This window comes from Fictibacillus phosphorivorans, assembly GCF_001619875.1.
In the GTDB taxonomy this organism is placed as follows: Bacteria; Bacillota; Bacilli; order Bacillales; family Fictibacillaceae; genus Fictibacillus; species Fictibacillus phosphorivorans_B.
In genome coordinates this window covers 1-230,686 of record NZ_LRFC01000001.1, presented here as the reverse complement: position 1 = coordinate 230,686, position 230,686 = coordinate 1, and the positions used below count along the sequence as shown (strand labels likewise).

Below are 230,686 nucleotides of genomic sequence, written 5' to 3'. Positions count from 1 at the left end.
AACTGTCCAAAAAGACTCCTTATACCCCAAATGTTCTGGAATATAAGTTGTCACCTCCTAAGTGTTTTAAATTTTATTAATTTAGAAAAGTATATCATAGAATTGAAAAACTTACTTATAAAACCTCTTATCCTAATTTTCAACAGAATTCATAATTCTGCGCAGCTCATCTGATGTTTCTGAATGCATAGCATTAGCCTCCTACAAAATTTCAGGATTAACCGTAAATCACATTGCTTTTAATAAATTATAGGTTTTTTTTATGGAATACTTATCCAATTATACATGTTATGATTGTCTTTAGAATAATGAAAAAGTGGGAGAAGGGAAGGTTACTGACTGTGGATTTTGTATTAGAGAATAAATGGCTATTTCTTATTCTTGCGGAAGTTATATTCTGGTTTTCCACCTTGTCATTTTTGCTGGTAAGGTATTGGTTCAATCTTAAGAAATTAAGTGTCGCTTTTTTTGTTCTTTTTCTGACTAATGATCTATGGATTGCAACAATGGGTTATTTTGATTATTTGAGAACTGGCGTTTTCTCTGCTTATCAGATTATTATTCTGATTGTTATCGCCTATGCTTTCATTTATGGAAAAAGCGATTTTCAAAAGCTCGATGCCTTTATACAGCGAAAAGTGGCAAAATGGCGAGGATTACCAGTACCTGAACTTCGCTCGACCAAACCCCTTTACGGTATGGAGCATGCTAAACAAGAAAGAAGGAACTTTTATAAACACCTGATCGCCTTTATTGTTGTCCAGTGTTTGTTTGTGGTCATGTTTGGTCTTTCAGACGCGGTTACTAACATAAAGATCGATACGCTATTCGCAGAGTGGTATGATCAAAAACAAACTGAGCTATTTTACAAAAGTGACACAGCCAATAACATTACTAGGATATGGGCGATTATTCTAGCCATAGACCTTGTCATTTCTCTGTCTTATACCGTTACTCCGAAAAAGGAAAAAAAGGCTGAACATGCCGTCTGAGGCACTAATCTATTAAATAAAAACAGAGCTTGGGATGCTATAGCCCCAAGCTCTGTTTTTAATCTGTTGTTGTCTCTGGTTTTCTTGATGTTTCTACTCGTTCATTCCCCATAAACAAGATGACGATAGCAGAAATAGCAATTGGAATCAGTGCATATGTGAAGACCGTTGTAATAGAGTCAGACATAGAAGCTGTTATACCGTCTAAGAGATCAGCAGGAATCTTCGTGCGCTCTTCTGCTTGAAACACCTTTTGTGGATCAATGGCTGCAAAAGCCTCTGAACCTTCCCCGCCAAAGCCCATTACGTTCTCTTTTAGTTTTTCATAAAACATGCGGTTTTGAAGTGCACCAAATATCGTTACCCCCAGTGTCATACCCAATGAACGCAGAAAGGCATTCGTTGAGTTTGCTGAGCCTCTGTACCGAAACTCCATCTTATTAATCGTAGCTGCTGGTAATAACGAGAATGAGAATCCCATTCCAAATCCAACAGTTACCATAAAAAATGTCAGCATGATCCTAGATGTGTCTGGTGTCATTCCACTTAGCATATACATTCCGCTGAAATAGGCAATAACCGATACGATCATCAAGTTACGAAAGCTGGTCTTTGTTTGAAAAATACCACCAATCATACTTCCCGCAACGGAACCTAGCATCATCGGTGTTAGAACCAAACCTGCACTTGTTGCAGAGCCACCGTAAACAGCCTGAACAAATATGGGAATAAATACGGCTAAGATGATAAACGTGCTGCCGTACAGAAATCCTAAAAGCTGTGATGTGGCAAAAAGGCGCTTCTTAAACATCCAAAATGAAATGATGGGTTCGGATGCTTTTTGCTCTACTGCAAAGAAAACAATGAAAAAAACGGTGAAGATGGTAAACAGTGCAACGATCTGTGTTGAATCCCACGCATACGTTTTCCCGCCTAACTCAAGTGCGAACATCAAACTAACGACAGCGATAACAAGCGTAATCGCTCCCCACCAATCAATTTTCTGCTCACGGTGCTCAAGCGTTTCCTTATAATAACGGAAGATTAAATAGAACGAAGCAACACCGATCGGTACGTTAATATAAAAAACCCAATGCCAGCTGATTGCATCTGTAATGAATGCTCCAAGCAATGGACCAAGAACACTTGACGTTCCAAATACCGCTCCAAGCAGACCTGTCATCTTCCCTCTCTTTTCAGGTGGAAAGATATCAAAAACGATCGTAAAAGCAATCGGCATAAGTGCCCCGCCGCCAATACCTTGAATAGCTCGGAACGCAATCAGCTGCTCCATATTTTGAGCAAGTCCGCATAGAGCTGATCCAATAAGGAATACAACAAGACCAAAGATGAAGAAACGCTTTCTTCCGTACATGTCGGAAAGTTTTCCATAGATCGGCATCCCAGCCATAACGGCGACCATGTAAGATCCTGTAACCCAAACGAATTTATCAAAACCTCCAAGATCAGCAACAATTGTTCCCATAGCAGTTGCAACAATGGTGTTATCCATTGCCGCCATTAGAATACCGAGCAGCAAGCCTGCTACTACCAATCTTAAATTCGTTTCTTTGTGCACCATCGCGCCATCTCCTAACCTTACACCCTTATGTATACTTAATAAAATTAAGTATACATGAGGAACAGTCCCTCAACAATTTATTTCCTTAGCTAAATCTCCTCATTTGTACAGGGTGTTTTCTGTATTTCTTGATCCCTCCATAAGGTGTTTTGTTTTTCTCCATGCTGCGTCGTACTTTATTTCCTAATCAAAATGACGGCAATAAACACATAATGTGACGAATGACTTCTCATCCTTTAAACTGTAAGTAGAGATAAAAAGAGGTGAATGGTAAATGGCAGAACATGTTTTTCACTTAACCGCACATTGGCCGGGTGGCAGAAATGATTCTGGAAAGATTGAGACGAAGAATCTGCAAACAGCGGTATCGATCCCACCTGAAATGGACGGACCCGGGATTGGCACAAATCCGGATGAAATGCTTCTTGGGGCGGCTGCAACATGCTATATCATTACGCTAGCTGCCATGATGGAAAGAAGTAAGATTGAAAAGCTCGATTTATCGATGGAATCTGAAGGAATTGTCGATGTAACGAACGGGGTCATTACTTATCAAAAGATCATTCATCGTCCTGTCGTCACTATCAAACAGAACCCGTCAAAAGATATTTCGACAATGATACAAAGACTCGCCATAAAAGCTGAGAATTCGTGTATGATTTCGCGGGCATTGAAAGGTAATGTCGAAGTAGAGGTCATTTTGACGATAAAAAAACAGTGATTTTGTAAGAACAGGACCTTCGCTGCCTGTACTTACCAAAATACTTATGTTAGCATAAATGTTAAGAAAGGAAAATATTATTTGGGTTCCTAACAAGTTCCCCCATAATAGAAAGGGGACGATGTATCATGAACCAACACGATGTGAAAGCCATTCTATTAAACTTACAGAACAAACAGTATATTGAATCGGACATTACTCACACCTTTAGTCAAAACAACGCCGCCGTTTTTTCTGTAAAGTATTTAAAAGGTGATGAATCGTTTGAAGTGATTCAGATTGAAACAAACTCCCTTCAGCGGTTTAATGACGTCGACTCAGCTGTTCATTGTATCAATACCTTGATTGCTAAATAGAGAAGATTTCTCATAATAATAAAGGAGGCTGGCTATTAAATGCCAACCTCTTTTTTGTTTATGTATTAAGATACTTCAACCAATCATTCTCTGAAATCGGTAAAAAATGCATCTCTTTTTTCTTCATTATGTATAGGAGCGCTTCAACCTCACCATTTAATGTTCTAATTTTAGCAATAATGCGATCGTAGAGATTGTTAGATCCGTTTTCCTCGTAGTCTTCAAGTCCATCTAAACGATTTAATTCATCAGGTGTGACCTCATATAACTCACCAGTTACCCATTTTCCTTTCTCAACAATTAACGCTGGGTAGCCACATCCTGTATCGTAAAGCTGTCCTTCCGTAAAACATTTTTGCTCTACACATACTGCCTCATTTAAATAGTGGTCATTACTTCCACCTTTTCTAAGAGTTCCATAAACAAACACAAGAAGTTTTTTCATACTCTCACCTGCCTCAAAAACATGATCACTTCGAAAAAAGATTCCTCATAACCATAAGCTTAACAACAATTAAAAAACTTTCAACCCGTCTAGATGGTTGAAAGTTTTTGTTATTTAGACTTTCATTTAATACCCTTTTCTTACATCGATGACATGCTCATTTTTCTTTTTGCGGCTCCCTCTCGCAGCATCAAATAATAGTACAATAGCCGTTACAATGTGCATGGCCATACCAACAAATGGCACATATCCTACCACAGAAGTAATGAGTCCTAATATACTGCCAGTAAATCTTTCTTTTTGAACGATACAAATGATAAGGGTGATTAAATGCAGAACGAACATGAATTGCAACGGCCCCCATGCAGAAGCGAGGATAATAGCTCCTCCTAAAAAAGGGATGCCTAGAAATGCTTCAATTCCACCCGTTATTATTTTAAAAAGTCTCGAAAGGTTCATGAGACAGCCTCCTCAAAGTTTCTATGTTACTTTACGTTTATGGATTGAAAAAGTTTCCTTTTGTATAAAATCCCCATTCTTCTTCATAAAAAAACCTCCCGCGAAAGAGAGGATTTGTTTTATATTACTTGTTATTTTTACTTGCTTCTTTAATAAACGTTGTAATGATTGCCATCATGTTTTTATTTTCATGTCTCAATTCTTCAGGATGCCATTGAGTACCTAACAAGAATGTTTTATTCTTATCTTCAAGCTCTAATGCCTCAATTACACCATCTGCCGCTCTAGCCGCCACTCGAAGCCCTTTTCCGACTTCCCCAATCGCTTGATGATGGAAGCTATTTACGGCAACTTCCTTTTCACCTACGATTTCATATAGTTTACTGTCTTCTTCTAAGGCTACTGTGTGAGTAGGTTCTGTCCGAGTTGCAGATTGCTGAAAATGGTTGATGCTATCAGAAAACTCACTCTCTACATCTTGCACAATTGTCCCGCCATAGCTTACGTTTAATAAATGGTAACCTCGGCACATCGCTAGAATGGCTTTTTCATTTTCACGGGCTTTTTTTACCAGTTCAATTTCAAAATCGTCTCGATGTTTGTTAACCTTTTTAACTTTTGGATGAGGTTCATGTCCGTATGTGATCGAACTGATGTCTTCACCCCCTGTAAAGATGATGCCATCACACAAGTTGGCATAGAATTCAGCTTCTTCGGGCTTTCCCATTGGGATAACAATCGGATAACCACCTGCTTCTCTTACTGTTTCTGCAAATTTATTATAGACAACGATTGTATCCACATTTTCATTTTGTGTTTCAATTGTGTTGATGGACATAACTGTACTCGTAAGTCCTATTAATGGTTTATGTGCCATATGATAAACTTCCTCTCAAATAAACTGGTTTTTCTCATATTTAACCGTCCTGCATGACTTATAAACACCCATAATTTATCATTTCAATTATTATTATCCAATTATTCGCCTCAACAATCCTTTTTATGGAATATAAAATAAAAACAACCCACAAAAAACTGTGAGCTGTTTTACTATGAATTCTGTTCCATTTATTGCATAGGCGGTCTTGTTTTTTTTACCGAATATACCAATTCTATGTCACCGTTCTCTTTCACTCGTTTAACTGTATAGGTTTTCTCAACACCTTGTCCGGTATTGTGAAAGGTGATCCTATCGCCTTCTTCAAAATCTGATGTGCCAGTGTCCCATAATTTTTCATCATCCGGTTTTCTCATACCTTTCACCCCTCGTAATCCGAATATTTGCTCCATATGCAATATGCCATTTAACTTTATTTTCCCTCTGTAAGGAAAATCAATCCTTTAACGTATGATTAAACGTGCATATTATACTCTCGTTATTGAGAATCCAGCATACAATCTCCTTTGATCACTGGGAATAGAGTCCGGCTCAATATCGGATTAGGTTTGTCGGCAAACAACTAATTACTCTCTCACCAACCGGTTATGACAAGAATTTATGGACACCTCTTTACTTCCTAGAAATTTCTATAAAGTGCGCCTTATCCATATAGTTCTATTCAACTTACTCAATACCTTTAATTTATTTAAATTCATTAAATATTTGTCATTTTAGTTAACTTATAGTCAGCAGATCCAGTTCTTTCGCGACAAACTCCATAAGTTCAGCAATTGTTTTTGACGAGAAATCCAGTTTTATTCCCGCTGCTTCATAAACTTCTGGAAGTGGTTTAGAGCTGCCGAGCGATAATGCTTGTTTATACTTGGAAATCGTTTCTTCAGGATTTTCTTTATAGTTTTTGTATAGTTGAAGTGCCCCTAACTGAGAGATCGCGTATTCAATAAAGTAAAATGGAACTTCATAAATGTGAAGCGTGTATAACCAGCCTTTTTCTTTCCAGTCTTCATGCCCCTTCCAATCTATGATCGATGCATCGTATCGATCTTTCAGTTCACCAAATTTCTTCGTGCGTTCTTTCCAAGTATGATTTGGATGCTTGTAGAGCCAGTGCTGAAATTGATCGATTACCATAATATAAGGCAGGCTCATTATGGCGCTCTTCAGCTGGTCTTTCTTCGCACGATTTAATTCTTCTTCCGTTTTGTAGAACTCATCCCAGCGGTTCATTGTGAAAAGTTCCATACTCATACTAGCTAGCTCAGCCGACTCCATGGGGATTTGTTTATACGAATATAACTCGAGATCTCTCTTTAATAAATCATGAATGGCATGACCCATCTCATGCATGAAAACAACGAGGTCTCCATCAGTCTTTGTCAGGTTCATAAAAATAAATGGAAGACCTGTCTCTGGCAGGTTCTCACAAAAACCACCTTGCGCTTTTCCTTTTCTGCTTGTTAAATCAAACAGTTTCTTTTCATTCATATCATGTACAAGAGAGCCGAACACAGGATCAAGTTCAGCCAGTACTTTTGCTGATTTATTGATTAATTCAACATCCGTATCCACTGGTTTTAACGGTTTTCTGTTATGAGGCACCGCTCTAACATCCCACGGTTTGTAATCATCAAGTCCAATCTCTTTTTTATGTTCCTTTTGAAGTTGAAGTGCGAGCGGAATAACATGTTCACGGATGGATTCAGCAAGCTGTGTGCAGTCTTCAGGCGTGTAGTCAAACCGGTAATATTTCTTAAACATATAATCTGCAAAACCATTTAATCCAGCATTTTCTGCTTTTTTTATTCGCAGCTCTATAAGCTCGTCCAGTATGCTTTGCAGCTTTTCCTCCTTCTTTAAGATCGGGTCATACAGAGCTTCCATTGCGTTTTTCCGTATATTTCGGTTAGTGTCTCTAAAGTGAGTGAACAGCTCACTAATCGTCACTTCTTTTCCTTCCCAGTTAGCCGTTAATCCCCCTGTGATCTCAAAATATTGGTTAACGAGAGCATCTTCTTGTTTTTCAATATCTAAATTCGCTTCTTGAAAAAGTGCAAACTGCGTTCTCAGTTTCTTTTTGTACTCCCCGTATTCGGTATCAGGAAGCTCTGCTAGAAACGGAGACTCTAAAACTTTTTCATCTAGTAGAGATTGATATTTTTTAAACAAAGGCTTGATATGCTGCTGGTCGTATTCAAATTGTTGTTTGATTTCATCGCTATCACTTTGGCATTGAAAAGCGATATAATGCCTGAGCATCTTTTCTTCTTCTCTTTCATACACTTTCTTTTGCTGTAATAAAAAAGATTTTAAGTCTTCAACTGATGTTATGTTAACGCTTACAAGATTTTCGAACTCTTTCTTAAAAAGCTCCAATTTCTGATCGTTCATTATCGATCCCTCCCGACTAGTTCTGCCTTAATTTTACCACAAATAGGAAAATTCTCGATAGATGGAATGTTTAAATACACGGCTTTTTCGCAAACATTGATGATCTTTAAAGTAGTTGATTTCCGCTCCAGGTGCTCGCTTTCCGCGGGGTAGGTGGTGGCTAGCCCCTCGAGATCAAAAGCTAAATGGGTTAAAAGGCAAAGTGCGCCTTGCTAGCCCCTTCACCTTTTGTTTGTCGGGGCTGAACGAGCCACTTCCACTTTTCGGACTGCCCGCCAGTTCTAAAAAGGGATGCAATAGTCTATAGCAACTATTATTCAGCATTCCTTAAAACACAAAAACTGACCACAAGTGCACTTTACGTACCCTTTTGGTCAGTTTAATTAGAATTGGACAGATTATTGGCTGAAATGGACAGATTATGTTGTAGATTGGACAGATTAGTTGATCAATCCGACAAAATAATCTTCAAATCCGACAGATTATCTTCACCAACAATAAACTGCCTGCATGCCCAGACGCCTCAAAGGTGTTTACTGACGACTTTTACAAAAATACTGTCCACTTTTCGAGTTTTACTGTCCACTTTAGCTGATTTACTGTCCACTCTGCCATTTTTACTCTCCACTTACACTTTCCTACTGACATCAGCAATTACAAACCATAACCACGTTTCCGTCTGGATCTTCTACATTGAACCAAGCCACTTCTCCGTGCCACTCGATTTCACGTACAACGTTCAAGTTCTTTTCCTTGATGTCTGCATAAGCTGCATCAATGTCGGGAGCATATAGATTAAACATTGGTCCTGTTCCTGGCGCTCGGTGAAAAGAAGGGTCAAACGTGTGGTCATCAAGAGACAACCCTGTTTGTCCGGTCACTGGAATGTTATGAACAGGAGAGCTCACTTCACTCGTATCAATCGTTATCCCTATAAGTTTGGCATACCATTCCACAGACTTCTTCAAATCTGATACGTGGACAAATACGTTGTTGATGTGACTCTGAATCGGGGCAATACTCGTTACTTTTTCACTCATTGTAAAACGCCTCCTAAGAAATAATTTCTTCAAACGTTTTCCGAAAACCATAGAATGGCCTAAAGCTTTGTGACTCATAAAAAGTATGCGATGTGCTTGATGCAAGCATTTCCATGCGTGTTCGAGGATGCTTGCTATGAACAAATGTTAGTAATTCACTACCTAATCCCATTCCTCTATAGGATTTTGAAATCAGCATCTCGCAAATGTACAGCGAAACATGTCCATCTGTTAATCCACGAACATAGCCCACTACCGTCTCATCCTTCAACATGACATATGCCACGTTCGAATTTCTCCATGCGGCTTTTGTTTCTTCATTGCGTTCAACGAGCTGTGTCCAGCCTTCAATCTTGTTCAGCTCTTGAATGGCATCAAACTGCTCTTCACTATAGGGAACAAATTTTACACCTTCCACGTTTGCAGTCTCCCTTATAAAAGCGCCTTAACGTTCTGCACTCCTTTTTCTACTTCCGCTAATACATTTCCTTCAAAGTGTTCCTGCTCGATCACACAATAATCAACTTTTTGTTCGTCAGCTAACTTCAGGAAACCCTTTAAATCCAACTTGCCTGACCCTGCAATCGTACTCTGCTTCTGACCGTTTTTCTCTGTCATATCTTTCAAATGAAAGGACACACAGCGGTTACGGTACGTATTCAGAAGTTCTTCAGGTTCATAGCCAGCAAATTTTGCCCAATACGTATCAAGTTCCATTTTGACCAATTCAGGATCAGTTTCCCGGTAAATCACATCGAACGGAAGATTTCCATCCAGCTCATAAAATTCAAAATCATGGTTATGATAAGCAACGCGAATGCCGAACTCTTTGCTTCTGTATCCAGCTTCGTTCAATACTTCCGCAACCCGCTTATAATCATCTATGGATTGTCTTTGTTCGTCCGTTAAATACGGCATGATCATCAAGTCATTTCCCAAAACCAGCTGATCTTCCATCTGCTTTTTAAAAGCTTCCCCAGAAAATTGCTGAAGCGGAATATGAGCGCCCGCAACCGTTAAGTCGTTCGCGTCGAGAACCTTTTTCACTTCTTTAGGAGATATGCCAAAAAGTCCTGCAAACTGAACACTGTCATAACCCATCGCTTTTACTTTTGATAACGTGTCTAACAAATTCTTTTCCGCTTCTGATTGTATAGAGTATAGCTGCAAACCAATTTTTCGCATGTTAGAGTGCTCTCCTTTTTTAACCGTTTACAAAACTTTGTTCATTGATATCGATGCTTGTTTGTATCCTAGCTTTCGATAAAGTTCAATCGCATTCTCATTCGTTCCAAAGACATGCAGGCCACAATATTCTGCTCCTTCATCTTTGGATTCATTTTCAAAGAATCGTAGTGATGTTTTTGCTATTCCTTGCTTTCGAAAGTTCTCCAAAATATAGATGTGATATAAAAAGGCGGTCTTCTCTTCCTTTGAGACATGAAACCACAGATAGCCTGCGATTTGCTCGCCGCTTTTTATGTGAAAGAAGTGTTGCCCTTCTGTTTTCTCTTGATCTGGAAGAAGGCTTTCCATTTGCTTTTCTGCTTTTTCAGTTGCTTGCTTCTTCGTCATCATATAGTGAGTTGATGTATCTTGAATATAATCTGGCATCATGAACTCCAGGTATTCCTTAAACTGTTTGTTGTTCATTCTTTCAAATGTAATCAACGCCTTTTCACTCCCTTTACTTCATCAAATAATGAATGATCTCAGGCATTCGTTCGCGCCAAGCTGATTCATGGTGTTTTCCGCCTTCAATGATGTCAAACCGTACATCAATTCCTTTTTTCTTAAACACTTCATATACCGTTTCTGAAGAGCGGATATAATGGTTCGCATCCACTTTTGAGGTATCCTCGTCTGTTCCAATATCCATGTAAAACGTTTGCAGCCCGTTTAAATCACTTTTTCGAATTAAACTTTCAATCTCTTTTTGGTTGAACCAAAACGCCGAAGACAGGCTTGCCACCCGGCTAAAAACGTGAGGATAGCGGCACATGGCATATGTTGAGATCAAGCCGCCCATTGAACTTCCTGCAAGCAAAGTTTCTTCCGGTTTTGTTCTGTATTTTTCATCGATTAAAGGTTTAAGCGTATGAAGAAGAAACTCGATATATGCTTCACCCTTTCCTCCATATACACCTTCAATCTTTAGAAGTTCAGGTCCAACAGTCGGATTTTCCCATGGCCCATATTCATTTAAACGCTGGAATCCTTCGTGATTGCAATCGATTCCAACGATGATGAGAGGTGTTTTACTTTTCTCTAAAAAATCAGCAAGTCCCCACGATACACCGTAGCTCGCATCTTCATCCCTAAAAAGGTTCTGACCGTCATGCATATAAAGCACAGGGTAGCTCTCTTCTTTTTCTTCATAATCGTACGGCAAACATACACGAATTTGTCTTTCTAAACCTTCAAACTGTTCAATCTTTACCTTAAATTCTTGAATCATTAAAAGTCTCCTATTCTATCAATCTAGTTGTTTAGCTCATAGCCGTTAACAAAAAATTGGATGGTTTCCATTTCATCTTCCGTTAATTCACGACCCGCTTCTCCCCTATATTCTTCTGTAATGCCTTGAATATTACCTCTATGTTTTTGAGTAAGGGTGGCAAGGTTTCTCAAAAGGGATGCTTCACTCTCAAACTCTTGCTTCGTTGCAGGTTTCCAATGTGAAAAAATATAAAATTCTGCGTCATACGACTCTACAAGATCTAATAGCCGTAAAACTTTTTCTGCCGTATAATTATTTTTTGGTGCGTACATATTGGCATACATGCAATCTGCTAGAAATAAGATTTTCTCTTCTTTTATGTAGACGATGATAGAGTCTGGAGTGTGGTCGCCTCCTACATGCTGAAGTATGCACGTTACTCCGCCAAGATCGATCTCCAGTTTTTCGTGAAACGTGATTGTTGGCAGTTCAATACTGATATTGCGGTGTTTTGGAAATTCTTTTTTGATCGCCTCTGCACAAAATTCAATTTCAATCCCTTGTTCAACCCGTTCATCAATTGCTTTATCACACCAAGAATATGGAAGCAGCTTCTCCATATTTGTTTTCGTCATGTTAGAAGCAATCGATGGTATGTTCAATGCTGACAGACCAAAGATATGGTCCCAATGCCAATGCGTAATAACGATAAGGCTAGGATCTGGTATATTGTTCTTTTTAAGTTCTTCTAAAAAATAGTGTGCATGATCCTCAGAGTTTCCAGCATCAATCATTAATGTTCTGTCATTTCCTACTACTGCTCCTAAGATCGGACGATCTGTTTCAGAAACAGGTGTTTGATACCAAAAGCGGTTTGTGAGTTTTTCAAGTCTCTGCAAAACATCCATCTCTCCCCATTTATAAACCTTGTTTTACATTATTGTACTTCAAATTATCTCTTAGGGTTAGAAAGATGTACATCTTGTTCAATATGAATTTCTTCAGGTATGTTCGTTGGTGCATTTGGCACTTTTCTTGTTTTTTCTTTAAGAATCTCAGAGGAATACAATTTTATTACTAAACTTCCTCCATAACGTTTTGCTCGGATCAAGATAGGCTGGTTGTATTTGTTTTGAAATTGAAAATCTGGTCCGTACCAGCTAACAGTTGCGTCCCGGCCTGAAGGAACATAGGGAACGCGTTTGCTGTGAGAGTAACGCTGAACAATCCGCAATCCTGCGCGATCAACCGCATTAAACAAAGTAGATGAAACCTGACAGATTCCGCCTCCTACCCCTTCTGACAATTCACCTCTTACAATAATCGGTGCACTTTTATATCCTTTTGCAGTTGTTCTTCTTCCCACCACTTTGTTAAATGAAAAAGTCTCATTTGGAAAGACAACATGACTATCCAAGGCTTTTGCAGCCAGTTCGATGTTTGTGGTTCTGCTTTTATTATTTGAATTGAAATATGTAACATAGTGGCCGATCTGCTGCGTTTTTATATGTGCCAGAACCTCTGTATCCACTTTTGGGTAGATGTTCATTTCAGGTACATCCAACTTTTGCGGCCCTTTTGAAAAAAAATAGGTATAGAACTTTTCCTTGAATACGCTGCGATTCAGCCGATAACCTACTTCTCCTGGTACTATTCCACCATAATCATTAAGTTTTGCATTAATCGGTGCTTTAAAGGATCGTTTATCAAGGAGTTCGAGGAATGAAGAAAGTTTTGTTTCATCTATCATAGGTATCCCCGGAATGGGTGCTGTAAATTGTTCACGATTGATTTCAGCGATCGTCTTTCCCTGCTGGTTCACCGTTAGTGTATCTGGTGATTGAACAGGATGTGATAGTAGTAAAAGTCCGGTAAACCAAGCTAATAACATGAGAAAAACCTCCATCGCCGTTTTATTCCTAGCGTTTTTTACTTTTTCCTAAAATGAAATTTTTATTACATTTTTAAAGGATAAAAATGGAGGCAATCCATGATACCAGCCAGAGTATTGACACCTCTAATTCATGAAATTTATGAATTAATCCTTGAAATTAGTTTTTTTTCCCGCGAGTTATTGTGATAATTCCGCGAGTTTTGCTCAATTACCCGCGAGTTTACAACAAACCAAATCCATTGCCTGCTCTAAACCCCACCCCAAACAACTTACCAAAAAAACGCCTGAGTCAACGAATGACTCAAGCGTTTCTCATTAATTATTGCTTTGTATCAAGAGGCTTTAGTTTCGCTTCGATTTCTGCACGTTGAGGCTCTAAGAATGGAGGCAGCGCCAAAGACTCACCGAGATGCTCTAAATCTTCATCCGTATCAAATCCAGGACCATCTGTTGCGAGTTCAAATAGAATTCGATTCGGCTCACGGAAGTACAATGACTTAAAGTAAAAGCGATCCACAAATCCCGAGTTCGGAAATCTAGATGTTTTTACTTTTTCGATCCAATTCCTAAGCTCATCTTCATTATCTACTCTGAACGCCACATGATGGACGCCCCCGCGACCCAAACGTTCCCCTGGTAGGTCCGTTCGTTCTTCCACATGTATTTCTGAACCACTTCCGCCTTCACCTGTTTCAAGTACGATGATATCAGGCTGACCCGCAACTTCCGGCTCATACGTACCTTTTTTACGAAAACCTAGAAGTTCTGTTAAGACTTGAACCGTTGGCTCTGCCGCAGGAACGGTAAGTCTTACAGGGCCAAGGCCGATAATCGCGCTTTCTTCTGGTGTTGTGCTCTTACTCCACGGCTTTCCGCCAGCAACACCGCTGTTGTTTTCATCTGAAACCATGATCAGCCTTTGCCCTTCAAGGTCTCGGAATGCTAGTGTCTGACGTCCTGCACGGTCTTTTATTGCGTCGGTTTCAATGCCGTTTTGCTTCAAGCGATCTTGCCAAAAGATAAGAGCATCGTCATCTTTTACACGAAGTGAGATCGCAGAAATGCTGTTATTACCGTCATGATTTCTTCCTGCCATCGGAATTTCAAAAAACGTCAGTTCTGTTCCGGGATTTCCTTTTTCATCACCATAAAACAAATGATACACACTCGTGTCGTCCTGGTTCACAGTCTTTTTTATCAGCCTTAGTCCCATTACTTCTGTATAAAATTTAAAGTTTTCAGGCGCTTTCGCCGTGAGTGCAGAAACGTGGTGAATACCTTTCAGTTCCATAAAGATCCCTTCCTTCATACCTTTTTCCTTATTATCCCCTTTTGTCTGGAAAATGCCCAATGAAACGATTTGGGTATCGCGACAAATTAACTTCTAGGTGCCCAAAGCATGATAGATACGCCGATTAAACAGATTGCAGCTCCTATCCAGTCATAGAGATCAGGCGTTTTCCGATCAACGAGCCAGCCCCATAGAACTGCCAGAATAATAAAAACACCTCCGTAAGCTGCATACACTCTACCGAACGTCGGAAAGTTTTGCAAAGTGGGAATAACACCATAAGCAACCAAAATAAGACTTCCTGCCAATCCATATGTAAAAGGCTTTGATTCTCGAAGCCAAAGCCAAACCAAGTATCCTCCGCCGATCTCTGCTATACCGGCAATGATAAATAAGAATATAGCTGCTATCATACACTCGCACCTCCTCTTTACGCATTCTACATCACAAAAAAAACTCCTGTAAAAGGAGTTTTCGCCGAAATTTATTCTACCATCAAATAATGCATGCTGAACCAATTCTTTTCATCTACCCATACCTTTTTAGGAGTAAAACCGCAATCCCTCGCAATATCTTGAAATTCCTCAATCGTAAATTTATAAGAGTTTTCTGTTTGTATGGTTTCACCTTCTGCGAACGTTACGTGTTCGCTGCCGATGGTTATGGTTTGATTTTTGAGACTCACGAGATGCATTTCAATCCTGCCTTTTTCTGCGTGATAAAAAGCATGATGATGGAAATGTTCCAGGTTAAAATCTGCGAGGAGTTCTCTGTTTAGCCGGTTCAGCAAGTTGGTATTAAACTGACTCGTTATCCCTTTGCTGTCATTGTAAGCTGCGTTTAAGACAGCATGATCTTTTTTCATATCTACACCAATTAAAAGGCCACCGTTCGGTTTTAGGAAATCAGCCGTCATTTTTAGAAAGTTGACCCTCTCATGGGGTTCAAAGTTTCCAATTGTAGACCCTGGGAAGAAAACCGCCTTACGAGAAGATGTGAGTTTTGGTAGTTCAAACTTTTCCGTGTAATCGGCAGAAACAGCATGAACATGTAAGTGCGGATACTCGATTGAGAGTGCTCTTGCTGATTGATAGAGAAAATCTTTTGAGATGTCGATCGGTACATATTCTTTTAAATCAGGCATCGCCTCCAGCAGCGTTCTCACTTTTTCACTGCTGCCGCTTCCAAACTCAACGAGCGCTGTATCGGTGCCTATTGCAGAAGCCATCTCATCCCTATATTTATTTAAAATAAACAGCTCAGTGCGAGTCGGATAATACTCAGCGAGCATGGTAATGGCTTCAAACAGCTCTGAACCTTTCTTGTCATAAAAGTACTTAGGAGAGATGGTCTTATGCTCTGATCGTAATCCGTTTAGCACTTCACTGTACATATCAGTTTCAGGTTCGTTGCCAACGTGATAATGGACATTTGATTTTATCGTTTTCATGACTGGTCCTCCGCCAGACGGATGCCGCTAAACTGCCATCTTTTATCTGCTTGGAAAAAGTTTCGGTACGTTGGACGTATATGCGATCTAGACGTTACACATGAGCCACCTCGCAAAACCATCTGATTGCACATGAATTTGGCGTTATACTCACCAAGTGCCCCTTCAAGCGGCTTGCTTTGAGGGTAAGAAGTATACGGGCTACTCGTCCATTCCCACACATCTCCGTATGCTTTTTTAATCGGCGACTTCGAATGCGTCTCACCAACGACTGGATGATACGTTTCACTCTCAACAAAATTGCCTTCTAACGGGATGGAACCAATCGCATGCTCCCACTCCGCTTCAGTCGGCAGCCGCTTCCCGCTCCATCTTGCAAATGCATCTGCTTCGTAAAAACTTACATGACAAACGGGTTCGTCCAAATTTAATTTTTTTTCACCGGTTAATGTAAACGTGTACCAGCCATCCTCCGTTTTTCGCCAATAAAGAGGGTGTTTCCACTTCTCTTTTTTGACTGCTGCCCAGCCGTCAGAAAGCCAATGTTCCGGCTGATCATACCCTCCCGCTTCTATGAATGAAAGGTACTCTCCGTTTCTTACGGGATGAGAGGCTAGCTGATAAGCATTCAGCCAAACTTTATGTCGAGGACGCTCATTATCGAACGAGAACCCTGTGCCTGTAAAGCCGATCTCCACAAGGCCGCCTTCTATGTTTACATAGGATGTCTGTGATTGAGATTCTTGCTGATGGGCAGATACCATTTCTGTATATTGTGGAAGCAATGGATTACAGCTGAAGTTATATTTCACATCAGTTAAAAGGAGCTCTTGATGCTGCTGCTCATGCTGAAGGCCAATCTCGATCAAATCTTCTATCTCTTGCGGCACGTGCTCTCCATATTCTTTTAAAAGAGATAGAATTCCTTCATTTACATGAGCCCGGTACGCATACACTTCATTCATTGATGGTCTTGAAAGCACACCACGGGAATGTCTAGGGTGATAGGAACCAATGGTTTCATAGTAAGAATTGAAAAGATAATCAAATTTCGGATTAAAAGGGACGTAAGAGGGGTTCTTTTCTTTTAATATGAACCGTTCAAAAAACCAAGTTGTGTGGGCAAGATGCCACTTTGGAGGACTTACGTCAGGCATGGCCTGAATCATTGTATCTTCGTTCTGCAGTTTGGACGCCAGTTTTTCAGATAATGACCTGATCTTAATAAATTGCTCGCTTAACCGTTCGACTGCTACATGCTCGATCGCCATAAAAATCCTCCCTTTTTTAGCTGCTGCTTTTTACCACATTGCCTTCTGCCGGAATAGGATGTTCTTTTAATAGCTTTGCAAAGTGAATCAGATTGTACGTCATTATTCGGTTGTGCTGCATCGTAAATTCATTTTGGCTTCCTTTCGCTTCTATATAAGAAGGTCCTGGACCTGCTTCACCAACCCAATATGTATCTACATTCGGCGGAATCGTAAAACCGATGTGCGACAAGCCATAAAGAATAGAAGCACTCGCATGTTTTGCTCCATCTTCGTTTCCCGTCACTACCACACCTGCCACCTTGTTATAGAATATATATTGGCCTTGCTCGTTCGTCATGCCACTTGCTCCATAAAGCCTTTCGATGGCCTGTGTTGCAAGACTGCTCTTTTCACCAAGCCACAGTGGAATATATCTGCAGCTTTCACTTTTTCAAGTATCTCCGGCCATTGGTCTCCACCGCCTTCATCAGCGGTTACACCATAGGCGATCCTGTAATCGGCTAGCCTAACCATTTCAGTCTGAATATCGTTGTCGTTAAAGATAGAGACAGCTTCGTTCAATAAGCTCTCTGTATTCGAGACTTCTTCACTGCTTTTAAGGGAAGCGTTCAGCAGAAGTGCTTTGATCATCAAAATACCTCCTAATAAGAACCATATTAAAGTATAAATAGCCGAATATTAATAAATTAAAACAATCTACATGAATTCTTAACAAGTTGCAGGGAAGATCGAATGGTGGACTCTTTGAGTTAAAAACAAAAAATAAACGCCTTTCGACAAAAGCCAAGTCAATCAAACCAAAAGAAAGAAGGCACCTTAACAAGGCGCCTTCCAATCAATCATATATTAATCTCTCAGGAACTTGCGGTCAAAGATGAACGGTCCAAACGGCAATACGGATGATACTAATGCTAAAAACGCACGCATGATCGGCCATTTCTTGACATTGTAAACGTACAGAATGGCTAGGATATAGAGCACGAACAACAGACCGTGCAGAGCACCAACGATCGATACAGCTAGCGGTTGGTCCAAGAAGTATTTTAGGGGCATTGCAATAAACAGAAGGATTAGAAAAGACGCGCCCTCCAGATATCCAACTGTTCTTAACGTTTTTAACGGGTTCATATATGAATTACCTCCATAATCACGATTCTACCTATAGTTTTATCATAAGTGGGGTGAATCTAGACTTCATAACCCTTACTATTGTGTGAACAAATGAAAAGAAAATAGTTGGGGTCAGACCCCCAACTATTTATCTTTTCTTTCGTTTTCGGCCATTCACCTAGAGAGTTTGCTCAATTTCTACTAAATCAAACAGGCCTTTTTAGTTTCCAGCCTTTTTTTTCATTTCCTTAATGATCTCTTTATATGGTGTATTCTCTACACCATCGTATCGCGAAACCACTTTTCCATCTTTGTTTACTAGGAAAAATGCGGTCGCATGGATGAACTGATCGGAATTAGGATCAGCCACTACAGGTGTTTTGAATGAATCTCTCGCTAATTGTTCAATTTGCTTTTGGTCATATCCTCCAAGAAAGTGCCAATTTGAAAAATCCGCATCGTAATTCTCACCAAACTTCGTTAATGCTGCTGCGTCATCTCTTTTGGGATCAATGGAGAACGAAACAAACTCTACTTCGACCTTCTCTTCTTTAGCCATTTGCTGAAGCTTAGCCATATGTGCTGTCATCGGCGGACAGACCGTTTCGCAGTTCGTGAAGATGAAATTGGTCATCCACACTTTTCCCTCCAGGTCCGACAAACCAAATGACTGGCCGTCTTGATCTTTAAAAGTAAACGACTGAACGTCCCAGTCTAAGGCCTGGGACGTTTCTTTGCTTTCGCTATTTTGTTCATGATTCTTATGGTTTTCATGCTCGTCGTGTGATCCACCTGAGCCGCATGCTGACAAAAGTATTACCGTTGTCAAAACGAGTCCAAACATCAACATTATTTTTTTCATAATCGGTCACCTCTAACCATTCTGTTCTTTTTCTATGATAGCCATGCTTGAAGTGGTTTTACCCTAGGTATTACAAATCGATCCAGTAAGAATACGAAGATAAAAGATATACCTGCAAGTGGCATGATGATGCCTGTAATGATCATGACTATGATGATCCAAGGCTTAAGTTTTTTATCTGATTTTCTAGGTACTCCTAATTTTCCAGAAGGCTTACGTTTCTTCCACATGATTAGTGAAAAGATGACGATTGCCACTAATCCAAGGGCAGCAACTGTACCTAAAAGCTGGTTAGCTAGTCCAAAATAATGGCCCTCATGGAGAGCAATTCCTATTGAAATTGATTTTGCCATCCAACCGTAATCGCTAAACCTGATATCTTCTACGATTTTTCCATTATACTGGTTAAAATAAACAGTCGCTTCATTTTCAGGCTTATCTCTTGAAGAGGCAACGGTAAATACTCCATCTTCCCCTTCTGGCAATGAGATTGTATATGGCTTCTGAATATTACTCTCTTGAGCAAGATACATGACTTGATCCACCGAAAGTGATCCTGTATCTTTTTCTGACGTTGGAGCAGGGTTGTTCTCTGTTGCCCAAGGAATATCTTCTGCGATCTCATCTGTTGTCTTTTCAGCTTTTGGCGCCATGAATGCATACGTTGGATATCCAGCATTTGCAGATGTCGCGAGCTTGTTGATTTGCTCACCCATTACACCTGACCATGGGAGACCTGTTATGATTAGGATTAGAATCATCAGTGAAAGCCAAAACGCTGTAACCGCATGAAGATCTCGCCAGAACATACGTCCATTCTTCTTTAATCTCGGAAAAATTGTTCCCATGAACGTCTTTTTATTTCTTGGCCACCAAATGTAAAGACCCGTTATTAAAATAATTATTGTCCAGCATGCAGCGAGTTCTACCAATCTGTTGATAAACGTTCCTCCAACAATCCATTCGCTGTGAAGCTTTGCAACAACGTTCTTAAAATGTTCTTCATCTAAAATCGTACCGGTAATTGAAGCAGTGTATGGGTTTACGTAAACCTGTGTAACCACATCATCTTCTATCACTTTTACTAAAGTAGCTCTGTTTTCTTCTTTCGGAAGTCGAATGGAACCAATTTCAGCTTTTGGATACTTCTCTTTAACGGCATTCACCTGCTGTGATAGTGGAAGTTCTTGATCCGCAGCTTGAACAATTAGTTTATCTTTATAGATCATCGACTCAATTTCCGCTTGATACAAATACAATGCGCCGCTAATGGCAAGTAAGATTAAAAATGGTGCAAAAACGATTCCGCCATAAAAATGCCATCTCCAAAATGTTTGGTAAAGACTATTTGATTTTTTTGATGGATTTCTGTTGTTTTCTGGTAGCTGTTGAGCAGTTGCTTGCATGATTAAATTCTCCTTATTCTTACTCGATATGGAAAAGTATAATCAACAAACTTGAAATGGTAATCACTCTAAAGGGTGATTAACCATGAAAAATGTATCAAATGTTTGAAGAACAATCTCAAACGATACCGTTATCGTAGGCGTAACTTGCTAGTTGAACGCGGTTTTCGAGTTGCAGCTTTCCTAAAATATTCTTCATATGTGTTTTCACGGTGTTCTCGGAAATGTTGAGTTCTTTGGATATTTCTTTATTGGAATGCCCTTTTGCCACTAGCTGCAACACCTCCTGTTCTCTAACAGAAAGAGATTGTTCAGCTTGTCCATCCTTTTTGAATTCTTTCCAAATGCGAAAAGCCATCTCCTTGGACATTGGTATTTCATCCATAGCATAAGCTTTTAGCCCGTTTAACATATCTTCTGTATTTAAATTTTTCAGAAGATACCCTTGAGCTCCGCGCTTTAGCGCCTCAAACCAGTCTGTGATGTCATAGGAAACGGTCATAATCACTATTTTTACGGTCGGAAACTGCTTCTTGATTTCTTTCGTCGCTTCAAAACCGTTCATTTTTGGCATGGAGATGTCCATTAAGACAAGATCAGGAAGTAGAGCCTTTGTCTTTTCAACTGCCTGTACGCCGTTCGAGGCTTCTCCCACAATTTCAAACTCTGTCTGATCCTCAAGAATCTCTTTAACTCCTTCACGTGCAAGATGATGGTCATCAACAAGCAGTAATCGAATTGGCTTTGTCATTCTTTCTCCTCCTTTTCAATCGTCACCGTCGTTTTCCCGGGGATGCTATCAATCGTTAACTTCCATTCCATTGAACAAGCTCTGTCTTGTATGATTTTTAGCCCAAATCCATCCGTTGTTTGACTCCTGTCAAAACCTGCTCCTTTATCCATGATGGTGCAGATCCAACCTTTTGGGGTGCTCGTAGTGTTTAACCACACTTCGTTCGTACCTGCGTGTTTGATTACATTAATGATTGCTTCTCGGACACAAGCAAATAATTCTATTTTTTCCTTAGATGATAAATCATCATCTTTTAAACTCCATTCGCGATAAATCTTAAGATTATATTGACTCTCCATCTCATTAAGAAATTTATTTAATGAACGTGTCCACGAAATATCAGCTTGTGCCGGTAAGTTGCGAAGATTTTGGATGGCACTTCGGGTATCATCGTGAATGTGCTGTAGCGTTTTTTTAAGTTTGTTATAAGATTTATCGTCCTTAGTAAACTTACTTCCCATCTTATTTACTTGAACGGAAAGAAAAAACAAGGATTGTGCAATTCCGTCATGCAATTCTTTTGCAATTTTCTCTCTTTCTTCTAATACCGCTTTCTCAGACCGCTCTCTTTGAAGCTCTTGCTGCATACGCTCTAGTCTTCCGAACAAAATGTTCAAAAAATAGAGAGTAACAAGAAATACGATTATGGCCGATAACCAATTCCCCGTGTTCATGGATATATAAGGCAACAGCACGGTATGCCTCACATATTCCCATAACCCCACTGATATTGTTGGAATAAGAAGTATCAGCCACTTTATTTGTCTGTATGTCATCCGGCGGACTTCCTTTCTAGTCTTTCTTATCATATAAATATTTTAAATAATACCATAAAAAAACCGACGTCATGTACGTCGGTCAGTCAGCTAATCCCCGCATTCTTTTTCAGTCTTTCCGCAATCTGCATAAAATCCTCATGTGAGATGCCAGGTGCAAACTCCTCAGAGATGGAACGTAATTCAGGCATTGGAGCACCTTCTGGAGCACCGATCACCGTTTCAAGTGGGCCGCCTAAAGGATGCTGGCCTGCCCAGATTAAAGCAATATCCCTATAGTCTGTATCACTGAACGTATACAGCTTTCTGTGTACACCTTGTGCCTCAAACTTGCGCGTCGTTTCGAAGGCAGAGTTCTCTAGGTCAGGTACAGGAAGCATCTTTTTAATATCAACACCCGTTACCATCTCGATCGCCTTTGCATAAGCCAAAACGTGAACGCCTCCCCGAACGAGAAGATATCCGATCATCTCACGAGCTACAGGGTTACTCGTCATCTCATAAACTCTCATCTTATGTGTACGAGCACCGCACTCTAAGAAGAAGTTGTGCAAAAGATCTAGTAATAAATTGCCGCTGCTGAACACATAATCCCCATTCCACGCTTTTCCCATGGAATCAAACGGAAATGATGTTTGTGCAGTCGCAATAAAATGCTGTGTGTTTCTTTTGTCTTTCGCCGCTTCCATCGGTGCTGAATTTACATCTCCAGGGTGTGTTGTTCCATAAATCATCATGTTGATTGTATGCGAAACGAGTTCAACATGACCAAACTCTTCTGCTGTGATACTCGAAACGAGATCGAAAAACGGCTTCAGCTTGCCTCTTTTTCTAAAATTAAACGACTGATACATATAGTTATTGAGTGTAGACATCTCACCAAATCGTCCACCTAACAATTCTTGAACAGCTGCTGCTGCATTGGCATCAGGGTTGGTCGGGGTCGGCAGTTCAATAGCTAGTCTGTTAAAGCGTTTAATCATCAAGCTACCTCCTCACGATTGCATGTCGTTTAAGGGTATGTGGCCTGTTGATTGTACTATTCCGACTTTCTCAAAAGCTATTGAGCTATTACTATATGGTGATGGATAGAAAATACCGGCTCAGAATTTGTCGAGTACTGTAGACTCGTGGATAAATAGCCGAAACTTTTTGATTGAGGGGTAAAACTCGTGGATAAAATGCCTAAATTTCTGGATAAAGACTGCTTTTTTTGGATTCAAAACCATAATGAGTTCTAAATACCCCAATTGGTATCATTTAAAATCCCTTCTGAAGCTAATCAGAAGGGACTTTTTAGGAATATTTAGCGGCTTCTCAACAAAATGCTCAACTTCGCTTCGGTTTACCTCCCACGCCCCAATGCTTGTTAGGAACTTCTTGTATCAGCACGCGGACTTGTTCTATTTTCACATCCAGACTTTCGGCAGCAGCGACAGTTAACGTTTCCATCAACTCGCTCAACTGTTCATCACTCCGCCCTTCAATCACATGTACATGAATAATAGGCATCTAGCTCTCCACCTATTTCACATATCGAGACGATAAGGTAACAGAGCCTAATCCCTCAAACTGAGCAACGATCGTGTCATCCATATCAAAAGCAACGGCTTCTGACAACGCACCGCTTAAGACGATGTCTCCCTTTTTCAACCCTTCACCGCGCTGTGCAAGCTTTTGAACCGCCCAGGCAACCGCTTCAGCTGGATGTCCAAGAACCGCAGATCCCGCACCAGTCGTGGCCATCTCTCCGTTTTTACTCATCACCATCCCAATGCTCGCCAAATCCAAGTCATCTGGTTTTACCATCTTGCTTCCTAAAATCAGTTTCGCCGATGAACAGTTGTCTGCCACTACATCTGGAAGGGTAAAGCGGAAATCTTTATAACGGCTATCGATCACTTCAATCGCAGCTGCAACAAACTTTGCAGCTCTCATAACATCAGACGCTTTTACGTGTTCACCACTTAAATCCTCACCCATAATAAAAGCAATCTCAGGTTCTGCTTTCGGATGGATGAGACGGTGCTGCTGAAGCGGCTCCCATTCTAATGCAAGCATGTCACTCAGCAAATATCCGTAGATTGCTTCATGAACGCCCATCATCTCTTGCTTCGCTTTACTTGTTAACCCAAGTTTTATTCCTAAACGCTTTGTGTTCGTCTTCTCCATTCGTCTTTCAATCAGCTGTTTTTGAAGGTCATACGCTTCTTCAATCGATAGATCAGGATATTGATCGGTGATCTTAACAACTTCTTTCACATCACTTTCAGCGCGTAAAAGATAATCAACCACTTCCACTTTTGACTGGTTTGTTACCGTCATGCTCTACACCTCCTGTTTTGCTTTCTGTTGAAGTTCAGCGGCGACTTCTAATATAAGATCTTCCTGCCCGCCGACTGCTTTTCGTTTTCCTAATTCTATTAAAATATCCCTTGGATCCAAGCCAAACCTTTTACCCGCGCGTTCAGCGTGCAGCAGAAAGCTTGAATAAACACCTGCATATCCCATCGCTAAACTGCCTTTACGAATTTCCTGCGATCCTGGCAGCATCGGTCCGATTACGTCTTCTGCCAAATCCATCATTTTATAAAGGTCGATGCCCGTTTCCATTCCCATTCGGTCAAGAACAGCAAGCAATACTTCTGTTTGCGTATTCCCTGCTCCTGCGCCTAAACAGCGAACACTTCCATCGATACGTGTCGCTCCTTCTTCAATCGCAACAAGTGTATTGGCAACGGCTACTGATAAATTGTTATGTGCGTGAAATCCGACTTCAATATCAAGTGATTCCCGCAAAGCCGCAATTCTTTCTTTTACTTCGTGCGGTAATAATGCTCCGGCTGAATCCGTCACATACACACCTTGTGCACCATAAGACTCCATCAACTTCGCTTGTTCCACGAGCTTTTCAACAGGCGCAGAATGGGCCATCATCAAGAAACCCATCACTTCCATACCAAGTTCTCGTGCCATATGAATATGTTGAGCGGATACATCAGCTTCTGTCACATGTGTCGCCACACGGACAAGACTCGCTCCTAACCTTCTCGCTTGCTTAATCTCATGAACCGTTCCGATACCAGGCAGCAAAAGAACGGCAACTTTCGCCTGTTTACACACACCAGCTGCTGTTTCAATCAGTTTCATCTCATCCACAAGCGACTTTCCATACTGAAGTGTTGAGCCTCCCAAACCATCTCCGTGGCTGACCTCAATGTAATGCATACCCGCTTCATCAAGCGCTTTTGCTGCATCGTACACTTGCTTTTCGGTAAACTGATGAGCCATCACATGACTGCCATCACGAAGACAGACTTCTGTAAACTTTAGCGGCAACGAGCTATTTCTTTTCATGTGCCGTCACCGCCTTCTCTATTTTTTCCTGTCCTAAGAGATGCTTGGCTACCATTTCTCCAGCTTGCTTTGCGGCTGCTGTCATGATATCAAGATTCCCTGCGTATTTCGGAAAATAATCTCCGGCACCCTCTACTTCTACAAAAACCGTAATACGATTTCCATCAAATAGCGGCTCCTGTTTTAACCGGTATCCAGGTACATAGCTCTGCACCTTTTTCTCCATATCTAAAATAGCCGCTCTAATTTTCTCTTCATCAACCTGTTTCACTTCACAATAGACCGTCGCTCTCATTAGAATCGGAGGATCAGCCGGGTTTAAGATAATTATAGCTTTTCCGTTATCCGCTCCTCCAACTTCTTCGATTCCACGCCGTGTTGTGATCGTAAATTCATCAATGTTTGCACGCGTACCTGGACCTGCACTTAGAGATGAGATCGTTGCTACAATTTCACCATATGAAACGTCAGCAGCTTCATTTATTGCTTGAATCATCGGAATCGTAGCTTGTCCGCCACACGTAATCATATTGATGTTTTGAGATTCTATATGTTCACCTGAATTAACAGGCGGACACACGAAAGGTCCGACTGCAGCAGGTGTCAGATCGATCACTGTTTTTCCCATATCCTTTAAAATTTCAGCATGCCGTATGTGAGCATTAGCTGACGTTGCATCAAAAATGATGTCTGCTAACTCTGGGCGTTCAATAAAGTCATCGATTCCGTTCGTAAATACTCGGTAGCCTGCAGAATTTGCTCGTCTTAAACCGTCAGATTCAGAATCAATTCCGATCATTGCCGTTAGTTCTAAATATTCACTTTTTTGAAGCTTGTACATCAGATCCGTACCGATATTTCCCGAACCAATTATTGCTGCTTTAATCTTTTTCAATGTATTAGGTCCTTTCTGCACAGTTTTTAATCCCGAAATGAGATAGTTACTGAACCTAGTTTTCCAAAAGAGGCAGTCACTTCATCTCCTGAATCTACGTCGATCGCAGCAGACAGTGCACCTGGCAGAATCAATTCTCCCGCTTTTAATGAAATGTTGTAGTCTGCTAGTTTATTAGCAAGCCATGCGACGGCATGTGCTGGATGACCAAGAGCTGCAGCTCCGGCACCTGTCGCGGTCACTTCACCATTCTTTAAAAGCGTCATGCTCAGTGTACGCAGATCAATCTGATCCATCTCGAAAAATGGTTTCCCTACAACGGCTCTAGCCGACGACCCGTTGTCAGCCACCGTATCCACAAGCTGAATTTTCCAATCTACTATTCTGCTATCTATGATTTCAAGCGCAGGAACGATCGCTTCTGTTGCCATCAGCACATCCACGTATGTCACATTCGGACCCCGTAAGTCTTCTTTTAAAATAAAGCCGATCTCCGCTTCTGCTTTCGGTTTAATAAAATCTTTTTTGCTGAGCACACTGCCAGAATCAACCTTCATATGATCAAGCAGATGACCGTAATCAGGCTCATCCACACCAAGCATATTTTGCATCGCCTTACTCGTAAGCCCTACCTTTTTCCCAATCACCACACGACCTTCATCAAGCTTTCTCTCAACCCACTCAAGCTGAATTTCATATGAATCTCTTACCGAAAGCTCAGGATAACGAGTGGATAGTGGCTCTACTGGAGTCAGTTTTTCTTCTGCTACTAAAAGTTCTTCAGTTAATTTAGAAATCACTTGTTTCTGCATCTTTACTTCCTCCTTTCTGTTTTAAACGCTGTTTTTCGCATTTCTTGATGCTCTTGAAAGTAGTTGATTTCCGCTCCAGGTTGCTCGCTTTCCGCGGGGCAGGCGGTGAGCCACATTTGTACGTTTCACTCTTAAGTGTCTCACCTGCCCGCCTGTCCCGCAGGAGTCTCGCACCTTGCGCTCCAATCAACTTATCAAAGTAGGTAATTGAACAAATTGCCTTTAAAGTAACTGTCTTTTTCATATAGCAAAACGCGATTGGAATCCAATCACGTTTTACACAAATCTATAACTTCATCGTTATCGTCTTCGCCTCTGAATAAAACTCAAAGCTGTGTCTCCCGCCTTCACGCCCGATTCCGCTTGCCTTCGAACCACCAAACGGCGTACGCAAGTCACGTATGTACCAGCAGTTCACCCACAAAAGGCCAGAATCAACAGCAGCCGAAACACGTTGAGCACGGCGTAAATCGTTTGTCCAAACAACACCCGCCAACCCATACTGTGAATCATTTGCAATAGCAATTGCCTCTTCTTCTGTTTTAAACGGTATGACCACAAGTACAGGCCCAAAAATCTCCTCTTGCGCCACACGCCATTTGTTGTTCACATCGTATAAAACAGTTGGTTCAAAGAAGTTTCCGTTTCCGAGACCCTCAACCCTTTTACCTCCGCAAGCAAGCTTAGCTCCTTCTTTAATCCCGATATCCACATACGTTTCTACGGTCTCTAAGTGACTTTTTGACACGAGTGCACCCATGTCTGTATCTTTCTGAGTAGGGTCGCCTACTTTAATCTTTTTTACTGCGTCCACAAACTTGTCCATAAACTGATCGTAGATGCTTTCTTGTAGAAGCAGACGGGAACCGGCAAGACAGATCTCCCCTTGATTTCGATAGATCGCATCAATCGACCCTTTTACCGCTTCATCAAGATCCGCATCTTCAAAAACGATGTTTGCCGACTTTCCTCCTAATTCTAGAGAAACCGGAATCAAGTTTTCAGCAGCATTTCTCATAATCGTTTTCCCCGTGTTAGATTCACCAACAAATGAGATGCGGCGGACGTTCGGGTCAGTCGTCATCGCAGCACCCATCGTGCTTCCTGGTCCAGTAATGATGTTCAGTACACCAGGCGGAAGACCTGCTTGATTGGCAATATCCCCAAACATAACAGCAGAGAGCGGTGTGTAAGATGCGGGCTTAACGACAACCGTATTCCCAGCCGCTAGCGCTGCTGAAGCTTTCCATGTCATCTGCATGAACGGCAGATTCCAAGGGATGATCAGACTTGTAACCCCTGCCGGACTGTATTTGGCGTACGACATGATATTGTGTTTGTCGTAATGTTCACTCACCATGTACTTGGACATCTCAGCAAAAAAGCGGAAATTGGAGGCCGCACGCGGAATATCAAACCCACGGCTCTCTTTGATCGGCTTTCCTACGTCAAGCGTTTCAACCATCGCAAGTTCATCAACATTTTCCATAATAAGATCTGACATTCTACATAAAATATCGGATCGTTCTTCTATTGGCATCTTGCTCCAGACGCCGCTATCATAGGCATTTTTGGCAGATTGAATCGCTCGTTTGGCATCTTGTTCACTGCCGTTTGCAACAAGCGCTAATCTCTCATTTGTCGCGGGGTTGATGGATTTAAAGGTTTCACCCGAAAGTGCATCTACATAGTCTCCGTCAATGAACAATTTTGCGTTATTCACTTTTACTTGTTGCGTGAGGGTTTCTGCTTTCATTTGTTAGTCCCCCTTCTCTTCTTCGACTTCAACAATCATTTCAATTTCGATCGCCGTTCCCCCTGGCAGCTGTGCCATTCCGACTGCTGATCTGGCATGCTTTCCTTTCTCTCCAAAAACATCAACCAAAAGATCTGACGCACCGTTGATGACTTTTGGCTGATCGATAAAATCCTCCGTGCAATTCACGAATCCAAGAAGTTTTACAATGCGTTTTACTTTATTTAAACTTCCAACCTCGTTCTGAACGACTGCCAGCAAATTCAGCATGGATTGACGTGATGCTGCATATCCGTCCTCTACTGATAAGTCTTTTCCTAGCTTTCCATGATATTGATCGACACCTTGTCCCGCAGTAAATATAAGATTCCCCACTCTTACACAGCCAACATAGTTTCCAACAGCTCTTCGCACTTCTGGCAGCACGATTCCTAATGCTTCAAGTTTATCCTCCGGTGTTTGAATGACTTGCAACGGCTGCACCACGCTTTCTTTTTCCAAGTCCTAAGAAGTCAGCAGCGTTTCCGCCAAACATCGCTTTACGCTGTTCATCCGTCAGCTCAATCGTTTCATCCAGGACTTTTCCGGGATTTACTTCACGCAATAAAAACGGATAATCTGAACCCATGAAGATCTTATCTGAACCAAATCGCTCCATCATATAGCGGATGTTCATCGGATCGTAATTTAACGAATCAAAATAAAACTGCTTAGCATAATGACTTGGCGGGTGTGTTGTCAGTCGAAGATGCGGCCACACCTGCCATCCTTGATCAAGGCGCGGAATCAAGTAAGGAAACGAACCACCGCCATGTGCAAAACAGATCTTGAGCTTAGGGAATTTCTCCATCATACCGCTCCAGATAAGTGAAGCTGCGGCTAATGCCGTTTCACTCGGCATCCCGATCGTATACATAAAGTTATGGCTTGGCATACGTTCTTTCCCAAGCGTTTCCCAAGGATGAATAAAGAGGGGCACTTCCCACTTTTCCGCCATCTCAAAAAACGGAATAAAGTCAGGATGATCAAGATTCTGTCCGTTTATATTTGTTCCGATTTCAATACCATGAAGACCAAGCTCGTTCTTACAGCGGTCCATCTCACGGATCGCCGTTTCTGAATCCTGCATCGGAACCGTTCCTAGACCAGCAAAGCGGTCGGGATATTCATTCACGGTTTGGGCTATAAAATCGTTCTGAATTCTTGCCATCATTTCCGCTTGTTCAGGTGGAGCCCAGTACGAGAATGTTACAGGAATCGGGGATAGCACTTGAATGTCTACCCCTTCCCGGTCCATGTCCTGAATCCGTTTTTTTGGATCCCACACCTGATCGGTAACATCTCTAAAATTTTTTCCGCCTACCATAATGGATGCGCCGCAAGCACAAGTCCGGTTTAATACCGGCCACCTTTCTCCACCATATTTTTCGGCAAAGTCAGGAAACGACTCTGGAATGATATGTGTGTGAAAGTCGATTCTTAGCACTTCCATTCCTCCACGTTTTCTGGCATTTGATAACCGCAGTCTTTACATAGACGAACTCGTTCATTTGAATTAAAGCTGTGGATTGCTTCTTTTACTTGTTTCTCAATATCACTCAATTGCACGGTCACGCGATGCATCTCAGAATCACATCGGTCACAGAACCAAACGAAGTCTTCAAGCTCTCCTTGTGCACGTTTACGCTCGATCACGAGACCATACGAATTCGCTACACGATGCGGCGAGTGCGGAACCATTGCCGGAAGCATGAAAACGTCTCCTTCTTTTACTTCAACCACTTCACGCTTACCGTGCTTATTAATGATCTCCACATAACAGCTTCCTTTGATTTGATAAAAGAACTCATCTGAAGGATCTACGTGAAAATCACGTCTTTTGTTCGGACCGCCTAAGATCATGGCGATAAATTCGGAATCTTGCCAGATCACTTTGTTGTTGACTGGGGGCTTGAGAAGATCTTTGTTTTCCTCGATCCATTTTAATAGGTTAAAAGATTTCAAAGTCGTTGTACTCATTATAATTACCTCCCTTTATTTAGCCAGCTTAGGCTGGTCCTTCACGAATTCATTTGTTACTGACAGTGCTTCATCAACCATTAAGAACTTCGCTTTTCTTTTATAACCGTTATAAAAGATGGCTCTCTTGCGGATTGGATCTCCTGTATAATAGCGCTCATACTGAACAAGACGCTGTCCGAAAGCTTCTCCGCAAAGATCCCATGCAAGCTTAAACAGCTTCACGCGTTCAAGTGAGTCAACCCCATCACGTCCTAAATAGTACTTATCTATCTCACTTCGGATTTCTGGAGCATTAAAGTCATTTCCTGTCGGTGACATGAGCAATCCGCCGGCACCGATAATTTGGATAACCTCAATCGCTCTAGGATACATTTTGGGAAGCATGCCACGTATGGTCTCAAGCGCTGCCGCGTTCGGCATCACTTCACCCGATGCTGTCGTTTCATACTCATATTCTGCTACTCTCAGCAACGAACGAATGACTTCTACATTTTGTACCAGCTCACCTAGATCGTTTTGCACGTTCAGGTAGCCGTCTACTCCAATAGAGTCTGCTAGTTTACAAGCGACTTCTGTTGCAAAAGCAAGTTTCACATAACCTCTTACACCTGACTGATGAGCAGGCTGTTGTGCAATGCCTGTCTTCGGATATAAAAGGTTAGCTGCTTCCACATTGTTGTAAAGAAACACGCGATCCCACGGTACAAGAACATCGTTGAATACGAGCAATGCATCCATTTCTTCAAATCTTGAAGCGAGTGGATGATCAAACTGTGAACGCTTGCCGTCCTGCATGGGTTCACGGCATATGAGCTTAAGTCCTGGCGTGTCCACTGGCACCGCAAATGCAAGTGCATAACGCTCATCACCAGGCGCAAAGCCTGGAAACGAATAGATGATAACTTCATCCGTAATTGGTGCTAGAGTTGCTAGCATCTTTGCTCCGCGAACAATCAAACCTTCTGGTGTCTCTTCTACTGCTCCAAGATGTGTAAACATGTCCTTTTGTCCATGTGAATTCTTGCTTCGATCGTTCTGCGGGTTAATGATCGCATGTGTTAAAAACAGATCGTTATCCCTAATAAAGTTGTAGTAATTTCTAATATTTACAGACCAATCGGGATTGTATTGATCGAGGAACCAGCCATTGTGGGCCATGCCTGTTACAACAACGTTCAGAAAATCAGGAGTTCGTCCCATCAGTCCAAAAGTAGATTTTGCATAGATCTCAAACAGCTGGCTGCGCGCCATCATTTCTTCATAGCTTGTCGGGTGTAAAAACGAGTTGTTAACCCTTTCACCCGTCTCTTTGCAAATATGTGTAATGGAATCTTGATATTGTGGATCGTGCTGCATGTCGTACAGTTTCGCGATCTCTTGAATCGGCTGATTAAAAACAGGTTCGCTTACAACATCAGTTACTCTCCTGCCTTCTAACCAGATTTCTGGTGAACGAGATTTTAAGGCTTGTATATATTGAGCACCAGTTCTAATTCCCATACCATATGCCTCCTTTATGAATAGATGTTTCAATTTGTTCCAACTATATAAGAAAGCGCTTACAAGTATCTATACTGTAATTTCACATTATGAAATTATCAGAAAATTTTATTTATTATTGATGAGAGGTAATAATGAGAAAGAGCGCTCTCGCCTTATAGTATTTTTTCAGATATGCAGACTCGCGGATAAATCCTCGAAACTCGTGGATTAAAGTGTAAAATTTGTGGATTGAGTAACAAAACTCGTGGATTCTTGCCTCATTTTCGTGGATTCATTACTTTGCTATTAAAAATAGAGCCCCTAAATAAGGCTCTATTTCCTTTAAAGACCAATCATTCTAGGAATCCAAAGAACGGCGTCTTCTAAGTATGTGATTAAGAACAGGATGGTGATCGCAACGACTAAAAACGGCGCTGATGTTTTTACTAATCTTTCAAAACGTACTTCGGCAATCGATGATACGATAAACAAACCTGTTCCAACTGGCGGTGTTAATAATCCAATCGTTAAGTTGATACAAATGATTACCCCAAAATGAATCGGATCGATCTCAAACGCTGTAACAAGCGGCATAAAAACGGGAACTAAGATGATTAAAGCTGCAATACCGTCCAGCAGCATCCCCACAAGCAACAGCATGACATTAACCAATAGAAGAAAAACAAATGGATTCTCAGAAATCGACAACATACTATCGGCAAAAAGTTGCGGAATTTGTTCAAAGGCAATCAGCCATCCGAAGATATTGGCCATAGCGATCAAGAACGTAACTGTCGCAGTGCTCACAACCGTATTTATTAAAATTTGAGGAACAGATGTCCAGGTTAATTCCCTGTAAAAGAACATACCTATCAAAAATGCAATGATACATGCTACTGCTGCTGATTCTGTAGCTGTAAATGCCCCGCTGAGTATTCCAAAGATAATAACGAATGGAACTAAAAGTGCTGGCAATACCTTTACCGTGCTGTTCCACATTTCTTTTCCTGTCGCTCTTTTGCTTTTAGGAAAATTGTATTTGTAACCCATGTAAGCAATAACACTTATAAAGGCAACTCCGTAGATCAGTCCTGGAACAATGCCTGCCATGAATAATCCGCCGATAGATGTACCGGAAAGGGTACCATAGATAATAAAGATCATACTTGGCGGGATAATGGGTGCAATGATAGAAGAAGCAAGCGTTAAAGAAGATGAGAACTCTTTTGAATACCCCTCTCTCTCCATTTCAGGAACCATGATTTTACTCATCATAGCTGCTTGTGCGTTTGCTGACCCTAAGATTGAAGCTAAGAACATGTTGGCAACTACCGTTACGTATGCTAATCCGCCGCGCACATGACCTACGAACACTTTTGCAAACTTTACAAGACGAGTCGTGATCCCTCCGCCGTTCATCAGTTCTCCAGCAAGCATGAACAACGGAATAGCAAGTAAACCGAAATTATCAAGACCCGAATATAGTCTCATCGGAGTTGAATCTAATAGTGCTGTGTTACCATTCAGGAAAAAGTAAACAATTGTAATCATTCCTAAAACAAGTGAAATCGGAATTCCCATCAATAAGAATAAAATAAAAATCCCAATAATAAGAGCAGTTGTCAAAGCCCTGCCCCCTTTGTTTTCAAAATGTGCACCAAATGTGCAAATACATGTATGCATGCAAAAGTTAAGCCAACCGGAACGGCACTATAAGGAATCCACATTGGCAGCAGAATGGCAGTGGATTTTTGAAACGCCACCCCATCTGATAAGATCCACGTGTACGTATACGTTAAAATTAAAACAAGAAAGGCGATAATAAAAACCTGACTAAATACGGCTATCCACATTTTCACTCTTGGCGGACAGTAATCGAGCATAAGTGTGACAGCAGCCTGAGACTTATTTTTAAGTCCCAGGCTCCCGCCAATAAAGCTGATCCATATCAACAGAAATACAGCTACTTCTCCCGACCAGGATAAAGGTGCATTCAAAAAGTATCGAAAGGCGACTGATAGTGCGACAATAATCGTTAATGCGAGCATGAGGATCGCAGCAAGAAGTTTCTCTAACTGTGAAATTCCGTTGCTTAAACTTTGAATCATGCCGTTGCCCTTAAGCGGCGGCTTCACACTTTGATTCATATTTCTGTCGAAGTTAATTTTCATTCAAACCACACCAATCTCTCAATCTACTTTCTTACTGAATCTATGAATTCTTGAATAAGAGGGTCAGTCGGTCCATACTTTTTATCAAATTCTTCTATATAAGGCTTAAATAGTTTTGGATCCATATCATAGATCTCCATACCATTGTCAGCTAGTTCTTTTCTAAACTCTTCTTCTTGCCCTGAACGTGTTTCAACAGCATAATCTGCTGCAGCTGCTAGCGATTCACGGACAATCTTCTGATCTTCTTCAGACATGCCTTCAAATGTCTTTTTGTTAACCATCGCAACTGCCGGCCATACCATATGATTTGTAACGGCTCCATATTTTGCAACCTCAAAGTACTTGTTAGTGATCGCAGCATCCAAGTCCATGTCCATCCCGTCGATTACACCTGTCTGTACAGCAGAGTAAACCTCCGGAAGAGGTAGTCCTTCTGTTGAGGCACCCGTAGATTTATAAAAGTCCTGCATTGGCGGACTTGGTGTTACGCGAAGTTTGAGGCCTTTCATATCTTCAGGTTTCTTAACGTGCTTATCTTTAAACAGCATCACACGCTGACCTGCAAAAAGATAATCCAATCCTGTAATTCCTTGCTCATCAAGTGTTGCTAATATCTTTTTTGCTGGTTCAGACTGTCTCGCCTTATGTGCTGCTTCTAAGTCTTCAAATGCATATGGAGCAAACCATGCCGCAAATGAAGGCGAACGGGAGCTAGTATATGCTGCAGTTATGAACCCAAAGTCAACAGATCCTGCTTCAATCTGCTGCATCATATCCGCTTCACTTCCGAGCTGGGAGGATGGATAGATTTCCAGTTCAATCCTTCCATCTGAACGTTTAGATAGTTCTTCTTTAAATTTTTCCGCTGCTTTATGCCACATGTGGGAAGGCGGTGTTATGTGAGTTAGTTTGAACTTGTATGTCTTTCCATCAGCAGATCCGTCCCCTGAACTTGCAGAATCCTTTGCCCCGCTGCTGCAGGATGCTAGTAGAATCATTGCCAACAATAAAGTGAATACAATTCTTAGCTTTTTCATCCCTATCAACTCCCTATCCTATTATGTAAGCGCTGTCATAAAACGCTAATATAACCGAGTTCTTTTGAGATCGACTCTGCTGTCCTTACAACATGTTGAATCATAGAAGGTGTGTCTTTCCCTAACATGTATGATACGGGTCCTACCATATTAAGGGCGGCAATTATTTGTCCGGTATAAGACTTAATGGGTGCGGCAATTCCATACAGTCCCATCTCATTTTCGTTGTTGCTGATCGCATATCCATTCGTTCTTATAACATCAAGCTCATTTTTCAATTTTTCCACACACGTAATCGTATTGGGAGCACGCCGAAGCAGGCCCTTTGATATGGTTGGCTTTATCATAGAGGGGTTAAAGGCTAGTAATACTTTACCTGTGCTAGTGCAATACGCTGGTTTTGTGTCACCTATAAAAGTAGGAACAGAGACTGAGTTTGAGGAAGCTACTCTTAGAACAAAGCGTACTTCACCACGATCCAGCATCCCAATATGTACGGTTGTGTTAAACTTTCGGACAAGACCTTCGCACAATGGCAGTGCTTCGGTGTTAATGTCTTGCTGATACATGACGTGGTTGCTCCATTCTAGCAACTTCCATCCTAATCTATATTTTTTCTGACTGTCTTGAATCAGTATGCCTTCTGAGCACAGTGTACGGACTAGGTGATGTACCGTGCTCGCATTCATGTTTAGTTTTTCAGCAATTTGTAAGTTTCCTAGTGCTGGTTCATCTTTGGTGAAGCAATTTAATATCCTTGAAATTTTTTGAACAGATGAGATCACCAATTCTCCCCCTCAAACGGATACGATTTAGTTGAAGTCAGCTAACCAATCCCCCCTTTCAATATGCGTTCATCGTATTGAAAAAGGCTTGTATGTACAATATCAAAATTTCATAATATGAAATTACGCCAAAAATATTTTGAATAATTAGAAAATTTTTAGAGGAATGCTTTCCTTCGTAAAGAAGAAGTAAGGACTAGAGGTTTATGTTAGTTTTCGTGGTCTTGTGTCGATTTACCTCCTATTTTCATAATTTCATGAAAAAATTGTAAACTGTATGTGGCAATTACTCTATATTTACATTACTATATGTAGTATAAATACTTTTATATATCAAATGATCTATCATTCTTTCCATGATTTTATTGTTGAAAGAGGTGCGAGAGTTGGACATTACTGAGAGTCTAATCACTTATATGGATGAAAACCTGCCTGCCTACTTACAAGATTGGCATCAGAGAGTTGTCATTTCAAATCATGATATACATAAAGAAAAAGTGATTGAAAATGCATTGCATATGGTTGAGTTAGTAAAGCTATCCTTACGCGGACAACTATCTCATCAAAAAATTATGCACCTCGCACATGAAGTAGCCGTTCAGCGGTTGGAAGCAAAGATCAACATAGGGGAATTCGTGTACAATGTAAACCTTGGACGCAGTGAAATCGTACGGTTTGTTACGGGTTCTGGTATATCCATAGAGCAGCTCCAGCCTGTCATTGAAACCATCAATTCACTTTTTGATGAATTTTTGTACCATGCCGTAAAAAAATATACTCAGCTAAAAGATGCAGAGATTCAAGAAAAAACGATGTTCATCGACCAAAGTCATAAAGAGCGTTTGACCATATTAGGACAGATGTCATCAAGCTTTGTGCATGAATTTAGAAATCCCCTTACAGCCGTTATGGGATTCGTAAAACTCATGCAGCAAGAAAATCCAAACATGAAATACATAGATATTATCAGCCATGAATTAACACAGCTAAACTTTCGAATCTCTCAATTTCTTCATGCCTCCAAAAAAGGGGTTCAAGAACGCGAAGCAGAGGATTTCTCATTAGAGGATCTATTTACGGATATTCTAGACTTTATGTATCCAAGCTTAGTGGATGCGGATGTTACAGTGATACCGCGCATTGATCCGACGATTTCTCTTAGGGCTCACAAGGACGAGTTGAAACAAGTTTTGCTCAATCTCATCATGAATTCTATTGATGCGCTTCGTCAGAAAAAGCAAAATCGGCGGATCATGATCTTTAGTAAGATGGAGAACGACTCAAATGTCCAGATTACGATCTCAAATAACGGACCTGCTATTCCACCAGAAACGATCAGTACTATCTTCGAACCTTTTTTCACAACAAAAGAGTTAGGTACAGGTATTGGCCTTTTTGTGTGCAAAAAGATTATTGAAAAGCATAGCGGTGCAATCAGCTGTTCTTCAGATGAAAACATTACAACGTTCACTATCGTGCTTCCGATACGCGGAGCCATTGCAAAAGAAGAAATCTCTCAATTAGAAATATAAAAGGAACTTGGGGAAAAGTCCCAAGTTCCTTTTATATGGCTAAGGTTTCAGTACAACTTTTATACATTCATCTTCATGATCGTTAAAGGTCTTATAGGCCTCACCTGCTTTTTCTAATGGTACTCTGTGCGTGATGATTTCTGTTGGATCAAATTCATTGTTCATGATCTTGTCAAAAAGCATAGGCATGTAATGAATCACAGGTGCCTGCCCCATCTTTAAGGTTACGTTTCTCTCAAAGATGCTACCAAGGGGAAACATGTTGTACATAGAACCATATACACCCGTTAGCTGTATTGTTCCAAATTTACGAACGGCATTTAGACCGATCTCAAATGCACTCAATGTCCCTCCTTGGAGCTTCAATTTTTGTTCTACCTTTTCCACAACAGATTTCTTTCCATCCATACCAACGCAATCGATTACGACATCCACACCGCCACCTGTAATTTCTTTCAAATGAGCACCCATATTATCGAAATCATCAAAGTTATAGACCTCTGATTTATTTTTCATCGCAGCATGATTTAGTCGATAAGGAATGTTATCAATCGCGATAACCCTTTTTGCACCTTTCATCCACGCAAACTTTTGGGCCATTAACCCTACAGGTCCGCACCCCAAAACAGCTACCGTATCCCCTTCTTTCATACCTGAATTTTCAATACTCCAATAAGCTGTAGGCAATACATCTGACATAAATAACAGAGCTTCGTCCTCAAGTTCACAATGATCTGGAATAACGAACGGCATGAAGTTTCCATATGGAACCCTGAGCAGCTCAGCTTGTCCGCCAGGATAGTTTCCATACCTTTCTGTAAAACCAAAGTATCCTCCCGTATCAATTGCATGATTCTCATTTGAATGGTCACATTGACTCTCCATCTCATGTTTACAATAAAAACAATGGCCGCAAGAAATGTTAAACGGAAGCACAACTCTGTCCCCTTTTTTCACTCGGGTAACATCTTGTCCGACATCTTCTACGATTCCCATGGGCTCATGTCCGATAACATAGTCCTTTGCAGCGGGCAGAGCTCCTTGATAGATATGAAGATCTGAACCACAGATAGCCGTGGAAGTAATACGGACAATAATGTCATCTTTTTTTTGAATCATAGGATCTGCGACATTTTTAACCTGGATATCTTTAGTGCCTTGAAAAGTAACTGCTCTCATAATGGCCTCCCTGGTGAGAAAGAATAGTAACACATTACCCTTATGCGTTAAAAATATGTCTAAAACAACCAGTTTAAGGCTTTTGGTCCATAAAAAAGCCCCTATCGCTAGGAGCTGGTACACACTAATATTTTGGTCTTTACGTTTTTAATGCATTTCTTCCCGATAAAGGGGCATCGTGCAGCATCTGAATGAACCGCCTGATTTAATGATTTCGGATATGTCCACCTCAAGTACTTCATATCCTCTTTTACGAAGTTTTTCGTTTACATTCTTGTTCACTGGAAGACTCAAAACCTTTTTATGACCAATCGATAAGACATTTGTTCCCATCGTGAATTGTTCATCTTTGTCTACTTCAATTACGTCAAACTTTTCAGCAAGCCGCTGATAATCTTTTTCTTCAAATGCATGTCTATAAATTAAGGCATCTTTTTCAGATAAGATGTTAAACACGCAATCTAAGTGGAGAAAAATAGGATCAAATGGAATAGAAATCACATTCATATGAGGCAGTTGAGACTGAAGTTCTTGTATCGTTTCTTCTGATGTTCTTCCACTAACACCGATATACACGGTATCTCCATGAACAATAACATCGCCTCCTTCAATTCGGTCACCTTCTATTAAAGAGAGACTGATTTGGTGTTCTAACAGCCAGTTCCTCAACACCTTTTCTTCACCATCACGAATGTTGCTTCCCATTCGAGAAACAAACACCGTCTCACCAATGGTAAAACCAATATCACGAGTAAAAACTTGTTCAGGAAACTTCTCAATAGCAGGCAGTTTATATACATCAACACCATTCGTTTTCATCGTCTCTACAAAGTGCTGATGCTGTTTCATCGCACGCTTCATATTGATATTATCTTTTGCAAAATGACGTTGTGTTTCGTTGATAATTTCATCAATTTTCATGTATCTTGGTTCACATACAATTACTTTTTTCAATGCTCCATATTCACTATCACAATTCACGTGTTTGTATTCTCCTTTAATTACGGTAGCCATCTATAATCCTCCATTACGCTCTAAGGTATTTATAAGGCTCTTCCCTAAATCAATAGTCCCGTAAACGTTTTTTGCATCTTTCCATAGTTTATTTCTATTTTTTCCAAAAATGGCTAAAAGTTATCTTCATTTTGTTACATTGGTGAAAAAATAAGACGGCGAAAAAAACATATGAAAAAACCACCCGAGAAGACGAATCCACCCGGATGGCTACTATTATTGTGTAGTTTTTTTTCGAAATTTATACGGTTACGATGTGTTTAGATTATGTTTTCGGGGCACACAAAAATCCTTTTTTCTTTATACGTATTCAAAAAAGAAAGATCTGGATAATGTGTCTTTACCAGTAAAATAACTTCTTCTATTAACCGTTCTAGATCCTGTACACTTTTTTGAAATCTCCAATCGAAATCTTACTTTCAGTTACCTGTCAGATGGTAAGAGATATAGGAATAGTATATTACTGGATTAATAAAATTGAAACAGGAAGAAAAATGAGGTGATTTTATTTTAGAAAAACTCAGGAAAATTAATATGAAAACTGCTGTATATATAGGAATTATTTTTTACTCTTTTACTATCTTAATCCACTTTCTTATTATAGGCAAAAGTATTCCATTCACATGGGTTAATGGTGGAAGGTCTGAATCATTCGCTGAACAGCTACCAATATCTGTTATAAATATCGTTATTTCTATTATTGGAGTAGTTTTTACGTTGATTGTTGGTAGAATTAAACGATATAAATACAAAAGAGGAATAACCGTTATATGTTGGTTTTTTGTTGTACTTTGGTCTTTTGGATTTATACAACAATTGTTTGGAACACCTTTTGAAAAAATGGTTTGTTCGTTAGTATTGCTTATTGGAGTTATCTCGAACTTGCGTTTGGCGATTGAAAAAAAATAGATGGAACTATTTAATTAATTTGTTTGTGAACAATTACAAGCAAAATATATTCTAGGCGCAAAATGGAGGATCATATGTTAAAAACAGATAATATTTCATTACGAGAATTGGTATGCGAAGATTGGAAAGCAATTCATCAGTATGCTTCACAAGAGATTGTTTCTCAATACCAGCCATGGGGACCTAACAGCGAAAATGATTCCATTTCATATGTATCTGAAGTAATAGAAGAATCAAAGAAAGTACCACGTGTTCGCTTTGCACAGGCAATCATCGAAACCAATTCAGGAAAACTGATTGGGGCTGGAGAGTTGATGATCAAAAGCATAATTAACCGCGAAGGTGAAATTGGCTATATTATTCATCCAGATTATTGGGGAAAAGGCTACGCTACAGAAGCCGCCCACCTTTTACTGAAACTCGGATTCACAAACTTAAACTTGCATCGTATCTTTGCAACGTGTGATCCTAGAAATCAAAACTCAGAAAAAGTACTAAGAAAATTAGGCATGACTTTTGAAGGCCGAATCCGCGAATCTATACTGCTAAAAGACGGATGGCGGGATTCTTTAATTTATAGCATGTTAGAGAATGAATGGAAAGCCGACAATGTTAATAGTCATAAATAAAAAGGACTCAATGAAGAGTCCCTTTTTTGCTTATTTATGATGAAACGGACATTTTCCGGTTATCGGTTCAACGTCGTCTCCAATAAAATATTGCTTCCACTCTCGGTGTTCAGGGTCACCGTAATGACTGATATTTGGATGCTTCGGAAGATTATCCCACTTCTCCACCCGCTCACGAACCTTTTCGCGTGACATCGCGCCACCTGGTGACGTCCCCTCAAGCCCTTCAAAAATACGGCGAGGCTGAAACCCAAGAACTAAGCTGTTCCCAAGATCTCTGGTTTTTCGCTGCTTGTAAGCAGGTGCATTCCCAAATACAAAATACGGCTCATTATCAAAAGAGAAGGCAAATAAGTGATGATCTGGATCTTTTGGAATGTGTTCTGGCCAAGGCTGATTATCGGTCTCATGCAGAGACTGCAGGATTTTCCAGAAGTAATCCCGATAATACGGGATGTCTTTTTCTTCTTTCTCAGGCTCTACAAAAACAAATAAGCCATGACGAATTAATTTAGGTGCATCAAAAAGCTTGTTAAATTCTCGGATGGCTTCAGGCAAATTGGACCAATCATCATGCGTCACATACGCATAACGAAGCTCCCCCTTGTTTTCGGCTGCCATTCCAAAATAACAAGGAAACGTTTTGTTGGTTACGGTTTCGTGAAAGGTCTTATACTCCTCAATGACCCAATCTGGAACTACTTCTGGATTTGTCATATCTTCTTTTTTTAGCAAGCACAATTGTTTCGTCTCCACTTAACCACTCCTCTAATCTGTTATTGAGGAATTTCCCTTAAGCTTCTTCTTCAAAACATAAATATTCTGCTTCTTTTTTCCAGACAAGCATTTTTTCTAACTCATTCAGATGTTGAGCTAGCCACATCATCTCGTGCTGAAATCGTTTTGGCGGCTCTCCTTCATGAGGGATAACGCTTACCCACCAAGTGCTTTCCATGTACCATACCAATTGTAACGAAGTGACTAACCTTTCAATTGATAATTTATTTGTATTATTGTATCCCTTTTTAAATGCATGGACTGCTTCGACATTTAGCGTGTCTTGATTCAAGCATGTTGAGATAATGATTCTACCGATATCCAACTCGATAAAATCATAGTTCAATCTGTCAAAGTCTAGGATAGCAGATATGTTCTCATTTGAGAAAAGCAGGTTATCTACCCAAAGATCACGGTGACACCAGCAAGGAGTGAGGTGTTCGAATGGAATTGTTTTCATATTTAATGTTGCTTGTTTTTGAAGATTAATTCTTGTCCTATATTCATCCAAGCCTCGTTCTTCACATTGAAGCAAAACCGATTCCCAATATTCTAGACGATCCTTTAGAGAAGGAATTTGAAACACGGTATCTGATTTTGGGTGTAATGTACCATCATTCAATAGTCGGTGAAGCTTTCCAACCTCTTGGCCCAGTGATTCCATTTGCTCTGGTGCAGCTTCACCCGGATCTATCAGACTTCCTTCCATAAAACGCATAACGGTAAAGCGTTCACCGTTAGAGGATTCGTGCAAAAGGTTTCCTCTGTAAGATAAAAGCTCTGGGCAAGGGATGTCTCTTTGAAATGCACGATTTTGAGTATGTAGGGCTGTTTGTATGGTTTCTAGTTCATACTTCTTAAGGCGCTCTTTGTTGTATTGTTTGACTAAAAAAACGCCTCGATCGGTTTCAATTTTCCATTTTTGGTTCAGGTATCCCCTTTTAATCGGTGTATCTTTATTTATTTGAAAACCAAAACAAGTTTGCACTTCTTCCTTTAAATGCTCCCATAAGGAATTTTCTATTTTCTTCATTCCGTTTGTTCACTGCTTTCTTTTATTTAAGCTCTTTCCAATTTGTCCAAAGTGATTCATCTCTTTTTATGTAGTTTCCGTCTTCACGATTCATATATCCATTTACGATAAACTCTCTTCTGATCGTACAAAAATCTTCATGATACTTCTTAATGAACTCGTTTATCTGTGATTCTGAATAGGTTTTGTTATCTTCTAACTGTTGAACGAGATATTCCAGAACCACTAGCTTTTTCTTCTTTTGAGAAGGAATGCTTTTAAGACGCCCTTCCTTATTTAAAAATGCATGCAATACACTTTTTTGGTAGTTTTCTAGATTTGTTGTCATAGTAAATCAGCTCCTTTTACAGTAATTCCGATTGCCTGTTTCGTTCAAATCCTAAATATCGCGTGCCTTGAAAATTCAGTATTCCTTTATCTCTTTCGACCAACATACCGTATTCTTGAGCCCCCACATGAAATTCCATACGGTCGCCGCTCTCCACTTCAAACGTTGCGTAGTACCACGTGGAGGCTGATGTGTCATTTGCGCCACCACTCACTTTTGTTCTCTTCGCCACCAACTCGGCTGGGACAGACAATTTCGGCTGTTTGTTGTTGCTGCTCCACTCACCGATTCCTTTTACGATAACAAAAATAAAAACACTAATAACAATTACAAAGAGAGCTCCTCCAAATACGGGAATAAGATCAAACATCCAATCTCCTCCACCAAAGCCCTGTTCTTCAAAATGATTAAAATCTGTTTCCTCAAAGTTCCCCACGGCTTAACCCCCTATCAAGACTCCTTACCATAATATTACATACGCAAGCCGAAAAACAGAAGTTTCATTTTCACGCACACGGCTAAAATTTTTATTACTCACTCATAGACATAAAGAAAGGACGTCTCCAAATGGACGTCCTACTTTACATGATGTTACATTGTAACTTTCCTTCTTGCTTTTATCTCCCATAGCGCATTTTGCACTTTTCCATACTCAGAGGCATGTGGCCGATCTTCTCCATCACCATAGCCGTAGTCTACCATTCGATTTCGATTTAAACATAGCTTTGTCAGCTCAGGTTTAAAGAAATCAAACAATTTAAAGCGTTCTTCTAAATGTGAGAACCTCCCCTGATAGGCCTCTATGCTATCCACTAAGTATGACCAGAATGCAGTTTCATCAATTAAACGATTACGCACCATCACATTTGACATGTACCGCAGATGGCAGATAAACAACCCGGTAAAAATAAACTGAGTCAATCCTTCTGGCGGCTCGCTGCGCAACACGGCACGCAATTCTTCCGTAACCCCCTCTAACTCAGGAAACGGCTGATCTGAAATATTCACGTCATCCACGTAATCTTTTACTGCTAATCTCTCAGGCTTATAATCTTTTAAGATTAAAATTGTGTTCTGACCGTGGGGCGAGAAGACAGTTCCATATTGATACAAAAAGTGCAGCAGAGGAGGTATCACAACACCAAAGAACTGTTTCATCCATTCGTCAGCACTCAGCCCAGACTTTTCAATCAAACTTTGTACATACGGCTTTCCGTTCCGATCAACATGATGAAGAGCTGCAAGGGTGATCGGCTGTTCGCCATCTTTTAAATACGTATAGATACTTTCACGCCAAATGGTTCCGAGCATCTCCAGATATTGATAGGGAGCACCTTTTAAATTGCTGTAATGAGCGTGGTCTACGTTGATGCTCGCTATTTCCCCAGGCAGCACAACTTCACATTCCTCTTTTAAAAAGCTGTCATGCTCAAAGATTCCTTTAATATGTTCTGTGACACGCGGTGCGATGACCGTCCGTTCAGATGGCAGTCCACGATACACGAGCGTATTTAAGATACTCATTGGAAGTTTCACATGAGACTTTAACGGATGACTTCGATTTACAAACGTTCTCACCGACTGCTGAGGCATATAGTGATCTGTTCCTTCTTCTAAAGGAACAATCATGCCACTTGCGAGATCCTCAGGGAAATTTTGAATGAGAACGTTTTTCCACTGCCATTCATGAACAGGCATGAAATAATAATCAAGCGGTAACTTTCCGTTCTCACGCAGAATTTCGTTAAAGCGCTGAACGAGAACACCATCAAGCTCTTTAATCAGCAACTTCTCATAATGCAGTTCATTAACCGATTGAAACTGGGCACGGTCACGGTGAACTGCGATCCATAACAGCTTAGTTTCGTTCTGGTTTTCAGGTGCAAACTTGATGTAGTCATCAAAGCCGAATCCGATACGCCCTTTGTTGTATGTAATCCAAGGATGGCCGGACATCTCGCCTTCTAACTCCGCATAATCAAGATCCACTAGTTCATCCGACGTCTTTTTATGATGATTTAATAAATTTGCATCCGCAATTAGCGTATGGTTCAGTTCTTTAATTAAATGACCGGCTGTTTCTTCAGACATACCGATCAAAGGCTTTATATCTAACAAGAAAGAGATCGCACTTGTTGCCGCCTTCCATTTTCCATCCTCTAAAACTTCAATAGATTCCGCATCTACATCAAAGCTGTCAAAAAAACGCTTTTCTGCTGTAAAACGATATTTTCGATCTTCGGAAACGGTAAATACAAATTCTTCTTCTTTTTGCTCAGGACGAATCATGTCTTCATACATATACTCAGCAAGCATCTTCGCCAGCAAGTTTTTATTTACCGTCTCCCACGTATCCTTCTTAAGGATTGATTCTGTTTCATTTATATAAAGCATGTTTTTCCTCCTTATGTAAGTGAAGTTTCCCTTTATATCTTTCTCTCGTGAACGTCCCCCATAAGAAAACAATTAGGTGGAGAACGACAAACAAACTTGCGTATACAAAGATAGCTGCCATGGATTGTTCATTTACGATGGATGCTGCTGCAACGGGTGCTAGCAAGAGTCCTACATTTTGGATCGCAGAGATCTTGCTATAATCGCCATGTGTGTTCTGACTCCATTTGAAAAGAAAAACATCCAATTTTGCCAGACACCATGCTGCTCCGATTCCAAACATACACCGAAACACAACGAGTCCCGCAATACTTGTTTCGATCCCTTGAAAAAACAAGCCAACAACCATCATGATCGCTGCTGCTAAATAGCCATTCTGTCCTAGTCTGTCATTGTATTTTCGAACAATCGGCAAAGAGACAAATGCCATAAGACTCGGTATCAAATACAATAAACTGCTCGTCAGTGTATCCGTATGATACACAGCCTCAGTGTACGTTGTAAAAAATGGCCGAACCATATTCACTGCCAAATGAATCGTTAAGACGACAATGCCAAAAAGAAAAAATTGTGGCATTAAGTTGCGCTGATTGCTTTCTTGCAATGCTGTATCGATGACTTCCGTTGTTCTCACTTTTTTAAACATGAAATAACTGAATAATCCTAGCAAACATTCTGTGAATCCGATGATCCAGAATATGTGAAGCGGGTTGTCCATCTGGATCACCCATCCCGATAATAAGGTAGCTGCAACGATTGCTCCTTGCAAAACAGCATGATAGCTCGCTGCAGCACTTGTTGTTCTCTTTCTGTTTTCCTCTATCAAAATCGTGTAAAGCAGAAAGTAGCTGCTCTTAAAGATTAGCAGCAGAATACTCGCTGCAATAAACATCTCAAAAGTCTGTGAAATTGCCATCCAAAAACAGGAGAGTCCTGTTCCCCATTGTCCGATGATTAAAAGTAACGTACTGTTTTGGTGTTTGTTCGCAAGCAAACCCCAAATCGGTGTAAAGATCACGACAATAAGTCGGCATGTCATAATGTAAAACCCTGTAATGTCTGGATCTGTTATCCCATAAACCTTTTTAAAAAACTGCGGATAAAAAGGCGATAATAGAACTTCTGTACAAATAAACAGAAAAACACAGCACAACAGAAAAAGATTTAACGAAGACTTGCGGGCTTCCATGAAGGCTCCGATCCAAAGTTCTGAAACACATTCTTATGAGAAACAGGATAGATTTCTTTTTCAAAGAGTTTATTGATAATCACTGCGTTTCGATGTGCACCAAGCCCAAGATCTGGTGCACCAACCCCATGTGTGTGCAGCTCCCCGTTTTGAATGAAGATATGATTATTCTCTAGACCACACGTCTTCAAGCGATAATCTTGTGTAATCTGATAACGGTTTTTGTTATCCCACTCGATACTCTCCTGCATATTCATCAAGAAATGCGGGAACGACGGTGCATAGCCCGTTCCTAATATGACGACGTCAGATTCGATCTCAAACACATCTCCCGTAACATTTTGACGAAGTGACAGCAAGTGTGTATCTGCTTTAGTCTCTAGAGAAACTAGTTCAGTCATCGCCTGCAAATGAATGTCAGGTGTCTGTTGACCGACCGATTTTTCATAGAGCAGATCATAGATATCGGCAATCGTATCTGTGCTTATTCCTTTATATAAGAGGTCTTGTTTTTTCAGAAGATCATCCTTCTTAGATGAAGGCAGCTGATAAAAGAAATGTGTATAATCTGGTGAAAAATATTCGAGTCCAAGCTTTGAATACTCCATCGGGAAAAATCCTTTTGAACGGGTGAACCAGTATAATGAGTACGCGTCACTTCCCTGATGCTGTGCAAGATCATAGAAAACCTCTGCTGCACTTTGCCCTGATCCAATAACCGTAATGGATCTCGCTTTCAGCAGTTCTTCTTTCCGCTCTAAATATGCTGAAGAGTGGATGACATTTTGGCCAAGCTTTTTCTCCAGATATGACGGGACTGAAGGGCTTGTACCAATGCCGACTGCAAGATGCTTTGTTTGATACGTTTCTGTTTCCCCTGTCTCCTCTGACCTGACAATAACTTTATATACTGTTCCGTCCCCATTCTGAACGGGGAGGATCTGTTCGACACCCATTCCAAAACGGCAGGAATCCAACTGACTTGCTGCCCACCGGCAATAATGATTGTATTCCTTGCGGGGAATATGAAAGTTCTCCAGAAAATAAAAGTGGTACAACCTATTGTGTTCTTGAAGGTAGTTTAAGAACGTGTACTTGCTTCTTACATTCACCATACTTACCAAATCAGCGAAAAAAGGAACTTGCAGGGTGGTACCCTCGATCAGCATCCCTTTATGCCAGTTGAACTCTGATCTCTTTTCAAAAAACAGTGCTTCCCTGCCGCCTGTTTCATCAAGCATGGCCGCTAGTCCAAGGTTGAATGGACCGATGCCTACACCGATGATGTCATACACTTTTTGTGGCTCCTTCAAAGACATCTTTCCATCTCCTTTCAAACGTCTCTCTATAGCAATACATGAGCATCCCTGTCTTATCAGGCAACTCGATCGGTTTTACTTTTTCAAAACCGCACTTTTCAAATACATGTATCATCTTCTCGTTTCGTATATCAGGTTCAGCGATCACCTTTTCAGTTTCTTGATGCAAGAACTGAAAATTCACGATCGCTCGTAATAAAGGGAGGGCGTATCCCTTGCCTAGAAAAGCTTCTTCCCCGATCAAGAGATGTATCCCTTGATCCTCAGGGTGCGGGTCATAGGCGTTCTCAATAACATCCCCTCTCACCCAATAGGCTTCCCAATAGCTCATTGGAACGCCATCAATCAATCCTAAATAAAGGGTTTGATGTTCGTCACTTAAAAATTTCTTTAAATGTTTTTTATAGTCTTCAAACGAAATGTTGAGCTTCCAGTACGGAACCACGTAAGGCTGCTGCTGCCATCTGTGTAAAAGTGCGGCATCTCTTTCAAACTCTACTTTTGAAAATGATAGTGACCGTTTAATGGTAGGATCAAAAAAACTAAACACCGGCTGCATTTGAAGTCAACACCTTTTGTAATGGGTTCTGTATGTTCGTATAAACAGACTGTGTTTCAAGGGAACCCACGAGCTCATCCATATCGTGAAAACGAGTCAGCAAGTTTGCTTTACAAGGAAGTTCTCTTAAGTCTAGTAAACTTCTTAACAAATCCGATTTTCCATCTGTTAAAGCATCATGATGCTTTAAACGTGTTTGCAATATGCTCATAAGCTCGGCTTCATTGATCAGGTCTGCTGCTCCAAAAGCGTTAATAAGACCAAACAAGTGATTCATGAAAAAGTAATAGCGGAACCGTTCGACTGCAACTTCATCACTGCAGATCGTAACACTCTTTCGGTTAAGTTCAGGCAGCTGCTCTACTAACAAGTCCGCTTTTGACTCGCTGTAATAATAGCCTTGGTTATCCCGATAATAGAAACGCTTTGGATAGCCGTTCTCCATCTGGACGATCGAATTCTGTTGATGCGCCTCAAGCGCAATACCATATGTTTCATACAGCCAAATCATCGGATCAAGAGCGATCGACAAGTATTCACCAAACCAGTCCTTACTCACTTCCTCTGTTGATCTTTTCTCTTTTTGAGCTAAGTCATGAATGATCGCTGAGATTCGTGAACGTCCGTCAAACCCATGATCTTGGCATAGGCCAGCTACTAAGCTCGCATTTTTATCATTTTCATAAAACGGGTTTTCTCTGATTACCACTTCAAATCCTGCCGTTTCTTTTTCAGTTGGTATGTTTAAGAATGCTGGATCCTGAATGATTTGAAACGACGGAAAGACTTCCTTCAGCTCATGTCCGATTCTTGATTGCATGAGTCTTGAAACCTCAACTCCTCTATGAAGCTCCTTTTCCAAGTTAACGCGCAGAGAATTCGTAATCTTTACAGGCACAGAGAATTTAAACATATATTTAAAATTCCGACTGTACACGGAGCGCATGGAAGATGTTGCAGAAAATTCCTCTCCATATGGACCTATGTATCTTAACTTTCCATCGGTGATCAGCGTTTGAACAGAGAGATCGTTTAAAAGAACGGGAACCTGCAAGGGGTGCACAGGAATAAATATGGATTGATCATCACGTTTTATGTGATTTACAAAATTTTCATCTCTCTGAAGCAGCTGCCATGTAATTTCTTCAGCTGTCACGTTGTCTGCCGAATCCTGATCAACAATCGACCGGTCAGCTTGAAAGAAATGAAGCTGAAACGCTCCCTTAAGTTCTGGAGAATAGAGAGATTCCTGCTCGGCGCTCATGCCTTGTTTGCTTTTCGGCGTCGGGTGAAGAAGATGGCCAAAAAGAAGAGATTGCTCTGCTTCAATAAACGTGAACTCACTGTTCTGTAGAGCATCACTGTCACATTCACGTTCTTCTAAATAGCGCTGTATGTTCTTTTTGCTAAGAATGGCACGCAGCATCAATTCGTCTTCTGCATCCTCACGATTTTGATTCAGCAATAACTCTTTTGAAAGGATCGATACAAGTGAAACGTAATCAAGTGGGATTTCCTTTCCACTCGATTGATAAAGAATAGGAAAGTGAAACAGATGCCTATCGGTCAAAGACCAATGTTTTATTGCTGCAAAAATGGCAGAACCCTGATTAGTTAATGTTACTTTCACCCATCGCTTAGGTGTTTCACCTTTCCAGCCCAGTGGCTTCATCTCATCTTCTATCTCTATAAAATTCCGTGTTTCTCTCAGATAGCAGTTTAAGAAACTCTGCATGCTCATGTTTTCTGCTCGTTGTTTATGATTTGTCATTGGGTGATCCCCCTGTTTTCATACTCTGCTGCAAATTGAGAAATGCTATAAAGAATGTCTTCAATATCTACAATGGTCGTTCGCGGATTCAACAATGTAAATTTTAGAAATACTTGATCCTTCACTTTTGTTTTAGCCACTAAAGCCGTTCCTGTATGAAGGATTTTTTTGTATATAAAAGTGTTCAGCTCATTTAACTTTTCGGGACTTCCAGCACTATAGCGGAATACAATTGCATTGATTTCAGGATTTTTGTTACAAACTTCGAGATTGTCTTTAAGGTCCATCACACCTGCGGCCTGACTTGCTAGATTGAGCGTGTAGTCGATCATGCTGGCAAAGTTCTTTTCACCGACGATTCGAAGTGACATGAATAACTTCAATGCATCAAAACGCCTTGTTGTTTGAACAGATTTGCTCACCAAATGAACCAGACCATCCTCTTCATCATTTTCAGGGTTTAAGTAGTCTGCATGATGTGCAAGATAACGAAAGCTTTCCTTATTTTTCACGAAGAATGCACCACAGCTGATCGGCTGGTAGTACTGTTTATGAAAATCGATCGTGATGGAATCTGCATGTTCAATCCCCGCTAATTTATGAGAATGCTTTTGACTCAGCATTAACGCCCCTCCATAAGCAGCATCAACATGAAGCCAAAGGCCGTGCTTTTCAGCAATTTCTGTAACTTCTGGAATGGGATCGATGCTGCCGAAATCAGTTGTTCCTGCAGTTGCAACGATACACATTGGCAGGAGACCTGCAGCAATTAAACGTTCAATCTCTTCAGTTAACTTGCACGTGTTCATTTTTTTATTGGTATCGGTTGGAACCGTAACTACTGCTTGTTCTCCAAGCCCCAACTGAAATGCTGACTTCTTCACGGTGAAATGAGCATCTTCTGAACATAAAATTCTTAACTTATGTGATTCTGGCGGCAAGCCTTGCATCTTAACGTTCCATCCCCATTGTTTATCACAAAACCGGTCACGGGCTAACAGAAGTCCCATATAGTTGGATTGCGTACCGCCGCTCGTAAACGTCCCATCAGTTGATGAAGTGAGGGCAAGCTTTTCGCTTACCCATTTGATTAAACGCTCTTCCAAATACGTAGCCGTAGAACTCTGATCCCATGAATCCATGGATTGATTAAGTGCACCGATGATCAGTTCCGCCGCAATCGCGGGGATTAATGGCGGACAATGCAAGTGTCCTATACTCGTCGGATGTGACACGTGAATGCTGTTCTTCACGATCTTTGTGAATACATCATCCAGTACAGTGTTAGGATCGTCGCCTTCACTTGATGTTAGCGATAGTGCGTTGAGTTCTTTCTCGATCTCTTTCGGAACTAATCCGGTATAGGCATCTGAGTTATTTTTATAAAATTGACTTAAACGTTGCTGAGTTTCAAAGACGATATGCTGAAAACTCTTTAACCCCTGTTCACTATCATTAAGAAAAAAGCGGTCAAAATCTGTCATGTTCATAAAGCACCTCTATTTAAGTGCGGCTCTTACCGCATCTGTGAAGATGGCAATGACTTCATCCATCTGTTTCTCTGTAATAATGAGCGGTGGCAAGAACCGCACTACACTGCCATGTCTTCCTCCAACTTCCAAAATCAAGCCTCTGTTAAAGCACTCTCTTTGAATACGGCTCGCAAGCTCTGGGTTTGCAGCATGTGTTCCTTTTAAACCTGACGGGATACGCGGGTTCACAATCTCTGCTCCCACCATTAATCCACGGCCGCGAACATCCCCGATTTCAGGAATCTCATTTTGGAGGATGGAAAGTTCAAGCATAAGTTTCTCTCCCATCTCCGCTGCATGCTGTGACAAGTTATGTTCTTTGATGTAACGAAGCGTCGCTGTTCCTGCTGCCATAGCCATCTGGTTTCCACGGAACGTTCCAATGTGTGCACCAGGCCCCCATTTATCCAGCTCACGATCATAAATGACGACGGATAAAGGCAAGCTTCCGCCGATTGCTTTTGATAAAACGAGAACATCCGGCACGATTCCGGCATGTTGAAACGCAAAGAGTTCACCAGTGCGTCCGATGCCTGTTTGCACTTCATCAATGATTAATGGAATGTTACGCTCTTTCGTGATGCGTCGGATTTCACGAAGCCACTCAATCGGCGCCGGAATCGATCCGCCTTCACCTTGAACAACCTCTAAGATCATCGCTGCTGGAGGCAAGATTCCGCTTTCTGGATCATATAAAAGGTTCTCAATATATTTAGCGCTAATTCTTCCCGTATCTTCTCCACCCATTCCGAACGGACAGCGGTATTCATACGGATATGGCATAAAATGCACATCTGGCATTAAGCCCTGCACGTTTTGCTTCGGCCCTAAATTACCAGATAGTGCCATCGTTCCATGTGTTGCTCCGTGATATCCGCCTTGGAACGAAAGGATCGTTCTTCTTCCTGTAGCTGTTTTTACAAGCTTGATCGCTGCTTCAATCGCATCTCCGCCAGTAGGTCCGCAAAACTGAATCTTCGCTCGTTTTGCAAATTCTTTTGGCAAACTATCAAACACTTCACTCACAAATTCTTCTTTCACTGGTGTCGTTAAATCCAGTGTATGTAATGGGCGCTTGTCATGAAGCACTTTCTCGATCGCTTCAATCACTGTCGGATGATTATGTCCAAGGGCAAGCGTTCCTGCTCCTGCTAGACAATCCATATACTTTTTTCCGTCAGCATCTTTTACGTAGATTCCTTCCGCTTCTTCAATCGCGATCGGAATACGTCTTGGATACGATCTTGCATTGGATTCTCGCTTCTCTTGTTGTTTTAGGTAAAGGTCGTTCATTTCTAAATGCAAAGTGCTCATATTTAATCCTCCTAAAGGTTAAATTCTGTGACTGAAAATGATTCTCATTATTGATTACATGTATAACCTTAAATGATAATGATTATCATCGTCAATGATAGTTTTTCCCTAACTTGTTTCCATAAATTTTTATTGCTGCAATTGAGTTGTAGTGCTAAAGTCCTTATGTTTTTGCTGGGAATAGAAGTCCAGTAAAATAAAAAAAGCCGCTCTTCGCGACTTTTAACATCATTTATTTAAATAATAGTAATACGATGCCTTTCTTCCTCTTTCTTTACATCCGGATTTCTCAAAAATACGCTGCATGCTAGTATTTGTTTCGTGTGTGGATCCAACATAATATCTGGCTCCCATATCTTTTAATAGCTGTAACGAACATTTATGTAATATACCTGCATAACCCTTTCCTCGTACTTCTGGCAGGACACCAAAATAAAACAATCGTCCCTCATCCTTCGTTCCAGGCTCAATGTGTGGAATACACACCGCAACAGGGAGTTGTTCCAAATAAAACACACCACAATTCCGCTCCCACCCTAAACCTAGTTCATGTTTCAAAGATTGTAACTGCTCATCGATAGAAAGGGTGGATGCTCTATTTGCTGACCCATGCATCACCCTTTTCCAAAGATCTTTAAATTCCTGTTCTGTCAGATTTGAATTTCCTAAAGTATGATATGAGAAATACGTATCTTCTTCCTGTACGTCAGATAGATTCTTGTAATATTCTACTGAACTGGTAAACATCTCAAATCCACAACATTCTAGATACGAAGCATGTTTTTCGTAAGCATCTGTTCCCTTTTGCAGATGTACACTTACTCGTCTAAGTTTGTTGGCTTTCCCAATTGAAAGCAGCTCAGCTACCAACTGAGAAAATATTTCTGGCTCTACTGTTTGTTTCTGTTCAATCCCTAAATAAGAAGGCATACCATTTAACACTGAAAACGACTTATTCGATATCGTGCTAAGATTACCCATATCTTTTAACACTACTTTCTTTTTTTACTGTATTTACAATTGTATATGGATGACCATACTACTAATATGAATGAATCTTACAATAGCGGGGTATCAGCATGCTTGATTTTTATCAAAGCCAGGAATCATTGACCATTATTGAATGGGTATTAAGGGCTGTTGTCGCCTTTTTCTTTATGGTATTTGCATTGAAGTTGATGGGCCAAAGATCATTTTCACAATTACGTTTGCTAGATTTTATAATGGCACTCATTTTCGGAAACATTATTGCCCATCCGCTATCTGACCAGCATTTGGGACTTAAAGGATCATTCATCACAATGACCGTTCTGGTAATTTTATACGTAAGTACCACTCTGACTGGCTTACATTGGCAACCGTTGAGAAAAATTATTGACCCTGCTCCAATCACTTTAGTAAAAGATGGACAGATCCTTTATAGAAATTTAAATAAAGCCAGAATATCAATCGATGTACTTTATTCAGAACTAAGAAAGCACAGAGTGATTAATATACAAGAAGTGGCACTTGCATTATTTGAATCGAATGGGACCATTACATCCTTTTTAAAACCTTCTTTTCAGACGGTTATTCAGCAAGATTTAAACTTGCCGCCTAAATCATTTGATTATTCTCACATTGTTATTAAAGAAGGGAAACTTAATCCACAAGAACTTGCTGAAACCGGAAAAGATGAAAAGTGGCTAAAAGCACAACTAGAAAAGAGACAAACGAAAATGTCGGATATTTTAATTGCTACACTCGATCACAATGAGCATCTACATCTCATGTACTATAAGTAACCAATTAAAATTTTACTTTTTTAAATTAAACAAAGCGGATGGCATATCCTCCTTCTATTGAAGGAGGATGATGGGTCTTTTTCTTAACAAAACCATTATTTCCTATTTACCCGATAAACTCTGCTAGTTCTTGGTTTACCTTTTCCCACTCTTCCCAAAACAGACCATGACCGCTATTTTTTAAAGGAACGAGTTTTGAGTTTGGAATTCCCTGATTCATGGCAAGAGCCAATGGAAACGGACAGACTTGATCATGTACGCCATGCAGGATGAGAGTGGGCACTTGTATTTTCCCAAGATCTGAAAACAATTCCTCATCACGCAAGGAACCTAAAACGGCAGCAGTGGAATAACCAGCTGCTTCAAGTCCCAACTGAAAAAACCAATCTGAAAACGGGACTGTCACATATTTAAAAAAGAAGAGATCACCAAACCCTGAGAGCATTTTCGGTCTGTCTTTGTATGTGTCCTGAATGAGTGTATTTACTTGTTCGATCGGATTGCCGTAAGGAAAATTAGGTCTTTTGGTGAAACTTGGTGCCGCAGCTCCTAATAAAGCAAGCTTTGAAACACCGTAACTGTTATGCTTTGCCATATATCGGATGGAAATCGCTCCGCCAACAGAATGACCGACTAGTGTAAAATTTTCCAGTTTTAGCGTTTGAACGACAGCATAAATATCATCTGCGAGACGGTCATAAGAATAGCCGGTGTAAGGTTTATCCGATTTACCGAATCCTCTTAAATCAATTCCGATACATCTAAATCCTTGCGATGGTAGCTGATTAAATTGATACTCAAACAATTTATGGTTTGCGGGCCAACCATGTACGAATAGGATTGTCTTCTGTCCGTTTGGATTCACATCTTCTACATAAATTCTAACATCCGGTTCAACTTTTACATAATATCCCATTGTCATTCCTCCATTAAAAGCATATGTAATAACATACTCAAGAAGGTCGAAATGAATGATTGCCTATAATGAAACTTGGTTGATGTCTTGTTGAGGCACAAAAAAAAGACCAGCCGAAGCCAGTCGTTTTATCACATGTTTATTGTTTGTCGAGAACATCAATCATTCGAAGTGCAACACTTCTGCTGGATTGAGGATTCTGCCCTGTAACAAGATTTCCATCTGTAACCGCAAAGTCTTCCCACTTTCCAGCACGCTGGAATTCTGCTCCAAGCTCACGAAGCTTTGTTTCTAATAAGAAAGGCACTTCTTTTGTAAGCTTCATTTCTTCTTCCTCTTCATCCGTAAATGCTGTAACGGTCTTGCCTTTTACGATTGAGGTACCATCTTTAAGCGTTGCTGTCGTTAATCCTGCTGGACCGTGACAAACACTGCCGATCACTTTGTTCGTTTGTGCCATCTGACTTACTACTTCTTTTAATGCGTCACTTTTCGGAAAATCAAAAACAGTGCCATGACCACCAGGCAAGTAGATCGCATCATAGCTTACAGCATCATCTGGAGTTAATTCCGCTGTGTTCTCAAGCATAGAAAGAGCTTCTTTATACGTTTCCTTTTCTACACCTTCTAAACTGTTCGGATCTAGTGGCACACTGCCGCCTTTAATACTTTTTACGGTAATGTCATACCCATTGTCTCGGAACTCATTGAAAGGAACTGCAAACTCCTCTAACCAGAGACCCGTTTTATTGTTTCCAATGTTTTGATGGTTTGTTACGACGATTAGAATTCGTTTTGACATCCTTACACTCCCTTTCATTTCTTTACGCTTATCATTTTTCCCGAATTTGCGCATTTAAAACAAATGGATTTCTTTTTACGGCAGTAATAATATCTTTCCTAATTTCCCTTTATTTTTAAAATAAACTTGAGCCTCTTTGGCATTCTCTAAAGGAAAGGTCTTATCAATAACGGGTTTGATCTTACCTTCTGAAATTGCATCAAGCATTTCTTTAAATTCATCTTTCGTTCCCAGGACAGATCCATACATTGTGATATGTTTTAGATACATCTTTCTAAAATCAAGACTTGTCTGCTGGCCGCCTGCAGATCCTGAGATACAGAACTTTCCTCCATTCTTCAGAACTTCTAGAGATGTGGAAAACAATGCATCTCCTACTACATCAAGTACAGAATCGACTGGTCCCTTATTCACTTCTAATATTTCTTTTGATAGAGAATCGGTTTTATAGGATAGAACGTGTGCTGCTCCTAATTCCTTCATTTTTTCTTTGCTATCTAGATCACCTACAATGGCAATGACCTTCGCACCAAAGACTTTTGAAGCGATTTGAACATTAAGCGATCCAACACCGCCATTAGCGCCGGTTACTACAATTGTCTCACCGGGTTGAACTTGTATTTGATTAACCATATGCCAAGCTGTTAAACCGCTAACTGAAAAAACGGCACTTTCCGTATAGCTTGGAAGAGGCATATCAAAACATAGCTCAGCTGGCCAAACTACATATTCAGCGTAACCCCCGTCATATTCTGATCCTATAAAAGACATGTCCAAAGAAAGATGTTCTGCTCCCTTTTCACCACTCGATGTAAAAGGAAATAAAACAACATCTCTACCTATATGAGACTCACTGACTGACTTCCCGACTTTTACTATTTTCCCTGTTATATCTGAGCCAGGTATACGTGGAAATTGCACGCCTTCTGGTCTCCAACCAGATTGAGAATCCGTACCATAAGCCCCTTCTCTCATCCAGATCTCAGTGTTATTAATCGCACAAGCTTTTATCTTTATAAGAACTTCATTTTCTTTTGGTTCTGGTATGGGAATGTCCACTACTATTAACTTATCAACATCTCCATATCCTGTTACTTGTACAGCTTTCATTAAGACATTCCTCTTCTCTTCATATAAAAAATAGTTTTTCATCAATATGACGACCTATTCTCTTATTATGGGCAAAGCTTTTGTTTTGCATAATATTAGTAAATCTTCCCTCTATAAATGTGATTAAACAAAATAAAAAAATTGTCCTGTACATGTACAGGACAATATATCTTGTTATTCAAATGGTTTATAAAACTCCGGATCGTCCGGATCTGCACCGTTCCGTTTATCTTGATTTAGGGCTGAAATGCGTGTCATATCCTCATTCGTCAGTTCAAAATCAAAGATATCAATGTTTTCTTGAATTCTGTGTTCGGTTACAGATTTAGGAATCGTCACAACACCGTTTTGAAGATCCCAGCGCAAAATGATTTGAGCGACTGATTTATCGTACTTATCTGCAAGCTCAACTAAAGTAGGCTCTTCAAAGATTTCTCCTTTTAATAGCGGTCTCCAAGCTTCTAGCTGGATACCTTGCTTTTTGCAATACAACAAAAGATCTTCCTGCGACAAACGTGGATGGTACTCCACTTGATTGACCATTGGCTTAATTTCAGCATCTGCCATTAAATCTTCAAGATGGTGCTGTTTGAAGTTACTGACACCAATCGCTTTTGCACGACCTTCATGGTAAATCTTTTCAAGAGCTTTCCACGTTTCTTTATACTTTCCTGGTACTGGCCAGTGAACAAGGTAAAGATCGACATAATCGAGGCCAAGTCTTTTTAAACTCGCATCAAATGCCTCAAGTGTTTTTCCATATCCTTGATCAGTGTTCCAAACTTTTGTCGTAATAAACAATTCTTCTCTCGGAACATGTGATTCAGCGATCGCTTGGCCGACACCCGCTTCATTCTCATATAGACTAGCTGTGTCAATGCTGCGGTATCCTTCATCAATCGCCCATTTAATAGACTGAATCACTTCATCCCCGTCTTCAGCTTTATAGACTCCTAATCCGACCCATGGCATTTGAACGCCATTGTGCAGGACGGCACGATCATGAATACTGCTTGTCATAAAGAATCACTCCTTGTTCACATTGTGGCATACTTTTTTTGTACATAAAAGCTGAGGATATTCTCTGTAGGTTGTTGCCTTTTAATCTCTTTGTTTATTCGCTTCTTTGACAAGTTGATTGGAGTGAAAGGTTCGAGACTCTCGGCTAGGACAGGCGGGCAGGTGAGACACTTAAGAGTGAAACGTACGAATGTGGCTCACCGCCTGCCCCGCGGAAAGCGAGAAACCTGAAACGGAAATCAACTACTTTCTAAAGCTACAATGAAGATAAAAAGATTAAACTGAACGAAGCTTGTCCGCAGTTTCAGCTAACCGTTGATCGGCATCATCTTCTATGAGAGATTCACTCCACGTAAACCCGTCATTTTCAAACCGCGGAATAACATGCATATGAAAATGAGTTAAGTCACTAAATTTTCCCCCGTTTTGATTAATTGTAATCCCATCAGGAGTTAAACACATGTTTAATTTCTCAGATATGTATTTTGCCGCTTCCATAACAGCAAATGTCTCTTCATTCGTTAACTCAGTGAGCTCTTTCACATGTCTCTTCGGGAGAATCAGTGTGTGACCTTCGTTAAAAGGGTCAATATCAAGAAAACAATGGACAAGCTCATTCTCGTAAATCGTATGTACAGGTAATTTCGCGTTTGCTAGATCACAACCTAAACAGCTCATCTAAATGAATCCTTTCAATCTAGCAAGCAATAATCCATGTGCCATTTCACTATCTTTCCAAATGCCTTGTTCAATATTGCGAAATGCCCGTTCTACAGGAATATGGAATGCTTGGATCGTCGCTTCCTTTGTTTCGAGCAATTGAGATTTGTACTCAACAATTTCCTTTGTAAAATAAACATGTGTAATGACGTTGCTTAAGCACGCACTTGGCTGAATACTTCCTAAAAAAACAGCTTCCCCGCACACGATCCCAGTTTCCTCTAGCAGCTCTCGCTTTGCTGCACTCATAGGATCTTCATTAACATGCATGCCTCCGCCAGGCAGCTGAATAATCACTTCGTCCACTGCTGGCCGATACTGGCTGATCAAGATCAAGGAGTCGTTTTCTAGCGCCACCATAACTGCAGCTTCATGTGGTATCTCTTTTAGTGTAATACTTCCAAATTCATCTTCGAATACTTCTATCTCTTTATCTCTGCTCTGATATACAAGTTCTTTTTTCAAAATTCCCCCACCTTTTACATCAGTTTCCTCTTAACATTATCCAAACTTGGAAACATTTTCAACTAATAACTTATTGGAAATTTAGTCCAATTAATTATTTACCGGTTGGATTTTAAAGGACTGAGGGAACTTTTAGTAAAACTCTTACGTAGTACATGTAATCAAGTAAAGAGGAGTTTAACATGAAAAAGAAAATCGGCATTATTTTTATTGTCCTCTCATTTGTGTTGTGGCTATTCATTCCCGTCATTCCCTTTTTATCGTTTAGTGCGGGATTAAAAACAGCAATCGTAAGTGGATTGTTCATCGGCGGAGAGGTCTCCTTTTGGCTCGGAGCGCTGCTAGCTGGAAAAGACATTGTGAAAAAGTTTATTCAAAAGTATTGGCGTAAAAAAGACAAGGATGACGATGTAAGATGAGAGACTTCATGTTTCTTACGTTTTGGTAGAATTCTAACTTTTAAAACTAAAGCCTGTTAGCTTATGGCTGAACAGGCTTTTCTTTGTGACTATGCATTTTTAATGACGCCGAATTCATAAGGATTAAAGCTGAAACCAGATAAAGAAAAGACGCGATATAGAAGAGGCTTCCAATCGTAAGAAAATCTACTAAATAACCTGTTGCCATGACTGCAACCGCTCCCCACACACTTGTCCAGAGATGGTAGTTTCCTATTTTTAGACCTGTTTGAGAATCTTTCGTTTGCTTTATGAGCGCTGTTTTTTCTGTTGTCTTTTGGACAGCTCCTAAGATGCCCATCGCGATCTGCAGCATGTATAGAGCAGCAACCGTTTTAATGATAGGCACAACAAGCATCATTCCAGCCATCCCCCATGTGTAGAAAAGAAGTAAGGCACGATCTCCCACTTTATCAGAGAGTCTCCCAATGACCGGATGGACCAGTGCTCCTGTAATTGCAAAAAGACCATATGCCAAACCAAATTGTGAGTAGCTGTCTCCTATGTTGCGAATAAGCAGCAGATAAAATGGAAATACCATAGAACTCGCTGTCATTAATAGACTTTGGGATGTTACGAATGTACGATAATTCATTTTCCGTACCTCTCATAAAATAGATTTTTGAAACGCCCTTCTGGATCGAGCTCTCGCTTTCTATTAAAAAACTCATTAATGCGAGGATACGCTTTTTTCAGTTGTGCTTTTGTCGGATAAGAATAATACGGCAAGTAATAACTGCCCTTATGCGCTAACGTCACATCAATCAACTTCCGGATAACATCCTCTGTTCTTTGGATCTCTTTCTTTGACCGCCCTTGGTTAATTAATAACACGAGAGCAAACATATCATCCTTGGCATAAGACAAAACAGCATCCTCATCATGCTCAACATACCGTATCGTGATATTCAATACATTCAATTCTTCTTTCTCCAACACCGTTCGTAAGTCCTCGATATATGCTGTGAACTGATCTACAGGAACAAAATACTCTTGCAGCACTTCTGTACGGTTTGGATTTTCGTATTTCATAAATGCACGGTCTGACCGCATCACGTTGTTCCTTGTTTCATACTTGCCGCTGCTATTCAAAAAGTATTTTTTCTGAGTATCCCAAAACACGTCTTTTCCCCAGTCACTGTACCGTGACACCCCTAACATCAATTTAGGCAATGCAACCCTCTCTTCTTCTTTCAAAGCGGAAAATTTCTTCAGATTACGTTGATCATCAGCTAACACATAATCGGTAACATACATTTCCTTTAAAAAAGTTTTTGGAGCAACAGATAATCGTGCCAGATGCATTTTCACCCTGTTATCTTTTTTTACGTTTTTTTTAAAGTAATCTTCGTAGTCCTCATACTTCATTGTTGCAACTCGGTGCTGATAAAGTTCATCCTCTGCCAATTGGAGCGTTACATCCAATATGATTCCGAAAAGACCGTAGCCTCCTATTACATAAGGAAAGTAATCACTATTTTCTGTTCGGCTCACATTGATTATTTCGCCATTTGATTTGAGCAGTCGAAATGATTCTACTGTATCGATTAAAGAACCGTAACGGATATCCCGCCCATGAACGTTTACACTTAATGACCCGCCAACCGTAAAAATGTTTTGAGACTGCATCACTTTAATGGATAACCCGTACGGATTAACAGCTTGTTGGATGTCTTCCCAAGTCGCACCGCTCTGGACAGTTATTCTTCTTTCTTTCGGGTTAAACTCCACTATTTTATTGTAGCTTTTCATATCTAGGAGCGTGCCTGCAGGATACAGCGTATGACCGCCTTGACTATGCTGCATGCCAGCGATTGAAATGGCGTCTTCTTCTTTAACCCATTTTTGAAGATCATGAGTGGAGTGCGAACTTTTGATAACCTTCATCTTTGTGGGCAACAGCTTTCCTTCATCTTCTACGACAATCGTTTCTTGCTGGTGAGAAAATACTGAAAAACTAGAATAGAGAGCCAAACTGTATATTGAAATTCCAGTTACAATCCATTTTAGTTTCATCTATCACACACCCAATCCACATTAAGTGTAATTTTACACTTTAATTATAAAATGAAACTCAATGACTGGCAAGGATTTTTTTCCAGTCGTTTGTTGTGTGCAAAAAAGGAATATGGTGAAAATATGATCTTACACCTTGCTAAAGTTGTATTTTAGATGTAAGAAATTAAAAAAATGGTGATTCGTACAAGCACTCTAACTCTTATTTCATATAGTAATAGTGGGGGTGATACAATTGGGTAAAAAAAGAAAAGAAAAACACGAAAGTTCTTCTAGTTCTAGCAGCCACGGCGGCGGTAAAGGCGGCAAAGGCAAAGGTGGCAAAGGCCGTACTGGTGCTGCTTCTGAATGGCCAAATGGTAAAGGCCTTTCTGAAAGCAATGATCCAAACGGGAAAAAACTACGCAAAAAGTTAGGTGCAAACGGTACTGCTGCAAACGGTACTGCGACTGCTGCAGCAGGAGCTGAAACGAACGGGAATGCTGTTGAAAATGGAGCTGTTGAAGCTCTTCGCTCTCTATTAGGCGGAGGTTTAAAAGAAAAAAAATCGTCCAAGAAATCTTCTAAGAAATCCAAGAAGAGACCTTGTAACGACAGCTGCTGGGAATAATTTCAATAAAAAAAGCCTCCTTATGGGGCTTTTTCTAATTTTATTTTGTTAATTCTACTTTCTTCTCTGCATTTTGTTTTAAGTAAGCAAGTGTTGTCGCACCAAGCAAGTTGGCGGCAATTAATAGAGCCTCTTCATTGATCTTAAACTTAGGATGGTGATGCGGATATGTCTCTTCCCATTCTGCGTCTTCAGCACCTGTAAAGAAGAATGTACCTGGAACTTTTTCCAGATAATACGCATAATCTTCTCCGCCCATCTGCGGCTCAATTTCTTCAAGTTGCAGTACACCCGGAACCTTTCTCGCAACATCTACAACGAATTCCGTATCTTCTTTATGGTTAACCACTGCTGGATAACCGCGTTTAAATACATATTCATAGGAAGCATCGGATGCAAGACATGTCCCTTTTGCAATACGGTCTATCTCTTTTTCGATTGCAACACGAACTTCTTCCTTAAATGTACGAACTGTTCCTGTTAACTTGGCTGTATCTGCAATAACGTTAAATGCATTTTTTGCTTCAAACGCACCTACAGATACAACCGCTGCATCCAATGGATTCACTCGGCGACTCACGATCTGCTGCAGGTTTGAAACGAGCTGTGCCCCAATGACGATACTGTCTTTTGTTTTATGCGGCTGTGCACCATGTCCGCCTTTTCCTTGAACTTTTACAGTGAAGGAATCTGCCGCTGCCATTACAGGACCTGAACGATAACCGATCGTTCCGGTTGACATCGTTGCCCAGAGATGTGTGCCGTAAATGACATCAACTCCATCTAAACATCCGTCTTCAATCATCGCAATGGCTCCGCCCGGTGCAAGTTCTTCAGCGTGCTGGTGAATAAATACGACATTTCCTTCAAGATCATCTTTCATTTCTGTTAATACTTTGGCCAATACGAGCAATGTAGCTGTATGACCGTCATGACCGCAAGCATGCATAACACCTGGCACTTTCGATTTGTATGGAGAATCATTTTCCTCTTGTATCGGAAGTGCATCAAAATCAGCTCTTATGGCAACAGTCTTTCCTGGCTTTCCACCTCTTAATGTTGCAACAACCCCTCTGCCGCCAACTCCCGTTCGAACGTCTAGCCCTAACTTTTCATGATACGCTGCAATAAAGGCGGGTGTCTCGACTTCTTCAAATGAAAGTTCAGGATTTTGATGAAGGTGTCTGCGAATCTCCACCATCTCGTTTTCATAACTAGCCAACCTGCTGAATAATTGTTCCAAACCTGCTCACTCCTTCTATAAGATCTACATTTTTATATATTCGCCAGGCCCTAACGGAAGTCCTAGCACGTACCAGATGGTAAATAAGATGCACCAAAATATTGTGTATGCAATCGAGTATGGAAGTAAAGAAGAGATTAGTGTTCCCATACCCATGTTTTTATCAAACTTTTTAGCAAAAGTGAGAAGAATAGCAAAGTACGCCAACATTGGTGTAATGGTATTTGTGATCGAATCTCCAATTCGATAAGCCATTTGGGTGAAAGCCGGGCTGTAGTTTAAAGCCATGAACATCGGAACGAAAACTGGCCCTAATATCGCCCATTTAGCAGACGAACTGGCAATCAGCAAGTTCACGAATGCTGTAAAAAGAATAAAGGCTAAAAGCAATGGCAGACCAGTAAATCCTGATTCTTTCAAAAAGTCGGCTCCAGTAATTGCAATGATCGACCCTAAGTTGCTCCAGTTAAAGTAAGCAATCATTTGAGCAGCAATAAAGGCAAGCACAATATAGTACCCCATGCCGCTCATTGCCTTTGTTAGATGTTCAGCAACATCTTTGTCATTTTTTAATACTTTTGCTCCAAATCCGTAAGCCATTGCTGGAATCAAGAAGAACAGAAGCATGATGGGAACGAGTGAATCCATAAACGGTGAATCGATCAGTTCACCTGTTTTAGCATGACGAAGCATCGCACCTTTTGGAACAGTTACAAGTAAAATAATGGTCGTGTAAATCAGAAGAGAAAGGGTTGCCCACTTAAGCCCTCTTTTTTCTTCAGAAGATAAAGCTTGCTTTTTCACTTCCAGATCGTCTGGAACTTGATACTCACCTAGCCTCGGTTCAACGATTTTAGTCGTTACCCATACCGCTACAGGTAAAAGCACGAATGTTGAGGCAAGCATGAAGTAATAGTTCATTGCGGGGTTTGCTGTATAGGTTTTGTCTTGAAGGTGTGCCGCTGACTCTGTAAATCCTGCAAGCATCACATCAAGCATGCTGATAATAATATTAGCACTGAATCCACCGGCAACTGCTGCATATGCGGCTGCAAGTCCTGCGATCGGATGACGTCCAAGAGTAAGGAATACCATTGCTGCCACTGGCGGAAGCACGATTAGTGCGGCATCGGCAGCTGCATTCCCTACGATTCCAATAAAAATAATAATAGGCAAAATAAGCTTTTTGGGTGAGGAAAGAACGACTCTGCGCATGAAGGCCGAAATCAAACCTGTTGACTCAGCTAGTCCTACTCCAAGCATGACGACGAGAACAAGTCCAAGCGGAGGAAAATTAACAAAGTTACTGACAAGTTCAATAAGCATCCTTTTAATGCCTTCTTCGTTCAATAGATTTACTGCTGAAATTTTTTCATTATTAGCAGGATTCACTGCACTCCAGCCTGTCAATCCGGCAAAAAACGAACCTAATAAGATAATAGCTGTAATGATCACGAACAAAGTTAGAACATCTGGAAGCTTATTACCGTTTTTCTCTACCCAGTCAAGTAGCCGATTGAATATGTTTTTGTTGTTGTTCTGTGGCTGTGACGGTTTTGGTGAAGGTACTGCTTTTATTGCTGAACGTGCCATGGTCATCCTCCTTTTTGTTTTTTTCTGAATATTAAATTTCTTAACATTCTACAGACTGTTGTTCACAGTTTCAAGGGGCTTTTTAGAACGCAACTTTTTTACTAGATACTAGATACAGCAACGGGTTAGCGGAATGAAAGGGCTTTCCTTCACAGAATATTCTTTCATTTTAAAATTTACCAGTTCGACATCTTCCGCTATAATGAGTACATTGTTTTGCTTTTAAAAACGATTTTCACGTAAAGATAAAGGAGAGAACTTCATGGATCTTTTGTTAAAAGAAAGTCTGAAAGCAAGCTACAACGAACAAGCTGATTTTCGCAATAAAGTAGAAATAGAGAGTTGGAAAGTTGCTGAGCTGAATTCTTTTATTGCCGCTCTTACTAACGAAAGCTTTGATACTGTTCTTGATATTGGAGCAGGCTCAGGTCAACATGGTAAATATTTATCAGATCACAGGTTAGATGTAACTTGCATCGATCTCTCACCAAAGATGGTAGAAACGTGCCGTGCAAAAGGATTAAAAGCAGAAGTAATGGATTATTACACATTAAACTTTGACGCTAAATCGTTTGACGCAGTATGGGCGATGAATACGCTTCTTCACGTCCCAAAGGTGAGTCTGCCCGCAGTACTTAAGAACATTCATACTGTCTTAGCAGACGGAGGTTTGTTCTACATGGGCGTATACGGCGGCAAGGATTCTGAGGGTGTATGGCAGGAAGATTCGTATATTCCGAAGCGGTTCTTTTCGTTTTATACAGATGAAGATCTAGTAGAAGTGGTTTCCCCTCTTTTTGAGATACTAGACTTTCACATCGTTTCAGAAGCTGGCGGAAGCATGGATTTTCAATCTTTGCTTTTGCGTAAGAAATGGATAGAGGATTAATCAAAAGGCCACTCTAAAAAATGCTTGTTGGGAAGGTGAGACACTTAAGAGTGAAACGTCCGAATGTGGCTCACCCCTGCCCCGCGGAAAGCGAAGCACCTGGAACGGAAATTAACTACTTTCAATGCAATAATAGTCAAGCAAAAAAAGCTCCTCCATTGAGGGGCTTTTTATATTTCTCGCATGTATCGGATAGATATGTATTTATCGCTGCCTTCACTCATCTTTTCTGATTGCTTAACAAATCCTTTTGCTTCATAAAAAGGGATGCCTTTTTCATTATCTTTTTGCGCAGACAGCCACTGTTCCTTTATTCCTAAATTTTTTTGATAGTTTGTGTAGTAGTTTAACAGCTGACTTCCTATTCCCATGTTTCGTTTGATTGGATCCATGTAAAACACAAAGATTTCTCCTGCTTTTTCACCTGTCGTTCCCCCGCCGATCGCTCCCACTACTTGTCCATTTTCCTTCGCCACAAAGTAACCGTGCCAATAATCGCTGAACTCCGTCACTTCTTTTAAAATGCGATCTTCGTTATAATACTCTTCTATTACTTGGTTTACATACGCTTCGTCCTCTAAATATCCATACGTTGCTCTCCATCCTTCTCGGCATACTCTAGCTATTCCTGAAACATCTTCAGTTCCTGCTTTTTTAAATATAATATTCGCTGTTTTCGCCATATTTCACACCTCTTTTTTTAGTCTAAACATCACTATTATAAGCTATTTTTTGGTAAAATTAAGGTATGCAACTTTGTCAGTCAGAGCCTATTTTCGTACCCGAAAGGCGGAAGATATTTTGACAACTTTAATTACAAAAAATGACCATGTTTACGACATGCTGGACTCTCTTTTACGTGATGAAGGCACCTTTTGGAACTCTTTTTATGAAGATCGAAATAAAAAGATTCCTTTTTTTGTGGATGCACCTGATGAAAATCTAGTGAACTATGTGGAGCGTGGATGGATAGAGCCTTGCCGCGTTTTAGAACTTGGCTGTGGGCCAGGAAGAAATAGCATCTTTCTTGCGCAGCTGGGATTTGAAGTAGATGCGGTAGATCTCTCTACTGAAGGTCTAAATTGGGCTCGTGAGCGTGCCGCTGATAAAGGAGTGGATGTGAATTTTATACAAGGAAACATCTTTAAGATGGATCTGCCTCTTCATGAATATGACTTAATCTATGATTCAGGCTGCTTCCACCACGTTCCCCCTCATAGGCGTGTAAGCTATTTGAATCTATTAAACAACTGTTTAAAGAAAGGCGGACATTTTGCCATTACTTGTTTTGACGCAGTTGGAATGGGATTGGATATCCCCGACAAGATCGTATACAAAGAACGCACGATGAAAGGCGGTCTCGGCTACACGTTTGAACGAATGAGGGAAGTTTTTTCTGAGTTTACTGAGATAGAACTGCGTAAGATGAACGAAATCACACAGCCAGCTGATACATTTGGTTTGTCTTTTTTAAATGCCGGACTGTTTAAGCGAAACTAAAACAAACTCTTGGAGCAGGTCTCCAAGAGTTTTTGTTTTATAGGCCCTAATCAAGTATTTTTAGTCCCTAACTTTCATTTTATAAGCCTTCAGAATTTTTTATAGGCCTTCGAAATTTTTTATAGGCCCTCAAATTTATTTTATAGGCTTTTCGACAATCACATGCACTCCAATTATCTACCCAACACCACAAAATCCCGCCATTCCTCTGGCAGCATCTCTACATACTTCCTCGTCAGGAATCGGTCATCAACGAGAACGAGTGTCCCTCGGTCCTCTTCTGATCGGATTACGCGGCCTCCCGCTTGGAGTACTTTGTTCATTCCCGGATACACATACGCAAAGTCATAACCGTTCTTGCCTGCGCTCTGGAAATAATTCTTCATCGTATCCCGTTCTAATCCAACTTGCGGCAGTCCAACCCCTACAATCACTGCACCGGTGAGCTTGTCTCCTTTTAAGTCGATTCCTTCTGAGAATATTCCACCCATGACAGCAAACCCCACAAGAGATTTTTCCCCTACCGAATCAAAATAAGCTAAAAACGTTTCTCGTTCTTCCTCCGTCATAGCTGGTTGCTGAACAATAAGATTAAATATGGGATCCTTTTCTAGCAGCTGTTCATAGACATCTGTCATATATCGGTAAGATGGAAAAAAAACAAGATAGTTTCCTGGCCGTTTATTTGATAGATCGATAAGCATTTCCGCGATAGGTTCTATGGATTGTTCACGATCTCTATAACGTGTGGAAAGCGGCTGAACGAAGACATCAAGCTGATCTCTTTCATAGGGAGAAGGCATCCGGATGACATAATCCTCATCCTCTCCTCCGAGCATTTCACGAAAATAGGAAAGCGGTGAGAGCGTCGCCGAGAAAAAGACGCGTGAACCGTACTTTTTTCCAGTTTGAAAAAGAAGCTTTGAGGGGTCCATGCAGAATAAACGAACACTCACTTCACTTTTAAATACAGAGATAAACGTAACAAACCGATCATCATAAAATTGAGAAATCTTTACCCATTGAAGCGCTTCAAAAAAGGTTTCCAACAGCCGTTCATCATTAATCCCACTGGCGAGTACCTGTTCAGCCTGAACGGTAAACGCTTCAAGATATTCCACCAGCACTTCGGGTAGATCAGCCACGGCAACTTCTTTTTCTTCATGTTCTTTTTTCAATTTCAAAAGTTCATCATTTACGGCTTTAGCTGTTCTCCAAACTCCGTCATGTTCTCCTTTAAAATCACGGGAAAGCTGCAAAAAGGAAGACTTTATAATATCAGCTGAATACATGCCGCGCGCCCGATCGACTAAGTTATGAGCTTCGTCCATCAAGAGTACAGTACGCTTTTTCTGTTCTTCAAACAAGCGTTTAAAAGAGACACGAGGATCGAATACATAGTTATAATCACAGATTACAGCATCTGCTGCATAGGCAAGGTCGATGGAAAACTCGAACGGACAGACTTTATGCTTTTGGGCATAGTCTGAAATAACGCTCCGGTCCATCACCGTCTCGTTTTCTAAAATATCCAGTACAGCACCGTTGATTCTGTCATAATATCCATCAGCAAACTCACAATATGCCGCTTCACATCGTGTCTCCTCTTTAAAGCACACCTTATCTTTTGCGGTGATGGTCGTACATTGCAGAAATAATCCCTTCTCTCTCATTAACACTAGCGCTTCCTCAGCATTCTTACGGTTGAGCGTTTTAGCTGTTAAATAAAAGATTTTTTCCGCTTTCTCCTCACCTATGGCTTTCACGGCAGGAAAAAGTGTTGAGATCGTCTTGCCGGTACCTGTTGGTGCATTTGCAAAAAGTGTTTTCTTATCAGCAATCGTCTTATAGACAGCACCTGCAAAGTTACGCTGTCCGTTCCGGTATGCTGAGAAAGGAAAAGCTAGCTCACGAATGCTGTCATTTCTTTTTTGCATATTTTGAAGTTTTAGCTTCGCATATGGAGCATAGCTTTTAACGAGCTGTAGCATAAAATCCTCAAGCTCCCTAAAAGTGACATCTTCCTGAAACCTCTTCTGTTCACCCGAATTCACTTGAACGTAGGTAAGCTGCACGGTTACTTTGTCTTTATCTTCCTTTTCCATGTACATATAGGCATAGACTTTCGCTTGAGCCCAGTGAACGGGATAAGAATCTCTCATAATCTCGCTTAAATTCCGAGCAGTTGATTTAATTTCATCGATTGTTATGGATTCGTCACGCAATAAAAGACCGTCACAACGCCCCTCTATCATGTATTCCAAACTCTCATATAGATAGTTGGTTTGCAGAAACACCTCTGCAGCATCTGCTTCTTCATATGTTTTTTGTATCGTTTGATGGGCTTTAGTCCCTTCGATTAAAGAGGAAGTCGATTTAAAACCAGTTTCAATACTCCCTGAACGAAAAACATATTCAACGAGCGAACGAACAGAAAGCTTCACAGAATAAGACATATCATCACCTGCCGATTTCCCACTAAATCATAGCTTTATTGTAGCATATAAGGAACAAGATCTTGCTGTTGAACGTTATATCTCCCTACGTGGACTCTTACCCAAACTCGCTGTTTGAAAGCATTCTGTCATGTACGTTGGCATTATTATAAAAAAAACAAAAAAAGCTAATCTCAATGAATTAGCTTTTTAGTGTAGGACATGCCCGCTATATAATTTTTCCCATTCTTTTTCTTGCATGGTCTGAAGCATGCCTACCTGCCAATGATTCTTTTTATTGAAAGAAATGTATACGTTCGAATAGTGTTTTTCTTTTCCTTTTTCCATCATAACAATGTCAACAGTACCAATAGGCCAGCCGTCATCCATACGTATTCTTAAATTATTGAATGCTTTCAGGTAAGTCCCTTCAATAAACAATTTATTATTACGGCTTACCCAGCTGCTTCTTGCAATGTTCTCTGGAATCGTTACGTCTTCATCATAAGCTCTATTATAAAAGTAAACATGATCAAATGCTTTTTCATAATCTTGTTTTGCAGCATGCTTTAAAAACAGCGATGCTTGCTGATTCGCCTGGAATTTTACCCAAAGGTCAGGTCCCAAAAGTAAAGAAAAGACAATTATAACGATTCCTGTCAAGATCCAGGTTATTTTCCGAAAGTTTCTCAAAGAGACACCTCTATTCTTTTTCTTAAAAATAACCATTTATTGTAATTGTGTCTATGGTAAAAACATGATAAATGTATGATTGAAAGAACAAAAACAGCCCCCTTACTCAGAGGACTGTTTTAGAACGGCATCATCGTTTAAATTAGCTGTACAGTTTTGGCATTTAACTGCTCTCAATGGAATCCTGGATAAGCAATACTTACATTCTTTTGTATCGGGTTCTTTCACTTCTTCTTTTTTCTTAAGGCGGTTGATCTGCTTTACAACAAAAAAGATAACAAGAGCAATGATAAGAAAGTTGATCAGTGTATTGATAAAGAGCCCATAATTCAGTGTGGCAGCACCAGCTTTTTGGGCATCAGCTAATGAGGAATACTCCCCTTTTCCTAAGTTTATGTAAAGATTGCTAAAATCTACTTTTCCAAGCAGCAAGCCAATTGGGGGCATAATAACATCATCCACAAGTGAAGTGACAATCTTACTGAACGCTGCACCAATAATGACTCCGATGGCAAGATCTATCACGTTGCCCCGCATAATAAATGTTTTGAATTCATTCCACATCTACATTAATTCCTTTCTGTTTCTCTACTATATGTATAACCATACAGCATTCACTTTCAAACATCATCTGATGCCTCTTTAACCAGGTTCACCGTCAATAACTCTTTTACACTCGTACAAACATCCCCTTCATATTGGAGTTGTATTAACCCAATGCTGTTAAGCGTTGCAGAAAAAGGCTGCAGGGTTCGTGCCGAGAAGTTGAAGGCCTCAACTAATTCCTGATGTGTTAGATGCATCGCAATGGTACAGTGAGGGACCCATTGAGAAGGAGAATATAAGGATGCCGGATCTGTATGTTCATTAAATCTTTCATGATAACGAAGATGAAAGCTATTCAGTACCTCATTCTTTGTCGGTGACAGGTACAAAGTTCCGCTGTTTAAAAACATGCCGAGTGATGGAAAAAACAAAGGAACAGCAGAAGCGTTTAAAAAGTAACTTTCTAATTCTCTTTTAAAGGTTTCGAGATGTAATTTTGCGTGTGTCGCTAGCGTTACATGCGGCCTCATGCCAAGACCCGCGATTCCCGCTTCATTCATATCATCCCTTAAATCATTAATCTTCGTTTCAGTTTCATGATCCAGATATCCAATAATGGCGTACATGTAAAAAGACCTCCTCTTTTAGAGTAATTATACAGAAATTCTTTGTGAGTTAAATAAAATCCTAGTTAAAGTGCCCTATCCGCACTTGTCCCGAAAAAATGGGCTAATTCCGCCCAAACCTTTAACTTGTACCTCTAATATTCTGTCATTGTAAAGAAGGAGGTGGGTTACATGGGATTTAAGTCACACGGAAACAGCTTTGCTTTGATCGTAGTGCTATTTATCTTGTTAATCATCGTTGGGTGTTGCTGGTGCGGTGGATATGGCGGTGGTTACGGCGGTGGATACGGCGGCGGCTGGTGCTAATCAGTTGATTTCCAGAATGGAAATAAACGCGCTTATTCATTCATGATCAATTGCGTTAAAACCTTTTGCTTTAACAACCCCTCGTATTAACAGAGAGAAAACTAGAGAGAGAAAAAAGACCTGTACTCTTATGAGCGCAGGTCTTTTTATGTATAGCATGACCTATCAGCAGCTTTACTTTTATCTTTGTAGATAGTATTTTTTGCTGGCAGATGTAGATTTCGTATTAAAAGTGACGGACTAAAGAAAAAAAGCGAAGAGGCTTGGCTCAAAAGGATGCAAAACTTTTGAGGTAATACCTATTTTAATTAGATGAGCGGAAAAAACGAGTAAAATTGTATTTTTGGTAGAGACATAATCCTCTTTTGTGTATATGGAGTGAACACGCAAGATTATATTCACGTTAATTGGGATATATTCACGTTATTTTAAATAATTTCACGTTAATTCGTTTTTATCCACGTTATTTCCAATAAATTCACATTAGCTAAAAAATCCACCTCGAGCCAAGGCAAAATCCGTGCTCACAGACTTTCATGCTCACTACAAACGCTATTGCCCGATACCCACAAAAACACCCCTCACTAAAAAAACATCGCAGGAGCCACTCTGCAATGTTCTTAAATCCTATAATCCACTTGATGAAGCCACTTCTATCAACTCAACCTATAAATTAATTACTTTTTTCAGCAGCAGATCCTTCTGCTCAGTTCTTTCTTTTGCCTTCTTTACTTTTCCTGCCACTTCATAAACCACAAGGTCTGGATTCTCCTCTAACAAAGCAGCTGTCCTCACCTGACACGCAATGAGTAAATAGACGGTATCACCTGTCACTTCCTGTTTTAAGATCTCTACTTCATCTGTTCCATGAAATCCTACAGAAGAGCCAATAACAACATATTCTCCAACTAAAATAGAACCCAAATCCTCATCACTATCAGCTGCAGCAACAGGAACTGACTTTTTCTTCTGAACAGCTGATGAACCAGATTGCAGCACATATGTCAGGTCTTCCACCATAGCGCTTGACGTTGGAAGTTTTCCTGCTCCTGCTCCTTGAACGGTTACTTTGCCCGCGAGACTCGTTTCAACCATAATTGCATTTTGTACATCTTCAACCCCAAACAAAGGGTGTTCCTCATCAACCAAAACAGGTTTGACAGAAGATATGAATTGGTCGCGGTCACGGCGGATCCGCGCCAAATGCTTTACTTTGTATCCCCAGTCCTTAAACACAGAGATCTGCTCTGATGTTACTTCTGTTATTCCTTTACGTTCAACGTCTTCCCACTCTGGCGTCGCACCAAACGACAACTCGCTAAGAATCATCAACTTATAAAAAGCGTCATATCCTTCAACATCACTCGCTGGGTCCGCTTCTGCATATCCAAGCTCTTGGGCACGCTGCAAGACATCATGAAAGGCTAATCCCTTCTCCCTCATATTCGTCAAAATATAGTTGGAGGTACCATTAAGAATTGCTTCAACAGAATAGATATCATTTACTTGGAGCAGTTGAGCGATGCTGCGTATAATTGGCGTTCCACCAGCCGTTGTGGCTTCAAAACCAACGAAGCGTTCTAGCTGCTCTGCTTTATTCAGCAAAGTCCTTCCATGCCTCGCAAACATCACTTTGTTCGCTGTGATAACATGGCACCCTTTCTCTAGAGCACGGCTCAAGTATGTGAATCCAGGCTCTTCTCCTACGATCGCTTCAAATACGATTTGAAGATCTTCTATAGCCAAGATCTCCTCAAAGTCTGTTGTTACTAAGACATGTTCATCCACATCACGTTTTTTTGATCCATCTTTTACAAGAATTCCTTCAATTACTACCTCTTCACCTAATACTGCTTTAAGCTGTTCACTATGTGTTTTCAGAGCTTCATAAACACCTTGGCCAACAGTCCCAAACCCAAGCAGTGCCGCTTTAATAGGTGCCATATTTCAGCCTCCTTTCTTGTCTCAATGCTTCTTTCACATAAGGTCCCCATTTTTCAAATTCAACTAAAAATCCATCATGACCAAAGTCTGTTTGAATGGAATAATACGTTCCAAATCTCGTATGTTTTACAAAATCCTCAATGGCTTCTGGAGGATACAGAAGATCGCCTTCATAACCGAATGCATGAACTTCCGCTTGAATTTGCGAAGCTGCACGCTCCCATCCTCCAAGCTTATCGCCAATATCGTGTGCGTTCATCGCGTAAAGAAGAGATACATAGCTATCAATATTAAACCGTTTGGTCAGCTTTTCTCCCTGATACGTAAGGTAGGAATCTACTTGAAAGAAAGGCTTTCCCTCATCATCCGTAACCTTCACTTCCCGATTAAAACGCTCGTTGAATAGTTTAGGCTGACGGTACGTCAACAATCCTGCCATTCTTGCAATCTCCAACCCTTTTAACTCTTCGCTAGAATCGTAATTACCGCTTTTATAAACAGGGTCACTTTCAATCGCGTGAAGAGCAAGTCTATTAAAGGCAACGCCATAGTCACTTAAATAAGGAGTTGCAGCAAAAACAAACACTTTTTCTAAAAAATACGGAAACTGTACCGCCCATTCTAAAGCCTGCATTCCGCCGAGTGATCCACCCAAAACGGCCAAAAGTCTTGGAACCCCCAAAATACCGAGGGCTTGCCGCTGTGCTCGAACCATGTCTCTTACCGTTACAAAAGGAAATGTCTTGCCGTAAGGTTCTCCCGTTTCAGGGTCAGTCTTTGTTGGACCTGTTGAACCGCTGCATCCTCCCAGAACATTAAACGTGATAACCTGAAATTGATTCGTATCGATGTATTTATCGGGACCGATCAACCCTCTCCACCAGCCAGGATCTTCTTCTGATCCAAACGCATACTGATTTCCAGTCAAAGCGTGACAAAGCAGGATGACAGGACCGTTTGCATTCCCTGTTTTTTCGAAAGCTAATTCCGCATCAGTAATCACTCTGCCTGACTCCAGGGCAAATTCTCCGATCCTCACCTTACCTATTTTTCTCGTGGTTTCAAGCAAGTTTTTGTAACTCACGGGCTTTCAGCTCTCTTCGCAAAATTTTTCCGCTGATCTTTGTTTTTGGCAGTTCTTCAACTACTTCAATCTCCCGGGGAGCAGCGTGTGCTGCAAGCTCACCTCTAACAAAGATGCGGATTTCTTCCAAAAGCTCACTGCTCGGTGTGTAGCCATCTTTTAACACAATAAAGGCTTTAACGATTTCGCCACGGATCGGGTCTGGTTTTCCTATTACTCCCGCTTCTGCTACAGCTTTGTGTTCGATCAATTTACTTTCCACTTCAAAAGGTCCGATTCTTTCTCCTGAGGAATTGATCATGTCATCTGATCGTCCTTGGAAAAAGATATATCCCTCTTCGTCCTGATAGGCAAGATCTCCTGAAACATACCACTCACCCCAGCTAAAATAAGAGTTATACTTTTCTGGATTCTGCCAAACCTCTCTCATAATGGCTGGCCATGGTGCTTTGATCGCTAAGTGACCAACTGAGTAAGGAGGCAGTTCTTTTCCCTCTTCATCCAAAACGGATACAGAAATTCCAGGGAACGGTTTCCCCATAGAACCAGGTTTGATTGGTTCAGTTGGCAGATTGACGATCAGCTGTGCACCTGTTTCAGTCATCCACCACGTATCATGAATACGTTTTCCAAGAATACTCTTACCCCAATAAATCACTTCTGGATTCAATGGTTCTCCGACACTCAAGATGTGGCGGAGTTTTGATAAATCGTAGTCTTGAGGTAGCTGATTGCCTTTTGCCATCAGCATACGAAAAGCCGTTGGTGCGCTATACCATACGGTCACACCCGTTTTCTCCAGTGTTTCATACCACGTTTCTGCTTTAAACCTCCCACCGTGAACGACGACCGTTGCTCCGTTTAAGAGAGGGGCGAACACACCATAAACGGTTCCTGTTACCCAGCCAGGGTGTGCCGTGCACCAATACACATCATCTTCTTGAAGATCCAAGACCCAGCGGCCTGTTAAGTATTGCTGTCCCATCGCACGGTGAGCATGAATGATTCCCTTTGGTTTCCCTGTTGACCCAGACGTATAGTGGATGTTCAAACCATGTTCCGGGTCTACCCATTCAATCAGACGATCTGTGCTTTCAACGGTCTTTAGCTCATCAAGTAATGAGATTTCTCCACCATCTCCTTCCCCATCTGTTAAAAACACAGTGTGAAGACTCGGCAGATCTTGACGAGGCACCCGCTTATAAAGTTCACGATCCGTTATTAAAAACGTTCCTTCACAATCTGCGATACGATCTCTAACGGCATCTGACATAAAGGCTTCAAATAATGGTCCAACTATGGCACCTAGCTTTATGGCTGCAAGCATCGCAATGTGACAATGAGGATGTTTAGGAAGGAATACGAATACAAAATCCCCCTTTTTCACACCATGCTTTTTTAAAACAGCTGCCCACTGATTCGTGGTTTCCTTGAGCTCATTGAAACTTATTCGGTATTCTTCTGAATCATCTATATAATGAAGAGCCGTCTTTTCTCCTCGGCCCTCTTCGACATGTCGGTCCACACATTCGTAAGCCATATTTGTTTTACCGTCGAGTCTTCTAGAAAATTTCTCTTTCACAAAGTCCCATGAAAAAGGACCTTCTACGCTGTCTCTTTGAATATTGTGTGTGCCATCGACAGGTTCAAGGGTAGCTAGTCTCGTCATTTCAGTTCACCTGCTGCTTTCTGTTCGACATTTAATAGATTTAAGATGTGTGCTTTTTGTTGGGATAAATACGCATCTCCTCGTGTTCTAGGTTTTGATCTCTCCACCTGAACTTCAGCGAAAACCTCACCTGGCTGACCTTTTAAGATGAGTATTCGATCACATAAATAGAGTGCTTCGTCAATATCATGCGTAACGAGAAGCATCGTTGTTTTCTTTTTTTGCCAGATCGATAATAGAAGGTCTTGAAGCTGCATTTTTGTAAAAGCATCGAGAGCACTGAATGGTTCGTCTAGGAGCAGAACTTCTGGTTCTGTAATGAGCGCTCTTGCAATCGCAGTTCGCTGCGCCATTCCGCCAGATAAGTCTTTTGGATAATGATTCTCAAAACCCGTAAGACCGACTAAATCTAAATAGGTCTGATATTTAGTAGAAGTCCTTTCCTCTTTTTTTAAGCCAAATGATATGTTTTTACGTACAGAGAGCCACGGGAGAAGGCGAGGTTCCTGAAACATCATACCGACTCCATTGTTTGCTTCATCGCTGCTTGAGATGTTGCCTTCATAATAGGGGTCAAGGCCAGATAACACACGAAGCAACGTGCTCTTCCCGCATCCGCTCGTACCTAAAATTCCAATGATTTCTCCTTTATCTACAGAAAAATTTATATTATGAAACCCAGCTTGATTGTTATTAAACATTCGTTTTAATCGTTTTACATTCAGCATATGTCTCCCCCTTTCTATGCTTGGTTGTTTATCGAGTCTTGCCATTTTAATGAGCGATACTCAATCCATTTTAATAATGCATCCGTACCTTTTCCGAGAATGGCAAACAGCAGTATGCTCGCAATAACCGTGTCCGGTGAATAAGTGTTCTGGCCAACAACAAGCAGGTAGCCTAACCCTTCACTAGCTCCCATCAGTTCTGCTGCAACGACAAACATCCATCCAAGTCCTAACCCGCTTCGCATACCTGTAATAAATGATGGCAATGCGGCTGGCAAGATGATGCGCTTCGTTAATTGAAAAGGGGTGAGCTGATAAATTCTTCCTACCTCAATAAGCTTGCGGTCAACGCCTTGTATACCCGCCACAATATTTAAGTACACAGGGAAGAAGACACCAACTGCGATCAATGAAATCTTTGAAGGTTCTCCAATCCCCATCCAAAGAATAAAGAGCGGTACCCAAGCAAGAGAAGGAATGGAACGGAATGCTTGAAACAAGGGATCTAATACCTGTTCTGCGGTTTTGGCATACCCGACGATTGCACCAATTACAACAGCTGCTGCTGTACCAATTGCAAATCCTAATAAAACACGAGTCAATGTGATAGACACATGACCAAATAGAGAACCATCTCTATACATGCTTATTATTTTCTCTAAAATAATGCTTGGTGCCGGAAGCAGGTGTGGTGCTAGAAGTCCTACTCTAGCAGCGATCTCCCAGGCGATGAGTAGGATGATTGGCAGAATAGATCCTAAAGCGAATCCTTTTCCAACCCTAAATAATCCTTTTGAAGAAGAGAGCTTTTGAGGGGAAGCTCTCTGTCCCACTTTCCATTTTTGTGTTTCCGATATCATCGACACTTCCTCCTCTCCCTCTTTATTTTTTGATTACTTTCTCTGCATATTTAGGATTGATCAGTTCACTTACAAGCTTTTTGATGTCAGTATCTTTTTTGACAATCTCTTCTGTCTGGAGAACTTCGCCTGCAGCCGATATAGCTTTTTCGTGCTGTGATCCTGGAACAGGTTCCGAGAAGTTGTTTCGTTCAAGTTGTTTCTTTGCGACATCTTCTTTAATTCCCGCCTCTTCAGATAAAAGTTTTGCTGCTTCTTCAGGATTTTCCAGTGTCCATTTTCTTGCCTTTTCATATAGCTCAATCACTTGTTCCACTTGCTCCGGGTGGTTTTTTGCAAACTCAGAGCGTACGTTTAACGTTCCATACGTATTAAAATCTGGATTACGGTAGATGTACTGTGCACCGGATTCTACTTCTGTTCTCGCCATGTGCGGATCTAAGCCTGCCCAAGCATCCACTTGCCCTTTTAGTAAGGCGTTGGCACCGTCTGCGTGCTGAAGATTAACAATCTGTACATCTTTAGCAGAAAGGCCCGCATCAGCAAGTGCTCGGAGCAAGAAAATATGAGGGTCCGTTCCAAACGTAGCGGCTACCTTTTTTCCCTTCAGATCCTTCACATCTTTAATCGGTGAACCGTCTTTTGCAACAAGTGCCGTCCATTCAGGCTGCGAGTAAATATAGACCGATTCAATCGGTGCTCCTTTGTCTTTTGCGATCAGTGCCGCAGCACCAGCAGTGGATCCGAAATCAACGCTATCTGAATTTAGGAACTCAAGTGCTTTGTTGCTTCCCTGGCTCTGAATCCACTCCACTTCGATACCTTCTTTTTTAAACGTCTCTTCTGCCCAGCCAAACTTTTTAAGTGCTAAGCTTGTTGGTGAATAAAATGCATAATCCAGTCTGATCTTCTCTGGTTTTTCTCCTTCTTTTGCTGAGCTGGAACAGCCTGCTAACACTATTGCACCAGCAAGACTAACGGCGAGCGATAGTTTCTGCCAAACTTTCATTATGTGTTTCCCTCCACTTTCAATCTCTATATTTTTATCTCTTTAAAGTTCACAAGCGTATGTCGCAATTGTTCCTCTTAAGCGCTGCGCTTCTTTATAGGTACAGCGGTTATGAACAACATCAATTCCTGCTTCCTTCGCGATCCTTGCTGCTTCTGGTGAAATGACGCCTTCTTGCAGCCAGAATACTTTCGGCTGAGTAATAGCCGCTTCCTTCGCCAGTTCAATCGCTGCCTCAGGACTTCTAAACACTTGAACAACATCAATTGGAAACGGAATAGACTTCAAATCTGGATACGCTTTTTCATCAAGCACTTCTGTTTCTCTCGGGTTAACAGGAACAATCTTGTATCCGAGACGCTGCATTTTTCTAGCAAGTCTGTGACTTGGTCTTGCTGGATTGGAACTTAAGCCCACGATAGCGAGTGTCTTTGGCCGTTGAATTTCCTGACCATTTTCTGTTGCTCTGTATAGTGAGGATTGCAATGCCCAGCGAATAACCCCCTCATCATTGATTGTAATTTCTGTTCGATCTGATCCAATTCCAGTTGCTGCATGTATAGCGCGATCAAGATCATTTGTTAGGTCTTTCACCGACTCAAGCCCGATTGATAATCGAATAAGTTCTTCAGTAACCCCTGTTGCAAGCAACTCTTCACCGCTTAACTGCTGGTGTGTTGTTGAAGCGGGATGGATGATTAATGATTTAGCATCTCCCACGTTTGCAACATGTGACCAGAGTGAAATGTTATTTATTACTTTGCGGCCGGCATCGCGTCCGCCTTTAATTCCAAAGTTTACGATTGAGCCGAAGCCGTTGCTTAAGTACTTTTTCGCCAGCTCATGACTTCGATGAGATGGCAGTCCAGGATACGACACCCAATCGACTGCGGGGTGGTTTTCAAGATACTCCGCCACTTCCTGCGCATTTTTCGCATGTTTCTCTACTCTTAAATGCAGAGTCTCTAAACCTTGTAAAAGGAGGAACGCATTATGCGGACTTAAGCAAGCTCCGAAATCTCGCAACAGTTGTACACGTAGTTTCGTTGCAAATGCCAGCGTTCCAAAATCATTTGCATATCGTAGTCCGTTATAGCTTCTATCAGGTTCCGTGAATCCCGGGAATTTTTCTGAATTCCAATTGAAGCGTCCTCCGTCAACCACCACACCACCGATCGCCGTTCCGTGTCCACCAATCCATTTTGTAGCCGAATGGATGACGATATCTGCTCCCCAGCTTAATGGTTTTGTTACATACGGTGTTGCAAACGTGTTATCGATTAATAGCGGCACTCCATTTTCATGTGCGATGTCTGCAACTGCTTCAATATCTAGAACATTCAAACTCGGATTTCCGATCGTTTCAGCGAAAAAAGCCTTTGTGTTTGGTGTAACTGCCTTTCTGAAATTCTCTGGATCCTCTGCGTCAACGAACTTTACGTTGATTCCGTATTTTGGAAGAGTAGTAGAAAATAAGTTGTATGTGCCGCCATATAAATTTGTAGCAGCAACGATCTCATCACCCGCATGTGCGATGTTGAGAATGGCAAGTGCGATAGCTGACATACCAGATGAAGTGGCTACCGCTGCAACACCGTCTTCTAGCAGTGCTACTCTTTTTTCAAACACATCCACTGTTGGGTTTCCGATTCGGCTGTAGATGTTTCCAGGTTCATCAAGTGCAAATAGGCTCTGTGCGTGGTCGGTATCTGAAAAAACATAGGAAGTAGTTTGATAAACTGGCACCGCTCGCGATCCTGTCGTTGGGTCAGGCGCTTGCCCTCCATGTAATAGCAACGTCTCAATATCATATCCGTCAAAAGATTTTGTCATGTTAATCTCTCCTCGTGTTTTGTAGTATTAAGTTAATTAAATATATAGGAAAACTAGGGATTAAGATTTGTATCTTGCCCTTGTTCCATATGCAGTTTCAAAAAAATAAAATGAATGACGAATGAAGTTTAGTGTTGAAGAAAAATAAGGGGAAAAAGAAAAACCCCCTTCCTAAGAAGAGGGTTTTGGTCCTCCTCTTATCTTTCAGATCAAAAACGATCTGTAGGAATTGGCACCTTTCCAAACCAAATATGGTTTGTTGGTTGCCGGGCTTCATCGGGCCTAGTCCCTCCGCCTCTCTGGATAAGAGATAATTAAATTATGTTTAACACATTAGCGTGCTGATGTTTATGTTGTTCTTGAATAGGATTATAGAGTAAGACGTTTTAGAAAGTCAACCGTTTTTTGAAAAATCGTAAAAGTCGTACAAAAGACTTAGTGTTCAACTGTCAGCTTTGAATTAAGATTATGCCCATGCTATGCCAGTTATGCCAATTTCGTACCGCTTTTTTCATCTGTCCATTTAAATTCTTCTATTTTTTTCACAAGTACAGGTATTCGGTTGGCGATTGCCTCTTTTTCTCCATACCGAATTTTTTGTTCGGACGTTAATTCTTCAGACTGCAGGAGAGCCCAGTGCGATGCAGCTAAACTTGTAAGCTGAATGAACTCTTCTTGTTTCACTCTCTGTTTTACAATAAGATCGCCATTAGAATATCCTTCTAAAAATCCATCTGCCATCTTGTGCAGCCTGTCCTCAAAACGATCAAACTCATGTTTGGCGTAACGTGGTGCATTAAAGAACGTCGGAAACAGTGTTCGGTAGTTATTTAGAAAGTTGCCTGCTAATGAGTCCCCGCTATAAAGAATCGGCACTGGATCAATCAGACTTACTCTACCGTCTGAGTGAAGCAATATATTTTCAGGTGACGTATCTTGGTTTGTAAATGTGATTGTTTGGTGATCACTCACTCTGTTCTTCATGCATTCTTGAAGCTGAATAAGAACTGTTGGATGTATAGAGCTATCATAAGCTCCCAAAAATTTTTTAAAATCAGAGAGATACTCTTCATTCTCTTCTTTCATATACGCAGAAACATTCGACTGAAGCTGACCCTCGATATTCTTCCCGTTCCATTGCAGATAGCCAAAGCCTTTTAATCCATGTTGAGCGGCATTCATATTCCAGAAGAACTCACCCAGTTCCGCACCTACTTGAAACGCTTCTACATAAGTAAATTGTTCAAGTTTAATTGCTTTACCTGCATACGACTCGACCGTAAAAGTTTTGTCCTGTTCTACATGGTAGTAAAAGAATTCTGGACAGATTCCCGGTTTAACTGAGTTAGCTAGTTCATAATACGCTTTTGTTCCAGCATATTCGGCAAAAGAAGCTGCTTCATCGAAAACAATTTTTCTGCCATATGCTTCCGCTTTAGGAAATCGAACGACTACCGAATCACTAGTACGGAACTGAACAAGATAAGCATAATGCCAAGCACCCTCGCCTAAGTATTGAACTTGGGTTGGATCTTTAAGCTCTCCAAGTCCACTTTTTTGCAAAGCATAGTCAATCAAGTCAAATGTCTCTTTCATAAGATGTTCCTCTTTCTTTTATGAAAATACAATGTCTGAAACATATATTCGGTATGTGTCGAAAAAAATCCTTTTTTCATTAAAATTTCATAGGTCTGAAGTCACAGTTCATTTTGCGCTCGTAAATCTCATTTTGCGCTCGTTTAGCGAGGATAAATGTCGCTGAACGAGCTTAAACCAACAAAAAACTAGCTCCCTAGGTCATTACTGCAACCAAGAAAGCCAGTTTTTCATTAATCCACGTATGTCACGATCTCTTCTACTGCTTTTCGTGCCAATTTTTTCGGCTGATCTTGCGGATGACCTAGTGATATGACCATGTTGATCTGCTTCTCAGACGAGATATCCAGATATTCACGAATTGCATCTTGAGCCAATAACACAGGGCCGGTCATAGGACAAGAACCTAGACCGCGCGCATGCGCAGCCAGCATTAGGTTTTGAATCGCAAGACAGCTGCTCTTAATCCCTTCTTCTTCCCAAACGGACTCTTCCGCTAGCTCGATTGGATCAAAGATTTTTTCTCTGAACTTTGACTCGTATGGAGTAGCTAAACAGATGATTAGCACGGGAGCGCCTGAGAATGCTGTTGCATAAGGGCCAAACGAACGAGTCAGTAATTTTGCTTCCTTCGTCTTGCCGTTCTCTTCTGCTCTTGCTGCGAGTTTATGAATGGCCTCCCACGTCATCTCTTCAATTTTTTTCACTTTATCTTTGTTGCGAATTACGATAAATTCCCATGTTTGTGAGTTCGTATCACTTGGGGCATAGCGGGCGCAATCCATGATCTCATAAATATCTTCTTCGGCAACTGACTCATCCGTAAACTTACGAACACTTCTTCTGCCGTGCACGATTTCTTTAAAATCTTCGTATTTCATGATTGTCTCCTCTGACTCAATGAATGTATTAACTTCTTGTATTATACAAAAGATTGGAACCGTCTACAAAACACCTAAAAAAACAGTGCTATTTTGCACTGTTTTCTGCATCCATATCCTTTTTCGTTTTTATCCTTAATCCGATTAAAATGAGAGATATCCCTAACAAAATACTTACAAAATTTAGCGGATCAGCATTTAGGCTCTCTCTTTGGACATTTAATTTCTCTACATATGCCCCGACTAAATATGAGGTAATCAACACGATAATTCCAGCTGTAATCAATCCGGCTTTTACATATGGTTTCATTGTAAAACCACCTTTTCCCTTTTACATCTAACTTATTCTAGGAAAAGTACTGAATACCTTTTATTAACCTTACGAATGTTGTGAGCTAATTTGCTTTTGCAAGATTCATTTGCTTCTCTACAAAAGACCTGACGTTATCCTCTTCTTTTTTCTTAATCACGAACTCCACATACTTGTCACCCGTATAAAAGCGAACCAAACCCCAGCTCGGATATCCAGGATTTTCAGCTTGAAGTCCTGTAATCCAATCTACGGAATCGATCTGTTGCCAGTTATAAAACGTTGTAGCGGATACGACACCTTTCTTACCAATTGCCCCTCTCCAAATCTGCGTAAAATAAAGAAGAGTTAGTATGACCAGCAAACAAATCATTAAGAAATTAACAGGTAAAGAGAGCTTCAAGAAACCAAATCCTTGCGTAATGACAACAACAATAATGATTTCATTTGTCCAAAAATTCTTTTGGGTATATTCGCCGCTATAGGACAAGCCGAATACAGGAACGGCTTGTTTTTTATCCTTTATATTTTTGTAAAGATAATAAAGGGTAACGCCGATTCCAGATGAAATTAAGCAAGCAAAGACAACATCTAATAAAATCCCCATGTATGACACCCCGCAATTCATATACAACTATAAACGAAAATCATTGGAAAAAGTTTCAAAAACATAAAGAAAAGACGCTAAAAAATAGTTAGCGTCTAACAAACAAATTGTATGTTTTTATAACTGCAAGATTGTAAAACACCCCGCCAACTATTCCCGCAATCACATCCAGCACATAATGAACGCCTAATTTCACTCTGCTCATACCAATTATACAAAGAAATACAATATAGCCTGCTATCATCTTCATATTTTTAGAGAAACCCGATAAGCAAAGTAACAGGCTGTAAAAAGCCGCTGCATTCATAGCATGAGCACTTGGATAACCGTACGAACTTGCTTCCGTTCTTCTTTCCCATTCCGGAGGTTTTCTTTTAAACACTTGTTTAAAAAGTACCGTTAAAAGCCTGACGCCAAATAGGTTAAAAAGGATAAAACTGCTTTTATCACGGTTTCCTGTACGTTTGTAGCTTAAGAACAAAATCATACCGAGTGGAATCATAAAAAATCCTGATCCAAGGCTTGTGAAAAACAGCATTGATGGTTTGGAAAAGAATCTCGATCTATACATGGAGCGGCTGAATCCTTCATCAAGTGAACTGTATGGATTTTGATTTCTTACCCTTGTTAAAACAATAAAGATTGTTCCGGTAATCAATAAAACAAAAATGGATGAAGAAGAAGTTTTCCTTATTTTCATAGAATCCTATCACCTTCGTCTATGTATACTGAGGTTATTTTTTCCCGAGACCTTTTTTCTATACGAAAAAAAGACACCTCATCATAGGTGCCTTCCTCCGTATTGCATTATTTTCTTTCAACCATGACGAGAATCTTCCCGTCCTGCAGATCTTGCATGTAGCGTTCTGCATCTTCTTTTGTCACGTCCATGTTTAAAAGGATTTCTTTCATATCTTTTTCACCGTCATCAAACATAGCTGCAAAAGGACCAGCTGCAAGAAGAGGACCAACACCCGGAACTCCAAGGCCTGGAACGGCGATACCGCCTCCGATCCCTGTTAAAAATCCAGCAATCGTCCCGTAAGTGGCACTGTCCACGTCATCATCCGTTACTCGTTCTTCTTTAACATGCGTTTCATCAGCAACATTGTCTACCAATTCATCGTCTTTTGCAACAATGGAAATATCGGAAGGATGGTAGCCTTTTTCAACTAGCGCTTTAATCGCGCCAACCGCTTCTTCTTCTCTTGTGTATGTACCGATAATATCTTTTTTCATTTGGTTTCCCTCCAAACGGTTCTTTACAAGTAGGTTCCCCTGTTAAACACATTTTAAACAGCAGTTAATCCTGTTCGAACCACCCTTTTTTCTTAAACCAAAGAGACATCACGATACCTAACAAAACCATAAAGCCAAGTACGTAAAAGTAGCCATTCTTTGTTTCTAGCTCTGGCATGTTTACAAAGTTCATTCCGTATAATCCCGCTATAAACGTTAATGGCATGAAGATTGTAGTGATGACCGTTAATGTTTTCATGATATTATTCATCCGATACGAGTTCAACGAAATATAATTATCTCGAATATCTGAGGTCATCTCTCGAGCTGATGTCATCATGTCTGTTAATCTTAACAGATGGTCGTAGATATCATGAAAGTAGGATCTTTCATCTGCATCCAAACCGACTCGTTTTGACTCAAGCATTCGGTATAAGAGCTCACGCATCGGAACAACCGTTTTTCTTAATGTAAGTAGATCTCCTCTAATATCAAAGATTTGGTTGATCAGCTTTGGCGCTTCATCATCTTCATTGCTCTCAATCGAGATCACACGCTCTTCTAGCTCATGCATGATCGGAAAATACATATCGACTAGTTTATCAATCAGCTTGTGCACGAGCTCATTTTTCCCTAACTCTGACGGAATGGTCTCTAACCCTTTTAAATAATCCCATACAAAATCAATCTCAGGAACACTTGTTTTATGAAAGGTTACAACACTGTTTTTTGTTGTAAAGATATCCACTTCTGTCGCTTCAAGCGTTTTTTGGTCTAAAGCATGAACAACATAAAATAAATGCTCTTCATAAAATTCTACCTTTGGCCTCTGCAGGTCATTTACACAGTCTTCTACTGCTAATGGATGAAAATCAAAAAACGAGCGAAGAAGGTTTGTCTCACCAGGAGTAGGACTGTCAAAATCCACCCAGAACCAATCCGGCTGAATCTCAGCCAATTGCCTGAATGGCGGGTTGATGATTACTTTTTGATCAATTATCGCTATCGTTCGAACCATGAGCAGACCTTCTCTCTTATCTTCTCTTAGGAGGCTGTCTTCGCATCCAATGTTTGTAGCTCTTCTTCTTTTAGCCTTCTCTTAATAGTATCATTTCCATAATCTCTTTTAACTTTTTTCACTTTATTTAAACCTTTGCTTTGTGCATGCAATATTTATCTACAATACGTGAAGAGCATTACTTTTTCAATTAAACAAAAGAATTAATAGTTAAATCGTACATTTTACAATTCCCTTTTTCTGCTAAAATTAAATGTAAGAAGATATGGGGAGGAAACCATGAAAAAGATTTTGATAATGGCTTGTGTATGTATCGCCTTCTTCGTTTCAGGTGTTTCTGTTTACAGTTATATGAACGAAAAAAATCGTTACGCAGCAGTTACTGTTGTTCCCGAACAGCGTGATGATCTTCCTCTTTATAAGGGGCTAGAATTTCAAGAACATAACTATCTCATGAAAGGAAATCATTGGTATGACGTTTACGTTTTTTATAAAAAGCAGATGCCTCTTCACGGCTGGAAACTTGTTCATAAACAAGCTTCAATAGAAGGTTCGGGTGGATTTATAACGAGTTGGGAAAAGGATCATTCAGAGCTGTTTATTGACGGTGGATGGAACCCTCATGAAAACACAACAGAAGTTAAGTTTGACCTTCGACCGATTATTCGAAGCACGAGTTGGATTGAGTCGATACCAAGCAGTATATGTGTATATGCCTCTAAAGAGGCTGAAACTTGCAGTACACTCTCTGATCAAAAAAAGATTGAGCAATTTGTAAATTGGGTTAATGATGAAGCAATGGACAAAGAAGATGCGCCTCTTCAAAAGGATTACGGGATTGTCGTGGTGAACGGTAAAAAAATTGAAATTCATTATGACCCTGAACTCCCCTCTTTTACTTTGAAATCTGCTGATGGCCGTAAACAGCTGAAACCAGAACCTTTGTTGGAACTTTTAGGATTAACTGAATTGAAGACAAAATAAAACCTTGGCCAGTTAGTGGCCAAGGTTTTTTATGCTTCTTTTTGACTGGATTCTAAGAGAGGCTCATACATCATGATCGCATGGTTTTCTGTTACATATTCATCATCGATCTGCTGCTTTTGACGATTGAATACTTTGCGATGTATGAGATTGTGCCTGAGATACCCACCCCAGTAGGCAGGAGTGATCCAATGTTCTTTTTCATACACTTTGTATGATTGCAGAGGTTCCTGCTCAGTGCGCCATTCTCCAACAAGATGCGTATCTGTCAAGTAAAGATGAAGCTGGTAGTTATTATCGGTCGTGTTTTTGATCTGCAGATCCAAATAATTATAAGCACAAGTAGCTCCACTGCCGAACGGCTGTGTTCGCTTTGAATCAGGAAACACATCATAGCTATGCCGATGACGCTCTGTTACAGTTAGCGGCGTGTGCAGCGTCATCCAGTAAATCAAGTTGGACAGCTGGCAAAGCCCCCCTCCTGTTCCCTTTTTAAACGTTCCGTAAAAAAGAACCATTCCATCCACATAGCCTTTTGAACGTGTTGTCGTTCCGATTCTCTTCCAATAGGAAAACGTCTCTCCAGGCTTGACCACGATTCCATTTAATCGCTTTATAGCAATCTGAAGATTTTTCACTTTGTTATGCTGATACCACATATCCACGTCTTTTAATTTCCGAAGAAGAATCGTCTGATGCGAAAAACTGACGAAAGGAAGTTTTTCACTGCTTATTGTTTTTGCATAGGTTTGATCATCAGTAAACCATTCTATGTATCTTTTTAACGTGTAATATTTTTTGCCTAGTGAGATTCGAAAGGCCGAACGCCGTTTCGGACGCAGGTCAAAATGGTTCATACTGTACCCCCTTTTGCTCAATTTCAGCTTGGGAAATAAATTGTTTGGGGTCAGACCCCATTTCCCACAATCTTCTAATTCTTTATTTACCATTTATTTTCCTTCATTTGTTACGTTATCATGTGGTTAATGTCGAATAGAATTTTACTTCACAAAATGTATAGTTAAGATGATAATTAGTTAAAGAATCGTTGATTGGTTTGGAGGAAAACTTGGATGCTCGACAAATCCTTTTTACAGATGAATACCGTATTTATTAGCATCCTCATTGAAGCACTTCCTTTTGTTCTTATCGGTGTGCTCATTGCTGGTGTTATTCAGATGTTTGTTACAGAAGAAATGGTGGCACGTATCATGCCTAAGAACAAATTGGCTGCAATCTTGTTTGGTGCTTTCTTAGGGGCTATTTTCCCAGCTTGTGAATGTGGAATCGTTCCGATTACGAGAAGGTTAATTGCTAAGGGGGTTCCTGTTTTTGCTGCCATTCCTTTTATGCTGACAGGGCCGATTATTAATCCTGTTGTGTTATTTTCTACATTTGTCGCATTCGGCAATCAGTGGGATGTTATGATCTATCGAGGTGGTCTTGCCATGATCGTAGCGGTACTTGTAGGTTTCTTGCTAGCTGTTCAGTTTAAGAATGCTAAAGTACTGAAGAATGAGATTGGTGCCCTTACACATTCACCAGGCGGCATAGAAACAGCTGCAGCTATTTCCACACCACAAATTTCCCTTTACAACAAGATTAAAGGGACATTTGTACATGCAGTTGAGGAATTTTTCTCGGTAGGGAAATACCTCGTTATTGGTGCGTTGATTGCCGCAAGCATGCAGACGTATGTAAAAACTTCAACATTGCTTGAAATCGGACAAGGTGAGGTTTCCTCTTCTCTCGTAATGATGGGATTGGCTTTTGTGCTCTCACTTTGCTCAGAAGCAGATGCTTTTATCGCCTCTTCTTTTCAGAGCACATTTACGATCGGATCAATCGTTGCGTTCCTTGTATACGGACCCATGCTTGATATCAAGAATGTATTGATGATGGTTGCTGCTTTTAAGAAGAAGTTAGTGTTAAGTCTGATCGGATATATTACGGTCCTTGTGCTGCTCGGATCATTATTTCTCTAGGGAGGTGTTAACGTATGATCCGTATTCTGATACTCATTGGTTTTACTTTTTTGTTCATGCACTTGCATGCGACGGGTGATATCAGCAAATATATTAACATGAAATATTCGTATATCTCATTTTCGGCCATATTTATTCTAGGTTTTTTAACGCTCGTACAGTTCTACATCTATGGCAAAAGTGAAGACGGGGATCATGAACATGATGACTCTTGTACACCTGATTGTGGGCATAATCATCACAAAAAACCTTCACGTTTTAAAAACTTAACCGTTAACAGCATACTCATTTTCCCGATTATCTCTGGTCTGTTTTTTCCTATTGCTTCTCTAGATTCGGAGACCGTTAAAACAAAGGGCTTCCACTTTAAGGGCCTTGAAAATGAAGGTGACTTTGGAGAGCATCAATTTTTAAAACCAGATACGAGTGTGTATTATGGTAAGGAAAGTTATAACACCATCATGGATCAAGAACTTAAGCCGTTTACAAAAGGCGATACCGTCGTGTTAAACGACAGCAATTATTTAAAAGGGATGGAAAGCATCTATTACAAACCTGGAATCTTTCTTGATAAAAAGGTACAGTTTACGGGGTTTACGTATAATGCTGAAGATCAGTCTAAGAGTAAGAAAAATGAATTGTTTCTCCTTCGCTTCGGCATCATTCACTGCATTGCTGACTCTGGTGTATTCGGAATGATGGTGGAGTTACCTGAAGGCACATCGTTTCCAAACGATAAATGGATCGAAGTGGATGGAACCATTGAGACTCAGTATTATCAGCCATTTAAAGCAGATATCCCTTATGTAAAAGTGAAGAGCTGGAAAGAGATCAAAAAACCAGAAGAAGAATATGTATTTAGAGGATATTAAAAACTTCTGTAAGACAACAGAAAAATCGCTTAACAGTTGAGTTAAGCGATTTTTTTATATTTACCAAATGCTTCTTATTAAGCGAAAGATAATTCTTGGTATAAACATTAAGATGTTCCATACCACTTCATATATAATTTCAATTAGGATTTCTTTAAAAAAGAATTTCTATTTTTATTTTTCATCTTATAACTCCCATTTTACTAATCGTTGTTTAACTATTCTTACTGAAAATAACAATACAATCCTTGAAATAAATTCTACTTTTAGTTTCTAACTCCTTCTTCCGCTAAGCTCTTTATTCGTTTAAAAGATTTTCCACACAAGTATAGATGCCTTCAAAAAAAGAACCAAATCGCCCTGCATAGCGATTTGGTCAACTAAACCAAGAACATCATCATATACGGCAAACATTTTTACTCTTCCGGTTTTTTTCATATATTCTGTGACCTAATCAGTTGAACAACCAACTCCCCAAGCTGCCTTCCGAGTGACAGTCCCTCATCATTATCAACCTTAAAATGAACACCTGCATATAATCTCGACATTGCACACTCTTCCATCAGCTGGTGTATACGGTATGTTTCCTGTGGAAAATAGTAGCTTAAAATCACCTCGGAACACCCAGCCATAACTGCGTGAGCAGAAGGATATCCTGGAAAACGAGGGGTGGACAATACCGTTTTTAAATTCGGATCATATTGACAAGGTCGTGCAACGTCCCAAAGATATTTAAAGTACCACGTAATCACAAATGCATCGTTAATGGCAGCTTGATAGAATGCTAAAAATCTAGCTGCTTTCGTTGAGGCAAGTCCGTATGTTTCCATCATGTTATAAACGAAAGGCATAGTCTGCCTATTTACCTCTCCCGTTGCCCAAACTTGAGCAATCCTGATCTGTTCAGGCGTTACCTGTTGAAGCACTTGTTTTACAAGATTAAGCTCACTTTCCCAATTAATCAGATTAGGGTTCTTAATTTTCCATGTGATCGGGTTTCTAAAAGGGTCAAAAAATTCGTGCCCTTTTCTCGTAATAAAAAACATCGGCCATGACCCTGCGTCAGGAGTTACTGGAGTTGGGGGATAAAACTCACCTGGATATGGAATGGCAGACCACCTTAAATAATCTCTCATTTTTAGCCCCCTTTTTGCTCTCATGAGGTCTACGGTTCTATTACTTCTGCGCGCAGTGTGCAGCGTTTTACGCGCGGTACTTCCTTACTTTCACGCGCTGCCTCCTTTTTTACACGCAAGTTTCACCAATCCACGCACGGCTGCTGCATTTTCGCGCGCAGCACACTCTATTTCCGCTATCTTTGTACATTATAAAGTTTATGAAACTGGACAGAACCTTTAGAACGGATGCCGTTTTGGTAGTTAAACAAACATTTTCAGCTTAAAACATTGATTTTCTAAGATTCGCAGACCTGTATTGTTCCTTTATATAGTAATGTATAGCAGAATAGGTTATTCAGTCATGACGAGCCGATTGAATTATTATTTACCTCCGAAAAATTTAAGGAAAAATAAAAAAAGGTATTGTATAGCTGCAAGCCTTTTTTCTTTTCTCTATTCACAACTCTTATAATTTGGTATCATTTTCCTTAAAAATAAAAATGGGGCTGATCTAGTTGTCTTCACTTAAACAATCGTTTAATTTTGTCGCGGATTCTTATGAGCGATTCCGTCCTTCTTATCCGGCTGACTTATTCAAGGATATTCTCGCTTTCTCGAACTTAGATGTGAATGAGACACTTTTGGAGATTGGAAGCGGAACAGGAAAGGCAACTGAGGTTTTTTTACAAAGGGGTTATGCGAACATTACTTGCATCGAATATGGAGAAAATCTTGCTAAGCTGACTCAGAAAAAATTTTCTGCCTTTCCTGATCTACACGTTTTTCATTCTGGTTTTGAAGAATGGACGAATCCAAGCAAAAAGAAATTTGATCTCGCTTTTTCAGGAACGGCATTTCACTTTATTCCTTATGAAGAAGGCTACCAAAAAGTTTCCTCTCTGCTAAATGACGATGGTGTACTTGCACTTTTTTGGTTCGTTCATGTATCTTCAGAAGAACCTGTCTACCAATCGATAAGAAAAGCATATGAAAACCATGCACCACATTTAAATGACCGCAACACTCCATCATTAGAAGAATTTATTGAAGAGCGGAGTCACCTCACTTTAGCTTCAGGTAAATTTCATGATTTAAAAGTCCATACGTATATTTGGGATCAAGTTTATTCAGCAGATGAATATATTGGACTTTTAAACACTCATTCTGGACATCAAGTGCTTCCTTCCTATCAAAAAGATCCTCTTTATAAGGGAATCAATAAGTCGATTCAGCAGAAAGGCGGACAGATTTCGAAAAAACATGCTGTAGCCTTGTTTTTAGCTAGAAAAAAATAGGCAACTCATTATAATCTTTTTGGGGAAGACACGTCTCAAGACAAATAAGTGATGTATCCAGAAGTTTTGTTGTCCAATCCAGAAATTTTGCGGTACAATCCACAAATATTAACTTTAAATCCACAAAAATAGCTCATTAATCCACAAATTATAATTCACAGAAAAAGGTGTCCTTTCCAGATGGAAAACTACCAAAAAAACCAGCGACAGCCTATAGGCCTCACTGGTTTTTTACTATGCCTTCATTAGTTCCGCCGTTTTCAAGAATTCGCTGTATTCCTGCAATCCTTCTCTTGTTGCGATGTCATGGTCGAACATCGGAACATATATCTTCTCTGTCTCTTTAAACATTTGTTTAATGTCTTCGAGGTACGGACGCTCAGCTTCCTTTCGATTCCTCATAAATGTTCCTTCTACATCTTCAGGAATGACTTTGTTGACGATAATTTTACTCACCGAGATGCCATGTTCTTTTAATGTTTTTACCGCACTCGCCGTTTCTAAGATTGGCAGTCTTTCAGGGTTCACTACCATCATATAGGCCGTTTTTTCCTTATCAATGATTAACTCTCTTACTTTACTAAACTTTTGCCTTCTCGCCTGGAGAACGTCATAGATCGGATCCTCTCTCGTTTCACCGTCATACAAGAGCTGGGTGTAGTTATCCTGAACTTTTTTACGCTTCTCTAACAGTCCATCCATCCAGACACCCATGAATTCTGGTAAGAGCAAAAGTCTTAATGTGTGACCCGTTGGTGCGGTATCAAAAACAACTGCGTCATATGATTTACTATCTTCAAGCAATATGGAAGTCATCTTATCAAATACAGCCGCTTCTGCAGCGCCAGGTGATTTACCGGCAAGATCGAGCTGACGGTGAACCTCTTCAAGCATTGTCACCTTTACTAGCCCTTTTATGTTCTGCTTTACTTGCTCCATATACGCCAATGCTTCTTTGTCAGAATCAATTTCAATTAAATCCAGGTTATGGGCAATGTTCGTCTTCCCTTTTACTTTTTTCACTTGAAAAAGATCTCCTGTATTATGGGCTGGGTCAGTTGAAACGAGAAGCGTCTTTTTCCCTTCTCGTGCGCAAAGAACAGCAAATGCAGAAGCCGTTGTACTCTTACCCACTCCGCCTTTTCCTCCAATAAAATAAATCTGCATATTGATTCTCTCCTAACAGCAGCGAATTCCTTCTAAAGGTGATTTATCCATACCCATTCTCATATGCCAATCGTGAAATTTTTCTAATAGCAAAGGATAAAGTTCTAACGTGTAATAATAAGCTGGATTGGGTATTCCTAGCATTTCGGATACACACAGAAGCATGAACAAATCCTCTTCATTTCTTAATTCTCTAGCAATTTCAGCGCGATGCGGTTGCTTCAAAATTTGATCGTACAGATCAACCGCTGTTTTCAATTTCTCTAAAAAAGACATATCTCTCGATGCCCCCTCCTTTAAAAGAAAGTAGAGACTAGCTTTCCTAGCCTCTACTTCACGATTACATATCCGTTGTTAACGGTTCTGTTGTCTTATTTCTAAATGTAGCTAACGCTTCTAAAATAATCCATAGCGTAAATCCTAAAATCAAGCTTCCGAAGATAAAGAGCAGCATGTTTGCATCGTTATCCCCCATACCTGACCAGGTAAACACAACCTGCTGAATCATTGCCCAAAGTGTCATAAAGAAAACAAAGAGCATCGGTATTAACGTAACCATATAATTTCGGCCAAGACGTTTTAGCCAGATGGTGATAAGGAGCAAAGAAATCCCCGCTAAAAGCTGATTACTTGTTCCAAACAATGGCCATAACAGATATCCGCCTGATCCAAAACCATTCGGACCTTGTGGAAGGATAACAAGAGCTGTAGAGGAAACTGCGGCGATGGATGTTGCCACATGTTTCTTTTCAAGAGAACGAACCTTGTATTCTACACCAAGCTCTGAAATGATATAACGCATTAATCGGAACGATGTATCAAGAGAGGTAGCAGCAAAACTTACGATTATAACAGCAACGATTGTTGCAGCGATATCAGCTGGGATCCAGATTCCTGTCGCAAGCTGAGCCGCTCCGCCGATAAAGGCACCAAGTCCGCCTGAACTTGCTGCAGCAAAGCTGTTATACGTTGCTAAGAAATCTCCTTGTGTAGCAAAAACGGTTGAAACCGCAATGATTGCGATTAATGCAAGAGTACCTTCACCAACAGCACCTGCATAGCCAACAAAACGAGCATCTGTTTCTTTATCAAGCTGTTTGGAAGTTGTCCCTGATGAAACAAGACCGTGGAATCCTGAGATCGCTCCACAAGCAATCGTGATAAATAACAGCGGGAACCATGGAACATCTCCTGCAGAAGCGTTTACGGCTGGTGCCGTAATCTTCGGCTGAAGGAAAACAAGACCTAGATAAAGCATAATTAATCCAACAACTAGCTGGTGGGAATTGATGTAATCACGAGGCTGAAGAAGCTTCCACACTGGGAGAACTGAAGATATGTAACAATAAACCATGAGTATGATGATCCAAACTAGGAAAGCAGAACCAACCGCACCTAGACCGAATAACCCTGCAGCTTCTGCACCACCAAAATATTTCACTAAGTCAATTTGGAGTGCCGGAATCTTACTGGAAAGGATAGCTGTACCATACATGATCACTAAAGCAATGATGGATGGAATAAGCATTTCTTTTTTATTTTTGTATACCGCGTACCCAATCCATACCGCTAATGGAATCTCGATAAAGATTGGCAGAACACTTGCCGGAAATTTAATAAACAGATTTGAAATAACCCATGCAAATACGGCGTTAACCATTAACATCAAGATTAAAATAATGAATAAGAACATAATTTTTGCACGTTTTCCAATGATCGTGCTTGTAATCGATCCGACAGATTGTCCCTTATGTCGTGCAGATAATACAAGTGTACCGAAATCATGAATACCTGCGGCAAACACGGTACCGAAGATCACCCATAAAAATGCAGGCAACCAGCCCCAGTATAGTGCGATCGCAGGTCCTACAATGGGCGACGCTCCTGCTACAGAAGAAAAGTGATGTCCCCATAAAACAAATTTATTAGTAGGAACAAAGTCGACTCCATCATTGTACTTGTGAGCCGGTGTAACATAATTCGGGTCAAGTTTATAAATTTTTTCTGCTACGAACTTGGAGTAGTACTTGTACCCAAACGCAAACATCAACATCCCAATAATGGCTAACCAAACGGAATTCATTTTCAATAACCCCCTCCTTATGACCTGGTCTTACATATAAATCATAAATGAAAGCGTTCACACTAGTCAATATATTCTGACTATTTAATCTGAAGGGTTATACAACTTATCCTCTCCTTCAAATGTACCGAGTCTATTAAAAACGTGCCCATTCTAGGAAAGCAGTACTATTGTTTCGACAATTTAAAGGATAATTATCGATTGAAGGAGAAATATGGGGAAACAGAGAAGGGAGGAAAAGAAAATGAGTGAAGTGATCATCCGTCATCTAGTGAAACGTCATTTCACAAAGAAAAAGATACAAGATCAGCATCTTCAACAGCTGCTTGTCCATTTTCTTCTTTCAGTCAGGAAAGATAAACATTAAAAAAGATAAATAAACCGCCATCATATATTTTTACTTAATCCAGAGTATCTGATCGATCAGGTACTCTTTTTATTTGCTCCAGGAGGCAGTCCAGGCGTTTCATTCCACTTGCCTTGCATGAATGAACAAAAAGCGCGATTCATGGACTATTTTTCGTTACATCACCTTGGTCAAGATTTTCAACGAATGAAGAATCGTATCACGTTCAAAATCAGAGAGTCGCGAAAAACTTTCCATTAAACGTTTGTTTATGATTGTGTCAATGTGGGATGCTGTTTGTTCCCCTTTTTCTGTTAAACTAAGCAAATATATTCGTTTATCGTTGGGGTATGGAGTCTTTGAAACAAGCCCTGCTTTGATTAAGGTTTGAATCTGCCTGCTAAACGTTGTGATATCAACCCCTAAATTATCTGCAGTTTGCTGCATAGAAAGCTGAGTGTGTTTATTTAATTCATACAGGATATGGCTATGTGCGAGTGTTAGATCTGACTCACCCATACGAAAGCTGCTTTTTTGTAAACGATCATACCGTCTACTTAAACTTTGCAACAAACTCCTAACATCGTCCAACAAAAACACCTCCTCTTTATCACTATAAAGGATTCGTCTGAAAATTCATATCTTTCACCCTTACTTTTATCCATATAAACATTTAGTATTTTTTTACTACAAAAACATTCCTTTGAAGGTCCTTTTCTTAATACGCCTATCTATTTTAGTACTAAAGACTCGTTATTGTTCGAGTCAAGAGGTTTTATACGCCCTTCATTAGGGTAACAAAGATTTATAGAGATAAGGAATTTGAGTTGGGGGTATCAATGAATATGTACAGAGTGGAGCAGAAACGCAGTAAGCTAGGCTTTTGGCTCGAACAGCATAAGAAAGATACTGACTGGTTATCTCGAACAACGGGCATCGAAAGAAAAATGATAGAAGAATTAGCATCTAATCCAAATAAGAATCCACGAATGATTGCAATTAGAAAAATTTTATATGCCGTTAAAAGAGTCGATCCTACGATTAAGGTTAGTGATTTATGGGATATGTAAACGAGAACAGCACTCCACTTATAGACAGGAGTGCTGTTCTTTTGTTCTATGCTAGCGTGTTTTTAGCAATTCCACTACTTTCGACTTCATACAAGAAATAACTGTATTCTTATACTTAACAGCCAGTAAGATGACTCTTAAACGCTGAAAAGGAGAAAGTTCTTTAAATCTTGTATCTTCTTTTATAAAATCACGAATGATTGAGACAGATTTGGTACTCAAATTGTCGCGCACCCATTCTTTACCTGTTTTTCTTCGTTCCGTATGAAATAAAGTCTTAAACCAGTTCTTATCACATGTCTCATTTGATTGCTCATCTATAATACATAGCGCAAATTTATTTTTTGTGTGTTTCGTTAAATACTCATAACGGTCATTTCCACAAATAATGCTGTAATCATTACTTTTTTCTCTTTTTACAACCAACATATACATACAGTCCCACATTCTATTTCTTAGCTGCTTGACATGTTCTGTTATCTTAGTGGTAAGATTCGGCTTAATCTTATTTAGTGGAATATATTGTACATTCAACTTCATGACTATCCTCCTCTTTTCATATGGAGTCGGCATGTGTTTAGTATATGAAGGTTAACAGGCAAATGGTGCCTAATAAAAAACAGGACTAATGCCAATCCTTTTAGAATCGTCAGTTATCCAGCATCAGCTAACCTTCTAATTCAAAAAAAAGCCATCCCTCACCGTTTTATTAACACGGTGCGGAGTGGCTTATAATGATTTATGCTGCTCTATTTTTTCTAATAAAATTACGAATGTCTCTATTGCCAATAAACTTCTTGGATTGTTCATCCCATAGCTTAAACGTTAAGGATTTTAAGCTTGTTAGAAGTGTAAGGGTTGGCACATCCTGAAGACGAGGGTCACTCTTATGTGCCTTCTCCAAATGATAATTTGGCACGCGAGAGTTCAAGTGATGCACATGGTGGAACCCAATATTACCTGTAAACCACTGAAGAACTTTGGGAAGCTTGTAGAACGAACTTCCTTTTAAAGCTGCTTCTACATAGTTCCACTTTTCGTTGTTTTCAAAGTAACCATCTTCAAATTGATGCTGCACATAGAACAGCCACACTCCAGAGAATGTTGCGATGTAGAAGATCGGCAGCTCTACTAATAAAAAGGCTTTCCAGCCAATTGCAAAACCAACAGTTAATACGATTGAGACTAAAGCCACATTTGTTAACCAAACGTGCACTTTCTCTTTTTTTGAAGCATTTTTTGCATTAAAACGGTAATCAATCAAAAAGATATATAAGGGTCCGATTAAAAAAAGGACAATCGGGTTTCGATATGTTCGATATTGCAACCTTTTAAACCAAGAAGCTTGTGCATATTCTTGCAATGTCATTGTCCAAACATCACCAACACCGCGCTTTTCTAAGTTTCCGTTTGTAGCATGGTGTGTTGCATGGCTATTCTTCCATTGTTCATAGGAACAAAATGTGAATAGACCAGTAAATATGCCTACAATTTGATTGGCTTTACGGCTTTTGAAAAATGAATAGTGTGTGCAATCATGAAAAATGATAAATGTACGAACTAAGAAACCTGCTGCAGGAACAGCACAAAGAAGTGTTAACCAAAATGATATATTTAAACTCAAGTAAGCAAGAACCCATAAGATAAGAAATGGTCCTACTGAATTAATTAACTGCCATACACTTGCTGATATACGCGGGCGTTCAAATGGTGCTAATTTTTTCTTCCATTCACGAATGTCGTACTTCGAATGATCGCTCATTAAATCAGTCTCCTTTATTTCACATCTTCATTATAGTAACACATATTTTGAATATAGCATCCTCTATTTTTGTCGATTTAGGAACAAATTATATGACTTGGTACTAAAAACACATAAAAAAACCGGCCCCCCTGTTTGAAGGACCGGTTTACCTTTTTATCTTTTTTTACTTTTTCTTTTTTTCATTAATATAAAGCTTTCCTGCTGCTCTTTCTGTTGTTTTATTTCCATAGTCATCAGAAGCAATGACCTCAACTACAGCACCAGGAGCTTTTACGTTGGATGTTGCAGTATAATAGCCTTCATAATGACCTGCTGACGTCTCACGCATCGGAAGCTCTGTTGCGTTTACAAGGTTCCCTGTATTTGTAAGCGGCATATGAATGATAAACACTGTATCTAACCCTGGTTCACTATCAAACTCAATTTTTACTGACTGACCTTTTTTAAGTTCTTTGTCCGTATCAGGTTTCAAGTTTTCAATGACTGGAGCTTCAAATTTCGCATACACTTTAATCGTTTTGGAATCACCGTTCCCAGCTTTATCTTGTGCTTCAACAGTAATTGAATTCTCTCCTTCGTCTAAAAGAAGACGGTGGGTGTAATTACCATTCGCATCAACTTTTGCTGACTGCCCGTTTACCTTTACCCAATCCAGGTTCGTTTCTTCGACGTTTCCTGTTACTGTAACGGCTTCACGGTTCGTTTTTGTCCCATCAACTGGTGTCGCAATACTTAATTTTGGATTTGATTGATCTAGTGTGATGGTTACTGGAGCAGATTCATCTGTAGAGCCTTGCTCTGTAACGGCCTTCGCTGTAAGCGTATTGCTGCCATCTTCAAGCGTCACTTCACTTGAGAACGTTCCAGCATTTGTCGCATCTGTACTCGCTACTTCCTCTCCGTTATTGTAGATCTTCACGGTTGTAGTTGGAGCGGCTTTCCCGGTTACAGTTACAACTTCTTCATTTGTAAATGATCCATCTGCAGGTGAAGTAATGGCAGGTGCTGTAACTTCATAATTTACCGTTGCACGAATCATATAGTTTCCTTCATCTTCTGGTGACTGTGACCATGCCCCGCTTAAGCTTTGATAGCTTCGGCCAGACCATGTTCCGCTTTCATCTGTTGCAAGCCCTGGAGTGTTAGGATTCGCAAACGTTTGAATGTACACCATGTAGAAATCACCTTCTACCATGATTCCATGCTGGCTTAAATCAACGTGAGTCCACTGACCGTTTCGAAGAGCAGTAGCATCAAAAGGTCCTGCTAGCTTGTTGCCTGGCGTTCCATCTGGACCACTTGCATCATACACAGCTACTTGAAATGCTGTTCCACCTGGTCTTGGCCATTCTGTATCCCAGAATCGGAACAACCCGCCAGTAACAGCAGCTTTTTCATTTCCTTCTGCTAATGACATCTTAACTGCCCATGCGTTGCCTGCAGCATTCCATGCACGCGCATTTTCAGCAGTACCATCGTCATAGCCAATTTCTCCTGGATAGCCGATGAATGGTTTTAACTCAATGTTTTGCTGTGTGGTTTCACCGCCTGAAATGGTTACAGAAAGTTCTTGTCCATAATAAGAAGGTGCCAAAACTTTTAGTGTATACTCTCCCTCGTATGCATCAATCTCATACGAACCATCTTCATTTGTCTGAACCGGTGCGATTGCCGCATCTTCCATAAGCATTACGGTCGCTCCAGCAACGGGTTCACCTGTTCGTTCATTTATAATCGTTCCTGAAAGTGTTCCTCTAGGAATCTCTTCTAATGTGAAATTAGCTCTTGCTGTTCCATCTGGTGCTAGATTTACCGTTTGAACAGATGAACGGAATCCGTAAGCCTCTGCTTTAACCGTGTAAGTTCCTGCAGCATGCATTAAGCTGTAAGAGCCGTCTTGAGGGTTCGTATAAACAGAGCGCCCTGTTTCAAGAACACTTACTTCCGCTCTCATCGGCAGTGTCATAGGTGAAGCTTTACTATCTGTCGATTCTTTTGCTGGTGCAGTATTTTCTGGTGCAATCTTAGTTGGATCTACCTTTGGTTTCGCCTGATCAGATGCAAGTGGTTCAACCGCAGGTGCCGCTGTTACTGCTGGTGTTAATGGCTGATTCTGCAGTTTTACATCATCAATATACCATCCTGCTTTTACAACAGAACTATCTGAAGTTACGTTGAACGCTACATAAATGCGCTGTCCCGCGTACTCACTTAAATTTACTTCTCCGTTAATCCAGCCTCCTGATGTAGAGTTGACGCGTAATTTTTGCGTCCAGTTCTGCCTATCTGTTGAAACAAATACATGTCCATAATCGTAGTTTCGCTCAAGATCATGCCACTGCTTGAACTGCAGGTATGCATTTCCTGCTGGAAGGTCAACAGGAGGCATAACAAGCGTCATATTCGCACTGTTTACATAGTTCCCTGCTAGATTAGTAGCATATACTTTTTGACCTGAAAAAGCTGCGCCTGGTCCGCTTGTTGGTACACCATGCTCCCAGCTATTGTTTGCACCAAATGAAGTCCAGCCTGTCGGTGTCCCTTCAAAATCCTCTGTGTACCCAACTGAGATTCCCGGCAGCAATGTAACGGTATAGTTTTCAGATGAAACGTTATTGCCGCCAAAATCAATGGCCGTCCATTTGTATACGATTGAATTGCCAGTTAATGCAGAGCCTGGAATAGAAGCAGCGTACGTACCAGACTTATAGTCTCCGCTTGTACGTTCTGCCACAGCATTTGTCCAGCTTCCATCTGCGTTTTGATAGCTTAATGAAACGGTTGTAACACTGATGTCATCAGATACTTGTGCTGTAAGGTTTATTGGCATTTCTTTATAAGACTCAGAAGGCGCTTCATGAGTAATAACGGGGCCTTGTGTATCTTCCCCTTCTTTCGTAACCGTTCCTTCAATTCTGCCTAAACCGCTGACAACAGAAGATACGGCTGTAAAGGCATTTACTAAACCGTGTCCATAACCATTGTTCGGTGATTGAGGGAACGTTGCATCAGTTAGCGGCGTAGCCGTTGTTAATAAAATTTCTTCTATTTCTTCAACTGTTAAACTGGCATTCGCTTGTCGAAGGAGTGCCACTACAGCTGATACGTGAGGACCTGCCATAGACGTTCCATTCCAACCTCCCTCATACGCGCTTCCTGGAACAGAAGATCGAATGTTTACTCCAGGAGCAGATATTTCAGGTTTTGTTTGATTGTATGGTGAAGGTCCTTGAAGCGAGAAGCTAGCTAGTCTGTTGTTAATATCTGTCGCCCCAGTTGCAAAAGATTCAGGGTAATTCGCTGGGTTTGCTACAGATCCTGGTCCGCCCGGGTTCGTCAATGTTGTATTACCGGCTGAGAATTCAGGGAAAATTTCAGCTGCGCGCCATGCATTTACCATTGGTCTGTACCATTCATCAAGACCTCTCCCGCCACCCCAGGAGTTGTTAACTACATCTGGCGCTTTTTCTGGATGCGGATTGCCTTGTGCATCTTTAGGAGCTAAAATCCACTCACCCGCTTCAAGAAGATCTGTGTCAGTCCCTCCGTTCGGTGAGAAAGCTTTAACTGCAATGAATTTTGCACCTGGTGCCACACCGATCTGATTAGCACCGTTTGCTTCAGATCCCACCATTGTTCCGGTAACGTGGGTGCCATGCCCATGATCATCATATGGAGCAGCTTGTCCGCTAACCGCATCGAACCAGTTAAATTGATGATCTGGCGTATTTGGATTTTGTGGATTGTATCCACGATATTTTTCTTTTAATGCAGGGTGATTCCACTGCACCCCAGTATCAATGGAAGCGACTACCGTACCTGATCCATCGATGCCCATATCCCAAACGGCAGGTGCCCCTACTCGTTCAATATTCCATTCTACCGAAGCTACCTTATTTTCCGGTTCAACTTGTAAGTCTGCTTTTGGTTTCTCAGGAATTTTTACTGCACTTACAGGTTGAATGAGTTGCCTTGTTTCGTTCGGAAGCACTTTTTCTACTTCTGGGAAAGCAGCGATCTCTTCCATTACTTCCTTAGTTGCCGTTACAGCCATTACGTTAACAACATAAAAGGATTGAATTTCTTTTGCTTTCCCTGCTTTTTCTTGTTTTTCTAAGTATTGTTTTGTGTTCTGCTGTGTTTCGAGCGCTTTTGCACGAAGTGTAGACACAACGGTAGAACGCTTCATAAGTTTCGTTTGATTGGCAGAGAGCTTTTGCGTTTTAGCCTCTTTAGCTGCTTTTTTAGCTACTTCTGCTGTGTCTACTTGCTCTTTAAACTTTATAAGGAACGTGACTTTATCTTTCTTATCAAACTGCTCGCTAACCTTTTTAGAAACCTTGCTTTTCGAGCCTCCAAGTGCGGCTTCCTTTGCTGATGTTGAAGCTTTTCCTTTTGCTGCACCATTTGCTTGAGACGGGAACATCATTGGAACAATCATTAAAAAAACTAAAAATACAGAAAGCCAGCGTACTTTTCTTCGTTTTTTACTCATGTTACTTTTCCCTCCCTATTCTTTTTTTGTTTTTAGCAAGTCACATTCTTAAAATCTTATTACACCTCCTGTATATTTTTTGAAAATATAGTAATTCTTTGTTGTTATATAAAGGTTAACGGAATACAACTGTAAGATTATGTAATAATATGTCGCGTAAAGGACTAGGAATTGGAAAATAAACCCTTTGTATGACTCACAACCTTGTATTTTGTGACTATTGTTTAATCATTTTTTGAAGTAGATTTATTTTTTATAGAAAAGCAAACTTCTGACACAGGACAAATCTACTTATTTTTGCACCATAGAAACGGAGTCTTTAAAAATGGGAACACAGTCCTTTAAAATCATGCTTATACCTCTATTGAATTTCCAAATTCTTCTTTAAAGATGTGGAATGCATCAAATGGCCTATCCATGATGTATGTTCTTTGTCGCAAAAAGGAATACATTAGCCTAAGTACGATGCATATGTCTGATCTAAATGATGGTGAATAAAGCAACTAATCCAGAGAACATTTTTATAAATGTCGTTTTTTGACAATAAAAAAAACCCTCTTACGAGTAAGAGGGAAAACCAAGTATTTTATTTGGGTCGATCTAACGAAAAAGTTTCACCTAATTTTACATAGTTCGAACCTGCTAGCCTTCCAACAGGCTGCAGTTTTTCAGCATCAATTCTTCCATCTTGATACAGTTCATCAGCAATATGGTAATGAACAACTTTACCGATTAAAAGATCTGTAGCTGGCTTATCAGATTCCCCTCCTAGAGGAATTATTCGCTCAACCACACATTCCATACGAATTTTAGATTCAGCAATCCCTGGAACTTTTACTTTTACAGATTGAACTGTTGTTAACTTAGCAAGTTCAACTTCACTTTCAGCAGGTCCGAGGTTTGCTGCGGTTTGATTCACAGCCTCAATGTAAGATTCATCCGGGATATGAACGACAAATTCACCAGTCGCCTCTGCATTTCGTGAAGTATCCTTCTGTACACCGTCTTTTCTGCCGATCGAAATGGCGATTAACGGAGGATTGGATGTTAGCGCGTTAAAATAGCTGAAGGGAGCAGCATTGAGCACACCATCTTTGGAAAGTGTACTGACAAAGGCAATCGGTCTTGGAATTATACTCCCTGTAAGGAACTTATAATTTTCCTTAATCGATAAATGTTGAGGATCAATTGATTTCATAAATTTCACCCGCTTTACATTAATTTTTAAGAACTGAAATGTTTGTGAAACCATTCAGCGGCTTCTTCTACTTCAGCTCTTGAAAGCTGATGCCCCATGTTCTCCCATTTCACATGTACTTCTGCACCTGCACTAGAGAGTAATTGCTGGAGCTCTTCTGTTTCTTCTGGCGGACAGATCGGGTCGTTTTTGCCTGCACCAATAAATACAGGAAGTCCGTTTAAATCAGGTAATTCGATTCCCCGTCTAGGAACCATCGGATGATGAAGGATAGCTCCTTTTAGAGAGTTCTTATAATGGAAAATTAAACTTCCTGCAATATTGGCACCATTCGAATACCCAATAGCAACGACTTGATCTCGGTCAAAGTCATACTTCTCGGCTGCTTCAGCGATATATTCATGAAGCTCTTTTGTTCGAAAAATCAAATCTTCCTCATCAAAAACACCTTCAGCTAATCGACGGAAAAAACGTGGCATGCCATTTTCAGATACGTTTCCACGTACACTTAAAACAGATGATTCAGGTGAAATCATATCTGCCAATGATAGAAGATCTTCTTCATTACCTCCTGTGCCATGTAATAAAAGCAGTACGGGCTTCGTTAAATCTGTTCCTTTTTTAAACAAGTGTTTCATTATTGGTCCTCCTTTAAAATCCTTGCTTCTGCTGGCTGCAGGTGACTCTCTATCTGCCCTCGATGAGGTTCAAGCCATGGCGGGAGCAGCAGCTCTTTCCCAAGATCTTCTTCTGGTTCGTCACGAGTGAATCCTGGTGGATCTGTTGCAATTTCAAAAAGGATACCGCCTTCTTCACGGAAATAGATGGCGTTAAAATATTGTCTGTCTATAATTTCTGTCACCTGAAAGTCATTCTGTTTCACATGCTGCTGCCATAATTCATGCTGTTCATAAGAGTTGGCTCTCCATGCGATATGGTGAACCGTTCCAACTCCGCTCACCCCTCTTGCTTCTGGAGCAAGCTTAATATCAATGACATTTCCAATATCGGCTTTCGCTTTAAACCTGATATACTCACCGTCTTGCCCGACTTTTTCAAGTCCCATCACGTCGATGAGTACTTTTTCCGTTTGATTTGGTGCAGCAGAAAGCAATACAGCACCGCCAAATCCTTTAATTGCATGCTCAGACTTGATTGCTCCAAATGACCATTCGCTGTTTCTACCTTCTTTTCTTGCTACAATCTCAATACGCAGGCCATGTGGATCAAGAAATTCTAAATACTCCTCTTCAAAGCGTATCGTTTTTTTATATTCTACAGAGAATTTTAAAAGTCTTTCTTCCCAAAAAGATAGCGAACCCTCCGGAACAACAAAAGAAGTCGTGCCCACTTGGCCGGAGCCTACTCTTCCTCTATATGCATCTGGCCATGGAAAGAACGTCATAATCGTTCCTGGGCTCCCTCCTTCATCTCCAAAATAAAGATGATAAGTTCCAGGGTCATCAAAATTAACCGTCTTCTTCACTAACCTTAATCCTAATACACCTGCATAAAAATCAACATTTTCCTGTGGACTGCCAACGATAGCTGTAATGTGATGAATTCCATCTGTTTGCATGATCATATCTTAAACATCCCTTCATACTTGATTACTTATTTTTTGTAAGTTTAGTATATGAGATTATACTTACTTTTGTCAAGTAACTATATTTGTTTGTGAAATTGTGTTTTACGGCTATATGTGTACATGAAATAAGTCTTTCTCATTATGTACGATCCAGGCATTACTTAGCCTTTCCCCATATGAAGAAGTCTGTAACGAAAAGAAAGTATGAAACAAATGAATGAGGAAGAAAGGAATGAAATAAAAAACCACGCGGAATATGTGTATTCCACGTGGACAAAAAGTGAATTTTTGTATTTGTTTGGGGTCAGACCCCTTTTAGAAGTCGAAGTTATCTGGATCTGGCCCGATGCGTCGGTCTTCATTAAGGGCATCGATTTTAGCCATATCTTCTAAGGATAACTCAAAATCAAAGATATCCGCATTTTCAACGATGCGATGCTGCTTAATGGATTTTGGAATCGTTACTACACCATTTTGAAGATCCCAGCGAAGGATGATTTGAGCAACAGATTTCCCGTGCTTTTCTGCTAACTCCACTAGTGTAGGCTCTTCCAGCAGTTCTCCCTGCATAAGAGGACTCCATGCTTCCATTTGAATATTATTGTCTTTACAGAATAAAAGAAGCTCTTTTTGCGCTAGTCGCGGATGGTATTCCACTTGGTTCACCATTGGTTTGATTTCACAATCAGCTAATATGTCTTCTAGATGATGAACGTGGAAATTAGATACACCAATCGCTTTTACTTTTCCATCTTTATAAAGTTTCTCAAGAGCACGCCAAGTTTCTTTATACTTGCCTTTAACCGGCCAGTGAACCAAATAAAGATCAAGATACTCAAGTCCTAGCTTTTCCATGCTGCTTTCAAAAGCTGCAAGTGTTGACTCATAGCCCTGATCGGCATTCCATACTTTTGTTGTGATGAACAATTCTTCGCGAGGTACTCCCGCTTCTTTAATCGCTTGTCCAACACCTTCTTCATTTTTATAGATTGCAGCTGTATCGATGCTTTTATATCCTGCTTCAATCGCCCATTTAACAGAATCGATTACTTCTTGTCCTTCTTCCACTTTAAATACACCAAGTCCGAACCATGGCATTTTAACTCCATTGTTCAGCACAGTTGTGTCTTGCAATGATTGAATAGCTGTCATCTGTTTAATAGCCTCCCATTTTAAAACTTATTTTGTTCCCTAAAAAGATATTGTCACATTCTGCTGTAGAAAGGAAACATTTCGACTTTTGGAAGGTATTTAATGAATGATATGGAAGTAGTATCCAACACAATATGAAAAAGGGGTGTTGGTGTGAAAGATAATCTGATTCAATTTAGAATGAAAAGCGAATCAACCAAATCTATGCCTGAACAAGAAATTTCCCTCATTCAGGAGATTCGTGAACTGTTATCAGAGTTTCACTGTAATTATCCTTTAGTAACAAAGAAGGCGATCCTGCTTCGTATTGATCAACTAACAGATGAACTCATCTTCAATAAACACTAATTAAAAAGTGGCTTGTCTTTGGTAGACATTCAGCAGAACGTCTAGCTCTTGACTGCACTTTACGGTTTCCTTGCTGGTTAAACCATTTCGGTCTGCAATCTCTACCAGCTTTTCTTTTTTTTCTTTTATACATTCCATCAGAAGAGAGTTATTCCATTCTTTTTTCTCCACGAAAATCGGCTCCTCTTATGTTAATTTTGGTATTCTCAGTTATTATGCCCGCTTTTTTTATTGTTGAAAATAGTTTCCACAAAAGAAGAAGTAATGTTACAAAACTGGACATATTTTTACATGAAAAATCGTCATAAAGACCCATCATATCACCCACTGTTATGCATTTTTCAACCGCATTCATCTAACTTTTTTTTGCAAACTTTGTTGCATTTGAAAGTGGTTGATTTCCGTTTCAGGTGCTCACTTGCAGAGGGGCAGTCGTCTCGCATCCTACACGCCAATCAACTATCATAGAAGTTTAAAAGCGACTATCTTTTAAAAAGAGCGTCCAATAAAAAATTTATTCATGGTCTAGGAGGGGTTAAGAGATTGAGAAAACTTTCAAAAGAGGCAAAAGAAGAGATGATGACTAGCATCCAGTCATTCTTTCTGGATGAACGCGGTGAAGAAATCGGCAATCTAGCGGCTGAACAAGTCCTAGATTTCATAACGGTTGAAATGGGTGCTTATTTTTACAATGAGGGCATTGAGGACTCTATTTCTACCTTACAATCGAGAATGGAAAATTTAGAAGAAGACCTTTACACATTAAAGCGGCCGATCCGCAAATAATAGACAGAAAAAAGGATGGGTATCCCCATCCTTTAACCTTTTTTATCATTGTAATAGTTTACAGAATACATTGCTCCCTCTTCTACCATCTTATTGTCTTCCACATCCATTGGATCAGGATGCCCTGCTTTATTGATTGGCAGCTGTGTGCGATCGATGTGATGAGGGCGAACTCTTCGTTTCATATCTTTGAATTTCATTTTTGTTTTAATACGGTTTGGTTTAAAAGAAAGCCAGACAAGTGCACCTGTACCAAGACCGATCAAGGCCCACGATTGAGTTTTGAATAACCTGTTCGTTGTTTTCATTTGAGTTTGGGTTGCAGTTTGCATATATAACGCCTCCTTGCTAACATTTACCCCTTTTATCCTGATTCGTAACATCACATTTTCTTTGCAGAATTATTACATCCGCCTAATTCCATAAAAACTAAACTTTTGTCCATACACCCTTTCTGTACCTCACATATACTGTATCGAGGTCGAAAGTACAATTTTCTTAAGGAGGAGTTTTTAGAATGTATGCAAATTCACCGGTAAATGCTTCACTTGCAAACGCACCAATGTATGGCGGCGGTGGCGGATATGGTTATTGTGGTGGCGGATATGGATATGGAAAGAGTTTTGCGATCATAGTAGTTCTATTTATCCTTCTCATTATCGTTGGTTGTTCTTGGGCGCACAAAGGCAAGGATTGCTAATTTTACACAGCAAAAAAGGTACGGTTATCATGACCGTACCCTTTTTCTGTTTACAATTATATTTACATTGTACGCTTTGTTTTACTTTGAAATGTTGCCGTTCGAACATAATCAATGATTCGGGTACTGACCCATTGGCAAAGCAATGCAAAGAGGATAATTTCAATTCCAATAGTAAACGACGTGATAACCAGCACAAAACTGTTGATCAGGAAAAGAATGGTTCCTGGTTTCTTTCCTGACCATTTAGACAATATTAGGGCTAAAATATCCATACCGCCTGAAGAGGCTCCAAACCGAAACAGAATTCCGACACCAGTACCAAAAATGATCGCTCCATATATCACATCAATCAGCGTTCCATTTAAAGGATTAGGTACATGTGCTGTAATCCAATCTACCGTTATGGATGTCACCGCTACACAATAGATGGTCAATATCGCTGCCTTTTTCCCGAGTTTCTTTACAGCGAGCAGCAAGAGTCCAAAATTAATGGTCCATAGCGTGAGTCCCAATGGCAAGCTGAAGAAATGATGATTTAGAATGGCGATGCCTGCCACCCCACCAGAAGGGATAGCGTGTGGAAACAAGAAGGCTGCCATAGCTAGTCCCTGTAAAAAAGCTCCAAAAGTCAACCAAATGATTCTATGCAAACAAACATCCCTCTCTAGCTTTTCCGTAATCTCTATCCTCCATTTTAGACCTCACAAAAAGAAAAGCAAGAAATTTCCGTTCGGTTGTATTACACCTAAAAAGAAGCTGCCTGAACGCAGCTTCTTTCATCCTTTTTACGCTAACAAACCTGTTCCAAGGCTCCGCAATGCATCCACAGCTGTTCGGCTCTCTTCTCCAGTGGCAGATACACAACAAATTCCATTCATACCGTTAAGCAGACTCATACTAAGATGACTTTTGGCGTTAATTTTTAAGGTGTTGCATTCGATAAAAATCTGACATTGCTCAAATTCATTGGCTTTGACTACCATTTCATGAATCCATCCAGGTCTTATTTTTTCTTGCACCATAAAGTAAGTTTTCATCCTATTACCCTCTTTCAGTCCTCTTCATCTTTCATCCTACATGCAAAATGTAAAGCCCGTTTAAACGCTTTGTAAGTGTTTTATGGCTTATCGTTTCAATTTATGAAGAAAATCAAAAATAATGGTATGAAAAAAGCACTAAATTGCAACATTATGTGTATTACTTCTAAAAGGGAGCAAATCGTTATGGCTTATTATGTTGCATGTGATTATGACGAACCAGATCGTCAGAGTTATAGAGGCATTGTGATCATTGATACATTGACAAATGAAGTAGCACACCGCTTTTTCTCAGGTCATTTTGATCAGGACTTTCAAGAATATAGAAGCTGGCTTGAGGATACAGAACCTTATTATTTCGAAGGAGACAGTCTTTTGAATTTTGTAGGAGATTTGCATGATCCTGCACTAAATGAAGATCAGGATTATTATCATTAATTCTATCCTAATATACAAACATAAAAAAGCACCTCCCGATTGGATCGATTGGAGTGTGCTTTTTGTGATGTTAGTCTTTATTCGAAAAATCAATGATCCGAATTGGATTTCCGGTTCCGTCTCTGTATATAGCGTATCTGCCGGGAGGGATTGTACACGGTGATTTTACAAAATCCAGTTTGGTTTCGTGTTCTTCATAAAAGTTATCAACACTCTCTACCAAGAACACGCCGCCTGGCCCCAAGTCATGCTCGTCCTCTTCGATCATAAGCTGTACTTCACAATCTTTCATAGACATTCCCAGTACTTGATTTCCTTCTCGCCAAGCTTCAGTCATCCCAAGACCTTCATAATATTGTTGTGATTCTTGTAAATCTTTTACTGGGTGAAACAAAAATGCGAGCTTCAATTCCAATACCCCCTCGTAAAAAATTCATGATTATGTGTCTGATTGTATGAACTTCTTCTTTGTGTATACGTTACTTTCCATCTGGCTTTAATCTTTTCCTGCTAATTCTTTAAAAATGAGTGTTATTGATTTTACCGGTGCTTTGAAAAGATTTAAATGAGAGCAAAAATAATGAAGAAACACGTGAATTCAAGCTAATAAACCTAATCCTAACATGTAACAAATTACTTATCGTAACTTCTTGACTAGATATTCCAACACACGTAATAAAGAAGACTGAACCCCAATAAGGGTTCAGTCTTTAAAACAACTTAATAATAAGGATACGGAGGATATGGCGGATAAACAGGATAGATTGGATACGGTCTTGGTGCTAATGCGAGACCCGCGATCGTTCCAAGTGTTAGCCCTACAAGTGCAGGTGCAAAGAAGAAGCGATCGCTGCTCTCATCCTGCCCTTCCGTACTATACGGCAGAATGTATGCTTTTTTATCATCTACATGCTTAAGAACACCATGATATCTCGTGCCGCAGTGACAATCAATATACACAGATTCGCCTAAATAACGGCGGCACAGGTGATAGGTGTGGTATGACAAAGCGTAAACCTCCCAGCTTGTTTTGCCTTCTCTACACCATATGTCCAACCTGTTATTTTGACAGAGACAAGTGTCTAACCCTCTTTATTTTTCTAAGGAAGGCTGTAAAACAAGCTTCTGCTGGTTACCTCTGTCTTTCACATCTAATGCTGTAACATGGTACTTACCTGTTGCCCAGTCTTTCGCTTGATCGTCATACCATGGACTTAATACATGACCAGACTGGCCAGGACCGACCACATGATACGCCTTTGAAGGATCATTCATATCGATCACCATACGCCATGCACCGCCATGTGTAATGTCGCCAGTTTCCCGGTTCCACCCAGCAACACCTACTGTAACCCGGCTTCCTCCCATTGCTTGAGTTTCAGGATTGAACAACAGATTTAATGGTTTAATAGCTGCCAGAGGATGTTCAAACGTTAAGGTATGAAAATCTCCCCACTTCCATTTAGACAGATCTTCACCATATTCCTCACTGATTACAGAGATCATGGATTTAAACGAATTCTGAGTTACTTTTGCTAAACCTCCATGTTCATTAATCCACGGGCCAGGCTGACCAGCATTTGCTTTTCGAATCAGCTCGTCCACCACTTGCTCACGGCCGTCAAACATTTTTAACATCTCATCACTGATCTCATCCTTGAAGAGTACATCACTAAATCGATCCATCCAGATGTGAAAGATTAAAGGAGCCGCGCTCTCTTTACGATCAACTTTGTTCCAATTCTTTAATATAGTCAGCACATCTTTTTCTTTTTTAGTCAACGGTTCTTTCATCACGTGTTCTATAAGAATCGGCAGCATTTCTTCAGCTTGTTTATTCTTTTGATCAAATTGCAAGTGTTGCATATCTTTTACAGACAGCTTTTCTTTACCCTCTAGTACTTCCACAATTCTTTGTTGTCGGTAAGGCTGGGCAAACGTATCCGAGATGTGATAAGGATACGAATCGGTTGTTACTTTGTTGTTTGCTGTGGCAAGATATCCGTTTTCCGGATTGACCCTTGAAGGAAGTTCATTCCATGGGATATATCCTTTCCACTCATATTGATCGGTCCATCCCGGGACTGGCATCGACGTGTAGTCTTGCTTTCTGATCGGTATTAATCCGTTTGCCTTATAAGCGATGGTTCCGTCGGTGCTCGCAAAAACAAAGTTTTGTGCAGGAGTATGGAATGATTCCAGCGCCTTCTCAAATTGCTTCCAGTTTTTTGAACGGTTCATCATAATTACGGCTTCAAGTTCCTTTGATGGCTGAAGCGCTGTCCATTTTAACGAAAGAGCGGTTCCAGGTTTGTCCTGGTGAGCAAACTCTGAGATTACAGGTCCGTGCCTCGTAATAATCACTTCATGATTCACATCTGTTTTATCTTTGACTTTAATGATTTCATCAATGACTTCAGCTTTCTCCCAATTGGCTAAATACTGAAATTCATAAGGATCTTTAGGGTTCCTTTTTTCTACGTATAATTCTTGAACATCAGGACCGACATTCGTCACACCCCATGCGATTGTGTTGTTATGACCGACGATTATACCGGGAATCCCTGCAAAAATAACACCAGATACTTCGTAATCCTTCGCTTTCAAATGACTCTGATACCAAATGGATGGAGTTCCTAGCGAGAGGTGCGGATCATTGGCAAGGAGAGGCTTACCTGACTCAGTTTTACTGCCGGCAACCACCCAATTGTTGCTGCCATTATGAAAGTTTGGAATAACAGAATCTGCAAAACTTTTTTCAAAATCGATATCAGCCGTTTCTAAATCTTCTAATATAGCAGGCGCGTCTTTCGGATATCCCGGGAACAGATCTAATGCTTTTTCTTTTGAAAACGTTTCCATTAAATAGTAACGAAAAGCTTGCCCTTCCCAATGTCCCCCAAGGTCGAATGCCATATATTTTCCGATAACAAGAGAATCAATAGGCGTCCACCCTTTTGGTTCGTAACCGACAAGCATAAATTCAATGGGTAGTGTATGGTCTTTCTTAGCCTGCTTCAAATACGCATTTACACCCTTAGCATACCATTCAAGATATTGCTTCATCTCAGGTGAATATTCGTTGTAAGAAGCTTCGGCTGCTCTTCTTAATCCGAGTGTTCTAAAGAACTTATCACGCTGTATCGTTTTTTCTCCGATTACCTCGCTAAGCATTCCAGATGCTTGTCTTCTGCTTAAGTCCATTTGAAACATTCTGTCCTGTGCTGTAACAAACCCTTGAGCCATAAATAGATCTTTCATTGATTTTGCTTCTATGTGTGGAACACCATGAGAATCTCTGAAAACTTCTACTTTAGCCGTTAGTCCGTTAACAGATATCATTCCATTTACTAAAGGTTTACTTTTTTGAAGCAGAAAATAGGCTGTTCCTCCTGCGGCTAATAAAATGATGACAAGTGCCACCCCTATGATGAGTAAACTTTTTTTCCAGGTTAATCGTTTAATCAAACGTTTCTTCTGAAGCGCTCTCTCCACATATATACCTCCTGCCTGACAATCTTCCTAATAACATTCTCTAATATGACGGATTTCCCTGTAAAAGGGTGAAGAAAAGTAAATGATTTGAAAAACCTCGATACTTTATGACTAATTCCAGTTAATTCAGACAGGATTTTCAAAAGAATGTCGAATATCTCAACAAGTAGTCTATGACACACCATTTAAGGAGAGAGAAGATGGCTAAAATTCTTGTGGATTTCCAACTCAGCCATGGCCAGGAAAAAGTTACCCAAGGAAATATTATGATCGCTAATATTCAGCCTGGAAAATCTAATCTCCATGAACAGGTCAAAAAGGTGATAGCTGATCAATTTAATTGCCCCACTGGAATTATCTCCATTAAGCAAATTAAGATGAATGCATAAAAAAGAGGTGCTTCTATTGTTAGAAGCACCTCTATATGTATAGGGGACTTTATTATCTCATCGATACAGCCTTTTCGTAAGTTCCATAAGTCATATAACGCTCGACCTATGTTCGTCCCTTTTAACGGCAATTCTCCAGTTGAATGGGGGCATTATCATTCTTTTGGCTTAACTATTTTCACAACACTTGTGTTAGCAGTTTTTCAATCTTTGAAAGCATGGCATTCAAAATGCAACATCGACAAGTTGATTGGAGTGAAAGATGCGAGACTCCTGGGGGATCAGCGGGACAGGTGAGACACCTAAGCGCGCAAAGCGCCGAGTGTGGCTCACCGCCCGCCCCCCCGGAAAGCGCGCATCTGAAACGGAAATCAACAGCTTCCAGAAGCTACAATATATGCGAAAACATTGTCTCGGGAAAAACCTAAAAATAACTGCTGATGACCTGCTCAATTTCTTCTTCGTTCATCCTCCCTGCAATTCCAGGTGTTTGGGCAAAATATTTTACAGCCTCTCCTGAAGTTAGACCAAGCTGGCTTAAGCCCTTCGCGATCGTAGTGAGATAAGTTGCAGGCGGAGGGTTCAGATCTTGTTCATGCATATCCAGGTTACATGTGAACGTAACCATTGGGTACCCTTCCTCTTCTCCTAAATAGACCATTCGGCTATACCAGCCTTGTCCAAAATGAATATACCCTTTCTGTATGACTTCTTCTAAATCAGCCTCTATCTCGTCACAGCTATTTTCTTGGGCAGTAACATCTAAAAACTGTTCAACCGTCACTAAATACTTTCGGCCATAGGTCTTGTATTGATTACTTTTTTCATGTCCGATAAAAGCAACTCCGCCCTCACCCCATTTTGTCCGCTCTCTTGCAAAATAAAGAGGGTATGGAAGTATGGCTTTTCCGTTTTTAAGCGGCATTGCTGGATTTCTGCAGCCCCTTTCTTTTTGAGAAGAACCCTCTGGCTGATCACCGAGAATGTAACACAAAAATCGGTGCTCCATTAAATTTGATCCATAACTCACATACCAAACATAAGACGTATCCAATGAAAAAATCCTCCTTTAAATTTTTCTCGTATAACTGTCATGAAGAATTCTATTTTTTTATACATTGTTATACACAAGGGGGTTGAAAAGAATGATTCGAACATGCTTAATTTTCTTACTTAGCGTCCTTATTTTCCTTTTCACGATATTCCTTGCTTCTCCTGTTATTTAAAAATATCAAATTGTATGTTTCATAGGTCTTTTCAGCCAGTTCAATGACATGAAAAAAAAAGTGGACATTTTATGAAATATAATATTAGTAAAATAAACCTATTGACCTAATTGCAAGTATTAGAAATAGTCATTACGATTCTTGTTTCAACTTATGATTCGGGATAAAATGGAAAACATACAATACTTTTCCTTCTCTAATTCTCGTACGAGTCTTACCCTTAATAAATAAGGAGGGATGGGGATGACAGTATTTGAAGCGATGTCACTCATGATTGGTTTTTCAATGCTTGTTCTTACCATAATCCGCTCCAAAGATGACTCCTAGAAGACAGAGAGATTGATTTTTTCATTCTGCCATGCAGATGCATGGCTTATTTTTTCGGATATTTTCATTGAGTCCTTAAATCATGACCCTTCCAAAACCTATGTATTAAAATAACCTTTACTTTGCATTGTAAAACAAAAACCTTGCCGGAGATACACTCTAGCAAGGTTTTTTAGTTTTATGCTTTTTTTACGACGATCTGTCCGTCTGCAACGTTTACTGTTAGTTTTTGGACATCCTCTTCATCCAATAATACATCAGCAATCTTATCTTCGATGTGCTCTTGAATGATTCGGCGGAGTGGTCTCGCACCAAATGAAGGATGGTATCCAAGTTTGGCAAGCTTTTGTTTTGCAGCCGAAGTTACCGTAATCTCAATGTTTTGTTCTTGCAGCTGATCTGAAAGCTCTTGCAGCATAAGATCAACAATCTTCACAAGATGCTCTTCTTTCAACGACTGGAACTGTACGATGCTATCAAAACGGTTTAAGAACTCTGGTTTAAAATAGCCTCCTAATGAATCTAGGATATGTGTTTCTTTTTCTACATCTCCCGTATTAAATCCTAGTTTCTTCGTTTGCTTAACAGAAGCACCTGCGTTACTTGTCATGATGATCACAGTGTCTTTAAAGCTCACTGTGCGACCTTGGCTGTCTGTTAATCGGCCATCTTCCATAATTTGAAGGAACATGTGCTGAACATCTGGATGAGCTTTTTCGATTTCATCTAACAGCAAGATGCTATATGGCTTTCTGCGAATCTGCTCTGTTAATTGTCCTGCTTCTTCATGCCCAACGTACCCTGGAGGTGAACCGATCAATTTCGCAACAGCGTGTTTTTCCATGTACTCACTCATGTCGAGTCTGATCATGCTGTCCTCATCACCAAAGATTTCTTTTGCGAGCGTTTTGGTTAACTCTGTTTTACCAACACCTGTTGGACCAACGAACAAGAATGATCCGATCGGGCGTTTCTTTGCTTTTAATCCTGCACGGCTTCTGCGAATCGCTTTAGCTACTTTCTCGACTGCTTCATCTTGGCCAATTACTTGTGCTGCAAGCTTAGCAGCCAGCTCTTTCATTTTAGATTGTTCGTCACTTTGAAGCTTGCGTACAGGAATACCTGTTTTTTGCTCAACAATGTGCTGAATGTCTTCCACTTGAACAATCGCAGCTTTTTTATCCTCTTCTTGTGTTTTTAATTTTTCATCAAGCTGCAGTTCTTCTTGGCGAAGTTTTGCAGCCAGTTCATAGTTTTCATCTGCAGCCGCTTTTTCTTTTTCTTTTACGAGTTCTTCTAAACGTTCTTCAATAGAAGATTTTTCAATCGTAATATGTTGAAGGTTGCTCTTAGATCCCGCTTCATCCATAAGATCGATCGCTTTATCCGGCAAGAATCGGTCTTGAATGTAGCGATGTGAAAGCATTACACATGCTTTTAACGCTTCTTCTGTAAACTTAACTTGGTGATAATCTTCGTATCGAGGTGCAAGACCTTTTAGAATCTCTATCGCTTCATCTAGTGTTGGTTCGTTAACGATTACCGGTTGGAAGCGGCGTTCTAACGCTGCATCCTTCTCGATTTGACGGTATTCTTTCAACGTTGTAGCTCCGACCATCTGCAGCTCACCGCGTGCAAGTGCAGGTTTTAAGATGTTCCCAGCATCCATAGATCCTTCTGCGGAGCCTGCTCCTACGATCTGATGAACCTCATCCACAAACAGAATGACATTTTTACGTTTTTGAAGCTCCGCGATCAGCTGTTTCATACGTTCCTCAAACTGACCTCTTACCCCTGTATCTGCAACAAGTGATGCTACATCAAGCAAGTACACTTCTTTTTTCAACAGTTTCGCGGGAACGTTGCCTTCTACAATTTTAGTTGCCAGTCCTTCCGCAATGGCTGTTTTACCAACACCAGGTTCCCCGATTAACACCGGGTTGTTCTTTGTGCGTCTATTTAGTATTTCAATGACTCGGCGCACTTCATCGTCTCGTCCGATAACTGGATCTATAATTCCTGCTTTGGCTGCATCTGTTAAGTTACGGCCAAATTTATCTAAAAAGCCTCCGCCTCGTTTTCCTTTTTGAGTTTGTTGTTTCCCATGGTCGTTCGCGTGATCTGTGAATGCTTGACCATTCATCATTTGTTGAAAGATATCATCGAAAGAAGAAAAATTCATATTCATTCCTCCTCCAGTGTTCATTTCTTGTTTCACTTTATGGTAACAATCAGAGCAAAGCACAAATTGTTTCTTATCTTTATTCATGGAGATACTCATTTGGATCGTAGCAGGATTAACTTCACATTGTTCACAACGCATACTTGTAACCCCCTCATGTTTTTTAAAATTTGTATAAATGATTTGCGATTATACGTGCATGCTAATCGTTTCGCAACTATTTTGTTTCTAGGTGTCATGAGTCTTTTTAGTCTTAGTTTGACTTTGACTTTCTTTGACCATTAACCTTTAAACTTATTATACTTTGACCTTTTTTGACTTTCAAGTATTTTGTTTTGCTGTCATAAAAATCAAAAAGAGATGAGCTCTTAACTCATCTCTTCCCCAATTTAGTTCCAATTAAAAGTGATTTTTTGTCTGTAATCTTCTGTCTCGCCACTTGGTGTTAACCATACTTCTAATGTATAAGCACCAGGTTCTAGATCGCTGACTAAAATATCCTGCTTAAAAACATCGGCCTGCTTTAATTTTAAAGAGGTTAACACTTGCATGAACATATGATTTCTTGAGTATTGGTACACGATTTTACCATTCTTATCTTTTATTACATAATCAAATTTCTGACTTGATGGAAATTGAAAAACCTTTTCTTTTTCAGTCTGATTTTTCAACTCATACCTAAACAATATCCCTTTAGCATTCTGCTGCTCTTGTACTTTAATAGAAGGCTCAATACTGCCCGCCACGATGCCGCCTTGTCCGTTCTGTCCTATTTGCCCGTCTTGTCCTTCTTCAGGACGCGGTTTCTTCTCGTTTCCTTTACCATCACCCATCACCGGTTGTTCTCTCCCCTCGGATTGGTTTTGGCTGTCTTTGTTTCCACAGCCTGTCACGACTATCGAAATACATATTATGATCAGTATAACATGCCATACACTTCTTCGTTTATGCATCGTTTATCACCTCACTTGTTAGTTTGGGCATATATACGCAATTTCATGTTTAAAAAGGATTTTTAGCTTTGTTCATGTAAAATAGATAATAACTCAAAAGTGTAAGGAGCGGGTTTACTTGAACATTGCACATACAGATCTATTACTTGAAATGCAGAAACGGACATCTGAAAAACGCGCTACACAAAACGAAACGATTCTTTGGCAGCATAGCCGGGATGAATCTTATCATCATCCTGTTTCACCTGATATCGTTGTATACCCCGAATCGGCTGAAGAAATTTCTTCTATTCTAACATTCGCAAACGAACACAAAATTCCTGTTGTGCCTTATGGAGCTGGATCGAGTCTTGAGGGCCACTGCATTCCTGTAAAAGGAGGCATTTCCATCAACTTTCAAGAGATGAATAAAGTACTCGAAATTCGTCCGGATGATTTTTTAGTAAGAGTTCAGCCTGGTGTAACCCGAACTCAGCTGAATCTTGCGCTTAAAAAATATGGATTGTTCTTCCCTGTTGATCCAGGTGCAGACGCCACGATCGGCGGAATGGCTGCGACAAATGCGAGCGGGACAACAAGCGTAAAATACGGCATCATGCGCGATCAGGTTAGAAACCTTCAAGTTGTTTTGGCAGATGGACAGATGATTCAAACCGGCGGACTTGCTGCAAAATCATCTGCAGGTTATCACTTAACATCCATGTTTGTAGGCTCTGAAGGTACGCTTGGCGTTTTTACAGAAATCACGCTAAAAGTGTATGGTATTCCTGAATCCGTACTCTCTGCTCGATGTACATTTCCTTCTATTCAAACTGCCGTTGAAGCTGCTATCGCTGTCCTCGGATCAGGTACAGGGATCGCAAGAATGGAACTTGTAGATGAACGTTCCATCGTACAGGTTAATCACAACAGCGAAACAGCGTATACTGAAGCTCCGACCCTTTTCTTAGAATTTCAAGGAAATCCAGCAAGCGTTACATATGAAGCATCATTAACAAAAGAATTGCTTGAAAGCTTTGGAGGTATAGAGTGGGTGGAAGAGCGTGATTCGAAAGCCCGTGCAAAGCTATGGGAAGCAAGACATAACTTAGCTTATGCGTTTAAACATGGCTACCCTGGCAAGTCCATGATGTTTACCGATGTGTGTCTTCCTCTTTCAGAATTGTCTGGTGCAATTGTTCACGCAAGAGACAAGATGGATGAATTAGGAGTCCCTGGCGCAGTATTGGGACATGTTGGGGATGGGAATTTCCATGCGATACTCATGTATGACGCATCGAATGAGAATGAGCGTAAAAAAGCAGACTCTGTAAATGAAAGTATTGTGACCTATGCATTAAGTAAAGGCGGAACGTGTACAGGGGAACATGGCGTCGGAATCGGCAAGGCAAAATATTTAGCAAAAGAACATGCCGACACCCTCCCGATCATGATGTCTATAAAAAAACAATTAGACCCAAAAGACATTTTAAATCCAGGTAAAATCATAGTATAGAAATGAAACGAAAAGCTTGTTTGATCCGTAATTATTTATATAACAAAATAGGGGGACTTAATTATGATCGTTGTTACTACTGAGAACATTACTGGATATGAAGTAAAAGAAGTAAAAGGTTCAGCATTTGGAGTTGTTGTTCGCGCACGCGGCATCGGAGGAGACATCATGGCAGGACTTCGAGGAATTATGGGTGGCGAGATTAAGGAATATACAAGCATGCTTGAAGATGCACGTAAGCAAGCCGTCGATCGCATGGTTAAGAACGCTACGGAAATGGGTGCGAACGCCATTGTTATGATGCGTTTTGATTCTGGTGAAATGGGCAATAACATGAGCGAAATCGTCGCATATGGAACAGCAGTTGTTGTTGAAAAGCAATGAATATGATAAACATCCTTATCGGCTGGCAAGTGATCTCCATCCTGGTTGTTATTGTGTTGGGCATCATCTCTTGGAAGTATTACGATAAGCGTTATAAAAAAAGTGAAACAAAGGTTCCCTCAGGCTATATTTGGACGGAGGAAATTTCCATCGATCCAACCTCTGGAAAAAGAGAACGTGTTTACTACAATCCAGACACGGGTGATCGCTTTTATAAAGAAGAATAAATGGATGCTGGCCTTAAGAAGGATGCTTGTCCTTTCTGAAGCCAGCTTTTATTTTATAGAACCGTCTAGATTTTGTGCTTGATGATGGTGGATTTATGCTCGTTCACGGGGTTTTATGCTCGCTCACGAAGATTTTTGCTCGCTCACAGGGATTTATGCTCGCTCACGGAGGTTTATGCTTGCTCACAGGGATTTATGCTCGCTCACGAAGATTTTTGCTCGCTCACAAAGCTAAGGGAGTCCGAATTCTTCACTGCACTAAAAAAACCGCCAGTTCAACCAGCGGCTTTTCCTTTTATACTTTAAATTTATTAATGGCTTCGTTCATTTCTTCTGCTAAGTGAGATAGTGCGTTGGATGAAGAAGAGATTTCCTCCATGCTTGCAAGCTGCTCTTCTGCTGATGCAGAAACTTCTTGTGTAGAAGATGCTGCTGCTTCTGCCATTGATGAAATCACATCGATCGATCCGACCACGTGCTCAGTACTCGCTGTCATCTGTTGAGTGGCAGCTGAAACTTCCCCTACTTGATTAGAGACTTCAGCTACCGTTTGATAAAGACTTTTAAACGCCTCACCTGACTGATATACGAGTTCTCTTCCACCTGTTACTTCATCTGTCCCGCTCTTCATCGCATCAACTGCTTTTTCTGTAAGCTCTTGAATACTTGAGATCAATTGACCAATCTGCTTAGCGGATTCGGATGATTGTTCTGCTAACTTTCGAACTTCATCTGCTACAACTGCAAATCCTCTGCCTTGTTCCCCAGCACGCGCCGCTTCAATGGCAGCGTTTAGAGCTAGCAAGTTCGTTTGCCCGGCGATATCTGTAATCACATCAACGATTTTAGTAATTTCTTGGGACTGATCACCAAGTTCTCTAACCACATGAGACGTGCTGTTCATGGATGTATGAATAGCATCCATCTGACCGATTGTTTGCTGGATCGTCTCGTTTCCGCCTTCTGCTACCTGTAATGAACGCGAGGACGCTTCAGACATGTTCTGCATGCTTACCGCAATCTGCTGAATACCTGCTGACAGCTGGTTCATCGCTTCAACAATATTTTCAACCGTACTAACCTGTTCTTGAGATCCACCAGCTACTTCCCCAATGGTTGTCGCTATTTGTTCAGTTGCCATACTGGTTTGTTCAGCTGAAGCTGTTAGCTCTTCAGAGGCTGCTGCAACTTGTTCGGAAGTTGCTCTCACTTGTCTAATTAAGGTAGCTAGGTTGGTCCCCATATGATTGATGCCGTCTGCAAGCATTCCGATTTCATCTTTATTTTTAACTGTGATTGGATCCATTGTAAGATCACCGTCAGCGATATCATTTAACATATCTGCCATTTTGACTACAGGTTTTGAAATCATACGTGAAATGCTATAGCCGATTGCAAGGGCTGCTATAACGATGACTGTCCCCAGAATGGTAATAAGAGTTACAATAAACGATTCAGCTTCAGCAACCACCATTTTTCTTTCATCCATTAGATTGGCTTGTCTCTTTGCCATTTCTTCCGTTACATATCGCATCTCTCTTGCTAATGGAAATAGAGTACTTTTTGCATATTCATTTGCCGCTTCCATGTTGCTCATTGAGTTTTGCAGGACTCGTTCGGATTCATTTTTATAGTCGTTGTTTAAATAATAAATCTTTTCTAGTCTTTTCTTATCAGCATCTGCTTGTACGAGTTTCATGGTGGCATTCACTAGTGTCTCGATTTGTTCGGTTGCATCTGTCAGCTTCCCTTTACTTTCAGAAGTTTGCTCTAACAAATATTCACGAACACTGTTGTTCTGTATGGTCGCTTGAAGCTCTATTTCTTTAGCGTTTTGAAAGATTACTGATCTTCTGTCTAATAAATCACTGTAAGTATTCTGCATGTCTTTTAGAAAATAGAAGAATATCCCGCAGGTCGCTGCAAATAAAACAGCAATGGTTAAAAAAGATCCAACAAGCTTCTTCCTCAGCGTTAGTTTCATACGTCACCTCTTATAAATTTCTGTTTTTAAAAATAACAGGGCAATTGAGCACAATGATAAGATGCTCATTTTGTTTAGAAACACCCTGTATCAATGAATCTTCTTTTGGGCTAAAGCTTCCTGGTGATTGTATGGAATCTGATCCGATGTCAATAACATCTGTTGCCGCTTCTGTTAACAACCCTAAATAACGATCCTCATTTTGCAAGATAACGATTCTCGTTTGATCTGTCATTTCTGTTTTACGCTTCCCGATCAGATGGCCAAAGTCAAGTATCGGTATGACATTTCCTCTTAGATGAATGACTCCCAACACCTCTGAAGGCATTTCCGGCATTGGTGTAATGTCCAGAACTCGTTCAATAGAAGCGACATGTTCAATCGGCAAGCCGTACTGTTCATCGCCCGCCATAATAATAACAATCTTTAATGTTTGAGTGCTAAGTGACATCTCACTTACTCCTTTTCTAGGTATTTCGACGTTAAACGATAGTCTTAAGTCCCATCCTTTTTATCGGTTATGCATTTCAATTGTTTTAGTTTTTAAAAATGCCTTAAAGGAGATAAAAATAGGTGGAGGGGAGTAAATGAGAGTGAAAAGGGCTCATTTTCTGCTTCTTGTCCGTTTATATTCACATTAATCTGAATAATTTCACGTTATTTTGTTTTATTTCACGTTATCTTAAATAATTTCACATTAATTGAAATAATTTCACGTTAGCCACAATTCAGCGGAAATTCGACAAAACGTGGTCATTTTCTAGCACACAAAAAACGCCTAGGCTCTCGCCCAAGCGTTTCTTATGTTATCTTTTTAATTCTATACGCTGTACGCTATTTGCAGGTATCGTAACCTGCACCTCTACAAACTGTTTTGTTCCATATAATTGTGTTTCAATTACTTTACCAGTCGAAGGTGTATAGCTGCCCTGCTTCATATAAAAAGGAACAGTAACGGTTACTGGTTTATTTAAACGGTTCGTCAGAGTTGATGTTTGCGTAACTTGGGACCCATCATTAGGAAGCTCAAACTTATTTTCAAAGGAAACAACTCCAGCCGACGTATTGCCATTTTCATAAACCGGCATCGATTTGTCTGGACCTTCGTAAACGTAAGAGCTGAACTTATTATTGTCTGGGTTCTTTTCAAACAAACGATAACCCACCCATGGTTTAGCAGACAGTTCGATTGATGCTGTTGTGGAATACAAAATTCCGTCTTGCTCTGTAATATTATCGATGTGCGTATGGCCGTGAAGGGAGATGTCTACTGAATTTTGTTTCATTATATCAATCAATTCATGTGAACCTTCTCCGTGCCATTGCTGATCGTATTTAATACCAAGTTTCTCCCCTTTAATGAGTGTGCTCAAGTCCTGAGGATCATGTTTTGCATCATATTCATTCCAGTATTCCGTAACGTCTGGATCAGTTGACGGCCATATGTCACGGTCACGCCAGATTGGATTGTGGTGAGAGAATAACCCCTTTACTTGTCCGGCTCCAGAGGTCGCTTTATTTTCAGCTAAATCCTTCTTGATCCATTCCATCTGCTGATCGCGAATCTGTCCTCCCCATGTTGGTACTGAAACCGTGCCATGCCCTTGACGGTCAAACTTGTGCCAGTCGAAGGAATTGTACCCAATCATATGAGCGTAAGGACCATAATCAAATGAGAAATACTGCGGACCGAAATATTGTTCCCAATACTTTGCTCCATCCGCTAACGTCGCATCTTGAGCATAATAATCATGGTTGCCTGGAACGATATATACAGGAACATCAAATTTCTTCAGAATGCGGTATGTTTCCTCGTATTCATAAATATATTCTTGCGGATTCATCTGGCCATACATTAAGTCTCCAGTCATAACGACAAAGTCTGGTTTTAACAAGTTGACTTGATTGATTGTTTTTTGAAGATAAAGCCAGCGCTTTGACTCGTCAGGATGCCACATTCCCGCTTCTGTTAGATTAGCAGGATCGGCAATATTTCTTGGAGAGCCTACATGAATGTCCGTTAAGTGCATGAACGTAAAATCTTTTTTAAATTCTTTTACAACTTTAACTGAGTTTGGTTCATCATCCGTTACACGCGTTCCGTTCCCTGTGTATGAAACTTGCAGATCAAACAATTCTTCTGGTACATCAGCAGGAATCTGTACGGTAACTTCATAAACGGAAGAGCTGTCTTTCCAATAGGAAGATCCTTTTTGAACATGTTTTACAGGAAGATCGAATATTCCTTCCACTTTCGCTGCTTCTGTTGGGTTTAAGGATACATCCCATCCTGCAAGCTCTTTACCTTTTGTATCTACCTTTACTGTTAATTCTGAGCCGTTCTTCTTGATAGCTGGTGTTGCCATAAGCGGATAAATGATATTATCAACCTTTGGATCCAGTGCGATGTTAGGTATTGTATCCAAATAGTTTTGCGTGTTTCCTATTCCGCCATCTTGTTTGTCAATACCAGATAAAAAGGCATGAGCTTGTCCTGCAGGTATCGTTAATGCACCTGTAATAACAAGTGCTGTTAGCTTTGTTTTCCAATTCATGTGCTGATCTCCCTTCAAAATAACTTGCATTTTGAAAGTAACAGCATAAAGTAAATTTACTGTAACAGCACTTTAAACCTTTTATGAATTAGTTATTTTACTATATCTCTCTCAACCTCTTTTTTGCTTCCTTTTCTTCAAAAGAACTATAGACACGGTAGTCGTTTCCATCAAGAATTCGGTAATGCTGGCTGATTATATTCTGTTGTAGCCTGTACCCCTTATTCGAATCTATTTCCTTCCACCAGACATGCCCGCCCCACGTCTTTTCTTTTGATCTGGCCACATATTGATGTACGACAACTTCCATAACATCAACAGGATCTCCGCCAAGTGTGCTGTTAAGGATTTCAGAGTTCCGAAACAATGCACACAAAGCAACAATAACCGTCCAGCTCGCTTTAATTCTTTCTTTTTCTATTTGAACGAGGGTCTTTTTCGAAATACCCAATATATCTGCCATCTTGTCCTGTGTATAGCCAAGCTCTGTTCGAACAAGCTTAATCTTGCCCGTTAACAGATCCACAACTTGATCTTGTGTCATGCTAGAAATATCTCCTTTTATCCTTTTAGGAACATTTTACACAAAAAAACTCCTTTCAACAAAAATGAAAGGAGTATTAACTATACGTATAAGGTTCCCAATGACCAAGATCATAAATCCCCGCGTTGATTCGTGTGCTTTCTACTTCCAGCAGCGATAACAATTCATTTGGAAGCACATGGTGATGCTGAGCGAGGTTCATCTCATCGTTTGGAGAAGAAATCAAAACAGTGAACAACTTCTTATTCTCCATGTTCATTCCATGTACATGAATGTAATTCAAATTCTTTACTCGATAAACAAAAAAGATTCGGTATTTATCCATCGTTCCCACACTCCCTTACACACAGTGTGGTCGGATTTTGTGCACTATAAACCTTATTTTGTTGAAACAGGTGCTGTCGGAAGTTCAATTTCCACACGGGTTCCTTCGTTCTCTACCGATGAAAACTGGATTGCTCCACCGTGTTCTTCAATAATTTTAAAACAAACCATTAGCCCTAATCCGGTTCCTTTTTCCTTTGTCGTATAAAATGGTTCTCCAAGTGTTTTCAGACGCTCTGCCGGGATACCGCATCCTTGGTCTTTTAGTTCAAGAACAACAGCATCGTCGCGGGTGCCGATCCTAATGTGGATCTCACCGTCCTTATCCATACTCTCGATGGCATTTTTCAAAAGGTTGATAAACAGCTGTTTAAGCTGATTTTCGACTCCATAAACAAGGGGAATATTTGGGGCAATGTTCACCCAGATCTGGATGTTTCTCATAATGGCTTGAGTTTCTAATAATCTTACTACACTATAGATCAGTTCTTGAATATTCGTATGTTCAAAGCTTACTGCTTGCGGCTTTGCAACGAGCATTAACTCACCGACGATATCATTGATTCTGTTTAACTCTGACTCCATGATTCGCAAATATTCTAAACGGATTACATCATCTGCATCTGTTAATAGTTTTGTGAAACCTTTTAAGGAAGTCAAAGGATTTCGGATCTCATGTGCCACCCCTGCTGCCAGTTCCCCAAGGACAGATAGTTTTTCAGATTTAAGCATCAGTTCTTCAGTCTGCTTCGCTTTTGTTACATCTCGTGCAAACGTTACTAGGCTCTCAACATGCCCTTCTTTCGTCATCACCGGCACACCGCGAGTCTCAAGCAAGATCCAATCTCCATTTTTGTGGAGAAGCCTGAACTCTGTCTCGAACGGCTCTTTCTTCACAAGTGATCTCATAAAATGTTCAGATAGATCCTCCATATCATCCGGATGAACAAGATCGAGGATGGCGCCTTTGATCTCACCCTCTTTGTACCCGAGCACCATAAAATGAGAAGGAGACACATATTGGATTATGCCAGATGGATCAATAACGGTAATTAAGTCTGTAGAATGTTCTGCGATCAGACGATACTTCGCTTCACTTTCCCTAAGCGCACGTTCTACTTTTTTCTGAGACGTGATATCGCGGTAGACAATGACAAATCCCATTATCTTTCCATCCATATCACAGATGTTTGAAAAGGACGCAGACACGTCAAAAACGGTTCCATCCTTATGGATACGCTGTGTTTCATGGAGGGGAACCGATTGCCCTTTCTTTAACAGATCGATAATCTCTTTTGATTCTCCTTGCAGATGTAGGGGAGTGATGACTGGATATTCTTCATTTTCTTCGTCAAAATCTTCTTCAGCCCAGCCGAACATTTGAATAAAAGCATCGTTTACCTTAATGACTTCTTGTCTCGTATTTAATATAAGAATCGCATCAGTCGTCCCTTTTAATACCGATTCTAGAAGATCAAGAGCAACGCTGAGTTCTTCCTCTTTCTGCTTATGAGAAGTAATGTCTCTTCCGGTGATCACTAATACTTGCGGCTTTCCATCCTTTGTAAAAGTTGGCTGCTTAATAAGTTCCAGCATAACGACGCGGCCGCTCTTCATATGGATCTTTTCGGCTGTTTTAATTGGTTTTCCTGATTCCCAAGCCCTTTTATCAGAGAGATTGCACCTTTCAATAGCTTCTTCTGAAAGTCTTGTCTGCATTTCTTCAAGACTTTTTCCTTTATAATCATTTTCATATATACCATAAATGTTCAAAGCAAAACGGTTTGCTTCTGCCCAAGTCCCATCTGGATATCTTAAACAAACAAATTCAGGCAGGACATCAATCATCTCTTTTAAAGTGGCAACTGCAGGAAGTTCGTCCTGGCTTATTACTTTCATTTTAATCCACCCTTTTTACTAAAACTTTCTTAACGTTTATTATTTAAATAAAAGGATCTCTTTTCCTTCAACAATTTTGAACATTCGCACGTCAAATTCATTTATTTTTCGCCTAAATATGACAAAAAGACGCTTCCTTTGAGGAAAGCGTCTTTTGTATTTGTTGGCGATTAAACAGCTTTTACTGCTTCTTTTAGCGATTTTCCTGGCTTGAACGCTGGAACGTTGCTTGCTTGGATCATGATTTCTTCACCAGTTAGAGGATTGCGTCCTTTTCTTGCGTTGCGGTTTCTCGTTTCAAATGTTCCGAAACCGATAAGCTGCACGCTCTCGCCGTTTTTCAAAGCATCTGTAATCGCATCTAGCACAGCATCAACGGCAAGCGCTGATTCTTTTTTGTTCATACTTGTTGCATTTCTAACTGCATCTACTAAATCCATCTTTTTCATTATAAGTTGCTCCCTTCAAACATTGAATGAACTGCTTGTGTAGCAACATTATTAACGGATATTAAAGGTTTCATACAGAAAGATATAAAATTCCGAAAAATATTTATATAGTTTAATAATTAATACTTAAAATCCTTGTATTGTCATGCCGCCATCAACGAATAACGTTTGACCATTTACATAATTTGAGGCTTCGCTTGCAAGAAAAACAGCTGGTCCTACAAGGTCAGGAAGTTCTCCTACTCGTTTTTGCGGAGTTACAGCTAAGATATCATTCAAGTACTCTTCATTGGCAAGCAATTTTTCTGTAAGCGGTGTCTTAAAATACCAAGGACCGATGCTATTTACGTTAATACCATACTCTCCCCATTCAAGTGCTAGGTTTTTAGTCATTTGAATGATCGCAGCTTTCGTAGATGCATAGACGACTCCTGTTCGAAGGGCCACGTGACCCGCAACAGAAGAAATCGTAATGATTTTTCCACCACCAGCTTCCTTCATTCGTTTCCCCGCTTTTTGAGAAAACCAAAATGCTGAACGCAGGTTTGTATTCATGATTGTATTCCACTCTTCATCTGAAACATCCATTGCTTTTGAACGAATGTTCATACCGGCATTGTTTACGAGAATATCCAATCTGATTTTTTTTGAATCTAGTGTTTCAAAAATTTTCTCTATATGATCCTTGTTTGTTACATCCGCTTCAAATATGTACGCTTTTGAACCTTTACTCTCGATGATTTCAGCTGTTTTTTCCAGATCTGATTGTGTTCGTGAAACGATAACTACATCCGCTCCAGCTTCAGCATAACCGATTGCAATCGCATGTCCGATTCCTCTGCCAGCACCCGTTACGAGCGCTGTCTTGCCTTTTAATGAAAATGACGGTAAATACATATTCGCTGCCTCCTTTTTAGTTATAAAGCTCTGGGGAAATGGCAAAGTATCGCTGTTGATCTCCTTTATAATCTCCAGCTCCCATTGCACTCATGCTGTTTATACGAATTTGATAGGAAAATTGAGGAACCATTGCTTCTTCTGAATCTGTGTTTTCATCCGTTGAAGCGGCTTCGGTATGTTTTTGGATACCCGATCTTTCAATAGTCCAAAATGATGCATCTTCAACATCCAAAGAAGCCTCGTCAGAATTTGTGAAGTACACATAATACAGATCACCAGTTGGCAACATTTTCTTTAAACCGTGCAGATCAAGCGCCTGAAAATAGATGGTAGGTGATGAAATATAATTCTGATGATTCATCATCATTTCTTCCTCGTCCTTCTGAATGTGTGTAACCACTTGATATTTATCGTTTAAAAGTGTAATCCACGCACTCATGTTTCGGTCGTCCCTACTGTAATAGATTTCATAGTTGAATTGCTTCATTTTCCCATCTTTTTCAAAGGATAGTTCCATATTATTGATAGCTAGCTCCCCATCTGCATCTAGTGCTGCTTTTACTTTCTCATATTCCTTTAAGAAATTCATTTCATATGCATTATCTGAAGATGGCTTTAACTGTATCATTCCTTCGTAATACGCTTCAACCGAGTGCGAAATAACGATGCTTAAAGCAAATGATAATAACCCGAGTGAAGCAGCCCACTTTTTCGATTGTTTATTCGAAATAATCTTAGGCAGAAAGAAAAGCAAAAATACCGCAATTCCAACGGGTAAGATCCAAGACTCCAATCGTAAAGTAAACGTTCCTAAAAAGTAGTAGCCAACCAGTTTCCAGCCTAAAAAACGTTCTTCCCGATCTCCTTTTTTCTTGTAAACCAGCACTAATAGCAAAATAAAAACGAGAGATATCCCCCAGCTTAGTAAGGATTCTAGTTGCATCAGATTCACATCCCCTATTTTTTGGATATTAAAATAAGTTTATCAAAAAAATGGATGAAGATGCCGAAAAATAATTTGATAGATTCCGCATCACAAAAAAAAAAATATATGATCACATAAAAATTACGACTCATCACATAAAAATTAAAGGTCATCACATAAAATGAATTTCCCTTTCTTACTGGACCACTCAAAAATACAAAAAAGACATGACTCAAAAGCCATGTCTTTACGACTCTACCCATTCTTTTCTAAGCGTGAATAAATCTTTCAATTCATCTGTTGATAGTTCAGTAATCCAGTTTTCGCTCTGAATTACTTTTTCGGATAACTCTTTCTTGCTTTCAAGCATCATATCAATCTTTTCCTCAAGCGTGCCGAGTGTGATCATCTTATGAACCGTAACAAATTTCTTTTGTCCGATCCGGTGAGCCCTGTCAGTTGCTTGATTCTCAACCGCTGGATTCCACCATCTGTCGTAATGAATAACATGGTTCGCTTCAGTAAGGTTAAGTCCCGTTCCTCCAGCTTTTAACGATAAGATAAAAATAGGATGCTCTCCCTTTTGAAAACTTTCGATCATTTCATCTCGTTTTTGCTTCGTAAGACTTCCGTGCAAAAAGAGGACGGTTCGACCAAACTTTTTCTCTGCATAGTTCTTAATTAATTCACCCATAAAAATAAACTGAGTGAAGATCAAACACTTCTCATCCTTCTCGAGGATTGCATCAATTAATTCAATGGTCTTTGCAAACTTAATTGATTGATCTTCTAATTTCGTTAATTTATCGTTCTTCGTATAAAGAGCAGGGTGATCGCAGATTTGCTTAAGTTTGCCAAGCATTGCCAGTAATAGGCCGCGTCTTTGCATTCCTGTAACTTTTTCAAGCTGTTCAAACGTATCTTGAACCAGTCTTTCATATAACGAAGCTTGCTCTTTGGATAACGGACAATATTCTTTAATTTCTTGTTTTTCAGGCAGATTGAGCTGAACGGCTGGATCCATTTTCGTGCGGCGAAGCAAGAAAGGCTGTACAAGCTGCTTAAGCTGCTGCAAGCGTAAATTGTCATTCTCTTTCTCAACAGGTACCACGAATTTCTTTTGAAAGGATGGTTCACTTCCTAAATAGCCCGGATTCAGGAAATCGAAAATAGCCCAAAGCTCCAGCAACCTGTTCTCTACAGGGGTTCCTGTTAACGCAATCTTGTGTCGTCCATTCAGCTTCCGTATGCTTCTTGACTGTTTTGTATAACTGTTCTTTATATTTTGTGCCTCATCAAGCACGATCGTTTCCCAAAACGTTCCGCCCATCTCGTCAAAATCAAGCTGGCATGTCGTATAGGAAGTAATAACGACATCATACTTTTTATACCAGTCTGCGAAATCTTCTCCCTTTTTTCGGTTCGAACCATAGTGAAGACCAACCGTCAGGGTCGGAGAAAAATGCTCCAGCTCTTTTTGCCAGTTTCCGATAACGGATGTAGGACAAACAAGTAAAAATGTCCCTTTCTGCTTCTCCTTTTCCTTCACTTTTAAAAAGTAATCAATCGTTTGTACCGTTTTTCCAAGTCCCATGTCATCTGCCAGACATCCACCGAGTCCAAACTCTCTAAGGAAGTACATCCAGGAGCTTCCTGTTAGTTGATATTCTCGTAAAGTTCCTTGTAAATTCTTGGCTTTCGGTTCAACAGGAAGTGACTTAATCTCAGAAAGCTGATCCATCCATAGATTTAAGGGTTCATCCCATTCCATGTCGAGCATTGGACCTTCTCCATCAATGCCTTCAAGGCCATCTTCAGCTGGATTGGTTTCCATGTTTAGAAGATGCTGCTCTAACACGTCTTTTAATTGAATTCCAGTACGGTCGACATTCTTGATCAAGTGGCGAACTTGCTTCATCCATTCAGGGTCCACTCTGTACCATTGACCGTTTCTGCGTACTAGCCTTCTGCTGCCGTCAACAAGCTTACGAAACTCTTCCTCTGAAAGGTCTTCATCACCAGTAGACATTCTCCAATCAAATTGCATGATGGCATTTAATCCAAGAAATGAAGGGGCTCCACCAGCGACTTGCGATTTTGTCTTGATCTTCACTTTAACCTTAGGCTGCAGTTCCTGTACGGTTTGCCACCATTCTGGCAGCACAACAGTCATTCCAATTTGCTTAAGCATATGACTTTTAAGAGTTAAGAAATCCCAGGCTTCTTTTTCAGTAATTTCGCTGCGAAACTCTTTACGACTCGTAAGCTTCATCCAAGAAATGAGTTTTGACACAAGTTCAATATCCGATTCGAGCATTTCTTTAAAAGGCTTCCATTCGTCAGGTAAGAGTGTACTTTTACCATGATAAGGCACACGAATCCCTTCCTCTACTTCCTGAAGAAAGACGTTCAAGTGCCATAAATCATTACTGACCTCTGCATCCTCATTTGGTTCTGACAGTTCAAAAACAAGCTCAAATGGCTTAGGATCTGCTCTCCAGCCAATCTTCACGAGCCATTCATCCTCATTCAAATGACTCAAGGCCGATATGACTTGGCGAGGGATTCCTCTCATTCGGTCTCTGTTAAAGCGTGAAGGCATAGGGATGGAATCGTCATCAGGCACCGTAGAGAGAGCTTCGTTTATCCACTGAGATTCAATAGGTTCACCCTTTTTTCTCCACGCCCAATTCCCTTTCTTCCATGCTTCAAAATCAGGGGTTACCTTTTCTTTCTTCAGCAGATTATAAATGTCATTTGCCTCTTTTACATAAGCTCTCGAATCATCTTCCCAGTTGTTTTCGGAAAGAAAGAAATCCGGATACTTATTAAATAGGATAAACGCTTCTCCAGCACTTAAATAAACGTTCTGATCATCGTCAATATCGAGCATCGTTCCGTAAAATGAAGGTTGATGCCAGGTGAATAAAAGAGGTTTCCAGTCGTTTACATGCACTCTTTTCAATTGGTTAGTGGCCCACAAAACCATATTTCCCTGAAGCCATTTCGCGTGAAGCAAAAGATTGCTTGTATCGATCATGAAATAAACTTTCCTTTCCTAAGCTCTTCTTGAAAGGCTCTTAGCCGGCCGTAAACAGTAGCAATTTTATCTATATACTGCGAAAAGCGTTCTTCTTCCCCAAGATCAAAATAAAGAGAACGAAGGGTTTTTAAATGTTTAATGGCTGATTGATAGGACTTTCTTGTTCGTTCGTTAATCAATCTGTCAATCGCTTGGTGGTAGATTGGCAATACGTTCTCTTTTTGAAAGGACACGACCTCTTTCAAGTCTTTTCTTTGGATTAATTCTGGAGAGTAACCCATGATTACCTGTAATTCTACCCACCGTTCATGCTCACCGATTACCATCAAATACTCACCATATTCATAAAAAGTGATCGGCAAGAATTCAATCAGCATCTCTTCATACTGATCCTCATCTCCTGTATGCTGAGCATACTTCCAAAAATAGCTTAAATATTCATGGAAAAATTCACGTGAGTCAGAATGGTAATAATACGTGCCCACCCGTTCTAAAAAATGCGGCTTTAAGTCAAGAAGCCATAATAAAAGACGATCCCACTCTTGCTTGTCTAATAAAAGCTTCATCCAAACGAGATAATGAACCATCTCGACTTTCTTTTCACTTTGGCTCAGCCGCTCAAAAGCGAGGGTGTCATCTCCGCTTGCAAAAGCAAAATGAACAAGTGCCAGCTCCAGCATCTGTGACGTTTTCCCGCCTTCTTTTTCCTCCATTAACTGCTTTTCATACTTTGTCACCCAAGCTTGATCCCTATAAAGCAGCGACCAGCTGATCTGAAAAAGATAAAATAGCAAATGTCCCCACTTAGGCGGTATCTCATATAGGCTTTGGAAATTTCGCAGACTCTCCTCTACAAGCTTTTTATTTTCTTGTAGCAGCTTTTCACTGTTAATCTGTTTTAACGTCACATACATCTGATCAGAAAGCTTCTCAACTGTTGCATCAAAGTTTGCCTGCATATAAGTAGCCACACCATATTGTGCTTCAAATGAAAACAACCGGATCAGCGTCTCGATCTGTACATGATATTTATATAAAGAAGCAACATCTTCATCAAAAAACTGACCTGCATTCAATAAAGCAGGATAATAATCACGGTAAATATGCACAAATGTATAGCTCGTATCTTTTCCGTCTACAAGATCGCGAAAGGAGACGGTTTGCATTTTACGTCTTTCGAATGTTTCGAACCGCTCTGAAAAATACTCTCGCCACAGCTGAACAGAATGTGTGTTTTGAACTTTTTGTTCAGGTGTATCATAATGCCGTTCATTTTGCCCACTTTTATGTTCCTCAGTAGGTTTCATTCCGTCTCCCCCCTTCCTTTTTATTACCAATTATAGCGAATTCATTAGACAAACATTCATGTATATCATATCTATTTTAAAGGAAACGGCGTAAATTGACCAAAGAAAACACATTCGATCATTTAAATCGTTGTATTTCTTCCGATAATAGATAAACAAGTTCAATGATTTGCACACATGAATTGATTCTTATTAAAAACGGTTTATTAACAATAGTTGCTTTGTATGTGTTTCATTTCCCTCTATGTCAGGTTGACCACCTGTAACGGAAATCAAAATTCCACAAGCAACTTTTCAGTTTTCAACAAAGGCCTATAACAGATCCTTCTATAAAAGGGAGTTTTACCTATGAAAGAACACACTGTCCTAGAACGCATCATCTTATTGAGAGAAGAATTATATCGTATGTCTTCTCAGCTCAACTATGAACTCACACATCCTAGACTTGTAAATGTCAGTCAGCAGCTTGATCAGCTATTGAACCAATATGCGAGAATAAAACAAAAGGCATAAAAAAATGGCCGATCGATCACCGGCCATTCTATTCTTGCTCACTATAATGTGTTCTTTGCTGTTCAATCTTATCGAGTATGCGCTCCACTTCCTCTTCAGCTTGCTGACTGGAAATCATATCTTTCCGAAGTAGATTTTCAACTGCCTCATGCTCTGCGTACAAAGTTTCAATCGTTGCCTTATATTCCTGTGATTTTCTCCACTCTGGATGCTGCTCATACATCTCATCTAATCTCTTTTTTGACTCCTCACTTTTATGAACGTACAATGCTTTCCACTTTTCAAATACAATCGATGAAATGATCGCTTCCTTTTTCAGCTGGTATAGTCTCTGTATAGCATAATCATATCGATTCACAGCTGTAATCACTTCTTCATATTCGGTTTTCTCCTTGTTCGAGCCTTTAATCTTTAATCGGCTGATAAGGGCAGATATTGTCATGCCTTGTGCAAGCAATGAAAAGAACACCACGCTAAACGCCAAAATAATAATATCCTCTCTGCCAGGAAAATCATTAGGTAGACTTAAGGCAAGCGCAATAGATAAAGAGCCTTTAAGGCCTCCCCAATTTAGTACATGCTTCCACTTTGTTGGAATACCCTTTATAGTAAACAGCGTTCCGTAAACCGCGATCGTTCTCGCGATTAGTACAATGAGAATGCTGCTAATAATTAATCCCCATTTATCATTAATATTGATATAAGCAATCTCTAATCCTACAAGTAAAAACACGAGAGAATTGGCAAACAAAGCCAACACATCCCAGAACGAATGGATGTTTATTTTAGTGGTGGGACTCATTCCTATCTTCGCTCCATAGTTTCCAAAAGTTAATCCAGCTACAACTACTGCTATAACTCCTGAAACGTGTATGCTTTCCGCTATTAAGAAGCTTCCATAAAATAAAAGAATAGAAAATAAGATCTCTAGTGGGTAATCATCATACCAACTCGTAAACTTTGAAAAAATATAACCTAATCCTCCACCAACAAGTACACCGCCAATGGATACCTTTAACAGCATCAACAGTGCTGATACAAACCCACCTGCGCCCATTTCGATATAGGAAGGAAGATAGATCGAAGCAATCATGAAAAGAACGACAGCTAATCCGTCATTAAATAAACTCTCACCTTCAATAATTGTGGAGAGTTTTCTGTTCACTCCGAGTGATTTAAAGATACTTAACACTGAAACAGGATCAGTTGCACTCATTAGTGCTGCGAATACAAATGCGGTTTGAAGCCCAAGACCCAGTACATAATAGGAACCAGCTCCTACAATTATGAAAGTAAGAAACGTTCCGCCGAGCGCAAGTGCTATGATAGGCTTTGCATGATCACGCAAATGACTGAAAGGAAGCTTTATACTTGCCTCACCTAGCAAGGTAGGCAGCAATAAAGAGATAATAATGAATTGAAAGGTATATCCTTCTTGAATAATGCCTTTTAAAGGTTCCAACTCTGGGACTGGTACAAGACCAATTATTCCGCCGACAATAACTAAAGCTATGGGGTATGGCTTTTTTATTTTCTTTGCTAGAGCCGTTACACCAACAGCAACAGCTAATAATACCAATGCAATATTTAGTGAGTGATGCATAACAATCTCCTCTCTATCTCTTACATTACTTTATATTCCCCATATCCTATATCATTCAGACAGAATTTGGAGAATTAAGCATTCGACATACCCTCCCTGTTTTTTGTAGCATTTTGTAACATTATCACTTCTTTCGACGAAACCCTTTTTCTTTTCGTAAATCTATTGCATATTAATTTAAGACAAAATCTCTCATGAAAGTTGTGAATAGAACATGTTATTGCAATTAATTGAGGAAAAACGTGAAGTACTGCTCTGCCTTGGGAAAACTTATGGACTATCAGCACAAGAAACCGTAACTTGCAGTCAGGAGTTAGATCAATTATTAAACCGTCTTGATGGTTTTATGAAAGAGCCTAATAACGAGACGTAACTTCTTGTCTATTTCCCAGGAAATTTGTCGAGCAGATACAGCACGAAAGAAATTCAAAATAAAAAATTATTCAACTGTCTATTTTTACCTATTATTATATTAATATATCTTTGTAATCTACTTGTTATCTTCTCCTAATCCGTTTGTTACATTTCATTAGTATAATTGGCAACCGAGGCGTATTTAACCAATTATACATATTAGGAGGAGTTATCATGATAAAAAAATGGGTAATTACAGGGGCTCTAGCATTCGGATTGCTCGTTTCTGCTCCAGTCAGCGGATTTGCGGCAATGGGTGATCACACACTCCGACCAGGTGTTTGGGACAATGACGTATATGAACTTCAAGGTAAACTAAAAGCGATGGGATATTACGATTTTGCTGTTACAACAGGCTATTACGGTCCTGTAACTAAACAAGCCGTTACAAGCTATCAAAAAGCAAAAGGGTTATCAGTAGATGGAATTGCTGGACCACAAACTTTTAACAGCATTCAAAATAACATACAAAAGAAAACCATGACGGTTGCTTCAACAGCTTACACAGCAAGTTGTGATGGCTGCAGCGGTACGACTTATGGAGGGACAAACTTAAAAGAGATTCCTTATGCAAAAGTTGTAGCGGTGGATCCAAGTGTTATACCACTCGGTTCTGTTGTATACGTACCTGGTTATGGCTATGCTGTTGCAGATGATACTGGCGGTGGAATTAAAGGAAATGAGATTGATATATTCATGAAGAACTATTCAGATGCAGTCAACTGGGGCAGAAAAAACGTCAATATCACAATCATAAACTAACACGAGATGGGGGCAATTAGACCCCATCTTTTTTATTTGCTTACTTTTTTTAAATAGGAGGTGAGCTTATCCTTTGTTACATTAATTTCAAAAATATTACATTTTTTCATTTTCTAACTATTATAATAATGGTAAAGTAGTTTTATAGATTTAGAGAGGAAGTACATATATGAACATGCTGAATCAAATGACTGCAGTGAAAAATGCGATTGCAGCCGTTCTAGCAGGTAAAGACGAACTTGTTGAACTTACGATGATCGCGATTGTAAATAAAGGACATCTATTACTAGAGGACGTGCCTGGAACTGGAAAAACAGTTCTTGCAAAAAGTCTTGCTCGTTTGATTGGAGGCGATTTCAAACGAATTCAGTTTACTCCTGACATTCTTCCAACTGACATCACTGGTATTCAATTCTTTCATCCTAAACACCAAGAATTTGAGATGAGACCTGGACCAGTTATGACCAATATTTTATTAGCTGATGAAATTAATCGTGCAACACCCCGCGCTCAATCGAGTCTATTGGAAGTTATGGAAGAGCGGCAAGTAACGATTGATGGTGAAACAATAAAACTTCCAACTCCTTTTTTAGTTATGGCTACTCAAAACCCAATTGAATCTCACGGAACATTTCCATTGCCTGAAGCACAGCTTGATCGTTTTTTTATGAAGCTTCCGTCTGGATATCCTAATTACGATCAAGAAAAACAAATGCTTCACATGTACCGATCAAAGAATCCGCAAGACACAATTGAGCCTATTTTTTCACTTGAAGATATTCTATTGATGCAGCAAGAGGTACAGCACATTCATGTGAGTGATGAGGTTGAGAATTACTTGCTATCTATCGTTCAAGCTACACGGAATCATGAGTTTATTGAGAATGGTGTCTCTCCTCGTGGCACTCTTGCTTTTATGAGAGCGGCTCAAGGTGCGGCATATGTACAAGGAAGAACGTTTGTTACACCTGATGACATCCAGTATGTTGCTCCATATGTTCTGTCTCACCGCTTAGTTCTTACGATGGAAGGAACGATGAGAAAAACAAAAGAGAATGTGCTGCGTGACATTTTAGAATCAATTGAGGTGCCTGTAGAATCCGAGGCAGGAAGATAACATGGAGTGGAGTAATCAAGTATGGATTAAACCTGTTTTCAAGGTGCTCGTTCTCTTTAGTCCCCTGCTCTTCATCATTGGGTTTTATCGCAATATTTCATTTCTCTTTCTGCTCGGTTTATTTATACTGTTCTTTTACGGTGCCACATTGCTGCAGTTTAATTTTGCAGCTAAAGATCTGCATGTGGATCGAGTTAGGCAAATCTATCGGCTTTTTCCTGGAGACTCGGATGCCTTTTCTGTAAAGCTTCTGCATAAAGGATTCTGGCCGTCTTTTAGAGGAGAAATCTTTCTTACACATAAAAATATGATCTCTTCAGAAGAAACGGAGGATTCCGCTTCCGCCAAAGGCAGAATAGAAGTAAAACGGCCATTTGCTATTTATCGAAAAACAGCATATACACAAACGATACCTTTTGTGGCTCAAAAACGCGGGACGACAAGAATCTCGAATGTGACGCTGCATATCCATGACCCGTTGCAAACGAGCGGACAATCATTGACCTATCAAGCTTTGTTCCCAGCGGAGATTATCGTGTATCCTAAGCCGCTCCCTGTCCATAGAATCGAGCAGCTTTTTTATCAAGGAACTGGGGAAGCATCTCGTCCTTTTGCTTTGTTTGAAAATGCAGCACTTCCAGCAGGCAACAGGGATTATGCCTATGGGGACTCTTTTCATAAGCTGCATTGGAAAGCTACTGCCAGAACAGGAACACTTCAAACAAAAGTTTTTGAAAAAACAGTAGTCTATCACTGGACGTTCGTGTATATGATACAGCCTGACCATAAGGATACGAGAACAGCGGAAGAAATTGAAAATGAAATCAGTTATTTGGCGTTCATGTGTCAGTTTGCCGCTGAAAAAGGAATACCTTTTGAAGTCTACATCAATTTCAAAGTTCCCGGTCCTCTCGGCATGTATCATGTCCCTACTGACAGCGGACCACAGCATCTCAGTAAAGTATTAGAAGGTCTTGCTCGCATCGATCGGTCAAATATAACCGTTAAGCCTCAATATATGTGGACAAAAATAAATGGAAACTTCGCAGGCAAAGTTCCGTTTGTGATCCTTTTAGGCCATATTCCAAATGATACAGATACTGTTTTCATAACAAAGAAATGGATACAAGCTGGGGGAAGATTATTCTATATCAGCCATAGTGATTCTGAAGCATTTCTGATGCCATATCGGGCACAGGAGGTCGTGACATGTTAAACAGTCAGCGGCTCATTCTGTATGGGATGAACATGATCTTTGATAGCATGCTCTTATTTTTGCTGTATGTCCTTCTTTTGCAGGGAGGCTCTTGGCAAGATCTCTTGTTTTATATAACAGCTTTGATTCTCATAATTGCACTAAGCGGCTCCCTTTTCACGTATAAGCCGTCTCTTTTAAAAGGAACACTAGTCCTTACACTCATATTGTCCATTTTTTTATTTTGGCTATTAACCTCTTCACTACTATTTTCAGCTATTTTATCATCCATCTTCATATGGAGAAGCACAGAAAATTGGCAGGATCCCTTAAAGGCTGATCTAGAACTCCTTTTAGCTGTATCTGTAGTCCTTTCTCTTTTGCTGTCTTTCTTTTTCAAAGACGGATACACCGTCATGTATGGTGCTGTTTGGCTGCAATTCTTATTTATGCTCTTCATAAAGATGACGGTTCATTATTTTAAAAATCCATCTGCAGATAAACTTTGGAAAGATTTCTCGATTCCCATTAGCGTTACTGGTTTAAGTGCAGTGATTTTTATCTTTTTAGGACCGCTTAAACAATTCATTTATTGGCTTGTTGATGGCGTATTATTCGTATTGTACTACGTTTTGGCCATGCCACTATGGAAACTGTTTAGCTTTCTTGCGGTTCCCATTCAATACTTAATCAAATTATTTGAGAAGGATGAACAAGTAAACAGCGATACAGGCAAGGTTGAGGAAGAGATCTTATTGCCTGAACAGCTTGAATCTCCCGATTTTTCGATTCTGTGGTGGTCGATAGTTATCCTGTTCATTATGATCGCCGGATTTTATATTTGGAGGAAAAAAGCACTCCTACTCGGGAGAAAAAATCCATTATTAAGCGATAATTTAGCCGGCTTAAGTCACGCTGACTTGATGGGCAACTATTCTTCTAAAAAAAGATGGCTTCATTCTAATGACAGGACAAGAAAGCGATTTTTACGCTTTGAAAAAACAATGGATAAACGCGGTTTTTCACGACTGCCAGGTGAATCGCCTGCTCTTTGGTTTGAACGGCTTAAACTGTCTGGAGACGAAGCGGAATCTGTTTTAAAGGCTTATGAAAAAGTGCGATATGGTGAAGAAATCATTACAAATGAAGAATTCAACCATTATGCTGCTGTCATTAAAAAACTTGAAAAGTCAGAGCACCTTCAGAAAAAGAAGTCTAATTAAAGGCTTCTTTTTCAATTCAGTTTACTGTTCATCACAACCTACATCATATACTATAGTTATAGAAGTAATCGGAATTAGAGCGTTAAGGAGGCTATTATGACTAAAAAGATTTATGTGATACATGAAAATAGTGAATGGACGACTCCATTGTTTCAGCGTTTTGAAGAATTTGGTCTTCCTTATGAAGACTGGCACATGGCAAAGGGGCACATTGATCTAACAAAAGCTCCGCCAGAAGGCATATTCTATAATCGTATGAGTGCGTCTTCTCACACAAGAGGCCATCGATATGCACCTGAATATACATCAGCTGTATTAGCCTGGCTAGAAAGCTACGGACGTAAAGTGTTCAATAACTCTAGAGCTCTTCAGCTTGAGATCAGCAAAGTCGTTCAATATACCGCATTAAAAGCTTTTGATATTCCTGTTCCCCGTACAATTGCAGCTTACGGTAAAGAGGAGTTATTAAAAGCTGCAAAAAGCTTTGACGGTCCATTTATCACAAAGCATAACCGGGCTGGTAAAGGGCTCGGTGTTCAGTTATTTCAAACACAAGCCGCTCTTGAAACGTATGTGAATTCTTCAGCTTTTGACGAATCCATTGACGGTATCACCCTTTTACAAGACTATATTGAAGCACCTGAATCATACATTGTCCGCTGTGAATTCATTGGCGGAAAGTTTTTATACGCAGTCCGTGTAGATACATCAGAAGGGTTTGAACTTTGTCCAGCTGATGCATGCCAAATCGGTGACCAGTTCTGCCCGATTACTGAGCAGCCTGAGAAACCAGAGCCGAAGTTCAAGATCTTAAAGGATTTTACACTTCCCCTTCAAGACAATTACGAAGCATTTTTAAAAGCAAATAACATCACGTTTGCTGGTATTGAAATTATTACTGATAAAAATGCGCAGGTTTACGCGTATGATGTGAATACAAATACGAATTACAACCGAGAGGCGGAAGAAACGGCAGGCATTTACGGAATGAAGGCAATAGCTGAGTTCTTAGGGAGTGAGCTGTAAACCTGTGGGGTGAGGAACTTTGCTTGTTGTAAAAGGCTGGTTCCGTAAAACTTTGTTGTTGTTGGAAGTAGTTAATTTCCGTTCCAGATGCTCGCTTTCCGCGGGGCAGGCGGTGAGCCACATTGACACGTTTCACTTTTAAGTGTCTCACCTACCCGCCTCTCCTAGCCGAGAGTCTTGCATCTTACACTCAAATCAACTGTCACAGAAGATAGTAAAAATGAAATTTGAAAGCAACAATCATTTAGAAAAGAGACTTTTAAAAAGGTTTCTGCTTGGGAATTCTTATTATTCTCTTCATTGCAAGTTGGTTGTAGCGGAAGGTTGCCGACTCCTACGGGACGAGCGGGCAGGTGGAGACTCCTAATGGCGCAAAGCGGCAGGAGGCTCACCGTACGCCCCGTGGAAAGCGAGCAACCTGGAGCGGAAACCAACAACTTCAATCATCAATGTATAGCAAAAACAGCTTATGTATGATCAACAACAACAGGTGTCTGGTTTAAGCTCTCCCATAAGTAATAGGTAATATAGGTCCGCCATGGTTTCCAATTCTCTGCAAGTTTCCTTACTTCTTCCTCTGACGGCTGCTCTGTTAGCTGCCAGACTTGCCGAACGGCATTTCTTAATCCGATATCTGCAGCAGGGAGTATATCTGTTCGTCCCATACCGAATATCAGCAAACATTCAATCGTCCACTTGCCAATACCCCTAATAGGCAGCAAGGTGTTCATGACTTGTTCATCCGTCATCGTCCATAGACTTTCCAAGTCGAGCTTGCCGTCTGTGATGAGTCTTGCAAGGTCAATGATGTACTCCGCTTTTCGCTGGCTGAATTGCAGTTCACGTAGATTTTCATATGCAAGCTTTGAAACAGCGTCTGGTGTTGGAAAAACCTGAAACATCTCTCCTTCTATCTCTACTTCTTCCCCAGCTGCTTCAATTAGCCTTTCGGTCAGTGTTCCAGCAAACGTTAAATTGACTTGTTGACCAATAATGATCTTCACGATTGATTCAAAAAGGTCAGTATCCGTTAGAAGTTTTAAGCCTTCAAAACGATTTAGTACATTTGCTAATTCTTTATCCACAGCAAAATGCTGATACAAAGGCGAAATGTCAATTTCGGTTGAGAAAAGCTGCTGAATCTTATCTTTTGCTTCTCGTTCGTTTACTTCACCGCTTAAAGGTTTTACCAGGCATTCTAAAAGGGGTTGGTTTACAGTTCCGCACGAAACTACTTTAATGTAACAAGATACACCGTCAATCCGAATGACCTTTTCGTACTTCGTATGTTGTTGATTAAGTTTTAAGACATGCGTTTTACCTGTAACCGTCAATCGCTGCATCATTTTTTGAAAATCAAATGGCGGTTTAGGTGCAAGTGTAAACTTCATCCTTTATTCTCCCCTTCATATGTCCGATCGGTGTCTGATTTAGTTTTATCTTCTTCTCTTTTTACATATGGATTATCTTCTAATTGATCTACGGTATGTTTATAAGAATAACCTTTCGTAATCGCTGCCGCGAAAATAATAACAACAAAAATGATAATAACAAGGGTAATTAATATAGAAATGGTTAACGTGCTCATATTTACTCCTTTATTAAAATACTGACTTCAATCTGTATGATAGCACATTTTCCCATATAAAAAGCAGTCATGCCTGTAATGTGGCACAACTGCTTTAAAGAAGTTTTAATTTTTTTCTTCGTACTTTTCATGCATGACGATGCGATCGATATCAAAGCGATCAGTCGGTTTTGCTGGACCGTCTGCATATCCGAGCGTAATCATCATGACTGGTATAAATCGTTCTGGAATGCCTAGAGCAGGTATGATTGCTGCATGGTCAAATCCAGTCATCGGACAAGAGTCAATACCTGCTGCTTTAGCTGCGAGCATCAGCTGCATCGCCCCAAGAGAAGCGTTCTTTAGTGCTTCTCTTTCCCCGATCGCACGCCCTTGTGAATAAGCCGAGTTGATGTTTTTTAATAAAATGTTTCGCGCTTCTTCTGGAGCTTTTTCGAAAACTTCGGCAGCCACCTTGTCTGCTTCCGTATCTCCTAAAACAATAACAACTGCTGAGGCATCAAGTACGTGCTTTTGATTATAGGCAATTGGAAAGAGCTTTTCTTTTTGTTCTTGTGACGTCACTACAATAAAGCGCCAGTGCTGAAGGTTCCAGGCAGATGGTGCTTTTCCCGCCATCTCTAGAATCTTATGAAGTGTCTCATTCGGTATCTCTCTATCTTTTTGATACAGTCTGACAGAAGATCGTTCTTCCATCACCTTAAATGTCTCGTTCATTCTCTCCACTCCTTGCTCCGAATTACTTGGCATACTTAACTTCGCAATAAAGAGGTGCCTGTAGTAACCGACACCTCTTTACTATTCCACTAATTATAGTGGGTTATCAGTTGTAGTCAAAGATTACGCATTGCGCTTAACTGCTGATAATTCCTTTGCCAACTCTGAAGCTTTTTCTCTTGCATCCGCTAAAATTTCTTCTGCACGATCTGGAGCTGCAGCCATTCCTTCCGTGTACACATGGTGATAATCCGTAATACCGATAAACGCCATTACCCCTTGAAGGTATCCGTTCGTAAATTCAAAAGCTTGTGCAGGACCTTCGGAATATACGCCTCCACGAGATTGAATGTGAACAGCTGTTTTACCGCCTAATAATCCGGCTGGTCCATTTTCTGTATACTTAAACGTTTTCCCTGCCATTACAACATTATCGATGTATGCCTTTAGCATTGGAGGATAACTCAAGTTCCACATTGGTGTGTTAAATACGTACATATCTGCAGATAAGAACTGATCTAGAATTTCACCCATACGGCTAGTTTTTTCAACTTGTGACGGTGAAAGCTCTTGGCCTGCTGCTAATTTACCCCATGCATCAAGAACATCTGCATCGATAAACGGAATGTTTTCTTCATAAAGGTTAACCGTTTCAATTTCAATGTTTTGATCCTGATTTGATAGCTCATTTAAGAAATGACGTCCTAAGCGAAGACCGAACGATTGGTCCAATGGTTTTGGATTTGAATTAATATAAAGTACTTTCATGTGATTCTCTCCCTTGAATGTTTTGTTGTTTTTAGTGATTAACTTCTCTTTAGTAAGTTGATTCCTTTACATCATAAAACCTTAACTTACTTTTGTCAAGCATTGAACTTTTTATTATTATCATGATTTTATTTAGTATTTTTTACCAATAAAAAAACGCTTTCCAGCAAAGCTAGAAAGCGTAAAGGGGAGCAAATTTAGTGTTCCGTTAAAAGGAACTCGTACCTTTGTAAAAGTTATATTCTTCAAGGCCGTCAAAACATTTCAAACGGTCCCCGATGGTTAAACCAAAATCAATATAAGCATGACTTTTAGCTGTTAACAGATTTTTGTCTTCCACGATTTGTTTGGACTGATATGTCCCATTTAACCAGCTGTTAGTCTTAGTAAGTTCTTCCTCATGCAACGAAACCGTGTAGGACCTGCCGTTTAATATTCCTGATCTTCCTAAAATAACAGCACCGTTTCCAATCGCTGCGATTCGAATATTTTCTCTGTTAAACACTTGCAAGAGATGCAACAGCCTTGGATTCCCTTGGGTAAATGCTTGTTTTCCCCCTGGGATGAGCAACATCTCATAATCCATGGGACTTATATTCTTTACTTTAATCGTGGGCTGCATCAGCAAACCACATTCACTCGTAACAGTTCCTGGTAAAAGCGAGAAAGGCAGCACTTCATATTTTTTACCGATAATAGATAAAGTCGTCATGATTTCAACTTCTCTAAATTGTGGATACAAATAGACAAGTACTTTCTTCTTCAATGGTTTTCACCCATTCCTGTTACTTTTCTACCCGTCTTGCTGGGAAGAGGGTGTATCACTATTGTAGCAGGATGCATTCAAGCTTTGTATTGGGAAAATCGAAGGAGAACATGTGCTTTCTTTTTAGTAAAATCCGTGCAATTTTCCCAACTTATTAGATAGAAACAATCGGGCATTTACTTGTTTTGTGTTTAAGTTCCCTTGATTCTAGTCAGAATTGAACACTTTCAATTAATTATAATCACAATCATTGAATTAAAATCACAATATGCTCACTAGTAAATATGTCGCATAAATCATAATCGATTGCACGCCAAATTGATTATGCCCTTCAAAGCGAATTCATCTCCACGAACGAGTATAATCACAAAAAAAAACGGCCCAAAAATCTTTAGGCCAAAAAGTTTAACATTACCTATTCTATTTATGTCCTCTTCCTTTTGTCAGGTGGCAGGGAACCCCTTTTCCTAACGCTCCTGGCTTAGACATTCGTTCGATATATTCCAATCCCCTCGCACATTGAGTTTTACAGACGATGCATGTTTCACTCGTGACCATCTTTTGTGTGTGCTGATACTTGTTTACGTTGCTATCATATTTATTTTTAATATTTTTCTTTGCATTTTTCTTAGCCATCTCCGAACCCTCCCCCTAAATCCTAAACACAGTGTATGTAGGAAGGAGGGCTTTTGACATACCATACCATTAAAAAAACTACCCGATATACAGGTAGTCTTCATCATATTCTACTTGAAAATCAATCGACTCTGTTTCAGCCATCGAAAAAATATAATCGCTGTCTGATTTGTCGTACGATAATAAAAAATCCTGTAGTGGCATGTTGTATTTGTTCCAAACGACTTCCATCAGCCATTTTTGACTGATTATAAAAAACTCACCATTGAAACGATTTACTTTAATGGTATTGCCTACATACATCCATAACACTCCCTTTCAAAGAGGTAGGTTAATTATGCATTAGGTCTTACGGTTGTACCTACATTATATTCCTTTTGTCAGAAAAGTCAAAAATTATAACGGATAGAATTTCTTATTGTCACAAATAGTGGTAAACGAATTACACCTATTACAGGGAAGACTAAAAATATAATATAGCGTACTAAAATATTCATAAAATAATTCTCTTTTCTTATGACGTTGAAACCATATTATGGTAATATCAATAAGATGTATTAAAACGTGTAAAACCTTATAAATCGGGAATAAGGTAATAAATTGATGATATAAACAAAGGAGTAGTTCGTATTGCGAATCATAAAAGAAAATATTCTAGCATTATGTCTCCTCCTCTCTATCCCTTTGCTGAATATCATCTATCAGGTGTTGAATCATGGGGAGCGTGGAGCGAGACAACTCATTACGGCAGTAGATCATCAAATCCCATTTGTTGAAATTTTTATTGTTCCATATGTTCTTTGGTACGCTTTTATCTTTTTAATGTTTGTCTACTTTTGTATTTATGACAGAGCCATTTATTACAGAACCCTATTGAGTTTTTGTGTAGGGATGCTAGCATGTTATATCGTTTACTTCTTCTTTCAAACCACTGTACCACGCCCAGAGTTAGCTTCAGAAGGAATGCTGACACAAATTGTACAATACGTATACGGTGCTGATCAGCCTTTTAACTGTTTTCCGAGTATTCATGTGTTGAGCAGTTATCTTATGATATTAGGCATCCGTCATAGTAAAATGTGGACCATTAAAAAAGATATTTTTGTTTCAACCATTGCCTATAGCATCATTTTATCCACTCTTTTTGTAAAACAACATGTAGTGCTGGACGTAGTAGCCGGAATTTTATTAGGAAGTCTTCTTTTTAAGTTGTTCTATTATCTTGAAGCCGAAACGGTGTTTACCTTTTTTAAACGAATGTTTAAAACCAAACTTCAAAGCTCAGAAAAAAGCTAATTTACTAAAGAACTGCTGTCAAAAGCAGTTTTTTTGTGCGCAGCTTTATTATAGATAACCGTTTTCGTGTCGAACTGTTTTCACCTTCCATGGCATAACTTTGTTAACTTGAAAATAAAGATAAAATGGGAAGGAGTGATAATGATGAGCAACGAAAATGAAAATCTGCAAGAACAGCTGCGAGCAGAAAGTATGCATCAGTTGTGCAAGCAGCATATGTATTATCATGTCACGATTAAAACCCGTGATGGGCAAGAAGTTGAAGGAATCATTACTGATTTAGATAAAAAAAATGTGTATATCATGGTTCCGCAAAACATGATGCCAGCAGAAGAATCTGAACAAGAAAGTCCACAAATGAGCCAGCAAGGACAACAGACACAGCAAGGACAGCAAGGACAACAAAGTCAGCAAGGCGGGCAGCGAAATCAGCGTCAATATTATGGCCGTCCCCGTCCCTATTACCGCCGCTTTTATCGTCAGATCTATCCGCTTGCAGCACTTGCTGCATTATCTCTGTATCCCTATTATCCGCCATATCCTTATCCGTACTATCCTTACTATCCTTACTACCCGCCTTATCCTTACCCGTATCCTTATTAAAACCAACCGCCTGAAACGTCAGGTGGTTTTTTTTATGATTTCAAATGATTAAAAAAGGGAAGTGTACTTAAGTCATAAAAATTTTAGGAGGTATATCATGGCTAACATTTTGGTAGTATATTATAGCTCTTATGGCCACATTTATGAGATGGCACTTGCAGCCGCTGAAGGCGTAAAGCAAGTAGATGGCACTGAGGTAAAGGTTGTTAAAGTTCCAGAATTTGAAGTTACGAAAAAGTATATGTCGCAACAAGATGCTTATGTTAAAGCACAAGAGGCTCAAGGAGATATTCCTGAAGTAACCCTTGATGACTTAAAATGGGCAGACGGAATCGTATGGGGCATTCCAACTCGATATGGCATGATGCCTGCTCAAATTAAACAATTGCTTGATTCGGCTGGTGGCCTTTGGGCAAATGGTGATCTAGAAGGAAAAGCCACTGCTGTCATTACAAGTTCTAACACGATTCATGGCGGTCAAGAATCTACGGCTATCACTTCATTCGTACCTCTTATGCACTTTGGAATGATTTATGTTGGTCTGCCATATGGTGAGAATCCGGAACAGATGACATCGGATGGGATTGGCGGTTCTCCTTATGCGGCTTCAACGGTTGCAGGGGCAGACGGAAGTCAACAGCCTCAAGATGTCGAGAAAACGATGGCGTCTCGTCTTGGTGGACGAGTAGCCAAAGTAGCGAAAGCATTGAAAGGCAATCTATAAAAAATAAAAAATAACGTACAAAAAGGATCACTGGTTCTCTCTTAGAGAAAATTGTAATTCACAAGCCTTTTAGCTGTATTAGATATGTAATTGACATGAAAAAGACCAGACTTTTGTCTGGTCTTTTTCATATGTCCTTTAAGCACCCAATTACAGAAAATTGATGCAGCATCATTTTTTACGGTACGTGTTCTTTTATTTATTACACTTTCGCGCAAACGAATGGGGTTTTCGCTCAGTCGGAGCTCCGTTTCGCTCACCAGCTTGCCATTTCCGCTCACAACACAGCTGTTTTCGCTCAATCGTTAGCTTTCACCTTACTTCGGGACTACATTATGGATTAAAACACGTTATCTAGTCATTTCAGCGGTCTTTGGAACCAGAAAGCCCTTATTTTCTCCTGATTCTCTAAATGAAAGCTTGTTTTATCTTGTTTTCTCTCTCAAAAAAGAGAACCTATTATAAAAAGGCTCAAATACCTCGTAAATACGAGTGGATTTGAGCCTTTCTTTAAGATGCATCAAAGCAACAATCATGTTATTTTGTGACTTTTTCAGTTATCTCTACTTGAAGAAGCCTTATTCATCTTATGCTTTAACATCATACCCTTGCTCTTCAATTGCTTCACGCATTTCTGCATCCGTCACTTTCGTGCTATCCACTTCGACATCCACGTTTCCTGTTTCTAAGTGAACAACCACATTTTTTACGCCATCCAGTTCATTAAGTGCGTTCGTTACGGCAGCTTTACAATGTCCGCATGTCATACCTTCTACTTTTAATGTTTTCTTTTCCATTGTTTCTTCCTCCTAGTTTTCGTTTAGTTTTAATCGTTTTAACCGCAATGCATTAGTGACAACTGACACAGAGCTGAAGGCCATTGCAGCACCCGCAACCCACGGTTCCAGCAAGCCGAATGCAGCAATCGGAATCCCTGCTGAATTATAAAATAGAGCCCAGAACAAGTTTTGCCTGATGTTTCGCATTGTCTTTCGGCTTAATTCGATTGCTTTTGGGATATGATTCAAATCTCCTCCAACAAGTGTTACGTCTGCTGCCTCAATCGCCACATCTGTGCCGGTTCCAATTGCCATTCCAATATCAGCAGTTGCAAGAGCAGGAGCATCATTGATCCCATCACCGACCATCGCAACGATTTTCCCTTTTTCCTGTAGCTCATTCACTTTACGTGCTTTTTCATCAGGAAGCACTTCTGCAAATACCCCAGAGATCCCAACCTGTTTGGCAATCGCATGTGCAGTTCGTTCATTGTCACCCGTGATCATATACACATCGATTCCCATTTCAGTTAAGCGGTTAATCGCCTTTTTGGATGAGTCCTTAACGGTGTCAGCAACAGCGATGATTGAAACGAGTTCACCATCTACCGCCCCGAGCATTGCGGTTTTGCCTTCAAGCTCATACTTTTCAAGCAACGCTTCATGCTCTGAATATGCAATAGATTTTTCTTTCATCAGTTTTCTCGTTCCAACGAGAACCGCTTTTCCGTTCACTAGAGCTTCAATTCCATGACCTGGGATGGCATTGAAGGAATCGGAATCAGTAAGAGAAATCCCATTACTTTTTCCGTACTCTACAATCGCTTCAGCCAAAGGATGCTCTGAACTTTTTTCTGCTGAGATCACTTCAGATAGAAACCCTTCCTTTACCTCTACTAAATCGGTTACTTCCGGTTTCCCATTCGTTACCGTTCCGGTTTTATCTAAAAGAATAGCATTGATTCTGTGTGCGCCCTCCAGGTATTCGCCTCCTTTAAAGAGAATACCTTGTTCCGCTCCTTTACCTGTCCCCACCATAATAGAGGTTGGTGTTGCTAAACCTAGTGCACAGGGACATGCAATTACTAAGATCGCGATCGAAACTTCAAGTGCTTGTGGCAAGTTGCCGGGATCCACAAAGAAATACCATGCGATAAAAGCGGCAACCGCTATTCCTACAACAATTGGAACGAATATGCCAGAGATGTAATCAGCCATTCGCTGAATAGGCGCTTTCGACCCTTGTGCTTCTTCAACGATCTTAATGATTCCAGCAAGTGCTGTTTCTTTACCAACTCTTTGAGCTTCCACCCTGAGTGTTCCATTTTTGTTAATCGTCGAACCGATAACAAAATCACCTACTGCTTTTTCAACTGGTAGGGATTCTCCTGTTATCATACTTTCATCAATCGAGGAATTCCCTGACAGCACCTTGCCATCTACAGGGATTTTTTCGCCTGGTTTTACGAGAAAGAGATCACCGACAACGACTTGATCTAGTGGGATCTTTACTTCTTCTCCATTACGAATAACAGTAGCTTCCTTCGCTTGAAGGTTAAGCAGCTTAGAAATGGCTTCAGTTGTTCTTCCTTTTGCGAGTGTCTCAAAATATTTCCCTACTAAAATCAATGTAATTAAAACCGCACTCGTTTCGAAATACAGCTCTGGCATGCTGTTCGGGTTTCCGATTGTTTTGAACGCTTCTACAACACTATAAAAAAACGCGGCTGATGTTCCCAATGCCACTAGCACATCCATGTTCGCACTCTTATTTCGAAGCGCTCGATAAGCTCCTACGTAAAACGGTCCCCCGATATAAAACTGAACGACTGAAGCGAGCACTAATTGAAACCAAGGGTTCATTAAAAGATGCGAAAGAGGAAGTCCAAAATCCCAAGGCATATGAGCGATCATCGTATATAATAGCGGCAGCGATAAGACGATCGAGAGAATCAGCTTTCTCTTTTTAGCCGAAATTTCTTCTTCCTTCTTCGTAATGCTTGATTCCCGATCTTGCTTAATAGAGCCTTTATAGCCCAGTTTCTCTATTTTTCTTAAAATATCTTCTACCGAAACCGTAGAAGGATTGTATTCGATCGTTCCAGTTTCTCCTGATAAATTGACGGTGGCATGAGAAACACCATCCATTCGGTTTAAACTTTTTTCAATTCGCGTTGAGCAAGCGGCACATGTCATACCAGAGATATCAAGCTCAACTTTCTCTTTTGCTACTCCATAGCCTAGCTTCTCTATTTTTTGTTCAATCTCTCCAATCGTTGTGATTTCAGGATCAAACGTTACAGAGGCTTTTTCCATGGCTAAGTTTACATTTGCGTCAACACCATCCATTTTGTTCAACACTTTCTCAATACGAACAGCACAGGCTGAACAAGTCATGCCTGTAATCCCAAGGTTTGTTTCTCTTTGGCTCATGGTTTTCACCTTCTTTTACGATTTGGAGAACTGCTTAATCACTCTCATCAATTCTTCAATAGAATCCTCACCATTTCCGGACTTGATCGCATCTGCTACACAATGCTGTGTGTGGCTTTCCATCAATTGAAAGCCCACTCGTTTTAGACCAGCGGTAACCGCAGAGATCTGCACGAGAACATCTATACAATATCGGTCCTCTTCTATCATCTTTTGAAGACCACGCACTTGGCCTTCTATCTTTTTTAAACGATTGTTTAAATCTTGTTTATCACTGTCACAGCGATGTGTTTTTTGTTCCATCGTTTATCACCCTTTCGAGATGGGATGCTTTACTAACAATGATGCTCTTGAAAGTAGTTGTTTTCCGCTCCAGGCTGCTCGCTTTCCGCGGGGCAGGCGGTGAGCCACATTCGTACGTTCCACTCTTAAGTGTCTCACCTGCCTACCTGTCCCGCAGGAGTCTCGCATCCTTACGCTTCAATCAACTTGCAAATGATGAGTAACACTACTTTAGAAAAGAGCTCCACAATTTATAAATAAAATATACTATACCCCCCTATAGTATGCAAACAGTTTGCTTATGTTCGATTCTTTTTCATAATGGTGTAGATAATCATCACAGCTGCTACCCCTAAGATGATCTTTCCTTCCGTGTTCCATTCTGCAATGTTATAGACCGAATAAGCTTCAAGCAGTAATGCAGGCACTTTACCGATCGAACTTGCTAAAATAAAAACTCCTGCTGAAACAGCGCCGATTGCACTGACAAATGTAACGATCCCTGATGGAACGAAAGGCAATAACCTTAGAGATATTATTAATAAAAATGCTTCTTTCCCTTTTGCTTCTAACAACCTTACCACCCGGGGGTACCCATTTAGCTTCTTTCTTGTAACGTGTTTAAACCCTTTTCTATACAAAGCGAACGAAATTGCAGCTCCTGCAGCCTCCCCTATAAAGGAAATGAGTGTACCCGTCCAAAAGCCAAAGAAAATAATGTTGGCAGCTGTTAAAAAAACAGATGGAACGACACCTAATATCGCGATGATAACATTAAGAACAATGGATATGAAAATTGCCCATTCACTGTATTCATGAAAAAAAGTTAATACCGCTTCCGACATGATGTACGTCCCTCCTCCAAAAGTTTCCCTATATCTCATCTATCGTACTAAAAAAACCATGCAGGTGCATGGCTTTGGTCTAACTTATTTTCGGTTATGAAGTAAAACGGTTAAGCTGATCAGTGTTACAAGGATCGTAGCACCCATGTCAGATAAGATGGCAATCCATAATGTTAACCATCCTGGAATGGTAAGTAGCAATGCCAATAATTTCAGTCCAAGTGATAATCCGATATTCCACTTGATGATTCTATTTACTTTTCTGGACACCTGAACTGCATCTGGCAGTTTGCCTAAATGATCTTGCATGAGTACGATATCTGCTGTTTCGATCGCACTATCCGTTCCTTTTCCCATTGCAATTCCTAAATCAGCGGTTGCGAGTGCTGGTGCATCATTGATTCCGTCACCAATCATGGCTACTTTCCCGCTCGCTTTTAGTGACTTTACCTTTTCTACCTTTTCTTCAGGCAGCAGTCCTCCAAAGAAAGCGGAAACCCCTGTTCGTTTTGCAACTTTTTCTGCAACTGCCGGATGATCTCCTGTTAACATCACAGTCTCTCTCACACCTTTTCGATGGAGATCTCGGACGATAGCTGGACTTTCAGTTCTGATCTCATCTGCTATGGCAAACACACCTAGTATTTCATTTTCACTTGCCACAAGAACGATTGTGTTTCCTTCTTCTTTTAATGAACTTATAACTTTTTTTACATTTTCGTCGGCTTGATCTTCACCGATCATTTTTTCGTTTCCAATTCGATATGTTTCCCCGTTCACAATGGCTGTAATACCTTGACCGGATACAGTTGTGATCTCATCTGCTTCTATTTCTTCAGTACCGATTTCACTGCACTTCGCAATAACCGCCTTTGCTAAAGGGTGGGAAGATGATTTTTCTATTGCATATGCTACTTTATAAAAATCAGGGTGGAACGCTACCTCTGCGACAACGTGCGGCTCCCCTAAAGTGAGAGTTCCTGTTTTATCAAACGCGATGATTTCAATTTTTCCAAGTTGTTCTAAATACGCTCCGCCTTTGATCAGAATCCCGTTTCGTGCATTTACCGTGATTCCAGATAAAATGGCAATAGGTGAAGAAAGGATGAGAGCACAAGGACATCCAACGATCAAAACGGCAAGGCCTTGGTATAACCACTCTGTCCACGAAGCATTTAATAAAAGCGGCGGCACTAGTATGACGAGTGCTGAGATCACCATGATAATGGGTGTGTAATAATTTGCAAAACGGTTGATAAACAGCTCTGTTGGTGTTTTTGATTCTTGTGCTTCTTGAACGAGAGCCAAAATCTTTGAAAGAGCTGATTGATTGTACGTTTTTGTGATTTTTACGTGAAGTACACCTTCATTATTAATACTTCCGCCAAAGACTGTTTCACCTTTCTCTTTTTCCACTGGCAGCGATTCACCCGTTATCGCTGCTTCATTCACTGAGCTTTTACCATAAACGACAATGCCGTCTGACGGAATCTTTTGACCGGTTTTCACAAGAACTACATCATCTACTTTTAGTTCTTCAATTGAAATGGTTTCTGTATTACCGTCTTGTAAAAGCAGAGCTTCTTTTGGAGCGACCTTTAATAAAGTCTCCATCGAACGGCGTGCCTTCTCCATTCCATAAGATTCAAGCAGTTCATTGATTCCAAACAGAATGGCAACAAGTGCAGCTTCTTTCCATTCTCCAATCGCAACCGCCCCGATCAGCGCGACTGTCATCAATGTGTTTATATCGAATTTGAACTTTGTGAGGTTGCGAAGGCCCTTCATAAACGTTGGATAACCTGAAGTGATTGTTGCTACCGCATATAACAGAATAGGTAAATATGCCGTTTTCATGACCCATTCAGCACCTAATGCTGCAATAAAAGATGCAACAGATACATATAACCCAATCATCAGCCAGTTTGGACCTGTTGGTTCTCCATCTGATTCAAAACGTACATTTTCTAAAGAAAGAATGGAACGAACAGCTTTCATATCCATTTTCTCATCCAGTACGATCTTACTGGAATTGAATTGAACTTTCGCTTCTTCACCGCCCGGAAGCTGCTGAATCTGCTCTTGTAATCTTAAGGCACAGTGGCCGCAAGATAGTCCTGTAATCTTATGCTCTTTCATATTTTTCCCCTCCTTCCTTTAATCGTGTCTTGCATGATGTATCGTTTGATGCAAGAGAGTCATTACGTGTTCATCATCTATTGAATAAAAGAGTGTTGTTCCTGCACGTCTAAATTTTACTAACCTTAAATTTTTCAAAAAACGCAATTGATGTGATACGGTGGATTGCATGAGAGCGAGCTCTTCAGCGATTACAGATACACTGCATTCCTTTTCCCCTAACAGATGCAAAATACGAATGCGCGTCGGATCTGAGAGTGCTTTAAACGTTTGAGATACCATAAATAGTGTTTCCTCATCAAGTTGTTCATATTTGTTAGTATGATCAGTCATCCCCGCCACCCCTTTACTTTCAGCTTTCAATCATTATATGAACATATGCTCATATATGTTACTTAGAGTGTAACGAATATTTGAAAAATGTGCAAAGCAAATTGCTGTTTAGGAAGGCTTTGTTGTTCTTGTAAGTGGTTGATTTCCGCTCCAGGTGGCTCGCTTTCCATGGGGCGACCGGTGAGCCCCTTGCCGCTTTGCGCCATTAAGGGTCTCACCTGACCGCTCGTCCCATAGGAGTCTCGCCACCTTCTGCTACAATCAACTTGTCATGAAAGAGAATAAAAAATGCCAATTAGTAACTGTCTTCTAGAAAGGCTCTTTTCGGGTAGAATGTTGCTTTCAAACCTCATTTTTATTTGCTTCTGTGCCAGTTGATTGGAGTGCAGGGTGCGAGACTCCTGCGGGACAGGCGGGCAGGTGAGACACTTAAGAGTGAAACGTCCGAATGTGGCTCACCGCCTGCCCCGCGGAAAGCGAGCACCTGGAGCGGAGATCAACTACTTACATAAGCAATATTGTTTTACTAAAACAAACAAAAAAAGCTGCGTTCACAGCTTCTTTAACCATTGCTTGCTTCTTCTCTTTTTAATCTTTGTTTTTTCCCATACGTCAATGTTCTCCATATCCATTCAAGCGGTCCCATGTAGAACCGTTCAAGCCACCACTTTGAAAACAGTACTTGAAGGGTGAATATGGCTGCTGCGATAACAACGCCTGTAAGCGGTCCGTATTCCCCATACAACCCAAAGCCATAACTGTAAAAGATCGTTGTCGCAATAATGGATTGTGTCAAGTAATTGGTAAAAGCCATCCGGCCCGTATACTGAAAAGAGTTAAACAAACGTTTAAACTTGCCGCCCCGGTACAGAAGAACAATGCTGCATATATAAAAGATACTCATCATCGCCCCGCCGAACTCATATCCCCATGACATTGCGGTATCATAGCGCCAATCTTCTCCTTTATAAGGAAAGAAGATAACAGGAAGGATCTTACTTCCTGGTCCAAGAATGAGTGTCAGCAGCCAAAGTCTCCATAATCCTTTGTTTGTGAACGTTCTTTTCTTAGCGGCATATGCACCGAACAGAAACATCGGTAAAAGACCTGCTATAAAGAATAGAAAATAACGGTTTAAATCTGTCCATTCTCTCATTCTTTCCTGCATGATCTCAACGAAGCTACCTTCACTATAAATTTCAATCGACTGTTGTATCTCTTGTAGGTGAAGTCCATTTTGAGCACTTTTATACGCAAGTGCTGTTCCACTTGTCCAATAACTATACGTTAAAGCGGACATAAATAAGCTGTAAGCTGTAATCAAAACCATCCCTGTGATAAGAAGCACATTTCTAGGCAATCGATAGAACACAAGCATGAGTAAACCAACTGCAGCATACATGATTAAAATGTCTCCGTACCAAAAAAGAAGCACATGCAGGATACCAAAAATCAAGAGAACGAACTGCCTTCTTAAAAAGACAGGGGCAAAATTGCGGCCTTTCTCTGCAGCCCTCTCTGCCATTAAAATAATGCCAAACCCAAATAAAAATGAAAACATTGTAATAAAGTTTCCTTGAACGAAAAACTCTAACAGCACATTTGTCCAAACATGATAAGGCTCTTTGAAATACTCATAGCTTAAAGCACGGATTGGTGTATCAGGTCCGGAAAAAGATTTCATGTTTACGAGCAATATGCCAAAAATGGCTATGCCACGCATAATATCTAACGATTGTATCCGTTCATTATCTCTTACTGGTGTTAGATTCATAATCGGCCCCACTTCGTTTTTTTTCGCATGATTCCACTCCCTTTGGTTTATTTTACCGTAAATAGGCAAAAAAGTTAGAATACGATTCGATTTTTGCTATCCTAAAAAGAACAGATCATGCATTTTGGGAAGGATGAAAGCGGTTTTGAAAAAATATACGCTCACGATTGTATCAATTGTCTCGATTGCAGCTACTTTATTATGGCTTTTTGGTCTCGGCTGGACACTGCAAGATCAGTTCTCTGCCACTAAAAAAATGGAACAGCCAAAAGTAAAAACAGAATCATCAACAGCTAAAAAGCAAGAAGGCACACTCACCATTTTTGCTTTGGGAGATTCTTTAACCCGCGGAACGGGTGATGCGGATGGCAAGGGTTATACCGGTTACTTAACAGATCGATTAAAAGATAAGACGAATCAGGACATCAATCTTCTCAATACCGCAATTAAAGGAGAAACTTCCCGAGGTTTGTTAAAGCAGCTTCAGCAAAGTGAGATACAGCGTCAGACCAAACAAGCTGATGTGATTGTTATGACGATTGGCGGAAATGACTTATTTCAGCAAGGTGCTGCATTAGAGTCGCTAGACATGAACGCAATCAATGGCAAAAAGCAGATCTATTTAAACAACGTTAAAAAGATATACTCGCAGTTAAGAGAGCTTAATAAAGATGCGGTTATCTATCATGTAGGTTTATACAACCCCTTCAGCAATATGCCTGATGCGAGTACCACTTCTTCTATTGTTAGAGATTGGAACTTTCAGTCTGCAGAAACGGCAGCTGGCTACGAAAACATTGTATACGTCCCTACTTTTGATCTTTTCCAGCTTCAAGTTGAAAACTATTTATATACCGATCAATTCCACCCTAACACAGAAGGTTACAAGCTGATCGCAGAACGAGTAGCCTCACTGATCAACTTTGAACAGGAGGAGAAGAAATCATGAGCCAAGTTCCAGCACTGGAAGTTGACAACCTTACAAAAAAAATAAAAGGAAAGCAGATCATTAAGGGTGTTTCTTTTACCCTTGTACCTGGAGAGGTATTTGGTTTTCTCGGGCCGAACGGAGCGGGTAAAACGACTACAATCCGAATGATTGTCGGGTTGATCTCCCCCACATCAGGAACGATAAAAATCGGCGGTAAAAATGTGCGTACAGAGTTTACTGAAGCGATGAGACATTTAGGATGTATCGTTGAAAATCCTGAACTTTACCCCTATCTTACGGGTTGGGAAAACCTTGAACACTTCGCAAAAATGGATCGCTCTATTCCAAGATCAAGATTAGATGAAGTCGTTACACTTGTTGGTTTAACGAATCGAATCCACGACAGAGTGAGCACCTACTCACTCGGTATGAGACAGCGCCTCGGTATTGCTCAAGCTCTTTTAGGAAAACCAAAAGTTCTTATTTTGGACGAGCCTACAAACGGACTGGATCCTGCTGGAATTCGTGAGATGCGTGAGTTCATCCGCCAGCTGGCACGCGAAGAAAACTTAAGTGTTCTCGTATCTTCCCACTTATTGAGTGAAATTCAACTCATGTGTGACAGAGTGGCAATTATCTCGAAAGGCGCTGTCCTGCGTACAGATTCTGTTCAAAATCTGTTAGCGGAACAAGAAAGAGTGATCTGGAAAGCGGAACCTCTACCACTTGCCAAGCAGCTTCTGTCTGAGGAAACCGATGTTACAGAAGGCGCCGATGGTACGTTGATCACTTTATACAATGAACCACTTTTGCCAGATTGGAATGCTAAGCTCGTAAAGAGAGGGGTAAGAGTGAAAGAAATGAGAACGCAGCTTCCTTCGTTAGAAGATCTGTTCTTAGAAGTAACAGGAGGCGAAAGTATTGATTAATCTTGTGCGGAATGAAATGTTAAAGCTTCTTAGGAAAAAAAGGCTATACGTCATTATTCTGATCATCGCTTTCCTTGTCCCTCTTTTTACTTACGCGCAGTTTAAAGAAATACAAGAGCAGCGTGAAAAATTAGGAAATCAAGATTGGCGAACCGTTCTACAGCAAGAGATTACAGACACACAGAACCGATTGAGCTCGAGCCGTATTCAAGATGAATGGCGAAAGTATTTGAAGATTAGACTCTCTCAGCAGCAATATTATTTAGAGAACGACATTGATCCCCGTGCACCTGGGGCACCAACGTTCATGCGTATATTCGTTGAAAATTCAATTGACCTCCTTCTGCCGCTCCTCGTTATGGTGATCGTAGCAGATCTTGTATCATCTGAAGCGAGCGGCGGTACGATCAAGCTGCTGCTTACGCGGCCTGTCAAACGATGGCGTATCCTTCTAAGCAAGTATTTAGCGATGCTGCTCTCGGTTTCGTTTATCGTCTTATCCGTAGCTGTTCTATCATACGGGATTTCTGGCGTGGTGTTTGGCTATGGCGGCTGGAACATGCCTTTACTGACAGGATTCACGGTCTCTGGTGATGAACTTTTAACAGATCATGTACACATTGTACCTCAGTGGCAATATATTTTGATGGAGTTTGGGCTTGTATGGTATGTCTGTATGATCGTAGGTACACTTACTTTCATGCTATCCGTCTTGTTACGCAGCACAGCAGCTGTTATGGGAATCATGCTCGCGTCTCTTATTGCAGGTGCCATTCTAGCGAACATGGTAGCTTCTTGGGAAAGCGCGAAATACTTCTTTATGGTGAACTTGAACCTTACAAACTATGTAAGCGGTATGGCAACTCCGATCGAAGGCATGTCCTTAGGCTTTTCGATGAGCGTTCTCGCAGTCTGGGGCATCGCTGGCTTCATTATTGCGTTTGTTACGTTTTCTAAAAGAGATATCTATTAATAAAAGAAAAGTAAAAAGGAAACCAACGTCGGTTTCCTTTTTTTATGTGACTCGGTGTATGAAGTTTAGTGCGTAATCTGTCCGTTTAGGCAGCTTAACTGTCTGATTCAAACGATAATCTGTCCAATTCAATCTATAATCTGTCTGATCTGGACGATTATTTAGCCGTTCTACAACTTAATCTGTCCAATCTAGCATTATTAGATCTTAAAGTACTTGATCATATCTGTCAGTGCTTGGGATGCATCGTTCAATTCCTCAGCTGATTGGGAAACAGTTGCAAGTGCTCTGACTTGCTCTTCTGTTGATGCGCTTACCTCTTCACTTGCTGCTGCAGATTGTTCCGCTACAGCAGCAATGCTTTGAATGGAAGCAACCACTTCTTCTTTATAGTTGTTGATGATCTCTACTTCACTCGTAATCTGCTGAATGGATCTTACCATTTCATTCATCGTATCAGCGATTTCCTTAAATGCAAACTCCGTATCCGTTACAGTCAGGCTTTGATCTCGCGAAATTTGTTTTGTCTGTTCCATTTCTTTTACTGCACGAACCGATTCAGCTCCAATACCCGATATCGTTTTTCGCACTTTATCCGCAGCTACTGCTGATTGTTCTGCAAGTTTACGTACTTCATCTGCTACAACTGCAAAACCACGTCCGCTCTCTCCTGCTCTAGCTGCTTCAATACTAGCATTTAATGCAAGCAAGTTGGTCTGCTCTGAAATCTCAGTAATCGATTGAATCACTTGCTCAATTTCTTCTACTTTACTAGCTAAACCTGAAATCACTGACTCTATGTTTTGCAGGACTTCATTGCTCTCACTTGTTTTTTCACGAAGAACGTCCATTTGTGAGATTCCTTTTTGGTTAGCCGCTTCAGCAAGTGCCGATAGACGCGTCATCTCTTCTGCTTGTTCATTTACCTTTTCAATTTGTGACGACAGATCCATTGTTCTTCGGTTCGTTTCATCTGCATCTTCTGCTTGAGTGGTTGCACCCGATGCAATCTCGCTAACAGCTCTTGATACCTCTTCACTCGCTGCAATCGTCTCTTCTGAAACAGCACTCAAGTTAGAAGTAGATTCATTTACGGTCACAACAGACTGGCTGACCGAAGTGATTAAACCTCTCATGTTTTCTACCATCGCATTAAAATGATGTGTAAGGGTCCCTACTTCATCTTTAGATTTAGCTTCTACGGATACAGTAAGGTCTCCTTCTGCAACAAGCTGAACCTGCTCTTGCAGCTTTCGAATGGGATTAGATATACTTTTTGCCATGAAATATGTGACAGCTAGCGCGACAATTACAGCAATTGAAGTGAATATTAGAATCATATTGAATAGTTCTTGAGCATCTTTTAATAACTTTTTCTTTTCATAAACAAATCCTAGTTTCCATTTCGTGTCTGCAATCGTTGTGTAATAGACTTCACGATCCGATTTTTGATAGGTATAAGATACGCTGCCTTTTTCACGTTTGTTCATCTCTTTTACAAAAACTTCTTTGCTTAAGTCTTTACCTTGTTGTGTCGGATGAACAAGTGCCATTCCCTTTGGATCTAAGAGCACAGGGTAGCCGCCATAGCTGACCTTCGTTTTGTTGATCATGCTTGATAACCCAGCAAGGCTTAAGTCGAGACCGACCACACCTAAGACCTCATCTGTTTCCGGGTCTAACACGGGTTTCGCAACGGTTACAACGTACTCACCAGAGCTTGCATCTTCATAAGGTTCTGTCCACATGACCTGGTCAGGAGACTGTTTTGCTGTTTGATACCACGGACGCCCAGTGGGATCAAATCCATCTGGCAGCTCAAGCACAGGTGTTGTTTTGAACTGTTTCGTTTCAGCCCCAACATACAAAACAGCAGCGTTTTCATTCAGTTTTAAAAAATGATTAAAATCTTCGTCAACGATCGGCCATGCCTCGTTTAATCCTTTTGCTTCGTTTGTCTTTACTGTTTTCAAATAGGTAATCAACCTGCTGTCTCGACTATAACGATCGATCGTATTGCCATATGAATTTAAATAGATTTCTGTTGAAGCTTTTACTTCATCAGCAAGCCCTGTAGCTTGCTCACTGCTTTTAATTTCTAATTGTTGCTTTGTTTGTAAATATGAAAATAGAGATGCAGATAAAAGTGCAACTGCAACCAAAATACTTACTGAAAGCATAATCTTCGTCTGAATTCTTTTAAACATCTGTTTAACCCCCACCATTCATTCTGTAACCCCTTAGCTAAAATATCGACAATGGATCGTAAATGGTTTATTAAATAGGTCTAAACAGGTACAAAAGAATTACTTTTTATTTAAAAGTGTTTAAATTTGGTACTTTTCACCTATCTTGGTTTGTTGTTTTGAGTAAGAAATTACCTAATCAAGGAAAAAACACTGCTTATCACGGAAAAATGGCTTTTGATCACGGAAAAAAGATTACTTATCACGGAAAAAAACCTTCACATCACGGAATTCACTTTTCTGCAAAATAAAAAACCGCACTAGGCGGTTTTTACTGTGCTTCACTTTTTGATAAGTTCTGCTCTGCAGATGCTCTTTCTTCAGCAATCTTTCTTTTCTTAAGAGTTGCGATTCCTAGTACAAGAAGAATAACTAGAATCTCAAATCCATACTTTACAAAGCCGTTCTCAAAATAAGGCTTCATAAACTTTTCACCAACGATCATTTTAGAAGCTGTCCATGCAAGTACACCAGCTCCAATTGTGATGATGAACGGATATTTATCAATTAATTTTAAGAACAATGTGCTTCCCCAAACAACAATCGGTACTGAGATCAATAAGCCAAGCACGACAAGCAAGAAATCACCATGTGCTGCTCCTGCTACTGCAAGTACGTTATCAAGACCCATTACCGCATCCGCAATAATAATCGTTTTAATCGCAGCCCATACGCTATTTTGTGCTTCGATATCATGATCTTTCTCTTCTATCATCAACTTGTAAGCAATGTATAAAAGAATCAGTCCACCGGCAAGAAGCAAGCCTGGAATCTTAAGCAGCCATACTACTGCGAGTGTTGCAGCCGCACGAATAACGATTGCTCCTACTGTACCCCAAATTATAACTTTCTTTTGATTTTCTTTCGGTAAGTTTCTAGCAGCCAAACCGATTACAATTGCGTTGTCACCAGCCAACACTAAATCGATAACAACGATTGCCAATAAGGCTGACCAGAAATCTGGTGTCATAAAATCCATTAAAAAAAGCCTCCCTGTTAAACATCTGTATAATAGTATAACTCTATGCCTTTTAAAAAGGAAAAGAATTTTTCATGAGTGCAAACTATAAAAAATGAGTTCAGCCTCAACCTACACAAGTAACCTCTCCTTTAGTTATTCTTTGCAGCTGCCATTGTTGTTCACAGAAACACAGATAAATCATTCTTGCAACAGCTTTATGTCAATTTCATTAAATCATTGATACGATTATAGGAACGTTTTGTTTCAGAAAAAGCGTTCTTTTTTTTCTATACGGGAATAATGCAAGATAGAGACCTTAAGATCTAATTTGGAGGCTGCCCTCATGCGTTGGTTTATGAAACAGTGGTTTCATCGTTTTTTTGAAGATAAAGTATTTGATTTGTCTGCACAGCTTGCCTACTATTTTCTAGTTTCTTTGTTTCCTTTTATCTTTCTTATCTTTACCGTTCTAAGCTTTTTGCCTATCTCGTCTGCTTATGTTCTTTCACTTTTCCAGTCTATTGCACCTGAAGAAGCATATACTTTACTAGAGTATAATCTAGTTGCCGTTTTGGATGAACATAGAGGGGATGTCTTATCACTATCATTAATCATTATGATCTGGCTTGCCACAATTGGAACTCATGCCATCATCCGTGTATTTAACCAAGCCTATCAAGTAGAAGAAAGCCGCCCTTTCTTCAAAGAACTCATCTTAGGCATGTTTCTAACGTTCGGGCTTGTCATTGCGGTTATTACAGCTCTTTTACTGCCTGTATTCGGAAGAAAGATCGGGATATACATATTTGAACAAACAGGGTTTTCCCATCCCGTTTGGCATATTTGGGAGACGGCACGGTATCTGATCGGCTTTTCCGTTTTGCTCTCTATCTTTTCTGCATTGTATCGATTTGCACCAAATGTAAAACTCACCTTTCGCAATGTTTGGCCTGGAGCTATATTTTCAACGGCTGGATGGCATTTGTTTTCCTATCTTTTTTCTTCTTATGTACTTATTTTTGATTACGGACAGATATACGGAAATTTAGGCGCATTATTAACATTGATGGTGTGGTTCTACATATCTGCCATGATCTTAATTGCAGGCGGACAGTTGAATGCGATACTCGCTTTAAGGTGGCAGATGCAAAATAAAAAAGATTTTTGAAAACTTCACTCACTTCAATTGACTTTTTCACATTATCGTAACATCATTGTGTATATACGAAGAATTATCATCTTTTTTTCCGGTCATAATGGATAGTAATATGAAAATACTGACTGGATAAAAATCACGGGGATTGGGGCTGGAAAATGACTGTAAAAAACTTAATATTATTACTCGTTTTACTTGCCGGAATCGTCATCTTTGTCTTTTACAGTATACCTCTCCTTCTCGCATTGCTTACCGCTATAATGCTAGAACCAGTAGTAAAATTGTTTATTAGACTTTTTAAAGGCAGACGATTATTGGCCGTCACTGTTACATTTATTTTGTATCTTGCAGGATTCGGGATCCTTTCCTACTGGCTTACAACTACACTTGTTATTCAGGTGATTGAGTTTATAACGGTTCTTCCATCCTACTCTGTTCATCTGTTTGAAGTAGCAGAAAATACGTTTTATGAAATGGAAAACTTTTATGCTACACTTCCTCCTGAAGTCGTAAGAACGCTTGAAGAGGGATTAGTAGGTTTGAAGGATTATGGAGTTGAAACAGCAAAGAATTTAACATCTGGCATTTTAGGTTTAATCACAGCCATTCCTGGTCTGCTGATTTACTTTATCATTTACGTAGTTGCCGTATTTTTATTTTCACTCGATCTTCCTCGACTTTATGCCGAGTTTCTTAACTTGTTCACAACATCAGCTCGTGAAAAAGTTGAACTGGTCTTTAGTCAATTATCAAGAGCAACCGTAGGGTTTTTTCGGGCACAAATCATCTTAAGCTTCGTTACATATCTATTAGCTCTAATAGGGCTCATGATTTTAGACGTAGAGTATGCTGTAATTCTCGCTCTGTTAATTGTTATTGTTGATATTCTCCCTATCCTGGGTACAGGTTCGTTCCTAGTACCATGGGCAGCGTACTCTTTCTTTATCAATAATAATGATCATCTCGCTTTCGGACTTTTAATCATGTTCGGCGTAATTACAATCGTCCGAAGAATCATAGAACCGAAAATACTAGGATCAAGTCTTGGAATATCTGCACTTGCTGCACTCGTTTCGCTCTATATTGGTTTCCAGCTCTTAGGTTTTATCGGATTGATCGTTGGTCCTGCGATCGTCATTATATACGAAGCGTTAAGAAGTGCAGGTTTTATCAAAATAAAAATAGATTTCTAACATAAGCGTGTTTCCTTAATAGGAAATACGCTTTTTTTCTATTAAATAGGTTAGAAACACCCGTATTGTTGGGAATTATAGAGAGTGAGTAAAAAAAACGAGGAATTCATACGAATACTTTACATGGTGAATGATTATTGGAGGAATATCAATGAGTACTGCAACGAAAGAACGCGATTATTATTTTGACAACGCAAAGTTTATACTAATTTTCCTTGTCGTGTTCGGGCACTTTATTTCCCCGATAAAAAGTCAAAATGAGTGGCTTTACACGATTTACAACTTTATTTACACATTTCATATGCCTGCCTTTATATTGATTGCCGGATTTTTCACTAAAGGCGTTTGGCGTGACGGGTACCTGCCAAAAATCTTTAAAAAAGTTTTGATTCCTTATCTTGTATTTCAGTTAATCTACAGCTTTTTTTATTATGACCTATACGGTAAAAGCGAGGTAAAACTAGACTTTTTCTCACCGCATTGGACACTTTGGTTCTTACTGAGTTTGGTTTTCTGGAATATCCTCTTAAAAGTTTTTGTGAAAATGAAATACCCGCTCGTACTTGCTATTGGGATTGGTGTAGCAGTAGGTTATATCCATGATATCGGTACATTTTTAAGCTTGCTTCGAACGTTTGTCTTCTTCCCTGTTTTCTTGCTAGGACATTTGCTTGAGAAGAGAGACTTTAAAAAGATTTTACGCCCTAGGGCCAAAGCGGCATCTGCGGCCTTCTTAATCGTACTGTTTATCACGTATCATTTTATTTTTCCAAACGGTACAAAAGAATGGCTCCTATCGTCTTCTTCCTACTCTGAAATTCTAGGCTACAACGATTGGTATGGCGGTATCGTCAGACTTGCCATGTACGGAGTCATGTTTGCAGCAACATTTAGCTTCTTAGCGCTACTGCCACGCAGACGAATGTTCTTTACTGAATTTGGTGAACGGACATTATATATCTACTTGCTCCATGGATTTGTGTTGAAGTATCTGTTTACAACAGAACTATTTGCATCAATTGAAGAAAACGGTGCGTACTTTATGCTCCTATTCTTAGCTGTCATCGTAACACTTTTCCTAGCAAGCAAGCCTGTCATTGCTCTGGCACAGCCGTTTATTGAACTGCGCTGGTCCAGACTTAAAAAAATCTTAAAGCCCAAACCCTCTCAACCAAGAGAAAGTGAAAGTTAAACATAAAAACCCGCAGCTTGTATAAATGCTGCGGTTTTTTCTTGAAAGTTGTTGATTTTCGTTCCAGATGCTCGCTTTGCGCGGGGCACCGGAAACGGAAATTTACCACCCTTTAAAAGCAACATGTTTACAAAAAGCCCACCAATAATGGTAGGCTTCCAAATGACCTCAAGATCCCTGCTTATAGTACTCTTGTTTTGCTTCTGCCAACACACGCAAGGGCAGTTTATCTGCAAGTTTAAACGCCTCTTTTTCATTCAGTTCCAGCGTCTTAACAAGCTTCTCGATCTTTTCCTCAGACGGTATCATTCTGCCTTTTTCAATATCAGCCATATACTGAGGCGTAATGCTTAGTCTGCGAGCTAGCTCGGATTTACTTAAGCCTTTTTGATTTCGAGACAACTCTATGAATTTGCCAAAATCACTCATTTCGTTGTACCTCCTTCTCTTTTATTATAGAAAAGCGTGAATTGCATGATGATGTACGCAGCTAAACGGCTCGTCATATTCCGAAAATCAAGTGTCGGGTCGATCTCTACAATGTCCATTCCTTTTACAGATGGATCCTGTGCGAGCCATTGAATTCCTTCAATTAATGAATGACTGTCTAATCCTCCTGGTCCGATAGCTGGGCAACCTGGTGCATAAGCTTGGTCCAACACGTCCATATCCAGTGAAAGGTATATGTTATCTGTTGTCTGTTTTAACTGGTCAACTGATTTTTGCAGCAAAGAAAGAAGACCATCTCTTTTGATATCACCCATCGTATGGACGGTAACCCCTTGGTCCTTTGCATAGTCATGATAAAGTCTGCCATTTGAAAAATCACGAATACCAATCTGAATCAGCTGATTTCCATGGATCACACCATTTTCAATCAGCTGACGAAATGGTGTTCCGTTCGATGGGCCGCCATCTTCTGTATTACGGAGATCAAAATGCGCATCAAACTGGATGATTCCTACCCTGCCTCTAGTTTCTTGAAAGGCTTTTATCGCTCCTGCAGATACCGAATGATCACCGCCAAGCGTAATAACCACTGCATCCTTATGCTGGTCTTGAATATCTCTTAACGCTGAAAAAATCCGTGTTTGAGACTCAAACAGATCTGTCACATGCATCTCAATATCTCCAAAATCGGTAATGATGTAATCCCACATATCGGTTTCTTCTTCAATGCTATAAGTAGAAAATGACTGCATCATCATACGAATCGTTTGCGGTGATAAGTGTGCACCCGAATGAGAGATGGACGTTTTGGAGAGTGGAGCACCAGCGATTGCTACTCCTTTTACTTCCTCTCCTGCCCACTGCCGCAAAAGCTGGCCTGCTTTTTTTATTCCACGATCCGTAAATGGTGCTGAGCCTGATTTACGTAGAAAGGGTATAGTTTGCATGAACATCTCCCTTTCCAACCACCAACTTGCCGTTTTTCCACACTTTTTGAACATGATTGACGCCATAGTGATAAGGAACATATTTATAGTTTGGTACATCCCACAGTACAAGATCCGCTTTTCTTCCTTCTTCTAAACTGCCAGCTACATCACCGCGTCCAATCGCAAAAGCGGCATTAACCGTTACCGCGTTCCAAATTTCTTCTGGTGTCATCTTCAGCTTTAATGCTGCCAGATTCATGATGAACTGCAGATTTTCAGTCGGTGAGCTTCCAGGATTAAAATCGGTTGAAAGAGCAACAGCAGCACCGCTCGTAATCATGTCTCTAGCTGGCGCAAACTGATCTTTTCCTAAATAAAACGTTGTACCTGGCAAGAGAACCGCAATCGTCTCTGACTCCCCAAGCATTTGAACGCCGTCACGACTCGCTCCTACTAAGTGATCTGCCGAAACAGCACCAATCTCACAAGCCATCTCAGTTCCACCAAGAGGATCGATCTCATCAGCATGAATCTTTACACCAAATCCAGCAGTTTTCGCTTTTTGTAAAAACACTTTAGATTGTTCAACCGTAAATACGCCTGTCTCACAAAAAATATCTACGAACTCAGCTAAACCTTCTTTCGAGATAACGCCTAGCATCGAGAGCATTTCTTCTAAAAACGCATCCGGTCTTCCTTTGTAGTTTTCAGGAATTGCATGCGCTCCTAAAAATGTAGACACAAGATCGATTGGGTGTGTTTCATTCAGCTTTTTAGCCACTCTAAGCTGCTTCAGTTCTGTTTCCTTATCAAGCCCATATCCGCTTTTTGCTTCCATCGTCGTGACACCATATGTTAAACATCTGTTTAAATGGAAAAGTCCTTTTTCATAAAGAGCATCTTCACTTGTTTCGCGGGTCGCTTTAACGGTGGAATGAATTCCGCCGCCTTGTGCCAGGATTTCTAAGTAAGGAACACCTTGCTGTTTAAGTGCAAGCTCATGCTCACGTGATCCCCCAAACACAAGATGTGTGTGAGGGTCCACTAAGCCAGGTGATAACAGTTTTCCTGCTGCATCAATCGTTTCTGCTGCCTGCAATTTTGTTGCTTCTTCAGCCGTCCCAATAAATGAGATTACGCCATCTTTTATGCCAACGGCACCATTATCAATGATTTTTAGCTCATTCATTTCCGTTCCGCGAAGCGCTCTTCCTTTACTTTCTGGAACAACCACTTGTCCGGCCAATATCAATGTATCTAGCATTTTCCACACTCCTTTTTATTTCTCGATCATCGGCAGGTCGACGCCTTTTTCTTTTGCTGTTTCAATCGCTAAGTCATAACCTGCATCAGCATGTCTTACGATTCCCATTCCAGGATCACTTGTTAATACACGCTCTAAACGGCGTGCGGCTTCTTCTGTTCCATCTGCCACAACAACCATTCCAGCATGAAGGGAATACCCCATCCCAACACCGCCGCCATGGTGGACAGAAACCCAGCTGGCACCATTTACAGCATTGATCATCGCGTTTAAAATTGGCCAGTCCGCAACCGCATCACTGCCATCCATCATTCCTTCTGTTTCGCGGTTGGGTGATGCCACTGAACCACAATCCAAGTGATCGCGTCCGATTACGATTGGTGCTGACAGTTCACCTGAAGCAACCATCTCGTTGATGATTTTTCCAAACTTCGCACGTTCGCCATATCCTAGCCAGCAGATACGGGACGGAAGGCCTTGGAACTGAACTTTCTCCTGAGCCATCTTGATCCATTTGCAGAGGTGCTCGTTATCACTAAACTCTCGTAATATCACTTCATCTGTCTTTCTGATATCCTCAGGATCGCCCGATAACGCTACCCATCTAAAAGGTCCTTTTCCTTCACAGAATAATGGACGGATGAACGCTGGAACAAATCCAGGGAAATCAAAAGCGTTTTTTACTCCTTCGTCAAAAGCAACTTGTCTGATGTTATTGCCATAATCAAAAACAACAGCACCCTTTTTTTGCATCTCCAGCATCGCCTCTACATGAACCGCCATGGATTGCTTTGACTTTTCGATGTATTGATCAGGGTTTCGTTTACGAAGTTCTGCTCCCTCTTCCATTGTGAACCCAACTGGCAAATAACCATGCAGCGGATCATGCGCAGATGTCTGGTCTGTAACGAGATCAGGTATCTCACCCATCTCAATCATTCTTGGTAAAAGTTCAGCGGCGTTACCTAACAATCCGATTGACAATGGCTCACCTTTTGCCGCATAATCTTTCGCTATCTTTAATGCTTCTTCTAAGCTATCCGTCTTTTTATCTAGGTATCTTGTGTCTAAGCGGCGCTGAATTCTTGTTTCGTCTACATCTATTGCGATCACAACACCATCATTCATCGTTACAGCAAGAGGCTGTGCGCCACCCATTCCTCCAAGACCCGCAGTAAGTGTGATCGTTCCTTTAAGTGATCCGTTAAAATGCTTTCTTGCTGCTTCTGCAAACGTCTCATACGTTCCTTGTAAAATGCCTTGAGTTCCGATATAGATCCAGCTGCCAGCTGTCATTTGGCCGTACATCATCAGACCTCTTTTTTCTAAATCACGGAACGTCTCCCAGTTTGCCCATGCAGGAACGAGGTTGGAGTTTGCGAGTAAAACGCGCGGTGCATCCGTATGCGACTTAAAGACAGCAACAGGTTTACCAGATTGGACAAGAAGGGTTTCATCATTTTCTAAACGCTCTAACGTTTCGATGATCTTATGATAAGAATCCCAGTTTCGAGCAGCTTTTCCGATACCGCCATAAACAACGAGTTCATCTGGATTCTCCGCAACTTCCCCATCTAAGTTGTTCATCAGCATGCGTATTGCTGCTTCTTGAACCCACCCTTTTGCCGATAATTTTGTACCTCTAGCAGCTGATATAGAATGTTTTACGTTTGACATGTAAAATTACCTCCTTTTTAATGTGCTAACTTTTGAGTTTTTGTACCAATTAAAATATCATTCCACGACGGGTCAAGGATCCATGATGCAACGGCTTCCATGTCCCTATGAAACATACGGTCACACTGGATGGTCGGACATACGATTCTGCCATGTTCATAAACTTTTTTAGTTTTTGGCGCGAGTTTTTCAGGTCCCCTATAATCTGCCGCCTGCATCGCACAGATTAACTCTACTGCCAGCACTCGTCTTGCATTCGCTATGATTTGCGCTGCATGTCTTGAAGCAATCGTCCCCATACTCACATGGTCTTCCTGGTTCGCTGATGATGGGATCGAATCAACACTTGCAGGGTGAGCGAGCGTTTTATTTTCAGATACAAGCGATGCTGCAGCATATTGCATAATCATCGCACCAGACTCTAGACCTGGGTTCGGACTTAGGAAACCTGGCAAGTCGCTTAATTGAGGATTTACCATACGTTCGATTCGGCGTTCTGAAATATTGGCCCATTCTGCTGCAGCAAGCTTCAGAAAATCCATCGCAAAAGCGATCGGCTGACCGTGAAAATTACCGCCTGAAATAATCTTTTTGCCATCATCAAAAATGAGCGGATTGTCCGTCGCAGCGTTCATCTCGATCTCAAGCTTTTCTTTTACATAACCAAGTACTTGCCAAGATGCTCCGTGTACCTGAGGAATGCATCTTAACGAATACGCATCCTGCACTCTGATCTCGCCTTGCTTCGTTGTAAGCTGGCTGTCTTCTAAATAGGCTCTAAGCCGCTCAGCCACTTCTACCTGTTCTTTATATCCTCTTGCAAGATGCACGACTTCATCAAACGCATCTGTTATTCCTCTTAAACTCTCAGTTGTTAATGCAGCAATGGCATCAGCCATGAGCCCGATACGTTCAGCTTCTAGATAGGCTGCAATTCCTTGAGCTGTCATGGCTTGTGTTCCATTTATTAAAGCAAGGCCCTCTTTAGCCGTTAACACAACAGGTTCAATGCCCGCTCTCTTTAATGCTTCTTGACCAGGAAGTCGCTCTCCTTTGTAGTACGCCTCCCCCTCACCTACTAAAACGAGTGCTAAGTGAGAAAGTGGAGCCAGATCACCGCTCGCCCCAAGTGATCCCTGTTGTGGAACAACAGGATGGACGCTCTTTTCGACTAACTCTAGCAGCCTTTCGATCACTACCGGCCTGATACCTGACAAACCCTTTAGTAACGCGTTTGCCCGCAAGATCAGCATCAAGCGTGAAATTGTTTCAGGAAAAGGTTCCCCGATTCCACACGCATGGCTGCGGATCAGATTGATCTGCAATGTCTCAACATCATCTCTAGAAATAAATACATCACTAAATTTTCCGAAACCCGTTGTTATTCCGTAGACCACTTTCCCTGCAGCTACGATCTCTTCAACCGCTTTACGGCTGTCCGCAACTTTCTTCATACTGACAGGACAAGCTTCTATCGGTTCATTTTCATGCAGAATACGTTTAATCTCTTCCATCGAAAGCGTATTACCTGTTAACGTAACCATTATCATCCCTCTTTTATTAAGGTTTTTTCTTTAGTTTCTTTAGAGTTAAATGTTGCTTTAGGTTGGCTTTTTCTCCTCAAAGTTTTACGAAAGCGGTTTTAATGTTCTTGCTTTCTAGTTTGTTTTAAAAACTTCGTTGAACTGTTGATTGGAGTGCAAGATGCGAGACTCCTGGGGGATCAGCGGGACAGGTGAGACTCCTAACAGCGCAGAGCGCTAGGAGGCTCACCGCACGCCCCCCGGAAAGCGAGCATCTGGAACGGAAATCAACTACTTCAAATAACAACTAAGCTTTGCGAAAAGGCCCTATTACAAACAAAAAGAGCGCACCCGAAAGAAACACTTTCGAATACGCCCCCTCATCACTAGTTGCTATGGGCACTTATTTAAATATGATTAATCCCGAGACCAATCGCTTCATGCTCCAACCCTTTTACAGGAGCACCAATTGTTCCGTATAGAGCGACTGCGATCCAGTCCCCTTCTTCTTTCTTTTCATATGGATTGCCGCGGACAACAATGAACCGCAAACCTACAGTCCTAAGAACCGTCCCTAATTGAACCTGTCCTCTTGTCACACCATGAAAAGCCTCCATGATGGCATGATAAAGGGAATGGGTTTCACGATAAATCCCGCTTTGAATCACCTGTTCATTTTTGGCTGCTGTTTCGATCGCAGCTACTACCTTTTGAGAATCCATCGAACCAGCTTTGCCTACGCAATACTTCCAGCCCTGTTTCTCAATCTCAGGCAGATAGCTTTCGTCTAATACACCTAACATCGCCATCTTTCCAATCAATCGCTCGTTCGATAATGCCATTTCATGAACCACTCTTTCTGCTCACGGCTAATAACTACTTCTAGTGTATGCGTTTACAATTTGTCCGTCAATTCCCTTTCAACAACTTATCACGTCACTATAGTAAAGAAAAAGACATGTATAATCTAGCAATCTAGCGGTAAGAATGTTAGTAAGAATAAAACGGAATGAGGGTTGTAACATGTTAAACGTACAAAAAGAAATTGCACTTGCTTCAATGTCACGAACACCGCAGTTTGAGGAAAATGCGAATGACTTTTTTATTGCTTATGACAAAGGACATAACCCTATATTGCTCTTACCTACAACGAAAGGTTTTCTGCCTGAAGGCCAACTGTATGCCATCTCATTTGTAAAAAAAGAAAACAACTCTTACCAATTTACGCTTTCAGATAAAATCATGCCGTTTTCAATGGAAGAAGCTACACTCATCCACGATCAGCTTGGATTCTTTTTCGGTCCTGAAAACAATATGTTAACAAGCTTTTTTAAAGGTGACATATATGGCGCATATGTTGTTTGGGCGAAGCATATGGTTAAACAGCTTATTAACGAAACTCTTCACAATTGGCATAACACATCTGATGATTTCCAGCGGGAGAAACATAAAAATCGGTTAACCTTGCTGCTTCAAGCTTAAATTTTATATTCATATAAAAACTGCTTAGCCGCTTCATCTCTACTTCAGATGAAAGGTTAGCAGTTTTTTTGATTGTATTTACTTTTAATCAAGTAGTAGGTGTTGCTTGCTCATTGTTCTTTCTTTTCTTCTTTAATTGCTTTTTGAGAAATGTTGTAATAAATAACAGAGGAATATAACTAATGGCTAAGTAAAAGCCAATAATATTCGTGTAATTATTGAGCAGATTGATTTTTAAGCGGGTATCTAAAAAGATACAAGAAACTAAAACAACTCCTAATAAAACAATTAGTGTTACATGCTGACGAATGTTCAACATTAATTTAGCAACTCGGCTCGAGCACCATATGGCAAGTGTAATATTCGGAAGGATTACAAGGCACCATATGGATACAAACACAAAGTCAAAACGTTCCACGAATGACACTTGTACGATTTTAACCATGGAAAGGGTTGCCCATATATTTCTCGCCAACTGCTCCTCACTAAAGAATGCAAACGAGAACAGTGTAACCAATAAATACATCATAAAGGTAAAGATATTAGCATGATGTGCAAATCTTTGAGAGCGTTTAGCATTTTTTATAAATGGATAAAAAACGAGCAGTGTCTCAAATCCCAGGTAACTGAGCATCATGTTTTTCGTTGCTGATAAATAATCTTTAATGTTTTCATCAAATACAGGCAACAGATTAGAAAAATGTGTGAACTCTAATGGATAAAACAACAAGGTGATTAATCCTAATGGAATAACGACTCCTAAGTAACAGACTCCTGCAACTGTTCGAAAACCTGAAGAAACGACATAATACGTTAATAGGAGAAAGACAATAGCGATCTTCCACGTACTCAATGTAGGAAACATCCAGACCTGTATCACTTCAATATACGTTCTTAAAACTGTAATAGACCATAATAGAAAGTATAGCAAAAGAGCAAGATTAAACAGGTTTCCAAAAAGACCGCCAAACAATGACTTATGGATACTAACGATATCCCCATCACCATTATTAAGCACATAATAGATCATCCATATAAGAATATGGACAAATGCGGCAGCGATAATGACAGATATCCAAGAATCATAACCCGCATATTTCGCGATGATCCTCTGATACCCGAGAACTCCGACACCAATTTGTTCAGAATGGACAAGGAAAAAGACAAGAAAGGGAGACACGAGAAAAGCTTCTTTAATTTTTTGCATGACGAGTTCCCATCCTTTCTGCAGTATGCTTAGAAATCTTGTTTTAGCATTCCCAACTGAAAAGGCTTTAACCCATAAATAGCCAAAAAAGAAAAAGCTAACTCATTAAAGGAAATTTTCCCTTGAGTTAGCTTTTCTTTTTTATCCTGTAAATACTTCACCATCAGGATAACGAATATTTTCTTTAGATTGTTTTGCTAGACTGAATGCTAATGTGAGTGGTCCTATTTTACCGAAAACCATCACAACACAGATCACGATTTTCCCGATGATTGTAAGATCCGCTGTAAGACCCATACTCAATCCTACCGTTCCAAAAGCGGAAACCACCTCAAAAACGATAACCATAAAAGAAGTATCCTTTTGAACATAATTCAATATGAAGAGGGCGGCAAAGATAAAGAGCAGCGAGATGGTTGAAATGGCAAGGGCTCGATATACAATGGCCACACGAATTGTTCGTTTCATAATAACTGGATTTTCTTTCCCTTTCAAAAAGGCACCTACGGCAAAAAGAATAACAACAAATGTGGTCAGCTTAATTCCGCCTCCAGTTGATGTGCTCCCTGCTCCAACAAACATTAAAAGCACCATTAACAATGAAGTATCAGGTGTAATTGATGTCATATCTATGGAATTAAAGCCTGCCGTTCTTGGCGAAACGCCTTGAAAATAGGACGCCCAAAACTGTTCAGCACCAGAAAGCATCCCTAACGTTTTCGGATTATTAAATTCGAATAAGTAGAACAAAAGAATGGACACCACGTTAATGATCAGTGTGGAGATCAACATTACTTTGGTATGGAGCGATAAGGTCTTCCATCTGCGGCTTACCCATATATCAACCAATACAGTAAAACCAATACCTCCCGTAATAAAGAGAAACGATATGATGATATTGACCATAGGATCTCCAACATATCCTGTTAATCCGTCAGACCAAAGTGAGAACCCTGCATTGTTATACGCTGATATAACGTGGAACACGCTGTAATAAATGCCTTTATAAACACCTAATTCCGGTACAAATCTTATGGATAAAAAGAAAGTCGTAATCAATTGGATACTGATTGAAAACACAAATAAATTTCGGACTAACCGAATCACCCCGCCGATTGAAGGCTGGTTTAGGGCCTCTTGCATCAGCACCCTTTGCTTAACGGAAATTTTCCTCCCCATCATAATGACGACTAAGGAAGCAAAGGACATCACACCAAGTCCTCCGACTTGAATCAGGAATAAGATCACAATTTCACCGAACAGCGTAAAGGTAGAACCTGGGTCAACCGACGCCAGCCCTGTTACGGTTGCAGCTGATGTTGCGATAAAAAATGCATCTATCCAAGATATGGATTCTTCATGCGCAACCGGTAACTTTAATAGGCACGTACCAATAAATATAAGAAATAAGAACAGCAATGCTAAAAATTGCGGCGGACTCAATTTTATCGGATTGTGCAGAAATCGTTTAGGATTTTTCACATGCAGTGCCAATGCTTACACTCCCTCATCCTCAAAACGGTTCAGATCCTCGTTTTTTCCGATAACAACAAGAATATCTCCGTACTCTAGAGAAACATCTGCAATAGGAGAAACATGGATCTCATCTCCCCGTTTAATGGCAACTATATTACATCCGTAGCGAGCACGCACATCTAAATCAGTAAGCGTTTTGTTCACCAGTTTGTCTGTTACACCGATCTCAACAATACTGTGTTCGTGTGATAATTCAATAAAATCAATGATTTTCTCTGAAGAAATAAGCTGTGCAACTCTAAGTGCCATGTCACGCTCTGGATGGATAATACGGTCTGCACCTAGCTTTTCCAAAACTTTATGATGATAGTCGTTTTGAGCCTTTACCCAAACTTTGTTTACCCCTGCTTCCTTTAAAAGCAAGGTCGTCAGAATACTTGCTTGGATGTCTTCTCCAATCGAAACAATAACATGGTTAAAGTTTCTGATCCCTAGAGACTTCATCACTTTTTCATCTGTTGAATTAGCTTGAACCGCTTGTGTAGCGATCGTTGCAAATTCATTTACTTTTTCCATATCGTTATCAATTGCTAGGACATCGTAACCCATCGTGGCAAATTCTCTACAGATGCTGCCCCCGAAGCGGCCTAATCCTATAACTGCAAACTGCTTTTTTTTCATTTCGGTTTCTCCCCTTAAACTACATGAAGTTTCCCTTCGTTGTCCTCTAGCCTTTGCTGGTTAAGAGGTTTCTATATCAGTTAAAAAACGCAAAAAAAGACCACACAAAAAAGCGGGTCCGGTTTTTCACCAAATTGACCTCTCCAGTGACATGACGCTTACGGGGTTAGCTGTCGGATTAGGGATTGGAGTATCCCTTTTTGCATAAAGCAAAATTCACCCCAAAAAATTGGTTCCCCCGTTTCACAGTTCATTTTAGTTTTACCCTAAAAACAACTGTAAATTCAGCGATCTAAAGCCTGCTAAATTTTGAATTACATATACTGTAATCCTCCATCATTTAAATGTCAATCCATTTTTAATGTGTTAACAAATACTTTACATTTTACCTGAAAATTGAAGAACTAAAACAACGATTCCTACAAACCATACATAGATGGCAAAGCCTTTTAACGTACCCGTTTGAAGCAGTTTAATCATCCACTTCACAGCCATATATCCGAATATTGATGAAGCTAGCGTCCCAATGGCCAACGCTGAAAAAGAGATCGGTGGCTGTGCACCTGTGAAAAGATCCTTTGACTGAAGCACAACACCGCCAGCAATCGATGGGATTGAAAGCAAAAATGAAAAATACGCCGCAGCCTTTTTATCAATTTTACAAAATAAAGCTGCTGCAATCGTTAGACCTGATCGCGAAACAGCCGGAAGAATGGCTGCTCCTTGAAACGTTCCGATCACAAGAGCATCTCGAATTGTAATGTCATCAATTCCTTTGTATCCGTTCCGTTTATATGAATCTGCCCACCATAAAAGAAAACCTGTCAGTAAAAACTCCCACCCGACGGTTACACCTGTTTTCGAGATTTCCTCAAAAAAATCTTTAAAAGCTAATCCGATTATTGCCGTTGGGATCGTTCCAGCAATGAGCAGAATTCCGATTTTGCTGAATGGTCTTTTTATGACTTCCAAAATCTCTTTTCCATACACTGTCATAACGGCGATCAGTGTTCCGATATGCAGCATGCTATCAAGGAAAAGCCCTGCTTCTTCCAGCTGAAAAATCTGCCTGCCTAATAATAAGTGTCCTGTTGAGCTAACAGGTAAAAATTCAGTTAAGCCTTGGACAATACCTAATATCAGGGCCTCGAGCCAGTCCATAAAAAAATCCCCCTCAAAAGATGGTCTCGTACAACCTATTCTCTAAAGGGGGTTTCTATGCCAATGTTTCTGTTTTCTTATAGGCGGCGAATCTCTTCGTCAGTTTTGTTTCTGCGGTACTCACGTATAACAGATACGTTCCTAATCTAAATCTTATAAAACACCTGAAAACAGACGGGCGAACGACTCTTTCGTTCTTTCCCAAAGCCCTCTCTTATAAAATTCTACAGGGCGTATCTTTGTCGATTCTTCCACGTCTTCTTCATACTGTCGAACTAGATCATCAACAGAGGAAGTGTTTAGGAGGAACACATTCACTTCAAAGTTTAGATGAAAACTTCTCATATCCATGTTTGCTGTTCCGATTGATGCTGTATCACCATCAATAATGATAACCTTTTGATGCAAAAACCCTTTTTTATACGAATAAATCTCGATTCCTGAGCGGAGAAGTTCAGGATAATAAGAACGGGTTGCATATTGTGTTAAGAATCCATCGTTAATCTCAGGTACCATTAAACGAACTTGAACTCCTTTTTTGGCGGCCACCCGAAGTGCTGTTCGAATGGCCTCATTCGGAACAAAATAAGGCGTAGCAATCCAGATCGATTTTTCCGCACAGGAAATTAAAGAATAATAAAGGTCACTCATAATGCCGAGTTGCGTATCAGGCCCGCTCGCCACGACATGAACGGTGCCGTCCCCTTCGGCTGGATAGGCTTTTGTTAGATGATCATCTTCTAACAAATCCTCGCCGCATACATACTCCCAGTCCATTAGAAAAATAGCATGAAGAACCTGAACAGCTTCTCCTTCCATGACCATATGTGTATCACGCCAGAAACCGATATCTGGGTCTTCACCTAAATACTCAACACCAACATTCAATCCGCCAACAAAACCAATTTTCCCGTCGATCACAATAATTTTACGGTGATTTCGGAAGTTTAATTTTTGATTAAAGAATCCATAGCGAACAGGCAGAAACGCTTCAACAAGTATACCTGCCTTTTTCATTCGGTCGATATCGTGCTGCTGTAAGGATAAACTCCCAATTCCATCATACAAAAATCTGACTTTAACACCTTCGTTTGCTTTTTTGATTAAAAGATCAATAATATCTTTCCCGAGCCTATCAGAACGAAAGATGTAATATTGGATGTGTATATATTCCTTTGCCTCTTGTAACCGTGCGATAATCTCCGGAAACGTCTCTTGACCGTTCTGTAAAATCTTTGTATCCGTCCGTCTGTTAATCCGAGTAAGCGTGATGTGGTGAGCATGTTTAGCGAAACATTGCTGATGTCTTTTAAGATCACTAAAATCTGGTTTCTCTTCTTGTTTAGAAACCCTGATCCACTCATCTCTGTCTTTCTTTCTTTTTGATTTAAACAGATGACCTTTTAAATAGAGCTGTCCCGAATACAAGTAAAACATATACCCGACGAAGGGAAACAAAATCAGAACATAAATCCATAAGAGCGTGTGCTGAGCCGTTCTGTTTTCGAGCATTAACGAATAAATCGTATACAAGATGACAGAAATGTAAAGGAGCCCGAATGCTGTTTTGATGATTACATATCCTTCTGCAAAAAAAACGATGTATAAACAGATGAGTAACAATAGTGTTAGAAAAAATTCCCATGTCCGTTTCATGCACTAGCTCCTTTTTCGAGTCTTCTCTTTACCTCTTTTATTCCCTTCCCCTTGTAAATAAAACAAGAGCATCTCTCTTTTTATACCATTTTTTCTTAGGATTTGCAGAGATCATGTCTGTTATGAAAATTAGTCTCGTATCAATCATTTGAAACGGTTTTTTTGTGTGCGCATTGGGTTAATATACAGACGCTACGAAAATTTGCGGGGCCAATCGGCGTTGAATTTTGAATTGGACAGATTATTGGCTGGATCGGACAGATTATGTGACCAATCCGACAGATTAATCTTCAATTCGGACAGATTCACTAGTCAATTGGACAAATTACCGTCATCAACAAAAAAACTGCCCCCCTGCACAGACTCCTCTATGCCACTTACTGTCGCCTTTTACGAATAAACAGTCCACTTTTTGAGTTTTACTGTCCACTTTCGCTGATTTACTGTCCACTTTGGTAAATTTACTGTCCACTCTGCTATTTTTACTGTCCACTTTAATTTTCCGCAAAAAAATAAACACATAAAAAAGCTCCAAAGGATTACCACCTCTAGAGCCATTCAACTTTATTCAGCTTTTGCTCCGTTTTGTTTCCAGTAGTATTCTGCTACTGCATCTGCTACTGCTTCAGCACTTCTGTAGAGTTCATCCATATTGTTGTCAACTCCACCAAATTCGATTAGAAGAGCATGATCCGAGAGATCCTGATTATAGACACCGTTCCCTGTCGTTTTGTTTTTTCCGATTACGCCACGGCTTAATCCTGGATATTTTTTATCTAAGATCGCATTAATTTCCTGTGCCGCTTTTTGGTTTTTCTCAAAATTAGGATTTGCAGTTCCGATTACAAACAACGTTCGTGCATATGATTTCCCATTGATTTCTGTTGTTGTGGATTTCCCTCTTTGAGAATCACGATGCAAATCAAAGATCAGATCAATATCCTGATTGCTTGCCATTGCACTTTGAACGAGTGTACGTGACATCGGGTAGCTTTTACGGTAGTCCGTATTGTTTTTCTTCAACAGTTCGGTCATGTTAGTAAAATCGACGGTAGTGCCAATTCCTCTCGCCTCTAATTCTTCCCCTAGCTTTTTGCCGACCATTGTGATGTTTACTTTTGAATGTATGGCATGGTCAGGATTTGTGACTCCTTTTAAATGCGGCAAAAAGGATTCCCAGCTATGCGAATGATAGATATAGGCGATCTTCTTCCCGCTTGACGGCTTCCCTGGCGGATTTTGAGGGTCAGTTGGGTCAGGATCTTCTAAACGCTCCATGTCTTGAACTTCTGCTTCTTCCCCACTTAACAACAGCTCCATCGGCGGGGGTGACTCATATGCTAAGTTCGTATAATCCGTTCCTTCCCCTGCAACGATAATGGTTGAATCGTAGAGCGCAAATCCTGGCAGTTCATTTCCTAGAAGACTTCGGATGTCTCCAGGTTTTATACTTGTTGTAAGCTCGAACAAGACACTCGACAACGCAGGCGGTTCACTCTCTTTCGGCAGTTCTTGCGTAAAATACCTGTTTTCCCAGCCTATGAAATAGACGAGTGCCTCTCCGGAAAATTCCGTTAGCCATTTGTGCATCGTTGAAGAACTCAACCTGTATTTGTTTTCAAACGATGTGATGAAACTAGTGGCTATTACAATAAACAGCATGGCACCAGCAAGTAATAAAGGTAAACGTTTTATATTCAATTGCGGGGTAAACATGTATAGCCCTCCACTTCTGTTTGCGTTTCTATCACATCCTATGCGCGTAATTATTTAAATAGAATCAAATCTATGAAAAAATAATAGAGACATTCTTCCAGCTTACATGACACAGCTCATCTTGCGCTCCGTAGAATATGGTTAGCCTGGAGCGAAAACCAGCCACTTTCAAGCTTTTATTGGCACAAAAAAAACCAGTCGCTTAACTGGTTTTTGATGTGAAAATGAGCTTTTCCGCCTCTGTTTGAGTTTCACTTGCAAGCTTTTCATAAATATCAATAAAAGTTCCCAACTCTTCAGGTGACAAATGATTTAAGTAGCTGCTTATTGAATTGACTCTTTCATTTTCAGCCTCTCTTAAAATTTCATGCCCTTCGTCAGTAATTTCGAGATAAACAATTCTACGGTCCATTTCGCTACGGTAACGACTTACAAAACCACGCTTGTACAAACGATCTGCACCAACAGTTATAGCACTTGGTTTAACACCCATATATTCAGCCAATTTTGACACGGTCCATTTATTTCTAATACATAATGTCTTTAAAAGTACGAATTGTGTTTTCGTTAGTTCCTTTTCAATAGCAATTTCCGGGTGCAAACGCTTTGACACAATATAATGTACTTTTTCCAATCTCTCCACATAGGATTTCAAATCCTTATTCCCCATACTATGAACCTCCAGCCTCTAAGTTGTAATGCGAAAAATTATACTAACATTATACAAGAATTTTCATAACATTTGAACTATTTTTTACAAATAATGTGCAAAAGTGTTGACTATTGACATATACTCACAGTATGATACATTCAAATAAATTTGAACGTTTTAGGAGTGTTGAACATGCAAGATATTTACCAAATACGTGAAGTAGAACAGTTAAAGGTTATTTCTGACCCACTTCGCATCAAAATTCTATGGGAGATTCTAGATGAAGCGAAGACTGGAAAAATCCTTTCTGACCTTTTGGAAGTGCCTGCACCAAAAATTCACTATCATCTCAAAGAAATGGAACGCGTAGGATTGATAGTTGTCGAACGTACTGAAGAAAAGAACGGCATTATACAAAAGTTCTACAGACCGGTTGCTCAATCCTTTTCTATTGCCGAAATTTTACCTGATCAGCGTACTGAAGTAAAAGATGAACTCTCTGATGCATTAAAGGAAAATATTTTAGTCTCTCTCGAAAAAACAAAATCCATGATTCGCAAGTTGGATCCTGAAGTTCTTGCTTATACGGATTCCCCTCTTAAATTTGGCTATCGCCATGTGAAACTTTCTCCTGACCAAGTTAAGCAGCTTCATGAAAAAGCAAAAGAAATTTCGGATCTAATCTCCGAGTTTAAGAAGAATGAACAGGAAGATGGCGAAATTTATCATTACTTTATGCTCTCATTTCCTTTAAAAGAAACGCCATATCCAGAAGAGGAGCTTGATTGAAATGGCACAAGCCTTAACGGTACAGAATGAAAAAGATTCAGTATCTCTTTTTAAACAACGTTCTTTTTTGTTCATATGGGCAATCACGATTTGTTCTTCATTCTCCATCTCTATTTTTCAGTTTTCACAGAGCTGGTACGTGGTTAAGACTCTCGACAAAGAAGCATCGCTCGGAATCGTATTTATCGCTGCGAACGTCCCGCGTATCTTATTTATGGCCATTGGAGGCGTTCTTGCAGATCGGGTCAGCAGGACGAAGATTTTGTTTGTCTCTAATCTCTTAAGAACCGTATTATTGATTGGCTTGTTGATCATGCTCGCAACCGGGCATCTATCACTTCTATCATTTATTGTTTTTGGTTTATTTTTTGGTGCACTTGATGCGTTCGTTTGGCCGGCTAACGGATCTCTATTACCAAATGTAGTTGATCAATCCCAGCTAACGCGTGCCAACTCCGTCATCCAAACCACGCAGCAGAGTTCCCTTATTCTAGGACCGATGATTGGAGGGTTGCTTGTAGCAAGCAGCGGAGGTTACTTTCTTTCATTTGGAGTTCCTGCAGTCATGCTCTTGTTATCTGCCGTTCTTGCCTTTTTGCTTAATGTTCCAGCTTCAGAAAACTCCGGTTCAAAAAAGTCTGGCATGTGGCAATCCATTAAAGAAGGACTTGATGTTGTAAAGAGCTCTGCATTTTTAAAGGCACTCTTCTTAAGTACGATTTTTCTAAATGTTTTTGTTGTCGGTCCTTTAATGATGGGTCTCCCGATCTTTGTAAAAAATGTACTCAACGGAAGTGCATTGGATTTCAGTTTTATTGAGGGGTCCATGGCTGCCGGTATGCTTATTAGTTCAGTGGTCATCGGGATATTAAACATGAAAAAAAGGCGGGGTCTTATGGTAACTCTTTCGCTCTTCACCATGAATCTTTTCTTTTTCTTGTTTAGCCAAAGCTCCTCACTCTTTACTTGTATGTTAGCTATCTTTTTTATTGGAATCACATTCCCAGCTACGAATATCCCGCTTATCTCTGCCGTACAGTCTTCTGTAGATAAAAAACTGCTTGGCCGCTTGATGGGACTGCTCACGATGGCAAGTATGGGTCTCGCACCACTTTCACTTGCAGCAACTTCCATGTTGATCTCTTATGGATTCACCATCGATAAGATTATGGCTGGCGGCGCACTCTCTTTAATTCTTGTAAATGTGTTAATCATGTGGAAACTTCCTGCTTTAAGAAAAATGGAATAGGCGGTGGAATGAATGAAAGTATTAATCATCGGCGGTACACGATTTTTAGGCAAGCATTTGGCAGAATCCTTTAAAAGTAACAGCCATGAAGTTACTTTGTTTCACAGAGGAAAAACAGCTGAAAAAGGAAGTCAGAAGAATGTTCAGGAGATCATTGGCGACAGAGCAGAAGACTTATCGTTGCTTGAGAAACGTTCTTGGGATGTTGTCGTTGATACATGCGGATACTTCCCGAAACAAGTTCGTAAATCTGCTGAAGCTCTCCATAATAACACAAAATCTTACATCTTTGTTTCTTCTGTGTCCGTCTATGAAGATCAATCTGCACGAAATCTAACAGAAGAAGCTAAGACTGCTGAACTTTCTGATCCTGATGTAACTGAGATTGGTGAAAATTATGGAGCTCTTAAAGCGGCTTGTGAACAAGAAGTGCTTCAAGTATTTCAGGAACAAGCTTTAATTATTCGTCCAGGATTAATCGTCGGGCCTGGTGATTATACCGATCGGTTTACGTATTGGCCGGATCGAGGTGTTCGTGGAGGAGATATTTTGGTACCTGCCATGCAAGACCCTGCCGTTCGTTTTATTGATGTACGCGACTTGGCAAATTGGATCGTGCGGATGGCTGAAAATGAAGAGGGCGGTACTTATCAAGCTGTTGGCGGAAGATATGATTTTAATGAGTTTGTGAAAAAATGCATAAGAAATCACAAAGAATCAAAAATCATTTCCGTTTCTGAATCGTTTTTATTAGAAGAAAAAGTTGGCGAATGGATAGAAATGCCCCTTTGGATTGCAAGTAGTGATTTTAAAGGTCTTAATTACGCGGATGACACTAAGGCAATTAACAAAGGTCTCATTTTCCGTCCTGTAGAAGAAACCATCCAAGATACAGCAGAATGGTCACAAGCTAGAAAACTGAGACCTGATGAGTGGCGAGCTGGACTGCATCCGGATAAAGAAAAACGATTGCTGCAAAAATGGGGAGAAAAAGTAAAACAATAAAACTCCAGTTTTTCTCCTATTCATTTAAAAATACATGAATGCCCATGGCACTTGTCCATACCATTTGTCCCCCAGTGACATATAGTAGGATTGTGAGATACAAAATCTCGCCTGTCAGCAAAAGGCAGAGCAATTCCCTACCCCCCATTTCTTCATCATGCGTTCGGTTTTCTTTACCATAATCCTATCCATAGGATTATGGCTTTTTTTTTATTTAGGAAATCTTTTTTGTTGATCACTAAATTGTATATATTTATTTAAGTGTTCAGGGAGCTCCCCTTTTTGAAAAACATACTGAATGTCTGATAGAGGAATTTCTAGACGGGACAATGCCGGATATAAAGGTAAAATCTCCTTTGGTTCGTACGTTTGCTGATAACTCGTAACGGCTTCATTTGTTTCTTTTTCAACGGATTGACGATAGGCATGTATTTCTTGAATCTGTTGGACCATCATCAAGTATTCCGCTTTTAACCGCTCCAGTTGAATAATCTTCTTTTCCATGCTGTTTTTTGCTGTATCAAGTTCTCTATCACGTGAAGAATAGACCGTTTTTAGATACTCCGACAATCTGTCATCTCGATGGTCTTTTAAATCATCCAAATGCTCCATAGCGTTTCGTTCTTTTTCCATAGCTAGAAGATACTTATTCTTGGCTTCAGTCAGATCATCCATCGTAATCTTTGTATTCCTGACACCATAAGCGTTTAGCAACTCTTCATATTCATGAGAAGACCATTCTTTCTGTTTATGTAGCTGCTGCCACTTTTCTTGTGCACGTTCTATCTCTATATCGTATTCTTTTTTCATTTGCTTAAAGTGGTTTAATTCCGGATACATGACAATCTCCCTTCGAGTTTCAACATTAATAGTATTCGGGAAGGTTTTCGGTTTAACGTCTCGAAAGATTAAACAACTGTTTAAAATTGAGTGCTGTGTTAGAAATTCTGTGGGTACTTGGAAGTAGTTGATTTCCGTTCCAGGCGCTCGCTTTCCGCGGGGCAGACGGTGAGCCACATTCTTAACGTTTCACTTTTAAGTGTCTCACCTGCCCGCCTGTCCCGCAGGAGTCTCCCACCTTGCACTACAATCACCTGTTCAAAGAAGAAAATCATTAAGAGACATAGACATAGAATCAACACAATTTTAAGTCATACCTATTAGAAAGAAGGATAGTACATGAAGATCACTGCGATACGACATTGCAAAGCGGAAGGTCAGGAAAGTAATGCTTCATTAACTGCTGAAGGAGAACAACAAGCTAGAGAATTGGCTGCTTTTTTAGAGGGGCAGCAATTCGATTGTGTCATTTCGAGTCCTTTTAAAAGAGCTGTCGACACCATTAAACCATTTGCAGAGTTAAATGAAATATCAATTAAGATAGATGAACGTCTAGCTGAAAGAATCCTTTCTAGTGAAGATGATCCAAATTGGAGAACGAATCTGGAACGTACATATAAGGAAGAACATTTAAAATTTCCTGGGGGTGAGTCTACGTTTGAAGCGAAAGAAAGAATCTCTTCTTTCATTAATGAACTGCAGCGTAAATCTTATCAATCTGTACTGATTGTGACCCACGGAAATCTGTTGAGCCTAATGATTAATTTGTATCAGCCTTCCTTTGGCTTTAAAGAATGGGAGCTTTTATCAAACCCTGATGTTTATCTTATCGATGTGTCATTAAAAGATGTATCCAAGTTGTGAGTGTATTAAACTGGTAGTTAATTCCAGACCCCCAACCCTCCTACAAAAGTCCCGAAACATGTACACGTAAGATAAATTATTGGGAGGGAAACATCTTATGAAAAAATTAGTAGTAGCATCAGTATTAGGCGCTTCCCTATTCGGCGCAAACGCAGGAATCTCAGAAGCGGCATCTTCATGCCCATTTGCTTCTTTAAATAATAATCAGCCACAACAGCAGCAACAATTTCAAGCTGCTCCGGCACCAGCACCACAACTACAAGCTCCAGCTCCGGCTCCGGCTCCACAGCAAGAGCAAACAAAAGCTCCAGCAGAGGCGGCACCAAAAGCTGAAGCAGGTGCAGAACTTACTGCACAAGAGCAACAAATGCTTGATCTTGTAAACCAAGAGCGTCAAAAGCAAGGTTTACCAGCATTAAAAGCTGATCCAGAGTTAACAAAAGTTGCACGCGTTAAAGCAAAAGACATGATCGACAACAACTATTTCGATCACAACTCACCAACTTATGGTTCTCCATTTGATATGATGAAGAAATTTGGTGTTCAATATAACACAGCAGGTGAAAACCTAGCAGGAAACTCTTCTGTTGAAGGTGCTCACACTAGCCTAATGAACTCTCAAGGTCACCGTGAAAACATCCTTAAGTCTGACTACACAAACGTTGGTATTGGCGTAGTTGACGGTGGACAATATGGTAAAATGTTCGTTCAACTTTTCAAAGGATAAAAACAGCAAAAAAGCTTTCCCGAATCGGGAAAGCTTTTTTTATTGGGGTTCCACTCATTCAATCCAGAAATTTCTGCCGTTTATCCACAAGATTTGGTCCACAATCCAAAAGTAATTGCTATTTATCCGCGAGTCTACAACCCTCGACATATTCCGCACACCATAAACGCACACATTCGGACATATCCTACTAAACAGGAATGGTAATAATAAAGGTCGTTCCTTTTCCCTTCTTGCTTTTTACATCAAGCTTGCCGTTATGATGCTTTATAATATTGGTGCTCACCATCATCCCTAGCCCCGTACCTTCTTCTTTTGTTGTAAAGAACGGCTTTCCGATTTTTTTAAGAACTACTTCATCCATTCCGCACCCATAGTCCTTTATTTGGATTTGAATGTTTTTCTTTTCATCACACAAACTCATGCTTACTTTTACGAAGTCTCCTATAGAAGAAGCTTCAATTGCGTTTTTCACAAAATTGATAAACACTTGTTTAAGCTGCATAGGATCACAGAAAACGAGTGGCATCTGATCCTCGAGCTCCGTTTTTATTTCGATATTTTTCATGATTGCCTGTGTGTTCAGTAAATCAACAGTATCTTTAATAATATCGGTAATACAGGCCATCTTAAAATTTTGGGAATTGCTTTTAGAAAGAACGAGAAACTCTTTAATAATATGCTCAATTCGATCTACCTCGGATAAGATAATCGATAAATATTGGTTAAAATCATCGGTCTGATTTTGAATAAGCTGAACAAAACCTTTCAATGATGTCAAAGGATTGCGGATTTCATGTGCAACACCAGCCGCTAATTCCCCTACAACATTTAATGCTTCAGCTTTTAATAATTTTTGCTCTGTTAGCTTTTGGTCCGTTACGTCTCTTAAAATGGTCACGTGAAGATGATCTACTATATCTTTTTGACAAGAGTATTCAATTTCTTTTATAAAACCATCAGGGGTTCGATACCGAAACTCTCCTGTAATTTTTCTTCCATGCAATACTTCATCCCATTTTTTTCTGATTACTTCTCTGCCATTTCTGACAAAAAATTCTTCAGCACTTCTTCCGATAAGTTCCTCTTTAGAAAGCTGCAGAAGTTCACATGCACGGTCATTCACTTCCGCAATCTCCATGTTCGACCTGCACAAAACGATTGCTTCTAGGGCATGGTTAAACAATTGTTTAAACTTTTTCAGATTTTGGTCCTGTGTGACCTCTTTTACAGACCCTGATGTCATATAGGATGTACCTACAACCTCCTGCACATCATGATTTTTTTCTAAAACCGGATATATAATCGTGCGTATTGATCGTACACCTAAATTAATATTTGCAGTTTGTGTCTCACCCGAAAAAGCTTTTTCTAGTTGCTTTGCCCATTCTGTAACTAATTCTTTAGAATAAAGTTCAAGTAAGCTTGTTCCTGGCAAAGGTTTTACCGAAACTCCAAGTCCATCAAGCATGGATCCCGCAGAATATGTAAACTTATAATCACCTTCACCATCTCTTTTCAGTCCAAAAAGATGGATTGGGCAGTGGGAAAGTGTATTATGAAAATCGGCAATACGTTTTATTTCAGTTTCTTCATATTGCTTGTTCATTAAGTAGTCCCCTTCTTCTTACAGAATCATGTGCTCGGGCTATTCCCTCAATTAAACACCCTATCCTTTTTCGCTAATATTCTCATTTCGACAAAATTATACCTTTTCCCTATTGGTCGACTTTCCCATTTTTTCAATTTCCAATACAGGTCTTTCGAATTATTTTTCCCATTAAAAGGTATGACTCGAATTATCAATCAAAAGAAAAAGCCTTTCCGAAATTGCTCCAAAAGGCTTTAAAACAGTATTTATTTATTCTTTTTGTTAATTTCTTCCTTCATAAATTCATAATCCATTGGACCTATATGAAAGTTTGTTATGATTCCATTTTCATCAATAAAATAGCTGGTTGGAATCGAAACAGCTCTATATTCTTTCCCTATTGTATTCTTTTCATCTAATGGAATAGGAAATGAAAGACTATATTTCTCGACAAATTCGCCGATTTTTTCCTTTTTTGTTTCTGCGTAAGCTAAATTTACTGCCAGAATCTCTACGTTATTTTCTTTATAATCTTCATAAAACTTTTGCATCTCTGGCATCTCCTCTCTGCAAGGAGGACACCACGTAGCCCAAAAGTTTAAAATCACCTTTTTACCGCGGTATTCATTTAGTTCAATTGGTGTTCCATCAAGCGTTTTTAATGAGAAATTAGGCGCTTTGCTTCCTGGTTTAAGTCCTGTATCCTCATTTGTTGTGTTTTCTGCTGTTTCTGGTTCTTCCTTTTTCTCTTGAGCCGAATAAAAAGCCAGACCGATCAATCCCGCAAATATGAGCATGATCACAATCGATTTTATCTTCACTGTTACGTCCTCTTTTCACGTTCATTCGCTTTTATTATTATAGAGGATTTTCTTACTCAACTGCAAAGTAACGTAACATAAAAAGCTCCGATCACATATTTTCCATACTTTATCATTAAGTTTCCTCTTAACTTTCCGATATAAAAGAAAATATAGCACACAAAATTTAGATACAGAATTTAAAGATAAAGTGAGGCACATCATTATGGATCGCACAAGCTTAATTGGGGTCATCGTAGGCATTGTTGCTGTTGGAGTTGGAATGGTATTAAAAGGGGTCAGTCCGATTTCCCTGTTCAATCCCGCAGCACTGCTAATTATTTTTGCAGGTACGGCTGCAACCATACTTATTGCATTTCCAATGAATGAAATAAAAAAAATACCTGCTCTTTTTAAAATTTTATTTCAAGAACAAAAACTCATTGATATGAAAGATCTAGTCACCATTTTTATCGAATGGGCTACTATTGCACGTAAAGAAGGCTTGCTTGCATTAGAACCAAAAGCAGAAGAAGTAGATGATCCTTTTTTACAGCAAGGAATTAAAATGATTGTAGACGGGCAACCGCCTGAATTCATAAAAGACGTTTTAATGAAAGACCTAGAAACAATGGAAGAGCGTCATGCAAGTAACGCCACCATTTTTACACAAGCTGGTACATATGCCCCAACACTTGGTGTTTTAGGTGCAGTAGTAGGATTAGTAGCAGCACTCAGCAACATGGCTGATATTACTGCACTCGGTAAAGCCATTTCTGCTGCATTTATCGCAACGCTTTTCGGTATTTTTTCCGGATACGTGTTATGGCACCCTTTCGCTAATAAATTAAAACGAAAGTCTAAAAAAGAAGTGATGATCAAGGAAATTATGATTGAAGGTTTGTTATCCATACAAGATGGAACTTCACCAAAAATTTTAGAAGAAAAACTGTTAACCTATATTCCGGCTAGCGAACGCGATCAATACAAAGCGGGTGGTTCTGTTGGCTAAAAAGAAAAAGAATCACGAAGAGCATGTGGACGAAACCTGGCTCATCCCTTATGCTGACATGCTTACGCTTTTGTTAGCGCTCTTCATTGTTCTATTTGCGATGAGTGAGATCGACGCTCAAAAGTTTAAACAAATGGCCAGTGCATTCCGAAATGAATTTACGAGTGGTACTGGCGTTATGGAAGAACAAGCTCCGATTCCAACACCTGACTCCACTCCAATACCTGAAGCTGTAAAAGAAGTGATCTCTAAGGAAGAAAAAGATCGTCTTGAAGAAGCAAAAAAGGAATTGGAAGCTTTAGAAGAACTTGAAAAAAAAATTAATGCGTATATCCAAGCGAACCAGCTAACTTCCAGTCTGCAAACAAAACTGACTGAGAACGGCTTATTGATTACCATCTTAGACAACGCATTGTTCGATTCGGGAAGTGCAACAGTTAAACCCGGCTCAAGGGAGATTGGTAAGAAACTATCAGATCTACTCGTTACAACTCCCCCAAGAAACATCGTCATAGCGGGTCACACAGACAACGTGCCAATCCGTACAGCTGCCTTTCAATCCAACTGGGAGCTAAGCGCATTAAGAGGAATTAACTTTATGCGTGTTCTCTTGGAAAATCCGGGTTTAAAACCCAACCAAGTAAGCGCAAGCGGCTATGGTGAGTATCGCCCAAAAGCAGATAATAAAACCGCGGAAGGCCGTGGAAAGAACCGCCGTGTTGAAGTGCTCGTACTGCCGAATGTTAGTCTGCAGGCAGTAAAGTAAAAGAAGAAAGTATTATAAAAACACATAAAAAACTGGCTCCCAAAGGTGGTTTTCCACCCACATAAGAGCCAGTTTTCATTTTTAATCTATCTTATTACTCGTTTTATAGCTATCTAAGAAATGAATACGTTCTAGCATAGTCGGATGGCCGTATAAAAACCATTTTACGATCTTAGGGGGATTCACTTCGCTTAAACTGACTGTCGCAAGTTCTTGGAAAGCGCCTACTGCAGCTTTTGAATCGTTCGTCATCTGAATGGCATACAAATCTGCGTCTCGTTCTGCTTTTCGAGAAACTGCATTCTCTACAGGAGATACAGCAAAACTTAACAATGAAAAGATCAAAAGCAATGCCGGTAAAGCGGCTAAATCCCCTGCTCCTTTAATTCCCCATGACTTCCCATACTTCTCTATCCATTTCCGGTAAATGATATTTCCGAGCCACAGTCCTAGAAATGAAAGGACGATTGACGATATCAGATTCCAATAGAGATGGTTCATCACATAATGTCCGATCTCGTGTGCCATTACGAACAACACTTGGTTATCAGTCAGTTTATTTAAAGTTGTGTCCCAAAGAACAATCCTTAAGTTAGATCCGATCCCATTCACATAAGCATTAAGAGCATTCGTCTTTTCAGACATGTTCACTTCATATACATTCTCTGCAGGAATATCGGCTCTCTCTGCAATATCTAAAATCTTTTCTTTCAACACTTCATCCTGCAGCGGATAGAATTTGTTATAAAGCGGATCGATTACAACCGGCTGGATAAAGTACATGAACACCGTAAACGGGATGGATAGCAGCCAAGCGTATAGCCACCATCTTTTTTCGTATTTCTTAATGAGCCAGTACATCACTGCGACCATCACCGTTGTCAAAAGCCAGCTGATCCAGAAATCTACAAGTCCGTCCCTCATCCAGCTATGAAACGGTTGGACGGATATGTTGAAGCTTTTTGAGACCGTAAAACTGTAATAGCGCAGCGGGAACGTTAGCACCCAGCTTGCAAAAGAAAGCAAAAGCACGTATACCCCTGTATGAACGATAGAGAACTTCGATAATCCGCTAGATGCTTTCCGGAACCATTTCGAAAGTCCAAATCCTAGGACAAACAAGTAAATGAACCATTCAAGTGGCACGGAAATGAAGTAGATAAAATCTTTGATCCTTGAAAAGTCCGTACTTAACTCAAGTTCCCGGTCTGTCATAAAAACAGCAGGATCAGCAGCAGACCCCCTCAAGTGAACCGGTAATGTTGAATCTGCTCCTTGAAAAAGGTAAAACCACATAAGTCCAGCGTATATCGCAAAGCCGATTAAAAACACGAACGATTTTTTCAAAGCCTACGCCCCCTTTTATACCTACTATAAAGTGTAGGGCGATTTGTCCAATTTAGAACAAGCTTTCAAAAATACATCATAAAAATTTACAGAGCATTAGCAAGTGTTGGCACGACATGGAGGTTTTCATGATCTACCTCGATACGGTTCGGCTGAATATAGATGGCCTTTAATCCCATGAGAAGTGCTGGTGCAATCTCATTTATAAAATTATCACCAATTGAAACGGCTTCATGAGGCTGTATTTCAAATTCGTCTAGAATGGCTTGCATCTTATCTCTTGTTTTCAGCGGCTTTTCACCTTCTGTACATAAACGGTGGAACAGACCATCCAGATTCAACTCTTTTAATAAACGTTTTACATCTTCCTTTTCACTATTCGTTAAAAGGACCAATTTTTTTTCTTCCCTCAAGCGTTCCAACGCCTGTTTCAGTCCCGGTGTTTTCGAAAGTTGAAATTGATCTGTTACCATATATTCTTTTGTTGCGTTGTAGCACTCCCACGTGTCAGCCTGTTTCAAACCGAAGTGCATTGCAGTTGCATAAGGCAGCCACCAGCCGTCTCCTATTGCGATTAATCGGTCAAAATCATAAACAAGTTCACCCGAAAATTCATCTTTCACTTTTTCCTCAGGCCACTCTTGCCCATTAAATGACATTACTTTCGTCACTTGAAGCGTCATGGGATCTACCGTGACACTCGCATCGTTTTGGATATCATACACTTTTCCAATCGTCACCGGATGATTTCCATTTTTCATGTTTTCATATGTATCCCAAAAGGCTTGCTTCTTTTCATCAGGTACCCTTTTTTGCAGCAATCGGCAGTAATAATCAAAATGATCTGTATCCTCATAAAGAGTTCCGTCAAGATCAAAAATAAGCAGCTTTGCTTCATCAATGATTTGTTTCACGTCCATTCCTCCTTCTATAATATTGTAGTTTTCCCCATTTCAAAAAGTAAAGAAAAGTACATTGACAGAAATTTACTTATCTTGTATGTTATAAGTGTACTATACACAGTAATACACATATAGTATATAAAGGTGGGATAATATGATTTTAAATTTAGATCCCCGAAGCAATACACCTATTTGGGAACAGGTTGTCCATCAGATCAAAGAACTGATATTGAAGGAAATTTTGTTGCCGGAAGATAAATTGCCTTCGGTTAGAGAACTATCTTCTACTTTGCTTATTAATCCGAATACAGTAAGCAAGGCTTATCAAGAGCTTGAGCGCCAAGGCATCATTGAAACGTTGCGAGGAAAAGGCACGTTCGTATCTGCTACGATCACTCCAAGAGCCGACGATCAGAAAAAAAATGAACTGAAGCAGCAGCTTAAACAGCTGCTAATTGAAGCCTCTTATTTAGGTATCAATCACCAAACATTATCAAAGTGGCTACAAAAATATTCAGAAGAGCTTGGAGGGAAAAACAGCCATGTTGAAAGTGAGTAATGTTAGTAAAACAATAGAAGGCAAAATCGTTTTAGATAATGTGAACTTGACATTAGAGCCCGGTACGATTGCAGGTCTAGTTGGACGAAACGGTGTGGGAAAGTCAACGCTGCTCCGCGTTATTTCTGGGATTTTAGATCCTGATCATGGATCTGTTACTTATAATGAAACGGATATCCATCACAACCCGCAAATTAAGCAAAGAATGACGTATGTGCCTGACTCAACTGAAATCTTAAAAGGCTACAGCGTTAAAGAAATTGTAATGCTGTATGATGCCATTTATGAGCATTTTGATGTGATGTATTTTTACTCACTTCTTGACCGCTTTAAGCTTCCTAAGAATAAGAAACTTAGAACTTTTTCAAAAGGAATGAAGGCACTTTTCTTAATGATTCTATCCTTTTCTACTAAAGCAGAACTAATCATTTTAGATGAGCCGACAAACGGACTCGATCCGATTGTTAAACGAAACATTCTACAGTTCATTATAGAAGAAGTAAGTGAGAGGCAATTATGTGTGCTGATCTCTACCCATCACTTAGAAGAAGTTGAAAAGATGGCAGATGTGCTGATCATGATTAAAGAAGGAAGAATAGAATCTACGACATCGATTGAAGATGCAAAATCATCGTTTAGAAAAGTTCAAGTCGTCTACAAACACTCCCTGCCAGAAAAGATTGCTCACTTAAGGAATGTGAACATCCTGAATCAAACAGGGCGGGTGTATACATTAATGATCAAAGGAAACATTGAAGCGACACTTGATAAAATAAATCAGGAAAATCCTTTATTCATAGAAGAACTTCCGATGACACTTGAAGACATATTTATTTCATCACTTGGAGGTGAATCACATGTTTCATAAAGCATTGTGGATGAGAAATCAAAAACTTGGAAGTCCTGCGGTATGGGCCATGTATATTTCTTTGTTTCTCTTTTTGCCTTATTCGTTTTTTGGTAAAGCGCAAAGCATGTTAGCCGAGAAGCAGAACCCGTATCCAGATTCGCCTGAAAACTATTACTTACACTTTAGTTTTATCGGAGCTGATATTGTTTTATTTTTGTTCTTAGTTGTAGGGTTAGCTGCGCTTTTAATAGGCAATGAAAGAACGACTCATGCCACAGATCTAACGTTCTCACTTCCATTCAAACGCAAAGATATCTTTCTATCAAAATGGATGTTTGGGGTAGTCCATATCATTTCAGGACTGCTATTAAACTTGTTGTTATGCATGTTAATTGTAAAGTTTACAATATTATCAGAAGTTGCAGATCCATCTTTTGTTCTAGAATTTATGATCATCGTATTGCCTTTTTCTATTGCGATTTTTTCTTTTAGTCTATTTATTGGAACCATTGCAGGCAGTATTGTCTCTCAATTGTTGCTTAGCGGCATCTTTTTACTCTTCCCTATAGGGTTTTTAACGTTGATTCTATCCTTTTTAGAGTTTCATGGTGTTTCCCTGTACAATATAAATAACCTTGAAAGAACAGATATCATTAAGAGTATAACGCTTCCGATGTCAGTAATAGACTTCAACTATTATGTTGACACATCACCTGGTAATCAAGTGAATTACTTAAACAGAATATCATTCGTTATGCTTATCATCCCTCTTATATACACAATGTTCTCCGTTCTAATCGGTACTTATCTGTTTGGCAGAACGAAAAACGAAAACAATGGCAGATTACTTGTTTTTGAGAAAGGAAGAAGATTCTTTACTTTTGGTGTCGTATTATGTTTTGCCTTAACATTTGGAATGATTGGCGGCGGCATTTTCGGTGGTCATCAATCTCCTTCTCTTATCGGGTATTACTTATCCGCAGCTATTGGCGGTGTACTGGCTTTCTTTATGCTAAAAAGATTAATCAATTTGCGCATGCAGTTTGGCAAGTAATGTAAGAGCGGCTAATCTTTGCCGCTCTTTTTGTTTGTACCTATTATCTTCGGACAACCTTTTATCACCATAACTAAAACTAAATGAGGGATGACAACGGAAGGAATCTTAAAGATTCTGTTACAAAAGAAGATTTAAACATTCCGCAGACTATGCCTCAATATTTGCCGACCATGTTGATCTCGAACGGAGAATAGATCGATCAGCCTTTTAAAGAATACAACCTTTCTGAAGAATGGTTTATTAGCCAGCATAATAATGCCGGTTTCAGGATGTGAAAGAAATATTCTTTGCTAAGCTTCAGGATAACGGCGAAGTGTTTTTTGTAAAAAAAGAAAAAAGCAGCTGACTTAAAATCGTCGGCTGCTTATCATCGTTTATTTTCCTTTTTTCACTTCATGCAGAAGATCTGGGAAGTTTGTGAACAAACCTGTTACGCCCCAATCAATCAGCTTTTGCATTTCTTCTTTTTCGTTTACTGTATACGGATGGATCTCAAGTCCGTTTTGTACCGCTTGTTGTACGTACTCGCGATCGATCATATTGCTGTTTGGCCCGATTCCCATCGCATATTGTTTGATAGACTGCACTTCTGCATCCGTTAACGTGGCTGGAGATGTGTACCACATAAGCTGAACTAGCTGGATAGAAGGATCAATTTGATTCATCTTCAATAAGCTTTCAGAGCTGAAAGATTGTACCAAAAGCTTGTCTTTATTAATGCTATACTTGTCCACCATTTCTACAAGTTTTTGTTCCATACCTGGATATACTTCTGGTGATTTTGTTTCAATATAATAGTTTGCATTCTTACCGAACGTCTGGAACACTTCTTCTAACGTGGGAACTTGAAGGCCTTCGTACTCCCCTTTTGCTCGATCTGGATACTTTTCATTAAACCAACTGCCTGCATCAAGCTCTTTAATCTCTTTTAGCGTATAGTCTTTAACTTCACCTGTTCCGTTTGTTGTACGGTCAAGTGTTTCATCGTGCATCGCAATCAATTCACCATCTTTTGTCATCTGAAGGTCAATTTCAATATAATCTCCATGCATTTTTTCTCCCATTTTATAAGAAGTAATCGTATGTTCCGGTGCATGTCCAGAAGCTCCTCGGTGTGCCACATTCAGAATCTCTTTATCTTTTTCTTTTGCGTCAGCAGTAAAATCAGCACCCATAAATGTTAAACTTAACGCAAGAGCCCCTACACTCATCTTAAATGCTTTTTTCACGATCTCGCACTCTCCCTTTGTTATAAGTGAACTACTATGCCACTTTAACAAGGGAGTATAAAAGCATGTTTACACGATAGTAAATCATATGTAAAAAAAGTGTGTATAAAAAAAGCCGGTTCGTAAAGATCGAACCAGCTTTTGTAATCTGCGTGTCTGACCAAGCAAGTGCCTTCTTTTTTAAAGGTAAAAGATTGTTGCTTTCTAATATTGTCTTCTATGATTGTTGATTGGAGTGGAGGATGCGAGACTCCTGCGGGACAGGCGGGCAGTCCGAAAAGTGGAAGTGGCTCGTTCAGCCCCGACAAGCAAAAGGTGAATGGATTTGAAGGCGCACTTTGCCTTCTGATTCATTCACCTTTTGACCTCGAGGGGCTAGCCACTGCAACTAGACAGGTGAGACACTTAAGAGTTAAACGTACGAATGTGGCTCACCGCCTGCCCCGCGGAAAGCGAGCATCTGGAACGGAAATCAACTACTTACATATACATCGTGAAATTCGCAAACAGCTTTTACAAATGTGAAATATCTAAAAACCTCTTAATAGCAAACGCTACTCCGCTCTCGTCATTTTCCTTTGTCACGAACGCAGCCATTTCTTTAACCTCATCAACTGCATTTCCCATCGCTACTGGAAAACCTGCGATTTCAAGCATGGAAACATCATTATAGTTATCGCCGATCGCCATCGTATTCTCTAAAGGAATACCTTTTAATTCAGCGTATTTTTTAAGAGCTACCCCTTTTTGTGCTTCGCTGTTTGTAATCTCTAAGTTGTTATCTGCAGATGAACTGACAGCGAGTTCGTTAACACCTTTTAGATGCTGAAAGGCCCGCTGAAGTTTTGCTGTGTCGCTTGAGAATGCTAGGAACTTATATACTTCTAGATCTTTTTCATCCAAAAGCTTATCAAAATCTCCTATAACACTTACAAGCCCTAAACGAAAACGGCGGAGCGCGGCTTTCTCAACATCATCATCTGTTGCTTCAGGATTAGAAGTTAAAATGATATCTTTCATGACTTCAAATGCTTTTTCACGATTATCCGTGTATGTACCTTTACTCGTGTATAGTTCATAATAAATATCTTCTTCATCTAAGATATTCTTGATGTCCTCATATTGCTTAAAATTTAGAGGGATTGAAGAAAGAATCTTCCAATCTGCAGACCTAATTTCTGCTCCATTCACACAAATAAGCGGCAGATGCAGCTCAGCATCTTCTAATGCATGTCTTGCTTCATCATAAGATCTGCCTGTTGCAATTACAACATGATGCCCTTCTTCTACAGCTTTTGAGATTGTTTCGCTGTTTTCTTTTGTCACTTTTAGCTGCTTATTAACTAAAGTTCCATCCATATCAATTGCTATTAATTTCATCTAATCATCCTTTATTGCTTAGTCCATTAGTAAGTTTACCCCTAAATGAAAGGCCTCTAATCATAGTGATGTTGCGGTGAGCTTTTTCAACAAACAAAAAAAGAGCTATTGATTTAAATTCCATAGCTCTTCACAATTTACATTTTTTAAAGGTCTTTGTTGTAGATGAATGATTGTACCATATCTGATATTGCATGAAAAACTTCAACTGCTTGGAAAGATAAAACAGATAAAGCTGAAACAGAAAATAAACCAATAACGATGAATCGAATTAAATGAGGCATTCATATCTCCTCCTTTTAATTGTGATTATACGCCCGTCTTTTCTACAAATCAATTCATAAGGTGAATTATTTACAAAGCAAATTATGACAATGTGCTACAAAAACGTAAAACCATACAAAACCAAGATGGAAGACAACACGACCAAAATAACATTTAAGTTCAGCCATGCGGCGATAAAGGCTGCTGCTGCACCAATTATTCCATAAAGATATGAATCTGAATTTATCGTTAACACCCCGGGAAAGATAAGAGCACCTAAAATGGCATAAGGAACGTTTTTCAATATTCCTTGAATTCTACTGTGCAGATGATTCGTATGAAAGAGAACGAGAGGAAGCATTCTTGGAATATAGGTTACAATTCCCATTCCGATAATTACCCATATCAATTGATCATTCACTCTTCTCATCCCCTTTCATGAAAAACTCGATAGAGACAGCCGAAATTGTTGTAGATAAAATAATGCCCCATCCACCGCTTAACGCTGGAATCATTGAAAAAAAGCAATTTAAAATGGCTGCACTTGCTGCAAGAGCAATAACTTTCCTGCTTTTCTTGGCTGCAGGTACGAGCAGAGCAATAAACATCGCATAAAGAGCAATACCCATACTGTTTTGCAAGGCCGCTGGCAGACCTGCGCCCATCATGTAACCTACGCCTGAAAATAAGACCCAGCTGCTATAGGCAATAATCCCGAGACCAAGCAAATAACTTCCCGTTATCTTTTTCTCTGGTGAGGTTGCAGCAACAGAAAAAGTTTCATCTGTTATGAAAAAAGCATAAAATGCTCTTAACCATTTTGGCTCTTCTTCTGCTCTTTCTTTAAGAGAAGCACTCATCAGGAGATGTCTAATATTCATGATGAACGTTGTGAGAATCAGCTCAGCGGCTCCGCTCGCTGCAGCAATCATTGATAATGCGATATATTGAGAAGCACCGGCAAATACAATAAAACTCATTCCTAGTGTTTCAAAAAGGCTTAAGCCTGCAGCCTTAGCAAGTAAGCCAAATGTGAACGCAACGGGCATATAACCGATTGCAATCGGCAAACCCGCTTGTATCCCCTTTTTCCAATGACCAGATGTTTGTTCTCTGTGTAAAACAGGGCTTGGCATCATCTATTTTTCATCTCCGTCTTTTGTATGATATGAAGTGTATTTAAATTGTAGGGGGTCTGTCCCCGGGACAGACCCCCTTTTTATTTACTTACTTCTCTCCAGTGATTGTACGAAGGATTAAGTCTACACTGTCAGATGCTTTAAAGCTCTCCATGTTTCGCTTCATATTCACTTGATCGGACTTTAAATCTTTTAGTGAAGAAACCAGCGTTGCTTTTGTTAGCTCTTCTTCATACAAAATGTGACAATAGCCTTGTTTTTCAAAGGATTGAGCGTTAAGAATCTGGTCTCCCCGGCTCGCGGCTCTTGAAAGCGGAATAAGCAGCATCGGGATCTTAAGCGTCAGCCATTCAAAGATGCTGTTTGATCCAGCACGTGAAATCACGAAATCTGTTGCAGCAACAACATCTGGCAGTTCACTTTGAATATACTCAAACTGTCGGTATCCTTCTGTATTTAATAGGTTTTCATCCAGATTTCCTTTACCGCAAATGTGTACAATTTGATAAGAACGGAGCAGTTCAGGAAGTCCTTCACGAACGGCCTCATTAATTTTTCGCGCGCCTAAGCTTCCACCCATAATGGTTAAAACCGGCAAATGACCTCTGAATCCCAAGAAAGAAAGCCCTTTTTCTTTAGAGCCTTGAAGCAGCTCATCGCGAATAGGTGAGCCGGTTACGATCGCTTGACCTGCAGCAAAATGCTTTTTCGCTTCATCAAACGTAACAAAAATCTTAGAAGCAAACTTAGACGATATTTTGTTTGCAAGTCCTGGCGTAATATCAGATTCATGAATGTACACAGGGATTTTTCTCATCCATGCTGCAATCACTACGGGAACAGCTACGAAACCGCCCTTTGAAAAAACAGCGTCCGGCTTGATCTTGCCAAGCCTGAAATAAGCTTGTGCAACACCTGCTGCCACTTTAAAAGGATCTTTTATATTTTTCAAATCAAAATAGCGTCGAAGTTTCCCGCTGGATATACCGTAATACGGCACGTTCGTTCCATCTTGTATCAAACTTTTCTCTATTCCATCAACAGAACCGATATAATGCAGGTCCCATCCCATTTTCTCTAATTTAGGTATTAATGCCAGATGCGGTGTTACATGTCCAGCTGAACCACCGCCCGTTAGTACTAACTTTTTCAAACAGCATTCCTCACTTCTTTTATATCCGCCGTGCTTGATTAGCGCGGATTTTATCTTATCGCCATTTTAATATATGTAGCCAAAAAAAGAAAATGGCATGTGAGTGATAATTGTGTGTAAATTCGTATAAAATCACCTTTGTACTAGCAGGATTGCAGGTAGTTAAGATGGAGAACTTTGTAGTCACTAATACGGTGTGGGGTATTAATACACCTGTTAAGAATACTTCTAAACTTAATTTACCAAATTCAAGCTATCATTTCTCCAGTTCTACTCATATATTGGCGAGTTTTACTCACATAATGACGAAACGACATTTTTCTACAATTCGGAACTCATTTATACCCTCAACCCAACATCGTCAACTATAAAAAAAAGCGGCCGATTAGACCGCTTTTCCCTTCACTCACACTTTCACTTACACAGAACTTTTCTCTTTTTTTCGCGCTGGCGGTACATGAATCGCTTTTCCGCTTATACTTTCAATCGCTTCAAGCCAAGCTTCGTTCAAAGCTGGGTGTGCGTAAATGGGATAGGCTAGATCCTCTTCCCTCGCAACCATCTCTAGCGCATATGTTCCTGCTTGAATCATTTCGATGGCGCCCGCTCCCATCATATGAACGCCGAGCACAACATCGCTCTTCGCATCCATTATCATTTTGGACAGCCCTTCTTTTTGACCGAGTATGGAAGCAAACCCATTGCCGCTCATGGAAAACTGCCCGGTTTTCACTTCATATCCTTCCGCACGAGCCTGTTCTTCTGTCAGTCCAACAGAGGCAATCGGCGGGTTCGTGTGCACCACAAAAGGTATCAAACTTAAAGAGAACGCTGACTTATGTCCTGACATATGTTCAGCTGCAGTCTTTCCTTGTTTGATCGCTTTTGAAGCTAACTTCATTCCGATCGTACAGTCACCTGCGGCATAGATGTTGGCTATGCTGCTTTGACTATGTTCGTTTACAATAATAAAGCCTTCTTCGTCACGTTCTAGTCCAAGGCTTTCAAGACCAAGATCTTCCACATTGGGCGAATAGCCGGCGGCATACAACACGTGTGAAGCTTCCACAGATACTTTCTCACCATCGTCTTTTTTTAACGTTACGGTAACGGTATCACTAGCTTCCTCAGCGCTATCCCAACTATGATTCTTGAAGACTTTAATCTTGTTTTTCTTCAGCACACGCTGTAATTCTTTTTCAATGCTAGCGTCTAAACCAAAGCCTTCAGCTGGAATCACTAAGTTTACATCACTTCCAAGCTGCTTATATGCCATCGCTGCCTCTAAAGCGAAGTAATCTTCCCCATAGATTAAAAGACTTGCTGGCACCCCACTCAACTTCCACAACGTGTGAGGTGTCATCACCCGGTTTGAAAGTGCTGCATGATCCGGTAATAACGGTGAGCTCCCTGTAGCAATAAGAGCGTACTCGAATTCGTACATCTCAAAGTGATGGCCAGAATCGATTCCGATTCTCTCACCTGACATAAAGGATGCTTTACCCGTTAAATGCTCGATCTTGTTCGCTTTAATTAACGCTTCTACACCCTTTTGAAGACCAGCTACAACAGAAGAATAATAGTTTGTGAACGTGTCATACTCAAAACTCGCTTCTGTAACCGAGATCCCCATCTGGTTGAATTGAGAAAGCGCTGATAAATTAGCTGCTGCCTGTGTCAGACTCTTTGAGGGAATGCAACCTTTATGGAGACAAACACCGCCTAGCTTTTCCTTTTCAATCAGCGTGACTTCCATTCCAAGCTGAGCCGCACGGATCGCAGCATGATATCCGCCAGGTCCGCCGCCGATAATCACCAGCTGTCGTTTTGTTGCAAAATCACCTACAACCATCTATATCAGCTCCAGTGTCATGAAGTATGGATTCTCGATGAGTTCTTTTACACGGTTCGTGAACATAACAGCTGTTGCGCCATCCGCCACTCGGTGATCAAATGACATGGATACGTTCATCATCGAACGGATCACGATTTCGTTGCCCACAACTACTGGGGTTTTCTTTGTTTTATGAAATGCCATAAGCGCCACTTCTGGGTGATTGATGATCGGTGTCGCTGCGATTGATCCGAGCGGTCCTACGTTAGAAATCGTAAATGTACCGCCTGTCATATCTGAACCCTTCAACTTGTTTGTTTTCGCACGTGTGATCTTATCCTTCATATCCACAGCGATATCACGTACATTGCGCTGCTCGACGTGAGAAATAACAGGTACGATCAGACCTTCATCAGAGTCAGTGGCGATCCCGATATTAACGTTTTTCTCTAATCGGATCACTTCATTCTCTTCATCAAGCTTCGCGTTGAAAATTGGGAAGTCTTTTAGTGCAATTTGAATCGCTTTTACAAAGAAAGCCGCAACAGACACGTTCATGCCGCGTTTGTTGTCAGGATCCATCGCTTTAAGCTGCTTCTTCAGATCCATAACAGCGGTCACATCGATCTCTTCAAAATGAGTGACGTGCGGAATCGTTGTAAGAGACTGAACCATTTTCTTGGCAATCTGTTTTCTGCGTCCTTTAAACGGAATCTCTTCTGCATTCTTTGTTGTAAACGATGGAGCTGTATTCACTTCTTTAGGAGCTTCACTCTTAATCTTCTCTTCTGCTTTTGGTGCTGAGCCATTCTCGATAAAGTTATAAACGTCTTGATCGGTTACACGTCCGCCAGCTCCTGTACCGGTAATCTGTTCAATATCTACACCGTTCTCACGGGCAATTTTTCTTGTAAAAGGAGCTGCAAGCACACGCTTGTTCAGTGTTGCGATGCCTCCAGCAAAAGTGGTGCTGCTTGGAGCTTTGACGATTTTATCAACGACTGGCTCTTCAACGTTCACCTTGTCTTCTGTTTTTGAAGATGGTGCCGTAGATGTTGAAACCGCTTCGATCGTTAAGATAACCGATCCGACCGTTACCACATCGCCTTCTTTTACTTTGATGTCTTTAATTGTTCCGGCTGCAGGTGAAGGAAGTTCTGCTGTCACTTTATCTGTCTGCACTTCTACTAGCGGCTGGTCAATTTTTACGGAATCGCCTGTTTTAACAAAAAAGTGAATCACTTCTCCTTCGTGCATGCCTTCTCCGATATCATGTAATTTCACTTCTACCACTGAACTCACCTCCTAAAATTGCGTTACTTTTTCAATTGCCTGCACAACACGTTCTGCGCTCGGCAGATAGTGATCTTCCAGTGCAAACATCGGTACTGGTGTATCGAATCCTGTTACACGCTCGATTGGCGCCTTCATATAAAGGAACGATGTATCGTTAATGAGTGACATGATGGTCTCGCCTAGTCCGCCTGTTCCAGGTGCTTCGTGAACGATTACTGCACGGCCCGTTTTTTGGACGCTCTCTGCAATCATGTCTTTATCTAAAGGATAAAGTGAACGAAGGTCGATCACATCACACTTGATGCCTTTTCCTTCTGCCGTCTTAGCAGCTTTCATAACAACATCAATCATCGCACCGTATGCAAAAACCGTTACGTCGTCCCCTTCCTGAAGACGGGCTGCTTTTCCAAGTGGAACATTGTACTTGCCATCAGGTACATCCATCTTTGTACTTCTGTAGCAGCGCATCGGCTCTAGGAAAAGAACTGGATCTGGATCTTCAATCGCAGAAATCAGCATGCCTTTTGCATCATACGGATTAGATGGAACAACAACCTTCATCCCTGGCATTCCCGTAAATAGTGCTTCAACGGAATCTGAGTGGATCTCTGGTGCGCGCACTCCTGCTCCAAATGGTGCACGAATAACCATCGGCACGGTAAAAGCTCCAAGCGTTCTCGCACGAATTCGGGATGCATGCGTCATTATCTGGTTAAACGCCGGATAGATGAACCCAAGGAACTGCATCTCAGCAATCGGTTTGAATCCGTTCATCGCAAGACCGATAGAAGTCCCGATGATGCCAGACTCTGCAAGAGGTGTATCAATGACACGCTTATCGCCAAATTCAGCCACAAGGCCATCCGTTGCACGGAACACACCGCCATTTTGACCAACGTCTTCGCCAAGTACGATTACGTTTTCCTGCTCTTTCATCATTACTCTCATGCCGTCTGTTACGGCTTGAACCATCGTTAATTTCTTCGTATCAACTGCCGTTGTCATTAGCGATCACCTCTTGAATGAGCGTATGCTTTCTTTTGGCTTTCAATCGGCCAAGGATTTTCCGCAAAAACATGATCAAACACATCATTATAATGTGGTGCTGGCGCTTCTTCCATCTCTTTTACCGCTGCTTCAATCTCACTTGTCAGTGATTCTTGGAGATCTAGAGCCCATTTCTCATCCCACATGTTTTCGTTTTTCATAAAACGTTCGAGTCGTAAAATCGGATCCGTCGTTTCTCGGCGACTTGTTGATTCTTCTTGGTTTCTATATTTAGAAGGATCATCAGCCGTTGTATGTGCGCCATAACGCCACGTTACCGCCTCAATTAATGTTGGCCCTTCTCCTTTACGTGCGCGTTCAACTGCTGTACGTGTGTGGAAGTAGACAGCAAACACATCATTTCCGTCTAGACGAACGCCTTCCATCTCATAAGCTACCGCTTTTTGAGCGATCGTTTTACTCTTCATCTGCTTTTCGATCGGAACTGAAATTGCGAATCCGTTATTTTGGTTAAAGAAAATAACAGGTGCGTTAAACACGCTCGCAAAGTTCAATCCTTCGTGAAAATCACCTTCAGAAGTTGCACCGTCTCCAAAGTAAACGATCGAAGCGCGGTCTGTTCCTTTTAACTTTTCAGCCCAAGCTGCGCCCGTCGCATGCAAAAGCTGTGATGCAATCGGAACGGCAGGAGGGAAAATGTTCTTTCCTTCTGGCGGAATACACCCTTCTTGGCGTCCTTTCCAATAAAGGAAGAGCGTTTTTAGTGAATGCCCAAAAGTCATTGTAGCCGCATGATCACGATAAGTCGGGAACATCCAGTCACCTTCACCCATCGCCATCGCGCTTCCGATCTGTGATGCTTCCTGACCCTCAAACGGAACGTACGTACCAATCCTTCCTTGACGCTGAAGGTTTACCCCTTTGCGGTCAAAAAGTCTTGAACGAAGCATCTTCGTATAAAGCTCTTTCGTTAGTTCCTCTGTGATCTCACCGCGGTATGTTTCATCATTCCACTCGCCGTTCTCATCAATGATCTGCAATTTCGGAAATAACTTCTCCATGGATTAAAGCCCCTCCTTAGTTTCGAACCTGCCATTTTGGTCTTCTGTTATGAGCAAAAAAGCTGTTTCGTTTTGTTCTAGCAGCAAGCTTCTCTTCACAGAAAAGGTTTGCGGCTTCCATCGTTGAAATTTGATTCTTCGTGCTCTCGCTATAAATCTGGATCAAGCTGTCATAGATCGCTCTCGTTTTTGTTAAAACACGTGCTTTGTTCGGTCCGTATAGTTCATCAGCCACTTGAATCAAGCCGCCTGCGTTTACGATATAGTCAGGTCCATACAGAATGCCTTGCTGCTGCAGATAGAGACCGTGTTTGTCTTCTAGAAGCTGGTTGTTTGCGCTTCCTACGATCGCTTTTACTTTTAACTTGTCAATCGTCTCGTCGTTTATGATTCCGCCAAGTGCACAAGGAATGAAGATATCTGCATCTACTCCATAAATGTCGTTACCTTCTACAACTTCCACGTTTCCTGGAAGCAATTCTGCTCTCTCTTGAATCATTTTTAAGGCTTTTTCATTAATATCTGTTACATAGATTTGTGCGCCTGCAGCGAGAAGCTGTTCAGCTACTTTAAATCCAACTTTTCCTAGTCCTTGAATGGAATAAGCTCTCCCTGCTAATTCGTCCGTGCCTTCAAGCGTTTGGATCGTTGCTTGAAGTCCGTAGATTACGCCTTGAGCCGTTGGAACAGAAGAGTCACCGCTTCCGCCATATTCTTCTGGAACACCGACAATACAGTTTGTTTCTTTTAACGCATGAACAAAATCATCAGGCGTCGTACCCATATCTGTTCCTGTGTAGAATCTGCCGTTTAACGAATCAACAAATTGACCGAAAGCACGGAACAACTCTGGTGATTTATCAGAAGTGGGATCTCCGATAATGACTGATTTCCCGCCTCCAAAATCCACATCTGCGCCTGCACACTTGTATGTCATGCCTTTTGAAAGGCGAAGAACATCTTCTAATGCTTCATCAACTGACGCATACGGTCTCATTCTGCATCCGCCAAGAGCAGGTCCAAGGGTAGTGTTATGTATAGCAATGATTGCCTTGAGACCTGTTGATGGATCGTTACAAAAAACAACTTGCTCGTGCTGTGAAATTTTTTCAAACATGTGTAAATCCCCCTAGTATGTCTCTTTTCACTTTGTTTCTCTTTTGCTTTGCTGCTTTAAAGTGTAAGCGCTTTCATTAATGTAAAAAAAATTTTATATTTTCATCTCTTCAATTTTCTGTGTGATCGCTGCTCTTGGCAGGATATATTGTGTAACTTCTCCTTCACCTGCAACCGCTTTTCCGTTATAGACGGTCACATCACAAATAACTGCTTTTCCGTTTACTTCTCTCAATGTAGCTGTAACGGTAAGTTCAGCACCTTCTGGAGTCGGTGCCATATGTTTGGCTGCTATCCCCCCGCCGATTCCTTCTTCATGTTCTTCAAGATATGGCAATATTATCTGCCTTGCTGCCCATTCCATATGGTAAACCATGCTGACAGTCGAATATGCTGGGTGAACCAGCTTCCCTTCAAATTGAGCAAACATATCGGGTGTAACGGTAGCTGTGATGGTAGCTGTTTGACCTACCTCCATGCCTGGTTTCATGCACACACCTCATATCTTTCATCTAATTTATATAACGTTTTCTTAACGTAATCATATCATTTTGTGTGATAGTCGGTCAATGAATCGCCTGAATTGTTCTGTTTGTATGAAATATGAAAAATGTGCAAAAATGATGTTGGAGGTGTTTTAACCTATGGATGGTTGTTTATTCTGTTACCCAATGAGTTTTCCGGGGCAAAAAATAGAGTTAGAGAATGATAGCTGCTACTTTCTGCAAAGTCCGAAAGCACAAGATATCTTGGAAGGTGCAGGGTTAATTATTCCAAAAGCCCATAAAGAAACTGTATTTGATTTAAGTGAAAAAGAGTGGACAGACACATACGAAATGATGCAGAAAGCGAAGAAATTGTTGGATTTGGAGTATCAGCCAGACGGTTACAGCACTGGCTGGAACGTCAATCCAGTCGGCGGCCAAAGTATTCCACATGCTCATCTTCATATCATTCCTCGATTTAAGGACGAGCCTTTTGCTGGTAGGGGCATCCGATCGTGGATCAAATCTGAGGCCAACCGCAGGCCTGGTAAAGAACCTGGGGTCTAAAAACAGCCAACTACCTGTTTTCCGTGATTTATAGACTTTTTTCCGTGATATACAGACCTTTTTCCGTGATTGTCTCTAATTTTCCCTTGATTGTCATTCATTTTTCCGTGATTGTTCTCTTTTCGGATCCTTACCACAAGAAAAAAGCTGATACAGCACATGCCCTATCAGCTTGATCCTTGTTATTTTTGCAGCTGCTTCAATACTTCGTCCACTTTCGCATGATCTTCAGGTGAATCATCCATGTGCTTCCATAAAACCTCACCATTTCGATCAAACACCCATGAACTACCTTGCACATTCACATCTTGATTTTTTACTGCGCTTAAGAAATGCTTTCTTTCATCTTTTTCTTTTGGCAACATATCGCTTATTTTGACTTCACCTTTTATAAGATCCGCACCTACTGACAGCAAGGTTTTCACCGTGGACATGTGGTGATTTCCCATCTCATGATACACGTTCAGTTCAGGGTCTCCGTAAATTTCAAACGGAAACACACCATGTACATCCAGGAACTCTTGAATCTGCTCACGATCTGCCGGTGAAACAACGATCACTTTTACTGACAATCGATCAAACTCCTCATATGACTCGCGCAACTGCGCAAGGAAGTCTTGATAATAAGGTCAGCCGAGGTGTCTGACTAACACAACGAACGTTCTGTGATCTCCAAACAAATCATGAAGGGCAACAGACTCTGAACTTTTAACCGATACCAGTTGCTGATCTAGATTCATCAAAATAGCCTCCTAGTGTTAAACGTTCGGATATTCCTGAGAAAGAGGATGAAGCATGATCTCATCAACAACCATATGTTTTGGGGCGCTTGCCATGTAAACTACTGCCTCTGCAATATCATCCACCTTCAGCCAGTCCTCTTTAAAATCAAGACCAGGCTCAGAGTCAGCAAAATATGTGTCAATGGCACCTGGGTTCACTGTACCCACACGCACGCCGAATTCGCGCAGCTCTTGTGCAAGAGAACCTGAAAATCCTTGAACCGCGTATTTTGTGGCAGTGTACACAGAGCCATTCGCAATCGTTCTCCGGCCGACATCAGATGAGATTGTAATGATCGTCCCTGTTTTACGCTCTTTCATATGTGGAACAACCGCTTTACTACATAAGAATACACCTTGAACGTTAACTTCAAACATATGTTTAAAATCTGTTAAAGAATGCTCTTCTGCCAGCTTAAATTGACCTACTCCTGCATTGTTTACTAAAATATCAACTTGTCCGTATTGATCAAACGTTTGTTTAAACAGATCAGCTACTTCTTCCTCTTTTGTTACATCTGCTTTTACCGCTAGTACTTCATAGCCTTTATCACTTAATTCGTCCGCTGTTTTAAAAATATCGTCTGAGGAACCAACGACTGTTAACTTGGCACCTAGTTTTCCTAATTTTTCTGCGATCGCTCTGCCACATCCGCGAGACGCACCAGTTACGACTGCAATTTTTTCATTGATCATAGTAAAACCTTCCTTTCACTGCTGTGTTACTTTCCTAGTCTATTATAAGCATGAAAAAGACGCAGCACCAAATTCGGTCTGCGTCTTTCTTATATAAAGTCTCATTAGAATTAATTGTTTTTTGAGCCCTTTTGTTACTTTCTTGACAGGTTGATTGGAGTGCAAGGTACGAGACTCCTGGGGGATTAGCGGGACAGGTGAGACTCCTAGATGCGCAAAGCGCAGAGGAGGCTCACCGCACGCCCCCCGGAAAGCGAGTACCTGGAACGGAAATCAACCACTTTCAGAAGCAACAAAGATTAAAACAACCCAAGCGTATTAAAGAATACAATTACGATGATGACTGGCACGATATAACGAATCAGCATCAGCCATAATGCAAAACCTCTTTTTGTCACGGAAGAACCTGCTCTAAATTCCTCTAGCAGCATTTCTTTCGGATAACGGTAACCTACGAATAAAGCGATAAATAATGCTCCTAGCGGCAATAAGATGTTACTAACTAAGAAGTCTAATAGATCGAAAATCGTTTTACCGAAAAGTGTTACATCTGACAGTACACCCATTGAAAGTGCGGATGGAACCCCAGCTGCAAAAATCAGAACACCGATGATCCAAGACCATTTTGCACGATGTGATAGCTCACCTTTTGTAATGGATGCAACAATGATCTCAAGCATGGAAAACGCCGATGTTAACGTCGCAAACAAGAACAGCGCTAAGAATACAATGAAGAAAAATTGTCCGAAGACAATTTGATCAAATACTGCTGGAAGAACAACGAACAATAATCCTGGACCTTCTGTAGGCTCTAGTCCTAATGAGAATACTCCTGGGAAAATCGCCAATCCGGCTAATAGAGAAATCAAAACGTTAAGCAAAACGATTGTTGTTGCGGATTTCGTTAAGCTTTCTTTTTTACTCAAATATGAGCTGTACGTAACCATTACGGAGATACCGACACTCAGCGAGAAGAACGATTGTCCTAATGCAAAAAGAATGTCGTCCGAACCGATCTCTGAGAAGTCTGGGAACAAGAAGAACTTAACGCCTTCCATCGCGTTATCCAGTGTCAATGAACGGATGATTAATACAGCAAACAGCACAAAAAGGGCTGGCATCATAATCTGGTTTGCTTTTTCAATACCGTTTTTAATTCCGCGGCTTACAACAAAGATCGTAATCATCATAAAGATAAATTGTGAGATCAATACTGGCCAAGGACTTGAGATGGATTCGCCAAATAGGGCACCAAAATCATGGTTAAAGAAGTTGCCTGAAAAGCTTTTGCTAAGATAAAGGACGATCCAGCCTCCAATAACACTGTAAAAAGATAATAAGATAAATGCAGTTGCTACACCCATTCTTCCTAGCCATGGCCATGCAGAACCTGGAGCGATTGTCCGGTAAGCGGAAACCGCCTCTTTTTGTGCCCCTCGTCCGATGACAAACTCAGCCATCAAAAGCGGAAAACCAACTAAAAACGTAAACAATAAAAAGATGAGGAAAAAAGCTCCTCCACCACTAGTACCTGCTACATAAGGAAACTTCCAAATTGCTCCGAGTCCGATTGCAGATCCTGCTGCAGCTAAAATAAAGGCTAACTTCGACGTCCACTGGTCTTGCTGTTTCATAGTTTAATACTACCTCCCCTGTTACAAATACAACTAGCTTATATTAAACGTTTGTTTAACATACTAACTGTTTCTTGCGCTTCTTTCATCATGGTTTCAAGCAGGTCTTTTACGCTTGGCACATCATTAATGGCTCCAGCGATCTGCCCGCTGTTAATAAAACCGTTCTCCAAGTCCCCTTTTACAGCCCCTAAAATGTGGTGGTCCTCTGAGGTGTGTGCTAAAAACTCTTGGGGTTCGACGCCATTTTTTTCAAGCTGGATCAGCTTTTGAGCATAAGGTGTATCATAAATTCTTCTGATCTTTCCTGTCGAACGTCCGACGATCAACGTTTTTGTATCATCTGCCTCAACTAACGATGTTTTGTAAATATCGTGAAAAGGTGCTTCTTTTGTTGCGATAAAACGGGTACCCATCTGCACGCCTTGTGCTCCTAGAGCGAAGGCTGCAGCCAATCCGCTTCCGTCTGCAATCCCTCCAGCAGCAATGACCGGTATTGCCACACTTCGGGAAACTTGAGGCAGAAGCACCATTGTTGTCGTCTCGTATGGTGAGTTCAATCCTGCTGCTTCATAGCCCTCAGCCACAAGCATATCTGCCCCTGCAGCTTCCGCTTTTTGCGCATGATAGACGGAAGCAACAACGCAAATAACTTTTAATCCATTTTCCTTTAATTTTGCTATGTAAGGTGCAGGATTACCCGCAGAAAGAGAAACAACCTCGACTTTATGTTTGATCAGTAGCCTTAAGATTTCTTTAACATCTGATGCAACGGTTAAAGGTACATTAACAGCAAATGGCTTTTCTGTCATCCCCTTTGTTGCAATAATTAAATCCTCTACCTCTTCAGGTGACATTGTGCCAGCGCCAATCGTGCCCAATCCACCTGCATTTGATATCGCAGAAGCTAGCTCTGCATTGCTAACATTTCCCATTCCGCCTTGTATGATAGGAAACTTAATATTTAATTTTTCGCAGATAAGATTCAAATTCTCCACCTCCCATTCTTACCTTTGTTATACTGAACCTGTATACCTGAAATTAGGGAGGTTCATTATGAAATACTCATTTAATGGCAAAACACCAGACATTCATGAAAGCGCTTTTATCGCCCCTGGTGCTCATGTTATCGGTGATGTAACAATCGGCGAAGGCTCAAGCATCTGGTTTAACTCTGTTCTTCGCGGTGATGAAGGACCGATCTCCATCGGTAAAAAAACAAACGTTCAAGACAACTGTACCCTTCACCTGTATGAAGGCTACCCGCTAATCTTAGAAGATGAAGTATCGATCGGACACAACGTGATCCTGCACGGCTGCACTGTAAAAAAAGGTGCTCTCGTTGGCATGGGTTCTACCATTCTTGATGGTGTAGAAATCGGTGAACAAGCCTTCATCGGTGCAAACACTCTCATTCCCCCAGGCAAAAAGATTCCGCCTCGTGTAATGGTTATGGGGTCACCCGGTAAAGTGGTCCGCGAATTGAACGACGATGACCTAAAGCTCATCCAGCTAACGATCGACACGTATTACGAAAAAGGGCAGCAGTTTGCGGCTGAACTAAAAAAGTAACTTATTTTGAAGCACTTTCGTTCATATTCCGAAAGTGCTTCTATTTTTTAATAGAAATTGTTACTTTTGACTGCGTTAGCAAGTTGATTGTAGCGTAAGGATGCGAGACTCCTGCGGGACAGGCGGGCAGGTGAGACACTTATACGTGAAACGTACGAATGTGGCTCACTGCCTGCCCCGCGGAAAGCGAGCAGCCTGGAGCGAAAATCAACAACTTTCAAAAACAACAACGTTTTCACGATAGTGCTTTTTCCATCTAAGAATTACTTCTCCTGAATAAGCGGATGATTCAGCACATCATGTTTTGTATTCTTTTTCAATTCATTCCCATCTGAATAGATGCTTTCAAAGAAACGGCTTGCTGGTCCGGCAAGCGCTCGGTAGTAATCACTGAACAATGAGGCTGCGTGATCGCCGAGCCATTCAGCTGGCAGCAGCTCCTCAGGCAAGCCCGGATCGATAAAAAGGAACTTTCGGTATTCGTGGACGAGTTTCGTTCTTTCCACAAAGCATTCACCGTCCGTCATTTCTCCTTTTTCGATCTTGTTCTTATCAATTACATACTTTTGTGAATACGTCACGATGAAATCATTGTATTTCGTGTTGATATCATTGAGATCCCAGCACTCAGATACAAGTTTTTCATTTTCATTCGGCCCGTTATAAACCGCTGTAAATGAATGAACATATTCTTTAATATCGTATTTATCGATCATGGACTGAATTTGGTCAGATGATGGATGAGGTGAGATCCAGAAACTATTTGCTAGTAAACCAAAGCCGCTCCAAACAAGCTCTTTTCGAAGTTCATCCCTAATGCTTCTTTTCTCTTCCGGAATCGTATACGTGAACATCATCCATTCGCCGTTCCACGGTTCCTGCTGCACGTTAAAAATCCTTTTTGCAGCTTCATCCATTCTCTTTTTTCCACGGTCTGTTAAATAATAATAGCTCTTATTTCCTTGTTTTCTAGCTGCAATCCAGCCTTGTTTGTTCATTCTAGAGATCGCTGCTCTAACCGCTTGTTCATTGTGGCCAAACTCTTCTAACAAACGAATCAGGCTGCCGATCCAGATTTCGCTACCATAATGACGGATATAATCTCCGTAAAGCGTAAAGATCATGGAGCGTGTGTTTAAACTATTCTGCATGTTCATACCCTCATTTGTACCTGTTATTGTCTGTACAATCCTACCATAAAGATCCCTTGACTGACCCCACGTTTTTCACGTCAGTCTTAGTTGCGCTTATACGATCGACCTAAATCGGTTACCTCGTCGAAAATCAATCGTGCAAATAATTATACTTTATAATAGTGGAACGATAGAGACAGAAACAAGTTACTCTCCCTTAAAAACAGGTGGTCTTTTTTCACCGAAAGCGACAAGCGCCTCCATTCGGTCTTTTGTCGGAATCGTCACTTCATACGCTTTTGCTTCAATCGCAAGTCCTGTTTGAAGATCCACTTCGGTTCCGTGCTTGATTGCATATTTTGCTTGCTGGACTGCAACAGGTCCGTTCTTCATAATCAGTCCTGCATAGTTTTCACAAACTGCCATCAGCTCTTCTCTTGATGTAACCTGGTTTAAGATGCCGTATGAAAAAGCTTCTTCGGCCATCATCTTTTTCGCTGTCAAAATAAGTTCCATCGCTTTTGCCTGACCGATTAACCTTGGAAGACGCTGTGTTCCTCCTGCACCAGGAATGATTGCCCAGCTCAGTTCAGTTAGCCCCATTGATGCTTCTCTTACAGAGACACGAAGATCACATGCAAGAGCCAATTCAAATCCTCCGCCAAAAGCATGACCGTTGATCGCACAGATCGTAGGCTGCGGTAATGCCTCTACAGCAGAGAACACATCGCGGATCTTACGTACGTTTCTGCGAACTTCTGATTCAGTGAGCGTTCGTCTTTCTTTTAGATCAGCACCTGCACTGAACGCCTTTTCGCCTGCTCCAGTAAAGATAACGACACGAACATCATTGTTGTGATGAATGTCTTCTACCACTTCTTCCAGCTCTTTTAGCGTTGCATAGTTAAAGCAGTTTAATACTTCTGGACGGTTCAATGTCACATAAGCAACGAAATTTTTAACTTCGTATAAAATAGCACTCACTTTTAGCTCCTCCTATTCTTGGATCGCTTCAACAATAGAAGCAATTCCCTGCCCTACTCCAATACACATCGTCGCAAGTCCGTATCGTGAACCTTGCTTTTTCATCTCATGAATGAGCGTTGTTAAAATACGTGCCCCGCTTGCGCCTAGCGGATGGCCAAACGCGATTGCTCCGCCGTTTACGTTAACTTTACTGGGGTCCAGTTCCAATTCATTGATGCATGCTAGCGATTGTGACGCAAAAGCTTCGTTCAGTTCAATTAAGTCTAGATCACCCACTGAAAGTCCCGCACGCTTTAACGCTTTTCTTGAAGCTTCGATTGGACCGACACCCATAATGGAAGGCTCAAGACCTGCAACGCCTGACGACACATAGCGAGCTAAAGGCTTTAATCCTAACATATCTGCTTTTTCACGGCTCATCAATAGCAATGCTGAAGCGCCATCGTTCACACCGGACGCATTTCCTGCTGTTACACTGCCGTCTTTAAACAACGGTTTAAGAGTACCTAGTTTTTCAAGGGATGTTTCGGGACGTGGATGCTCATCCTCTGTAATCCATGTTTCATTTCCTTTTCGATCTACTAATCTTACAGGAACGATCTCTTCCTTAAATCGGTTCTGTTCCATTGCTTTTTTAGCTTTCGCTTGAGAGTCGTACGCAAATTTGTCTTGGTCTTCTCTTGATATTTCATATTTCTTCGCTACGTTTTCTGCTGTTTCAGGCATAGAATCAGTACCGAATTTTTCATGCATAAGTGGATTTACGAAGCGCCACCCAATTGTTGTATCAAACATTTTCATATCGCCGCGCGGATACTCTACTTCTGGTTTTCCCATAACAAGCGGTGCACGCGTCATACTTTCGGTTCCACCTGCGATAAAGATATCCCCTTCACCTGCTAAGATCGCCCGTGCTGCATAAATAACAGCGTCCATTCCAGATCCGCAGAGACGATTGATGGTAGTACCACCTACTTCAACCGGTAGACCAGCTAATAGTGCAGACATTCTAGCTACATTTCGATTATCTTCACCAGCCCCGTTCGCATTACCAAAAATAACTTCTTCAATCTCGTGAACAGGTACGAGAGGGTTTCTTTCTACAAGCGCAGAAATAACGACTGCTCCAAGATCATCCGGCCTGACTGACTTTAATTCACCTTTATAGCGGCCAATCGGTGTTCGGACCGCATCAACGATAACAACTTCTCTCATTACTTCTTCACCCCGCTGCTTTCCGTGGTGTAATCGTAAACCCCTTTGCCGGATTTGCGCCCAAGTCTTCCTGCTTTAACGTATTTCACTAAAAGCGGTGCTGGACGGTATTTTTCACCTAGCGTTTTATGAAGATAGTTCAAGTTGTTTAAGCGTGTATCTAACCCTACTAAATCTCCAAGCTCAAATGGCCCCATCGGAAAGTTTAATCCAAGCTTGATCGCTTTATCAATATCTTCTGGCGTACCGACACCTTCTTGAAGCATATAAAAAGCTTCGTTACCGATCATCGCGGAGATACGACTTGTTACGAATCCTGGGAATTCATTCACAGTCACCGTTTCTTTACCCATTTTTACTGCAGCCTCTTTTGCAAGCTCTACGGTTTCATCGTTCGTTTCATGTCCGCGTACAATCTCAACAAGAGGCATCCTGTGAACAGGATTAAAGAAATGCATGGCGATTACTTTTTCAGGACGCTTCGTAAATGATCCAATTTCTGTCGGGCTCATCGTGGATGTGTTTGTAGCAAGTACACAATGACTTGGTGCAGAACGTTCTAATTCTTCAAAAACAGCACGCTTGATCTCTATGTTTTCAGGAACGGCCTCGATCACTAGATCAGCACCGCTTACAGCTGCTGATAGATTCGCAGTGTAGGCTAGTCTTTCTTGCGCTCTTTCCGCATCATCTTGCGAAAGCTTCCCGCGAGATACCGCTTTTGAAAAAATAGAATCGATCTCTCTTTTGGCGTTTTCCAGCTGTTCTTCTTTCACATCAACGAGTTGAACGTCAAATCCTCCAACTGCACAAACGTAAGCAATCCCTCTCCCCATGACACCAGATCCGATGACTACTGCATTTTGCAACATGATCTCTCCTGCCTTTCTTTTAAACAAGTGTTTAACGTTTTTCGTATTTTCTGTTGCTTTTGAAAGGGTTAATTTCCGCTGCAGGGCTCGCTTTCCGCAGGGTGTGCGGTGAGCCCATTCGCCACTCTGCGACGAACGGTCTCACCTGTCCCACTCATCCTGCAGGAGTCTCGCCCTTCCACTTCAATTAACTATTCAAAGAAGTATTATTTAAAGTTTATTAGCAGCAGAATTCTTGTATAAAAAGCGAGCACAACGGCCCGCTTTTATTTTTGTGTTTTTTTTATAAGAGCTTTTGGAATTTGTTCTCCATTGACAAGTTGATTGGAGTGAAAGGTGCGAGACTCTCGGCTAGGACGAGCGGTCAGGTGAGACACTTAAGAGTGAAACGTACGAATGTGGCTCACCGGTCGCCCCGCGGAAAGGGAGCACCTGTAACGGAAATCAACTACATTCAAGAGCTACAAAGACTTCTTACAAATTAAAAGGATTTAAAGGACGAGATCCTGTATAAGAAACAACACTCTTTGTTTCTGTATAAAGATCAAGCGTTTCAATACAAAGCTCACGGCCAAAACCTGACTGCTTATAGCCTCCGAACGGCGTTCCCGGAAATGCTGAGAACGGTGAGTTGATCATGATTGTTCCTGCTTGAATCAAGCCTGCAACACGTGTTGCTTTCGCATGGTCTTTCGTCCAAATCGCTGCAGCTAAACCAAAATCAGTGTTGTTTGCTAGTTTCACAGCCTCTTTTTCGTCCTTAAACGTCGAAACAACGACAACCGGTCCGAAGATTTCTTCCTTAACCACTTTCATGTCTTCGTTTACATCTGTAATGATTGTCGGCAAGTACCAGTGTCCGTTTTCAAAGCCATCCACTTTTGCACGTCCGCCCCCAAGAGCAATGGTTGCGCCTTCTTCTTCAGCAGATTTTACATAGCCATCGATCACTTCAAGCTGACGCTCAGAGATGATTGCCCCAACATGAGTACCTTGATCAAGCGGATTTCCAAGAACAAGTTTCTTCGCTTTCTCAACAAACTTTTCCATGAACGCGTCATAGACACTTTCCTCAATGTAAAGACGAGAACGGGCTTCACACGATTGCCCTGTGTTATAGAAAATACCGAATAATGAGCCATCAACTGCAGCATCAAGATCTGTATCTGCAAACACCAAGTTCGGTGATTTACCGCCAAGCTCAAGCGTTACACGTTTTAATGTCTGAGATGCTTTTGCCATGATGTCTTTTCCTGTTCCTGTTTCACCAGTAAACGCGACTTTATCGACACCTTCATGCTCTGCAAGATAAGAACCGACAGTTGCCCCATCACCTGTGATAATGTTTACAACACCTTCAGGTACACCAGCTTCGTGGCAGATCTCAGTCATTACGATTGCTGTAAGTGGCGTTAAGCTTGCGGGTTTTAAGATTACAGAACATCCTGTTGCGATAGCCGGCGCGATCTTCCACGCTGCCATCATCATCGGATAGTTCCAAGGAATAATCTGTGCACAAACGCCAAGAGGCTCTTTTAACGTGTAGTTCATGAACGGCCCTGGCAACGGGTTCACAGCACCGCGGTGGCTGACGATCGCTCCCGCATAGAACTCAAAGTCTTCGATGGCTTGCATGACTTGCCCTTGAGCTGCGCTTAATGATTTTCCGCTGTTTAAAATCTCAAGCTCTACAAGCTCATTGTAACGAGAACGCATGATGCTTGCGATCTTATTCATCGTACGAGAACGCTTGTTTACAGGAGAGCGCTTCCATTTTCCTGTTTCAAAGGCAGTTCTTGCTGCCTCAACAGCACGGTCAACATCCGTTTTTGTTGCTTTAGCTACCTTTGCCAACGGTTCACCTGTTGCTGGATTATATGTAACAAAGTACTCTCCCTCTGATCCACCAACGCTTTGTCCGCCAATAACCATTTCGTACACATCACGTTTTACTGCTTTAACTTCTGTCTTTGCTGTACTCAAATTCTCCACTCCCTTTAGTCTTGTTGTCTATTTTCCTGTGAATGCGGGTTTTCTCTTTTCTAAAAATGACTGCAAACCTTCTTGATGATCTGCTGACTCTCCAGCAATCTTTTGCGCCTGCGCCTCAAATTCAAGCACTTCGTTCAAATCGCTTTCCCAGCTTTTGTTCATATAGCGTTTAATCAGTCCAATTGCTTTAGTAGGCATATTTGCTAGTTTTTCAGCAAACGTTTCAACTTCGAGCATAAATTCTTCTTCACTAACGGTTTTCGTCACCAAGCCCAGCTCTTTTGCTTCTTGAGCTGTAATTTTTTCACCTAGTACCGCAAGCTCCATCGCTTTTGCGTGTCCGACTAAACGCGGCAAGAAGTAGAGGTTTCCTGAGTCTGGCACAAGGCCAACATGGATGAACGCTTCTATAAAACTTGCTTTCTCGCTTGCAATACGGAAGTCACACGCTAGTGCAAGACTCATGCCTGCACCTGCTGCTACCCCGTTAACAGCTGCGATAACCGGCTTCTCCATAGCAACTAATGCTTGCACCATCGGGTTATATCCTTTACGAAGAACATCACCATAATCCGTGCCAGCAGGTGAGCCTGATAAGTCTTGACCAGAACAGAACGCACGCCCAGCGCCAGTGATAACAACCGCTCTTACATGGCTGTCTTTATTTGCTTCTTTTATCGCGGAAACCATTTCTTTGTGCATGAGTGATGTAAAAGCATTCAGCTTATCTGGACGGTTTAATGTGATCCAAGCCGTCTTCCCTCTAGTTTCATAACTAATCGTTTCAAACATGTTTATCCCCCTACTTCCCTTTAAATTCGGCAGGACGTTTTTCAACGAAAGCTTTCATGCCCTCTTTTTGGTCCTGTGACGAGAATAATAGATAAAAGTTTTTACGTTCGAACTGCATGCCTTCGTATGTTGAATAGTCGATCGATTTATAGACGGTTTCTTTAATTAATCGGGTAGATAACGGTGCTCGTGAAGCGATAGTTTTCGCATATTTCTTCGCTTCGTCCACTACTAGTTCTGGTGCGATTACGCGGTTGATCACCCCATATTGAAGAGCTTCATCCGCTGTCATCGGGTCACCTAGCCATAGCCATTCAAGAGCTTTCTTCTGCCCCATCAGCTTTGTAAGTTTTACCGTTCCGCCAGCACCAGGCATGACACCAAGCTTGATTTCTGGGAAACCAAACTGTGCGTTTTCTGCGGCAAATAGAATATCAGCGCATAACGCCAGTTCGAAGCCTCCGCCAAAACAGTAACCGTTCACCGCACCGATGATTGGTTTTTTGATCGTTGCTAAGCGGTCCCATTCTTTAAACTGATTTAATAGTTCAAGAGAAACAGCTGTATCCTCTTTCATCTCATCAATGTCGGCACCTGCTGCAAACGCGCGCGCGCTGCCTGTTAAAACAATTGCTTTTACCTCATCATTACGGTCAAAGCTTTCAAAAGCATCTAATAGTTCCGTAACCATCGGCCGGTTGATCGCGTTTAATACACGCGGCCTGTTTAATTGAATCAAGGCAATCCCATCTTCAACAGAGGTTAGAATTGTTTCGTAATTACTCATTGATTTCCTCACCGATCATAAGGGTTACAAGTTCTGCCGCAAAGCTCATCAAGTCTTTTCCAGAAGCTTTACCTTCATCAGATTTCATAGCGGCTTTTAACGCATCATGATCGTCATAGTACATTTCACAAAGAATGTGGTAGTCGCTTTTTCCCATCGGTGAACCAACGATTTTTGTTACTTCCATTTTGCGAAGCCCTGGAATCTTTTTTGTAATCTCTGTATGATGTCCAAAATAGTGCTCGTCGAATTGCTCCAAGTTTTCAGGTGTTTTGTAAAGTGCGATTAGTTTTACCACGTGTGTTTCCTCCCTATTTTTAAACTCATAATGTCTTACTATCCCATATCAGCAACAGGTTTCATTGCTTCAAACGGGTTCTTGCAAGACTTGCAATACAAAATACTTCTGCAGGCTGTTGGACCAAAGATGTTTTCCATCGTTACATATGTGGACCCGCAATACGGGCAATCGATCTCCCAAGGCTCACCCATCACATGGTTTGCCGGAGGAGGCGAGATGCCGAACTCTTTTAATCTCTCTCGACCTTCAGGTGTAATGCGGTCTGTTGTCCACGATGGTGTAAATACAAAATTCACTTCTGCTGAAGTAATTCCTTCTACATCTTCAATTGCTTTTTTTATATCTCGCTCGATGATGTGCAGTGCAGGGCATCCAGAGAACGTAGGCAATACAGACACTTTTACTGCTCCATTTGTTACGTCAACTTCATGCACCATGCCAAGATCTAATATACTGACGGAGGCGATTTCAGGATCTTTTACTTTCCCAAGCGCGTCCATCACACTTTCGGTCATGCTGCTTTTTAATTCGGACACGTGGTTCATCTCCTTTCTAAATCGTCTTACCAGCCAGTCGCAGGGTTTGTTGCATACACTTCTGAAAGTGTTGAAGTCGCTTGCTTTAAGTCATCCGTGTGTACTCCGTTTCGGCCGTTTCCTCTTTCCATACGCGGCTCACCTGGATAATGCGCACCAACCTCTTTAAGGACAGCTTCAATCTTGTTGTTCCATCTCTTTTTCATCACATTTTCGTCATCAATAAAGTTCGCTTTCACGATATCTTCGTAGTAAGGTCCGAGTGTAAGCACACCGCCAAAGTCTTTCCAAACCTTCTGGATCGCGGCCGTCATTCGCTCAATTGCTTCATCCGTACTCGTCATGAGCTGCTTAAACCAGATTTCCCAATGTATCAGGTGATAGTATTGCTCTGTCATGATCTTGCGGGCAGCTTCTGCCAGAGGTCCGTATGCCGAGTGGCGCAGCGAATCTAAACGAATATGCTTGTGCACCGCGTAAAAGTAGTTGCGCACAACGGTAAACGCCCAGTCGTAATCAGGTTCTTTTAAATAGGTGCCCGGTCCGTTCACTTCTTCTAAAATGATAGCGTTTCGGTACTGATCAGGTGTTCTTAGGTGAGCAATTCTGTCTGCTTCTCCCTCTCCAAGATCCTCAAGCAAATTATAGTAAAGGTTTGCATGCCCCATCATGTCTTGAGAGATCGATGAAAACGCAACGTCCTCTTCAATGTGGGGGGCAAGACCAAGCCATTCAGATCCGCGGAACGAAAGGAGAAAGTCATCGTCTGCCAGCTGATAGAGAAGCTCGATTAAAGCTTTTTTTTCTTGTGGTTTTAACGTTTCCTCTGTCATGAATTTTCTCCCCTTCCGCCAAGGATGTGCTGTTCGGTAAACTGCTCCTGGTTATAGTCACGCCATTTTTTCTTCAAATATCCATATCCTTTTGTCTCTCTATACTGTTTATCGAGGCGTTTCAGCATCTCTCTTTCATCCTGGTTAAGTCCTCTGATGTTCTCTCTTTTCACAACCCAAATGTCGGCAACCGTTTCTCTTCTGAAAAAGTTTTCTTTCGCCATGATCAGCGCCATGTCTGCGTTCGGTGCTAAAAGGCTGAAACTATGCTGAAACGGAGATTTATCTGTCTTTTTGCTAAAAACTTCATAAACGTTGTAAAACTCATTTTTCTGTTCGTTCACGATGGTTGTCTCTCCCTTCCGCTGTCAGATCGCCTTTTTAGCTGCTAATGCTTCGCGTACCCACTCGTTATTCTTGTATGAGCTGCGGCGAAGATCTAAGCGATTCTGTGATTGTGGACCGTTGCCTGAAACAATCTGTTTGAACTTGCTCCAGTCTGCGTCCTTATAGATCCACATTTGGCTGTCTTCATCAAAACGAATCGTATCGTCTGGAATTGTTAGTCCAAGCGACCAGATGCGCGGAATGTATTTTGTGAAGAACTCTTGTCTCAGGTCTTCGTTCGTTTTTGTACGAATTTTATACATGATGTTCTTATCGGCATTTGAATTACCGGTTTCTTTAGCAGACTTTGGTCCAAAGAACATGATCAGCGATTCCCACCAGCGGTTTAGTGCATCCTGCAGCATTTCTCGCTGTTCCGGTGTTCCTTCAGCCATCGCTAAAATAATGCTCTCACCGTGCTGTGCGTGGAATACTTCTTCTGCACAGATACGCTTTAACGCTCTGGCGTATGGGCCATACGAAGAATCCAGCATCATGCTTTGCGAGATAATGGCAGCTCCATCAACAAGCCACGCGATAATTCCCGCATCTCCCCAAGTTGGTGCGTCCATGTGGAAAACATTATGAAACTTTAATTTTCCTGAAAATAGATCTTCCATGATATCATGGCGCGTCTTGCCGAGCGGTGCCATTAAGTCTTCTGCTACACGAAGCAAAAGCTGCCCGTGGCCCATCTCATCCTGAACCTTCGCCATAATCGCAAGCTTTCTGTGAAGTGAAGGTGCTTTAGGTACCCATTCCTTTTCTGGAAGCGCTCCCATAATTTCCGAAATGCCATGCATCGAAATTAATCTGATGAGCTGCAAACGGTAATCATCTGGCATCCAGTCATCTGGTTCAATCTTCTCACCAGCGTTGATGCGGTCAAGAAAATGAGTCATTTTCTCTTCTTCATTTAGCTGATTAAAGCTCATACCAACTGTCATGCTATTCTCCTCCTGTTATATTACGTTTATTTACCGTAATTATATTTTATCGTCATATGTTTTAACAATAGTTAAACGCCCATTTTTTTCTGAATTTGCCTAACCACTCTGATTGCCTTGCCCTCAGAACGCGGAATTCCTTTAGGCGGAAATGCTTTGATTTCCATAGAAACGAGACACGTATCTTTAATCTTTTTTGAAATGGATTGTTTTAGAAGTCGTGTTGCCTCATGATGCTCATCCCCATTTGTTACAGCATGAAGTTGTTCTGTTATCTCCACATGAAGTTCAATATGCTCCTTTAACCCTTCAGTTAAAATGTGCACTTGATAATGCGGAACAATATCTTGTATAGATAGAAGGCAATTCTCGATCTCTGACGGAAAAACATTAACTCCTCGAACGATAATCATGTCATCGATTCGCCCTTTCACACGGCTCATTCGTATGGAAGTTCTGCCACAGCTGCACGGCGTGCGCTCAATCGCTGCAATATCCCCCGTACGATAACGGATGATCGGAAAAGCTTCTTTCGTTAAACTTGTAAAAACAAGTTCCCCATACTGCCCATCAGGCATAGGTTCAAGGGTATCTGGATTAATAATCTCAGCGATAAAATGATCATCCATAATATGAAGTCCGTTTTGTGCTTCGTGACATTCCATTGCAACACCTGGTCCCATCACTTCACTCAATCCGTAAATGTCCATGGCTTTAATGTCTAATTTCTCTTCAAGTGTTGTCCGCATCTCTTCCGACCAAGGCTCTGCTCCAAAGATGCCATATTTTAATGACGTAGCTCTTGGATCCTTTCCAAGCTCCTCCATCTTCTCCGCGATTGTTAAAATATAAGAAGGAGTGCCGCATATCACCTGGGGCTTGAAGTCTTCAATCAAAAGAATTTGACGCTCCGTATTTCCTCCTGATACGGGAACGGTAATCATACCGAGCCGCTCCGAACCGTTATGAAGTCCGAGCCCGCCTGTAAAAAGTCCGTACCCATATGCGTTATGAAGCACATTTCCTGGCTCACCGCCCGCAATAGCGATAGAACGCGCCACCATGTCACTCCACCGATGGATATCCCCTTCTGTATATCCAACTACTGTCGGCTTCCCGCTCGTTCCAGATGATGCGTGAAGACGGATAAGCTGGTCTTGCGGTACCGCAAACAATCCAAAAGGGTAATGATCACGAAGGTCTTTCTTAACTGTAAAAGGAAGTTTTTGAAGATCTTCTAACGTTTCAATCGATGAAGGATGTATGGCTATTTCGTCAAAAGCATTTTTGTAAAAAGGTACATTTTCGTATACATTGTGTACCGTCTGCTTTAAGCGATACAGCTGCAGCTCTTCTTTTTCAACACGACTCATGCATTCCACTTGTGGATGGAGGATCATTCCTTTTCATCTCCCTTAATGATATGTAAGCGATTACATTTGAGATTAAAAAAATATGACGTTTTTGTACCGTTATCTAATTATAGTGTAATGTTATTTGTGTTTAGCTTATCATTTATAATAATTTTCTGTCAAATGAAAATAAGTGCTGCAAGCGGTTTGCTAGGTGCCGAGATAGAGAGGATAGTTTCTGCTTTGCATTGAGTCTGTTTGAAGATTATTGAGTCTGTTTGAAGATTATTGAGTCTGTTTAAACTTTATTGAGTCTGTTTCAAGATTATTGAGTCTGTTTCAAGATTATTGAGTCTGTTTAAAATTTATTGAGTCTGTTTAATTGAGTCTAAATGAATTACTGCTCAAAATCATTCCTCTCACATAAACCAAAACAAAAACCGCCATTAGAGGCGGTTTT

235 protein-coding genes, 4 pseudogenes and 2 riboswitches (1 of these 241 cut by a window edge) are annotated in these 230,686 nt (G+C 40.5%); of the genes and pseudogenes, 58 read left to right on the top strand and 181 right to left on the bottom strand.

Features of this window, described 5'->3' with window-relative positions; genetic code table 11:
• Position 1: a 1-nt sliver of a hemolysin family protein gene (locus tag AWM68_RS01160; RefSeq protein WP_066237400.1), read on the bottom strand. It extends 1,349 nt beyond the left edge of the window; a 1-nt sliver of its 1,350-nt coding sequence is all that appears in the window; only part of the start codon is in view: it crosses the left edge, with 1 base visible at position 1; its stop codon lies off the left edge, out of view.
• Between the two features lie 340 nt (positions 2-341).
• Here AWM68_RS01160 and AWM68_RS01155 point away from each other — a divergent pair, with 340 nt between their 5' ends.
• A complete protein-coding gene (locus AWM68_RS01155) occupies positions 342-992 on the top strand; it encodes a hypothetical protein (RefSeq protein ID WP_066237397.1) in 651 nt (216 codons plus the stop codon).
• A gap of 58 nt (positions 993-1,050) precedes the next feature.
• Here AWM68_RS01155 and AWM68_RS01150 read toward each other — a convergent pair whose 3' ends face one another.
• Entirely contained in the window at positions 1,051-2,574 is a 1,524-nt protein-coding gene (locus AWM68_RS01150; RefSeq protein ID WP_066236255.1) for an MDR family MFS transporter, read from the bottom strand.
• Between the two features lie 274 nt (positions 2,575-2,848).
• Here AWM68_RS01150 and AWM68_RS01145 point away from each other — a divergent pair, with 274 nt between their 5' ends.
• Both AWM68_RS01145 and AWM68_RS01140 read left to right on the top strand, forming a co-directional pair.
• Positions 2,849-3,295 carry an OsmC family protein gene (locus AWM68_RS01145; RefSeq protein WP_066236254.1) on the top strand — a complete coding sequence of 149 codons (447 nt, stop codon included), beginning with the start codon at positions 2,849-2,851 and terminating at the stop codon, positions 3,293-3,295.
• Between the two features lie 128 nt (positions 3,296-3,423).
• Entirely contained in the window at positions 3,424-3,651 is a 228-nt protein-coding gene (locus AWM68_RS01140) for a hypothetical protein (RefSeq protein ID WP_066236253.1), read from the top strand.
• A 58-nt stretch (positions 3,652-3,709) separates the two neighbouring features.
• Here the strand turns inward: AWM68_RS01140 and AWM68_RS01135 are convergent, their stop codons facing one another.
• From AWM68_RS01135 to AWM68_RS00955, 37 genes and pseudogenes are all read right to left on the bottom strand, one after another.
• Entirely contained in the window at positions 3,710-4,096 is a 387-nt protein-coding gene (locus AWM68_RS01135; RefSeq protein WP_066236252.1) for a gamma-glutamylcyclotransferase family protein, read from the bottom strand.
• 126 nt (positions 4,097-4,222) lie between these two features.
• Positions 4,223-4,555, bottom strand: a complete 333-nt coding sequence (locus tag AWM68_RS01130) for a hypothetical protein (RefSeq protein WP_066236251.1) — start codon at positions 4,553-4,555, stop codon at positions 4,223-4,225.
• Between the two features lie 124 nt (positions 4,556-4,679).
• Entirely contained in the window at positions 4,680-5,432 is a 753-nt protein-coding gene (locus AWM68_RS01125; RefSeq protein ID WP_066236250.1) for a gamma-glutamyl-gamma-aminobutyrate hydrolase family protein, read from the bottom strand.
• A 191-nt stretch (positions 5,433-5,623) separates the two neighbouring features.
• A complete protein-coding gene (locus AWM68_RS01120) occupies positions 5,624-5,809 on the bottom strand; it encodes a hypothetical protein (RefSeq protein ID WP_066236249.1) in 186 nt (61 codons plus the stop codon).
• Between the two features lie 361 nt (positions 5,810-6,170).
• Positions 6,171-7,844: a M3 family oligoendopeptidase gene (locus AWM68_RS01115; RefSeq protein ID WP_066236248.1), complete on the bottom strand. Its 1,674-nt coding sequence runs from the start codon at positions 7,842-7,844 to the stop codon at positions 6,171-6,173.
• Positions 7,845-8,491: 647 nt separating this feature from the next.
• Positions 8,492-8,884 carry a VOC family protein gene (locus tag AWM68_RS01110; RefSeq protein WP_066236247.1) on the bottom strand — a complete coding sequence of 131 codons (393 nt, stop codon included), beginning with the start codon at positions 8,882-8,884 and terminating at the stop codon, positions 8,492-8,494.
• A gap of 13 nt (positions 8,885-8,897) precedes the next feature.
• Positions 8,898-9,302, bottom strand: coding sequence for a GNAT family N-acetyltransferase (locus AWM68_RS01105; RefSeq protein WP_066236246.1), 405 nt, complete (start codon positions 9,300-9,302; stop codon positions 8,898-8,900).
• 14 nt (positions 9,303-9,316) lie between these two features.
• Positions 9,317-10,069: a sugar phosphate isomerase/epimerase family protein gene (locus AWM68_RS01100; RefSeq protein WP_066236245.1), complete on the bottom strand. Its 753-nt coding sequence runs from the start codon at positions 10,067-10,069 to the stop codon at positions 9,317-9,319.
• Positions 10,070-10,096: 27 nt separating this feature from the next.
• The gene (locus tag AWM68_RS01095) at positions 10,097-10,555 is read right to left on the bottom strand and encodes a GNAT family N-acetyltransferase (RefSeq protein WP_066236244.1); all 459 of its coding nucleotides are present in this window, start codon (positions 10,553-10,555) and stop codon (positions 10,097-10,099) included.
• A gap of 16 nt (positions 10,556-10,571) precedes the next feature.
• Positions 10,572-11,342, bottom strand: a complete 771-nt coding sequence (locus tag AWM68_RS01090) for an alpha/beta hydrolase (protein ID WP_066236243.1) — start codon at positions 11,340-11,342, stop codon at positions 10,572-10,574.
• A gap of 23 nt (positions 11,343-11,365) precedes the next feature.
• Positions 11,366-12,223, bottom strand: a complete 858-nt coding sequence (locus AWM68_RS01085) for an MBL fold metallo-hydrolase (RefSeq protein ID WP_066237395.1) — start codon at positions 12,221-12,223, stop codon at positions 11,366-11,368.
• Positions 12,224-12,276: 53 nt separating this feature from the next.
• Positions 12,277-13,215 carry a VanW family protein gene (locus AWM68_RS01080; protein ID WP_066236242.1) on the bottom strand — a complete coding sequence of 313 codons (939 nt, stop codon included), beginning with the start codon at positions 13,213-13,215 and terminating at the stop codon, positions 12,277-12,279.
• Positions 13,216-13,537: 322 nt separating this feature from the next.
• Complete coding sequence (locus AWM68_RS01075) at positions 13,538-14,509, bottom strand: ring-cleaving dioxygenase (RefSeq protein ID WP_066236241.1); 972 nt, start codon at positions 14,507-14,509, stop codon at positions 13,538-13,540.
• A gap of 86 nt (positions 14,510-14,595) precedes the next feature.
• The gene (locus AWM68_RS01070; RefSeq protein ID WP_066236240.1) at positions 14,596-14,922 is read right to left on the bottom strand and encodes a YnfA family protein; all 327 of its coding nucleotides are present in this window, start codon (positions 14,920-14,922) and stop codon (positions 14,596-14,598) included.
• A 71-nt stretch (positions 14,923-14,993) separates the two neighbouring features.
• Positions 14,994-15,959 (bottom strand): L-histidine N(alpha)-methyltransferase, encoded by a 966-nt coding sequence (gene egtD / locus AWM68_RS01065; protein WP_066236239.1) that lies wholly within the window; start codon positions 15,957-15,959, stop codon positions 14,994-14,996.
• On the bottom strand, positions 15,956-17,230 hold the full coding sequence (egtB, locus tag AWM68_RS01060) for an ergothioneine biosynthesis protein EgtB (RefSeq protein WP_066236238.1): 1,275 nt from the start codon (positions 17,228-17,230) through the stop codon (positions 15,956-15,958). Before egtB ends, egtD begins: the two co-directional genes overlap by 4 nt.
• A 16-nt stretch (positions 17,231-17,246) precedes the next feature.
• Positions 17,247-17,863: pseudogene (locus AWM68_RS01055) on the bottom strand (flavodoxin family protein).
• Between the two features lie 216 nt (positions 17,864-18,079).
• A complete protein-coding gene (locus AWM68_RS01050; RefSeq protein WP_066236237.1) occupies positions 18,080-18,361 on the bottom strand; it encodes a DUF3817 domain-containing protein in 282 nt (93 codons plus the stop codon).
• Positions 18,362-18,563: 202 nt separating this feature from the next.
• A complete protein-coding gene (locus tag AWM68_RS01045) occupies positions 18,564-19,205 on the bottom strand; it encodes an SCO family protein (RefSeq protein ID WP_156488268.1) in 642 nt (213 codons plus the stop codon).
• 32 nt (positions 19,206-19,237) lie between these two features.
• The gene (locus AWM68_RS01040; RefSeq protein WP_066236236.1) at positions 19,238-20,611 is read right to left on the bottom strand and encodes a PepSY-associated TM helix domain-containing protein; all 1,374 of its coding nucleotides are present in this window, start codon (positions 20,609-20,611) and stop codon (positions 19,238-19,240) included.
• Positions 20,612-20,729: 118 nt separating this feature from the next.
• Positions 20,730-21,362: a response regulator gene (locus AWM68_RS01035; protein WP_066236235.1), complete on the bottom strand. Its 633-nt coding sequence runs from the start codon at positions 21,360-21,362 to the stop codon at positions 20,730-20,732.
• Positions 21,359-22,180 (bottom strand): sensor histidine kinase, encoded by an 822-nt coding sequence (locus tag AWM68_RS01030; RefSeq protein WP_066236234.1) that lies wholly within the window; start codon positions 22,178-22,180, stop codon positions 21,359-21,361. The genes AWM68_RS01035 and AWM68_RS01030 overlap by 4 nt, the downstream gene beginning before the upstream one ends.
• Positions 22,181-22,266: 86 nt before the next feature.
• Positions 22,267-23,163 (bottom strand): manganese catalase family protein, encoded by an 897-nt coding sequence (locus tag AWM68_RS01025; protein WP_066236232.1) that lies wholly within the window; start codon positions 23,161-23,163, stop codon positions 22,267-22,269.
• Positions 23,164-23,509: 346 nt separating this feature from the next.
• Complete coding sequence (locus tag AWM68_RS01020; RefSeq protein WP_066236231.1) at positions 23,510-23,692, bottom strand: 4-oxalocrotonate tautomerase; 183 nt, start codon at positions 23,690-23,692, stop codon at positions 23,510-23,512.
• Between the two features lie 12 nt (positions 23,693-23,704).
• The gene (locus tag AWM68_RS01015) at positions 23,705-24,505 is read right to left on the bottom strand and encodes a 2-keto-4-pentenoate hydratase (protein ID WP_066236229.1); all 801 of its coding nucleotides are present in this window, start codon (positions 24,503-24,505) and stop codon (positions 23,705-23,707) included.
• A gap of 3 nt (positions 24,506-24,508) precedes the next feature.
• Positions 24,509-25,537 carry a 4-hydroxy-2-oxovalerate aldolase gene (dmpG, locus tag AWM68_RS01010; protein ID WP_066236227.1) on the bottom strand — a complete coding sequence of 343 codons (1,029 nt, stop codon included), beginning with the start codon at positions 25,535-25,537 and terminating at the stop codon, positions 24,509-24,511.
• Complete coding sequence (locus AWM68_RS01005; protein WP_066237394.1) at positions 25,524-26,432, bottom strand: acetaldehyde dehydrogenase (acetylating); 909 nt, start codon at positions 26,430-26,432, stop codon at positions 25,524-25,526. Before AWM68_RS01005 ends, dmpG begins: the two co-directional genes overlap by 14 nt.
• Positions 26,433-26,458: 26 nt before the next feature.
• A complete protein-coding gene (locus tag AWM68_RS01000) occupies positions 26,459-27,244 on the bottom strand; it encodes a 2-keto-4-pentenoate hydratase (RefSeq protein ID WP_066236224.1) in 786 nt (261 codons plus the stop codon).
• 286 nt (positions 27,245-27,530) lie between these two features.
• A complete protein-coding gene (locus AWM68_RS00995) occupies positions 27,531-29,000 on the bottom strand; it encodes an aldehyde dehydrogenase (protein ID WP_066236222.1) in 1,470 nt (489 codons plus the stop codon).
• Positions 29,001-29,003: 3 nt separating this feature from the next.
• Positions 29,004-29,474 carry a RidA family protein gene (locus AWM68_RS00990; protein WP_066236220.1) on the bottom strand — a complete coding sequence of 157 codons (471 nt, stop codon included), beginning with the start codon at positions 29,472-29,474 and terminating at the stop codon, positions 29,004-29,006.
• Positions 29,446-30,492: an amidohydrolase family protein gene (locus tag AWM68_RS00985; protein WP_066236218.1), complete on the bottom strand. Its 1,047-nt coding sequence runs from the start codon at positions 30,490-30,492 to the stop codon at positions 29,446-29,448. The genes AWM68_RS00990 and AWM68_RS00985 overlap by 29 nt, the downstream gene beginning before the upstream one ends.
• Positions 30,480-31,019: a 3-hydroxyanthranilate 3,4-dioxygenase gene (gene nbaC, locus AWM68_RS00980; protein WP_066236217.1), complete on the bottom strand. Its 540-nt coding sequence runs from the start codon at positions 31,017-31,019 to the stop codon at positions 30,480-30,482. Before nbaC ends, AWM68_RS00985 begins: the two co-directional genes overlap by 13 nt.
• 15 nt (positions 31,020-31,034) lie before the next feature.
• Complete coding sequence (locus tag AWM68_RS00975) at positions 31,035-32,522, bottom strand: 4-hydroxyphenylacetate 3-hydroxylase family protein (protein WP_066236214.1); 1,488 nt, start codon at positions 32,520-32,522, stop codon at positions 31,035-31,037.
• 324 nt (positions 32,523-32,846) lie between these two features.
• On the bottom strand, positions 32,847-34,130 hold the full coding sequence (locus tag AWM68_RS00970) for a TRAP transporter large permease (RefSeq protein WP_269446770.1): 1,284 nt from the start codon (positions 34,128-34,130) through the stop codon (positions 32,847-32,849).
• Positions 34,127-34,675 (bottom strand): TRAP transporter small permease, encoded by a 549-nt coding sequence (locus AWM68_RS00965; RefSeq protein WP_231868347.1) that lies wholly within the window; start codon positions 34,673-34,675, stop codon positions 34,127-34,129. The genes AWM68_RS00970 and AWM68_RS00965 overlap by 4 nt, the downstream gene beginning before the upstream one ends.
• A gap of 23 nt (positions 34,676-34,698) precedes the next feature.
• Positions 34,699-35,715, bottom strand: a complete 1,017-nt coding sequence (locus AWM68_RS00960) for a TRAP transporter substrate-binding protein (RefSeq protein ID WP_066236212.1) — start codon at positions 35,713-35,715, stop codon at positions 34,699-34,701.
• Between the two features lie 35 nt (positions 35,716-35,750).
• Entirely contained in the window at positions 35,751-36,500 is a 750-nt protein-coding gene (locus AWM68_RS00955) for an IclR family transcriptional regulator (protein WP_066236211.1), read from the bottom strand.
• Between the two features lie 386 nt (positions 36,501-36,886).
• Between AWM68_RS00955 and AWM68_RS00950 the strand changes: the two genes are divergently transcribed.
• The gene (locus tag AWM68_RS00950; RefSeq protein ID WP_231868346.1) at positions 36,887-38,032 is read left to right on the top strand and encodes a histidine kinase N-terminal domain-containing protein; all 1,146 of its coding nucleotides are present in this window, start codon (positions 36,887-36,889) and stop codon (positions 38,030-38,032) included.
• Between the two features lie 39 nt (positions 38,033-38,071).
• On the opposite strand, the gene AWM68_RS00945 is transcribed toward AWM68_RS00950, so the two are convergent.
• Positions 38,072-39,211 carry a zinc-dependent alcohol dehydrogenase gene (locus AWM68_RS00945; RefSeq protein ID WP_066236208.1) on the bottom strand — a complete coding sequence of 380 codons (1,140 nt, stop codon included), beginning with the start codon at positions 39,209-39,211 and terminating at the stop codon, positions 38,072-38,074.
• A 147-nt stretch (positions 39,212-39,358) separates the two neighbouring features.
• Positions 39,359-40,225 (bottom strand): dimethylarginine dimethylaminohydrolase family protein, encoded by an 867-nt coding sequence (locus tag AWM68_RS00940; protein WP_082820515.1) that lies wholly within the window; start codon positions 40,223-40,225, stop codon positions 39,359-39,361.
• Between the two features lie 534 nt (positions 40,226-40,759).
• Between AWM68_RS00940 and AWM68_RS00935 the strand changes: the two genes are divergently transcribed.
• Positions 40,760-41,134, top strand: coding sequence for a hypothetical protein (locus AWM68_RS00935; protein ID WP_066236207.1), 375 nt, complete (start codon positions 40,760-40,762; stop codon positions 41,132-41,134).
• Between the two features lie 74 nt (positions 41,135-41,208).
• Entirely contained in the window at positions 41,209-41,763 is a 555-nt protein-coding gene (locus tag AWM68_RS00930; RefSeq protein WP_066236205.1) for a GNAT family N-acetyltransferase, read from the top strand.
• 30 nt (positions 41,764-41,793) lie between these two features.
• Here the strand turns inward: AWM68_RS00930 and AWM68_RS00925 are convergent, their stop codons facing one another.
• From AWM68_RS00925 to AWM68_RS00870, 12 genes are all read right to left on the bottom strand, one after another.
• Positions 41,794-42,480 (bottom strand): YqcI/YcgG family protein, encoded by a 687-nt coding sequence (locus AWM68_RS00925; RefSeq protein ID WP_156488297.1) that lies wholly within the window; start codon positions 42,478-42,480, stop codon positions 41,794-41,796.
• 76 nt (positions 42,481-42,556) lie between these two features.
• Positions 42,557-43,573 (bottom strand): phosphotransferase, encoded by a 1,017-nt coding sequence (locus AWM68_RS00920; RefSeq protein ID WP_066236199.1) that lies wholly within the window; start codon positions 43,571-43,573, stop codon positions 42,557-42,559.
• A 22-nt stretch (positions 43,574-43,595) separates the two neighbouring features.
• On the bottom strand, positions 43,596-43,901 hold the full coding sequence (locus tag AWM68_RS00915; protein WP_066236197.1) for a DUF2087 domain-containing protein: 306 nt from the start codon (positions 43,899-43,901) through the stop codon (positions 43,596-43,598).
• Between the two features lie 16 nt (positions 43,902-43,917).
• The gene (locus AWM68_RS00910; protein WP_231868345.1) at positions 43,918-44,337 is read right to left on the bottom strand and encodes a DUF2500 domain-containing protein; all 420 of its coding nucleotides are present in this window, start codon (positions 44,335-44,337) and stop codon (positions 43,918-43,920) included.
• Positions 44,338-44,492: 155 nt separating this feature from the next.
• Complete coding sequence (locus tag AWM68_RS00905; protein WP_066236195.1) at positions 44,493-46,295, bottom strand: IucA/IucC family protein; 1,803 nt, start codon at positions 46,293-46,295, stop codon at positions 44,493-44,495.
• On the bottom strand, positions 46,279-47,484 hold the full coding sequence (locus tag AWM68_RS00900) for an MFS transporter (RefSeq protein WP_066236194.1): 1,206 nt from the start codon (positions 47,482-47,484) through the stop codon (positions 46,279-46,281). The genes AWM68_RS00905 and AWM68_RS00900 overlap by 17 nt, the downstream gene beginning before the upstream one ends.
• A complete protein-coding gene (locus AWM68_RS00895; protein ID WP_066236192.1) occupies positions 47,460-48,803 on the bottom strand; it encodes a lysine N(6)-hydroxylase/L-ornithine N(5)-oxygenase family protein in 1,344 nt (447 codons plus the stop codon). The genes AWM68_RS00900 and AWM68_RS00895 overlap by 25 nt, the downstream gene beginning before the upstream one ends.
• On the bottom strand, positions 48,772-49,329 hold the full coding sequence (locus AWM68_RS00890; protein WP_156488296.1) for a GNAT family N-acetyltransferase: 558 nt from the start codon (positions 49,327-49,329) through the stop codon (positions 48,772-48,774). Before AWM68_RS00890 ends, AWM68_RS00895 begins: the two co-directional genes overlap by 32 nt.
• 16 nt (positions 49,330-49,345) lie before the next feature.
• A complete protein-coding gene (locus AWM68_RS00885) occupies positions 49,346-51,133 on the bottom strand; it encodes an IucA/IucC family protein (RefSeq protein ID WP_066236188.1) in 1,788 nt (595 codons plus the stop codon).
• The gene (locus AWM68_RS00880) at positions 51,130-52,623 is read right to left on the bottom strand and encodes a pyridoxal phosphate-dependent decarboxylase family protein (RefSeq protein ID WP_066236186.1); all 1,494 of its coding nucleotides are present in this window, start codon (positions 52,621-52,623) and stop codon (positions 51,130-51,132) included. The genes AWM68_RS00885 and AWM68_RS00880 overlap by 4 nt, the downstream gene beginning before the upstream one ends.
• 9 nt (positions 52,624-52,632) lie before the next feature.
• The gene (locus tag AWM68_RS00875) at positions 52,633-53,979 is read right to left on the bottom strand and encodes an aspartate aminotransferase family protein (RefSeq protein ID WP_066236183.1); all 1,347 of its coding nucleotides are present in this window, start codon (positions 53,977-53,979) and stop codon (positions 52,633-52,635) included.
• A gap of 228 nt (positions 53,980-54,207) precedes the next feature.
• On the bottom strand, positions 54,208-54,960 hold the full coding sequence (locus tag AWM68_RS00870) for a GNAT family N-acetyltransferase (RefSeq protein WP_156488267.1): 753 nt from the start codon (positions 54,958-54,960) through the stop codon (positions 54,208-54,210).
• 98 nt (positions 54,961-55,058) lie between these two features.
• Here AWM68_RS00870 and AWM68_RS00865 point away from each other — a divergent pair, with 98 nt between their 5' ends.
• Complete coding sequence (locus AWM68_RS00865) at positions 55,059-55,763, top strand: DUF421 domain-containing protein (protein ID WP_066236179.1); 705 nt, start codon at positions 55,059-55,061, stop codon at positions 55,761-55,763.
• A gap of 106 nt (positions 55,764-55,869) precedes the next feature.
• On the opposite strand, the gene AWM68_RS00860 is transcribed toward AWM68_RS00865, so the two are convergent.
• From AWM68_RS00860 to AWM68_RS00835, 6 genes are all read right to left on the bottom strand, one after another.
• Positions 55,870-56,679: an alpha/beta fold hydrolase gene (locus AWM68_RS00860; RefSeq protein WP_066236176.1), complete on the bottom strand. Its 810-nt coding sequence runs from the start codon at positions 56,677-56,679 to the stop codon at positions 55,870-55,872.
• A 139-nt stretch (positions 56,680-56,818) separates the two neighbouring features.
• Complete coding sequence (locus AWM68_RS00855; RefSeq protein ID WP_066236174.1) at positions 56,819-57,481, bottom strand: type 1 glutamine amidotransferase domain-containing protein; 663 nt, start codon at positions 57,479-57,481, stop codon at positions 56,819-56,821.
• Between the two features lie 75 nt (positions 57,482-57,556).
• Complete coding sequence (locus tag AWM68_RS00850) at positions 57,557-58,591, bottom strand: zinc-binding dehydrogenase (protein ID WP_066236172.1); 1,035 nt, start codon at positions 58,589-58,591, stop codon at positions 57,557-57,559.
• 174 nt (positions 58,592-58,765) lie between these two features.
• A complete protein-coding gene (locus AWM68_RS00845; protein ID WP_066236170.1) occupies positions 58,766-59,611 on the bottom strand; it encodes an aldo/keto reductase in 846 nt (281 codons plus the stop codon).
• A 276-nt stretch (positions 59,612-59,887) separates the two neighbouring features.
• The gene (locus tag AWM68_RS00840; RefSeq protein WP_066236168.1) at positions 59,888-60,289 is read right to left on the bottom strand and encodes an HIT family protein; all 402 of its coding nucleotides are present in this window, start codon (positions 60,287-60,289) and stop codon (positions 59,888-59,890) included.
• On the bottom strand, positions 60,290-60,796 hold the full coding sequence (locus AWM68_RS00835) for an NUDIX hydrolase (RefSeq protein WP_082820514.1): 507 nt from the start codon (positions 60,794-60,796) through the stop codon (positions 60,290-60,292).
• 182 nt (positions 60,797-60,978) lie between these two features.
• Between AWM68_RS00835 and AWM68_RS00830 the strand changes: the two genes are divergently transcribed.
• The gene (locus AWM68_RS00830; protein ID WP_066236164.1) at positions 60,979-61,215 is read left to right on the top strand and encodes a transporter suffix domain-containing protein; all 237 of its coding nucleotides are present in this window, start codon (positions 60,979-60,981) and stop codon (positions 61,213-61,215) included.
• Positions 61,216-61,276: 61 nt separating this feature from the next.
• Here the strand turns inward: AWM68_RS00830 and AWM68_RS00825 are convergent, their stop codons facing one another.
• On the bottom strand, positions 61,277-61,849 hold the full coding sequence (locus AWM68_RS00825) for an MFS transporter (RefSeq protein ID WP_066236162.1): 573 nt from the start codon (positions 61,847-61,849) through the stop codon (positions 61,277-61,279).
• Positions 61,846-63,270 carry an FAD-binding protein gene (locus tag AWM68_RS00820; RefSeq protein ID WP_066236161.1) on the bottom strand — a complete coding sequence of 475 codons (1,425 nt, stop codon included), beginning with the start codon at positions 63,268-63,270 and terminating at the stop codon, positions 61,846-61,848. Before AWM68_RS00820 ends, AWM68_RS00825 begins: the two co-directional genes overlap by 4 nt.
• A 235-nt stretch (positions 63,271-63,505) precedes the next feature.
• Between AWM68_RS00820 and AWM68_RS00815 the strand changes: the two genes are divergently transcribed.
• Positions 63,506-63,880: a hypothetical protein gene (locus tag AWM68_RS00815; protein WP_066236160.1), complete on the top strand. Its 375-nt coding sequence runs from the start codon at positions 63,506-63,508 to the stop codon at positions 63,878-63,880.
• Between the two features lie 40 nt (positions 63,881-63,920).
• Here the strand turns inward: AWM68_RS00815 and AWM68_RS00810 are convergent, their stop codons facing one another.
• Both AWM68_RS00810 and AWM68_RS00805 read right to left on the bottom strand, forming a co-directional pair.
• Positions 63,921-65,123, bottom strand: a complete 1,203-nt coding sequence (locus AWM68_RS00810; protein WP_269446769.1) for a M20 family metallopeptidase — start codon at positions 65,121-65,123, stop codon at positions 63,921-63,923.
• A 24-nt stretch (positions 65,124-65,147) separates the two neighbouring features.
• Positions 65,148-66,716 (bottom strand): AbgT family transporter, encoded by a 1,569-nt coding sequence (locus tag AWM68_RS00805; RefSeq protein WP_082820513.1) that lies wholly within the window; start codon positions 66,714-66,716, stop codon positions 65,148-65,150.
• 262 nt (positions 66,717-66,978) lie between these two features.
• On the opposite strand from AWM68_RS00805, the gene AWM68_RS00800 reads away from it, so the two are divergent.
• Positions 66,979-67,605, top strand: coding sequence for a class I SAM-dependent methyltransferase (locus AWM68_RS00800; RefSeq protein ID WP_066236158.1), 627 nt, complete (start codon positions 66,979-66,981; stop codon positions 67,603-67,605).
• 170 nt (positions 67,606-67,775) lie between these two features.
• Here AWM68_RS00800 and AWM68_RS00795 read toward each other — a convergent pair whose 3' ends face one another.
• The gene (locus AWM68_RS00795) at positions 67,776-68,288 is read right to left on the bottom strand and encodes a GNAT family N-acetyltransferase (RefSeq protein WP_066236156.1); all 513 of its coding nucleotides are present in this window, start codon (positions 68,286-68,288) and stop codon (positions 67,776-67,778) included.
• Between the two features lie 157 nt (positions 68,289-68,445).
• Here AWM68_RS00795 and AWM68_RS00790 point away from each other — a divergent pair, with 157 nt between their 5' ends.
• Positions 68,446-69,105, top strand: coding sequence for a class I SAM-dependent methyltransferase (locus AWM68_RS00790; protein WP_066237363.1), 660 nt, complete (start codon positions 68,446-68,448; stop codon positions 69,103-69,105).
• Positions 69,106-69,278: 173 nt separating this feature from the next.
• Here the strand turns inward: AWM68_RS00790 and AWM68_RS00785 are convergent, their stop codons facing one another.
• The 4 genes from AWM68_RS00785 to AWM68_RS00770 form a co-directional block, all read right to left on the bottom strand.
• Positions 69,279-71,561 carry an ATP-dependent DNA helicase gene (locus AWM68_RS00785; RefSeq protein WP_066236154.1) on the bottom strand — a complete coding sequence of 761 codons (2,283 nt, stop codon included), beginning with the start codon at positions 71,559-71,561 and terminating at the stop codon, positions 69,279-69,281.
• A gap of 189 nt (positions 71,562-71,750) precedes the next feature.
• Positions 71,751-72,233: a hypothetical protein gene (locus AWM68_RS00780; RefSeq protein WP_066236153.1), complete on the bottom strand. Its 483-nt coding sequence runs from the start codon at positions 72,231-72,233 to the stop codon at positions 71,751-71,753.
• A gap of 102 nt (positions 72,234-72,335) precedes the next feature.
• Complete coding sequence (gene mscL, locus AWM68_RS00775; RefSeq protein WP_066236151.1) at positions 72,336-72,797, bottom strand: large conductance mechanosensitive channel protein MscL; 462 nt, start codon at positions 72,795-72,797, stop codon at positions 72,336-72,338.
• Between the two features lie 56 nt (positions 72,798-72,853).
• Positions 72,854-73,405, bottom strand: coding sequence for a 2'-5' RNA ligase family protein (locus tag AWM68_RS00770; protein WP_066236149.1), 552 nt, complete (start codon positions 73,403-73,405; stop codon positions 72,854-72,856).
• Positions 73,406-73,576: 171 nt separating this feature from the next.
• Between AWM68_RS00770 and AWM68_RS20935 the strand changes: the two genes are divergently transcribed.
• Positions 73,577-73,711 carry a YjcZ family sporulation protein gene (locus tag AWM68_RS20935; protein ID WP_077363080.1) on the top strand — a complete coding sequence of 45 codons (135 nt, stop codon included), beginning with the start codon at positions 73,577-73,579 and terminating at the stop codon, positions 73,709-73,711.
• A gap of 666 nt (positions 73,712-74,377) precedes the next feature.
• Here the strand turns inward: AWM68_RS20935 and AWM68_RS00765 are convergent.
• The 14 genes from AWM68_RS00765 to corA all read right to left on the bottom strand — a co-directional run bounded on the left by AWM68_RS00765 (position 74,378) and on the right by corA (position 88,489).
• Positions 74,378-75,655, bottom strand: coding sequence for a homoserine dehydrogenase (locus AWM68_RS00765; protein ID WP_082820512.1), 1,278 nt, complete (start codon positions 75,653-75,655; stop codon positions 74,378-74,380).
• Complete coding sequence (gene metX / locus AWM68_RS00760) at positions 75,642-76,694, bottom strand: homoserine O-acetyltransferase MetX (protein WP_331710028.1); 1,053 nt, start codon at positions 76,692-76,694, stop codon at positions 75,642-75,644. Before metX ends, AWM68_RS00765 begins: the two co-directional genes overlap by 14 nt.
• A gap of 22 nt (positions 76,695-76,716) precedes the next feature.
• Positions 76,717-78,408, bottom strand: coding sequence for an acetate--CoA ligase (acsA, locus tag AWM68_RS00755; protein ID WP_066236144.1), 1,692 nt, complete (start codon positions 78,406-78,408; stop codon positions 76,717-76,719).
• Positions 78,405-79,136: an ABC transporter ATP-binding protein gene (locus AWM68_RS00750; RefSeq protein ID WP_066236142.1), complete on the bottom strand. Its 732-nt coding sequence runs from the start codon at positions 79,134-79,136 to the stop codon at positions 78,405-78,407. Before AWM68_RS00750 ends, acsA begins: the two co-directional genes overlap by 4 nt.
• Before the next feature lie 14 nt (positions 79,137-79,150).
• The gene (locus tag AWM68_RS00745; RefSeq protein WP_066236140.1) at positions 79,151-79,996 is read right to left on the bottom strand and encodes an ABC transporter permease; all 846 of its coding nucleotides are present in this window, start codon (positions 79,994-79,996) and stop codon (positions 79,151-79,153) included.
• 22 nt (positions 79,997-80,018) lie between these two features.
• A complete protein-coding gene (locus AWM68_RS00740; protein ID WP_066236139.1) occupies positions 80,019-81,005 on the bottom strand; it encodes an aliphatic sulfonate ABC transporter substrate-binding protein in 987 nt (328 codons plus the stop codon).
• A gap of 42 nt (positions 81,006-81,047) precedes the next feature.
• The gene (locus tag AWM68_RS00735) at positions 81,048-82,838 is read right to left on the bottom strand and encodes a PLP-dependent aspartate aminotransferase family protein (RefSeq protein ID WP_066236138.1); all 1,791 of its coding nucleotides are present in this window, start codon (positions 82,836-82,838) and stop codon (positions 81,048-81,050) included.
• Positions 82,839-83,032: 194 nt separating this feature from the next.
• A riboswitch (SAM riboswitch) is annotated at positions 83,033-83,148 on the bottom strand.
• A gap of 176 nt (positions 83,149-83,324) precedes the next feature.
• A complete protein-coding gene (locus tag AWM68_RS00730; protein ID WP_066236136.1) occupies positions 83,325-84,434 on the bottom strand; it encodes a hypothetical protein in 1,110 nt (369 codons plus the stop codon).
• A 233-nt stretch (positions 84,435-84,667) separates the two neighbouring features.
• Positions 84,668-85,315 carry a nitroreductase family protein gene (locus AWM68_RS00725; protein ID WP_066236134.1) on the bottom strand — a complete coding sequence of 216 codons (648 nt, stop codon included), beginning with the start codon at positions 85,313-85,315 and terminating at the stop codon, positions 84,668-84,670.
• An 88-nt stretch (positions 85,316-85,403) separates the two neighbouring features.
• Entirely contained in the window at positions 85,404-85,625 is a 222-nt protein-coding gene (locus AWM68_RS00720; RefSeq protein ID WP_066236132.1) for a hypothetical protein, read from the bottom strand.
• Between the two features lie 85 nt (positions 85,626-85,710).
• Positions 85,711-86,232 (bottom strand): hypothetical protein, encoded by a 522-nt coding sequence (locus tag AWM68_RS00715; protein WP_066236130.1) that lies wholly within the window; start codon positions 86,230-86,232, stop codon positions 85,711-85,713.
• An 88-nt stretch (positions 86,233-86,320) separates the two neighbouring features.
• Positions 86,321-86,932: a phosphatase PAP2 family protein gene (locus AWM68_RS00710; protein WP_066236128.1), complete on the bottom strand. Its 612-nt coding sequence runs from the start codon at positions 86,930-86,932 to the stop codon at positions 86,321-86,323.
• 107 nt (positions 86,933-87,039) lie between these two features.
• Complete coding sequence (locus AWM68_RS00705) at positions 87,040-87,471, bottom strand: general stress protein (RefSeq protein ID WP_066236126.1); 432 nt, start codon at positions 87,469-87,471, stop codon at positions 87,040-87,042.
• A gap of 64 nt (positions 87,472-87,535) precedes the next feature.
• Positions 87,536-88,489: a magnesium/cobalt transporter CorA gene (gene corA, locus AWM68_RS00700; RefSeq protein ID WP_156488266.1), complete on the bottom strand. Its 954-nt coding sequence runs from the start codon at positions 88,487-88,489 to the stop codon at positions 87,536-87,538.
• A gap of 279 nt (positions 88,490-88,768) precedes the next feature.
• On the opposite strand from corA, the gene AWM68_RS00695 reads away from it, so the two are divergent.
• Positions 88,769-89,473: a hypothetical protein gene (locus tag AWM68_RS00695; protein ID WP_066236122.1), complete on the top strand. Its 705-nt coding sequence runs from the start codon at positions 88,769-88,771 to the stop codon at positions 89,471-89,473.
• Between the two features lie 29 nt (positions 89,474-89,502).
• On the opposite strand, the gene AWM68_RS00690 is transcribed toward AWM68_RS00695, so the two are convergent.
• A complete protein-coding gene (locus tag AWM68_RS00690) occupies positions 89,503-90,330 on the bottom strand; it encodes a VanW family protein (RefSeq protein ID WP_066236119.1) in 828 nt (275 codons plus the stop codon).
• A 216-nt stretch (positions 90,331-90,546) separates the two neighbouring features.
• On the opposite strand from AWM68_RS00690, the gene AWM68_RS00685 reads away from it, so the two are divergent.
• Both AWM68_RS00685 and AWM68_RS00680 read left to right on the top strand, forming a co-directional pair.
• Complete coding sequence (locus tag AWM68_RS00685) at positions 90,547-91,458, top strand: permease (protein WP_066236117.1); 912 nt, start codon at positions 90,547-90,549, stop codon at positions 91,456-91,458.
• A 14-nt stretch (positions 91,459-91,472) separates the two neighbouring features.
• Positions 91,473-92,330 (top strand): TIGR03943 family putative permease subunit, encoded by an 858-nt coding sequence (locus tag AWM68_RS00680; RefSeq protein ID WP_066236115.1) that lies wholly within the window; start codon positions 91,473-91,475, stop codon positions 92,328-92,330.
• Positions 92,331-92,764: 434 nt separating this feature from the next.
• Here the strand turns inward: AWM68_RS00680 and AWM68_RS00675 are convergent, their stop codons facing one another.
• Positions 92,765-93,466: a vanadium-dependent haloperoxidase gene (locus AWM68_RS00675; RefSeq protein WP_066236113.1), complete on the bottom strand. Its 702-nt coding sequence runs from the start codon at positions 93,464-93,466 to the stop codon at positions 92,765-92,767.
• Between the two features lie 497 nt (positions 93,467-93,963).
• Between AWM68_RS00675 and AWM68_RS00670 the strand changes: the two genes are divergently transcribed.
• The gene (locus AWM68_RS00670) at positions 93,964-94,743 is read left to right on the top strand and encodes a class I SAM-dependent methyltransferase (RefSeq protein ID WP_066236110.1); all 780 of its coding nucleotides are present in this window, start codon (positions 93,964-93,966) and stop codon (positions 94,741-94,743) included.
• A 234-nt stretch (positions 94,744-94,977) separates the two neighbouring features.
• On the opposite strand, the gene AWM68_RS00665 is transcribed toward AWM68_RS00670, so the two are convergent.
• The 3 genes from AWM68_RS00665 to AWM68_RS00655 all read right to left on the bottom strand — a co-directional run bounded on the left by AWM68_RS00665 (position 94,978) and on the right by AWM68_RS00655 (position 97,993).
• Entirely contained in the window at positions 94,978-95,910 is a 933-nt protein-coding gene (locus AWM68_RS00665; RefSeq protein WP_066236108.1) for an ArsA family ATPase, read from the bottom strand.
• 12 nt (positions 95,911-95,922) lie between these two features.
• Entirely contained in the window at positions 95,923-96,186 is a 264-nt protein-coding gene (locus tag AWM68_RS00660; RefSeq protein WP_066236106.1) for a cory-CC-star protein, read from the bottom strand.
• Between the two features lie 64 nt (positions 96,187-96,250).
• Complete coding sequence (locus AWM68_RS00655) at positions 96,251-97,993, bottom strand: carbon starvation CstA family protein (RefSeq protein WP_066236104.1); 1,743 nt, start codon at positions 97,991-97,993, stop codon at positions 96,251-96,253.
• A gap of 244 nt (positions 97,994-98,237) precedes the next feature.
• Here AWM68_RS00655 and AWM68_RS21950 point away from each other — a divergent pair, with 244 nt between their 5' ends.
• Complete coding sequence (locus AWM68_RS21950; RefSeq protein ID WP_269446768.1) at positions 98,238-98,360, top strand: hypothetical protein; 123 nt, start codon at positions 98,238-98,240, stop codon at positions 98,358-98,360.
• Positions 98,361-98,516: 156 nt separating this feature from the next.
• Here the strand turns inward: AWM68_RS21950 and AWM68_RS00650 are convergent, their stop codons facing one another.
• On the bottom strand, positions 98,517-98,930 hold the full coding sequence (locus AWM68_RS00650) for a MarR family winged helix-turn-helix transcriptional regulator (RefSeq protein WP_066236102.1): 414 nt from the start codon (positions 98,928-98,930) through the stop codon (positions 98,517-98,519).
• A gap of 248 nt (positions 98,931-99,178) precedes the next feature.
• Here AWM68_RS00650 and AWM68_RS00645 point away from each other — a divergent pair, with 248 nt between their 5' ends.
• Positions 99,179-99,409 carry a hypothetical protein gene (locus AWM68_RS00645; RefSeq protein ID WP_066236100.1) on the top strand — a complete coding sequence of 77 codons (231 nt, stop codon included), beginning with the start codon at positions 99,179-99,181 and terminating at the stop codon, positions 99,407-99,409.
• A gap of 51 nt (positions 99,410-99,460) precedes the next feature.
• Here AWM68_RS00645 and AWM68_RS00640 read toward each other — a convergent pair whose 3' ends face one another.
• The 7 genes from AWM68_RS00640 to AWM68_RS00610 form a co-directional block, all read right to left on the bottom strand.
• Positions 99,461-99,949, bottom strand: a complete 489-nt coding sequence (locus AWM68_RS00640) for a hypothetical protein (RefSeq protein WP_066236098.1) — start codon at positions 99,947-99,949, stop codon at positions 99,461-99,463.
• A 199-nt stretch (positions 99,950-100,148) separates the two neighbouring features.
• Positions 100,149-101,171 (bottom strand): fatty acid desaturase, encoded by a 1,023-nt coding sequence (locus AWM68_RS00635; protein WP_066236096.1) that lies wholly within the window; start codon positions 101,169-101,171, stop codon positions 100,149-100,151.
• A 166-nt stretch (positions 101,172-101,337) separates the two neighbouring features.
• Complete coding sequence (locus tag AWM68_RS00630; RefSeq protein WP_066236093.1) at positions 101,338-105,669, bottom strand: S8 family peptidase; 4,332 nt, start codon at positions 105,667-105,669, stop codon at positions 101,338-101,340.
• A 586-nt stretch (positions 105,670-106,255) separates the two neighbouring features.
• The gene (locus AWM68_RS00625; protein WP_066237358.1) at positions 106,256-106,867 is read right to left on the bottom strand and encodes a flavin reductase family protein; all 612 of its coding nucleotides are present in this window, start codon (positions 106,865-106,867) and stop codon (positions 106,256-106,258) included.
• Positions 106,868-106,893: 26 nt separating this feature from the next.
• On the bottom strand, positions 106,894-107,505 hold the full coding sequence (locus tag AWM68_RS00620) for an alpha/beta hydrolase (protein ID WP_066236091.1): 612 nt from the start codon (positions 107,503-107,505) through the stop codon (positions 106,894-106,896).
• Positions 107,505-108,452: a ring-cleaving dioxygenase gene (locus tag AWM68_RS00615; RefSeq protein WP_066236089.1), complete on the bottom strand. Its 948-nt coding sequence runs from the start codon at positions 108,450-108,452 to the stop codon at positions 107,505-107,507. The genes AWM68_RS00620 and AWM68_RS00615 overlap by 1 nt, the downstream gene beginning before the upstream one ends.
• A gap of 318 nt (positions 108,453-108,770) precedes the next feature.
• Positions 108,771-109,607 carry an aldo/keto reductase gene (locus tag AWM68_RS00610; RefSeq protein ID WP_066236087.1) on the bottom strand — a complete coding sequence of 279 codons (837 nt, stop codon included), beginning with the start codon at positions 109,605-109,607 and terminating at the stop codon, positions 108,771-108,773.
• A gap of 153 nt (positions 109,608-109,760) precedes the next feature.
• Between AWM68_RS00610 and AWM68_RS00605 the strand changes: the two genes are divergently transcribed.
• Positions 109,761-109,955, top strand: a complete 195-nt coding sequence (locus AWM68_RS00605) for a hypothetical protein (protein ID WP_066236085.1) — start codon at positions 109,761-109,763, stop codon at positions 109,953-109,955.
• On the opposite strand, the gene AWM68_RS20930 is transcribed toward AWM68_RS00605, so the two are convergent.
• Positions 109,956-110,126, bottom strand: a complete 171-nt coding sequence (locus AWM68_RS20930) for an aspartyl-phosphate phosphatase Spo0E family protein (protein ID WP_231868343.1) — start codon at positions 110,124-110,126, stop codon at positions 109,956-109,958. It lies immediately after the preceding gene.
• Between the two features lie 372 nt (positions 110,127-110,498).
• Here AWM68_RS20930 and AWM68_RS00600 point away from each other — a divergent pair, with 372 nt between their 5' ends.
• Positions 110,499-110,741 carry a DUF2164 domain-containing protein gene (locus tag AWM68_RS00600; RefSeq protein ID WP_082820511.1) on the top strand — a complete coding sequence of 81 codons (243 nt, stop codon included), beginning with the start codon at positions 110,499-110,501 and terminating at the stop codon, positions 110,739-110,741.
• 32 nt (positions 110,742-110,773) lie between these two features.
• On the opposite strand, the gene AWM68_RS00595 is transcribed toward AWM68_RS00600, so the two are convergent.
• The gene (locus tag AWM68_RS00595; RefSeq protein ID WP_066236083.1) at positions 110,774-111,073 is read right to left on the bottom strand and encodes a hypothetical protein; all 300 of its coding nucleotides are present in this window, start codon (positions 111,071-111,073) and stop codon (positions 110,774-110,776) included.
• A gap of 230 nt (positions 111,074-111,303) precedes the next feature.
• Here AWM68_RS00595 and AWM68_RS00590 point away from each other — a divergent pair, with 230 nt between their 5' ends.
• Complete coding sequence (locus AWM68_RS00590; protein ID WP_082820560.1) at positions 111,304-111,441, top strand: YjcZ family sporulation protein; 138 nt, start codon at positions 111,304-111,306, stop codon at positions 111,439-111,441.
• Between the two features lie 62 nt (positions 111,442-111,503).
• Here AWM68_RS00590 and AWM68_RS00585 read toward each other — a convergent pair whose 3' ends face one another.
• Together AWM68_RS00585 and AWM68_RS00580 are read right to left on the bottom strand one after the other, a co-directional pair.
• Entirely contained in the window at positions 111,504-112,094 is a 591-nt protein-coding gene (locus tag AWM68_RS00585; protein WP_231868342.1) for a YitT family protein, read from the bottom strand.
• 135 nt (positions 112,095-112,229) lie between these two features.
• Positions 112,230-112,481: an HPr family phosphocarrier protein gene (locus AWM68_RS00580; RefSeq protein WP_066236079.1), complete on the bottom strand. Its 252-nt coding sequence runs from the start codon at positions 112,479-112,481 to the stop codon at positions 112,230-112,232.
• Positions 112,482-112,667: 186 nt separating this feature from the next.
• Between AWM68_RS00580 and AWM68_RS00575 the strand changes: the two genes are divergently transcribed.
• The gene (locus AWM68_RS00575) at positions 112,668-112,919 is read left to right on the top strand and encodes a hypothetical protein (protein WP_066236077.1); all 252 of its coding nucleotides are present in this window, start codon (positions 112,668-112,670) and stop codon (positions 112,917-112,919) included.
• A 70-nt stretch (positions 112,920-112,989) separates the two neighbouring features.
• Here the strand turns inward: AWM68_RS00575 and AWM68_RS00570 are convergent, their stop codons facing one another.
• From AWM68_RS00570 to AWM68_RS00560, 3 genes are all read right to left on the bottom strand, one after another.
• Positions 112,990-113,328: a VOC family protein gene (locus tag AWM68_RS00570; protein WP_066236075.1), complete on the bottom strand. Its 339-nt coding sequence runs from the start codon at positions 113,326-113,328 to the stop codon at positions 112,990-112,992.
• A 311-nt stretch (positions 113,329-113,639) separates the two neighbouring features.
• Entirely contained in the window at positions 113,640-113,927 is a 288-nt protein-coding gene (locus AWM68_RS00565) for a hypothetical protein (RefSeq protein ID WP_066236073.1), read from the bottom strand.
• 84 nt (positions 113,928-114,011) lie between these two features.
• A complete protein-coding gene (locus tag AWM68_RS00560) occupies positions 114,012-116,414 on the bottom strand; it encodes a penicillin acylase family protein (RefSeq protein WP_066236070.1) in 2,403 nt (800 codons plus the stop codon).
• A gap of 200 nt (positions 116,415-116,614) precedes the next feature.
• Between AWM68_RS00560 and AWM68_RS00555 the strand changes: the two genes are divergently transcribed.
• A complete protein-coding gene (locus AWM68_RS00555) occupies positions 116,615-116,803 on the top strand; it encodes a hypothetical protein (RefSeq protein WP_066236068.1) in 189 nt (62 codons plus the stop codon).
• Between the two features lie 424 nt (positions 116,804-117,227).
• Here AWM68_RS00555 and AWM68_RS00550 read toward each other — a convergent pair whose 3' ends face one another.
• A complete protein-coding gene (locus AWM68_RS00550) occupies positions 117,228-117,857 on the bottom strand; it encodes a hypothetical protein (RefSeq protein ID WP_231868341.1) in 630 nt (209 codons plus the stop codon).
• A 409-nt stretch (positions 117,858-118,266) separates the two neighbouring features.
• Between AWM68_RS00550 and AWM68_RS21810 the strand changes: the two genes are divergently transcribed.
• The gene (locus tag AWM68_RS21810) at positions 118,267-118,356 is read left to right on the top strand and encodes a putative holin-like toxin (protein WP_222122228.1); all 90 of its coding nucleotides are present in this window, start codon (positions 118,267-118,269) and stop codon (positions 118,354-118,356) included.
• 178 nt (positions 118,357-118,534) lie between these two features.
• On the opposite strand, the gene AWM68_RS00545 is transcribed toward AWM68_RS21810, so the two are convergent.
• Entirely contained in the window at positions 118,535-120,679 is a 2,145-nt protein-coding gene (locus AWM68_RS00545) for an ATP-dependent Clp protease ATP-binding subunit (protein WP_066236066.1), read from the bottom strand.
• A gap of 248 nt (positions 120,680-120,927) precedes the next feature.
• Positions 120,928-121,491 (bottom strand): BsuPI-related putative proteinase inhibitor, encoded by a 564-nt coding sequence (locus AWM68_RS00540; protein WP_066236064.1) that lies wholly within the window; start codon positions 121,489-121,491, stop codon positions 120,928-120,930.
• Positions 121,492-121,609: 118 nt separating this feature from the next.
• On the opposite strand from AWM68_RS00540, the gene AWM68_RS00535 reads away from it, so the two are divergent.
• From AWM68_RS00535 to AWM68_RS00525, 3 genes are all read left to right on the top strand, one after another.
• Positions 121,610-122,986 (top strand): FAD-binding oxidoreductase, encoded by a 1,377-nt coding sequence (locus AWM68_RS00535; RefSeq protein WP_419865567.1) that lies wholly within the window; start codon positions 121,610-121,612, stop codon positions 122,984-122,986.
• 63 nt (positions 122,987-123,049) lie between these two features.
• Positions 123,050-123,370, top strand: a complete 321-nt coding sequence (locus AWM68_RS00530; protein WP_066236062.1) for a YbjQ family protein — start codon at positions 123,050-123,052, stop codon at positions 123,368-123,370.
• Between the two features lie 2 nt (positions 123,371-123,372).
• Entirely contained in the window at positions 123,373-123,597 is a 225-nt protein-coding gene (locus AWM68_RS00525; protein WP_066237340.1) for a hypothetical protein, read from the top strand.
• Positions 123,598-123,892: 295 nt separating this feature from the next.
• Here the strand turns inward: AWM68_RS00525 and AWM68_RS00520 are convergent, their stop codons facing one another.
• The 11 genes from AWM68_RS00520 to AWM68_RS00470 form a co-directional block, all read right to left on the bottom strand.
• Positions 123,893-125,581, bottom strand: a complete 1,689-nt coding sequence (locus tag AWM68_RS00520) for a methyl-accepting chemotaxis protein (RefSeq protein WP_066236060.1) — start codon at positions 125,579-125,581, stop codon at positions 123,893-123,895.
• A gap of 10 nt (positions 125,582-125,591) precedes the next feature.
• Positions 125,592-126,032, bottom strand: a complete 441-nt coding sequence (locus AWM68_RS00515) for a chemotaxis protein CheW (protein WP_066236057.1) — start codon at positions 126,030-126,032, stop codon at positions 125,592-125,594.
• Between the two features lie 355 nt (positions 126,033-126,387).
• Complete coding sequence (locus AWM68_RS00510) at positions 126,388-128,136, bottom strand: metallophosphoesterase family protein (protein WP_066236056.1); 1,749 nt, start codon at positions 128,134-128,136, stop codon at positions 126,388-126,390.
• Positions 128,137-128,236: 100 nt separating this feature from the next.
• Complete coding sequence (locus tag AWM68_RS00505; protein ID WP_066236054.1) at positions 128,237-128,680, bottom strand: helix-turn-helix transcriptional regulator; 444 nt, start codon at positions 128,678-128,680, stop codon at positions 128,237-128,239.
• Positions 128,681-128,756: 76 nt separating this feature from the next.
• On the bottom strand, positions 128,757-129,005 hold the full coding sequence (locus tag AWM68_RS00500) for a hypothetical protein (protein ID WP_066236052.1): 249 nt from the start codon (positions 129,003-129,005) through the stop codon (positions 128,757-128,759).
• A gap of 53 nt (positions 129,006-129,058) precedes the next feature.
• The gene (locus AWM68_RS00495; RefSeq protein ID WP_066236050.1) at positions 129,059-130,903 is read right to left on the bottom strand and encodes a PAS domain-containing sensor histidine kinase; all 1,845 of its coding nucleotides are present in this window, start codon (positions 130,901-130,903) and stop codon (positions 129,059-129,061) included.
• Between the two features lie 170 nt (positions 130,904-131,073).
• A complete protein-coding gene (locus tag AWM68_RS00490) occupies positions 131,074-131,352 on the bottom strand; it encodes an HU family DNA-binding protein (protein ID WP_066236049.1) in 279 nt (92 codons plus the stop codon).
• 126 nt (positions 131,353-131,478) lie between these two features.
• On the bottom strand, positions 131,479-132,249 hold the full coding sequence (locus tag AWM68_RS00485) for an SDR family NAD(P)-dependent oxidoreductase (protein ID WP_066236047.1): 771 nt from the start codon (positions 132,247-132,249) through the stop codon (positions 131,479-131,481).
• A gap of 16 nt (positions 132,250-132,265) precedes the next feature.
• Entirely contained in the window at positions 132,266-133,195 is a 930-nt protein-coding gene (locus AWM68_RS00480) for a hypothetical protein (RefSeq protein WP_066236045.1), read from the bottom strand.
• Positions 133,196-133,424: 229 nt separating this feature from the next.
• A complete protein-coding gene (locus AWM68_RS00475; RefSeq protein ID WP_066236042.1) occupies positions 133,425-136,217 on the bottom strand; it encodes a DEAD/DEAH box helicase in 2,793 nt (930 codons plus the stop codon).
• On the bottom strand, positions 136,214-137,527 hold the full coding sequence (locus tag AWM68_RS00470; protein ID WP_066236040.1) for a hypothetical protein: 1,314 nt from the start codon (positions 137,525-137,527) through the stop codon (positions 136,214-136,216). The genes AWM68_RS00475 and AWM68_RS00470 overlap by 4 nt, the downstream gene beginning before the upstream one ends.
• A 348-nt stretch (positions 137,528-137,875) precedes the next feature.
• Between AWM68_RS00470 and AWM68_RS20925 the strand changes: the two genes are divergently transcribed.
• A complete protein-coding gene (locus AWM68_RS20925; protein WP_082820509.1) occupies positions 137,876-138,040 on the top strand; it encodes an aspartyl-phosphate phosphatase Spo0E family protein in 165 nt (54 codons plus the stop codon).
• A gap of 28 nt (positions 138,041-138,068) precedes the next feature.
• Here the strand turns inward: AWM68_RS20925 and AWM68_RS00465 are convergent, their stop codons facing one another.
• A complete protein-coding gene (locus AWM68_RS00465; RefSeq protein WP_066236038.1) occupies positions 138,069-139,643 on the bottom strand; it encodes a cation:proton antiporter in 1,575 nt (524 codons plus the stop codon).
• Between the two features lie 214 nt (positions 139,644-139,857).
• On the opposite strand from AWM68_RS00465, the gene AWM68_RS20920 reads away from it, so the two are divergent.
• The 7 genes and pseudogenes from AWM68_RS20920 (at position 139,858) to AWM68_RS00440 (ending at position 145,380) form a co-directional block, all read left to right on the top strand.
• Positions 139,858-140,016 (top strand): aspartyl-phosphate phosphatase Spo0E family protein, encoded by a 159-nt coding sequence (locus tag AWM68_RS20920; RefSeq protein ID WP_082820508.1) that lies wholly within the window; start codon positions 139,858-139,860, stop codon positions 140,014-140,016.
• A gap of 215 nt (positions 140,017-140,231) precedes the next feature.
• Positions 140,232-140,498, top strand: a pseudogene (locus tag AWM68_RS21945) (peptidoglycan-binding domain-containing protein); the annotation flags it as partial.
• Between the two features lie 33 nt (positions 140,499-140,531).
• Positions 140,532-140,819 (top strand): annotated as a pseudogene (locus AWM68_RS21800) (3D domain-containing protein); the annotation flags it as partial.
• 175 nt (positions 140,820-140,994) lie between these two features.
• Complete coding sequence (locus tag AWM68_RS00455) at positions 140,995-141,936, top strand: AAA family ATPase (RefSeq protein WP_066237338.1); 942 nt, start codon at positions 140,995-140,997, stop codon at positions 141,934-141,936.
• A 1-nt stretch (position 141,937) separates the two neighbouring features.
• Positions 141,938-143,152 (top strand): DUF58 domain-containing protein, encoded by a 1,215-nt coding sequence (locus tag AWM68_RS00450; protein WP_066236034.1) that lies wholly within the window; start codon positions 141,938-141,940, stop codon positions 143,150-143,152.
• Positions 143,146-144,354: a DUF4129 domain-containing protein gene (locus AWM68_RS00445; protein ID WP_066236032.1), complete on the top strand. Its 1,209-nt coding sequence runs from the start codon at positions 143,146-143,148 to the stop codon at positions 144,352-144,354. The genes AWM68_RS00450 and AWM68_RS00445 overlap by 7 nt, the downstream gene beginning before the upstream one ends.
• A 96-nt stretch (positions 144,355-144,450) precedes the next feature.
• On the top strand, positions 144,451-145,380 hold the full coding sequence (locus AWM68_RS00440; RefSeq protein WP_066236030.1) for an ATP-grasp domain-containing protein: 930 nt from the start codon (positions 144,451-144,453) through the stop codon (positions 145,378-145,380).
• A 467-nt stretch (positions 145,381-145,847) separates the two neighbouring features.
• Here AWM68_RS00440 and AWM68_RS00435 read toward each other — a convergent pair whose 3' ends face one another.
• From AWM68_RS00435 to AWM68_RS00405, 7 genes are all read right to left on the bottom strand, one after another.
• On the bottom strand, positions 145,848-146,771 hold the full coding sequence (locus tag AWM68_RS00435; protein ID WP_066236028.1) for a DNA-3-methyladenine glycosylase family protein: 924 nt from the start codon (positions 146,769-146,771) through the stop codon (positions 145,848-145,850).
• Positions 146,768-146,968: a YtzI protein gene (gene ytzI / locus AWM68_RS00430; RefSeq protein ID WP_066236026.1), complete on the bottom strand. Its 201-nt coding sequence runs from the start codon at positions 146,966-146,968 to the stop codon at positions 146,768-146,770. The genes AWM68_RS00435 and ytzI overlap by 4 nt, the downstream gene beginning before the upstream one ends.
• Before the next feature lie 105 nt (positions 146,969-147,073).
• Positions 147,074-147,685 (bottom strand): nitroreductase family protein, encoded by a 612-nt coding sequence (locus AWM68_RS00425; protein ID WP_066236024.1) that lies wholly within the window; start codon positions 147,683-147,685, stop codon positions 147,074-147,076.
• 123 nt (positions 147,686-147,808) lie between these two features.
• The gene (locus AWM68_RS00420; protein ID WP_066236022.1) at positions 147,809-148,453 is read right to left on the bottom strand and encodes an FMN-dependent NADH-azoreductase; all 645 of its coding nucleotides are present in this window, start codon (positions 148,451-148,453) and stop codon (positions 147,809-147,811) included.
• A gap of 208 nt (positions 148,454-148,661) precedes the next feature.
• Positions 148,662-149,219, bottom strand: coding sequence for a DJ-1/PfpI family protein (locus tag AWM68_RS00415; RefSeq protein ID WP_066236020.1), 558 nt, complete (start codon positions 149,217-149,219; stop codon positions 148,662-148,664).
• Positions 149,220-149,639: 420 nt separating this feature from the next.
• A complete protein-coding gene (locus AWM68_RS00410; RefSeq protein WP_066236018.1) occupies positions 149,640-149,855 on the bottom strand; it encodes a hypothetical protein in 216 nt (71 codons plus the stop codon).
• 78 nt (positions 149,856-149,933) lie between these two features.
• Positions 149,934-150,158, bottom strand: a complete 225-nt coding sequence (locus AWM68_RS00405) for a hypothetical protein (RefSeq protein WP_066236016.1) — start codon at positions 150,156-150,158, stop codon at positions 149,934-149,936.
• A 327-nt stretch (positions 150,159-150,485) separates the two neighbouring features.
• On the opposite strand from AWM68_RS00405, the gene AWM68_RS00400 reads away from it, so the two are divergent.
• From AWM68_RS00400 to wrbA, 3 genes are all read left to right on the top strand, one after another.
• Positions 150,486-151,151 (top strand): phosphatase PAP2 family protein, encoded by a 666-nt coding sequence (locus AWM68_RS00400; protein WP_066236015.1) that lies wholly within the window; start codon positions 150,486-150,488, stop codon positions 151,149-151,151.
• A gap of 144 nt (positions 151,152-151,295) precedes the next feature.
• Positions 151,296-151,754, top strand: a complete 459-nt coding sequence (locus AWM68_RS00395; protein WP_066236012.1) for a hypothetical protein — start codon at positions 151,296-151,298, stop codon at positions 151,752-151,754.
• Positions 151,755-151,851: 97 nt separating this feature from the next.
• Positions 151,852-152,478 (top strand): NAD(P)H:quinone oxidoreductase, encoded by a 627-nt coding sequence (gene wrbA / locus AWM68_RS00390; RefSeq protein ID WP_066236010.1) that lies wholly within the window; start codon positions 151,852-151,854, stop codon positions 152,476-152,478.
• A gap of 587 nt (positions 152,479-153,065) precedes the next feature.
• On the opposite strand, the gene copZ is transcribed toward wrbA, so the two are convergent.
• The 8 genes from copZ to AWM68_RS00350 form a co-directional block, all read right to left on the bottom strand.
• The gene (copZ, locus tag AWM68_RS00380) at positions 153,066-153,275 is read right to left on the bottom strand and encodes a copper chaperone CopZ (protein WP_066236008.1); all 210 of its coding nucleotides are present in this window, start codon (positions 153,273-153,275) and stop codon (positions 153,066-153,068) included.
• Between the two features lie 12 nt (positions 153,276-153,287).
• Positions 153,288-155,690, bottom strand: coding sequence for a heavy metal translocating P-type ATPase (locus tag AWM68_RS00375; protein WP_066236006.1), 2,403 nt, complete (start codon positions 155,688-155,690; stop codon positions 153,288-153,290).
• A gap of 15 nt (positions 155,691-155,705) precedes the next feature.
• Entirely contained in the window at positions 155,706-155,993 is a 288-nt protein-coding gene (locus AWM68_RS00370) for a metal-sensing transcriptional repressor (protein ID WP_066236004.1), read from the bottom strand.
• Positions 155,994-156,271: 278 nt separating this feature from the next.
• Positions 156,272-156,817, bottom strand: coding sequence for a TVP38/TMEM64 family protein (locus tag AWM68_RS00365; RefSeq protein ID WP_066236003.1), 546 nt, complete (start codon positions 156,815-156,817; stop codon positions 156,272-156,274).
• An 84-nt stretch (positions 156,818-156,901) separates the two neighbouring features.
• A complete protein-coding gene (locus tag AWM68_RS00360) occupies positions 156,902-158,956 on the bottom strand; it encodes a heavy metal translocating P-type ATPase (RefSeq protein ID WP_066236002.1) in 2,055 nt (684 codons plus the stop codon).
• Positions 158,957-158,974: 18 nt separating this feature from the next.
• The gene (locus AWM68_RS00355) at positions 158,975-159,289 is read right to left on the bottom strand and encodes an ArsR/SmtB family transcription factor (RefSeq protein ID WP_066236001.1); all 315 of its coding nucleotides are present in this window, start codon (positions 159,287-159,289) and stop codon (positions 158,975-158,977) included.
• A 62-nt stretch (positions 159,290-159,351) separates the two neighbouring features.
• The gene (locus AWM68_RS21190) at positions 159,352-159,495 is read right to left on the bottom strand and encodes a hypothetical protein (RefSeq protein ID WP_156488265.1); all 144 of its coding nucleotides are present in this window, start codon (positions 159,493-159,495) and stop codon (positions 159,352-159,354) included.
• 356 nt (positions 159,496-159,851) lie between these two features.
• Positions 159,852-161,063, bottom strand: coding sequence for a DUF418 domain-containing protein (locus AWM68_RS00350; protein ID WP_066235999.1), 1,212 nt, complete (start codon positions 161,061-161,063; stop codon positions 159,852-159,854).
• A 145-nt stretch (positions 161,064-161,208) separates the two neighbouring features.
• Between AWM68_RS00350 and AWM68_RS00345 the strand changes: the two genes are divergently transcribed.
• Genes AWM68_RS00345 through AWM68_RS00335 form a run of 3 tightly spaced genes read left to right on the top strand, consistent with a single transcriptional unit; the run spans position 161,209 to position 163,896 of the window.
• A complete protein-coding gene (locus tag AWM68_RS00345) occupies positions 161,209-162,012 on the top strand; it encodes an SGNH/GDSL hydrolase family protein (RefSeq protein WP_066235997.1) in 804 nt (267 codons plus the stop codon).
• Complete coding sequence (locus AWM68_RS00340) at positions 162,009-162,923, top strand: ABC transporter ATP-binding protein (RefSeq protein WP_066235995.1); 915 nt, start codon at positions 162,009-162,011, stop codon at positions 162,921-162,923. The genes AWM68_RS00345 and AWM68_RS00340 overlap by 4 nt, the downstream gene beginning before the upstream one ends.
• Entirely contained in the window at positions 162,916-163,896 is a 981-nt protein-coding gene (locus AWM68_RS00335) for an ABC transporter permease (protein WP_066235993.1), read from the top strand. Before AWM68_RS00340 ends, AWM68_RS00335 begins: the two co-directional genes overlap by 8 nt.
• A 200-nt stretch (positions 163,897-164,096) precedes the next feature.
• On the opposite strand, the gene AWM68_RS00330 is transcribed toward AWM68_RS00335, so the two are convergent.
• Both AWM68_RS00330 and AWM68_RS00325 read right to left on the bottom strand, forming a co-directional pair.
• A complete protein-coding gene (locus AWM68_RS00330; protein WP_197468109.1) occupies positions 164,097-166,103 on the bottom strand; it encodes a methyl-accepting chemotaxis protein in 2,007 nt (668 codons plus the stop codon).
• A gap of 310 nt (positions 166,104-166,413) precedes the next feature.
• Positions 166,414-167,121 carry a TerC family protein gene (locus AWM68_RS00325; protein ID WP_066235990.1) on the bottom strand — a complete coding sequence of 236 codons (708 nt, stop codon included), beginning with the start codon at positions 167,119-167,121 and terminating at the stop codon, positions 166,414-166,416.
• A 325-nt stretch (positions 167,122-167,446) separates the two neighbouring features.
• Here AWM68_RS00325 and AWM68_RS00320 point away from each other — a divergent pair, with 325 nt between their 5' ends.
• From AWM68_RS00320 to AWM68_RS00310, 3 genes are all read left to right on the top strand, one after another.
• Positions 167,447-168,271 (top strand): YihY/virulence factor BrkB family protein, encoded by an 825-nt coding sequence (locus AWM68_RS00320; RefSeq protein WP_066235988.1) that lies wholly within the window; start codon positions 167,447-167,449, stop codon positions 168,269-168,271.
• Between the two features lie 146 nt (positions 168,272-168,417).
• Positions 168,418-169,452: a sporulation integral membrane protein YtvI gene (ytvI, locus tag AWM68_RS00315; RefSeq protein WP_066235986.1), complete on the top strand. Its 1,035-nt coding sequence runs from the start codon at positions 168,418-168,420 to the stop codon at positions 169,450-169,452.
• Positions 169,453-169,603: 151 nt separating this feature from the next.
• Entirely contained in the window at positions 169,604-170,644 is a 1,041-nt protein-coding gene (locus AWM68_RS00310) for an acyltransferase family protein (protein ID WP_066235984.1), read from the top strand.
• A gap of 168 nt (positions 170,645-170,812) precedes the next feature.
• On the opposite strand, the gene AWM68_RS00305 is transcribed toward AWM68_RS00310, so the two are convergent.
• The 6 genes from AWM68_RS00305 to hutP all read right to left on the bottom strand — a co-directional run bounded on the left by AWM68_RS00305 (position 170,813) and on the right by hutP (position 177,329).
• The gene (locus AWM68_RS00305) at positions 170,813-171,073 is read right to left on the bottom strand and encodes a helix-turn-helix domain-containing protein (RefSeq protein WP_066235981.1); all 261 of its coding nucleotides are present in this window, start codon (positions 171,071-171,073) and stop codon (positions 170,813-170,815) included.
• Positions 171,070-172,041: a formimidoylglutamase gene (gene hutG / locus AWM68_RS00300; RefSeq protein ID WP_066235979.1), complete on the bottom strand. Its 972-nt coding sequence runs from the start codon at positions 172,039-172,041 to the stop codon at positions 171,070-171,072. The genes AWM68_RS00305 and hutG overlap by 4 nt, the downstream gene beginning before the upstream one ends.
• Positions 172,016-173,287: an imidazolonepropionase gene (gene hutI / locus AWM68_RS00295; protein ID WP_066235977.1), complete on the bottom strand. Its 1,272-nt coding sequence runs from the start codon at positions 173,285-173,287 to the stop codon at positions 172,016-172,018. Before hutI ends, hutG begins: the two co-directional genes overlap by 26 nt.
• Before the next feature lie 15 nt (positions 173,288-173,302).
• Positions 173,303-174,964 (bottom strand): urocanate hydratase, encoded by a 1,662-nt coding sequence (gene hutU, locus AWM68_RS00290; protein ID WP_066235975.1) that lies wholly within the window; start codon positions 174,962-174,964, stop codon positions 173,303-173,305.
• A gap of 17 nt (positions 174,965-174,981) precedes the next feature.
• On the bottom strand, positions 174,982-176,508 hold the full coding sequence (gene hutH, locus AWM68_RS00285; protein ID WP_066235973.1) for a histidine ammonia-lyase: 1,527 nt from the start codon (positions 176,506-176,508) through the stop codon (positions 174,982-174,984).
• A 386-nt stretch (positions 176,509-176,894) separates the two neighbouring features.
• Entirely contained in the window at positions 176,895-177,329 is a 435-nt protein-coding gene (gene hutP / locus AWM68_RS00280) for a hut operon transcriptional regulator HutP (RefSeq protein ID WP_066235971.1), read from the bottom strand.
• A gap of 181 nt (positions 177,330-177,510) precedes the next feature.
• Between hutP and AWM68_RS00275 the strand changes: the two genes are divergently transcribed.
• Positions 177,511-177,969, top strand: coding sequence for a hypothetical protein (locus AWM68_RS00275; RefSeq protein WP_066235970.1), 459 nt, complete (start codon positions 177,511-177,513; stop codon positions 177,967-177,969).
• Between the two features lie 88 nt (positions 177,970-178,057).
• On the opposite strand, the gene AWM68_RS00270 is transcribed toward AWM68_RS00275, so the two are convergent.
• The 7 genes from AWM68_RS00270 to AWM68_RS00235 form a co-directional block, all read right to left on the bottom strand.
• Entirely contained in the window at positions 178,058-179,176 is a 1,119-nt protein-coding gene (locus tag AWM68_RS00270; protein WP_066235968.1) for a GerAB/ArcD/ProY family transporter, read from the bottom strand.
• Between the two features lie 141 nt (positions 179,177-179,317).
• On the bottom strand, positions 179,318-180,664 hold the full coding sequence (locus tag AWM68_RS00265; protein ID WP_082820559.1) for a TrkH family potassium uptake protein: 1,347 nt from the start codon (positions 180,662-180,664) through the stop codon (positions 179,318-179,320).
• A 9-nt stretch (positions 180,665-180,673) separates the two neighbouring features.
• On the bottom strand, positions 180,674-181,333 hold the full coding sequence (locus tag AWM68_RS00260; RefSeq protein WP_066235965.1) for a potassium channel family protein: 660 nt from the start codon (positions 181,331-181,333) through the stop codon (positions 180,674-180,676).
• A gap of 139 nt (positions 181,334-181,472) precedes the next feature.
• A riboswitch (cyclic di-AMP (ydaO/yuaA leader) is annotated at positions 181,473-181,604 on the bottom strand.
• Between the two features lie 107 nt (positions 181,605-181,711).
• On the bottom strand, positions 181,712-182,494 hold the full coding sequence (locus AWM68_RS00255) for an undecaprenyl-diphosphate phosphatase (protein ID WP_066235964.1): 783 nt from the start codon (positions 182,492-182,494) through the stop codon (positions 181,712-181,714).
• 153 nt (positions 182,495-182,647) lie between these two features.
• Positions 182,648-184,150 carry a cardiolipin synthase gene (gene cls, locus AWM68_RS00250; protein WP_066235962.1) on the bottom strand — a complete coding sequence of 501 codons (1,503 nt, stop codon included), beginning with the start codon at positions 184,148-184,150 and terminating at the stop codon, positions 182,648-182,650.
• Between the two features lie 564 nt (positions 184,151-184,714).
• Positions 184,715-185,866: a stage II sporulation protein P gene (gene spoIIP, locus AWM68_RS00240; protein ID WP_066235958.1), complete on the bottom strand. Its 1,152-nt coding sequence runs from the start codon at positions 185,864-185,866 to the stop codon at positions 184,715-184,717.
• Positions 185,867-186,068: 202 nt separating this feature from the next.
• Complete coding sequence (locus AWM68_RS00235) at positions 186,069-186,536, bottom strand: MarR family winged helix-turn-helix transcriptional regulator (RefSeq protein WP_066235956.1); 468 nt, start codon at positions 186,534-186,536, stop codon at positions 186,069-186,071.
• Between the two features lie 174 nt (positions 186,537-186,710).
• Between AWM68_RS00235 and AWM68_RS00230 the strand changes: the two genes are divergently transcribed.
• Genes AWM68_RS00230 through AWM68_RS00220 form a run of 3 tightly spaced genes read left to right on the top strand, consistent with a single transcriptional unit; the run spans position 186,711 to position 189,561 of the window.
• Complete coding sequence (locus tag AWM68_RS00230) at positions 186,711-187,307, top strand: ArsR/SmtB family transcription factor (RefSeq protein ID WP_066235954.1); 597 nt, start codon at positions 186,711-186,713, stop codon at positions 187,305-187,307.
• 1 nt (position 187,308) lies between these two features.
• Positions 187,309-188,556, top strand: coding sequence for an MFS transporter (locus tag AWM68_RS00225; RefSeq protein WP_066235952.1), 1,248 nt, complete (start codon positions 187,309-187,311; stop codon positions 188,554-188,556).
• A gap of 12 nt (positions 188,557-188,568) precedes the next feature.
• Positions 188,569-189,561, top strand: a complete 993-nt coding sequence (locus tag AWM68_RS00220; RefSeq protein ID WP_066235949.1) for an NAD-dependent epimerase/dehydratase family protein — start codon at positions 188,569-188,571, stop codon at positions 189,559-189,561.
• Positions 189,562-189,771: 210 nt separating this feature from the next.
• On the opposite strand, the gene AWM68_RS00215 is transcribed toward AWM68_RS00220, so the two are convergent.
• On the bottom strand, positions 189,772-190,401 hold the full coding sequence (locus tag AWM68_RS00215) for a hypothetical protein (protein ID WP_066235947.1): 630 nt from the start codon (positions 190,399-190,401) through the stop codon (positions 189,772-189,774).
• A gap of 339 nt (positions 190,402-190,740) precedes the next feature.
• Here AWM68_RS00215 and AWM68_RS00210 point away from each other — a divergent pair, with 339 nt between their 5' ends.
• Both AWM68_RS00210 and AWM68_RS00205 read left to right on the top strand, forming a co-directional pair.
• Entirely contained in the window at positions 190,741-191,265 is a 525-nt protein-coding gene (locus AWM68_RS00210) for a histidine phosphatase family protein (RefSeq protein WP_066235946.1), read from the top strand.
• A gap of 97 nt (positions 191,266-191,362) precedes the next feature.
• Complete coding sequence (locus AWM68_RS00205; RefSeq protein WP_066235944.1) at positions 191,363-191,992, top strand: CAP domain-containing protein; 630 nt, start codon at positions 191,363-191,365, stop codon at positions 191,990-191,992.
• A 190-nt stretch (positions 191,993-192,182) separates the two neighbouring features.
• Here AWM68_RS00205 and AWM68_RS00200 read toward each other — a convergent pair whose 3' ends face one another.
• Positions 192,183-193,601 (bottom strand): ATP-binding protein, encoded by a 1,419-nt coding sequence (locus AWM68_RS00200; protein WP_066235942.1) that lies wholly within the window; start codon positions 193,599-193,601, stop codon positions 192,183-192,185.
• Between the two features lie 248 nt (positions 193,602-193,849).
• Positions 193,850-194,404 carry a TlpA disulfide reductase family protein gene (locus AWM68_RS00195; RefSeq protein ID WP_231868340.1) on the bottom strand — a complete coding sequence of 185 codons (555 nt, stop codon included), beginning with the start codon at positions 194,402-194,404 and terminating at the stop codon, positions 193,850-193,852.
• A gap of 205 nt (positions 194,405-194,609) precedes the next feature.
• Here AWM68_RS00195 and motA point away from each other — a divergent pair, with 205 nt between their 5' ends.
• Together motA and motB are read left to right on the top strand one after the other, a co-directional pair.
• Positions 194,610-195,395, top strand: coding sequence for a flagellar motor stator protein MotA (gene motA / locus AWM68_RS00190; RefSeq protein WP_066235941.1), 786 nt, complete (start codon positions 194,610-194,612; stop codon positions 195,393-195,395).
• Positions 195,385-196,161: a flagellar motor protein MotB gene (motB, locus tag AWM68_RS00185; RefSeq protein WP_419865568.1), complete on the top strand. Its 777-nt coding sequence runs from the start codon at positions 195,385-195,387 to the stop codon at positions 196,159-196,161. The genes motA and motB overlap by 11 nt, the downstream gene beginning before the upstream one ends.
• An 81-nt stretch (positions 196,162-196,242) precedes the next feature.
• Here motB and AWM68_RS00180 read toward each other — a convergent pair whose 3' ends face one another.
• Complete coding sequence (locus AWM68_RS00180) at positions 196,243-197,508, bottom strand: M48 family metallopeptidase (RefSeq protein WP_197468108.1); 1,266 nt, start codon at positions 197,506-197,508, stop codon at positions 196,243-196,245.
• An 86-nt stretch (positions 197,509-197,594) separates the two neighbouring features.
• On the bottom strand, positions 197,595-198,428 hold the full coding sequence (locus tag AWM68_RS00175) for an HAD family hydrolase (protein ID WP_066235938.1): 834 nt from the start codon (positions 198,426-198,428) through the stop codon (positions 197,595-197,597).
• A gap of 136 nt (positions 198,429-198,564) precedes the next feature.
• Here AWM68_RS00175 and AWM68_RS00170 point away from each other — a divergent pair, with 136 nt between their 5' ends.
• Genes AWM68_RS00170 through AWM68_RS00160 form a run of 3 tightly spaced genes read left to right on the top strand, consistent with a single transcriptional unit; the run spans position 198,565 to position 200,873 of the window.
• Positions 198,565-198,969: a GntR family transcriptional regulator gene (locus AWM68_RS00170; RefSeq protein WP_066235937.1), complete on the top strand. Its 405-nt coding sequence runs from the start codon at positions 198,565-198,567 to the stop codon at positions 198,967-198,969.
• Complete coding sequence (locus AWM68_RS00165) at positions 198,953-199,837, top strand: ABC transporter ATP-binding protein (protein ID WP_066235935.1); 885 nt, start codon at positions 198,953-198,955, stop codon at positions 199,835-199,837. Before AWM68_RS00170 ends, AWM68_RS00165 begins: the two co-directional genes overlap by 17 nt.
• Positions 199,827-200,873, top strand: a complete 1,047-nt coding sequence (locus tag AWM68_RS00160) for an ABC-2 transporter permease (RefSeq protein ID WP_066235933.1) — start codon at positions 199,827-199,829, stop codon at positions 200,871-200,873. The genes AWM68_RS00165 and AWM68_RS00160 overlap by 11 nt, the downstream gene beginning before the upstream one ends.
• A gap of 377 nt (positions 200,874-201,250) precedes the next feature.
• Here the strand turns inward: AWM68_RS00160 and AWM68_RS00155 are convergent, their stop codons facing one another.
• The gene (locus AWM68_RS00155; protein WP_231868363.1) at positions 201,251-202,051 is read right to left on the bottom strand and encodes a glycerophosphodiester phosphodiesterase; all 801 of its coding nucleotides are present in this window, start codon (positions 202,049-202,051) and stop codon (positions 201,251-201,253) included.
• 273 nt (positions 202,052-202,324) lie between these two features.
• Here AWM68_RS00155 and AWM68_RS00150 point away from each other — a divergent pair, with 273 nt between their 5' ends.
• Positions 202,325-202,630, top strand: a complete 306-nt coding sequence (locus AWM68_RS00150; RefSeq protein ID WP_066235931.1) for a hypothetical protein — start codon at positions 202,325-202,327, stop codon at positions 202,628-202,630.
• On the opposite strand, the gene AWM68_RS00145 is transcribed toward AWM68_RS00150, so the two are convergent.
• The 11 genes from AWM68_RS00145 to AWM68_RS00100 all read right to left on the bottom strand — a co-directional run bounded on the left by AWM68_RS00145 (position 202,619) and on the right by AWM68_RS00100 (position 212,846).
• The gene (locus AWM68_RS00145) at positions 202,619-203,485 is read right to left on the bottom strand and encodes a Cof-type HAD-IIB family hydrolase (RefSeq protein WP_066235928.1); all 867 of its coding nucleotides are present in this window, start codon (positions 203,483-203,485) and stop codon (positions 202,619-202,621) included. The genes AWM68_RS00150 and AWM68_RS00145 overlap by 12 nt on opposite strands.
• 146 nt (positions 203,486-203,631) lie before the next feature.
• Positions 203,632-203,769 carry a hypothetical protein gene (locus AWM68_RS21635; protein ID WP_197468107.1) on the bottom strand — a complete coding sequence of 46 codons (138 nt, stop codon included), beginning with the start codon at positions 203,767-203,769 and terminating at the stop codon, positions 203,632-203,634.
• A gap of 95 nt (positions 203,770-203,864) precedes the next feature.
• Positions 203,865-204,170 carry an AzlD domain-containing protein gene (locus AWM68_RS00140; protein WP_066235926.1) on the bottom strand — a complete coding sequence of 102 codons (306 nt, stop codon included), beginning with the start codon at positions 204,168-204,170 and terminating at the stop codon, positions 203,865-203,867.
• Positions 204,163-204,885 carry an AzlC family ABC transporter permease gene (locus tag AWM68_RS00135; protein ID WP_066237322.1) on the bottom strand — a complete coding sequence of 241 codons (723 nt, stop codon included), beginning with the start codon at positions 204,883-204,885 and terminating at the stop codon, positions 204,163-204,165. Before AWM68_RS00135 ends, AWM68_RS00140 begins: the two co-directional genes overlap by 8 nt.
• A gap of 91 nt (positions 204,886-204,976) precedes the next feature.
• Positions 204,977-206,041, bottom strand: a complete 1,065-nt coding sequence (locus AWM68_RS00130; RefSeq protein ID WP_066235924.1) for an undecaprenyldiphospho-muramoylpentapeptide beta-N-acetylglucosaminyltransferase — start codon at positions 206,039-206,041, stop codon at positions 204,977-204,979.
• Between the two features lie 418 nt (positions 206,042-206,459).
• Positions 206,460-207,893, bottom strand: coding sequence for a dihydrolipoyl dehydrogenase (gene lpdA / locus AWM68_RS00125; protein ID WP_066235922.1), 1,434 nt, complete (start codon positions 207,891-207,893; stop codon positions 206,460-206,462).
• Positions 207,894-209,168: a dihydrolipoamide acetyltransferase family protein gene (locus AWM68_RS00120; RefSeq protein WP_082820506.1), complete on the bottom strand. Its 1,275-nt coding sequence runs from the start codon at positions 209,166-209,168 to the stop codon at positions 207,894-207,896.
• Positions 209,169-209,180: 12 nt separating this feature from the next.
• Entirely contained in the window at positions 209,181-210,176 is a 996-nt protein-coding gene (locus AWM68_RS00115) for an alpha-ketoacid dehydrogenase subunit beta (RefSeq protein ID WP_066235920.1), read from the bottom strand.
• On the bottom strand, positions 210,176-211,240 hold the full coding sequence (gene pdhA, locus AWM68_RS00110; RefSeq protein WP_066235918.1) for a pyruvate dehydrogenase (acetyl-transferring) E1 component subunit alpha: 1,065 nt from the start codon (positions 211,238-211,240) through the stop codon (positions 210,176-210,178). The genes AWM68_RS00115 and pdhA overlap by 1 nt, the downstream gene beginning before the upstream one ends.
• Positions 211,241-211,256: 16 nt before the next feature.
• Complete coding sequence (locus AWM68_RS00105; RefSeq protein ID WP_066235916.1) at positions 211,257-212,357, bottom strand: Leu/Phe/Val dehydrogenase; 1,101 nt, start codon at positions 212,355-212,357, stop codon at positions 211,257-211,259.
• 93 nt (positions 212,358-212,450) lie between these two features.
• Complete coding sequence (locus tag AWM68_RS00100; RefSeq protein WP_066235914.1) at positions 212,451-212,846, bottom strand: thioesterase family protein; 396 nt, start codon at positions 212,844-212,846, stop codon at positions 212,451-212,453.
• 154 nt (positions 212,847-213,000) lie between these two features.
• Here AWM68_RS00100 and AWM68_RS00095 point away from each other — a divergent pair, with 154 nt between their 5' ends.
• Positions 213,001-213,408: an HIT family protein gene (locus AWM68_RS00095; protein WP_066235912.1), complete on the top strand. Its 408-nt coding sequence runs from the start codon at positions 213,001-213,003 to the stop codon at positions 213,406-213,408.
• A gap of 182 nt (positions 213,409-213,590) precedes the next feature.
• Here AWM68_RS00095 and AWM68_RS00090 read toward each other — a convergent pair.
• The 4 genes and pseudogenes from AWM68_RS00090 to AWM68_RS00075 all read right to left on the bottom strand — a co-directional run.
• Positions 213,591-214,013: pseudogene (locus AWM68_RS00090) on the bottom strand (peroxiredoxin-like family protein); the annotation flags it as partial.
• Positions 214,014-214,166: 153 nt separating this feature from the next.
• Positions 214,167-214,886, bottom strand: coding sequence for an SDR family oxidoreductase (locus tag AWM68_RS00085; RefSeq protein WP_066235908.1), 720 nt, complete (start codon positions 214,884-214,886; stop codon positions 214,167-214,169).
• Between the two features lie 299 nt (positions 214,887-215,185).
• Complete coding sequence (locus tag AWM68_RS00080; RefSeq protein ID WP_066235906.1) at positions 215,186-216,520, bottom strand: sodium-dependent transporter; 1,335 nt, start codon at positions 216,518-216,520, stop codon at positions 215,186-215,188.
• A 38-nt stretch (positions 216,521-216,558) separates the two neighbouring features.
• Entirely contained in the window at positions 216,559-217,509 is a 951-nt protein-coding gene (locus AWM68_RS00075; RefSeq protein ID WP_066235903.1) for an NAD(P)H-dependent flavin oxidoreductase, read from the bottom strand.
• Positions 217,510-217,576: 67 nt separating this feature from the next.
• Here AWM68_RS00075 and AWM68_RS00070 point away from each other — a divergent pair, with 67 nt between their 5' ends.
• Entirely contained in the window at positions 217,577-218,092 is a 516-nt protein-coding gene (locus AWM68_RS00070) for a gamma carbonic anhydrase family protein (protein WP_066235902.1), read from the top strand.
• A gap of 263 nt (positions 218,093-218,355) precedes the next feature.
• Here the strand turns inward: AWM68_RS00070 and paaX are convergent, their stop codons facing one another.
• The 13 genes from paaX to AWM68_RS00005 form a co-directional block, all read right to left on the bottom strand.
• Positions 218,356-219,243 carry a phenylacetic acid degradation operon negative regulatory protein PaaX gene (gene paaX / locus AWM68_RS00065; protein WP_066235900.1) on the bottom strand — a complete coding sequence of 296 codons (888 nt, stop codon included), beginning with the start codon at positions 219,241-219,243 and terminating at the stop codon, positions 218,356-218,358.
• A gap of 189 nt (positions 219,244-219,432) precedes the next feature.
• Positions 219,433-220,209: an enoyl-CoA hydratase-related protein gene (locus tag AWM68_RS00060; protein ID WP_066235898.1), complete on the bottom strand. Its 777-nt coding sequence runs from the start codon at positions 220,207-220,209 to the stop codon at positions 219,433-219,435.
• Positions 220,210-220,221: 12 nt separating this feature from the next.
• Positions 220,222-221,427, bottom strand: coding sequence for a thiolase family protein (locus AWM68_RS00055; protein ID WP_066235896.1), 1,206 nt, complete (start codon positions 221,425-221,427; stop codon positions 220,222-220,224).
• Positions 221,427-222,299, bottom strand: a complete 873-nt coding sequence (locus AWM68_RS00050; protein WP_066235894.1) for a 3-hydroxyacyl-CoA dehydrogenase — start codon at positions 222,297-222,299, stop codon at positions 221,427-221,429. The genes AWM68_RS00055 and AWM68_RS00050 overlap by 1 nt, the downstream gene beginning before the upstream one ends.
• Positions 222,300-222,773: 474 nt before the next feature.
• Entirely contained in the window at positions 222,774-224,231 is a 1,458-nt protein-coding gene (locus tag AWM68_RS00045) for an aldehyde dehydrogenase family protein (RefSeq protein WP_082820557.1), read from the bottom strand.
• A gap of 78 nt (positions 224,232-224,309) precedes the next feature.
• Complete coding sequence (locus tag AWM68_RS00040; protein ID WP_066235891.1) at positions 224,310-225,083, bottom strand: enoyl-CoA hydratase-related protein; 774 nt, start codon at positions 225,081-225,083, stop codon at positions 224,310-224,312.
• A 10-nt stretch (positions 225,084-225,093) separates the two neighbouring features.
• Positions 225,094-225,870: an enoyl-CoA hydratase/isomerase family protein gene (locus tag AWM68_RS00035; protein ID WP_066235889.1), complete on the bottom strand. Its 777-nt coding sequence runs from the start codon at positions 225,868-225,870 to the stop codon at positions 225,094-225,096.
• On the bottom strand, positions 225,863-226,168 hold the full coding sequence (locus AWM68_RS00030) for an EthD family reductase (RefSeq protein WP_066235887.1): 306 nt from the start codon (positions 226,166-226,168) through the stop codon (positions 225,863-225,865). Before AWM68_RS00030 ends, AWM68_RS00035 begins: the two co-directional genes overlap by 8 nt.
• Positions 226,169-226,206: 38 nt before the next feature.
• Positions 226,207-226,707: a 1,2-phenylacetyl-CoA epoxidase subunit PaaD gene (gene paaD / locus AWM68_RS00025; RefSeq protein ID WP_066235884.1), complete on the bottom strand. Its 501-nt coding sequence runs from the start codon at positions 226,705-226,707 to the stop codon at positions 226,207-226,209.
• Between the two features lie 26 nt (positions 226,708-226,733).
• The gene (paaC, locus tag AWM68_RS00020) at positions 226,734-227,540 is read right to left on the bottom strand and encodes a 1,2-phenylacetyl-CoA epoxidase subunit PaaC (protein WP_066235882.1); all 807 of its coding nucleotides are present in this window, start codon (positions 227,538-227,540) and stop codon (positions 226,734-226,736) included.
• A complete protein-coding gene (gene paaB, locus AWM68_RS00015; RefSeq protein WP_066235880.1) occupies positions 227,537-227,884 on the bottom strand; it encodes a 1,2-phenylacetyl-CoA epoxidase subunit PaaB in 348 nt (115 codons plus the stop codon). The genes paaC and paaB overlap by 4 nt, the downstream gene beginning before the upstream one ends.
• Before the next feature lie 24 nt (positions 227,885-227,908).
• On the bottom strand, positions 227,909-228,874 hold the full coding sequence (gene paaA, locus AWM68_RS00010; protein ID WP_066235879.1) for a 1,2-phenylacetyl-CoA epoxidase subunit PaaA: 966 nt from the start codon (positions 228,872-228,874) through the stop codon (positions 227,909-227,911).
• Positions 228,875-228,945: 71 nt separating this feature from the next.
• Complete coding sequence (locus AWM68_RS00005) at positions 228,946-230,274, bottom strand: phenylacetate--CoA ligase family protein (protein ID WP_066235877.1); 1,329 nt, start codon at positions 230,272-230,274, stop codon at positions 228,946-228,948.
• Positions 230,275-230,686: the final 412 nt, after the last annotated feature.

What these genes read in the sequence shown, in the direction of transcription:
- AWM68_RS01150 (WP_066236255.1), bottom strand. Translation starts at nt 2,574, where the DNA reads ATGGTGCACAAAGAAACGAATTTAAGATTGGTAGTAGCAGGCTTGCTG.
- AWM68_RS01145 (WP_066236254.1), top strand. Translation starts at nt 2,849, where the DNA reads ATGGCAGAACATGTTTTTCACTTAACCGCACATTGGCCGGGTGGCAGA.
- AWM68_RS01140 (WP_066236253.1), top strand. Translation starts at nt 3,424, where the DNA reads ATGAACCAACACGATGTGAAAGCCATTCTATTAAACTTACAGAACAAA.
- AWM68_RS01135 (WP_066236252.1), bottom strand. Translation starts at nt 4,096, where the DNA reads ATGAAAAAACTTCTTGTGTTTGTTTATGGAACTCTTAGAAAAGGTGGA.
- AWM68_RS01130 (WP_066236251.1), bottom strand. Translation starts at nt 4,555, where the DNA reads ATGAACCTTTCGAGACTTTTTAAAATAATAACGGGTGGAATTGAAGCA.
- AWM68_RS01125 (WP_066236250.1), bottom strand. Translation starts at nt 5,432, where the DNA reads ATGGCACATAAACCATTAATAGGACTTACGAGTACAGTTATGTCCATC.
- AWM68_RS01120 (WP_066236249.1), bottom strand. Translation starts at nt 5,809, where the DNA reads ATGAGAAAACCGGATGATGAAAAATTATGGGACACTGGCACATCAGAT.
- AWM68_RS01115 (WP_066236248.1), bottom strand. Translation starts at nt 7,844, where the DNA reads ATGAACGATCAGAAATTGGAGCTTTTTAAGAAAGAGTTCGAAAATCTT.
- AWM68_RS01110 (WP_066236247.1), bottom strand. Translation starts at nt 8,884, where the DNA reads ATGAGTGAAAAAGTAACGAGTATTGCCCCGATTCAGAGTCACATCAAC.
- AWM68_RS01100 (WP_066236245.1), bottom strand. Translation starts at nt 10,069, where the DNA reads ATGCGAAAAATTGGTTTGCAGCTATACTCTATACAATCAGAAGCGGAA.
- AWM68_RS01090 (WP_066236243.1), bottom strand. Translation starts at nt 11,342, where the DNA reads ATGATTCAAGAATTTAAGGTAAAGATTGAACAGTTTGAAGGTTTAGAA.
- AWM68_RS01080 (WP_066236242.1), bottom strand. Translation starts at nt 13,215, where the DNA reads ATGTTATTAGCTTGGTTTACCGGACTTTTACTACTATCACATCCTGTT.
- AWM68_RS01075 (WP_066236241.1), bottom strand. Translation starts at nt 14,509, where the DNA reads ATGGAACTGAAAGGTATTCACCACGTTTCTGCACTCACGGCGAAAGCG.
- AWM68_RS01070 (WP_066236240.1), bottom strand. Translation starts at nt 14,922, where the DNA reads ATGATAGCAGCTATATTCTTATTTATCATTGCCGGTATAGCAGAGATC.
- egtD (WP_066236239.1), bottom strand. Translation starts at nt 15,959, where the DNA reads ATGAAAACGATAAAATCAAATGTCCATTATCACGTTGGCAACGAACCT.
- egtB (WP_066236238.1), bottom strand. Translation starts at nt 17,230, where the DNA reads ATGGCGATCGAGCATGTAGCAGTCGAACGGTTAAGCGAGCAATTTATT.
- AWM68_RS01050 (WP_066236237.1), bottom strand. Translation starts at nt 18,361, where the DNA reads ATGAACCCGTTAAAAACGTTAAGAACAGTTGGATATCTGGAGGGCGCG.
- AWM68_RS01045 (WP_156488268.1), bottom strand. Translation starts at nt 19,205, where the DNA reads ATGAAAAAAATAATGTTGATGTTTGGACTCGTTTTGACAACGGTAATA.
- AWM68_RS01040 (WP_066236236.1), bottom strand. Translation starts at nt 20,611, where the DNA reads ATGCAAGCAACTGCTCAACAGCTACCAGAAAACAACAGAAATCCATCA.
- AWM68_RS01035 (WP_066236235.1), bottom strand. Translation starts at nt 21,362, where the DNA reads ATGACAAAGCCAATTCGATTACTGCTTGTTGATGACCATCATCTTGCA.
- AWM68_RS01030 (WP_066236234.1), bottom strand. Translation starts at nt 22,180, where the DNA reads ATGACATACAGACAAATAAAGTGGCTGATACTTCTTATTCCAACAATA.
- AWM68_RS01025 (WP_066236232.1), bottom strand. Translation starts at nt 23,163, where the DNA reads ATGATTAAACGCTTTAACAGACTAGCTATTGAACTGCCGACCCCGACC.
- AWM68_RS01020 (WP_066236231.1), bottom strand. Translation starts at nt 23,692, where the DNA reads ATGCCTATTATTCATGTACATGTGATTGAAGGGCGGAGTGATGAACAG.
- AWM68_RS01015 (WP_066236229.1), bottom strand. Translation starts at nt 24,505, where the DNA reads ATGACGGTAACAAACCAGTCAAAAGTGGAAGTGGTTGATTATCTTTTA.
- dmpG (WP_066236227.1), bottom strand. Translation starts at nt 25,537, where the DNA reads ATGAAAAGAAATAGCTCGTTGCCGCTAAAGTTTACAGAAGTCTGTCTT.
- AWM68_RS01000 (WP_066236224.1), bottom strand. Translation starts at nt 27,244, where the DNA reads ATGCAGAAACAAGTGATTTCTAAATTAACTGAAGAACTTTTAGTAGCA.
- AWM68_RS00995 (WP_066236222.1), bottom strand. Translation starts at nt 29,000, where the DNA reads ATGAAAGCAGAAACCCTCACGCAACAAGTAAAAGTGAATAACGCAAAA.
- AWM68_RS00985 (WP_066236218.1), bottom strand. Translation starts at nt 30,492, where the DNA reads ATGGAAGTGCTAAGAATCGACTTTCACACACATATCATTCCAGAGTCG.
- nbaC (WP_066236217.1), bottom strand. Translation starts at nt 31,019, where the DNA reads ATGAGTACAACGACTTTGAAATCTTTTAACCTATTAAAATGGATCGAG.
- AWM68_RS00975 (WP_066236214.1), bottom strand. Translation starts at nt 32,522, where the DNA reads ATGGGAATTAGAACTGGTGCTCAATATATACAAGCCTTAAAATCTCGT.
- AWM68_RS00965 (WP_231868347.1), bottom strand. Translation starts at nt 34,675, where the DNA reads ATGAAAATTAACTTCGACAGAAATATGAATCAAAGTGTGAAGCCGCCG.
- AWM68_RS00960 (WP_066236212.1), bottom strand. Translation starts at nt 35,715, where the DNA reads ATGAAAAAGCTAAGAATTGTATTCACTTTATTGTTGGCAATGATTCTA.
- AWM68_RS00945 (WP_066236208.1), bottom strand. Translation starts at nt 39,211, where the DNA reads ATGAGAGCAGTTACTTTTCAAGGCACTAAAGATATCCAGGTTAAAAAT.
- AWM68_RS00940 (WP_082820515.1), bottom strand. Translation starts at nt 40,225, where the DNA reads ATGGCTACCGTAATTAAAGGAGAATACAAACACGTGAATTGTGATAGT.
- AWM68_RS00935 (WP_066236207.1), top strand. Translation starts at nt 40,760, where the DNA reads ATGAAAACTGCTGTATATATAGGAATTATTTTTTACTCTTTTACTATC.
- AWM68_RS00930 (WP_066236205.1), top strand. Translation starts at nt 41,209, where the DNA reads ATGTTAAAAACAGATAATATTTCATTACGAGAATTGGTATGCGAAGAT.
- AWM68_RS00925 (WP_156488297.1), bottom strand. Translation starts at nt 42,480, where the DNA reads ATGACAAATCCAGAAGTAGTTCCAGATTGGGTCATTGAGGAGTATAAG.
- AWM68_RS00920 (WP_066236199.1), bottom strand. Translation starts at nt 43,573, where the DNA reads ATGAAGAAAATAGAAAATTCCTTATGGGAGCATTTAAAGGAAGAAGTG.
- AWM68_RS00915 (WP_066236197.1), bottom strand. Translation starts at nt 43,901, where the DNA reads ATGACAACAAATCTAGAAAACTACCAAAAAAGTGTATTGCATGCATTT.
- AWM68_RS00905 (WP_066236195.1), bottom strand. Translation starts at nt 46,295, where the DNA reads ATGCTTTATATAAATGAAACAGAATCAATCCTTAAGAAGGATACGTGG.
- AWM68_RS00900 (WP_066236194.1), bottom strand. Translation starts at nt 47,484, where the DNA reads ATGGAAGCCCGCAAGTCTTCGTTAAATCTTTTTCTGTTGTGCTGTGTT.
- AWM68_RS00895 (WP_066236192.1), bottom strand. Translation starts at nt 48,803, where the DNA reads ATGTCTTTGAAGGAGCCACAAAAAGTGTATGACATCATCGGTGTAGGC.
- AWM68_RS00885 (WP_066236188.1), bottom strand. Translation starts at nt 51,133, where the DNA reads ATGACAAATCATAAACAACGAGCAGAAAACATGAGCATGCAGAGTTTC.
- AWM68_RS00880 (WP_066236186.1), bottom strand. Translation starts at nt 52,623, where the DNA reads ATGAACATGACAGATTTTGACCGCTTTTTTCTTAATGATAGTGAACAG.
- AWM68_RS00875 (WP_066236183.1), bottom strand. Translation starts at nt 53,979, where the DNA reads ATGAGCACTTTGCATTTAGAAATGAACGACCTTTACCTAAAACAACAA.
- AWM68_RS00870 (WP_156488267.1), bottom strand. Translation starts at nt 54,960, where the DNA reads ATGGGTAATCTTAGCACGATATCGAATAAGTCGTTTTCAGTGTTAAAT.
- AWM68_RS00865 (WP_066236179.1), top strand. Translation starts at nt 55,059, where the DNA reads ATGCTTGATTTTTATCAAAGCCAGGAATCATTGACCATTATTGAATGG.
- AWM68_RS00860 (WP_066236176.1), bottom strand. Translation starts at nt 56,679, where the DNA reads ATGGGATATTATGTAAAAGTTGAACCGGATGTTAGAATTTATGTAGAA.
- AWM68_RS00855 (WP_066236174.1), bottom strand. Translation starts at nt 57,481, where the DNA reads ATGTCAAAACGAATTCTAATCGTCGTAACAAACCATCAAAACATTGGA.
- AWM68_RS00850 (WP_066236172.1), bottom strand. Translation starts at nt 58,591, where the DNA reads ATGAAAGCTGTACAAGTAACAGGATATGGAGATGTTGATAAGTTAATA.
- AWM68_RS00845 (WP_066236170.1), bottom strand. Translation starts at nt 59,611, where the DNA reads ATGACAAGCAGTATTCATGATCGTGCCGTCCTGCACAATGGCGTTCAA.
- AWM68_RS00840 (WP_066236168.1), bottom strand. Translation starts at nt 60,289, where the DNA reads ATGAGCTGTTTAGGTTGTGATCTAGCAAACGCGAAATTACCTGTACAT.
- AWM68_RS00830 (WP_066236164.1), top strand. Translation starts at nt 60,979, where the DNA reads ATGAAAAAGAAAATCGGCATTATTTTTATTGTCCTCTCATTTGTGTTG.
- AWM68_RS00825 (WP_066236162.1), bottom strand. Translation starts at nt 61,849, where the DNA reads ATGAATTATCGTACATTCGTAACATCCCAAAGTCTATTAATGACAGCG.
- AWM68_RS00820 (WP_066236161.1), bottom strand. Translation starts at nt 63,270, where the DNA reads ATGAAACTAAAATGGATTGTAACTGGAATTTCAATATACAGTTTGGCT.
- AWM68_RS00805 (WP_082820513.1), bottom strand. Translation starts at nt 66,716, where the DNA reads ATGGCACGTTCAGCAATAAAAGCAGTACCTTCACCAAAACCGTCACAG.
- AWM68_RS00800 (WP_066236158.1), top strand. Translation starts at nt 66,979, where the DNA reads ATGGATCTTTTGTTAAAAGAAAGTCTGAAAGCAAGCTACAACGAACAA.
- AWM68_RS00795 (WP_066236156.1), bottom strand. Translation starts at nt 68,288, where the DNA reads ATGGCGAAAACAGCGAATATTATATTTAAAAAAGCAGGAACTGAAGAT.
- AWM68_RS00790 (WP_066237363.1), top strand. Translation starts at nt 68,446, where the DNA reads ATGCTGGACTCTCTTTTACGTGATGAAGGCACCTTTTGGAACTCTTTT.
- AWM68_RS00785 (WP_066236154.1), bottom strand. Translation starts at nt 71,561, where the DNA reads ATGTCTTATTCTGTGAAGCTTTCTGTTCGTTCGCTCGTTGAATATGTT.
- mscL (WP_066236151.1), bottom strand. Translation starts at nt 72,797, where the DNA reads ATGTGGAATGAATTCAAAACATTTATTATGCGGGGCAACGTGATAGAT.
- AWM68_RS00770 (WP_066236149.1), bottom strand. Translation starts at nt 73,405, where the DNA reads ATGTACGCCATTATTGGATATCTGGATCATGAAACTGAAACGAAGATT.
- AWM68_RS20935 (WP_077363080.1), top strand. Translation starts at nt 73,577, where the DNA reads ATGGGATTTAAGTCACACGGAAACAGCTTTGCTTTGATCGTAGTGCTA.
- AWM68_RS00765 (WP_082820512.1), bottom strand. Translation starts at nt 75,655, where the DNA reads ATGGCACCTATTAAAGCGGCACTGCTTGGGTTTGGGACTGTTGGCCAA.
- acsA (WP_066236144.1), bottom strand. Translation starts at nt 78,408, where the DNA reads ATGACGAGACTAGCTACCCTTGAACCTGTCGATGGCACACACAATATT.
- AWM68_RS00750 (WP_066236142.1), bottom strand. Translation starts at nt 79,136, where the DNA reads ATGCTGAATGTAAAACGATTAAAACGAATGTTTAATAACAATCAAGCT.
- AWM68_RS00745 (WP_066236140.1), bottom strand. Translation starts at nt 79,996, where the DNA reads ATGATATCGGAAACACAAAAATGGAAAGTGGGACAGAGAGCTTCCCCT.
- AWM68_RS00740 (WP_066236139.1), bottom strand. Translation starts at nt 81,005, where the DNA reads ATGAAAGTTTGGCAGAAACTATCGCTCGCCGTTAGTCTTGCTGGTGCA.
- AWM68_RS00735 (WP_066236138.1), bottom strand. Translation starts at nt 82,838, where the DNA reads ATGACAAAATCTTTTGACGGATATGATATTGAGACGTTGCTATTACAT.
- AWM68_RS00730 (WP_066236136.1), bottom strand. Translation starts at nt 84,434, where the DNA reads ATGAAAGAGACATTTGACTTGATTGACTATGCTTTGCAAAAAAGTGGA.
- AWM68_RS00725 (WP_066236134.1), bottom strand. Translation starts at nt 85,315, where the DNA reads ATGAAATACGAAGATTTTAAAGAAATCGTGCACGGCAGAAGAAGTGTT.
- AWM68_RS00720 (WP_066236132.1), bottom strand. Translation starts at nt 85,625, where the DNA reads ATGAAACCATATGTAAAAGCCGGATTGATTACAGCTGGAATTATCGTG.
- AWM68_RS00715 (WP_066236130.1), bottom strand. Translation starts at nt 86,232, where the DNA reads ATGGGGATTTTATTAGATGTTGTCTTTGCTTGCTTAATTTCATCTGGA.
- AWM68_RS00710 (WP_066236128.1), bottom strand. Translation starts at nt 86,932, where the DNA reads ATGAAAATAAGGAAAACTTCTTCTTCATCCATTTTTGTTTTATTGATT.
- AWM68_RS00705 (WP_066236126.1), bottom strand. Translation starts at nt 87,471, where the DNA reads ATGAAAAAAGATATTATCGGTACATACACAAGAGAAGAAGAAGCGGTT.
- corA (WP_156488266.1), bottom strand. Translation starts at nt 88,489, where the DNA reads ATGGTTCGAACGATAGCGATAATTGATCAAAAAGTAATCATCAACCCG.
- AWM68_RS00695 (WP_066236122.1), top strand. Translation starts at nt 88,769, where the DNA reads ATGAAAAAGATTTTGATAATGGCTTGTGTATGTATCGCCTTCTTCGTT.
- AWM68_RS00690 (WP_066236119.1), bottom strand. Translation starts at nt 90,330, where the DNA reads ATGAACCATTTTGACCTGCGTCCGAAACGGCGTTCGGCCTTTCGAATC.
- AWM68_RS00685 (WP_066236117.1), top strand. Translation starts at nt 90,547, where the DNA reads ATGCTCGACAAATCCTTTTTACAGATGAATACCGTATTTATTAGCATC.
- AWM68_RS00680 (WP_066236115.1), top strand. Translation starts at nt 91,473, where the DNA reads ATGATCCGTATTCTGATACTCATTGGTTTTACTTTTTTGTTCATGCAC.
- AWM68_RS00675 (WP_066236113.1), bottom strand. Translation starts at nt 93,466, where the DNA reads ATGAGAGATTATTTAAGGTGGTCTGCCATTCCATATCCAGGTGAGTTT.
- AWM68_RS00665 (WP_066236108.1), bottom strand. Translation starts at nt 95,910, where the DNA reads ATGCAGATTTATTTTATTGGAGGAAAAGGCGGAGTGGGTAAGAGTACA.
- AWM68_RS00660 (WP_066236106.1), bottom strand. Translation starts at nt 96,186, where the DNA reads ATGTCTTTTTTAGAGAAATTGAAAACAGCGGTTGATCTGTACGATCAA.
- AWM68_RS00655 (WP_066236104.1), bottom strand. Translation starts at nt 97,993, where the DNA reads ATGAATTCCGTTTGGTTAGCCATTATTGGGATGTTGATGTTTGCGTTT.
- AWM68_RS21950 (WP_269446768.1), top strand. Translation starts at nt 98,238, where the DNA reads ATGAGTGAAGTGATCATCCGTCATCTAGTGAAACGTCATTTCACAAAG.
- AWM68_RS00645 (WP_066236100.1), top strand. Translation starts at nt 99,179, where the DNA reads ATGAATATGTACAGAGTGGAGCAGAAACGCAGTAAGCTAGGCTTTTGG.
- AWM68_RS00640 (WP_066236098.1), bottom strand. Translation starts at nt 99,949, where the DNA reads ATGAAGTTGAATGTACAATATATTCCACTAAATAAGATTAAGCCGAAT.
- AWM68_RS00635 (WP_066236096.1), bottom strand. Translation starts at nt 101,171, where the DNA reads ATGAGCGATCATTCGAAGTACGACATTCGTGAATGGAAGAAAAAATTA.
- AWM68_RS00630 (WP_066236093.1), bottom strand. Translation starts at nt 105,669, where the DNA reads ATGAGTAAAAAACGAAGAAAAGTACGCTGGCTTTCTGTATTTTTAGTT.
- AWM68_RS00625 (WP_066237358.1), bottom strand. Translation starts at nt 106,867, where the DNA reads ATGAAATCAATTGATCCTCAACATTTATCGATTAAGGAAAATTATAAG.
- AWM68_RS00620 (WP_066236091.1), bottom strand. Translation starts at nt 107,505, where the DNA reads ATGAAACACTTGTTTAAAAAAGGAACAGATTTAACGAAGCCCGTACTG.
- AWM68_RS00615 (WP_066236089.1), bottom strand. Translation starts at nt 108,452, where the DNA reads ATGATCATGCAAACAGATGGAATTCATCACATTACAGCTATCGTTGGC.
- AWM68_RS00610 (WP_066236087.1), bottom strand. Translation starts at nt 109,607, where the DNA reads ATGACAGCTATTCAATCATTGCAAGACACAACTGTGCTGAACAATGGA.
- AWM68_RS00595 (WP_066236083.1), bottom strand. Translation starts at nt 111,073, where the DNA reads ATGCAAACTGCAACCCAAACTCAAATGAAAACAACGAACAGGTTATTC.
- AWM68_RS00590 (WP_082820560.1), top strand. Translation starts at nt 111,304, where the DNA reads ATGTATGGCGGCGGTGGCGGATATGGTTATTGTGGTGGCGGATATGGA.
- AWM68_RS00580 (WP_066236079.1), bottom strand. Translation starts at nt 112,481, where the DNA reads ATGAAAACTTACTTTATGGTGCAAGAAAAAATAAGACCTGGATGGATT.
- AWM68_RS00575 (WP_066236077.1), top strand. Translation starts at nt 112,668, where the DNA reads ATGGCTTATTATGTTGCATGTGATTATGACGAACCAGATCGTCAGAGT.
- AWM68_RS00555 (WP_066236068.1), top strand. Translation starts at nt 116,615, where the DNA reads ATGGCTAAAATTCTTGTGGATTTCCAACTCAGCCATGGCCAGGAAAAA.
- AWM68_RS21810 (WP_222122228.1), top strand. Translation starts at nt 118,267, where the DNA reads ATGGGGATGACAGTATTTGAAGCGATGTCACTCATGATTGGTTTTTCA.
- AWM68_RS00545 (WP_066236066.1), bottom strand. Translation starts at nt 120,679, where the DNA reads ATGCGTTGTGAACAATGTGAAGTTAATCCTGCTACGATCCAAATGAGT.
- AWM68_RS00540 (WP_066236064.1), bottom strand. Translation starts at nt 121,491, where the DNA reads ATGCATAAACGAAGAAGTGTATGGCATGTTATACTGATCATAATATGT.
- AWM68_RS00530 (WP_066236062.1), top strand. Translation starts at nt 123,050, where the DNA reads ATGATCGTTGTTACTACTGAGAACATTACTGGATATGAAGTAAAAGAA.
- AWM68_RS00525 (WP_066237340.1), top strand. Translation starts at nt 123,373, where the DNA reads ATGATAAACATCCTTATCGGCTGGCAAGTGATCTCCATCCTGGTTGTT.
- AWM68_RS00520 (WP_066236060.1), bottom strand. Translation starts at nt 125,581, where the DNA reads ATGAAACTAACGCTGAGGAAGAAGCTTGTTGGATCTTTTTTAACCATT.
- AWM68_RS00515 (WP_066236057.1), bottom strand. Translation starts at nt 126,032, where the DNA reads ATGTCACTTAGCACTCAAACATTAAAGATTGTTATTATTATGGCGGGC.
- AWM68_RS00510 (WP_066236056.1), bottom strand. Translation starts at nt 128,136, where the DNA reads ATGAATTGGAAAACAAAGCTAACAGCACTTGTTATTACAGGTGCATTA.
- AWM68_RS00505 (WP_066236054.1), bottom strand. Translation starts at nt 128,680, where the DNA reads ATGACACAAGATCAAGTTGTGGATCTGTTAACGGGCAAGATTAAGCTT.
- AWM68_RS00500 (WP_066236052.1), bottom strand. Translation starts at nt 129,005, where the DNA reads ATGGATAAATACCGAATCTTTTTTGTTTATCGAGTAAAGAATTTGAAT.
- AWM68_RS00495 (WP_066236050.1), bottom strand. Translation starts at nt 130,903, where the DNA reads ATGAAAGTAATAAGCCAGGACGAACTTCCTGCAGTTGCCACTTTAAAA.
- AWM68_RS00490 (WP_066236049.1), bottom strand. Translation starts at nt 131,352, where the DNA reads ATGAAAAAGATGGATTTAGTAGATGCAGTTAGAAATGCAACAAGTATG.
- AWM68_RS00485 (WP_066236047.1), bottom strand. Translation starts at nt 132,249, where the DNA reads ATGTATTTACCGTCATTTTCATTAAAAGGCAAGACAGCGCTCGTAACG.
- AWM68_RS00480 (WP_066236045.1), bottom strand. Translation starts at nt 133,195, where the DNA reads ATGCAACTAGAATCCTTACTAAGCTGGGGGATATCTCTCGTTTTTATT.
- AWM68_RS00475 (WP_066236042.1), bottom strand. Translation starts at nt 136,217, where the DNA reads ATGATCGATACAAGCAATCTTTTGCTTCACGCGAAATGGCTTCAGGGA.
- AWM68_RS00470 (WP_066236040.1), bottom strand. Translation starts at nt 137,527, where the DNA reads ATGAAACCTACTGAGGAACATAAAAGTGGGCAAAATGAACGGCATTAT.
- AWM68_RS20925 (WP_082820509.1), top strand. Translation starts at nt 137,876, where the DNA reads ATGAAAGAACACACTGTCCTAGAACGCATCATCTTATTGAGAGAAGAA.
- AWM68_RS00465 (WP_066236038.1), bottom strand. Translation starts at nt 139,643, where the DNA reads ATGCATCACTCACTAAATATTGCATTGGTATTATTAGCTGTTGCTGTT.
- AWM68_RS20920 (WP_082820508.1), top strand. Translation starts at nt 139,858, where the DNA reads ATGTTATTGCAATTAATTGAGGAAAAACGTGAAGTACTGCTCTGCCTT.
- AWM68_RS00455 (WP_066237338.1), top strand. Translation starts at nt 140,995, where the DNA reads ATGCTGAATCAAATGACTGCAGTGAAAAATGCGATTGCAGCCGTTCTA.
- AWM68_RS00450 (WP_066236034.1), top strand. Translation starts at nt 141,938, where the DNA reads ATGGAGTGGAGTAATCAAGTATGGATTAAACCTGTTTTCAAGGTGCTC.
- AWM68_RS00445 (WP_066236032.1), top strand. Translation starts at nt 143,146, where the DNA reads ATGTTAAACAGTCAGCGGCTCATTCTGTATGGGATGAACATGATCTTT.
- AWM68_RS00440 (WP_066236030.1), top strand. Translation starts at nt 144,451, where the DNA reads ATGACTAAAAAGATTTATGTGATACATGAAAATAGTGAATGGACGACT.
- AWM68_RS00435 (WP_066236028.1), bottom strand. Translation starts at nt 146,771, where the DNA reads ATGAAGTTTACACTTGCACCTAAACCGCCATTTGATTTTCAAAAAATG.
- ytzI (WP_066236026.1), bottom strand. Translation starts at nt 146,968, where the DNA reads ATGAGCACGTTAACCATTTCTATATTAATTACCCTTGTTATTATCATT.
- AWM68_RS00425 (WP_066236024.1), bottom strand. Translation starts at nt 147,685, where the DNA reads ATGAACGAGACATTTAAGGTGATGGAAGAACGATCTTCTGTCAGACTG.
- AWM68_RS00420 (WP_066236022.1), bottom strand. Translation starts at nt 148,453, where the DNA reads ATGAAAGTACTTTATATTAATTCAAATCCAAAACCATTGGACCAATCG.
- AWM68_RS00410 (WP_066236018.1), bottom strand. Translation starts at nt 149,855, where the DNA reads ATGGCTAAGAAAAATGCAAAGAAAAATATTAAAAATAAATATGATAGC.
- AWM68_RS00405 (WP_066236016.1), bottom strand. Translation starts at nt 150,158, where the DNA reads ATGTATGTAGGCAATACCATTAAAGTAAATCGTTTCAATGGTGAGTTT.
- AWM68_RS00395 (WP_066236012.1), top strand. Translation starts at nt 151,296, where the DNA reads ATGAGCAACGAAAATGAAAATCTGCAAGAACAGCTGCGAGCAGAAAGT.
- wrbA (WP_066236010.1), top strand. Translation starts at nt 151,852, where the DNA reads ATGGCTAACATTTTGGTAGTATATTATAGCTCTTATGGCCACATTTAT.
- copZ (WP_066236008.1), bottom strand. Translation starts at nt 153,275, where the DNA reads ATGGAAAAGAAAACATTAAAAGTAGAAGGTATGACATGCGGACATTGT.
- AWM68_RS00375 (WP_066236006.1), bottom strand. Translation starts at nt 155,690, where the DNA reads ATGAGCCAAAGAGAAACAAACCTTGGGATTACAGGCATGACTTGTTCA.
- AWM68_RS00370 (WP_066236004.1), bottom strand. Translation starts at nt 155,993, where the DNA reads ATGGAACAAAAAACACATCGCTGTGACAGTGATAAACAAGATTTAAAC.
- AWM68_RS00365 (WP_066236003.1), bottom strand. Translation starts at nt 156,817, where the DNA reads ATGTCGGAAGCGGTATTAACTTTTTTTCATGAATACAGTGAATGGGCA.
- AWM68_RS00360 (WP_066236002.1), bottom strand. Translation starts at nt 158,956, where the DNA reads ATGAAAGAGCATAAGATTACAGGACTATCTTGCGGCCACTGTGCCTTA.
- AWM68_RS00355 (WP_066236001.1), bottom strand. Translation starts at nt 159,289, where the DNA reads ATGACTGATCATACTAACAAATATGAACAACTTGATGAGGAAACACTA.
- AWM68_RS21190 (WP_156488265.1), bottom strand. Translation starts at nt 159,495, where the DNA reads ATGGCGCAAAGCGGCAAGGGGCTCACCGGTCGCCCCATGGAAAGCGAG.
- AWM68_RS00350 (WP_066235999.1), bottom strand. Translation starts at nt 161,063, where the DNA reads ATGAATCTAACACCAGTAAGAGATAATGAACGGATACAATCGTTAGAT.
- AWM68_RS00340 (WP_066235995.1), top strand. Translation starts at nt 162,009, where the DNA reads ATGAGCCAAGTTCCAGCACTGGAAGTTGACAACCTTACAAAAAAAATA.
- AWM68_RS00330 (WP_197468109.1), bottom strand. Translation starts at nt 166,103, where the DNA reads ATGTTTAAAAGAATTCAGACGAAGATTATGCTTTCAGTAAGTATTTTG.
- AWM68_RS00325 (WP_066235990.1), bottom strand. Translation starts at nt 167,121, where the DNA reads ATGGATTTTATGACACCAGATTTCTGGTCAGCCTTATTGGCAATCGTT.
- AWM68_RS00320 (WP_066235988.1), top strand. Translation starts at nt 167,447, where the DNA reads ATGCGTTGGTTTATGAAACAGTGGTTTCATCGTTTTTTTGAAGATAAA.
- ytvI (WP_066235986.1), top strand. Translation starts at nt 168,418, where the DNA reads ATGACTGTAAAAAACTTAATATTATTACTCGTTTTACTTGCCGGAATC.
- AWM68_RS00310 (WP_066235984.1), top strand. Translation starts at nt 169,604, where the DNA reads ATGAGTACTGCAACGAAAGAACGCGATTATTATTTTGACAACGCAAAG.
- AWM68_RS00305 (WP_066235981.1), bottom strand. Translation starts at nt 171,073, where the DNA reads ATGAGTGATTTTGGCAAATTCATAGAGTTGTCTCGAAATCAAAAAGGC.
- hutG (WP_066235979.1), bottom strand. Translation starts at nt 172,041, where the DNA reads ATGCAAACTATACCCTTTCTACGTAAATCAGGCTCAGCACCATTTACG.
- hutI (WP_066235977.1), bottom strand. Translation starts at nt 173,287, where the DNA reads ATGCTAGATACATTGATATTGGCCGGACAAGTGGTTGTTCCAGAAAGT.
- hutU (WP_066235975.1), bottom strand. Translation starts at nt 174,964, where the DNA reads ATGTCAAACGTAAAACATTCTATATCAGCTGCTAGAGGTACAAAATTA.
- hutH (WP_066235973.1), bottom strand. Translation starts at nt 176,508, where the DNA reads ATGGTTACGTTAACAGGTAATACGCTTTCGATGGAAGAGATTAAACGT.
- hutP (WP_066235971.1), bottom strand. Translation starts at nt 177,329, where the DNA reads ATGGCATTATCGAACGAGCGATTGATTGGAAAGATGGCGATGTTAGGT.
- AWM68_RS00275 (WP_066235970.1), top strand. Translation starts at nt 177,511, where the DNA reads ATGTTAAACGTACAAAAAGAAATTGCACTTGCTTCAATGTCACGAACA.
- AWM68_RS00270 (WP_066235968.1), bottom strand. Translation starts at nt 179,176, where the DNA reads ATGCAAAAAATTAAAGAAGCTTTTCTCGTGTCTCCCTTTCTTGTCTTT.
- AWM68_RS00260 (WP_066235965.1), bottom strand. Translation starts at nt 181,333, where the DNA reads ATGAAAAAAAAGCAGTTTGCAGTTATAGGATTAGGCCGCTTCGGGGGC.
- AWM68_RS00255 (WP_066235964.1), bottom strand. Translation starts at nt 182,494, where the DNA reads ATGGACTGGCTCGAGGCCCTGATATTAGGTATTGTCCAAGGCTTAACT.
- cls (WP_066235962.1), bottom strand. Translation starts at nt 184,150, where the DNA reads ATGAAACGGACATGGGAATTTTTTCTAACACTATTGTTACTCATCTGT.
- spoIIP (WP_066235958.1), bottom strand. Translation starts at nt 185,866, where the DNA reads ATGTTTACCCCGCAATTGAATATAAAACGTTTACCTTTATTACTTGCT.
- AWM68_RS00235 (WP_066235956.1), bottom strand. Translation starts at nt 186,536, where the DNA reads ATGGGGAATAAGGATTTGAAATCCTATGTGGAGAGATTGGAAAAAGTA.
- AWM68_RS00230 (WP_066235954.1), top strand. Translation starts at nt 186,711, where the DNA reads ATGCAAGATATTTACCAAATACGTGAAGTAGAACAGTTAAAGGTTATT.
- AWM68_RS00225 (WP_066235952.1), top strand. Translation starts at nt 187,309, where the DNA reads ATGGCACAAGCCTTAACGGTACAGAATGAAAAAGATTCAGTATCTCTT.
- AWM68_RS00220 (WP_066235949.1), top strand. Translation starts at nt 188,569, where the DNA reads ATGAAAGTATTAATCATCGGCGGTACACGATTTTTAGGCAAGCATTTG.
- AWM68_RS00215 (WP_066235947.1), bottom strand. Translation starts at nt 190,401, where the DNA reads ATGTATCCGGAATTAAACCACTTTAAGCAAATGAAAAAAGAATACGAT.
- AWM68_RS00210 (WP_066235946.1), top strand. Translation starts at nt 190,741, where the DNA reads ATGAAGATCACTGCGATACGACATTGCAAAGCGGAAGGTCAGGAAAGT.
- AWM68_RS00205 (WP_066235944.1), top strand. Translation starts at nt 191,363, where the DNA reads ATGAAAAAATTAGTAGTAGCATCAGTATTAGGCGCTTCCCTATTCGGC.
- AWM68_RS00200 (WP_066235942.1), bottom strand. Translation starts at nt 193,601, where the DNA reads ATGAACAAGCAATATGAAGAAACTGAAATAAAACGTATTGCCGATTTT.
- motA (WP_066235941.1), top strand. Translation starts at nt 194,610, where the DNA reads ATGGATCGCACAAGCTTAATTGGGGTCATCGTAGGCATTGTTGCTGTT.
- AWM68_RS00175 (WP_066235938.1), bottom strand. Translation starts at nt 198,428, where the DNA reads ATGGACGTGAAACAAATCATTGATGAAGCAAAGCTGCTTATTTTTGAT.
- AWM68_RS00170 (WP_066235937.1), top strand. Translation starts at nt 198,565, where the DNA reads ATGATTTTAAATTTAGATCCCCGAAGCAATACACCTATTTGGGAACAG.
- AWM68_RS00165 (WP_066235935.1), top strand. Translation starts at nt 198,953, where the DNA reads ATGTTGAAAGTGAGTAATGTTAGTAAAACAATAGAAGGCAAAATCGTT.
- AWM68_RS00160 (WP_066235933.1), top strand. Translation starts at nt 199,827, where the DNA reads ATGTTTCATAAAGCATTGTGGATGAGAAATCAAAAACTTGGAAGTCCT.
- AWM68_RS00155 (WP_231868363.1), bottom strand. Translation starts at nt 202,051, where the DNA reads ATGGGTGCTGATTTTACTGCTGACGCAAAAGAAAAAGATAAAGAGATT.
- AWM68_RS00150 (WP_066235931.1), top strand. Translation starts at nt 202,325, where the DNA reads ATGATTGTTGATTGGAGTGGAGGATGCGAGACTCCTGCGGGACAGGCG.
- AWM68_RS00145 (WP_066235928.1), bottom strand. Translation starts at nt 203,485, where the DNA reads ATGAAATTAATAGCAATTGATATGGATGGAACTTTAGTTAATAAGCAG.
- AWM68_RS21635 (WP_197468107.1), bottom strand. Translation starts at nt 203,769, where the DNA reads ATGCCTCATTTAATTCGATTCATCGTTATTGGTTTATTTTCTGTTTCA.
- AWM68_RS00135 (WP_066237322.1), bottom strand. Translation starts at nt 204,885, where the DNA reads ATGCCAAGCCCTGTTTTACACAGAGAACAAACATCTGGTCATTGGAAA.
- lpdA (WP_066235922.1), bottom strand. Translation starts at nt 207,893, where the DNA reads ATGGTTGTAGGTGATTTTGCAACAAAACGACAGCTGGTGATTATCGGC.
- AWM68_RS00115 (WP_066235920.1), bottom strand. Translation starts at nt 210,176, where the DNA reads ATGACAACGGCAGTTGATACGAAGAAATTAACGATGGTTCAAGCCGTA.
- pdhA (WP_066235918.1), bottom strand. Translation starts at nt 211,240, where the DNA reads ATGGAGAAGTTATTTCCGAAATTGCAGATCATTGATGAGAACGGCGAG.
- AWM68_RS00105 (WP_066235916.1), bottom strand. Translation starts at nt 212,357, where the DNA reads ATGTTTGAAAAAATTTCACAGCACGAGCAAGTTGTTTTTTGTAACGAT.
- AWM68_RS00100 (WP_066235914.1), bottom strand. Translation starts at nt 212,846, where the DNA reads ATGAAACCAGGCATGGAGGTAGGTCAAACAGCTACCATCACAGCTACC.
- AWM68_RS00095 (WP_066235912.1), top strand. Translation starts at nt 213,001, where the DNA reads ATGGATGGTTGTTTATTCTGTTACCCAATGAGTTTTCCGGGGCAAAAA.
- AWM68_RS00085 (WP_066235908.1), bottom strand. Translation starts at nt 214,886, where the DNA reads ATGATCAATGAAAAAATTGCAGTCGTAACTGGTGCGTCTCGCGGATGT.
- AWM68_RS00080 (WP_066235906.1), bottom strand. Translation starts at nt 216,520, where the DNA reads ATGAAACAGCAAGACCAGTGGACGTCGAAGTTAGCCTTTATTTTAGCT.
- AWM68_RS00070 (WP_066235902.1), top strand. Translation starts at nt 217,577, where the DNA reads ATGAAATACTCATTTAATGGCAAAACACCAGACATTCATGAAAGCGCT.
- paaX (WP_066235900.1), bottom strand. Translation starts at nt 219,243, where the DNA reads ATGCAGAATAGTTTAAACACACGCTCCATGATCTTTACGCTTTACGGA.
- AWM68_RS00055 (WP_066235896.1), bottom strand. Translation starts at nt 221,427, where the DNA reads ATGAGAGAAGTTGTTATCGTTGATGCGGTCCGAACACCGATTGGCCGC.
- AWM68_RS00050 (WP_066235894.1), bottom strand. Translation starts at nt 222,299, where the DNA reads ATGTTGCAAAATGCAGTAGTCATCGGATCTGGTGTCATGGGGAGAGGG.
- AWM68_RS00045 (WP_082820557.1), bottom strand. Translation starts at nt 224,231, where the DNA reads ATGGTTATTGGCGGACAAAGCGTTGGTGGATCAGAGGGAGAGTACTTT.
- AWM68_RS00040 (WP_066235891.1), bottom strand. Translation starts at nt 225,083, where the DNA reads ATGTTTGAAACGATTAGTTATGAAACTAGAGGGAAGACGGCTTGGATC.
- AWM68_RS00035 (WP_066235889.1), bottom strand. Translation starts at nt 225,870, where the DNA reads ATGAGTAATTACGAAACAATTCTAACCTCTGTTGAAGATGGGATTGCC.
- paaC (WP_066235882.1), bottom strand. Translation starts at nt 227,540, where the DNA reads ATGACAGAGGAAACGTTAAAACCACAAGAAAAAAAAGCTTTAATCGAG.
- paaA (WP_066235879.1), bottom strand. Translation starts at nt 228,874, where the DNA reads ATGACAGTTGGTATGAGCTTTAATCAGCTAAATGAAGAAGAGAAAATG.
- AWM68_RS00005 (WP_066235877.1), bottom strand. Translation starts at nt 230,274, where the DNA reads ATGATCCTCCATCCACAAGTGGAATGCATGAGTCGTGTTGAAAAAGAA.